At 39.2% G+C, this 230686-nt stretch carries 204 protein-coding genes and 2 tRNA genes (1 of these 206 cut by a window edge); 93 read left to right on the top strand and 113 right to left on the bottom strand.

Going from position 1 to position 230686, the window contains the following annotated elements; all coding sequences use genetic code 11:
• The 9 genes from A9P82_RS01035 to A9P82_RS00995 all read right to left on the bottom strand — a co-directional run.
• A protein-coding gene (locus A9P82_RS01035; RefSeq protein ID WP_197492202.1) for a SusC/RagA family TonB-linked outer membrane protein crosses the window boundary here: on the bottom strand, positions 1-3606 show its 5' portion. It extends 36 nt beyond the left edge of the window; only the first 3606 of its 3642 coding nucleotides appear in the window; it begins with the start codon at positions 3604-3606; its stop codon lies off the left edge, out of view.
• A 190-nt stretch (positions 3607-3796) separates the two neighbouring features.
• A complete protein-coding gene (locus A9P82_RS01030; RefSeq protein WP_082915152.1) occupies positions 3797-4855 on the bottom strand; it encodes a FecR family protein in 1059 nt (352 codons plus the stop codon).
• Between the two features lie 64 nt (positions 4856-4919).
• Positions 4920-5582 (bottom strand): RNA polymerase sigma factor, encoded by a 663-nt coding sequence (locus A9P82_RS01025; RefSeq protein WP_082915151.1) that lies wholly within the window; start codon positions 5580-5582, stop codon positions 4920-4922.
• A 358-nt stretch (positions 5583-5940) separates the two neighbouring features.
• Positions 5941-6558 (bottom strand): OmpH family outer membrane protein, encoded by a 618-nt coding sequence (locus A9P82_RS01020; RefSeq protein ID WP_066203174.1) that lies wholly within the window; start codon positions 6556-6558, stop codon positions 5941-5943.
• 146 nt (positions 6559-6704) lie between these two features.
• Positions 6705-11000: a DNA-directed RNA polymerase subunit beta' gene (gene rpoC / locus A9P82_RS01015; RefSeq protein WP_066203171.1), complete on the bottom strand. Its 4296-nt coding sequence runs from the start codon at positions 10998-11000 to the stop codon at positions 6705-6707.
• A gap of 248 nt (positions 11001-11248) precedes the next feature.
• A complete protein-coding gene (locus tag A9P82_RS01010; protein WP_066203168.1) occupies positions 11249-11899 on the bottom strand; it encodes an NAD(P)-dependent oxidoreductase in 651 nt (216 codons plus the stop codon).
• 51 nt (positions 11900-11950) lie between these two features.
• The gene (locus tag A9P82_RS01005) at positions 11951-12358 is read right to left on the bottom strand and encodes an Rrf2 family transcriptional regulator (protein WP_066203165.1); all 408 of its coding nucleotides are present in this window, start codon (positions 12356-12358) and stop codon (positions 11951-11953) included.
• Positions 12359-12403: 45 nt separating this feature from the next.
• Positions 12404-13447, bottom strand: a complete 1044-nt coding sequence (gene mutY / locus A9P82_RS01000; RefSeq protein WP_066203162.1) for an A/G-specific adenine glycosylase — start codon at positions 13445-13447, stop codon at positions 12404-12406.
• A 10-nt stretch (positions 13448-13457) separates the two neighbouring features.
• On the bottom strand, positions 13458-14345 hold the full coding sequence (locus A9P82_RS00995) for a DMT family transporter (RefSeq protein WP_066203158.1): 888 nt from the start codon (positions 14343-14345) through the stop codon (positions 13458-13460).
• Positions 14346-14449: 104 nt separating this feature from the next.
• Here A9P82_RS00995 and A9P82_RS00990 point away from each other — a divergent pair, with 104 nt between their 5' ends.
• From A9P82_RS00990 to A9P82_RS00975, 3 genes are all read left to right on the top strand, one after another.
• Positions 14450-15196, top strand: a complete 747-nt coding sequence (locus tag A9P82_RS00990) for a DeoR/GlpR family DNA-binding transcription regulator (protein ID WP_066203152.1) — start codon at positions 14450-14452, stop codon at positions 15194-15196.
• A gap of 399 nt (positions 15197-15595) precedes the next feature.
• Complete coding sequence (locus A9P82_RS00980) at positions 15596-18757, top strand: SusC/RagA family TonB-linked outer membrane protein (RefSeq protein WP_066203144.1); 3162 nt, start codon at positions 15596-15598, stop codon at positions 18755-18757.
• A 21-nt stretch (positions 18758-18778) separates the two neighbouring features.
• Positions 18779-20791, top strand: coding sequence for a SusD/RagB family nutrient-binding outer membrane lipoprotein (locus A9P82_RS00975; RefSeq protein WP_066203142.1), 2013 nt, complete (start codon positions 18779-18781; stop codon positions 20789-20791).
• A 51-nt stretch (positions 20792-20842) separates the two neighbouring features.
• On the opposite strand, the gene A9P82_RS00970 is transcribed toward A9P82_RS00975, so the two are convergent.
• Positions 20843-23083: a helix-turn-helix domain-containing protein gene (locus A9P82_RS00970; RefSeq protein WP_066203139.1), complete on the bottom strand. Its 2241-nt coding sequence runs from the start codon at positions 23081-23083 to the stop codon at positions 20843-20845.
• Between the two features lie 18 nt (positions 23084-23101).
• On the bottom strand, positions 23102-23347 hold the full coding sequence (locus A9P82_RS00965; RefSeq protein WP_066203136.1) for a helix-turn-helix domain-containing protein: 246 nt from the start codon (positions 23345-23347) through the stop codon (positions 23102-23104).
• A 427-nt stretch (positions 23348-23774) separates the two neighbouring features.
• Here A9P82_RS00965 and hemH point away from each other — a divergent pair, with 427 nt between their 5' ends.
• The 3 genes from hemH (at position 23775) to A9P82_RS00945 (ending at position 26065) form a co-directional block, all read left to right on the top strand.
• Positions 23775-24797: a ferrochelatase gene (gene hemH / locus A9P82_RS00955; RefSeq protein ID WP_066203131.1), complete on the top strand. Its 1023-nt coding sequence runs from the start codon at positions 23775-23777 to the stop codon at positions 24795-24797.
• Between the two features lie 75 nt (positions 24798-24872).
• Positions 24873-25409: a CopD family protein gene (locus tag A9P82_RS00950; protein ID WP_066203127.1), complete on the top strand. Its 537-nt coding sequence runs from the start codon at positions 24873-24875 to the stop codon at positions 25407-25409.
• Between the two features lie 74 nt (positions 25410-25483).
• The gene (locus A9P82_RS00945) at positions 25484-26065 is read left to right on the top strand and encodes a PhnA domain-containing protein (RefSeq protein ID WP_066203126.1); all 582 of its coding nucleotides are present in this window, start codon (positions 25484-25486) and stop codon (positions 26063-26065) included.
• Between the two features lie 53 nt (positions 26066-26118).
• On the opposite strand, the gene A9P82_RS00940 is transcribed toward A9P82_RS00945, so the two are convergent.
• The 8 genes from A9P82_RS00940 to A9P82_RS00900 all read right to left on the bottom strand — a co-directional run bounded on the left by A9P82_RS00940 (position 26119) and on the right by A9P82_RS00900 (position 33046).
• Positions 26119-27381 (bottom strand): DUF2851 family protein, encoded by a 1263-nt coding sequence (locus A9P82_RS00940; RefSeq protein ID WP_066203124.1) that lies wholly within the window; start codon positions 27379-27381, stop codon positions 26119-26121.
• Between the two features lie 41 nt (positions 27382-27422).
• Positions 27423-28064 carry a hypothetical protein gene (locus A9P82_RS00935; protein WP_231891181.1) on the bottom strand — a complete coding sequence of 214 codons (642 nt, stop codon included), beginning with the start codon at positions 28062-28064 and terminating at the stop codon, positions 27423-27425.
• A 78-nt stretch (positions 28065-28142) separates the two neighbouring features.
• Positions 28143-28622: a hypothetical protein gene (locus tag A9P82_RS00930; protein ID WP_066203117.1), complete on the bottom strand. Its 480-nt coding sequence runs from the start codon at positions 28620-28622 to the stop codon at positions 28143-28145.
• A 12-nt stretch (positions 28623-28634) separates the two neighbouring features.
• The gene (locus A9P82_RS00925; RefSeq protein ID WP_066203114.1) at positions 28635-29192 is read right to left on the bottom strand and encodes an IS1096 element passenger TnpR family protein; all 558 of its coding nucleotides are present in this window, start codon (positions 29190-29192) and stop codon (positions 28635-28637) included.
• A gap of 146 nt (positions 29193-29338) precedes the next feature.
• The gene (locus A9P82_RS00920; protein WP_066203109.1) at positions 29339-30760 is read right to left on the bottom strand and encodes a CCA tRNA nucleotidyltransferase; all 1422 of its coding nucleotides are present in this window, start codon (positions 30758-30760) and stop codon (positions 29339-29341) included.
• A 56-nt stretch (positions 30761-30816) separates the two neighbouring features.
• Positions 30817-31365 carry a hypothetical protein gene (locus A9P82_RS00915; RefSeq protein WP_156522572.1) on the bottom strand — a complete coding sequence of 183 codons (549 nt, stop codon included), beginning with the start codon at positions 31363-31365 and terminating at the stop codon, positions 30817-30819.
• Positions 31366-31521: 156 nt separating this feature from the next.
• Complete coding sequence (locus tag A9P82_RS00910) at positions 31522-32319, bottom strand: glutaminyl-peptide cyclotransferase (RefSeq protein WP_066203101.1); 798 nt, start codon at positions 32317-32319, stop codon at positions 31522-31524.
• Between the two features lie 307 nt (positions 32320-32626).
• The gene (locus A9P82_RS00900) at positions 32627-33046 is read right to left on the bottom strand and encodes a septal ring lytic transglycosylase RlpA family protein (protein WP_066203093.1); all 420 of its coding nucleotides are present in this window, start codon (positions 33044-33046) and stop codon (positions 32627-32629) included.
• 27 nt (positions 33047-33073) lie between these two features.
• On the opposite strand from A9P82_RS00900, the gene A9P82_RS00895 reads away from it, so the two are divergent.
• The 3 genes from A9P82_RS00895 to A9P82_RS00885 all read left to right on the top strand — a co-directional run bounded on the left by A9P82_RS00895 (position 33074) and on the right by A9P82_RS00885 (position 36376).
• Complete coding sequence (locus tag A9P82_RS00895; protein ID WP_066203091.1) at positions 33074-33802, top strand: M15 family metallopeptidase; 729 nt, start codon at positions 33074-33076, stop codon at positions 33800-33802.
• Between the two features lie 92 nt (positions 33803-33894).
• A complete protein-coding gene (locus A9P82_RS00890) occupies positions 33895-35094 on the top strand; it encodes a C1 family peptidase (RefSeq protein ID WP_066203088.1) in 1200 nt (399 codons plus the stop codon).
• Between the two features lie 109 nt (positions 35095-35203).
• Positions 35204-36376: a carboxypeptidase-like regulatory domain-containing protein gene (locus A9P82_RS00885; protein ID WP_197492200.1), complete on the top strand. Its 1173-nt coding sequence runs from the start codon at positions 35204-35206 to the stop codon at positions 36374-36376.
• Between the two features lie 211 nt (positions 36377-36587).
• Here A9P82_RS00885 and A9P82_RS00880 read toward each other — a convergent pair whose 3' ends face one another.
• Together A9P82_RS00880 and A9P82_RS00875 are read right to left on the bottom strand one after the other, a co-directional pair.
• Positions 36588-37349 carry a DUF4198 domain-containing protein gene (locus A9P82_RS00880; protein ID WP_066203080.1) on the bottom strand — a complete coding sequence of 254 codons (762 nt, stop codon included), beginning with the start codon at positions 37347-37349 and terminating at the stop codon, positions 36588-36590.
• Positions 37350-37440: 91 nt separating this feature from the next.
• Positions 37441-39780: a TonB-dependent siderophore receptor gene (locus tag A9P82_RS00875; protein WP_066203077.1), complete on the bottom strand. Its 2340-nt coding sequence runs from the start codon at positions 39778-39780 to the stop codon at positions 37441-37443.
• Between the two features lie 438 nt (positions 39781-40218).
• Here A9P82_RS00875 and A9P82_RS00870 point away from each other — a divergent pair, with 438 nt between their 5' ends.
• Positions 40219-41466, top strand: coding sequence for a DUF445 domain-containing protein (locus tag A9P82_RS00870; protein WP_066203074.1), 1248 nt, complete (start codon positions 40219-40221; stop codon positions 41464-41466).
• Here A9P82_RS00870 and A9P82_RS00865 read toward each other — a convergent pair whose 3' ends face one another.
• The 5 genes from A9P82_RS00865 to A9P82_RS00845 form a co-directional block, all read right to left on the bottom strand.
• The gene (locus tag A9P82_RS00865; RefSeq protein WP_156522571.1) at positions 41467-41847 is read right to left on the bottom strand and encodes a hypothetical protein; all 381 of its coding nucleotides are present in this window, start codon (positions 41845-41847) and stop codon (positions 41467-41469) included.
• 120 nt (positions 41848-41967) lie between these two features.
• The gene (locus tag A9P82_RS00860; protein WP_066209441.1) at positions 41968-43551 is read right to left on the bottom strand and encodes a DHA2 family efflux MFS transporter permease subunit; all 1584 of its coding nucleotides are present in this window, start codon (positions 43549-43551) and stop codon (positions 41968-41970) included.
• Between the two features lie 84 nt (positions 43552-43635).
• Positions 43636-44745: an HlyD family secretion protein gene (locus A9P82_RS00855; RefSeq protein WP_066203066.1), complete on the bottom strand. Its 1110-nt coding sequence runs from the start codon at positions 44743-44745 to the stop codon at positions 43636-43638.
• Positions 44746-44793: 48 nt separating this feature from the next.
• Entirely contained in the window at positions 44794-46170 is a 1377-nt protein-coding gene (locus tag A9P82_RS00850; protein ID WP_066203064.1) for a TolC family protein, read from the bottom strand.
• Between the two features lie 163 nt (positions 46171-46333).
• Positions 46334-46954, bottom strand: a complete 621-nt coding sequence (locus A9P82_RS00845; RefSeq protein ID WP_066203061.1) for a TetR/AcrR family transcriptional regulator — start codon at positions 46952-46954, stop codon at positions 46334-46336.
• A gap of 146 nt (positions 46955-47100) precedes the next feature.
• Here A9P82_RS00845 and A9P82_RS00840 point away from each other — a divergent pair, with 146 nt between their 5' ends.
• Positions 47101-47613, top strand: a complete 513-nt coding sequence (locus A9P82_RS00840) for a DinB family protein (RefSeq protein ID WP_066203059.1) — start codon at positions 47101-47103, stop codon at positions 47611-47613.
• 418 nt (positions 47614-48031) lie between these two features.
• Here the strand turns inward: A9P82_RS00840 and A9P82_RS00835 are convergent, their stop codons facing one another.
• Positions 48032-48478 (bottom strand): transposase, encoded by a 447-nt coding sequence (locus A9P82_RS00835; protein ID WP_066203056.1) that lies wholly within the window; start codon positions 48476-48478, stop codon positions 48032-48034.
• Positions 48479-48973: 495 nt separating this feature from the next.
• On the opposite strand from A9P82_RS00835, the gene mazG reads away from it, so the two are divergent.
• The 3 genes from mazG (at position 48974) to uvrC (ending at position 55441) form a co-directional block, all read left to right on the top strand.
• On the top strand, positions 48974-49762 hold the full coding sequence (mazG, locus tag A9P82_RS00830; RefSeq protein ID WP_066203053.1) for a nucleoside triphosphate pyrophosphohydrolase: 789 nt from the start codon (positions 48974-48976) through the stop codon (positions 49760-49762).
• Entirely contained in the window at positions 49762-53541 is a 3780-nt protein-coding gene (locus A9P82_RS00825; protein WP_066203048.1) for an ATP-binding protein, read from the top strand. The genes mazG and A9P82_RS00825 overlap by 1 nt, the downstream gene beginning before the upstream one ends.
• A 94-nt stretch (positions 53542-53635) precedes the next feature.
• Positions 53636-55441, top strand: a complete 1806-nt coding sequence (uvrC, locus tag A9P82_RS00820) for an excinuclease ABC subunit UvrC (RefSeq protein ID WP_066203045.1) — start codon at positions 53636-53638, stop codon at positions 55439-55441.
• A 31-nt stretch (positions 55442-55472) separates the two neighbouring features.
• On the opposite strand, the gene A9P82_RS00815 is transcribed toward uvrC, so the two are convergent.
• Positions 55473-57716 (bottom strand): Tex family protein, encoded by a 2244-nt coding sequence (locus A9P82_RS00815; RefSeq protein ID WP_066203042.1) that lies wholly within the window; start codon positions 57714-57716, stop codon positions 55473-55475.
• 159 nt (positions 57717-57875) lie between these two features.
• On the opposite strand from A9P82_RS00815, the gene A9P82_RS00810 reads away from it, so the two are divergent.
• The 5 genes from A9P82_RS00810 (at position 57876) to A9P82_RS00790 (ending at position 62273) form a co-directional block, all read left to right on the top strand.
• Positions 57876-58190, top strand: a complete 315-nt coding sequence (locus A9P82_RS00810) for a hypothetical protein (RefSeq protein ID WP_066203039.1) — start codon at positions 57876-57878, stop codon at positions 58188-58190.
• Between the two features lie 280 nt (positions 58191-58470).
• Complete coding sequence (locus A9P82_RS00805; protein ID WP_066203036.1) at positions 58471-59484, top strand: PhoH family protein; 1014 nt, start codon at positions 58471-58473, stop codon at positions 59482-59484.
• A 46-nt stretch (positions 59485-59530) separates the two neighbouring features.
• Positions 59531-60037 carry an NTF2-like N-terminal transpeptidase domain-containing protein gene (locus A9P82_RS00800; protein WP_066203034.1) on the top strand — a complete coding sequence of 169 codons (507 nt, stop codon included), beginning with the start codon at positions 59531-59533 and terminating at the stop codon, positions 60035-60037.
• A gap of 77 nt (positions 60038-60114) precedes the next feature.
• Positions 60115-60813, top strand: coding sequence for a dipeptidase PepE (gene pepE, locus A9P82_RS00795; RefSeq protein WP_066203031.1), 699 nt, complete (start codon positions 60115-60117; stop codon positions 60811-60813).
• Between the two features lie 173 nt (positions 60814-60986).
• Positions 60987-62273, top strand: coding sequence for an MgtC/SapB family protein (locus A9P82_RS00790; protein ID WP_066203028.1), 1287 nt, complete (start codon positions 60987-60989; stop codon positions 62271-62273).
• A gap of 51 nt (positions 62274-62324) precedes the next feature.
• Here the strand turns inward: A9P82_RS00790 and A9P82_RS00785 are convergent, their stop codons facing one another.
• Positions 62325-62825 (bottom strand): GNAT family N-acetyltransferase, encoded by a 501-nt coding sequence (locus tag A9P82_RS00785; protein ID WP_066203025.1) that lies wholly within the window; start codon positions 62823-62825, stop codon positions 62325-62327.
• A gap of 143 nt (positions 62826-62968) precedes the next feature.
• Here A9P82_RS00785 and A9P82_RS00780 point away from each other — a divergent pair, with 143 nt between their 5' ends.
• The 5 genes from A9P82_RS00780 (at position 62969) to A9P82_RS00760 (ending at position 67283) form a co-directional block, all read left to right on the top strand.
• A complete protein-coding gene (locus A9P82_RS00780; RefSeq protein ID WP_066203023.1) occupies positions 62969-63553 on the top strand; it encodes a porin family protein in 585 nt (194 codons plus the stop codon).
• A 139-nt stretch (positions 63554-63692) separates the two neighbouring features.
• On the top strand, positions 63693-64904 hold the full coding sequence (gene lysA, locus A9P82_RS00775; protein WP_066203020.1) for a diaminopimelate decarboxylase: 1212 nt from the start codon (positions 63693-63695) through the stop codon (positions 64902-64904).
• Positions 64905-64929: 25 nt separating this feature from the next.
• Positions 64930-65832 carry a leucine-rich repeat domain-containing protein gene (locus tag A9P82_RS00770; RefSeq protein WP_066203017.1) on the top strand — a complete coding sequence of 301 codons (903 nt, stop codon included), beginning with the start codon at positions 64930-64932 and terminating at the stop codon, positions 65830-65832.
• A gap of 29 nt (positions 65833-65861) precedes the next feature.
• Positions 65862-66641 carry an ABC transporter ATP-binding protein gene (locus A9P82_RS00765; RefSeq protein WP_066203014.1) on the top strand — a complete coding sequence of 260 codons (780 nt, stop codon included), beginning with the start codon at positions 65862-65864 and terminating at the stop codon, positions 66639-66641.
• A gap of 9 nt (positions 66642-66650) precedes the next feature.
• Positions 66651-67283, top strand: coding sequence for a hypothetical protein (locus A9P82_RS00760; protein WP_156522570.1), 633 nt, complete (start codon positions 66651-66653; stop codon positions 67281-67283).
• Positions 67284-67324: 41 nt separating this feature from the next.
• On the opposite strand, the gene A9P82_RS00755 is transcribed toward A9P82_RS00760, so the two are convergent.
• On the bottom strand, positions 67325-67723 hold the full coding sequence (locus A9P82_RS00755) for a hypothetical protein (RefSeq protein WP_066203007.1): 399 nt from the start codon (positions 67721-67723) through the stop codon (positions 67325-67327).
• 111 nt (positions 67724-67834) lie between these two features.
• Here A9P82_RS00755 and queG point away from each other — a divergent pair, with 111 nt between their 5' ends.
• The 4 genes from queG to A9P82_RS00735 all read left to right on the top strand — a co-directional run bounded on the left by queG (position 67835) and on the right by A9P82_RS00735 (position 70973).
• On the top strand, positions 67835-68767 hold the full coding sequence (queG, locus tag A9P82_RS00750; RefSeq protein ID WP_066203006.1) for a tRNA epoxyqueuosine(34) reductase QueG: 933 nt from the start codon (positions 67835-67837) through the stop codon (positions 68765-68767).
• Positions 68768-68929: 162 nt separating this feature from the next.
• Entirely contained in the window at positions 68930-70081 is a 1152-nt protein-coding gene (locus tag A9P82_RS00745; RefSeq protein ID WP_066203003.1) for an acyltransferase family protein, read from the top strand.
• 37 nt (positions 70082-70118) lie between these two features.
• Positions 70119-70460, top strand: a complete 342-nt coding sequence (locus A9P82_RS00740) for a hypothetical protein (protein WP_066203000.1) — start codon at positions 70119-70121, stop codon at positions 70458-70460.
• A gap of 84 nt (positions 70461-70544) precedes the next feature.
• Positions 70545-70973 carry a CBS domain-containing protein gene (locus A9P82_RS00735; RefSeq protein ID WP_066202997.1) on the top strand — a complete coding sequence of 143 codons (429 nt, stop codon included), beginning with the start codon at positions 70545-70547 and terminating at the stop codon, positions 70971-70973.
• A 146-nt stretch (positions 70974-71119) separates the two neighbouring features.
• On the opposite strand, the gene A9P82_RS00730 is transcribed toward A9P82_RS00735, so the two are convergent.
• The 5 genes from A9P82_RS00730 to A9P82_RS00710 form a co-directional block, all read right to left on the bottom strand.
• The gene (locus tag A9P82_RS00730) at positions 71120-73273 is read right to left on the bottom strand and encodes a T9SS type A sorting domain-containing protein (protein WP_066202994.1); all 2154 of its coding nucleotides are present in this window, start codon (positions 73271-73273) and stop codon (positions 71120-71122) included.
• A gap of 306 nt (positions 73274-73579) precedes the next feature.
• On the bottom strand, positions 73580-74596 hold the full coding sequence (locus A9P82_RS00725; protein WP_066202990.1) for a helix-turn-helix transcriptional regulator: 1017 nt from the start codon (positions 74594-74596) through the stop codon (positions 73580-73582).
• A gap of 411 nt (positions 74597-75007) precedes the next feature.
• Positions 75008-75370, bottom strand: a complete 363-nt coding sequence (locus A9P82_RS00720) for a response regulator transcription factor (protein ID WP_066202987.1) — start codon at positions 75368-75370, stop codon at positions 75008-75010.
• A 108-nt stretch (positions 75371-75478) separates the two neighbouring features.
• Positions 75479-76222 (bottom strand): bifunctional demethylmenaquinone methyltransferase/2-methoxy-6-polyprenyl-1,4-benzoquinol methylase UbiE, encoded by a 744-nt coding sequence (ubiE, locus tag A9P82_RS00715; RefSeq protein WP_066202984.1) that lies wholly within the window; start codon positions 76220-76222, stop codon positions 75479-75481.
• A gap of 132 nt (positions 76223-76354) precedes the next feature.
• Positions 76355-76777, bottom strand: coding sequence for an Hsp20/alpha crystallin family protein (locus A9P82_RS00710; RefSeq protein WP_066202981.1), 423 nt, complete (start codon positions 76775-76777; stop codon positions 76355-76357).
• Positions 76778-77148: 371 nt separating this feature from the next.
• Here A9P82_RS00710 and A9P82_RS00705 point away from each other — a divergent pair, with 371 nt between their 5' ends.
• Positions 77149-77562, top strand: coding sequence for a BrxA/BrxB family bacilliredoxin (locus tag A9P82_RS00705; protein ID WP_066202978.1), 414 nt, complete (start codon positions 77149-77151; stop codon positions 77560-77562).
• Positions 77563-77638: 76 nt separating this feature from the next.
• On the opposite strand, the gene A9P82_RS00700 is transcribed toward A9P82_RS00705, so the two are convergent.
• The 5 genes from A9P82_RS00700 to A9P82_RS00680 all read right to left on the bottom strand — a co-directional run bounded on the left by A9P82_RS00700 (position 77639) and on the right by A9P82_RS00680 (position 80572).
• Positions 77639-78250, bottom strand: a complete 612-nt coding sequence (locus A9P82_RS00700; RefSeq protein ID WP_066202974.1) for a hypothetical protein — start codon at positions 78248-78250, stop codon at positions 77639-77641.
• 132 nt (positions 78251-78382) lie between these two features.
• The gene (locus tag A9P82_RS00695) at positions 78383-78988 is read right to left on the bottom strand and encodes a superoxide dismutase (RefSeq protein ID WP_066202971.1); all 606 of its coding nucleotides are present in this window, start codon (positions 78986-78988) and stop codon (positions 78383-78385) included.
• A 118-nt stretch (positions 78989-79106) separates the two neighbouring features.
• Positions 79107-79550: a nucleoside deaminase gene (locus A9P82_RS00690; protein WP_197492199.1), complete on the bottom strand. Its 444-nt coding sequence runs from the start codon at positions 79548-79550 to the stop codon at positions 79107-79109.
• A gap of 1 nt (position 79551) precedes the next feature.
• Positions 79552-80181, bottom strand: coding sequence for a hypothetical protein (locus A9P82_RS00685; protein WP_066202968.1), 630 nt, complete (start codon positions 80179-80181; stop codon positions 79552-79554).
• 1 nt (position 80182) lies between these two features.
• Positions 80183-80572: a c-type cytochrome gene (locus tag A9P82_RS00680; RefSeq protein WP_066209437.1), complete on the bottom strand. Its 390-nt coding sequence runs from the start codon at positions 80570-80572 to the stop codon at positions 80183-80185.
• A gap of 294 nt (positions 80573-80866) precedes the next feature.
• On the opposite strand from A9P82_RS00680, the gene A9P82_RS00675 reads away from it, so the two are divergent.
• The gene (locus A9P82_RS00675; RefSeq protein ID WP_066202965.1) at positions 80867-81784 is read left to right on the top strand and encodes a PfkB family carbohydrate kinase; all 918 of its coding nucleotides are present in this window, start codon (positions 80867-80869) and stop codon (positions 81782-81784) included.
• A gap of 120 nt (positions 81785-81904) precedes the next feature.
• On the opposite strand, the gene A9P82_RS00670 is transcribed toward A9P82_RS00675, so the two are convergent.
• Both A9P82_RS00670 and A9P82_RS00665 read right to left on the bottom strand, forming a co-directional pair.
• Complete coding sequence (locus tag A9P82_RS00670) at positions 81905-82261, bottom strand: SnoaL-like domain-containing protein (RefSeq protein ID WP_066202962.1); 357 nt, start codon at positions 82259-82261, stop codon at positions 81905-81907.
• Positions 82262-82288: 27 nt separating this feature from the next.
• Positions 82289-82720, bottom strand: coding sequence for an SRPBCC family protein (locus A9P82_RS00665; protein WP_066202959.1), 432 nt, complete (start codon positions 82718-82720; stop codon positions 82289-82291).
• A gap of 127 nt (positions 82721-82847) precedes the next feature.
• Between A9P82_RS00665 and A9P82_RS00660 the strand changes: the two genes are divergently transcribed.
• The 5 genes from A9P82_RS00660 to A9P82_RS00640 all read left to right on the top strand — a co-directional run bounded on the left by A9P82_RS00660 (position 82848) and on the right by A9P82_RS00640 (position 91054).
• The gene (locus A9P82_RS00660; RefSeq protein ID WP_066209434.1) at positions 82848-83828 is read left to right on the top strand and encodes a GlxA family transcriptional regulator; all 981 of its coding nucleotides are present in this window, start codon (positions 82848-82850) and stop codon (positions 83826-83828) included.
• A gap of 107 nt (positions 83829-83935) precedes the next feature.
• On the top strand, positions 83936-87064 hold the full coding sequence (locus A9P82_RS00655; protein ID WP_066202957.1) for a glycoside hydrolase family 31 protein: 3129 nt from the start codon (positions 83936-83938) through the stop codon (positions 87062-87064).
• A 209-nt stretch (positions 87065-87273) separates the two neighbouring features.
• Positions 87274-88782, top strand: coding sequence for a tetratricopeptide repeat protein (locus A9P82_RS00650; RefSeq protein ID WP_066202956.1), 1509 nt, complete (start codon positions 87274-87276; stop codon positions 88780-88782).
• A gap of 49 nt (positions 88783-88831) precedes the next feature.
• Complete coding sequence (locus A9P82_RS00645) at positions 88832-89818, top strand: class 1 isoprenoid biosynthesis enzyme (protein WP_066202951.1); 987 nt, start codon at positions 88832-88834, stop codon at positions 89816-89818.
• A 24-nt stretch (positions 89819-89842) separates the two neighbouring features.
• Entirely contained in the window at positions 89843-91054 is a 1212-nt protein-coding gene (locus tag A9P82_RS00640; RefSeq protein ID WP_066202948.1) for a hypothetical protein, read from the top strand.
• Positions 91055-91112: 58 nt separating this feature from the next.
• On the opposite strand, the gene A9P82_RS00635 is transcribed toward A9P82_RS00640, so the two are convergent.
• From A9P82_RS00635 to A9P82_RS00570, 14 genes are all read right to left on the bottom strand, one after another.
• Positions 91113-92144 carry an aldo/keto reductase gene (locus tag A9P82_RS00635; protein WP_066202945.1) on the bottom strand — a complete coding sequence of 344 codons (1032 nt, stop codon included), beginning with the start codon at positions 92142-92144 and terminating at the stop codon, positions 91113-91115.
• Between the two features lie 19 nt (positions 92145-92163).
• Positions 92164-92994 (bottom strand): IS982 family transposase, encoded by an 831-nt coding sequence (locus A9P82_RS00630; protein ID WP_066202942.1) that lies wholly within the window; start codon positions 92992-92994, stop codon positions 92164-92166.
• A 284-nt stretch (positions 92995-93278) separates the two neighbouring features.
• On the bottom strand, positions 93279-94280 hold the full coding sequence (locus tag A9P82_RS00625) for a chorismate synthase (RefSeq protein WP_066202938.1): 1002 nt from the start codon (positions 94278-94280) through the stop codon (positions 93279-93281).
• Positions 94281-94449: 169 nt separating this feature from the next.
• Positions 94450-95094, bottom strand: a complete 645-nt coding sequence (locus tag A9P82_RS00620) for an HAD family hydrolase (protein ID WP_066209432.1) — start codon at positions 95092-95094, stop codon at positions 94450-94452.
• Between the two features lie 77 nt (positions 95095-95171).
• Positions 95172-96251: a class I fructose-bisphosphate aldolase gene (locus A9P82_RS00615; RefSeq protein WP_066202935.1), complete on the bottom strand. Its 1080-nt coding sequence runs from the start codon at positions 96249-96251 to the stop codon at positions 95172-95174.
• An 11-nt stretch (positions 96252-96262) separates the two neighbouring features.
• Positions 96263-97600 (bottom strand): 3-phosphoshikimate 1-carboxyvinyltransferase, encoded by a 1338-nt coding sequence (gene aroA, locus A9P82_RS00610; RefSeq protein ID WP_066202932.1) that lies wholly within the window; start codon positions 97598-97600, stop codon positions 96263-96265.
• Between the two features lie 146 nt (positions 97601-97746).
• Positions 97747-98775, bottom strand: a complete 1029-nt coding sequence (gene aroB, locus A9P82_RS00605) for a 3-dehydroquinate synthase (RefSeq protein WP_082915147.1) — start codon at positions 98773-98775, stop codon at positions 97747-97749.
• 139 nt (positions 98776-98914) lie between these two features.
• Positions 98915-100003 (bottom strand): chorismate mutase, encoded by a 1089-nt coding sequence (locus A9P82_RS00600; RefSeq protein ID WP_066202928.1) that lies wholly within the window; start codon positions 100001-100003, stop codon positions 98915-98917.
• Positions 100004-100150: 147 nt separating this feature from the next.
• Positions 100151-101824: a DEAD/DEAH box helicase gene (locus tag A9P82_RS00595; protein ID WP_066202925.1), complete on the bottom strand. Its 1674-nt coding sequence runs from the start codon at positions 101822-101824 to the stop codon at positions 100151-100153.
• 193 nt (positions 101825-102017) lie between these two features.
• On the bottom strand, positions 102018-102521 hold the full coding sequence (locus tag A9P82_RS00590; protein WP_066202922.1) for a DUF6882 domain-containing protein: 504 nt from the start codon (positions 102519-102521) through the stop codon (positions 102018-102020).
• Positions 102522-102523: 2 nt separating this feature from the next.
• Positions 102524-103390, bottom strand: coding sequence for a prephenate dehydrogenase (locus tag A9P82_RS00585; protein ID WP_066202919.1), 867 nt, complete (start codon positions 103388-103390; stop codon positions 102524-102526).
• Between the two features lie 104 nt (positions 103391-103494).
• Complete coding sequence (locus A9P82_RS00580) at positions 103495-104670, bottom strand: pyridoxal phosphate-dependent aminotransferase (RefSeq protein ID WP_066202916.1); 1176 nt, start codon at positions 104668-104670, stop codon at positions 103495-103497.
• 97 nt (positions 104671-104767) lie between these two features.
• Positions 104768-105616 (bottom strand): prephenate dehydratase, encoded by an 849-nt coding sequence (locus A9P82_RS00575; RefSeq protein WP_066202913.1) that lies wholly within the window; start codon positions 105614-105616, stop codon positions 104768-104770.
• Between the two features lie 260 nt (positions 105617-105876).
• On the bottom strand, positions 105877-107979 hold the full coding sequence (locus A9P82_RS00570; protein ID WP_066202910.1) for an LTA synthase family protein: 2103 nt from the start codon (positions 107977-107979) through the stop codon (positions 105877-105879).
• A 187-nt stretch (positions 107980-108166) separates the two neighbouring features.
• Between A9P82_RS00570 and A9P82_RS00565 the strand changes: the two genes are divergently transcribed.
• The 4 genes from A9P82_RS00565 (at position 108167) to A9P82_RS00550 (ending at position 114661) form a co-directional block, all read left to right on the top strand.
• A complete protein-coding gene (locus A9P82_RS00565; protein WP_066202905.1) occupies positions 108167-108628 on the top strand; it encodes a MarR family winged helix-turn-helix transcriptional regulator in 462 nt (153 codons plus the stop codon).
• 156 nt (positions 108629-108784) lie between these two features.
• Positions 108785-110158: a TolC family protein gene (locus A9P82_RS00560; RefSeq protein ID WP_066202901.1), complete on the top strand. Its 1374-nt coding sequence runs from the start codon at positions 108785-108787 to the stop codon at positions 110156-110158.
• A 27-nt stretch (positions 110159-110185) separates the two neighbouring features.
• On the top strand, positions 110186-111247 hold the full coding sequence (locus tag A9P82_RS00555) for an efflux RND transporter periplasmic adaptor subunit (protein ID WP_066202897.1): 1062 nt from the start codon (positions 110186-110188) through the stop codon (positions 111245-111247).
• A gap of 114 nt (positions 111248-111361) precedes the next feature.
• Positions 111362-114661: an efflux RND transporter permease subunit gene (locus A9P82_RS00550; protein WP_066202895.1), complete on the top strand. Its 3300-nt coding sequence runs from the start codon at positions 111362-111364 to the stop codon at positions 114659-114661.
• 224 nt (positions 114662-114885) lie between these two features.
• Here A9P82_RS00550 and A9P82_RS00545 read toward each other — a convergent pair whose 3' ends face one another.
• Both A9P82_RS00545 and topA read right to left on the bottom strand, forming a co-directional pair.
• Positions 114886-115422 (bottom strand): hypothetical protein, encoded by a 537-nt coding sequence (locus A9P82_RS00545; RefSeq protein ID WP_156522569.1) that lies wholly within the window; start codon positions 115420-115422, stop codon positions 114886-114888.
• 11 nt (positions 115423-115433) lie between these two features.
• A complete protein-coding gene (gene topA / locus A9P82_RS00540) occupies positions 115434-118001 on the bottom strand; it encodes a type I DNA topoisomerase (protein WP_066202888.1) in 2568 nt (855 codons plus the stop codon).
• Between the two features lie 277 nt (positions 118002-118278).
• Here topA and A9P82_RS00535 point away from each other — a divergent pair, with 277 nt between their 5' ends.
• Positions 118279-119847, top strand: coding sequence for a S10 family peptidase (locus tag A9P82_RS00535; protein ID WP_197492198.1), 1569 nt, complete (start codon positions 118279-118281; stop codon positions 119845-119847).
• On the opposite strand, the gene radC is transcribed toward A9P82_RS00535, so the two are convergent.
• Entirely contained in the window at positions 119848-120570 is a 723-nt protein-coding gene (gene radC / locus A9P82_RS00530) for a RadC family protein (protein WP_231891180.1), read from the bottom strand.
• A gap of 115 nt (positions 120571-120685) precedes the next feature.
• Here radC and A9P82_RS00525 point away from each other — a divergent pair, with 115 nt between their 5' ends.
• The gene (locus A9P82_RS00525) at positions 120686-121654 is read left to right on the top strand and encodes a ribose-phosphate pyrophosphokinase (RefSeq protein WP_456263919.1); all 969 of its coding nucleotides are present in this window, start codon (positions 120686-120688) and stop codon (positions 121652-121654) included.
• 33 nt (positions 121655-121687) lie between these two features.
• Positions 121688-122269, top strand: coding sequence for a 50S ribosomal protein L25 (locus A9P82_RS00520; protein ID WP_066202885.1), 582 nt, complete (start codon positions 121688-121690; stop codon positions 122267-122269).
• Between the two features lie 108 nt (positions 122270-122377).
• On the opposite strand, the gene A9P82_RS00515 is transcribed toward A9P82_RS00520, so the two are convergent.
• The gene (locus tag A9P82_RS00515) at positions 122378-124108 is read right to left on the bottom strand and encodes a S41 family peptidase (protein WP_066202883.1); all 1731 of its coding nucleotides are present in this window, start codon (positions 124106-124108) and stop codon (positions 122378-122380) included.
• Between the two features lie 42 nt (positions 124109-124150).
• A complete protein-coding gene (locus A9P82_RS00510) occupies positions 124151-124369 on the bottom strand; it encodes a PspC domain-containing protein (RefSeq protein ID WP_066202880.1) in 219 nt (72 codons plus the stop codon).
• Between the two features lie 192 nt (positions 124370-124561).
• Between A9P82_RS00510 and A9P82_RS00505 the strand changes: the two genes are divergently transcribed.
• Positions 124562-126829, top strand: a complete 2268-nt coding sequence (locus tag A9P82_RS00505) for an aconitate hydratase (protein ID WP_066202876.1) — start codon at positions 124562-124564, stop codon at positions 126827-126829.
• A gap of 513 nt (positions 126830-127342) precedes the next feature.
• Here the strand turns inward: A9P82_RS00505 and A9P82_RS00500 are convergent.
• From A9P82_RS00500 to A9P82_RS15690, 4 genes are all read right to left on the bottom strand, one after another.
• Positions 127343-127801, bottom strand: coding sequence for a hypothetical protein (locus A9P82_RS00500; RefSeq protein ID WP_066202873.1), 459 nt, complete (start codon positions 127799-127801; stop codon positions 127343-127345).
• 28 nt (positions 127802-127829) lie between these two features.
• Positions 127830-128267 carry a hypothetical protein gene (locus A9P82_RS00495; RefSeq protein ID WP_066202870.1) on the bottom strand — a complete coding sequence of 146 codons (438 nt, stop codon included), beginning with the start codon at positions 128265-128267 and terminating at the stop codon, positions 127830-127832.
• Between the two features lie 15 nt (positions 128268-128282).
• Complete coding sequence (locus tag A9P82_RS00490) at positions 128283-128657, bottom strand: hypothetical protein (protein ID WP_066202867.1); 375 nt, start codon at positions 128655-128657, stop codon at positions 128283-128285.
• A gap of 68 nt (positions 128658-128725) precedes the next feature.
• A complete protein-coding gene (locus tag A9P82_RS15690; RefSeq protein ID WP_082915146.1) occupies positions 128726-129496 on the bottom strand; it encodes a LuxR C-terminal-related transcriptional regulator in 771 nt (256 codons plus the stop codon).
• Between the two features lie 196 nt (positions 129497-129692).
• On the opposite strand from A9P82_RS15690, the gene A9P82_RS00480 reads away from it, so the two are divergent.
• The gene (locus tag A9P82_RS00480; protein ID WP_066202864.1) at positions 129693-133154 is read left to right on the top strand and encodes a hypothetical protein; all 3462 of its coding nucleotides are present in this window, start codon (positions 129693-129695) and stop codon (positions 133152-133154) included.
• Here the strand turns inward: A9P82_RS00480 and A9P82_RS00475 are convergent, their stop codons facing one another.
• Positions 133155-133922: a hypothetical protein gene (locus A9P82_RS00475; RefSeq protein ID WP_066202859.1), complete on the bottom strand. Its 768-nt coding sequence runs from the start codon at positions 133920-133922 to the stop codon at positions 133155-133157.
• 41 nt (positions 133923-133963) lie between these two features.
• Positions 133964-135106, bottom strand: a complete 1143-nt coding sequence (locus A9P82_RS00470) for an arginase family protein (protein WP_066202856.1) — start codon at positions 135104-135106, stop codon at positions 133964-133966.
• Between the two features lie 110 nt (positions 135107-135216).
• Between A9P82_RS00470 and A9P82_RS00465 the strand changes: the two genes are divergently transcribed.
• Positions 135217-136350, top strand: a complete 1134-nt coding sequence (locus A9P82_RS00465) for an alginate lyase family protein (RefSeq protein WP_066202854.1) — start codon at positions 135217-135219, stop codon at positions 136348-136350.
• A 52-nt stretch (positions 136351-136402) separates the two neighbouring features.
• Here the strand turns inward: A9P82_RS00465 and A9P82_RS00460 are convergent, their stop codons facing one another.
• From A9P82_RS00460 to ccsA, 3 genes are all read right to left on the bottom strand, one after another.
• Entirely contained in the window at positions 136403-137818 is a 1416-nt protein-coding gene (locus tag A9P82_RS00460) for a Glu/Leu/Phe/Val family dehydrogenase (RefSeq protein WP_066202852.1), read from the bottom strand.
• A 132-nt stretch (positions 137819-137950) separates the two neighbouring features.
• A complete protein-coding gene (locus tag A9P82_RS15685) occupies positions 137951-138169 on the bottom strand; it encodes a CcmD family protein (RefSeq protein ID WP_066209424.1) in 219 nt (72 codons plus the stop codon).
• Between the two features lie 25 nt (positions 138170-138194).
• The gene (gene ccsA, locus A9P82_RS00450; RefSeq protein ID WP_255364007.1) at positions 138195-138899 is read right to left on the bottom strand and encodes a cytochrome c biogenesis protein CcsA; all 705 of its coding nucleotides are present in this window, start codon (positions 138897-138899) and stop codon (positions 138195-138197) included.
• A gap of 248 nt (positions 138900-139147) precedes the next feature.
• Between ccsA and A9P82_RS00445 the strand changes: the two genes are divergently transcribed.
• Positions 139148-139417, top strand: a complete 270-nt coding sequence (locus tag A9P82_RS00445; RefSeq protein WP_156522568.1) for a hypothetical protein — start codon at positions 139148-139150, stop codon at positions 139415-139417.
• Positions 139418-139423: 6 nt separating this feature from the next.
• Here the strand turns inward: A9P82_RS00445 and A9P82_RS00440 are convergent, their stop codons facing one another.
• Both A9P82_RS00440 and A9P82_RS00435 read right to left on the bottom strand, forming a co-directional pair.
• Positions 139424-139855: a type I restriction enzyme HsdR N-terminal domain-containing protein gene (locus tag A9P82_RS00440; RefSeq protein ID WP_082915144.1), complete on the bottom strand. Its 432-nt coding sequence runs from the start codon at positions 139853-139855 to the stop codon at positions 139424-139426.
• A 30-nt stretch (positions 139856-139885) separates the two neighbouring features.
• On the bottom strand, positions 139886-140260 hold the full coding sequence (locus tag A9P82_RS00435; protein WP_066202841.1) for a winged helix-turn-helix transcriptional regulator: 375 nt from the start codon (positions 140258-140260) through the stop codon (positions 139886-139888).
• A gap of 123 nt (positions 140261-140383) precedes the next feature.
• Between A9P82_RS00435 and A9P82_RS00430 the strand changes: the two genes are divergently transcribed.
• On the top strand, positions 140384-141235 hold the full coding sequence (locus tag A9P82_RS00430) for an SDR family oxidoreductase (protein WP_231891179.1): 852 nt from the start codon (positions 140384-140386) through the stop codon (positions 141233-141235).
• Between the two features lie 131 nt (positions 141236-141366).
• Here the strand turns inward: A9P82_RS00430 and A9P82_RS00425 are convergent, their stop codons facing one another.
• Entirely contained in the window at positions 141367-142158 is a 792-nt protein-coding gene (locus A9P82_RS00425; protein WP_082915143.1) for an IS4 family transposase, read from the bottom strand.
• Complete coding sequence (locus tag A9P82_RS15225) at positions 142131-142574, bottom strand: DUF4372 domain-containing protein (RefSeq protein ID WP_082915142.1); 444 nt, start codon at positions 142572-142574, stop codon at positions 142131-142133. Before A9P82_RS15225 ends, A9P82_RS00425 begins: the two co-directional genes overlap by 28 nt.
• Positions 142575-142674: 100 nt before the next feature.
• On the opposite strand from A9P82_RS15225, the gene A9P82_RS00420 reads away from it, so the two are divergent.
• The gene (locus A9P82_RS00420; RefSeq protein ID WP_066202840.1) at positions 142675-143001 is read left to right on the top strand and encodes a hypothetical protein; all 327 of its coding nucleotides are present in this window, start codon (positions 142675-142677) and stop codon (positions 142999-143001) included.
• A 59-nt stretch (positions 143002-143060) separates the two neighbouring features.
• On the opposite strand, the gene A9P82_RS00415 is transcribed toward A9P82_RS00420, so the two are convergent.
• Both A9P82_RS00415 and A9P82_RS00410 read right to left on the bottom strand, forming a co-directional pair.
• Complete coding sequence (locus tag A9P82_RS00415) at positions 143061-143702, bottom strand: rhomboid family intramembrane serine protease (RefSeq protein ID WP_066202837.1); 642 nt, start codon at positions 143700-143702, stop codon at positions 143061-143063.
• Positions 143703-143744: 42 nt separating this feature from the next.
• Positions 143745-144218 (bottom strand): 23S rRNA (pseudouridine(1915)-N(3))-methyltransferase RlmH, encoded by a 474-nt coding sequence (locus tag A9P82_RS00410; protein WP_066202834.1) that lies wholly within the window; start codon positions 144216-144218, stop codon positions 143745-143747.
• A gap of 196 nt (positions 144219-144414) precedes the next feature.
• Here A9P82_RS00410 and A9P82_RS00405 point away from each other — a divergent pair, with 196 nt between their 5' ends.
• From A9P82_RS00405 to A9P82_RS00390, 4 genes are all read left to right on the top strand, one after another.
• Positions 144415-146886, top strand: a complete 2472-nt coding sequence (locus A9P82_RS00405; protein WP_066202831.1) for a PIG-L family deacetylase — start codon at positions 144415-144417, stop codon at positions 146884-146886.
• 7 nt (positions 146887-146893) lie between these two features.
• Complete coding sequence (locus A9P82_RS00400; protein ID WP_082915141.1) at positions 146894-147274, top strand: hypothetical protein; 381 nt, start codon at positions 146894-146896, stop codon at positions 147272-147274.
• A 110-nt stretch (positions 147275-147384) separates the two neighbouring features.
• Positions 147385-149070 carry a sodium:solute symporter gene (locus tag A9P82_RS00395; protein WP_066202828.1) on the top strand — a complete coding sequence of 562 codons (1686 nt, stop codon included), beginning with the start codon at positions 147385-147387 and terminating at the stop codon, positions 149068-149070.
• Positions 149071-149162: 92 nt separating this feature from the next.
• Positions 149163-149927: a helix-turn-helix domain-containing protein gene (locus tag A9P82_RS00390; protein WP_197492197.1), complete on the top strand. Its 765-nt coding sequence runs from the start codon at positions 149163-149165 to the stop codon at positions 149925-149927.
• Between the two features lie 2 nt (positions 149928-149929).
• Here the strand turns inward: A9P82_RS00390 and A9P82_RS00385 are convergent, their stop codons facing one another.
• Positions 149930-150520, bottom strand: a complete 591-nt coding sequence (locus tag A9P82_RS00385; protein ID WP_066202826.1) for a Crp/Fnr family transcriptional regulator — start codon at positions 150518-150520, stop codon at positions 149930-149932.
• A gap of 35 nt (positions 150521-150555) precedes the next feature.
• A complete protein-coding gene (locus A9P82_RS00380) occupies positions 150556-151044 on the bottom strand; it encodes a hypothetical protein (protein WP_066202822.1) in 489 nt (162 codons plus the stop codon).
• A gap of 178 nt (positions 151045-151222) precedes the next feature.
• On the opposite strand from A9P82_RS00380, the gene A9P82_RS00375 reads away from it, so the two are divergent.
• Positions 151223-152380, top strand: a complete 1158-nt coding sequence (locus A9P82_RS00375) for an FAD-dependent oxidoreductase (RefSeq protein WP_066202819.1) — start codon at positions 151223-151225, stop codon at positions 152378-152380.
• A 40-nt stretch (positions 152381-152420) separates the two neighbouring features.
• On the opposite strand, the gene A9P82_RS00370 is transcribed toward A9P82_RS00375, so the two are convergent.
• The 9 genes from A9P82_RS00370 to A9P82_RS00330 form a co-directional block, all read right to left on the bottom strand.
• On the bottom strand, positions 152421-152753 hold the full coding sequence (locus A9P82_RS00370; RefSeq protein WP_082915140.1) for a Dabb family protein: 333 nt from the start codon (positions 152751-152753) through the stop codon (positions 152421-152423).
• A gap of 61 nt (positions 152754-152814) precedes the next feature.
• Positions 152815-155184 (bottom strand): outer membrane beta-barrel family protein, encoded by a 2370-nt coding sequence (locus A9P82_RS00365; RefSeq protein WP_066202813.1) that lies wholly within the window; start codon positions 155182-155184, stop codon positions 152815-152817.
• A 228-nt stretch (positions 155185-155412) separates the two neighbouring features.
• Positions 155413-156021 carry a hypothetical protein gene (locus A9P82_RS00360; RefSeq protein WP_066202810.1) on the bottom strand — a complete coding sequence of 203 codons (609 nt, stop codon included), beginning with the start codon at positions 156019-156021 and terminating at the stop codon, positions 155413-155415.
• 4 nt (positions 156022-156025) lie between these two features.
• Entirely contained in the window at positions 156026-156523 is a 498-nt protein-coding gene (locus A9P82_RS00355; protein ID WP_231891178.1) for an RNA polymerase sigma factor, read from the bottom strand.
• Between the two features lie 251 nt (positions 156524-156774).
• The gene (locus tag A9P82_RS00350) at positions 156775-157431 is read right to left on the bottom strand and encodes a carbonic anhydrase (protein ID WP_066202807.1); all 657 of its coding nucleotides are present in this window, start codon (positions 157429-157431) and stop codon (positions 156775-156777) included.
• A gap of 32 nt (positions 157432-157463) precedes the next feature.
• The gene (locus tag A9P82_RS00345) at positions 157464-159116 is read right to left on the bottom strand and encodes a SulP family inorganic anion transporter (RefSeq protein WP_066202802.1); all 1653 of its coding nucleotides are present in this window, start codon (positions 159114-159116) and stop codon (positions 157464-157466) included.
• A 171-nt stretch (positions 159117-159287) separates the two neighbouring features.
• The gene (locus A9P82_RS00340) at positions 159288-159584 is read right to left on the bottom strand and encodes a hypothetical protein (protein WP_066202801.1); all 297 of its coding nucleotides are present in this window, start codon (positions 159582-159584) and stop codon (positions 159288-159290) included.
• A 152-nt stretch (positions 159585-159736) separates the two neighbouring features.
• On the bottom strand, positions 159737-161113 hold the full coding sequence (locus A9P82_RS00335) for a trigger factor (protein WP_066202799.1): 1377 nt from the start codon (positions 161111-161113) through the stop codon (positions 159737-159739).
• Positions 161114-161174: 61 nt separating this feature from the next.
• Positions 161175-161256 (bottom strand) — tRNA-Leu (locus A9P82_RS00330).
• A 267-nt stretch (positions 161257-161523) separates the two neighbouring features.
• Here A9P82_RS00330 and porT point away from each other — a divergent pair.
• Entirely contained in the window at positions 161524-162267 is a 744-nt protein-coding gene (gene porT, locus A9P82_RS00325) for a type IX secretion/gliding motility protein PorT/SprT (RefSeq protein WP_082915139.1), read from the top strand.
• On the opposite strand, the gene A9P82_RS00320 is transcribed toward porT, so the two are convergent.
• The gene (locus tag A9P82_RS00320) at positions 162268-163764 is read right to left on the bottom strand and encodes a MutS-related protein (protein WP_066202796.1); all 1497 of its coding nucleotides are present in this window, start codon (positions 163762-163764) and stop codon (positions 162268-162270) included.
• A gap of 197 nt (positions 163765-163961) precedes the next feature.
• Complete coding sequence (locus tag A9P82_RS00315) at positions 163962-165281, bottom strand: aspartate kinase (RefSeq protein ID WP_066202790.1); 1320 nt, start codon at positions 165279-165281, stop codon at positions 163962-163964.
• A gap of 110 nt (positions 165282-165391) precedes the next feature.
• Here A9P82_RS00315 and A9P82_RS00310 point away from each other — a divergent pair, with 110 nt between their 5' ends.
• From A9P82_RS00310 to A9P82_RS00295, 4 genes are all read left to right on the top strand, one after another.
• Positions 165392-166297: a GLPGLI family protein gene (locus A9P82_RS00310; protein WP_066202788.1), complete on the top strand. Its 906-nt coding sequence runs from the start codon at positions 165392-165394 to the stop codon at positions 166295-166297.
• A gap of 11 nt (positions 166298-166308) precedes the next feature.
• Positions 166309-167247, top strand: a complete 939-nt coding sequence (locus tag A9P82_RS00305) for a GLPGLI family protein (RefSeq protein ID WP_066202785.1) — start codon at positions 166309-166311, stop codon at positions 167245-167247.
• Between the two features lie 30 nt (positions 167248-167277).
• On the top strand, positions 167278-168159 hold the full coding sequence (locus A9P82_RS00300) for a GLPGLI family protein (RefSeq protein ID WP_066202782.1): 882 nt from the start codon (positions 167278-167280) through the stop codon (positions 168157-168159).
• A 69-nt stretch (positions 168160-168228) separates the two neighbouring features.
• Positions 168229-170859: a TonB-dependent receptor gene (locus tag A9P82_RS00295; RefSeq protein WP_066202779.1), complete on the top strand. Its 2631-nt coding sequence runs from the start codon at positions 168229-168231 to the stop codon at positions 170857-170859.
• A 39-nt stretch (positions 170860-170898) separates the two neighbouring features.
• Here A9P82_RS00295 and A9P82_RS00290 read toward each other — a convergent pair whose 3' ends face one another.
• Both A9P82_RS00290 and A9P82_RS00285 read right to left on the bottom strand, forming a co-directional pair.
• Positions 170899-171261 (bottom strand): hypothetical protein, encoded by a 363-nt coding sequence (locus A9P82_RS00290; protein WP_066202776.1) that lies wholly within the window; start codon positions 171259-171261, stop codon positions 170899-170901.
• On the bottom strand, positions 171248-171814 hold the full coding sequence (locus tag A9P82_RS00285; protein ID WP_066202773.1) for an RNA polymerase sigma factor: 567 nt from the start codon (positions 171812-171814) through the stop codon (positions 171248-171250). The genes A9P82_RS00290 and A9P82_RS00285 overlap by 14 nt, the downstream gene beginning before the upstream one ends.
• A 218-nt stretch (positions 171815-172032) precedes the next feature.
• Here A9P82_RS00285 and A9P82_RS00280 point away from each other — a divergent pair, with 218 nt between their 5' ends.
• The 16 genes from A9P82_RS00280 to A9P82_RS00205 all read left to right on the top strand — a co-directional run bounded on the left by A9P82_RS00280 (position 172033) and on the right by A9P82_RS00205 (position 187084).
• The gene (locus A9P82_RS00280) at positions 172033-172452 is read left to right on the top strand and encodes a DUF6249 domain-containing protein (protein WP_082915138.1); all 420 of its coding nucleotides are present in this window, start codon (positions 172033-172035) and stop codon (positions 172450-172452) included.
• A gap of 92 nt (positions 172453-172544) precedes the next feature.
• Positions 172545-173645 (top strand): metallophosphoesterase, encoded by a 1101-nt coding sequence (locus A9P82_RS00275; protein ID WP_066202769.1) that lies wholly within the window; start codon positions 172545-172547, stop codon positions 173643-173645.
• A gap of 268 nt (positions 173646-173913) precedes the next feature.
• A complete protein-coding gene (locus A9P82_RS00270; protein WP_066202767.1) occupies positions 173914-174873 on the top strand; it encodes an NADH-quinone oxidoreductase subunit B family protein in 960 nt (319 codons plus the stop codon).
• Between the two features lie 37 nt (positions 174874-174910).
• Entirely contained in the window at positions 174911-176509 is a 1599-nt protein-coding gene (locus A9P82_RS00265; protein WP_066202765.1) for a nickel-dependent hydrogenase large subunit, read from the top strand.
• 135 nt (positions 176510-176644) lie between these two features.
• Positions 176645-177166, top strand: a complete 522-nt coding sequence (locus tag A9P82_RS00260; protein WP_066202761.1) for a hydrogenase maturation protease — start codon at positions 176645-176647, stop codon at positions 177164-177166.
• Positions 177167-177199: 33 nt separating this feature from the next.
• Positions 177200-177511, top strand: coding sequence for a hypothetical protein (locus A9P82_RS00255; RefSeq protein ID WP_066202758.1), 312 nt, complete (start codon positions 177200-177202; stop codon positions 177509-177511).
• Between the two features lie 8 nt (positions 177512-177519).
• Entirely contained in the window at positions 177520-178335 is an 816-nt protein-coding gene (locus A9P82_RS00250) for a KilA-N domain-containing protein (protein ID WP_066202755.1), read from the top strand.
• Between the two features lie 112 nt (positions 178336-178447).
• Positions 178448-179950 carry a hypothetical protein gene (locus A9P82_RS00245; protein ID WP_066202753.1) on the top strand — a complete coding sequence of 501 codons (1503 nt, stop codon included), beginning with the start codon at positions 178448-178450 and terminating at the stop codon, positions 179948-179950.
• A 112-nt stretch (positions 179951-180062) separates the two neighbouring features.
• Positions 180063-180407 carry a hydrogenase maturation nickel metallochaperone HypA/HybF gene (locus A9P82_RS00240; RefSeq protein WP_066202750.1) on the top strand — a complete coding sequence of 115 codons (345 nt, stop codon included), beginning with the start codon at positions 180063-180065 and terminating at the stop codon, positions 180405-180407.
• Between the two features lie 113 nt (positions 180408-180520).
• On the top strand, positions 180521-181231 hold the full coding sequence (gene hypB, locus A9P82_RS00235) for a hydrogenase nickel incorporation protein HypB (protein ID WP_066202747.1): 711 nt from the start codon (positions 180521-180523) through the stop codon (positions 181229-181231).
• Between the two features lie 38 nt (positions 181232-181269).
• The gene (locus A9P82_RS00230; protein WP_066202745.1) at positions 181270-182118 is read left to right on the top strand and encodes a class I SAM-dependent methyltransferase; all 849 of its coding nucleotides are present in this window, start codon (positions 181270-181272) and stop codon (positions 182116-182118) included.
• A 107-nt stretch (positions 182119-182225) separates the two neighbouring features.
• Positions 182226-184502, top strand: a complete 2277-nt coding sequence (gene hypF, locus A9P82_RS00225) for a carbamoyltransferase HypF (RefSeq protein ID WP_066202741.1) — start codon at positions 182226-182228, stop codon at positions 184500-184502.
• A gap of 44 nt (positions 184503-184546) precedes the next feature.
• Positions 184547-184924 carry a GxxExxY protein gene (locus A9P82_RS00220; protein ID WP_066202739.1) on the top strand — a complete coding sequence of 126 codons (378 nt, stop codon included), beginning with the start codon at positions 184547-184549 and terminating at the stop codon, positions 184922-184924.
• 85 nt (positions 184925-185009) lie between these two features.
• Positions 185010-185270: a HypC/HybG/HupF family hydrogenase formation chaperone gene (locus A9P82_RS00215; RefSeq protein WP_066202736.1), complete on the top strand. Its 261-nt coding sequence runs from the start codon at positions 185010-185012 to the stop codon at positions 185268-185270.
• Positions 185271-185358: 88 nt separating this feature from the next.
• Positions 185359-186462: a hydrogenase formation protein HypD gene (gene hypD / locus A9P82_RS00210; RefSeq protein ID WP_066202731.1), complete on the top strand. Its 1104-nt coding sequence runs from the start codon at positions 185359-185361 to the stop codon at positions 186460-186462.
• 52 nt (positions 186463-186514) lie between these two features.
• Positions 186515-187084, top strand: coding sequence for a Crp/Fnr family transcriptional regulator (locus A9P82_RS00205; RefSeq protein WP_066202727.1), 570 nt, complete (start codon positions 186515-186517; stop codon positions 187082-187084).
• A 66-nt stretch (positions 187085-187150) separates the two neighbouring features.
• Here the strand turns inward: A9P82_RS00205 and A9P82_RS00200 are convergent, their stop codons facing one another.
• Entirely contained in the window at positions 187151-187600 is a 450-nt protein-coding gene (locus A9P82_RS00200; RefSeq protein WP_066202724.1) for a hypothetical protein, read from the bottom strand.
• A 46-nt stretch (positions 187601-187646) separates the two neighbouring features.
• Here A9P82_RS00200 and A9P82_RS00195 point away from each other — a divergent pair, with 46 nt between their 5' ends.
• The 6 genes from A9P82_RS00195 to A9P82_RS00170 all read left to right on the top strand — a co-directional run bounded on the left by A9P82_RS00195 (position 187647) and on the right by A9P82_RS00170 (position 192278).
• Positions 187647-188555: a DnaJ C-terminal domain-containing protein gene (locus tag A9P82_RS00195; protein ID WP_066202720.1), complete on the top strand. Its 909-nt coding sequence runs from the start codon at positions 187647-187649 to the stop codon at positions 188553-188555.
• Complete coding sequence (locus A9P82_RS00190) at positions 188548-188835, top strand: chaperone modulator CbpM (RefSeq protein ID WP_066202717.1); 288 nt, start codon at positions 188548-188550, stop codon at positions 188833-188835. Before A9P82_RS00195 ends, A9P82_RS00190 begins: the two co-directional genes overlap by 8 nt.
• Positions 188836-188842: 7 nt before the next feature.
• Positions 188843-189994, top strand: coding sequence for a sensor histidine kinase (locus A9P82_RS00185; RefSeq protein ID WP_082915137.1), 1152 nt, complete (start codon positions 188843-188845; stop codon positions 189992-189994).
• 2 nt (positions 189995-189996) lie between these two features.
• The gene (locus A9P82_RS00180; RefSeq protein ID WP_066202712.1) at positions 189997-190701 is read left to right on the top strand and encodes a LytR/AlgR family response regulator transcription factor; all 705 of its coding nucleotides are present in this window, start codon (positions 189997-189999) and stop codon (positions 190699-190701) included.
• Positions 190702-190789: 88 nt separating this feature from the next.
• Positions 190790-191551 carry a dioxygenase family protein gene (locus A9P82_RS00175; protein ID WP_066209409.1) on the top strand — a complete coding sequence of 254 codons (762 nt, stop codon included), beginning with the start codon at positions 190790-190792 and terminating at the stop codon, positions 191549-191551.
• Between the two features lie 10 nt (positions 191552-191561).
• The gene (locus tag A9P82_RS00170; protein WP_066202709.1) at positions 191562-192278 is read left to right on the top strand and encodes a pirin family protein; all 717 of its coding nucleotides are present in this window, start codon (positions 191562-191564) and stop codon (positions 192276-192278) included.
• Between the two features lie 17 nt (positions 192279-192295).
• Here A9P82_RS00170 and A9P82_RS00165 read toward each other — a convergent pair whose 3' ends face one another.
• On the bottom strand, positions 192296-193573 hold the full coding sequence (locus A9P82_RS00165) for a type IX secretion system plug protein (protein WP_197492196.1): 1278 nt from the start codon (positions 193571-193573) through the stop codon (positions 192296-192298).
• A 100-nt stretch (positions 193574-193673) separates the two neighbouring features.
• Complete coding sequence (locus A9P82_RS00160; RefSeq protein WP_066202705.1) at positions 193674-194135, bottom strand: hypothetical protein; 462 nt, start codon at positions 194133-194135, stop codon at positions 193674-193676.
• A gap of 188 nt (positions 194136-194323) precedes the next feature.
• On the opposite strand from A9P82_RS00160, the gene A9P82_RS00155 reads away from it, so the two are divergent.
• From A9P82_RS00155 to A9P82_RS00120, 8 genes are all read left to right on the top strand, one after another.
• Positions 194324-195046 carry a DUF4397 domain-containing protein gene (locus A9P82_RS00155; RefSeq protein ID WP_066202703.1) on the top strand — a complete coding sequence of 241 codons (723 nt, stop codon included), beginning with the start codon at positions 194324-194326 and terminating at the stop codon, positions 195044-195046.
• Between the two features lie 81 nt (positions 195047-195127).
• Entirely contained in the window at positions 195128-195709 is a 582-nt protein-coding gene (locus A9P82_RS00150; protein WP_066202700.1) for an RNA polymerase sigma factor, read from the top strand.
• A 9-nt stretch (positions 195710-195718) separates the two neighbouring features.
• Positions 195719-196909 (top strand): outer membrane beta-barrel protein, encoded by a 1191-nt coding sequence (locus A9P82_RS00145; RefSeq protein ID WP_156522567.1) that lies wholly within the window; start codon positions 195719-195721, stop codon positions 196907-196909.
• Between the two features lie 110 nt (positions 196910-197019).
• The gene (locus tag A9P82_RS00140; protein ID WP_066202694.1) at positions 197020-197400 is read left to right on the top strand and encodes a BlaI/MecI/CopY family transcriptional regulator; all 381 of its coding nucleotides are present in this window, start codon (positions 197020-197022) and stop codon (positions 197398-197400) included.
• 93 nt (positions 197401-197493) lie between these two features.
• Positions 197494-199443: a M56 family metallopeptidase gene (locus tag A9P82_RS00135; protein WP_082915134.1), complete on the top strand. Its 1950-nt coding sequence runs from the start codon at positions 197494-197496 to the stop codon at positions 199441-199443.
• 155 nt (positions 199444-199598) lie between these two features.
• Positions 199599-200759 (top strand): efflux RND transporter periplasmic adaptor subunit, encoded by a 1161-nt coding sequence (locus tag A9P82_RS00130; protein WP_066202688.1) that lies wholly within the window; start codon positions 199599-199601, stop codon positions 200757-200759.
• A gap of 100 nt (positions 200760-200859) precedes the next feature.
• Complete coding sequence (locus tag A9P82_RS00125; RefSeq protein WP_066202686.1) at positions 200860-204018, top strand: efflux RND transporter permease subunit; 3159 nt, start codon at positions 200860-200862, stop codon at positions 204016-204018.
• A 35-nt stretch (positions 204019-204053) separates the two neighbouring features.
• The gene (locus A9P82_RS00120; protein WP_066202684.1) at positions 204054-205442 is read left to right on the top strand and encodes a TolC family protein; all 1389 of its coding nucleotides are present in this window, start codon (positions 204054-204056) and stop codon (positions 205440-205442) included.
• 4 nt (positions 205443-205446) lie between these two features.
• Here the strand turns inward: A9P82_RS00120 and bshA are convergent, their stop codons facing one another.
• The 5 genes from bshA to A9P82_RS00100 form a co-directional block, all read right to left on the bottom strand.
• The gene (gene bshA, locus A9P82_RS00115) at positions 205447-206586 is read right to left on the bottom strand and encodes an N-acetyl-alpha-D-glucosaminyl L-malate synthase BshA (RefSeq protein ID WP_066202682.1); all 1140 of its coding nucleotides are present in this window, start codon (positions 206584-206586) and stop codon (positions 205447-205449) included.
• Between the two features lie 39 nt (positions 206587-206625).
• A complete protein-coding gene (yidD, locus tag A9P82_RS00110; protein ID WP_255364083.1) occupies positions 206626-206811 on the bottom strand; it encodes a membrane protein insertion efficiency factor YidD in 186 nt (61 codons plus the stop codon).
• A gap of 65 nt (positions 206812-206876) precedes the next feature.
• Complete coding sequence (gene rnpA, locus A9P82_RS15810) at positions 206877-207284, bottom strand: ribonuclease P protein component (protein ID WP_066202675.1); 408 nt, start codon at positions 207282-207284, stop codon at positions 206877-206879.
• 80 nt (positions 207285-207364) lie between these two features.
• A complete protein-coding gene (rpmH, locus tag A9P82_RS15220) occupies positions 207365-207520 on the bottom strand; it encodes a 50S ribosomal protein L34 (protein ID WP_082915132.1) in 156 nt (51 codons plus the stop codon).
• Positions 207521-207655: 135 nt separating this feature from the next.
• Positions 207656-208063 carry a hypothetical protein gene (locus A9P82_RS00100; protein ID WP_156522566.1) on the bottom strand — a complete coding sequence of 136 codons (408 nt, stop codon included), beginning with the start codon at positions 208061-208063 and terminating at the stop codon, positions 207656-207658.
• Positions 208064-208269: 206 nt separating this feature from the next.
• On the opposite strand from A9P82_RS00100, the gene A9P82_RS00095 reads away from it, so the two are divergent.
• The 3 genes from A9P82_RS00095 (at position 208270) to A9P82_RS00085 (ending at position 211351) form a co-directional block, all read left to right on the top strand.
• Positions 208270-209688 (top strand): tetratricopeptide repeat protein, encoded by a 1419-nt coding sequence (locus tag A9P82_RS00095; protein WP_066202669.1) that lies wholly within the window; start codon positions 208270-208272, stop codon positions 209686-209688.
• An 83-nt stretch (positions 209689-209771) separates the two neighbouring features.
• Entirely contained in the window at positions 209772-210551 is a 780-nt protein-coding gene (locus tag A9P82_RS00090; RefSeq protein ID WP_066202666.1) for a phosphosulfolactate synthase, read from the top strand.
• 71 nt (positions 210552-210622) lie between these two features.
• On the top strand, positions 210623-211351 hold the full coding sequence (locus A9P82_RS00085) for a shikimate dehydrogenase family protein (RefSeq protein WP_066202663.1): 729 nt from the start codon (positions 210623-210625) through the stop codon (positions 211349-211351).
• Positions 211352-211366: 15 nt separating this feature from the next.
• On the opposite strand, the gene A9P82_RS00080 is transcribed toward A9P82_RS00085, so the two are convergent.
• From A9P82_RS00080 to A9P82_RS00045, 8 genes are all read right to left on the bottom strand, one after another.
• Positions 211367-212998 (bottom strand): hypothetical protein, encoded by a 1632-nt coding sequence (locus A9P82_RS00080; protein ID WP_156522565.1) that lies wholly within the window; start codon positions 212996-212998, stop codon positions 211367-211369.
• 9 nt (positions 212999-213007) lie between these two features.
• Positions 213008-214504, bottom strand: a complete 1497-nt coding sequence (locus A9P82_RS00075) for a hypothetical protein (RefSeq protein WP_156522564.1) — start codon at positions 214502-214504, stop codon at positions 213008-213010.
• A 151-nt stretch (positions 214505-214655) separates the two neighbouring features.
• Positions 214656-216263 carry a Na+/H+ antiporter gene (locus A9P82_RS00070; RefSeq protein ID WP_066202653.1) on the bottom strand — a complete coding sequence of 536 codons (1608 nt, stop codon included), beginning with the start codon at positions 216261-216263 and terminating at the stop codon, positions 214656-214658.
• Between the two features lie 116 nt (positions 216264-216379).
• Entirely contained in the window at positions 216380-216988 is a 609-nt protein-coding gene (locus tag A9P82_RS00065) for a hypothetical protein (RefSeq protein WP_066209407.1), read from the bottom strand.
• 52 nt (positions 216989-217040) lie between these two features.
• Entirely contained in the window at positions 217041-218333 is a 1293-nt protein-coding gene (gene bioA / locus A9P82_RS00060) for an adenosylmethionine--8-amino-7-oxononanoate transaminase (RefSeq protein ID WP_066202650.1), read from the bottom strand.
• 107 nt (positions 218334-218440) lie between these two features.
• Entirely contained in the window at positions 218441-219067 is a 627-nt protein-coding gene (bioD, locus tag A9P82_RS00055; protein WP_066202647.1) for a dethiobiotin synthase, read from the bottom strand.
• 33 nt (positions 219068-219100) lie between these two features.
• Positions 219101-220240 carry an aminotransferase class I/II-fold pyridoxal phosphate-dependent enzyme gene (locus tag A9P82_RS00050; protein ID WP_066202644.1) on the bottom strand — a complete coding sequence of 380 codons (1140 nt, stop codon included), beginning with the start codon at positions 220238-220240 and terminating at the stop codon, positions 219101-219103.
• Positions 220241-220336: 96 nt separating this feature from the next.
• Entirely contained in the window at positions 220337-220933 is a 597-nt protein-coding gene (locus tag A9P82_RS00045) for a phosphatase PAP2 family protein (RefSeq protein ID WP_066202641.1), read from the bottom strand.
• A 57-nt stretch (positions 220934-220990) separates the two neighbouring features.
• Between A9P82_RS00045 and A9P82_RS00040 the strand changes: the two genes are divergently transcribed.
• Positions 220991-222982, top strand: a complete 1992-nt coding sequence (locus tag A9P82_RS00040; RefSeq protein ID WP_066202637.1) for an LTA synthase family protein — start codon at positions 220991-220993, stop codon at positions 222980-222982.
• A 108-nt stretch (positions 222983-223090) separates the two neighbouring features.
• On the opposite strand, the gene der is transcribed toward A9P82_RS00040, so the two are convergent.
• On the bottom strand, positions 223091-224404 hold the full coding sequence (der, locus tag A9P82_RS00035) for a ribosome biogenesis GTPase Der (protein WP_066202634.1): 1314 nt from the start codon (positions 224402-224404) through the stop codon (positions 223091-223093).
• Positions 224405-224670: 266 nt separating this feature from the next.
• On the opposite strand from der, the gene A9P82_RS00030 reads away from it, so the two are divergent.
• The gene (locus A9P82_RS00030; protein WP_231891176.1) at positions 224671-225924 is read left to right on the top strand and encodes a TCR/Tet family MFS transporter; all 1254 of its coding nucleotides are present in this window, start codon (positions 224671-224673) and stop codon (positions 225922-225924) included.
• A gap of 125 nt (positions 225925-226049) precedes the next feature.
• Here A9P82_RS00030 and A9P82_RS00025 read toward each other — a convergent pair whose 3' ends face one another.
• From A9P82_RS00025 to dnaA, 5 genes are all read right to left on the bottom strand, one after another.
• The gene (locus tag A9P82_RS00025; RefSeq protein ID WP_082915381.1) at positions 226050-227102 is read right to left on the bottom strand and encodes an alpha/beta hydrolase; all 1053 of its coding nucleotides are present in this window, start codon (positions 227100-227102) and stop codon (positions 226050-226052) included.
• Positions 227103-227260: 158 nt separating this feature from the next.
• Positions 227261-227674: an OsmC family protein gene (locus A9P82_RS00020; protein WP_066209403.1), complete on the bottom strand. Its 414-nt coding sequence runs from the start codon at positions 227672-227674 to the stop codon at positions 227261-227263.
• A 141-nt stretch (positions 227675-227815) separates the two neighbouring features.
• A complete protein-coding gene (locus tag A9P82_RS00015) occupies positions 227816-228658 on the bottom strand; it encodes a helix-turn-helix domain-containing protein (protein WP_066202628.1) in 843 nt (280 codons plus the stop codon).
• A gap of 423 nt (positions 228659-229081) precedes the next feature.
• Positions 229082-229170, bottom strand: a tRNA-Ser gene (locus A9P82_RS00010).
• Positions 229171-229255: 85 nt separating this feature from the next.
• Positions 229256-230686: a chromosomal replication initiator protein DnaA gene (gene dnaA, locus A9P82_RS00005; RefSeq protein WP_066202625.1), complete on the bottom strand. Its 1431-nt coding sequence runs from the start codon at positions 230684-230686 to the stop codon at positions 229256-229258.

The following is a 230686-nucleotide window of genomic DNA, read 5'->3' as shown; positions in this document are numbered from 1 at the left end:
TGCCGGCGGCAAGCTGTAACTGTATCCCGGACTTGACGGAAAATCGGGGTCGTAACCCTGGTCATTGGCTTTCCATATCATACCGAGATTTCGTACTGTTGCCGAAATACTTATTCCTTTAACTATATTTTTAGGCAGAATGGAAGAAGGCAGTGAATAGCTAAGAGATATTTCTCTCAGGCGTATATAGTCAGACGATAATACATTGGCATCGGAATACATATAACGGATAAGGCTGTAATTTACCTGCGTTGCAGTCCCGTTCAAGCCCGGAACATTTGTTTTATTTTCATCGCCGGATTGCTTCCATCTTTTAGCTATGTCGGCATTTACATCGTAGTTGAGCGAATAATAGGATGTGATATAATTGTTTATCGTTGGTCTTAGGAATACGCCGCCGAATTGGTAAGTTGCCAATACATAAAGCGAAAAATTCTTATATCGTAAAGTCGTATTCCAACTGCCGAAGTACGGTGCATTTTTGCGCCCTGCCGCTTTCAGGTCTTTGAAATAAACATTACCGTTATAGGCAATCTTATCCCCTGCGGCATCATACACCAATGTTGAACCCATGGAATCAAGCCCTGCATTTCTGAATACAAACAGCTCATTTGAGGGAAAGCCGTTTACATTAGATATTTGTGTAGGCGTATAAGATTTGTAGGATGATGTAATTGCCGACGTATCAAAATTCTTATCTATAATTTTATTGGTATTATACGAGAAAACCAATCCTGTACTCCAGTCCCAATCTTTTCTGCGGACAATATTTGCCCGAAGGCTTGCATCTACGCCATGCCCGTTCATGCTGCTTGCATTACGTGTAAGATAATAGCTGCCGATAGTTCCGGCATAAGCGGCATTGATAGGGAATGAATACAGCAAGTCTCGTCCTCTTTTAACATACACATCTACATTACCCGAAAGCACCCTGTTAAAGAGCGAAAAGTCCAGCCCAATATTGGTTACGGATGTTTTTTCCCATTTCAGTTCAGGGTCGGCAAGAGAATAAACGCCTGAAGCGGGCAGCCCTGTTGTTCCATCATTGCTCGCTGCCGAAATATACGTGAAAGGATAGATGGTTGTAGAAATATTACCCTCAACGCCGTAAGTAGCTCTTAACGACAAAGCATCCACCCACTTTACGGATTTCATAAAACCTTCTTTATAAATATCCCATTTCAAACCTGAAGACCACAGTGGTGTAGCCCTGTATTTTCTGTCCAAGCCGAAATTGTTGTAATCATCATAGCGCACGCTTCCCGACAAAGTATATTTGCTGTCGTAGGTATAAGACGCATTGCCGAAGTAAGAAAGATATCTTCTTCGCTTGTCGTACTGCGACGGCGCGCCCGCTATCGATGAGGAATAGCCTATTGCATTAACATAAGCGCCGGAACCGTAGTTCATTGCAGTAGAAATGCCGGTTTGCGTATTATAGCCGTACAATGTATAGCTGCCTTGCCCTTCCTGTGTTTGCCGAAATTCTATACCGCCAATTGCATTCACTTCATGCTTTTCTTTAAACATTCTGTTGTACGATAACTGCCCTCTGGCAACATAGTTATTTACCGTTGTATTTGTAAGAGAATATATGCCGCCGCTACTGATGTAAAACTGTTGCCCTGCATACTGCACATCCGTAGAAGGGTTGTACATCGTATTAATCATATTGCGGAAATAATAAGTCTGTGGGTCATAGTAAACGCGCGAATTGCTGAATGTTCTTTCATTGGAGTATAAAGCCGACGCTTTTAGTCCATTGAAAACAGGCACTTCCAACTGAACATTGGCGGTATAACTATTGTCTTTTTGTATATTATTGTTGTTGTTCAATTCATCCAGATAATTGTATCTCCAATCTTTGTAATTGGACGATGATGCCAACAGCGAAGCCGCATAATCCGGATTTGTTCTGTAATATCCTATGCCGTTTCCGTTAGCATCGGCGAGCATTTCGTAAGGAAGCAAGACATTACTACCGGGTCTGAAAAGCGTTTGATAAGATATTCCGTCATTCTTATAATTAAAGAATATTCCTTTAATGTTAGTCGAAAGTGTTGCTATTTTGAACAATGTCCAACTGTTATTCATAGTAAGTGTTAGCCTTTGCCCACTTGTTCTTTTTTCATTCGGCAATTCCTTGCTGTATGATGCCGAATAATAATAGGTAGAACTTTTGGTGCCGCCGTTTACAGAAAGGTTGTAGCTTTGACTTGATGCGGGCTGTAAAAGATATTTCGAAATCTGCGAAAGATTGCTCAGCTTACTCATTGAGTCCACAGCCGCATCATAAGCGCTTTGTGTAATAGCGCCGTTTTTCAGCTGATATGCCAGCACTGCTCCCTGATGTGGATAATAGCTGTACGAATACATTGACGGGTCAAAATTGTAAGACATGATAAAGCCTCTGTCTACCAGTTCTTTCTCGTAATCCAGTTCCTGCGCCGAGTTCATCATCCGCAGGTAAGATACATCGGGCTTACCGGCAAAATTGATGCTTGTATTGAACGATATTTTCGGCTCAGTAGCTCTGCCTTTCTTGGTTGTAATTACAATAACACCGTTTGCTGCACGGATGCCATAAATAGAAGATGCCGCAGCATCTTTCAGAAAAGTAATATTTTCAATATCGTCCGGGTTGAACGACGATATGTCCAAATCCGATATAACGCCATCTACCACAACCAAAGGAAATTTCTCACCTTGCAAAGTAGAGGTGCCACGAATGGTAACATTGTAATCGTTTGTACCGACAGTTCTCGTACCGCCGCTGATAGCAAGCTGGGTATTGGCATAGTCGAAACTTCTGTCGCCCGCCATTACATCTACCTTAACGCCCGGCACAAGACCTTCTATTCTCTGCAAAACATTCGGAATCGGAATTTTCGACAACTCCGCAGCGCTTATGGAAGTATAAGAACCTGTTGCCCTTTCTTTGGAAATCTGCTGGTAGCCGTTACTGAATGAGGTTACATCTGCAAGATTCTCTGTTTTTAGATGTAATTGTATGGATATGTTTTTTTGTTTCCCGACTTTGATAACTACGGAATTATATCCCACATAAGAAATAATAATAGAGGATGCGGGTGGCACATCAATCAAAGTTATATCGCCGTTTTGGTCGGTTTGTCCGACACCCGGCGTTCCGGCTACTGACACAGTAGCTCCTTCCAAAGGCTTACCGATTGAGTCGGTAACATGAATCCGAATATCACTGTTCGGTGCCATTAGTGTAGCAATAGCACGCATGGGAACATTGACTTTGTTACTACTATCTTTTTGTTTCTTAAACAATACAATACTTTGGCCCATCTGCCTGAAATCCAAATTGGTATTTTGCAGTACCAATTCCAATATCTGCGCAACGGTATGCGTTTCTTTGGAAAGGCTAATGCCCTTGTATTTTTCGACAATGTCGGTAGGAAATATCATCTTGAAACCTGAAGCTTCGCCTATGCCATTGAGGGCTGTTTTAAGCGACACGTCGTGCAGCGCCATTGTTATTTTAACTGCTGTCACATCCTGCGCCTTAGTGCCAGAAGCAAAAAGGAGTTGGATACTCAAGAAAAAAAACAGGAAGGCGAGGCAATTCACCTTCATCATAAATCTCGTTTTAGGTAGATGGATAAACGCAAGTATTTTTTGCATATCTTGCAATTGATTTAAAAGTTTAGTCAATAAGGTTTTAAGTCACAACCCCTCAAAGCTTTCCACGGCGGGAGGGGCTTTTTTCTTTTACGGTTCATGTTTCTTGTCGCATAACAGTTGAGTTTATGGTTGAATAAATATTGTATCAGTTGCATCCCCGTCCGTCAATGACCACATCGCCGTTTTTTATCATATAAGTGGCGTCACGAGCGATGCACAACACGGAGATAACTTCTTCCAAAGATTCAGTTCCGCTGAACGTAGCGGAAATAAGACAGTTTTCCAATGCAGGGTTGGCAAAACGGATATGCGTTTGATAGCGCTTCTCCATGGCACGAATGATATTGCCGAACTTCGCCCCGTCAAAACTCATTCCCAGTTTCGCCCAGGCAAGGCTTTTCGCTGCCTGCACATTTATATCTTCCACTGCGGCTTTTTTTACGTCATATACCACCTGTTGGTTGGGCGCGAGTACCGCCAACACTTTCTTTTGGTCTGCCACTTTTACCCTTCCGCGAGTAACTGTTACCGTTACTTTATCTATCGAGGCATTGATATCGAAAGCCGTACCTAACACTGTGGTAGTAATCTTTCCCGTATGAATGATGAACGGATGTGCTGCATCGTGATGAATATCGAAATAGGCTTCTCCGTTAAGGGTTACATCACGCGTATTGCCCGAAAAACTTTGCGGGTAAATCAGTTCGCTGCCAGCCTTGACAATGACCGTGCTGCCGTCGGATAACTTTAAGTATTTTGTAAAATCCGTTTTGTTCGACAACGGAGTATTCGTTGCGATTTGGACGGATTGACCATAATAATGACGGACAAGCAACGTAGAGCTAATGCCGATAGCGATTAATACGACTACGGCTATGCGTACCCCAACGCGCTTATACAGCGGGATGATTTTGGGTGCGTTGATTTGCTGTCGGATGTTTTCCAGCGCATTATTGACCCTGCCTTGCCAGTGTTCCTTTTTATCTTCCGGAATGGCGCTGTACGGTACTAGTTCGTCGGCAATCAGGCAGCGCAGTTTCTCTTCGTCATCAGCCAGGTTGAAATGACGCAAAAGCTCCGCCACTTCTTCCGGGCGACATTGCCCGTTGAGATAACGTCGGAATAAAAATTGAAGACGAAATTGGTTTTTCAGAATTTTCCGTTTAAAGCTAATATGCTCGGGACACAATTTCGGCCTACTCAAAAATCAACTTTTTTCAAACATTTTTTTATTTTATTTGTAACAGATTGAAAATGAATAGATAAATTCAACGGTTTAAAAAGATAAAAAACAGCAGCACGCCGGTGGATATGTCGGGGTGGTTGAAAATATGCTCGCGTACAGTCTGGGTGCCTTTGACAATATGGTTCTTAACGGTAGAAACGGATAATCCGAGTTCTTCACCGACTTCTTTGTAGGATTTGCCTTCCAGTTTGCAGAGTGTGAGCACTTTTTTTTGTTGCGGCGGCAGGCGGTCGATGACTTCCCGTAGAATCGCATCTTTACTCTCGGCATTTTCCGTATCGGGTTCGGAAGGCATAAAATATTCGGAAGCGGAAACCTTTAGTTCCTCCATCAGCTTTTTGTCTCGGGCGGCTGTGCGGAAAAATCCGAATACCTGGTTTTCGGCAATCTTGAAAACATAAGACCGAAAAGATTTTTCACTGTCGATACGGTCGCGTGCCAGCCATACTTTAATAAATACTTCCTGCAAAATTTCCTGCGCCCGATCTTCATTCTTTACCAGCTTGACGACATCAGCAAAAAGACGTAACGCATATCGATGGTACAGCGCCGTGAAAGCCGCCTCATCGTCTGCATTCAGCAACTCAACAAGCTGCGCATCACTGTATGTTTCATAAATAAACACGGAAAAATGAATCAGATTTCTCTTGGGTAAAAGTAAGAAATTTTTTTTCCATATTAACAAATAATTATTTTTAGGTTATATTATGGGGAAGGTTATCATTGGGTATAAAGGCGCGTAAAAAGTGAGGGATTTTATGACAAGCTTTTTATTTAATTTGACATCTATTTCATTATAAAAACACATATTAGCACAGATTCGATATAACAAATGCCGAATATGCGAGACATAAAGTTCTAACAGTTTTATCAGAAATATAGAATATTGAGAAAAAGTTCTTACCTGACCAAGTCGTATTATGTACAAGAGTCTAAAAAAGCTATTTTCTTATTTTACCTGCTCAAAAATTTAACACGAATGTTATATTCGTATTTTTCATTCACGTACTTTAACACGGAACTTCATTTCAATGATGGTTCCTTTATTTTTTCACATTTTTCAAACTATCCGTGTACTGCTGATTCAGGTTTCTCAAAAGTTCTTCGGTAATATCCTGGGTTGAATCTTTAAAGTAAAATGACGGGTCTGCCTCACTCGTTCCTATAATGTATTTATACCCTTTCTCTTTTGCATAAATTTTGAGATAATTCTGTATTCTCTTTTTTACCTGTTGCAATTTGGCATCACTTTCCATGCCAAATGATTTCCGCAAATTTTCAGCTTTAGTTTGATTCTGCTGACCAAGTTCATTCAATTCGTTTGTGTACTGTACCTGTTCTGCTTGACTAAGTGTGGGACCTTTTTTCTGAAGTTCATTATATTTGTCGCGCACCTCGTTTTGCAGATTATTTATTTGTTTTTCAATTTGATTATCTTTTGCCACCAATTCATCCTTCACATCTTGTTCATATTTATAGTTGTTATCCAGAGAATCTAATTCAAAGTAACCGAATTTAAAATTGGATTGAGCCCCCGCCGTACCATTTGCAGCAATTGCAGGAGTTTGTGCAGGCTGTTCTTTTTTACTGAAATGCAAACAAAACAATACAATAACTGCAATAATCAATACTACATTAGATGAAATCAGGTATTTGTTCATATTCTATTTTTTATGGAAAAACTTTTACGACCGAAAGATAAAAAAATATATCCGTGCAAATGTTAATTAAAGCATTAAACTTTAAAATAAAAAACGGAAAGCATTTTGTTTGCTTTCCGTTTTTGTATTTGATATAACCCAAAGGTTTATTCATCTTCGTCGAATGCCATTGCTTCACGTGTAGTAGCCAGTAGTTCATATTCTTCCTTACTGCCAACAACCAGATTTTCAAAGTCACGCAAGCCTGTACCTGCCGGAATCAGATGACCTGTAATTACGTTTTCTTTTAAGCCGACCATGTTATCTGATTTTCCTTGAATTGCAGCAGAACTCAACACTTTGGTTGTTTCCTGGAACGATGCAGCAGAAATCCAGCTTGGTACGCCCAAAGACGCTTTGGTAATACCTAACAATACCGGCTGTGCAGTTGCAGGTTTTGCGTCGCGCACTTCTACCAGTTTTTGGTCGTTACGACGGAGCAAAGAGTTTTCTTCTCTCAGTTCACGCACGCTAACAATTTGACCGGCTTTGAATTTGGCACTGTCGCCCGCATCGGTAACAACTTTCTTGTCAAATATTCTGTCATTTTCTTCGTTAAAATCGTAGCGGTCTTCCAAATCATTTTCCAAGAAACGAGTATCGCCCGCATCAACAATTTCAACCTTTTTCATCATCTGACGAACAATTACTTCAATGTGTTTATCGTTGATTTTTACACCTTGCAAACGATATACTTCCTGAATTTCATTTACCACATATTCCTGAACTGCGAAAGGTCCTTTGATGGCAAGAATATCAAACGGAGCAATTTGTCCGTCGGACAATGCCGCACCGGCTTTAACGAAGTCGCCGTCCTGTACCAAAATCTGGCGAGTCAAAGGAACCAGGTATTTCTTCACAATACCGTCTTTCGCTTCAACAATAATCTCACGGTTACCACGCTTGATATTTCCAAATGTTACCACACCGTCGATTTCCGCAACAATTGCCGGGTTGCTTGGATTACGCGCTTCGAACAATTCCGTTACGCGCGGCAAGCCCCCTGTGATATCGCCGCCTTTACGCAAAGTACGCGGAATCTTCACGATTACCTGTCCGGCTTTCACTTTATCGCCTTCATCTGCCGCTAAGCGACTTCCCGTAGGCAAGTTGTAACTTTTGGAATCTTTGCTTCCGCTGATAATAATTGCAGGAAGCTTTGTTTTATCTTTTGTTTCGATAATTACTTTTTCGCGGTGTCCGGTTTGTTCATCGGCTTCTTCACGGAAAGTAATACCATCGATAATACTCTCAAATTCAACCGTACCGGCTTGCTCAGCAACTATTACATTATTGAACGGATCCCAAGTACAAATCACTTCGCCTTTCTTAATTTTCTGCCCGTTCTTCACGTTCAGTGTTGAACCGTAAGGAATGTTCAACGTAGTAAGCAATCTGTCATTCGCCACGTCGGAAATACGAATTTCGCCTGTACGACCTATAACGATTTCTACTTTGTCGCCTTCATTATTTTCTGTAGAAACGGTACGCAAACCGTCAAACTGAATAGTACCGTCGAATTTGGAAGTCAATGAAGACTCTACAGAAGAAGAACCTGCGATACCACCCACGTGGAATGTACGCAACGTAAGCTGTGTGCCCGGTTCGCCAATAGATTGTGCAGCAATAATACCAACAGAATCGCCACGCTGCGCCATGTAACCTGTTGCCAGGTTTTTGCCGTAGCACTTCACACATACACCACGTTTCGCTTCACAAGTCAATACTGAGCGGATTTCGACGGTATCAACACCTGCCTCTTCTATTTCAATTGCTTTATCGTATGTAATTTCTTCGCCTGCTTTAATGATAAGCTCATTCGTTACCGGATGATAGACATCGTGAATAGAAGTTCTACCTTCGATTCTATCGGAAAGCGGCGAAATAATGTCTTCATTGTCTTTCAATGCTGATGTTGCAATGCCGCGCAATGTTCCGCAATCTTCTTCGGTAATTACCACGTCTTGCGCTACGTCCACCAAACGACGAGTTAAGTAACCCGCATCGGCTGTTTTCAACGCGGTGTCCGCCAGACCTTTACGCGCACCGTGTGTTGAAATGAAATAATCCAATACGTTCAAACCGCCTTTGAAATTAGACAAGATTGGGTTTTCGATAATTTCAGAACCCGTGCTGCCCGATTTTCTTGGTTTCGCCATCAAACCTCTGATACCGGCGAGCTGCTTAACCTGCTGTTTAGAACCACGCGCACCGGAATCCAACATCATGTAAACAGAGTTGAAGCCTTGCTTGTCGGTTTGCATTTCACGAATAAGCGTTTCGGTAAGGCGAGTATCCACACGAGACCAAATATCAATTACCTGATTGTAACGCTCATTGTTCGTAATCAACCCCATGTTGTAGTTTTCCCAAACTTCATCCACTTCGTCTTTCGCACGTTCGAGCAACTCACTTCTTGTGTCAGGAATAATCAAATCATTGATAGAGAACGACAAACCACCTTTGAACGCCATACGGAATCCAAGTTGCTTAATGTCGTCCAGGAACTTAGCCGTTGCAGGAACATCGGTAATTTTAATAATATCGCCGATGATTTCACGAAGGCTTTTCTTTGTTAATAAAGCATTGATGTAGCCAACCTCTTTCGGTACAAATTGGTTAAACAATACACGACCAACAGTTGTCTCAATCAATTCATTTTTCAATGTTCCGTCTTTCTGACGGACATTTGCCTTTACTTTAATATTAGCATGTAAATCTGCACGACCTTCGTTCAACGCGATAATCACTTCATCGGCGCTGTAAAAGGCTTTGCCTTCGCCCTTAACCGTTTCGGTTTCGGTAGATTTTTTGCCTTTGGTTATATAATACAAGCCCAACACCATATCCTGAGATGGCAGCGTGATTGGCGTACCGTTTTGCGGATTCAGAATGTTGTGAGAAGCTAACATTAATAATTGTGCTTCCAAAATTGCAGCACTGCTCAACGGAACGTGAACCGCCATCTGGTCGCCGTCAAAGTCGGCGTTGAACGCAGCGGTTACCAACGGATGCAACTGAATGGCTTTACCTTCAATCATTTTCGGCTGAAATGCCTGAATAGACAAGCGATGCAACGTTGGAGCGCGGTTGAGCATTACGGGATGACCTTTCAGAATATTTTCCAAAATATCCCATATGATTGCTTCTTTTTTGTCAACTAATTTTTTAGCAGATTTTACCGTTTTTACGATACCTCTTTCAATTAGCTTGCGGATGATAAATGGTTTGAACAGTTCCGCAGCCATATCTTTAGGTAAACCGCATTCGTGCATTTTCATTTCAGGACCAACCACGATCACGGAACGACCTGAATAATCCACACGTTTACCTAAGAGGTTTTGACGGAAACGTCCTTGCTTACCTTTCAGTACGTCGCTCAAAGATTTCAATGCACGACCACCTTCAGCTTTTACGGCGTTGGATTTTCTTGAGTTGTCAAACAAAGAATCTACAGCTTCCTGCAACATACGTTTTTCGTTACGCAGGATTACTTCGGGCGCTTTGATTTCCATTAACCTTTTCAAACGATTGTTACGGATAATCACACGACGATACAAATCGTTCAAATCAGACGATGCAAAACGACCGCCATCCAAAGGAACCAGAGGACGCAATTCCGGCGGAATCACGGGAATATATTGCATTACCATCCATTCAGGACGATTGGTAATGCGTGTAGAAGCATCGCGGAAAGATTCCACAACACTCAATCTTTTCAAAGCATCTGCACGGCGTTGCTGCGAAGTTTCGTTGGCAGCAGCATTGCGTAAATCAAAGCTCAAAGAATCCAAATCGAGCAAAGCCAACAAATCGGAAACCGCTTCTGCACCCATTTTGGCAACAAATTTTTGCGGGTCTTCATTTGGCAAATACTGATTATCTTTCGGCAATGTATCAAGAATGTCGAGATATTCTTCTTCCGTAAGCAAATCGCCTACCTGCAAACCTTTATCGGCACGCACGCCCGGCTGAATTACAGCATATCTTTCATAATAAACAATGGTTTCGAGTTTTTTAGAACTCATTCCCAACAAATAGCCAATCTTGTTCGGCAAGCTCTTGAAATACCAAATGTGTACGATAGGTACAACCAATTTAATGTGTCCCATACGCTCGCGACGAACTTTCTTTTCAGTCACTTCCACACCACAACGATCGCACACGATGCCTTTGTAACGGATACGCTTATACTTTCCGCAGGCACATTCATAATCTTTAACAGGTCCGAAAATTCTTTCGCAGAACAAACCGTCGCGTTCGGGCTTGTAAGTACGATAGTTAATGGTTTCGGGCTTCAGCACTTCGCCGTAGCTGCGCTCAAGAATACTGTCGGGCGAAGCCAGTCCAATGGTAATTTTGGAAAAGTTAGACTTCGTACGGTTGTCTTTTTTGATTGCCATATTAAAATTTCAAATTTGAAAGTTAAGTTTTTGGAGTTTTTCCTTTGATTCTTCTTGCAGCAGAGCAGAAAATAAAAAGCTGCAACTCATTTATTTCCAATGAATTACAGCACAGAATTTTATATCTTGCCCAATAAGTCAGCAGCAAAAATCTTAGAAAAACCCAAAAGTTCAATGTACATAGACTTGCAAAGGTAACACGAAAGTATCAAAATAAAAAGAAAAATTTATGTCTAAAAACCTGTCGCTTAATATGCCGCCGTAAAACGCTGTTTTATATGCTTTGGATTTTCCAGTTCGTCCACAATCGCAACCGCCAAATCCTCTACCGAGAGCACGCTCCTGCTGTTTTCGTCAAACACGGGATTCTCCAAGCCAATGCGATATTTTCCTGTTCGCGTTCCCGAAACCTGAGGGTTCATTTCAATTGCCGGACTAAAAAACGTCCAATCCAAAACAGTGTTCTCTTTCAAAATATTGAGATAATCTCTCGCAGCAGATGCGCCTGTATAATATTCTTTCGGAAACTGCGGCGTGTCCACCAACTGAACATTGCCGACATACAAACTTCCTGCGCCGCCAATCACAATCAACCTTTTAACGCCGGACTTTTCAACACCTGCTTCAATTGCTTTTGAACCTTTGATAAAGTCGTCATAGAAATTCGGATTTGTCCAGCCCGCGTTGAATGCGCTGATAACAGCATCATAATTTTTCAATCCTTCCGCTAAAGCGTCTTCATCATTTACATCCAAACTGTCCAATATTAAATTCGGATTGGATTCTTTTACATCTTCCGGCTTGCGTGCAATGCCCAATACTTCGTGATTTCTGGATAATAATTCATTTAGAATGGCTTTGCCCACAAAGCCTGTCGTACCGATTAATGCAACTTTCATAATTTGATTTTTTTTAGATTAGCCGATAATTGTAATATTTTTTGTTACAGTTTATTTAAACTGTTTTGCAAAACCCGATAGAGTCGTTTTTTCTAATTGTTTGTAAACTGCTTTTTCCACTTCATCATTCAGTTTATCTAAATGCTTGTTGATTTGTTTTCCCACCAAACATTCAGGATTCGGCGTATTGTTTTTTCCTAAAGCCGGAACATCAGAAACTAATTTATAAATTGCCGAAAGCGCAGTCTTTCCGGCTTTCTTGGCTAATTTACTTCCGCCCGACTTTCCTTCCTTACTTTCGATAAAACCATTCTTTTTCAACTCGCCGATGGCTTTTCGAATCAATACGGGATGAACATTTATGCTCGAAGCAATAAAGTCGGAAGAAAGATAATTTTCTTTCTGTATATACAGCAAAGTGAGAATGTGCAAATAAGTGGAAAATTTTACATTGGACATAACTGTAACAATTTTTATTACAGTTCAAAGGTAGAGAAAAATATTTTACATAGACAAATAATCATTCACAATTTTCGGGAAGGCAAAAAACGGAATATTATTTTTGGTAATCCATTCGCCGCTTTTCAGCGATGAAGGTTTAGTTTTCAATTTAACTTCAATAAAAACCGCTTTTATTTTCTGATGCGTAAGTTGTTGTGTAAACTCTTTTGAAATATTGATGGATAAAGGGTTTATAGAAAATTGATTATTGACAAATTCACTTACCTTTTCATTATTCCAATTATTTTTTTCATCGGTTTCCAATAAATAAAATTCATTGAGATTTTGCCAAATGTCATTGTGCGTACGCTTGTGGATAAATATTTCATTCTTTACAGACAAAACAAACCATGTAAAATTACGTGTCTTTTTGGTCAATACTTTTTCTTTTACAGGCAATTGATTGACTAAGCCATTATTATGCGCTACACAAATTTCTTTCATCACGCAAGTTGCACACTGTGGATTTGCAGGTTTACAAACCGTCGCCCCAAAATCCATGATTGCCTGATTGTATAAAGCCGCTTCTTTTTTGTCTAAATTTTCCTGCGCAAGTTGGGTAAATATATTTTTCCCTTCAGTAGAATCAATTGCTTTTTCCACTCCGTAAATGCGAGATAAAACACGGAACACATTTCCGTCAACAACAGCGTAAGGCTGGTTATATGCAAACGAGCAAATTGCTGATGCCGTGTAATTTCCAACACCTTTGAGCGCTAAAACTTCTTCATAATTTTTCGGAAAAATTCCATTCAGTTCGTTGCAAATAAAGCGAGCTGTGAATAATAAATTTTTACAACGATTGTAATAACCCAAACCTTCCCAAAGCTTAAAAACATCCGCATCTTCGGCGTTTGCCAAATCGCAGATTGCAGGATATCTTTGAATAAATTTTTCGTAATAATTCCAACCTTGCTCTACTCTTGTTTGTTGTAGAATCACTTCACTCAGCCAGATTTTATAAGGATTCTTCTCTCCTTTCCAAGGCATTTGCCGTTGGTTAAAATACTTGTGCCAATGCAATAATTTCTTTGAAAAACCGGACATAAAAAATGGATTATTCCTGAATCATTTTATCTTTTGGCTTCCTTGTAATTGTGCGGGTTTGCAGAATTACTGCCAAAAGAATGCACAGAAAACCAATGTAAAAAATGCTTGATAAATCTTTATTTTCTTTGTAAAGAATGAACGCTAAAATAATTCCGTAAACAGGCTCTAAAGTAAGCGTAATATTTGCCGTAAAAGCGCTTACAAATTTGAGCGATTGCGTGTAAAGCACAAATGTAAAAATAGTACAAAGCCAAGCCAGTATCATCAGCCACAACCAATCGAATTTTTGCGGAAAAATATTTGCCACCGGAAAAAGATGATTGTAAAAGGGCATCAGCAAGCTCAATCCTATTAAACCGCCTGTTAATTCGTACAACACAAAAGTTTCAGGTTTATAATCATCCACAATCTTCTTACTGAAAACAGAAACCAGAACGTTCAGCAACATTGCCATTAAGCCAATATAAATACCTACGGTAAAATGCACGTTACCAATATACACCAAGCCAATTCCAATGATGGTAAGGGCACCATACAATAGCTCGCGCGAACTTATTTTTTTTCTGAAAAACAAGGGTTCCAAGATTGCCGAAATAAACGCCGATGAGGACAAGCACGTAAGAGCGATAGATACATTGCTGTATTTGATACTTCCGTAAAAGCAGAGCCAATGCAGAGCGAGCAAAACACCTATGCCGCCAACAGCCAAAAAAGATTTAAGTTTTATTTTTTCTATCTTTTTTAAAAAGAAAAAAAACAGCCACATCGAAATTACCGTCAGCAACAACCGCCACCACACAATCCACCCCTCATTGAGATTGATGGCTCGTCCCAAAACGCCGGTAAAACCCCAAAGAAAAACTGCAATGTTTAGTCTGATTAATGCCGGTTTCATTATTATTCGTCAAGTAAAATTTGACACAAAGAACGCGTACGAAAATGATATGCAGCAATATTTAAAAATTATTTCTTTTAATTTAGCACATTAAAATCAGTCCTATGCTCAAAAAAGAACGGCAGGCGTATATAATTCAGCAAATAAATATTCACAACAAAATTTTATCGTCCGATTTAAGTACCCAGCTGGATGTGAGCGAAGATACTATTCGACGCGACTTACAGGAACTTGACAGCGAAGGCAAACTAACTAAAGTACATGGCGGCGCTTTATCAAAAGCATTTCAGGTAACGCTAAATAATAAGAATATTTACTCCCTTCCCGAAAAAAAGATTATTGCACATAAGGCTGCATCTCTTATCAAAGACGGAATGTTCATTATTCTCGGCGGCGGTACCACCATAAGGGAATTGGTAAAAGCATTGCCGGAAAACTTGAGCGCCACATTTATTACACCAAGCATCCCCACAGCTTTGGCTTTGTTGAATCATCCGGCTATTGAAGTAATTTTTATCGGCAATAAATTGTCCAAAACCATTCAAATGGCAGTTGATATTGAAGCTGCAGAAAGCCTTAAAAGCATCAGCGCCGATTATTCTTTTATAGGAACAAACAGCATCGATGCCGATGCGGGCATTACCGACCTCGAGTGGGAAAGTATCGAAATAAAGAAGGCTATTATGAGAAGCTCCCGAAAAACAATTGCACTCGCCATTTCAGAAAAGCTCGGCAGTGTACAGCATCTTAAAGTTTGCGATATGAATGACATTAGTATATTAATTACAGAGCTTCCGCCTGACGACCAACGCTTAAAAAAATATAAAAACAAGGGTGTCGAAATCATTTAAAACAGTGCAGTTTTATGCAGGTTTTAATTCAATGTAAATTTTTTTTTTAATTTTTTGCTACTTTTTGCACGATTTGTTAAAATTATTTCGTAATTATGCAATGTGTTTATTAACATTGTTTTTGCGACTGAACAAACGAAAAGTTAAGAACGAGAAATCTGTTAGTCAAATTATTAACAATCTGCTTTCTAAAAAACATTGTTATTTGTTGTTACTGTGGAGAAAACCATGTCAAGATGGGGAACATGATAATGCTGCTGCACAAGCTTGGTGTAAACAAATAATGCCTTGTGCTCACACTAAAGGTGCCGGATAGTGATATGATGTGTTATGTGCTTTCAAAGTTTTTCTATTTTTTAATTATAGCTTAAAGAAACGTGTAGCATAAATTTTATTTATATGAGAAAATTCCTAACAAAGCGTATTTTACTTTTTATTGTAAGTAGCTGTGTAATCGTTTGGGCGCATGCCCAAACGATTACCATTAATGGTAAAGTTGTCGATTCTGCCGGCAACAAAGGTCTGGCACTGACATCTATCAAAAATGAAGCGGGAAAAACCCTGGGCATTACCGCAGAAGATGGTAGCTTTAGCATTAAAGCCGAAGCGGGCATGCCGTTAATTTTTTCTTACCAAGGATATCGCAGCGTGAAGCTGCCTGCATCTGCCGATTTCATGACCGTGATTTTGGCAAGAAATGAATTTGATGCGGAAAACACGGATGTAGTAGTAACCGCAATGGGTATTAAAAAAGAGCGAAGAGCCTTGGGATATTCGGTCTCTGATTTAAGCGCCGGAGAATTGATGAAAAATAAAAGTACTAATATTGTTAACTCCTTAGCAGGTAAAGTACCCGGTGTTAATGTTACACAATTCAGCGGCTCGGCAGGTGCAGGAGCATCTATAACTATTCGAGGGGGGACTTCCACTTCAGAAGGCAGACCTAACCAGCCGCTATTCGTTATTGACGGTGTTATTTATGACAATTCAACTACAGTTACAGGTAACACGGCCACAGATGGCTTGTCACGCAGCAATACAACCTATTCAAATCGTGTGATGGATATTAATCCGGAAGATATCGAAAGCCTGTCGGTTTTAAAAGGTGCGGCCGCTGCTGCGCTGTATGGCTCAAGGGCAGCTGATGGCGTTATCGTTATCACAACAAAAAAGGGTAAAGAAGGCTTTACAAGTGTAAGTGCTAATAGTAAAATAAGCACATCATGGGCAGATAAATTACCGGAAGTTCAAACAGAATTTGGTCCTGGTACCTATTCCACTAATGGCGTTTTAACCTCCACTTCATATAGTTCATGGGGGGACAAAATTCCTGCCGACAGTACCATTTATGATAATATTGGGAATTTCTTCCACAACGGAGTCGTATATGATAATAACGTAAATGTATCTGGCGGAAATAAAAACGGTTCCTTTTTTCTGTCCGGTTCTAATTTCGACCAAACAGGTATTGTTCCCGATACAAAATACGATAAAACAACTTTCCGTTTTAACGGCGAGCAGAAATATGGACGTTTGACTTTGGATGCCAATGTCGCTTATTCTGTTGCTAAAACTAACAGAACTTTGACCACAGCAGGATTATACGGCAGCGGAGTGGGAAGTATGCAGTCATTATATACTTTTCCCACAACATACGATATAAGAAATTACATAAACCCAGATGGTACACAACATCAGATATATGCCGGACTTATCTCATTAGAAAACGACATAGACAATCCTTATTGGATTATTCATGAAGATAAATTAACCTCACAAACCAAGCGATTTACCGGCGGAGTAAACGGCACCTTCAAAATTGCTTCCTGGTGGGATGTTATAGGACGGTTAGGTTACGACCAATATACAACAAGTGATTATACTTATATTGCTCCAGGTTCGGCTTTAGCTCCTGTGTATCAAAATGGACGGTTAAGTAAAGACAATTATAACTATACATTTATAACAACTACCGTGATGACTAATCTCCACAAAACATTCGGAGATTTTGACACACACTTAATGTTGGGCACTTCTACGGAAAACACAGAAACATTAAGTCAAAATATGTGGGGTTATGACTTTATTACTGCTGGTACAATCAGCTTTAATAATATAGCAACCGCAAATCAACAGTTTAAAGATGCAACAAAGAGAAAACGTTTAGTCGGGACTTTTGGCGAAGTAGGTGTATCATACAAAGATATTGCCTACCTGACGGCAACCGGGCGAAATGACTGGGCATCTACTCTTCCTATAGAGCATCAGTCCTATTTTTATCCTTCTATTAGCGGCTCCTTTGTATTTACTGAATTATTGCCCAAGAGTGATGTCCTTTCTTTCGGTAAAATACGAGGAAGCTGGGCAAGAGTTGGTAAAGACACAGACCCTTATGCTACAAATACTTACGTAAATCCACCAATTAGTTACGGCGATTTCATAGGAATCGGGAATCAGTATTATTCCGGCAATGCTTATTTAATACCCGAAATTCAAGAATCGTGGGAAATTGGAGGAGAGTTTAGATTTTTCCACGACCGCATTGGTTTGGATTATACATATTATTATGGTAAAACACATAATCAGATTGGGCAACCACGTTTAGCTCAATCTGGCGGGTTTATTTTCAGTACACTTAATTCCGGTTCGGTAATTAATAAAGGTATGGAAATAGCGCTTAATGCTAAACCGGTAGTTCACAAAGATTTCGAATGGGATTTTGTATTAAACTTCTCCTATAACAAAGGTAGATTAGGAGCGTTCATTCCGGGTATGCCCTATTTTTATGCAACAGACGCTCAGTTTGGAACAGTCAAAGGTGCGTCTATTCCCAATGGCGGATATTTTCTTGGACTGACGGGACAAACATATTTGAGACAAACTGACGCTAACGGAAATGAAATGCCAAATGGAGCTTATCAAGTTGATCCTAATAGTGGCTTGTATAAACTTAATACAAACAATCCAATAGTTGGTAACCGGGAACCGGATTTCATTGGCGGTTTCAACAATACTTTTACATATAAAAATTTGAGCCTGTCATTCCTTCTTGACATCCGCAAAGGAGGCGACGTATTTAACGGTACAGAGTATGCATTGGTTGTAAACGGCTTAAGCAAATTAACTACATTGAATGACAGACAATCTGTAACAGTAACAGGAGTAAACAGTCAAACGGGAGATCCTTTTACCCAAACATACAATGCCGACGAAACCTATACTATTGGTACAACTACTCATGATGGTAGAGAAATGATTCATGAGTATTGGTCAAATTATGCGGCCAATTCAATGAATTTTATTACTTCTGTAAATTGGCTAAAACTGCGCTCTGTATCACTAACGTATGATTTCTCAGATTTCTTGAAAGGACAAAAAGTTATTAAAGGGCTTTCCGCCACAGCAACAGGCACCAATCTATTCACATGGACAAATTATAAAGGAATGGATCCCGAAGTAAGTGCAGGAGGTGGAACTGGAGGTTCAGGATCTACCGGCATTGATTATTTGGGAGTTCCTGCTGTTGCGAGTTTTACATTTGGAATAAATCTTACTTTTTAATTTAACACGAAACATAAAATTATGAAAAATTTTAAATATGTTTTATTGAGCTGTGTTCTTGTATTAGGTATCGCTTCGTGTAAGAAGTGGCTGGATGTTAATACAGATCCGGACAATCCAAATAATCAAAGTGTATTAATTCAGAACCGTTTGCCTTGGATTCAAAAGTTTTATCAATACACAGCGGGAGTTACTAATTATCGTACGGCTTGTTATGCAGGAGTGTATTACAGTAGTTCTGCTACTCCAAATTCGTTTACCACAACATGGCAATGCTCAAGTGCTATTTCAACCACTTCTTACCAAACATGGTTTGTAGAAGTATCTTCTGATGTTGTCGATTTATATAATTCTGCTCAGAAGCAAGGCGCCTACTATTATATGGCTGCTGCAGATGTATTCTCTGCATTAGGTTATATGGAAATGTTGGATTTATATGGCGAAATGCCTTACACAGAAGCAGGAACCGGCAACCCAAGCCCAAAACCTGATGATGGCAAAACTATTTTTAATGGATGTATGTCAAAATTGGATGAAGCTATTAACTTATTTAGTAAAACACAAGAAGCCGGCGCTCCGGCACTTTCGCTTGGCGATATGTGGAACGGTGGCGATGTCAGTAAATGGATAAAATTTTGCTATGGTTTAAAAGCTCGTTACATGCTTAAACTATCGAAGAAGTCAGATTTGTTTAATGCAGATTCTGTTTTATATTTCTTGTCCAAAGGGCCTCAATCTATTGCTGACAATGTCGTAGGTCCATGCTATAACAACAGTACTGTAACGGATTATTTAGAAGGCGACCCGGTGGTTACAAATGGCAACTTTGATTATGCAGCATATGGAACTACCCAGCGTATTTCTCAATACTATTATAATCTATTGACGAATATGCGAGGCTCAGGAGTAGTTGACCCAAGAATGAGTAAAATTGTACCTGCCACCATGTCTAATATAAAACTTGATGGCAATGGGAAAGTAAGCTCCTATACATGGCTTCGTTCAATTGGGGTAGATTCTTATGGACCTTCTACCCGATTGGTAAAAGGAGGTAACACTATTGCATTAGAAAGCTTTGCCACTGCTCCGGTAAATGAAATATACCAAATTACCAATGCGACCGACCACGCTAATTTTGTTGCAACTTTAGCAGCTGCTGGAAAAGTTGAAGGGAAAGACTATGCAGATAGCGGTAATTATGTAAGGGTAACTTATCCGGCGGGAGCCAAATATGTAGCAAGTAACAATTATCAATACGCAGGAGATACTGTTTATGTAAATCTATGCAGTAAGGCTCTTGCAACAGGTGGATTAAGCGCAACAGACCTTTTCTATTATTCTTCAACGGCAGCAGGGACAGCAGGCGCAGTTACATCTACAGGTTCATATCAGGTTCGTCCTGTTTCAGACCAAGAGATTTTGACATACCATGAAATGTGCTTTATCAAAGCCGAAGTTGATATGAGAAAGGGGAATAACGGCGATGCTTTTATAGCGTATAAAGAAGGTATCAAAGCCGACATGGATATGATGCAAGCCAAACTAACAGAATGGGATGGAACTTATGGCTTACATGCAACTGCCCAAACTCCCAATCCGGATATGTCACCAATGGACCAAGTTGATATTAATAATTATTTGTCAAGCAATGCAGTTGCACAAAGTGCAGGTAGTTTGACAATGTCAGACATTATGCTTCAAAAATATATAGCTATGGGCTGCAGTATTGAAAATTGGAACGATATGCGTCGATTTGACTTTAGTGCCGGGGATATAGGTAGCTTTGGAGTTATCTATCCAGGTTTTGACAGAGGTCCGTTGTTTTCAGGTACAGCTCAATTAACAGGCACTACCAAAACAGACCCAAGGTATTGGATGCGTCGTTGGGAGTTGCCACCAACCTACGAATTAAATTACAACTCTATAAACACACTTGCTTTAAACCCACATGCCGCAGACCCGAATATTTGGAGTATGCCTGTTTGGTGGGATTGTGCGACAGATGAAGAATATTATGGGTACTTAAAAAAATAAATGAGGCAATTGTAATTATACAATTAATACAGCCGCTTTACTCCAAAGCGGCTATATTTTTTCTTCTTCACCCCCGCTCTGTAACCGCAACCTTACGGCTCTTATTTGCGTATAACTATATTTCTCGTTGAATGATGAAAATATTTGAGATGAAGACAATTCAGGCTTTTCCTTCATAAATTTTTCTAATTCTTTCAATTCATTTTCTGTAACAAAAACAGAAATATCCACTTCCCCCGTTGGGACAAATTCCATCAAATGTCCTTCAACCGTGCCTCTCACGAGATTTCGTTCCTGCGCAATCTCCTCGATGCTTTTTCCCGCGAGATACATTTCCAAACTGATTTGCTTGGTCATGCCTTTCGGCACTTTGGCTACAGATAATTTTTTCTCTTCGAGAATGTATTGAACCATTTCATTTTTTGTTTGCAAAGATTGCAGCCAATCCGAAACGTTGGAAGATTTGCACATAGTTTCCGTAAGCGTTACAGATTGCTGTAATTCCTGTTTTCTTCTTTCAAAAGGAATGATTAAATTAAGTAATTGCGTTTGTAATTTTTTGGTACGTTTTCTGTTTTTTAATACTTCCAATTGTGTATTTAAAGGCTGAATAATTTCTTTCGCCAACACTTCGCCAAACCATTCGCAAGCCGATTTTGCACGCGAATGTAGTTGTTCGTAACCTTCTGTTTCTGCGGTTTGCAGCAGATTATCCAACTGTCTTACAAATTTCTCTGCCGTCGTTTTTTGCTGAACAATTTTTGTATAAGCCGATTTCAACTGCGTTACAAAATCCGCCTCATCGTGAAACAAATCACTTTCATTATCTTCAATATAATCTTTCAACAACACGCACAATTTTTCCCATTCAAATACTTTGATTATGGATTGATGAACGAACTCTTTTTGTGCACCAATCAACTCATCCTGCAAGGCGTCTTCTTCTGTTTGCCGAGAAGAAAAATTCAAAACAGACTGATTGGTATGAATCGCCGAAGGAAAAATTTTTGAGCGCAATACCAATCCATCCAGACTGCGCAAACGGCTGAGTGCGACATACACTTGTCCCGCCGCAAAGGAAGCACCCGCGTCAATTACAGCTTTGTCAAAGGTTAAACCCTGACTTTTATGAATCGTAATTGCCCAAGCCAAACGCACGGGATATTGCGAAAAAGTTCCCAATTCGTCTTCATCTATTTTATCGGTATCATTATTGTAATTGTATTGAATGTGTTGCCATTTTTCGGGTTTCAGTTCAAGCAATTCATCTTCATCTTTAAACCGGATTTTTATTTCTTTGTCTTTGATAGAATCAACAATACCAATCTTTCCGTTATAAAATTTTCTGTCTTCGCCTTTATCATTCTTGATGAACATAATTTGCGCGCCTTCTTTCAAATACAAAGTTTTTTCCATCGGGAACATTCGTTCCGGAAAGTCGCGCTCTACCACAGCTTCAAAGGAATGCAGCTTACCGGGCAAGTCTTTCAACGCTTGTTGATTGATGCGGTCTGCAATCGCATTGTGCGACGTAAGCGTGATATAATTTTCTTCTTTATCGGGATAAAATTGCGGGTTGTAAAATGAATTTATCTGTTGCAAATCTTCGTCATTCACTTCATTATTTCTTACGCGATTGAGCAATTGTATAAACTGCTCGTTGCTTTGGCGATAAACTTTTTTCAGTTCCAAATACAGCGGCGGCACGGTTTTCAACGCAAGCGCATCAAAGAAAAAAGAGCTTTGATAATATTCGCCCAGTAATTTTGTTTCATGATTTTGTACCACAGGCGGCAACTGGAACAAATCGCCGATATACAGCATTTGCACACCGCCGAAAGGAATTCTCGGTCTTTGTCGAACATGGCGTAGCACTTCATCAATCGCATCCAGCGTGTCGCTGCGCACCATAGAGACTTCATCGATTATCAACAGTTCAAGTTCCCTCAACAACTGCTGTTTTGTGTAACGGATTCTTAGCTTGGAAAGTAATTGTTGTTTGTTGTACACATTTTGATTTTCTTGCGAAGGATATACATTTTGTAAGGTCGGCACGTAAGTTCCAAATGGCAATTGAAACAAAGAATGAATAGTAACGCCGCCCGCATTAATGGCAGCAACGCCCGTAGGTGCTGCAACTGCGAGCTTTTTGTTACAATGTTCTTTAATGTATTTTAAGAAGGTGGTTTTACCCGTACCTGCTTTCCCCGTCAAAAATAGATGACGGTTGGTGTGATTGACAAAAGCCGCAGCCAAAGCAAATGTTGTATTTTCCTGGGTTAAAAATTCCATGACGGAAAGATACAAAGTTTAACCTTTCTGCTTTGCAACATATTTCTCAAATTCTGCAATCAATTCACTTGGCTCTTCTTCAAAGGCTTCGGCAAGTTTAAAAAGCCAAAACAATGTCGGCGATATCTCGCCTCTTTCCAATCGGGAAATATTTTGAAAGTTATTTTCAAGTTTGGCAGCTAAGTCTGATTGAGACATTTGCAGTTGTTGTCTTTTAGATTTTATAAAAAATCCCAAGTGCTTATTGAATAGGGTTTTGTTCATTAAAGCCAATTTCACATATATGCAAAACATCATTATAACCCTATATGGTTATTTCTGAATTTATCTATATATTTGTTCTGTCTATATTTTCACGGTATTCTGAACAATAAATGGTTTTACTTACCTATCAATCAACACTGTAATGTTTAACTTGCTTACACACCTAATAGAGAAAATACAACGCTTTCCCATTACACTTGAGAATATGAGGGAATGGATAAGGTATGAGAATATAGAAATTACCGAGTGTACACTTTACCTTTATTTTAAAGAGAAAGATAATTCAGAGTATGGAACTGAAAACGATTTCTATAAAAAAGAATCGAGACTGGAACACGGCTATAACGACAATTGACACACCACTGACACATTAAACCCAACAATACAGTTTGAATTGCTTTACCTTTGCACCACTTAAAAATTTGTGATGGCAAAGCGCGGTATTATTTTAATGAACTTAGGTTCGCCCGATTCTACAAGTGTAAAAGATTTAAAAAAATATCTTACCGAATTTTTGATGGATGAGCGCGTGATTGACAAACCTTTTTGGTTGAGAACACTATTGGTGCGCGGCATTATCGTTCCGTTTCGTGCAGCAAAATCTGCAGAAGCGTATCAAAAGATTTGGACAAAAGACGGTTCGCCTTTAGTAGTCATTACAAAGAATTTACAAAAAGCCTTGCAAGTCAAAATGCCCGAAAACATTGAGGTTGCGATGCGTTACGGCAATCCGGCTCCAACAACGGCTTATGAAAATTTGCTCCAACAAAATCCTGATTTAGAAGAAGTAATTTTAGTTCCGTTGTACCCGCATTATGCAATGAGCAGCTACGAAACGGCAGTCGAATACATGAAAGAAATTCATGCAAAAAATCATTATTCTTTCCAACTAAAAACTGTTCCGCCTTTTTACAACCATCCTGCATATATCAATGCCTTGGCGGAAAATATGAGGCCGCATCTGCAAAACGATTTTGACCAACTCTTGTTCAGCTATCATGGCATACCTGAACGACATATTTATAAAACCGACAAAACAAATAGCAAGCACGATTTATTATCAACCGAAAACTGTTGTGAAAATCCCGAAGCGCAGGCAACTTGTTATCGTTATCAGGTAATGCAAACGAGTAAATTGGTTGCGGAAAAATTGGGCTTGAAAAAGTCGCAATGGCAAATCAGCTATCAGTCGCGCTTGGGACGCGACCCTTGGCTGCAACCCAATACACAAGAGCGTTTGCCCAAAATGCCAAACGAAGGAATTAAAAAGTTAGTCGTCGTTTGTCCGTCGTTTGTGAGCGATTGTTTAGAGACTTTGGAAGAAATTGATATGCGCGGCAGGGAAGATTTTTTGGCGAGCGGCGGCGAATCCTATGAATATATTCCTTGCATGAATACAAATGAACTTTGGGTTAATGCTTTGGTGGAATTGATAAATGAAATTCAATAAAACATTAAGAAATTAAGACGCATTAAGGCTTAATTTTCTTCATACCTTAATGGTTAAATTCGTAATTTGTTCACGATGTACAATTACATAATCGCTTTACATATCATCTTTATTGTTACGTGGTTTGCGGGAATGTTTTATATGCCGCGGCTGTTTATTTACAACACCGAAGCCAACGAAAAAGAGGACGCCGCGCAAAAAATATTACATGAACAATTTACCATAATGATGAAACGCTTATGGTATGGCATCACATTTCCTTCTGCAATTATTACATTGATTTTAGGTCCATTAATTTGGTTTGAAAAGTACGATTTTACTTTACCGGCATGGCTTTTCATCAAATTGATTTTTGTTGTTTTTCTATATCTCTACTTCATTTCGCTGCACATTATTTTCAAACAACAAGTTAAAGGCATCTTCAAATATACATCGCAACAATTGCGTGTATGGAACGAAGTAGCAACGATATTTTTATTTGCGATTGTTTTCCTGGCTGTCGTGAAAAGCGCACTTGGCTTGGTTTACGGATTGATCGGACTTGTCATCTTTATTATTATTTTGATGAGTGCGATTAAAATTTATAAGAAAATAAGAGATCAGAAAGAATAATTTTTCGTTTACATAAAATCTCATTTTGCGCAAACCAAAAATAACCACACATTTGCAGCCTGAATAATAAAAACATGAATCTTACACAATTACAAGAACGCAGCAACAACGCTTGCGAACTGTGTGCAGCAACAGGCAATTTGAACATATATGATGTTCCACCGACAGCCGATAATATTTCCGACAGGGAAATTTATATCTGTGACAAATGTCTTGCGCAAATCGAAAAGAAAGAAGAACTTGACAGCAATCACTGGCAATGCCTTACAACTTCCATGTGGAGCGAAACGACTGCCGTTCAAGTGGTTGCGTGGCGAATGCTGAACAGATTGCGCAACGAGAGCTGGGCTGCGGACAATCTTGATATGCTCTATCTTGATGATGCAATTTTGGATTGGGCAAAAGCAACCGGCGACCATGAAAACGATGCAAACGTTGATTTGCACAGAGATGCCAACGGCGCTGTTTTGAACAACGGCGATACTGTTGTACTTACAAAATCACTGGATGTAAAAGGCTCTACCGTGAATGCGCGTTTGGGAACTGTAGTAAAAAATATTCGTCTTGATGCAAATGATACAGGCTATATCGAGGGAAAAATTGAAGGGCAAAGTATCATGATTAAAACCATATTTGTGCGCAAGCAAGGTGTTTAATCAAAACCATTCGATTATAAAAATCCGAAAACGAATATCAGTTTTCGGATTTTTTATTTCTTTAAAATGCCGTTGCCGACTGTACAATCCAGACATTTTTTTTCGTTGCAATAATTATTTTTCAGTTCCAGTAACGCCTGACTATCAAATGCTGAAATACAAGCTACGCCTACATTTCGCCACGATTGAATAATATTGTTTTCTTCCGATTTTATTTCCGACAACCAACGTAAGGCTTTGTCTTTGTAAACATCTTGGTTGTTGATTTTTCCGTAAATGAATACAAGTGAAACAATTGTGTTGATGATAATAATATCAATCATTGATTTACCTAATTGTTTAGGTTTTAAATTATGATTTTCATCTTTCAGAGTAAAATGCTCATTCCAATAATCATTTGCTTTTACCAAAAGCATTGATTTCAAAGAGTTGTAGCTTTCTGCTTCTTTCATTTTTGAAAACAGATGATTGGATTGATGAATGAGTGAAGCCAATTGTGCCAATCGAATGGTAGGAAAATTTTGCGGGCGCATTCGTAAAAACGCAGGTTGTTTTTCAATATGTTTCAGCGAATATTTTTTTGCGAGATACCGGTATTCTCTTTGCAACATCTTCGCATAATCATTTTCAACATCATCTTCCAACAAGCCGCATTGACCAAACAGCAAGGCTTCCAGCGTATTGAGTTGATTTTTATGCTTGGCTAAAATATTCAACGGCAAAGAACTCGCCATTTGAAAAAATACATCTGCATTTGTTTTTGAGCCGAAACTTTTTGCGAGCATTCGCCAAAAAACTTCGCTCCAATCCTGCTTTGTTTGCTGCAACAATTGTTCTATTTCATAAGATTTTCTTTCCAACCTTTCAACCAACAATCTGTCTTTCCAAACCGTCCATTGAAGTGAAGAAATCGCAGGCAAATATTTTTCGCATGGCACGAAAATACTTGAGTTCATTAATATTTCGTAATTTTTCAGCATCGAAGATGCAACCAGAGATTGCAATTCCAAAGTCGGAAATTTTGCATTTGGAATTTGTTTATCATCTTCCCAAACAACGTGGAGAATGATGTTTTGATAATTTTTATCATCATCATGCTTGTGTAAAAACCAATCGGAAGATTTAATGTGCAGCTCAATATTTCCGGCGAGAATGGTGTTGCCTACTTTTATTTTCGCTTCTAAAAAATCCGCTCCCTGATTCTTGTTGAGTTGCCCAACATCAAGAATGACAAGGTTTTCAGCGTTGGTCGTTTGTAAATTTTTCGTATTAAAATATTGAAACTGCCAGATGAATTGTAACAATCGTTCCTGCATATACAAGCGTTTTTTTTCATCTTAAAGTTACATATTTTCTTTTATTGCAATCGTTTTGAAATCGTATCATCAATCTTCTGAAAAAGATGATGCGGCTTGTACACGCGCCAATCCTCAATTTCCATGAGTTCTATAAAATATTGCAGCTTGTATTTTTTAAATTCCTGTTGCGCAGCTACAGACAAATCGAGCATCACAAGCCAGCCATCTTCGTCCGCAATTTCTTCGTACCATTCTTCGTAATAATCCTTTCCGCCGTAATGAAAATTCAACACATTCTCGCCGATAAAAATAAAATGCGTAATGCCTTCATTCGTCAAAATGTCCGCCAAATCATACTTTAGCGTCATCACATCGTTTTCAATCGCATCGTTCCACTCTCCTATCAATTCAATGATGGCGAACTGCATTTCATAATCGGCATACAAAATTTTGCAGTACAAAGTTTTGCTTCCAAACTCGTCCCATTGCGGATGAATATAAAAATTGTATATCGTCTGTGAAAATTCGAACTCGCTGTATTCTCGCCCGAAAAACGGCGAACGCACATCGTCTTCCGAAGTATATAAATGCCGCCAATTAAAAAATGGTTCTATCGTATGCACCGTAAATTTCTTTTGATAAAGGTAGAAGAAATTGAGTGGAAGAATGACGTCTAAGGAAGATTTAACGTTTATGTTCAATGATTTTATACGCCTTGGTGCGTGTCGCACGCACCAAAATAAAATTGGTTCGTGAGGACACGAACCAGAGCGAAAGATTTAATGTTTATTTTGGCTTCTTTTCCAATATACAACTAATAAATCATTCAATTCTTTTGTAGTTGTATTTAGGTCATCTATATTAAAATGCTCTTTGCCATTTGGGAAATTATAATTCAGATAAGAACGAACATATTTAACACCTTCTCTCACAACTTCTTCTTTTTGTATTTGCGACCATTCGTAAAATAAAGTAGTCGCTGTTTGAAGTCCTTCATTATTCAAAATTATCTGTGGTTCTTTCTTTAAAAATAATTCTCTTAATTTTTTAAAACAAAAATATCCACCAATTAAAACAATAATAAGTCCAATTAAAACATTTTCTTTTTTAAGAACACAAAAAACGCCGCCAACCAAAACAATACCATTTAAAACCAAGCCGACAATTGATTTTGATTTTGAAAAATAGATTATAGTTTCATTAGGTATAATTTCATAGTCTAACGATGCCGCATTATAATTTCGATTACTAACTTTCATAATAAATTTATATCAAAACTCATCTTCATCCACAACATCTTCTTCATTATTTTCATCGGAAGATTCATCGCCTTCTTCGCCAAAGCCATCGGAATCTTTGTTCAAATCATACTTCTCTTCCACGTCCATAAACTGGTTATCCAACACACTTTTTGTTCCATGCTGCTGCGGTCCGATTCCTTCCGTGCGGCTTACACTTGGATAAACAATCTTTGAACTTTCTTCTTTGGTTACATTAATCAGTTCCAAAAAGAAAATCCAGTTTTTTGTAAAATCATATTCATAAATAAAATGTTGATTAGTATCCCGAATCTCACTTCCGACGGGCGTTTCAGCCATCAACAAAGGTTCGGCGCGATACGTTTTATCATATTTTTTCAAAGAAATTTCCCTGCCGCGCTGCCAAGCTTCGTTGCTTCTGTAAAAAGTTGCTTCGTGCTTCGCATCAAAGCCGAAAGCCGATAAAATAGTTTCGTGCAACTGATGAAAATTTTGCGTGTGTTTAATCACAATGTCGCGGTAAACACTTGAATCGTCTTCGGGGTAAACACGAAATTTAAGAATAGCCATTATAATTAAGAATTAGCAATTAAAAATTAATAATTGTTGAACCGCAAACTTCATGCGTTATTTGAATTCTTTGCAGTTATTGAATAACTAATATTTTCAGTTGCTGCATTTTTGCACCAACTCATTCGTTTAGCAAGGTAATTAATTTATTCAGAAACCGCCTTTAATCCCAACTCGTTTGCCTTTTGCAACATGAGTTGATAAGCTGCTTCATAATTATTCGGAATAATGCCGTCCAAAATACTTTCGCGGATAAAATCTTTGATAATACCGACTTCTTTACTCGGTTGCAGATTGAATGTTTCCATAATCAATTGCCCTGAAATCGGCGGTTGCCAGTTGCGCAGCTTATCGCTTTCTTCCACTTCAATCATTCGCTTACGCACAAGTTCAAAATTCTGCAAATAACGGCGTACCTTGTTGGGATTTTTGCTCGTAATGTCGGCTTCGCACAACGTCATTAAATCATCGGCATCTTCGCCGGCGTCGAACAACAAACGGCGAATGGCGCTGTCCGTAATTTCGTCTTTGGAAAGAAACGCAGGACGCATATGCAACGCTACAAGCTTCTGCACATATTTCATCTTTTCGTTGAGTGGCAATTTGAGCTGCGCAAATATTTTCGGTGTCATTTTCGCACCCACAATTTCATGTCCGTGAAAAGTCCAGCCATGACCTTTCTCAAATTTTTTTGTCGGCGGTTTGCCAATGTCGTGCAGCAACGCTGCCCAGCGCAGCCAAAGGTTTTGTGTCTTTTGCGAAATATTATCGATGACCTGAATGGTATGATAAAAATTATCTTTGTGCCCCACTCCTTCTACATTTTCTGCACCTGCAAGCGCCGCCATTTGCGGAAAAATAATTTGCAGTAATCCGCTTTTGAACAACAAATCCCAACCAATCGATGGCTTCTTCGACAGCATGATTTTGTTGAGTTCATCGGCAATACGTTCTTTGGAAATAATGTTGATTCTTTCTTTTTCCGCAACAATCGCGTTGAAGGTTTTTTCTTCAATGGTAAAATTCAATTGCGTTGCAAAACGAATGGCGCGCAACATACGCAAAGGGTCGTCGCTGAAAGTAGTTTCAGGTTCAAGCGGCGTGCGGATGATTTTTAATTGCAAATCACGAATGCCGTTGAACGGGTCAATCAACTCGCCGAAATCATTTTTATTCAGGCTGATGGAAAGCGCATTAATGGTAAAATCTCTTCGGTTTTGGTCGTCTTGCAAACTGCCCGCAAACACAGTAGGTTTGCGGCTTTCGCTGCGATAACTTTCTTTGCGCGCGCCTACGATTTCAATTTCAATATCGGGCAATTTTATTTGCGCCGTACCGAAATTTTTAAATACGGTTACGTTCGGTTTGGGATTGAAACGCTCCGCAATTTTTTCGGCAAATGCAATGCCGTCGCCGAGGCACACAATGTCCGCATCTTTGGTGTTTCTACCAAGGATTTTATCGCGCACAAAGCCGCCGATGATGTACGCAGGCGTTGCCGTTTCCTGCGCCACCGCAGCAATCTTTTTAAAAATAAATAACTCTCTGTCTGTACAGGGGATTTGCATTATTCGTTTAATCAGTTAAACCGCAAAGGAAAAAAGATTTTGGGAAAGATGAAGATTTAATTCACAACTTTTGGAACAGTAAATTTCTTTAATTCAATCGGAATGGACAAAGGTTCAAATCCTTCCGTGTGATGAAAAATTATTGTTGAATCAATCTGATGCAACGGCAAACTGCCTTTTGTAAAATAAATCCATTTGTATAAAGTATCTAATTCTTTCGGCACATGATGGCTGCGAACATTAATTATTTTTTGCACACTGTCTTTTTGAAAATAAAACCTGTACATTATTCCATCAGTATATTGTTCATCATAAGAAGAATCAAATTTTTGAAAATCTGTTTTATTGATAAAACTGTCCAAAGTTTTTCTTTGATTGTTTGACAGCAATGCGAAATAAGTTTTATTATTTTTTGAAGTATCATAATTATAATACGAAAAATATTCTTTAATAAAAATGGTATCACTTTGAGTAAACTTTAAACTAAACGCACTTGTCCCATAACCATCAAAACTAAATTCAAACATATCAAATAAAGGCTTTTTATTTTTCTTACAACTCACGACAAGCAAACCAATACAACATATTAGTACCAGATTTTTCATTGAAGCGTTTTATAATAAGATGCAGTTTCTATTCAAATTCCATAAAAGGAAATAAGATTACTTCGTCGTTCGTTCCTCACTCGCTCGCAATGACGCGCAAAGGTTTTCCTATTTTACTCAATTCTTAATAATCCTATAAATCATCCAAAACCATGGTCAATTCAACTTCAACTCAAAAATCTTTGTCCAGTCTTTTCCTGTAATCAACAACGTATTTTTTGTGGAATCATACGCAATTCCGTTTAATACATCGCCGGTTGCAGGCACGCCGTTTTTCTGGCGAATGTTGGTCAAATCCATCTGTCCTACAACCTTTCCGCTGTTCGGGTTAATCTTCACAATATTATCGGTCTGCCAAACATTGGCATAGATAAATCCATCAACATATTCCAACTCGTTGATGTTTGATAAAGGTCCGTATTGTCCTGTAACGTTCACGGTTTTCACAATGCTGAAATCCGCAGGATTCACATAATACAAATTGCTGCTGCCGGTACTGATGATGAGATTTTTTCCATCGTTCGTCATGCCCCAGCCTTCGTAAGGCCAATTGAGTTCTTTCACTTTATTCAGGTTTGGCAAGTCGTACACAAATACTTTGTGCGAAGTCCACGTTAGTTGAAACAATTGGTTATTGATGATATTAATTCCTTCGCCGAAGTACTGCGACGGGATTGCTATTTTCTTATCCACCCTGCCGGAAGCCAAATCGTAAATCAATATTTCGCTGTGTCCTTTCAAGCCTGTACTTTCGTAAATTTTTCCGTCTCTCAGAAAAAAACCTTCGGTAAAAGCCGAAGAATCGTGCGGATACATATTAATCACGCTATAATTAATTGCAGCCGGGTCGTTCGCCGGAACACTTGTACTGTCTGTATTTGACGAAGATTGCTTGTTTGCATTTTGGCATGAAGCCGCTAATAAAATGAATAAAGAAACTGCTATGGATTTCATTTGTACGTTATTAAAGTCCGTGCAAAAATAAGGAGTTGCTAAAGGAAATGAAGATGTTATTGGTTATTTGCGGGAAAATTAGCAAGTGTTTCAGCCTATGAATATGCTATACACTTTTCTTTATCGATGGCTTTACTTTCGAAGTCTCTTTTAACAGTTTTACTTGTTTCAAAGCTTGCGCATAAGAGATTTCTGATTGTTGTGCAAGTATCTTTTTGTTCTTTAATGACAATTCCGTTAATGATATTCTCAAGTTTTTTTCGTGTATCATTTGTAAACATTTAAACAAAAATACAAAAGATAATGATTATTCCACCGTTCCTTCATCCACACTTTCCACCTTCACTTTTACAACACCGGCGCTGATAATTTTTAACGCAATGGCTGCGGCTCTTGACAAATCGACGACTCTTCCTCTTTTCGCCATTGACGGATGCGTTCTGTCATTAATATATACAATTACCGATTTTCCTGTTGCTATTCTTGTAACGCGCACCCAGGTTCCAAGCTTGAAAAAATTACTCGCCGCCGTCATTTTTTCGTGATGATATCTTCCGCCCATTGCCGTTCTTGTTCCTTCCAGGCTTTTGCTGTAAAACGATGCTCTGCCGTAAACAATCTTGCTGCTGTCGGTATGAATAATCTTTACATTTGTCGGCTTCTTCTGTGCAAAAACTATTTGTACAGAAAACAATATAACAAGCAATAAAAAAAGTTTACAATTCATTGTATCAATAATTTTTATCTTTATGGCATGGACAAAAAAAGTGTTTTTCTACCGTTATTGATTTTTGTTTTTTCGTGCGGCACAAATGTTCGGCTCAACGCTCAAACATACACAAAAAATAAATACGGGTTAGAGATTATCAATGATGTTCACACTTATCAAAAAGCAATTGATAACAATCCGAATGAGCAATTAGTGTTGCTTACAGATTATGTTCCGCATTTGAAAACGGATTTTGTGTATGCAACCAAACACAATTTCACACACACAATTTTGTATAAAAATCCAAAGCCCTACGCGCTGCTGGCAACAGCAAAAGCATTGGCACAAGCCGCGAAAGACTTAAAAACACAAGGCTTTGGCATTTTATTATTCGATGGCTACCGACCTTATTCCATAACTGAAAAAATGTGGCAAGTGGTTCCGGATGCACGTTATGCCGCCGATCCTAAATTTGGAAGCGGGCACAACAAAGGCGTTGCCGTGGACATTACTTTATATAATTTACAAGACGGGAAACCATTACAGATGCCCACAGGTTTTGACAATTTTACCGATACGGCACACAGCGATTTTATGAATCTTCCCGACAATGTTTTACACAACCGAAAATTGCTGAAAGACGTAATGAACAAATATGGTTTCACGCAGCTTTCAACGGAATGGTGGCATTTTTCCATTAACAATCCCAACAACGAATACAAAATCCTTGACCTGAGCTTCGATGAGCTAAACAAACACATAAAATCAAAATAAATATTTGCCGTTTATCAAATTCGTTCTAAAAATTAAAGTCGAACACATATCTTTGGACTTGTCATTAAACTGTTTTAATCAAAAAATAAAAAATGAAGAAAATTTTTCTTTCTGCATTTGCGCTTACGGCAATTTTAAGCGTTGCGAATGCACAAGACAATTTAGTTAAAAAAGCAAGCGAAACTGCAGGCGACAATACTAAGCAAGGATTTCACTTTACCAATGTAATTGACCTTTCCACAACTCCGATTGAAAACCAAGGTTCATCGGGAACTTGCTGGAGCTATTCCACCAATTCATTTCTCGAATCAGAAATGATCAAAGCCGGCAAAAAGCCGTTGCCCCTTTCGCCTATCTATACTGCACGCAATCAATATACGGACAAGGCTGACAGGTATGTGCGTTTTCAAGGCGCTATCGGTTGGGGCGACGGCGGCGAACCGCATGACGTAATTAATATGTACGCAAAATACGGCACCATTCCCGAAGCCAATTATTCCGGTTTGGTAAACGGTAAAAAAATCAACCACTTTGATGGAATGCAAAAGTTGTTGAAAGGCATTATTGATTCTGTTTCAAAGGCTCACGGAGCTATTGACCCGGCAGCATGGAAAGCCCAATTCCAAAAAGTGCTGGACGACAGTCTCGGCGCCGTTCCAAAAACATTTACTTATGAAGGCAAGTCTTACACACCGCAAACCTTTGCAAAGGAAGTCGTAGGTCTTGACCCTGATAATTATGAAGAGTTTATCTCTGAAACCACCGCTCCTTATTACAAAAAAGCATTGATGGAGTGTTCAGACGATTGGGCATTTGTATACGATTACAATGTAACGCCTACCGATTTGACAGATGTCATTGACAATGCTTTGAAAAAAGGCTATACGGTTGCGTGGGGCGCCGATGTATCTGAACCATATTTCAATTGGGCACCGTTTGGTGTGGCTTTCGTTCCGGCAAATGCATCGTCGCTCGAAGGCAAAAGATTAACCCGCGACGAGAAAGCAGCCATCTTCAACGGCAGTAGAGATGAAATGACTATTACGCCCGAAGTTCGTCAAGCCGGATTGGACAATTTAACTACAACCGACGACCACGGAATGCACATCGTAGGTTTGGCAAAAGACCAGGACGGAAAAGAATTTTACATCGTAAAAAATTCCTGGGGCGAAACCAATCAGTACAAAGGATTTTTGTATGTATCAAAAGCGTATGTTCAATACAAAACCACATCTATTTTGGTAAATAAAAAGGCAATTCCAAAGAGCTTGAAAAAGAAATTGAAAGGATAGTTTTTTAGTAAAATGTATGTTTGAAAACGTCGTCAGTAAAATATTGACGGCGTTTTTTTATTATCTCAAATTATTACATTTGAGAATAATTTTGGTAAAACCAGTTTACATGAAGAAATCTTTATTTGTGGCAATTTTCTCGTTCTTTTGTATCAAAATTTTCGCCCAACAAATTTCCAGCTATGTTTACAACAAAAACGGCGAAACACTCGTTGCCGCGACAGTTCGCAATATTTCGACCAATAAAGCAACTATTACCAATGGAAAAGGCTATTTTGAATTAAATACAACTTCTTCCAACGATAAGCTTTCTGTTGAATATATCGGTTATGATACCAAGGAAATTCTTGCTTCATCATTGATAAAAAATGATACTATTTTCATTAATCAATCTTCACACAATTTGCAGGATGTAGTTATTTCTAATGAAGATAAATATGAATTAGTCAGGAGAATTATTGCTAAAACAAAACAAGCGTTGCCGCCATATTGCACCTACAATTATTATTTCAAAGACTTTATAAAAATCGGCGGGAAAATAAAATATTATTCCGATGCGCTTGTAGAAACGGATTTTAATCTTAATAAAAACAACACCTATTTATCGGCATCGCGAAGCCTGAAAAAAATTGACAGCACAGACGAAAAAGTTGTAGGCAAGCTAAAAGTATTTGAACATATAGACAGGGATTTTTCTTATTCTGCCTTGTTTAAATACTATGTTTTCATAAATGATAAAAAACCGGATATAGCAAAAAATTATCGTATTCGTATAATCAATAGTTCTGACAGTTTATTGAAAATATCATTTCAACCGATTGGCAAACAAACATCGCGAACGCAAAATTTAATGACTTGGTTTGTTAATAAAAAAGACTCTCTTATCAGGGAAATACAATTAAAACTTTTGCCTTCACAGATAGGAAAACCGGCTGCAAGTAATTTAGCAAATAAACAATATTGGATAAACAATGAAGAAATTTTCAAGTATGAAAAAAAGGACGATAACTTGCTTTTAAATTCAGTATATGTAACCCAAATTAAAAATGAGACTTCTCGGTTTTTAACGTCTTTCAAGCCTTTTGAATATCAGGCAGATGAAGCAATTATTGTAACAAATACACAGATATCCAATAAAGAAATTCCAAAATCAAAAGACAAAAAAACATATCATTGGTACGAAACTTTGCAATCATTAGGCAAAAATTACACAACACCATTTTGGGAAAATATTTATGGCATTCAGCAAACGCAGGATGAAAAAGATTTCTTTAGCCGTTAATGAAAATACAGTTTCTTTTAAACGTAATATTATCCACCTTGCCTATTTTATTGCATTTGTAACATATTTATCTCAATCCTCCTTTGAGATAAGTGCAAGCATTTTAACCAAATTACAAATCATCATAATCCGTTGGAAACATCAGAAATGATAATTCTCAATTAAGGGGAAAAATCTCGTACCTGATTCTATCAATTATCTTACAAATACATCACGATTTATCTTTATATTCCGCTTTGAAATAATGTATTGTAGCCCTGCTACGAACCGCTTCAAAACTTTTTCCCTGATATGTTCCTAGTGTTTTGTCTGTGTAAATAAAATCTATTACATAATGTCCCGTCCATAACGGAACAAAAGAGAATTTACCGTTAGCATCAGTCTTAATACTCCGTGTCCATTCATTTTCAGCAGATATATTCACTTTTGTATTTTTAAGAACTTTACCCTTAAAAAACAATTGGTAAACAGGCTGTTGGTTGTTCCAGCCTTTTGTTTTTTCTACAAAACATAAATCATTATAATTGCCGGTTGATATATCCGACGAAATTTTTCCTACTGCTGCAAATGCCGTAGAAAAAAAGCCTAAGCGAACAATTCCTATATTATATTTTCTCCAATCAGCAACATTTTCCAAAGTATCTGCGGCGCAAAATGCATAACGTCCTGTCTGTTGCGGTGTAAAGCGTGCCAAATAAAAACTATCTTCTTCTGTTAATGATAATTGTTCTTTTTTACCATCCGGACAGACTACATATAATTGTACGTGTTTAACTTCATCTAAGCGCTGCCCTTTCGTCTCCCGTCTTCCTTCATCAAGCTGACCAAAATATATTTTTATATCTGCCGCCACATTTTGTTTCAGCCCGGCTGAAGGCAACTCAATCCATAAATAATGAGCGGATGCACCTTGAAACAAGCAAACCAAAACGGTTAAAAGAAGCAAATTTTTAAATACGGCTGTTGTTTTCATATTTTTATTTTTTAATAATCTATAATCAAATTGACGAAAGGACATTCTTAAATAGCATGATACATTTTTCTGTTGGTATGTGTATTTGCAACTATATATGCAATGTAAGATTAACAGCCACATTCCTCATTGGCTGCAATTGAAGCCTATTGTTCCAATACTGCTGATTTCCCAAGTTATTCACTTTGATACCAATGCGGTAAACCGGACGGTCGTAGAATATCGTGGCATCAACTATTGTATAAGATGGGACTTTAAACCCTGTAAGATGTTTCAGATTTTCCAAGTCACTTCCATACACACCGCCAAAACCAAAGCCCAAACCGTCTGTAATACCGCCATGAATCGTATAGCTTGTCCAAAGGTTGGCTGTATGCACCGGACCCGAACCGTCTGGTCGCGTACCTGTCAATCCTTCATCGGCTTTCAAATATTCGCTGTGGTTATAAGCATAGCCGGCTAACAGATTCCACCCGCGAAGCGGATTGGCGTTCAACTCAAATTCCACGCCTCGGCTCAATTGTGTACCGTCTTGAATATGATAACCGTTATGTTCCAAATCAGTTCTTAGGACATTATATACTTTTATATGATAATAGCTGATTGTACTCACAAGAAGCCCGTGTATCAAATTGAATTTAGCACCACTTTCCCATTGGTTGCCCGATTCCGGCTTAAACGTCTTTCCTTCATAATCAACTCCACCGACATTATTAAAGCCGTTCATATAATTGGCAAACAATGATATTTTATTCAGCAAAGGTTGATAGACAAGACCGAATTTAGGAGACAATGCCGTTTGCCCGTATTTTCCGTCAACGGCGCCTGTAGTCACATTTTTGGTTCCCTCATCCTGAAACCTGTCCACACGAAGCGCAGCCATAACATCCAATCTCTCAGTAATATTTAAAACATCAGAGAAATAGGCACTGTATGATTTTTGCGATGCATTGGACATTTTATATGTTGCCGTTGCCAGTTTTTGATTTACGAGAGCCATATTAAAATTACCGTAATTGCTTCCGGGGTTTAAAAAGTTTACCGTATCCACAGTAATTGTAGCAGCATTGGAATTAGTAGCATAATCAAAATAGTCCAACCCTAATACTAACCTGTTTCGCATGGAACCGATATGCCAGTCTCCGGTAAAATTCTGTTGTATCTGAAGCGTATTATAATTTAAAGGGCCCGCATTGATTTGTCTTGTCAAAGTAGAGTCCGTAATACCGACAAGCGATTGCTGCGGTCCACTAATATCATTGGTCGTACGTACAAAAGAAGTTTGTGAACGCCAATTTTTTTTGATGACCGTATTAATCTGAGCACGAACATTCAGTTGTTGCGCATGATAGAATACATCATTATTGGTAAAAGACAGGTTATAATTTAAAGGCAAATCCCGAGCGTCTTTGAAAGCCGTTTTCTTATATGGTGTAAACCAATAAGGGCTTGTGGCGTTTCTGTCATAGAACTCGGCATCCACATTCAAGGATACTCTGCTGTTTACCTGATAATACAAAGAGGGAGCCAAAAACGTACTTTTAGTAAAACCTGCATCTTGCGATGACTTATCATCGTTTCTTGCAGCATTCATACGGAAAAGCACAGTTCGGTCTGCATTTAGAGGAGTATTCACATCAAAGGTAAGCCTGTTGAGACCGTAGCTTCCTGCAGTATAGCTTATATTTCCGCCAAAAGAATTATAAGGTCTTTTAGTAACAATATTTGTAATACCACCGAAAGAAGTAACACCTCCACCTGCGCCTCCACCAAATAATACACCGGCAGGTCCTTTTATAACTTCTACCCGCTCTATATTTGCCGGGTCTATATCTGTCATAGTATAGCCCGATACACCGTCTGTGACTACGCTCCAAACCTTAAATCCTCTTGAGGTCATAGTAACCCTTCCATTGGTAGCTGTAGATGCGACACCTGAACCGGATATATTTTTGAAGACATCTTGATAATTCGTAACAATTTGCTGAGCAAGCAAAGTCTGAGGTATTAATGTATAGGTTTGGGGATTCTCCATATTACTCAACGGCATACGTGCAACATAAGAAGATTGTTTATCGCCAAACGGGTTTTTGCTGCCTATTACATTTACTTCAGAAAGGCTATGCGCTGTTTCTTCCATAATAATATCCGGAATAAAAGCAGTATCTCCGTCAGGAATATTTACGTTTATCTCTTTTACTCTTGTTCCTACTTGGCTAACAAGTAATTTATAGCTACCTGCGGGAGCTTTTATAACAAACACACCTTCATTATCAGTCATTGCAGTAAAAGGAGTTTCCGCTAAATTAGCAGTTACCCCTACAGCTGCCTTGTGGTCTTTTGATAAAGCCTTACCTTTTAAGAATCCCGTTTGGGCATTCAGTGAAATACATGAAATCAAAAAAAGAAGTAGTGTCGTTAATTTTCCCATTTATTTTCATTTTTAGGGCGCAAAAATACCTCCAACACTATACAACGATTTACGAAATGCGGAATATCCACTTACGAATTCGGGAATTTTTTTGAGATTTAGAGCCCATTTAAATTTTATAAATCGAAATACCATATGGAGATTTCTTACTCGCGCCTCGTTCGAAATTGCCTAATGTGCATTACACACACGTTTATTATAAATAGAATTTGCTAAAAGATAAAGATGATAATAAATTTGCCGATGGTTACATTGCCTCAAATGCAACCTATATGCTCACACAAGAGAGGATTTAATTTGTTGAAATCTCTTAATTTTCCTGCTGTTAAAACGTTATTTCTCTTGAAACATTTAAAGAGTTAATTTCATGAATCCCACCCGTTCTAATAAGTATTCTGCAAATACATAAATCATCAGGCTTCATTATCTTTGGCACGTATGAACACAACAACAGATTACAAATCCGTGCAACTCAAAAAACATAAAGTCATCGCCACTACATTTTTTGTGGTAATGGCGTTGATTTATATCACTTCAGAAATATTATTGCGAAAAAATTCAGTATCATGGCTCGGTTATGTAAAAGCGTTTTCCGAAGCTGCAATGGTGGGCGCTCTGGCAGATTGGTTTGCCGTTACGGCGTTGTTTCATCATCCGCTGGGATTGAAAATTCCACATACCAATCTGATTGAAGAAAGGAAAAAAAGTATCGGCGATAATCTTGGAAAATTTGTAGTGGAAAATTTTCTCAGCCCGCAAACCATTCGTCCGTATATCAGTAAAATTCAGGTTTCCGGCTATGCAGCGGACTGGTTAGAGAAAGAAAAGAACCGCAAAATGTTGCTTACCGAAATCACAAAAATCATCAACAATATTCTACAAAAAATTGACGATGCTGCGGTGTCAGGTTTCATTGCGCAGAAAGGCGAAGAATTACTGAACAAAGTCGAAATCAACAAAGTGCTTGCATCGGCATTGCAATATGTTGCCGACAAAAAAGAACATGAAAAAATATTGGATTATGTACTTAACAAAGCGAAATATTATGTTGCAGAAAATGAAGATCTGGTGCGTGCTCGTGTGAAAAAAGAAAGCGGCATTTTGGTTCCCGGCTTTGTGGACAATATGCTTGCAAACCGCATAACGGTGGGCATTGCCAACTATTTGCACGAAATTGAACAAGACCCTAATCACTCCATTCGCAAAGAACTAACCCAGCAATTATATAAGTTCATTCAGCAACTGCGCGAAGAAGACAAATGGAAAAACGAGCTGAATAAACTGAAAGAGGGTTTGCTATCCAAAGACAATATTCAGAAGTATGCGACCGATATGTGGAACAGTATCAAGTTTATCTTGCTGATTGAACTATCGTACGATGGCTCGAAACTCTTAACTTATCTGGATAAAAATATTCTTTCTTTTGCCCAAAATTTAAAAAACGATGAAACCATGCGCAAGAATATTGATGCATGGTTCCGCTTGAATGCTTATAAACTTTTTCTGAAAAATGTGAACAACGTAGGCGATTTAATCAGCAATACGGTAGGCAATTGGGAAGGCAACGAACTAAGTCATAAACTCGAACTGGAAGTAGGAAAAGATTTGCAGTTCATCCGTATCAACGGCACACTGGTCGGCGGTTTAGTGGGATTGATAATTTATGCGATAACGCAATGGATATAATCAATCGTCTATTTTTATATAGACTGCATTTGTAAAAATAATACCAGGTGCATCAATCTCTAAAGTATCTTTCCGTACGTAAAAGTAACATGGCAAAGTATTCATAGAAATATTTCCATTCCACTGTCCTAAGCTGTCTGTAGAACTATTGGTTATAGCATAACTTCCACTATCAACAAGTTTGTTTTGTCGGTAATCTTTATATGATGAAGTTGTAAATATTGTCTTATTTCCTGCACCCTGAGCATACATTGTTTTTGGAGAATTAGATTCTATCAATTCCCAAGTTCCCGATAATCTATTGAGTTTTTCCTCAGAATTTTTCTTACAAGCGACAACAAATATTGAAGCCATCAATAAAATTAAAATCATCTTTTTCATAACAATCATTTTATTATCAAAACGTAATTTCTTCTGCTTTCGCCACAACAAATATAAAAAATAAAAAAACGGCAACTCTTACGAATTGCCGTTTACCCATTCATACCATAATCCAAAATTTTAATGTGCCGCCGCGCTCAGATTCACTTTGCCTCTACTCTTAACCATTAGCACAAACGGCACACAAATCATAAACATCAATCCGATGTATAAAAATGCGTCCATATATGACAATATTGTTGATTGTTTTATCACTTGTCCAAACACTGCTTCATAAGCCGCTTGCTTCGCCTGATTCAGCGCCAAGCCTTTAGACGTGAACAAACCTACCATGCTGTTGTAGCGTTGCTGAAATACCACGCTGTTATTCGTCAAATTACCCACCAAATTTGTACTGTGCTTTTCCCCCTGCCATGTCAAAAATGTTGTAATAATTGCAACTCCCACCGAGCCGCCAAGCTGGCGCGCCATACCTGTAAACGCCGCACCTTCGCCAATTGCTCTTCCACTAAGTGTGGACAATGCAAGCGTAGTAATCGGAATAAACATCAGACTGAGTGCAAAGCCTCGTAACATTAACATCCAGAAGAAATTATTAAACCCTGTGAATGGAGTGAGTATTTTGTAGCCCCATAAACTGTAACAAAAAAAGCCTACAAACCCAATGGCAACCAGCAGTTGCTGCTTCACACCCCGTTGTAAAAGCTGTCCTACCACAGGCATCATCAAAGCGGTTACAACGGACGATGGCACCATGATTAATCCTGCCTGGTAAGCCGACCATCCTAAGATATTCTGTAAGAATAACGGAACAATAAATGTAGAACCATACAGTCCGAAACCAAGTATAAAGGTCAGTATTGTCCCTATTTTTAAATTATTATCTTTCAGTACACGCAAATTTACGATTGGCGATTTTGCAACCATCTCGCGCCAGATGAAGAAATAAAAACTTACTGCTGAAATAATAGATGCAATCAAAATAAGCTCGCTACTGAACCAGTCTTCTTCCTGTCCTTTTTCCAACACAAATTGTAAACATCCGACTGCTGCTGCAAGAAACACAATCCCAAACCAATCCACTTCTTTCGCTTTTTTCTTCTCGCCGAATTTGGGACTGCGCACATACCTGATAGTCATTATTGCAGCCGCGATACCAACAGGAATATTTACATAAAAAATGTAGGGCCAGCTATACGTTTCTGTTAAATAACCACCCAATGGCGGACCCAAAGTAGGACCAACTATTACCCCCAAACCATAAATAGCCTGTGCCATTCCACGCTTTTCGGCAGGAAAGGATTCCGTAATTATTGTTTGCGAAGTTACCAGTAATGCACCGCCCGCAGCGCCTTGTAAAAACCGGAACAAAATCAATTCTCCGAGTGAGTGTGCGTTGCCGCAGAGAAAGGAACACAGCGTAAATACAATAATCGATGCTGCATAATAATTGCGCCGTCCAAACTGTTGCGACAGCCAGCTCGTCATCGGAATAATGATAACATTGCCGATTGCATATGAAGTAACCACCCAACCAATTTCGCTCAAAGTCGCGCCCAGATTCCCTTTCATGTCGTTGAGCGCCACGTTGACAATCGTTGTATCTATCACTTCAAGCAGAGCTGCAAGAACGGCTGTAATAGTAATCAGTACGCGCCGCATTCCATACTCGACCAATGAATCTTGTTGTAGAGCCGTAGCCATTTCTTTCAATTAAAAATTAGTAATTAATAATTAGTAATTAAACGTTTTTCATTATCAAAAATGTAAATGAACAAATTTTAATTACTAATCATTCGTAAGATGCACATCCACTTCTACATTCATGCCGGAGCTTAATAAGTTGCGGATTGAATCACTTACATTGGTAAAATCAATTCTTACCGGCACGCGCTGTACAACTTTAATAAAGTTGCCCGAAGCGTTGTCCGGCGGAATTAAAGACATCTTCGCACCTGTTGCCGGAGAAATGGAACTTACCGTGCCTTTCAAATCCAAATCGGGAAACGCATCTACTTTGATTTCGGCAGTTTGACCTGTTCTTATTTTGGTCAATTGCGTTTCTTTAAAGTTGGCAATTACCCATCTTTCGTTATTCGGAACAATGTCGAACAATGCTTGTCCTGCTTGCACATATTGGCCCAATTGCAAGTTCACAGTTCCAACTTGTCCATCCACTTGCGCAGTAACTACTGCATAAGACAAATTCAATTCAGCCGCATCGACTGCCGCCTGCGCTTCTTTAATTCTTGCCTGCGCAGCTGTAACCTGATTAGAAGAAACATTCTTTTGTGAAGCTACAGCCGCAACTTGCTTCTGTGCAGCTGCTTTCTGTGCCTGCAATACACCTAATTGTCTTTCTGCAATTTCTTTCGCTGCCTGGGCTTGTTCAAATTGCTGTTGTGTAATGGAATGGTCTTTAATCAAATTGCTATAACGTTCAAAGTCATTACTCGCGCGCCATAGATTTACTTTTGCTTCTTCAATTTGCGCATCGATAGTTTCAATACTTGACTTTGAACTAACGATATTGCTTTGTGCAACGCCAACACCCGCACCTGCAACGCTTACATTACTTTCTGCGGAAGTGAGTGCCGCTTGTGCATTTTCCAAAGCGATTTTCAAATCGCGTTCGTCAAGCACTACAAGCGTATCGCCTTTGTGTACATACTGATGGTCTTTTACGTGCACTTCTTTGATATAGCCTGCAACGCGCGGAATCACAGGACTGATGTCGCTGCTTATTTGTGCATCATCGGTTTCCTGATGCTTTTGCGAATGCAAATAAGTAACGATGCCGAAAATAATACCTGCAATTACAAGTATCCCGAAAATAATTGCAAACAACGGGTTTGATTTTTTCTTTGCTTTTTGTTCTGTGTGTTCGGTATTTGACATTTTTATTGCTTTAATTTTTTTAATTAATATTTTATTTTTCCCGGATAATTACTGAAGATTGTTGAATTTTTTATTAAGCGTTCCGACGGTTTCGTATATTTTGTTGTACACAACCGCTGCATCGGCGCGGGCATATTCATAATTGATTTTTGCCTGAAGCAAAGCCACATCTGCATCCAGCAAATTGGTTGTAGTTTCGAGTGAATTATCGTATTTGTTTTTGGTAATGCGATAATTTTCTTCGGCTTGCGCAATGGCTACTTTATACACATCTATCTTTTTCAACGCTTCAAAATAATTATTGTAAGCCGTATAAATTTGCGTATGAATATCATCATTCAGTTTATCCCTGCTGATAGCAAGTATTTTTTCTTCGGCTTTTGCCTGACGCACCTTTGCATTATTTTTATACAAAGAACCGATGTCGTAGCTCACGCTTACTCCAACATTTACCACGTTATACAACGATAATGCTTTTGGAATATCTGCTGCCATGTAACCGCCGGCAAATGCCAAAGACGGATATTGATTACCTTTTACAACTTTGGTATTGTATTCGGCAGCCTGCTGTCTGTCCAACAAAGCGAGATAATCAAATCGATTGGAACGAGCCAGATTTTCCAAATCTGAAAGACTTGGTACATTTTCGTCGTTGTCGATGTCGCTGGAGTCAATACCGATAACCGTACTGTCGTTCAAGCCAAGCATGATGTTAAAATTATAGTTGGCAATTTTGCGGTTGTTTTCTGCATCCAGCAATGCGAGTTCTACATTGCTTTCCTGCAATTCAACTTTCATCAAATCGTTGCGTGCGACAATACCGTTGGCTTCCATACTTTGAAAATCTTTCACGCGTTGCTTTGCTGTTGCCAGATTTTCCTGCACCAGCTTTACCGTAGCAATTGCTTTGTACAGATTGTTGTATGCTTCAATTGTATTTTGAATTACTTCTTCTTTATCGTTGCCGGCATCGAGCTTTGCCGCTTCTGCGAGATACTGTGCGGACTTTATCCCGTTGGTAATTTTTCCGCCTGCGAATATTGGCAAACTTGCAGTAAGCATCCCATACACAGCCTGATGCACATTGGGAAACGAAGAACCGGAGTTACTATCGTCGCTGCTGTTATCGTCATCATCATTGCTCGACAAATCCGGCGAAATATTGATATGCGGTTTCGTAAGATAATAATATGCGCCCGAAACTTTCAAATCGGGTAGTTGATTATTTTTTGCTTCGGATACGCTTGCAAGCGCCTGTTCTACTTTTGCAGAAGAAAGCTTTAATTGCTTGCTGTTATTCAGGCTAAGCTGTATGGCTCCCCTTAAGTCAAGGGTCGTGTCGGTTTGCTGTGCAAATGCAAACACAGGTGCAGCCAGCACTACCACCACAAGAAGTAATCTACATTTTTTTAATAATTGCTTCATTCGTTATTATTTATATTTATTTTAGTCTAATTTGATAGCATTTTTCATCCCGACAAGCTCATAGATTTATAAAACTACCACTCTCAAATAATTCTTGTCAAATCTATTTCGGCAAGCGTACATTATTCTAAGGCAAATCGTTTTTAATAAAAACATAATGTTCTTATTTTTTCAACAAATACGCTCGCATCAACTGCTTCAGATAATCCGCGACTTTCTTCCTTATTTTTGGGTCGGTAAACGGGTCAGTATTATCATCAAGGTCTTCAAAAACCACATGGCATAATGTTCTTGACAAAAACACATGACGTACTGTGCCATAAATCGTAGAGATGACCAAACCGGGTTCTACTTTTCTGAATTCCCCGCATTTAACACCTTCTTCAAGAATTGCCCGTGTAACCCAGGAGTTCCTTTTAAATATATTTCCGATAGCCTGATTCAGGTCCGGACGTTTATTCAGCATCACTTCTGCCTGCAATACTTTATGAAAATGGCGGTCTTCCAACACTTTTTCTACCTGGTAATCAACAACCTTATCTATTTTCTGAATGGAAGAAAGTTTTTTGTCGTTCAAAACATTTTCCAAAACTTCTCTATGAAGATTAGCGCGGCTTTCAACAATTGTTTCGAACAATTTTTCTTTAGTACCGAAATAGTAATTAATCATCGCAATGTTTACGCCCGCTGTACTTGCTAAGTCGCGCATAGACGTACCTTCAAAGCCGTTTTGCGAAAACAATTCAACAGCTACATTTACGATATGAGTTTTTTTGTCCGTCATAATTCGACTTCCCTTTTTAATTTCACGCCGCAAAATTAAACAATTGTTTAAATTAATCAAACATTTGTTTAAAATATTTATGCACACTAACAACGATTCGGGGAAATTTTTAAAATAACTTAGCAGCGTACAAATCAATTTATCACATGGAAAACAAAAGAGAGGTTTGGCTGCGTGGGAATAAAACAAATGGCTTGTCTCCTTTGCTACAACCCGTTGCAGATGCATTGTTGCAGGCAAGAGAAGAAATAGAAAATGCGTTGCAAAATTTTCCTGATAATTTGTTATGGGAAAAGCCTGCCGGCTGTGCCTCTGTCGGGTTTCATTTAAAACATATTGCAGGCTTTCTCGACAGATTGCTTACTTACGCCGAAGCAAAACAACTTTCACAAGAACAATTTTCATATTTAAAAAGTGAAGAAACCGTTGACGAAAGCACAACGATTTTCTTAGTGAACATGGTTACACTGCGTATTGAACAAACAATAGAACGCTTAAAAAATCTTCCTGAAAATATATTAACCGAAAAGCGTGGTGTAGGCAGAGCAGCATTGCCTTCAACCGTTATCGGACTTTGTATTCATGCTGCGGAGCATACAATGCGGCACACGGGCCAATTGATTGTAATGGTAAAGATTTTGGCGGAGCAGTTTAAGTAAATTGATAAGATAATAAGGTCATAGTTTTATACGCAATCTTATTACTAACGTTTGGCAATGTCAAACTTTTTTATTGTACAATAACCTTAGTAACAAAAGCCACATAATATATCCAAACTTTATTAACTTATATCATCTCATTCCGGCATTTTTCAGTAATAAGGAAATAAGGCTGTGCATCATAGAAACCATTTTATCACTAAGGTTGCATTGCTTATTTCATTTTGCTATACATTTGCATCAAGCGAAAGGCATCTTAGTAATTAGCCCTCATTCCGTTCGGATGGAAATCGGGAGAGTAATCGAAAGAGAGCCGCTTTAGTGATTCCGAAATTAAAAGATTTGGCGACGCCAAATCTTTTATTATAATATCAATAATAACCTTAATAACCAAAGTTACATAAGCCTAGCAACCTTATTAGCTTATATCCCACTTTAACGTTTTTTGATAATGTTTCATAAACTTATCATACTCTTCTGCAAAGCTAAGTTTCTTATGATGTTCCGGCTGATTGAGAATGTATTTGCAAACTTTATCTATATCTGTTTTGGAAATGGAAAACGCAGAAGCAGATTGTTGCCATGAGAATACACCGACACTCAATTTATTGTCATTTATAAATTTTGCAGAACTGTCTGCTACAATCGTTGCCAACACTTCTTCGGATATTTTAGGAGAACGAGACACAAGAAAATGTATGTGTTCTGGATTTGCATAAATGCTATATAGTTTTGAATTATTGTTGTTCACTATTCCCGTAATATATTTTTCAATTCGCTCTCTATTCTTTTCAGTTATTAAAGGAAGTCGGCACTGAGTTATCAGGATAAAATGCGTGTAAAGGTTATTGTATTCTATTTTCATGTTCGTTTTTTTATAAGGTTATGTGGCTAAGAATGCTGATTCGATACTAAGGTCATAAGTTTTTTTTCATTCGATTCTTACAACAAATTTAATCGTATTTCTTTAGGAGCTGTTTAAGTTAATTGTCTTTTTTCTTTAACCACAGAGTTATCGGAGCAATTCACAGAGGGAACGAAGAAAATCTCTTTAAACTCTGTGCAAATCTCTGCTTACTCTGTGGCTACATAAACCTTCAGCATCGTTAGTTTTCAATTAATTTTAACAAGTTCTTACTCACATAAAAATATCGAAATTTATGGCTCGTTCAAATACAAAAAACATTTCCTTACCTTAGTAACAATAGACGAACAAGCCCCCTCAACCTTATTAGCTTATATAGCGTTTCAAAACCTTACCATTAATTCTTGTGTAATTTATTTTACACAAACAAACTCAACACATTTTCCAAAAAAATGTAAACACTCGGTATCTTTACTTGCAAAGAAACCATTATCAATGAACAATAATATTTTATCCGAAAAATTTTTGCGTCTTGTACAAATTATGGACGAGTTGCGCGCACAATGTCCTTGGGACAAAAAACAAACCATCCACACGCTGCGCACCATGACAATTGAAGAAACGTATGAACTTGCAGATGCTATCGACAAAGAAAACTGGCAGGAAATAAAAGAAGAACTCGGCGATTTGATGCTGCATTTATTATTCTATTCCAAAATAGGTTCAGAACAAACCCACTTCTCTTTCGTTGATGTTTTGGAAACCATTACCGAAAAAATGATTAAACGCCATCCGCATATTTACGGCAACGTAGTAGTGGAAAATGAAGCCGACGTAAAAAGAAACTGGCAAAAAATAAAACTCGAAAAAGAAGGAAAAAAATCTGTACTAAGCGGCGTTCCGGCTGCATTACCGTCGATTGCCAAAGCGGCGCGCATTCAGGAAAAAGCAAAGCAAGTAGGCTTTGAATGGGAAAACAAAACACAAGTCTGGGAAAAAGTAGAAGAAGAATTGAACGAGCTGAAACAAGCCGAAAATACAGGCAATGCGCAAGAAACAGAAGAAGAATTTGGCGATGTATTTTTTAGTTTGATAAACTACGCACGATTTTTGAACATAGATGCAGACGCAGCTTTGGAAAAATGCAATCGAAAATTCATCAAACGATTTCAGCTGATGGAAACTTATGCAGGCGACAATAATCAATCGCTTACAGAAATGTCGCTTGATGAAATGGATGAACTTTGGAACAAAGCAAAAGCGCAAACCCGCAATAAAGATTAATGACAGGGATAAAGTTTTCAGATACATTCCGCAAAACCATTTTCAATCACGGCTATCTTTTGATTATAGCTGCGTGGCTGTTTACCATTTCCTTTGTCATCAGTAATTACTGGGCATTCAATTCCACGCCGGCGAAAGTTAAAAGCAGCTTTGAATCTTATCTGTCGGAAAGAGAAAACAGCTTTGAAAAAATAACGACAGACCGAAACAGCATTGCCGTTTTGCTGGATAACAGCGCCGATAAATCTTCTTTAAAAATAAACGATGCAGATTTCGGATTGTTTATATTTAATGTTTCAGATTCCGGCATTGTTACCGAAAAATATTGGAGTACATTCAACATGACGCTGAATGCTTCAGACTTAGCAAAGAACGACGGCTTCTACCCTTTCGACGGCACAAACGGATTTTTTGAACTGCTGAAAAAAACAGTTTCTTATCAGGGAAAAAAATATATTGTTGCAGCGCTTGTTCCTATTAAATGGAAATACTTTATCGAGAATAAATATTTTACCAACTCGTTTGCCAATTCGTCTTTGCTCGACAACCGCTACTTTATCGACAACAGCGGAAAAGGTTATCCGGTCTATAATTCACGCGGAAAAGTGGTTTTTAAAATAAGTGAAATTCCGGGAAGCGCGGGCAATTATCCCAACACTTGGTCAGCAATTTTAAAAATTGCCGCTACGATTTTTATACTGATTTTCATACACAGCATTATCAATGAGGTAACTATCGTCAATGGTTTCTATGTAGGCACTTTCTGGTTGATGATAACAATTGTATTGCTACGCGTAATCACTTACTCGTTACCCATCCCGTTTGACTTTCGCAACTACGAATTATTCTCGCCGCTGATTTACGCATCAAGTATGCTCAACTCCTCGCTGGGCGATTTGCTTATCAATGTCTTGCTGTTTTTCTGGGTCGTATTTTTCATCAAGTACCGCCACAAAGATGTTGTACCGGAAGATATTCCGCCAATATTCATCAGGTATAAAAAAATATTTGGTGCAATTGCCTTGTTTTTATTTGCATTCTTCACGCTGAACATGCTGAACATTGTTTGCAGCCTCGTTTTAGACTCAAGAATACCTTTGAACGTTACAGATTTTTTTCATTTGAATTTTTACACAGTTATAGCATTTATCGTTCTTACATTTATTATTTTAAGTTACTTCAACCTATCATATTTTCTGTTTCTGTCTGCCATCAACGCGGGTTATGACCTGCTTTGGAAAATTGCCATCGTAGTTGCATCTGCATTATTTATCATCAGCATACAACACACATCGGGCATTATTTTTATGCAGTTGGCTACGGTTGTCTGGTTGATTTTGTATTGCATTATTTTGCATTACAGAAAAGAAGATATTGCATCGCCTATTATCAGTTCGCCGTACTTTTTGTTTTGGCTGATGTTCTTTGCGGCATCTGTTACAGTTGTTATAAGAACAACCAACAGCAAAGAGTTTGAAGAGCGGAAAAGAACAGCTGTCGATATTGCCATGCAGGCAGATAATGAAGGCGAAAACTTGTTGAAAATGGAAATCAATGACCTTTCCAATTTCTCTTTTGACGAAAGTTTTTCACGTTTTTATTCGCCCGAAGAAAACTCGTTTATCAAAGACAGTTTGCTTACCAATACCTTTCGCGGTTTTTTAAATAAGTACGAATCTGCGATATACACTTACGACAGTTTACAACAACCTTTATACAACAAAGATTCCACATCGTTCGACGCACTTAATGCAATGATTGGCAGCATTGGTAAACAAGGGAGCGTTTCGGGTTTATACACTTATCCCACGGAAAACAGCGTTTTTAATTACATCTATCGCAAGAAAGTAATTTCCGAAAAATCGAATACGCTTATCGGGTATTTGTTTATCGTCATTAACCCTAAACGCTTTATCAACAGCCCGTTTCCTACTGAGTTGCTGCATGGAAGTTCATTGTTGTCCGATAACCAAAATCCCGATTATTCTTATGCCGTTTATAAAAACAGAACGCTCTCTTCAAGCAGTAACGATTATGATTTCTCGGATTCCATCAGCGTTGCACAAGCGCCGCCGGTCGGGGATTTCAGAGAATTAAAATCAAGTAAGGCAAAAGAACTTTGGTATAATCCGGGCAACAATCTCGTGGTAGTTCTTGCAGAAAAAAACAATAATTTCATTGCAAGCATCACGCTGTTTGCTTATTTGTTTTTGTCTTTTGTAGTGCTGATTGTTTTGTTTAAAATTATCGGCTTTGTTATCCAGTCGAGATTCAGATGGGACATTATTAAACAAGCATTTGAGTTTAAAATTCGCTTTCAGATTCATGCGACCATTATTTTTATCAGCCTGTTTTCTTTTATCGTTATCGGTATTTCCACCATTTCGTTTTTCATTATGCGGTTTGATAAAAGCAACCAGGAAGTTCTTACGCAAAACCTGCAAGTGCTGGCAAATGAAATTCAGGAAAGTCTGAAGACAGAGCTTCCTTTAACATTGCAAACGCCCGATGAATTGGATAATTTTTATAGCAGCGATTTGGTGGAAAAACGCGTAATTGAACTTGCAAACCTGAACAACGATGAGGTAAATTTATACGACAAAAACGGCACATTGCAGGCATCGTCGCAGCCCTACATATACAATCAAAATATTGTCAGCAACAAAATGCAGCCCGATGCGTATTATCAAATGCGCTATAAGCATCGTATCAATTATTTACAGGAAGAAACCATTGGTAAGTTTCAATATCTGAGTGGTTACGTGCCTTTGTACGACAGGAATAAAAATGCTTTCGGCTATCTCAATATTCCGTTCCTTCATTCGCAAAGCGAGTTGCAGCAAGAGATTTCGAGCTTCATGGTTACGGTTATCAATTTGAATGCTTTGATATTTTTGCTTGCGGGAGCGATTGCCGCATTGCTTACGTTGCGCATTACCAAATCATTTTCTTACATCAAAGAAGAAATGAGTAAAATCAATGTGGGCATCGAAAATAAAGCACTCGATTGGAAACGCAACGATGAGATTGGCGACCTTGTGAAAGAATACAACATCATGGTGCAAAAGCTGAACGAAAGTATTAAGGCATTGGCACAAAGCGAGCGTGAAGGCGCATGGAAAGAAATGGCGCGGCAGGTGGCGCACGAAATCAAAAATCCGCTTACGCCGATGAAATTAAGTTTGCAATTTCTGCAACGTTCGGCACATAACGAAACAGCGAACATTCGCGATTTATCACAAAGAATACCAACATTGCTGATTGAGCAAATTGACCAATTGGCGCGCATTGCAAGCGATTTTTCTCAGTTTGCCAATATTCACAATGTAAATCCCGAAACATTCAATCTGAGCGAAATGCTGGCTTCATTGGTTATGCTGAATAATGCAAATGATGAAGTAAACATCAGCTTTGAAAAAACAGATGAACCTTTGCTCATTTATGCAGATAAAGTCCAAATAAACCGTGTGTTTACCAACCTGATTAAAAACGCTATCGAGGCAACCGAAGCCAAACAAACCGCAGAAATTCACATTAAAGAATTGCGGGTGGACAACAACGTTTTAATAAGCGTTCAGGACAACGGACAAGGAATTTCCGTACAACAGGCGAGCAAAATTTTTGAACCGAACTTTACCACAAAATCTTCGGGAACAGGCTTGGGACTTGCGATTTGTAAAGGCATTGTAGAAAAAGCCGGCGGACAAATTTGGTTTGAAAGCGATGAAGGCGAAGGAACCACTTTCTTTGTGAGCTTACCGTTGGAAGTGGAAAGTTGAACCACAAAAACAAAGGATAAAGTTTGAACCAGCTTCCACACTATTGACTTTTTGACTAAATGACGTTATTGACTTTCCTCTTAACTTTGCATCAATGACGTCTCAGGAATTTCAACAAATCTCACACACGATTCCCAATCATCCGGGCATTTATAAATATTTTGACGATGCAGGCACACTTATTTACGTGGGCAAGGCAAAGCATTTGCGCAAGCGCGTAAGTTCGTACTTCAACAAGACCGTGAGCAATTTTAAAACGTATGAATTGGTTCAACGTATTGCACGCATTGAGTTCACGATTGTGGACACGGAACAAGACGCTTTTCTGTTGGAAAATTCTTTAATCAAACAATTCCAACCGAAGTACAACATCATGCTGAAAGACGATAAAACTTATCCTTTCATCGTCATCAAAAAAGAACCTTTCCCACGCGTGTTCCTCACAAGAAGAAAACTGAAAGACGGCTCGGAATATATCGGTCCGTTTACGGCTGTATGGCGTGTGCGCGAGATTCTTGATTTTATAAAAGAGAACATTCCGTTGCGCACTTGCAAATTGAATTTGACAAAATATAATATCGAACGCGGCAAGTTTAAAGTGTGTTTGGAATATCATTTGGGAAATTGTAAAGGTCCGTGCGAAGGCTTTCAAAGCGAAGAAGATTATGCAGAATCCATTCAGCAAATCCGGCAAATTGTGAAAGGAAATTTGTCGCCGTTGATGAATCATTTTAAAAAAGAAATGCAAGACTTTGCAGCCAATTTACAATTTGAAAAAGCCGAATTAATCAGGCAGAAAATTGTTGCATTAGAAAGTTATCAGTCGAAGTCTGTAATTGTGAGCGCGCATCTTGGAAACCTTGACGTATTCAGCATTTCAAAGGAACACGAAACGGCTTATGTAAATTATTTAATGGTCGAAAACGGGACAATCATTCATACACACACAGTAGAATTACAAGCACAAATCGAAGAAACAGAAGAAGATATTTTGTTGTTTGCTATCGCAAATTTGCGCGAGCAGTTCAATAGTTTTTCAAAAGAAATTATTGTTTCAAAACCAATTGAATTTCCCGATAACTCAATAACCATCACAATTCCGAAAGGCGGCGATAAAAAGAAGTTGCTGGAACTGTCGGAAAAAAACGTGAATTATTTTAAAGAAGAATTGCGCAAGAAAAAAATGTTGCGCCTGGAAGAGCAAACCGAAAACGATAAACAAAAAGTACTGAAACAGTTGCAGGAAGATTTGTCTTTACCTGCATTACCTGCACATATCGAATGTTTTGACAATTCAAATTTCCAAGGTTCATATCCTGTGTCGGCGATGGTTTGTTTTAAAAACGGCGTGCCGAGCAAAAAAGATTATCGTCATTTCAATGTGAAAACTGTTGAAGGCATCAATGACTTTGCAACCATGAAAGAAGCTGTACATCGGCGTTACAGCCGACTGCAACGCGAAGAAAAACCGCTTCCGCAACTCGTGATTATCGACGGTGGCAAAGGGCAATTGAGTTCTGCAATGGAAGCGATTAAGGAATTAAGCCTTGTCGGTAAAATGACCGTTGTGGGGCTTGCAAAAAATGAAGAAGAAATATTTTTTCCGGGCGACAGCCAATCTTTGAAACTTTCGTGGGACAGTGAATCATTAAAGCTCGTTCGCCGCATCCGCGACGAAGTACATCATTTTGGCATTACATTTCATCGTGATAAACGCTCGAAAGGAACTTTTAAAAATGAACTGGAAGAAATTACCGGTATCGGCAAAGCCACAGCAGAACAGTTGTTGAAGCGTTTCCGCTCCATCAACCAGATAAAGCAATTAACCGAAAGAGAATTGACCGCGGAAATCGGCGGCAGCAAAGCGCAAAAAGTGTGGAAGTATTTTCATGAGGAATAAAATACTTCCACAAAAGAAGCTGATATAATCTTTATTTCCCGAATTTCTTCTTCAACAAACTCAGCGCGTCATTCATGTTCATAGATGAAACATCTTGTTGCGGAGCTTGTTTTTTATGCTGATGATTGCCGCCTCTTTTTTGCGGCGTGGCATTTTCATTCGCCTGTTTAATCGACAATGCAATGCGTTTGCGATTAATATCGACTTCCAGAACTTTTACCTGCACTTTATCGTTCAGCTTTAATGCTTCATTCGGGTCGGTAATGTATTGATGCGAAATTTCTGAAACGTGAACCAATCCGTCCTGCTTTACGCCAATATCCACGAAAGCCCCGAACCGCGTGATGTTCGTAACAATTCCGGGAACAATCATACCAACGGAAACGTCTTCAATTTTATAAATATTTGCGTATTCAAATTGCTCCAGTTCGCTGCGTGGGTCAAGTCCGGGTTTCTTCAACTCGTTGAGAATATCTTTAATTGTATGCTCGCCGAAACTTTCGGAAACATATTTCTTGACAGGAATTTCATTGATTAATTTTTCATTGCCGATTAACGCTTTTATATCAACCGACAAATCGCTTGCCATTTGTTCAACCACTTTGTATGCTTCGGGATGCACGGCGCTTTCGTCCAAAGGATTTGTTCCGTTTTTAATTCTTAAAAATCCTGCGCATTGCTCGAATGCTTTTCCGCCCAAACGAGGAACTTTTAATAATTGTTCCCGCGTTTCAAACCTGCCGAGTTCACTTCTTTGCTTGATAATATTTTCTGCCAGCGAAGGACCGATGCCGCTCACATAGCTCAATAAATGTTTGCTCGCCGTATTCAGATTGACACCAACTGCATTCACACAACTTACCACAGTTTGGTCTAATTTTTCTTTCAAACGGAATTGATTTACATCGTGCTGATACTGTCCCACGCCGATGCTTTTCGGGTCGATTTTTACCAACTCCGCCAAAGGATCCATCAATCTTCTGCCGATGCTTACCGAGCCGCGAACCGTAACATCGTAATCGGGAAATTCTTCACGCGCCGTTTCCGAAGCGGAGTAAACAGATGCGCCGTCTTCATTCACTAAAAATACAGGCAAGTTCAGTTGCAATGACTTGATAAACTGTTCCGTTTCGCGTCCCGCAGTTCCGTCGCCGATAGCAAAGACTTCTGTTTGGTATTGCTGAACTAATTTTTTAATGGTGTTTTCCGCGTCTACAATTCTATGATTTTTTTCATGAACAAAAATCAAATCGGTTGTTTGCAATTCGCCTTTTTCATCTAAGACTACAACTTTGCAACCTGTACGATAACCGGGGTCAATTGCCAAAATTCGTTTACTTCCTAAAGGCGATGAAAGCAAGAGCTGGCGAAGGTTTTCGGCAAATACATTAATCGCTTCCTCATCGGCATTTTGTTTCAACTGCGCACGAAATTCTGTTTCCAAACTCGGCTGCAACAATCTTCTGTATGATTCTTTGATTGCTTTTTTTACTTGCTCAACAGAACCGTTCAAAGAATTTTTCACATACAACTCTTCTATTTTTTGCAAAGCAAATTCTTCTTCCGGCGAAATGCTCATGCGCAAAACTCCTTCCATAAAACCGCGCAATACCGCCAACACACGATGCGACGGCACTTTGGAAACCAACTCGGAAAAATCAAAATAATCTTTGTACTTCGCTCCTTCCGTTTCTTTTTCTGCAATTACCGAACTCTGCAAAGTCGCTTCGTCTTCAAACAGCTTACGCATTTTTGCACGCACCAGTGCATCTTCATTTATTGTTTCCGCGATAATGTCACGCGCACCTTGCAACGCTTGTTCTACAGTCGTAATTTTTTCATTGAAATATTTTTCCGCTTCTGTATTTACATCAATGTTCGTTTGTTCCAAGAGCAATGCAGACAAAGGTTCCAGCCCGTTTTCTTTTGCCGTTTGCGCTTTGGTTTTTCGCTTCGGTTTGTATGGCAAATAAATATCTTCAAGTTCGGCAAGCGTAGTTACATTATTAATTTTTTCCTGCAAGGCTTCCGTCATTTTTCCTTGCTCTTCAATCGTTTTTTCAATGAATGCTTTACGCTCGGTAAACTCTTTTAAAAACTTTGCTTCGTCCTGTATTTGTTGTATCTGAACTTCGTCGAGCGCGCCTGTTTTGTCTTTGCGGTAGCGCGCAATAAACGGTATCGTGCTGCCTTCCGCCAACAAATTCAAAACAGCTTCCGCTTGCGCGGGGCGTATGTTCAACTTCTGTGCAATTACTTGTGCAAATTCTATCATCTTCTTTTCAAATTTTTCGGACGGCGAATGTAGGAAACATTTGATATTCTGATTCACTAATCTAAGAAATGTATTCATCATCATTTTTTAACATCCCTAAATTTTTTGGCATAGTTTTTAATTCGTATATTTATATCTTCAAACTAAAAATTATCAACCATGGGAGTAGATGCAAAACACATAGCCACATTTTTGTTGGGCGCTGCGGCAGGTGCAGCCGCGTTGAAATATTCATCCATGACCGATGAAGACAAAGAAAAACTGGCGCAAAATTTAAAAGACAAAGCAAGTAAGCTGAAAGATGAAGCTTCTACTACTTTTGATAAAGCGCACGATTATTTTTCAGAGCTTTCGTCCAAAGGTTCGGAATCTTTAAAGGAACACTGGGCTGACGCAGAAAATTATCTTAAAAATTTATTCGGTAAAAAAGACGATGCCCCTGAGCCGGAAGACCCGACCGCAGCGACTGCATAATTCTTTTATTCAGTAAAAATTTAAAAAGCGCGTGTCCAAAAGATATGCGCTTTTTTAGTCGGAACCGTGATTTGTATGATTTTGAAGATTGCAAGGATTTATTATAACTCTCATAAATAATCTGCGTTCTATTTATCAAAACAATTCAACATTTATAATTCATCATTCTTCAATAAGTAATAAACATCTGTTGATAACTAAATTTGTAAACAGAAATACTTACTTCGTAAATTAGCTAAGAAAGGTCATTTATATTTAATCACTTTAAATACTAATCAAATTGACAGACACTATTATCGAACTAAACACGCTCAACCCAATTGAATTCTTCGGAGTAAACAATGCCAAACTGAATCTTCTCAAGAAACGCTTTCCATTACTTAAAATTCTTTCCCGCGGTACGCAAATAAAACTGAGCGGCGCACCCGAATATGTAGAAGAAGCCAAAGAAAAAATCAACCTGATGCTTCAGTACATGGAACGCAGCGGCGACCTTAGCGACAGCTATTTTGAGGAAATTCTCGGGAGCATTGATGAAGGAAAAGTGGATAATTTTCTTGAAAAACATCCGAATGATGTACTCGTGTTTGGACCAAACGGAAAAACTATTCGTGCGCGTACAGCCAACCAGAAAGCAATGGTTGCTTCTGCCGATAAAAATGATATTGTTTTTGCCATCGGTCCGGCAGGAACCGGTAAAACTTATACGGCTGTTGCCATTGCTGTGCGGGCATTGAAAAACAAACTGGTCAAGAAAATTATTCTTACGCGCCCGGCGGTAGAAGCAGGCGAAAGTCTTGGCTTTTTGCCCGGCGATTTGAAAGAAAAAATCGACCCGTATCTGCGTCCTTTATACGATGCGCTGGATGATATGATTCCTGCGGACAAGCTCGGTTATTATATGAGTACGCGCACCATTGAAATTGCGCCGCTTGCTTATATGCGTGGACGCACGCTGGACAATGCTTTCATCATTCTGGATGAATCGCAGAACGCCAATGATTTACAATTGAAAATGTTTTTGACACGAATTGGTGCAAATGCGAAAGCTATTATCACAGGCGACCCTACGCAAATCGATTTGCCCAAAAACCAGCGGAGCGGCTTGTGGAAAGCGGTTTCTATTTTGAAAAATATCGACGGCATCGGACACATCGAACTGAATGAAGAAGATGTGGTAAGGCATCGTTTGGTAAAACAAATTATCAAAGCGTACAACAAAGCCGACGAAATTACTGAAGAAGAACATCGCTTTTACACGCACAAAAAATCGGAAAAAGAAAGTACGCTCTAAAAAATTAAGCCTAAGTTTGCATGATTCATTCACAAAAATATTTCTAATGAAACGAGCAATCTTAGGCTTTTTTGTATTCCTTTCAGTTGTTACAATTTTCTCGTGCAAGCAAGCCTCTACTCCGTCAAGCGTTGCAGAAAAATTTGCCAAAGCGATGAATACACAAGACTTTACATCTGCCAAAAGCGCAGTTACAGCAGAGAGTGAAGGCTTTTTCAGCCAGATTGAAGGTACCATAAAGAACGGTCAGCTGCCGGATTCCATTCAAGCCTTTTTGAAACAGGAAACCGTAAAGGCGTCAAATGAAAAGAAAATTAATGACTCAACGTACAGCGTGGATATTACATTAACTTTCCCGCATGAAATAATGGGAACGAAAGTGCAAACGCAAACCTTCATTCTGAAAAAAGAAAAAGGAGAATGGAAAATTGACCTTCAGGCAACGATGCAAAAAGCAATGGAAGAAATGGGTCCACAGCAAGATTCAGTGCAAATGCCATCCGATGATACACTTCCGCCATTGCCTACTGCACCGGATAGCTCTGAAAAATAAAATTTGTATTTTCTAAACTAAATAACTGCGCTTCAATAATTTTGAGGCGCATTTTTTATACTGCGTAAATAAAAACTATGAATATCATTCTTGCAAGCACATCTACCATTTACGGAAGCGGTTATCTCGAATATCTGAAAAAAGAAATCATTGAATTATACAAAGAAATTGATGAAATTATTTTCATTCCGTATGCACGTCCGGGCGGCATTTCGCATGATGAATACACGGCAAAAGCACAATCTTTTTTTGAAACAATAAACATCCGTGCAAAAGGTTTGCATGAGTTTGATAATCCCATCGAAGCTATTAAGAATGCACAAGGGTTTTTCACTGGCGGCGGCAATACATTTGTTCTGGTAAAGCAATTGCACGAAAATAATCTGATGCAAGTTTTGAAAGAGGAAGTGCTGAAAGGAAAGTCCTACTTGGGTTGCAGCGCGGGTTCCAATATCGGCGGCATCAATATGCAAACGACAAATGATATGCCGATTGTTTATCCGTCCTCGTTTGAAACAATGGGCTTAGTCCCGTTTAATATCAATCCGCATTTTACAGATGCCGATGCACAATCAAAGCACATGGGCGAAACAAGAGAAACGCGCATCAAAGAATTTTTATCTTTCAACAATATTCCTGTCGTAGGCTTGCGCGAAGGAAGCTGGATAAGAATAATTGATAAAAGAATTTCTTTGGAAGGAAATTTATCGGCAAAGATTTTTAAAAAAGATGAAGAGCCGTATGAATTGCGACATAACAATGAAATCTTATTTTAGAAAATTCTACAACGACATTTTTATGAAATAGCTATAACTGCCTGCAAATCTTAATATCAGTATAAATACAGAACAATTGCTATTCTACTTTTTGGCTTCGTTTTTTTAATAAAAAAATATAAAATATCTTTGAACATATCCGCACATAATTACACAATCATAAACCATCAATATTGGAAGAACATTTTTTACATTTTAATGTAGGGGATATTGCTTTAAAAATGGCCGTTGCTGTTGGTATAGGAATGCTGATAGGGTTAGAAAGAAATTGGTCACATAAAGAAGCAGGCATTCGTACTTTTTCTATTGTATCCTTAATAGGTATGCTTTCGGCTCAAATTAATGAGTCTATCGTTGTTGCCGGCTTAATTGGCATACTACTGTTAGTGCTATTGTCCAACATAAGAAGTTTTCTTGCGGAACGCAATACAGAAATCACAACTTCAGCAGCCATGATAGCCTGCTATATTTGTGGTGTATTAATCGGTTTAGGACACATTTTTACACCTGTTGCCGCCACTATTATTATTACCATGCTGTTGGCTTGGAAAACAGAACTAAGTAGGTTTGCGGGGGGGTTGGAAACGTCTGAAATCAGAAGTGCAATTATCATGGGACTTATAGGCTTTGTGATATACCCTTTACTTCCCAACCGCTATATTGACCCATGGCAATTGTTTAATCCGTGTGATGCATGGATTAGCATAATAGCTATTGCAGGCATTGGTTTTTTAAATTATATTTTCTTAAAAGTCTTCAGCTCGAAAGGATTATACTTAGGCGCAGTATTCGGCGGACTTATTAACAGCACGGCTACGATTGCTGAAATGACTACTCGTGTTAAGGAAGCCGGCACACCTTCACGCATCACAATGTTGTCAAGCATTATAAATATTTCCATGTTTACAAGAAATATGGTACTGGCTGCCATATTTGTACCACTGTCGCTTACAGCCACATTGCTTCCGTTATTGGCAATGTCATGTATGGCAGCTCTCTGGATTTGGAGAGACTATCACGCATCAAAGAAATTTGAAGAAACTGAAGTTGTTATAAAACTGACATCTCCCATATCCGGCAAAAAAATCGTTTCCTTCGGTCTTTTATTCATACTGATACAAGTGGGAGGAACACTCATTACACGGGCATTAGGCGGCTCAGGCATGATTGTTACCGGTTTTTTCGGCGGCTTGGTAAGTAGTGCAAGCACTACTGCTGCGGCGGCAACGATGGCAATGCATGGACAGATATCTGCCAGCATTGCAGGTAGTACGGCAATTATATCATCCATGTCCAGTGCAATGATTGATTTTCCGATAGTATGGAAAAACATAAAAGATAAAAAACTTGTAAAATCATTTACATTAAAATTAACCAGCGTGCTTATTATAGGTGTTACCGCCGTAACATTGGACCATGTATTTAATATATCGGAATATTTAATAAAGATGCTTCACTAAACTATATGTAGAAAGTTCACACATCGTATTTCATTGCAATGTCAACTTGTTTCATAAAACTTTTTCCATAAAGACCAAATCCAGCCAACGGTCAAATTTATATCCGACTTCTTTAAGATATCCGACTTCGGCAAAGCCGTATTTCCTGTGAAATGCAATGCTGGAAAGGTTTTCGGCATCTATTCCCGCAATCATAGTATGATATTTTTCTTCCTTTGCTTTCTCTATAAGTGCTTCTAAAAGTTTCGTTCCTACTTTTTTCCCGCGAAAATTTTCGTCCACATAAACCGAATGTTCCACACAAAAACGATAACCGTCTTTTGGTCGAAAAATGGAATAACAACCATAACCCACGCAAACGCCGTTTATTTCACAGGCTAAAACCGGCATAGCTTTTTTCTGCATATCCACGAACCAGTTTTCTACATATTTCATATCTCTTTCATAATAATCATAAATAGCCGTTGTGTTCAAAACTGCATCGTTCATGATTGCGAGAATATACGGCAAATCATGTATTTCGGCGTTTCGTATTATAATCTTTTCATCCATTTTTGAGCAAAAATTTATTTTTCAAAGTAAAATATTATTTTCTGAAATCGGCATAAAGAACGATTGCAAAATATTTATCTCATCATTATAATTATCTTTGGTACGTTCATTGCTCATTATTAAATGAAACAAAAATATTTGTTATGAAAAAAATCTTTTTATCAGTCGCGGCAATATTCGTGTTTGCTGCATTTGCGCAGGCTCAGTCCTTTGAATTAGGTCTAAAAGCCGGCGGAACTTTTGGGAAAATTGACGGACAGTCTTTTAAAGACGGCTACAAATTCGGCATTCACGCCGGCGCTTTTGCTTACATTGGCGGCGATATAGTGGGTATTCAGCCGGAAGTTTTATTTAACCAAACAGGAACTACAACTACGGAACAGGACAACACAGATGCCGGCGATGTTTTAAACCAGGCAAAAAAAGGACATCTGAATTATTTAAGTATTCCGGTTTTATTAAGCGTTAAACCGGTTAAGATATTGAGTTTGCAGGCAGGTCCGCAATTTGGTATTTTGATGAACAAAAACAACAGCCTTGTACAAAACGGAAAGGATGCTTTCAAAGGCGGCGATGTAGCTATCGCACTCGGCGCACAACTCAATCTCAACAAGCTTAAAGTTTACGGCAGATACAACATCGGCGTGTCTAACGTAAGCGATGTTGCTAATTCCGATAAATGGAAAAACCAGCAATTTCAGGTTGGTGTCGGAGTCGTGATTTTATAAAAATAAAAAACTCATTTTAATCCGAAAGCCGTTCCAATTGTGAACGGCTTTTTATCGCAAATCATAAATCGAAAACCATACTTCACAAATCAAAGAAAGGTTTCTTATTTTCGTGCATTCAAAGATTTATCAATAATATATGCAACAACTTTCACACGAGCAACTGTGCGCCATCGCAAAAGAATATGGCACACCTGTTTATATTTATCATACAGAAAAAATTGAAGAGCAATACAGCAAGCTGAAAAATGCTTTTAAGAAAACCGATACACGTTTCTTTTATGCGTGTAAAGCCTTGACCAATATCAATATTCTCAAGCTGATGAAAAACCTGGGAACGGATTTGGATTGTGTCAGCATCAACGAAGTGAAACTCGGATTGCTCGCAGGCTTCGAGCCGCAGCAAATCATGTTCACACCCAACAGCGTGGATTTTTCCGAAGTGGAAGCAGGCAAAGAATTGGGCGTAAATATCAACATTGATAATATTTCTATTTTAGAAAGATTCGGCAATAAATACGGAAGCTCCTATCCTATCAGTATTCGCTTGAATCCGCACATTATGGCGGGCGGAAATTATAAAATTTCCACCGGTCATGTTGATAGCAAATTCGGCATTTCCATTCATCAGATGCGGCATATTGAACGCATTATTAAAACCACAAAATTGCACGTGCGCGGTTTGCACATTCATACGGGAAGCGAAATAAAAGACATTAATCTTTTCCTGTCCGCGCTTGATGTAATGCTTGATTTGGCGCGGCATTTCGAGCAACTGGAATTTATCGATTTAGGCAGCGGCTTCAAAGTTCCTTATGAAGAAACGGACATCGAAACCGATGTAAAAACGCTTGGTAAAAAGGTAGGCGAAGCATTTGAAAAATTTGAGAAAGAGATTGGCAAAAAGTTACAAATTTGGTTTGAACCGGGAAAATATCTGGTAAGTGAAGCTGGTTACTTTGTGGTGCGTGCAAATGTGATTAAACAAACAACAGCAACAGTTTTCGTGGGCGTTGATTCGGGCTTTAATCATTTGATTCGCCCAATGTTTTACGATGCCTACCATCGCGTGGAAAATATTACCAATCCCAAAGCGACCGAGAGAATTTACACGGTTGTGGGCAATATTTGTGAAACAGATACTTTTGCTTGGGACAGAAAAATTGCAGAAACGCACGAGGGCGATTTATTGTGTTTTTACAATGCCGGCGCTTACGGTTTTGAGATGAGCAGCAACTTTAATTCGCGCCTCAAACCTGCGGAAGTTCTGGTTATCAACAACGAAGCGAAACTGATTAGAAAGCGCGATACATTTGAAGATTTGTTGAGGAATCAGGTGGAAGTAATTTAATTTCGCTATCCTAAATTTATGAATCATGAATAATAAGAAATACATTCATTTTTTATTCTCATTTTTATTATTGGTCGTTGCTCAGCAAGGTATTACTCAAAAAGGTATGCTTGTAAATTCTGACAATTTACGCGATAATCATGTTAATTTATTGGAGCAAAATAAACCCGTAAATTTTCTAAAAATTTTTCCAGATACAACACTTGCAGAACTTGTTGCAAGCAGGCTAAATAAAACGCTGGCAGATAGTGTTACCATTAAAGAGATTGGAAATATTACAGGAGAGTTTAACTGCGGTGCATTCGAAGAATTATCAAATTTGACCGGTATCGGTTATTTAACAGGAATAACTGCATTCAATTGTAGCAAAAACAGCGTTACCGAGCTTCCGGCAGAAATTGGCAATCTTACTAATCTTGAATCGTTAGACTTAGGTAAAGCATTTTCATTAAATAAAATACCACCGGAAATTGGGAAGTTAAAACGATTAAGATATATCAGAATTTGTTTAACGGAACTGAAAGAACTTCCGGCAGAAATTGGCGACTTGACTAATTTAGATACGCTTTGGATATTTTCCAACCAATTAAAAACGATTCCAAAAGAAATTGGGAATTTAAAGCATCTTGTTTCATTAGACATACATTCCAATAATATTGGTTCACTTCCAGACGAAATTTGTAACTTGACTTCTTTAGTTAGTCTTAATGCAAGCCATTGTGGACTCAAAACATTGCCCAAGAATATTGGTAATTTATCAAAGCTTCACAGCTTAAATTTATTTAATAATGATTTAGAATATTTGCCAACGAGCATCAGTAAACTAAATAATCTATCCAAACTAAATGTTTTAAACAATTATAAGTTGAGTGAGAGTTATAAAAAGGATTTACCAATTGTATTAAAAGAAAAGAATTCTAAGAAATAATAATTGAATTATATCATTCATTTATAGATATGATTGAACTAAAAAACGTAAAAAAAGGTTTTGACGGAAAGCCCATCATTAAAGGCGTTTCGATGATTTTGGAAGCCGGAAAATGCAACCTGATTATCGGAACGAGCGGAAGCGGCAAAACCGTTTTGACCAAATGTATTGTTGGTTTGTTTACACCCGATGAAGGCGAAGTTTTGTACGAAGGCGAAGATATGATGCTGATGAATAAATACGAAGTAAAAGCCTTACGTCAAAAAATCGGAATGCTGTTTCAAGGTTCGGCATTGTTCGATTCTATGACGGTAGAACAAAATGTAATGTTTCCGTTGGATATGTTTACCAACCTTTCGTACAGCGAAAAAAAGAAGCGTGCAGACGAAGTATTAAACAGGGTAAACTTAAAAGAAGATTCGTTTAAAAAATTCCCAGCCGAAATCAGCGGCGGCATGAAAAAGCGCGTGGGTATTGCACGTGCCATTGTGTTGAATCCGAAATATCTTTTTTGCGATGAGCCCAACTCGGGTCTCGACCCGCAAACGTCTCTGCTGATTGACAAACTCATTCAGGAAATCACGGAAGAATACAATATGACGACCATTGTGATTACGCACGACATGAACAGCGTAATGGAAATAGGCGACCATATCGTGTATATGTACGACGGTTTGAAACGCTGGGAAGGCACAAAGCACGACATTATTTACAGCAAAGACGAAATGCTGAACAAATTTATTTTCGCTTCGCAATTCTTGCAGGATGTGAAGCAAATGCGCATGGAAGAAGAACAAGGGAAAAAATAAACACATTTAATGGAACTCCGCACCAATACACAATTCCGCTTCGCAATATTGTCCATTATTGTTTCATTTGCATTAGCCTCATGTATTGCATCGCAAAGCATGATAGCTGCAATGAACGGGCATTGTTATAAATATAAATTTTCGATACGTGAACACTCGTCGCGTAAGCATCCTACAACTTATTCCAATAATATTTTCACGGCAAGTTTTACTCCGGAATACATTCGTGTAAATTATAACATCGTCAATAATTCATCTTCTTCCATAAAAATTATTTGGGACAAAGCGTACATTGTAGTTCAGGGCGACTCCTCAAAAGTAATTCCATCGACTGTTTCTTTTGAAAATAAAGACTTGCCTGTCCCCCATTCCGAAATGCGGGCAGGACAGGCATTAGAGGGATTTATAACACCTGTTGATTATATCAAAAATAATGGAAACAAATGGCTTGCAACAGATTTTTATCCCGAACATGACCAAAGCAATTCCGAAAATACAGACTGGATAATGGGGCTTCTTGGCGTTGACATTTTCAAGCTGTATCTGCCAGTTGCAAGCAATGGCAAAACGGAAATTTACAAATTCACTTTCTACCCGGTTGAGATGGAAAAAAGCGCTACGTCGCTTGAGCCGAAGCAATAACTAATATTATAGTCAATATTTACAAGGAGCAATTTTCTGCTCTACAAATTCCCGCTGAAAGTGTATTTCAAATCAATTTTCCAATCGCCGTTATTATTTATGGCTTTTATTTTTCTGTCGATTTTGTCGTATGAATTTTTGTAAGTAATAATCTTTGTATTTGTATCAACGGTTTCGTTATCCTCTACTATGATACTTGCGGAACGGTACTCTTGCCGCTGGTCGGCGGTATTTTTATAATATGCCTCTTTCATTTTATTCAGGTCCGCAGCGTTTTCTGAGTCTTGCTTCATATAAAAATTTGCCTGTTTGAAATCGCCTTTCATGCACGCATCCAGAAAGCTTTGCGTTGCAGTCAATTCATTATCGGCATTCGGATAATTATCGCCGCTGCAGGAAATAAAAACCAAAGATGTAATTATTAAAAATAAGTATTTCATTGTCGAAAGTTTTGTTCAAAATTAATATTTCCCATAGATTTTTCTTTGTGAAAAAAATAGAGCTTGACTCCGGACGAAATTTTTCAAATATTTTTGCCAAAATAATCTTTCTTGAACAAGGCTCAACGCACACATTTTGTAAAGCAAACCGCACAAGAATGCGGCTTTGAATTTTGCGGCATTGCCAAAGCAGCAAAGCTCGGCGAAGATGCGCGCCGCCTCGAGGCGTGGCTCAACAAAGGAATGCATGGAACAATGCATTACATGGAAAAATATTTCGAGCTGCGCACCGACCCGACCAAACTTGTTCCGAATGCCAAATCCGTGATTACTTTACTAAAAAATTATTATCCCGAAACTTCACAAAATACTGATGCACCAAAAGTTTCCAAATACGCTTACGGAAATGATTATCATGAAACAATTAAAGTACAGTTGAATGTTTTTTTAGACAGACTAAAAGCTTCGTTTGGCGAATTTCAGGGTCGCGGATTTGTGGATAGCGCTCCTGTTTTGGAAAGAGCCTGGGCAGAGAAAAGCGGACTTGGCTGGCTCGGCAAAAACGGAATGCTGATTAATAAAGGCGCAGGTTCATTTTATTTTATCGCAACATTAATTGTTGATGTTGAGTTAGAATATGATGCACCGCTTGCAAAAGATTTTTGCGGCACCTGTACACGCTGTATCGATGAATGCCCTACAGATGCAATTTTGCCGAACAAAGTTGTGGACGGAAGCAAGTGCATCAGCTATTTTACCATTGAACTAAAAGATGCGTTATTGCCCGATGACATGAGACCTAAGTTTGATAATTGGTTATTCGGCTGCGATGTGTGTCAAGACGTTTGTCCGTGGAATCGTTTCAGCAAACCCACGAACGACGAGGCTTTTAAGCCAATTGCAGAAATATTAAACTTCACGGAAAAAGATTGGAGCGACTTGACTGAAGACGGCTTCAGGCAAATTTTCAAACACTCGCCACTCAAACGCAGCAAATACAAAGGCATTATGCGAAATTTAAAATTTATTATGTCTGAACCATGATATTAAATGCTTATAGGATTTGCCCGATGATGAAACCTCGACAAAAACAGAAGATGTCTGCCACATTATTGGCTTCGCCGAATTTACATTTCCCGCGCAGGGGGAATCTCATTTTATCAATTTTGAAAATAAACTTATCTTTAATAAATAATTAATGCTAAAATGAAAGAACGCTTTTATTCACTTGATGTATTTCGCGGATTAACCGTTTGCCTGATGATTTTGGTAAACAATCCGGGCGATTGGGACCACATTTACGCACCGCTCGACCATGCAAAATGGACAGGTTGCACGCCTACCGATTTGGTGTTTCCGTTCTTTCTGTTCGTTGTTGGCAATGCCATGGCATTTGTAATTCCACGCTTGCGCGAAGCGGGAACTCCGGCGTTTCTAAGAAAAGTGATTCAGCGTTCTTTATTGATTTTTGCCATTGGTTTATTTCTAAACTGGTTTCCTTTTGTACAATGGAAAGACAATTCGCTTGTAGGAAAAACCTGGGAACACGTGCGCATCTTCGGCGTGTTACAGCGCATTGCGGTAGCCTACTTTTTTGCATCGTTAATTATTTATTTTTTTAAGACGAAAACGGCAATTATCATTAGTATAATTATTCTTGTCGGTTATTGGTTGCTGTGTTACACGCTTGGCGCAAACGGCGACCCATACAGCATTACAGGCTGGTTTGGCACTTCGCAGGTTGATATTCCGGTACTCGGTATCAATCATATGTACCACGGCGAGGGTATTCCTTTTGACCCGGAAGGTATTGCAAGTTCTGCGGCGCCGGTTGTACAGATAATTATTGGTTATCTCGCCGGAAAATTTATCCGGGAAAAGGGAAAAACGTTCGAAATGGTTACGCAGCTTTTTGTTGCAGGCGCTATTATGTTGTTCATCGGTGCGTTTTTCGGGCAGTTTTTTCCCATTGCGAAAAAAATATGGACAAGTACTTTTGTAATTTATACTTCAGGCATGGCGCTGGTCATTCTTGCCGTAATTATTTATTTTATCGAACTGAAAAATAAACGTTTCTGGTTGGATAAATTCTTTAACGTATTTGGCAAAAACCCTTTGTTCATCTTTGTTTTGAGCGGATTGCTGCCGCGTTTTCTTTGGCTTATTCGCATTCCGAACGGTGTTTCAAACGGGCAACCGAGCTACTTAAATCCGCTGAGCTGGTTTTATGTTCATGTATGCAAACCGGTTTTATCAAACGAGTATAACAGCTCGTTGATGTACGCAATCTGCTTTATTATTTTCATGTGGCTTATTGTGTTTTGGATGGACAAAAAGAAGATTTATGTGAAGGTGTGAGGATAATTTGAAAATTTGAAGATGTGATAATTTGATAATGAAAGCACCTTTATTTATAATCGTCTCGTTGTTATTATTTAGTTGCAGCAATATTCCATTTAACAGAAAAAAATGGAATGAGATAGATGCAGGAGTTCCATACTACCGCAAAGATATGCTGGAAGATTTAACTACAAACCATAAACTAATTGGTCTTAAATATCCTGAATTGATTAGTCTTTTGGGACAAGCCGAATTTAGAAGTTCTGACTCTCTTATTTACACTATTGATTTACATTACGATGTAATTGACCCGGACTATGGAAAGGATTTGGTTTTTACTTTCAATAAAGATTCGATAATAACGTCTTTCAAAATAAATGAATGGAAAAATAAATAAAAGTTCAATTTTTTATCCTAAATTTATTCTTTCGAAAATTCGATTTACTATCCATTTCCTATCCACCTCTAAAAAATAAAACATATGAAAACAGTTCATTCCATTCTTGCTCAAAAGCCTAAGGTTATTTTCTCGGTAAGCAAAGAGACATCCGTGTACGATGCATTGCAATTGATGATGGAAAAAAACATCAGCGCATTATTAATAACAAATGATAGTGAGCTTTTGGGTATTTTTACAGAAAGAGATTATGCGCGTAAAATTGTGCTGCAAGGTCGCACATCGCGCGAAACCGCGATTGGAGATGTGATGACGAAAAATCCTGTAACCATTGCTCCTTCAGAATCAGTAGATAAGTGTATGAAACTGATGACTGAAAACCATTTCCGTCATTTGCCGGTTAGGGAAAACGGAATGACCATCGGCATGGTTTCTATCGGCGATATTTTGAAGCTCATCATTGAAGACCAGAAAGAAACAATTGACCATTTGCAAAGCTATATCCAAAGTTAAGATTTTCTTCAGGCAGCCCTCTTTCATATAAAAGGATTTAGCCCTTGAACTTTGCCTCATCACAAATATTATAAAAAACGCCCTATCCTTTTGGGATAAGGCGTTTCGAACCATGTTCATGTTGGAATAATAAGAGCCTGCTTATTCTATTTCTTTATAAATTTTCCTTTTACAACGCTTCCATCTTTTTCCTGAACTTTTACGAAGTAAATTCCTGATGATAAGCTGGAAACATCCACACGTGCTTGTGATGCAGTCAATACCGAGCGTCCTGCTACATCGTAAACTGTAACGGTTTTTACATCGCCACTAACTGTAATAAATGTTGTTGCAGGATTCGGACTTACAGTTACAGTTTTTTGCTTACCATTAATGCTGATGACTTCGCTATATACCGTATTTTTAGCGTTATCTATTTCTGCAAGTCTGTAATAAGTAAGTCCGGATGCAGTTTTATCTGTGAATGTATATGTCTGTGGTTTTGTTGAATTGCCAACAGCCTTTACAGAGCCGATTGTAGTGAACTGCGCACCGTCAACAGAACTTTGTATTTCAAAACTAGCTTCATTGATTTCTGTAAGTGTAGTCCATTGCAGCAATACATTTTTACCGCCGTCCAAAGATGCTTTAAACGAGCCCGGCTGTAATGTAACAGGCAATGCCCCGGCTTCAGTAACAGTAAATGTATAAGGATAATCTCCAACCACCATATTACCATTAGCCGCATCTACTACATGTACGGTAAAGCTATATGTACCCACGGTAGGATTCTCGCCGGTGATTGTTCCGTCACTGTTTAGTGTTAATCCGTCAGGTAAAGCTCCGTCCGAAATAGTATAAACATAATCCGGAGTATTTGGCAATGCCGAGGCTGCATCCGAAGACGGTGTTACTATTACATTATCGGAATAATTATCTGTCGTTGTAAGCGCAGTTACAGGTTCGTGTGCTGTACCGGCAGGTAAATCTACTACAGTTACCTGTGCGACGGCGGATTGCGTAGTATCTCCGTCTCTTGATGACACAGCATAGTATTGCAAATTAGTTGTACCTGTAACAGTCGGGGCAGTAATATCGGTCGGAGAAACCGTATTACCGTCTGCATCTTTCCAAACAACAGGGTCGCCGGCAGCATTGGGTGTTGCACTCAGACTGAATGTGCTTCCCGAATATACATATTGCGTGCTTGAACTTACAACAGGCGCAGGCGTAACCGCCCCCACTTCATAAACATTCAATGTTCCATTTCCTAAAAGAGAAGAAACATCTGCAAGTCCACCATAGCTGATTTTTATACGGTCAAAACTTTGAGTTGCATCAGTGGGTATTACTGTGATTACGTTCTTTGATGAAGAGCCGGGTAAAAGTTGTACACTTATTATAGAACCGTCCAAAGTAATAGGAGAACCTACAGCAGTGCTGCCATTATATGGTTGCACCGTTAAGCCGCTAATCAAAGAAAGATTAAGCAATCCTCCATTAGGATTATCAATTACCAACTGAATACTGTCACCAGCTTCAGCCGGTTTGTTCAAAATAGCGGTCAAATACTCTGAAGAAGCTACATTTGCAACGGCTGAAAGCGTGGCTGCTGTATTATCATCTCCATCAATAGCAAGGCTGTCGTTGGTAACTGTGCCTAAAGCTCCTGTTAAATCACCCTGCGAACCGGAAAGCACATCTACCGGAGTTGGCGCTCCGCTAACTGTTATAGTTGGGTCAATATAATAAGCATCATACACCTGTACGCTCGTTGCAATCACTTGACCCAGAGACGCAAGCCCGCTGAGTTTTACATACACTCCGGCAAATGCGCTCGCATCCGTAAAACTTACTTCAACTGTACCGGAACCTCCCAGTACGCTTAGTAATGTACTTGAAGTATATTTCGATTTAGTGCTGTTTCCTAATATGGAAGTTGTATATGTACCTACTTCTAAACTACCTATTAACCCGGCTACATTAATCAGCCCGGCGGGCAATGTCAACTTGATAGTTACGACAGTATTTGCAGGTACCTGATTGGTAAATTTTAAATACTGTGTTACAGAAGGCAGAACAGATATCCCACTTGACGAACTGAGCGAAAGCGTTGATGCATCAAAGGGGTCATTGTTAACCGCCTTAGCCGCATCTGTTATAGTGGGTGTAGGTAGCCCACTTGTTGCAGATGTTTGAGATGTGGCGTAAACGCGCTGCGATGCGGTTGTTTGGGCAATTGCTTTGCCGGATACAAGCAGCGTTCCAGCTACCAACGTACTGCAAAGCACTTTTTGAAACAAGAGTAAATTAGTTTTCATAGTTTACAAGATTTTTGGATTAAGGTTTAAATTCAATTCCGAGAGTAAAATTATCAGGACGATTGTCAGATTCTGACAATGCTAATAAGCAGTAGAATATGATAACCTTTAGTTGATAAACAAAAGGTTAGATACAGCGCAATCGTTTGTTTATACAACGTATCAAATAATTTAGAATACCTGTAGAGCAAAAAGAGAGAATATTTGCAGACAAACTATTTCTTTAGTTTGGAAAATAAAAAAGGGAACAAATTTGTCCCCTCTTCAAAAATCAAGTAGTGTTTTAATTTAATCGTACTAATATGTTCATATGCCGCCTTTCAGACTCTGATTGCGGATATGCGACAATCCTTTATCAATACGTTCTAAAGTTTTATCCAGCAATATTTTTGGTTGCAATATTTCTACGGTTTCGTTTAACTCAATCAGCCAGTTGATTAATTCATTGTTAATGCCGCATGACAGCCGCATTTCCCATTTACCATCGGGCAGACGAATTGTTTCTTGCGAAACGTGCCAAAAGTGATTACAAACAATAGTTCCTGACTTCGACGGAAACTGTAGAACAATGTCATATTCATTTTCATCGATATTATCTTCAACTCCAAATCTTTTATTTAATTCAAGATTATATTGCTGCTCATATTTCCTGATATCAAAAGGTATGGTAAGTATTTCAAACTGGTTCACGTCCTTCAAATTCACAGTTCTGAGCTTATTGCCCGAAGTATCGTCCAGGGACATTAAATATACTGCCCCTTTATGCAGGAGCAATTGCATGGGCACGCCGATAAACGTTTCATTGTCGCCGGATATATTCAACCGCACTTTTCTGGAGTGCTGCATAGCCCATACAAAACCGCCAATGTATTCAATATGCTGTCCGGTATAATCATATTCTCCAAAAGCGTGGGCTGCAATACTTTTTCGAAGCGTTTCTAAATGATATTCAAACTTGCTCTTACTTTGTGCCTTAAACAAAACCTCTTCAATTTTGTCGATGTGCTGTTGACGGTGTTTTGCAATCGCGTTTGGTAAAAATCCTTTCAGCAGCAAAAAACTTACAATATCGTTTTCTTTAAGTTCATTAACACTGTTGTCGTATTCAAATTTCCAGGTTTTTTTATTAAAATCGCCTTCAATAGTAATGATGCGACCATCATTCATTCTCAATTCTTCAGCTTCTTTAAGATAACGATAAAGCGTGCGGTCGGAAATCTCTATATTCTCATATTTTATCCATTCCCTCATGCTTTCAAAAGTAACCGGGAAACGTTTGATTTTCTCGATTATACGTGTGAGTATGTTTAATTTATCAAACATAAAAAGATAATATAACAAAATAGAAATGAAAAGATAAAATCAGTAAAAAATGTTCGACAAATCTGTCAGGTTAATAAGAGCTCTTCCGGTGTTAATCAACAGCAATTAATGTAAACAGTTTAAGCTCTCAACATATATTTTTCATAGCCTCATTCCGGAATCCAAGAGCATAAATTCATTATCATTTTCTGCCCCTCGCCTACAAAAGTAATAGATTATTTCGTTTAAAAAAAATATTTTCTTCCTAATGAGCTGAATTATAATGAATTATGAATTTGCTAAATATTTAGCATTCATTAACACGAAGAAATAATGCTTCACATAGCAGATAAAATGTCTGTTTTGTTCAAAATAAATTATGGGGAAACAAAGATAAAATTTACTATTGGCAGCGCAATCCGCGGGATTATTTTATGGCTTTATAAACGTAAGCTGCTCGTCCGAAGCTTCTATAAAATAAGTAGCGCCTCGCTTTAGTTTTTGGATGTCGAAGACAGCCGGCTCGCCATTCTTAGGTGCAGTTTGTATCAATATCAGTTTACCCCGGCTGTTAAGAATTTTTATAACGCGGGTGGCATTGTAAACATGCAATTTAGTCTTGTCGTCAGAGATATGAAACTTCACTGTAGATACAGATGAGAAAATTTTTGAGCCAATACGTTTCCCTTTCTCGGTTATAAGTTCTTCAACAATATTACCGAAATTATTTTTTTCAACAGATTTACTTACTTTAATAGTGAAACCAGTTTGATTTGGTTCTTTACCCTTAGTCATTGATAACTTAACTCCATAGATAGATTGATACAAAGTGCAAATTTATTTTATATAATTGAAAAAACTTGCAAAAATTCGACCAACATTTCAATTTTATAAAAATTATCACTATTTTTTACCTTCGTAAATACAACAAATACCCATTGTAAGCGGCTTATACAATGTATTTTTGAATTTCGTGCCATTTAATACTTTGACAAACTCATCCCTTTCAGGAAATTTTGATACCGACTCATTCAAATATTGATATGCATCTTTGTTTTTGGAAAAAATTTTTCCTGCATTCGGCGTTACTACATTCATATAAAAACGGTAAAAACTCTTGAACAACTTTTGTTTCGGGCGCGAAAATTCAAGTACAATCAACTTACCGTTTGGACGTAATACGCGCCACATTTCGGCAACGCCTTTTTCCAGATTTTGAAAATTGCGCACTCCAAACGCTACTGTGACTGCGTCAAAACTATTATCATCAAAAGGTAGGTTTTCGCTGTCGCCTTTTTGCAAAATTATTTTATTGGTTAATCCGGCTTTCTCAATTTTTTCCCTGCCTATTTTCAACATTCCTTCGGAAATATCGATGCCAACGATTTGCTCAGGTTGCAACATTTTATTAAGCATCAAAGCTACGTCTGCTGTGCCCGTTGCCACATCAAGTATTTTTTGAGGAGCAATATTTTCTAACCTTTTTATGGCTTTTTTGCGCCAGCTTACATCAATACCTGCGCTTAAAAACCGGTTGAGAAAATCGTATTTGGTAGCAATATCATTAAACATTTCAGCTACCTGTTCTTTCTTTTCCAGTACGCTTTGCTGAAATGGTTTTACATCGTCGTGTGCAAATTTCGTCATGCGACAAAGATACTCCACGATTTTATAACAACCTATGACTAAAACCATCGGTTTTTATGAAATAAAAAATCCCGCGCCGTGCGGGATTTTATTCAATGTTGGCTAAAAGGATTAACTCACTCTATATTCATCTTAAAGTACACTTATTTCTTTCGGCAGCACTTTCACTTCTTCTTTTTTGGGAAGTATAATTTGCAAAATACCGTTTTCGTATTTGGCTGAAATTTCGTCGCTATTGATTTTTTCATCCAAAGTAAATGTGCGTTTGAAGCTTCTGAACGCATATTCTTGCCTGTGCAATTTTTCGGCTTTCGTTTCCTGTTCTTCTGCTTTTTCGTAAGAAATGGTCAATAAACCATCTTTCACATTCAGCTTAAAATCTTGCTTTTGTAAACCCGGAGCAACAACATCTACCACAAAGGCATCATTATTTTCCTGAATGTTTACGGGCGGCACGTTTAAATCTTTTGCAAAATTTGCATTGGCAATTCCGCCGAAAAAGTCGTCGAACAAATTGTTCCAACCATTGTTGTAGTTTCTTTTTACGAGTGTCATAATTATTAAGTTTTAAGTTTTTAAGTAATTGATTTACGATTTCTGTTTGTCCAAATAATAAACCAATCGATTTTTCAGGACAATCCGTCAATGAAAATCCCTGAAACACAGTCATACTGTCACTTTCAGAGATTTTTAAAAGACAAAATGACTTTACCTATTACGCTAATTTTTACGATTTGCACGAATTAACCGAACGCTGATTATTTATGATTTTTACGATGCTTTAAGATAAATTCAAATCTTAATTGAATCATCATTATCGTAAAATCTGCGTTCTATCAAATCCTTAAATTCATCCCAAATCGTGGTTCAGAAACCAAATTAGTTACTAACTTTGTGTATTATTTAAAAAATAAAAAACGAAAAATATGTATCCTGAAGAAATAGTATCGCCGATGAAGGCTGAACTGACCGACCACGGTTTTGAAGATTTGCAAACGCCCGAAGAAGTAGAAAACGCATTGAAGCAGGAAGGCACTACTTTGGTAATGGTAAATTCCGTATGCGGTTGCTCGGCAGGCAGTGCGCGTCCCGGTGTATTGATGGCTGTGTTGAATGCAGAGAAAAAACCGAATCATTTAACTACAACATTTGCAGGCTTCGATGTAGATGCAGTTAAGACTTTACGTGAGCATTTATTGCCTTATCCGCCGTCGTCTCCCGCAATTGCCTTGTTTAAAGACGGACAATTGGTACACATGGTTGAACGCCACATGATTGAAGGTCGCCCCGCACAATTGATTGCAGGACATCTGATTCAAGCGTTTGAAGAATATTGCTAATCGGTATATATTTATACTTATAAAAAAACCGTTGAAAATTTTCAACGGTTTTTTTATAAGTACTTCTTTCCCCGAACTACTGAGGCTGTGCGTTATAAGAATCTTCCACATCTTTCAAGCGCGTCTGCAACTCGTCTTTGGAATAAAATTTATACAAAACCGTAGGCTTACCATCGCTCGCCTCCGCAATATCGCCCAACGGCTGAAATGGTGCAAATACTTGCGTATGAGCAACATCATCATTCAGTTTTACGATTTGTCCGGGATTGATTAAATAATTTTTATTGGCAGCAGAAATATTAGTTCCCGCTAAAACTTTCGTTAAACTGTCTATCATTGCCTTTTGTTCGTCCAGGTCCAATTCATGACTTACATTATAATCTTTACCTTCAATCAACTGGCTTCCGTAAACCGCATTTGTACCGGCATTGTAAATATAATAACCGGCTTCCGCAGGCACTGTCACTGAAGACTTAACGCCATTGTTGGTAACACTAAAAGTTCCCTGAGAAGCATCTTTCAAATCTATTTCCTGATTGGATGCGCCACCGGAAGTGTCTCCGATGGAAATGGTATTGGCACTAACTGTAATTTCCCCGCTTGCAACCACAAGCAATTTTCTCTCTTTACTTGCACCGCAGGACGCCAACACTGCCAATGGCAAAATGGCAAATAAAAATTTTTTCATCTGTTTAGTTTTATTTGTTTTTAATAGTCAGACGAAAGTTCGTTTGTCATTCGTTTTCATCTGTAAGTAAATTATTGAATAAAATAAAAAGGTGTAAAGAGAAATTCCTTACACCTTGCGAAAATAAACTAATTATTTAGCCGCAGCGTACAACTCTGCTACTTTTGTCCAATTAACCACATTCCAAAATGCGCCCAGATATTCAGGACGACGGTTTTGGTATTTCAGGTAATATGCGTGTTCCCACACATCTACGCCGAGAATTGGCGTACCTTTTACTTCTGCAACATCCATCAAAGGATTATCCTGATTGGGTGTAGAAGTTACTTCTAATTTTCCGTCCTTCACAATAAGCCAAGCCCAACCGCTGCCGAAGCGCGTAGCGCCTGCTGCATTGAATTTTTCTTTAAACGCGTCAAACGAACCGAATGTTGCATCGATTGCTTCAGCCAGTTCGCCTGTTGGCGTTGCTCCGTTATTTACTGCAAGAATATTCCAAAAAAATGAGTGATTCCAATGTCCGCCGCCATTGTTGCGGACTGCGGGCGAAATACTTCCTGCGACCTTTACGATTTCGTCCAAAGTTTTATTTTCATTGTCTGTACCTGCAATGGCTTTGTTGAGATTGTCCACATAAGCCTGATGGTGCTTACCGTGATGAATCTGCATAGTTTGTGCGTCAATGTAAGGTTCCAGAGCGTCGAAGGCATAAGGTAATGCCGGTAATGTAAATGCCATAACTGATAAATTTTAATTTATAAATAGATTGATTTTGAAAAATTACATCAAGCCGCATTTTTCAATTGGCTTGCTAATTTACTGCATAATTTTTTTATGAACAATTGATTATGAAAACTTAACGCTTATTTCTAAAAAAAGATTTCATCAATGCAGCGCATTCATTTTCCAAAACACCGGCAACGACTTCTGTTTTTGGATGAAAAGGTTGTTGCGCCACATATTTTTTAAACCCGTTCTTTTCATCGGATGCACCATAAATAATTTTCCCGATTTTGCTCCAGTACAATGCGCCGCAACACATGAGGCAGGGTTCAACGGTTACGTATAAAGCCGCATCGGGCAGGTATTTTGCGGACAAAGCATTGCAGGCTGTTGTAATTGCCAATACTTCTGCGTGCGCCGTGGGGTCGTTTAACAATTCAACCTGATTATGTCCCCGCGCAATAATTCTATTATTTAGAACAACAATTGCGCCAATGGGAACTTCGTCCGCATCAAACGCTTTTTGTGCTTCGCGCAAGGCTTGCTGCATAAAATATTCATGGGAAAATTCCATCATCTCAATCTTCGGAATAATGCAGATTTTTTAACTTAGATGAAGTGTAAGCACTCGTTTCAATGCAATCTTTATCCTTAGTTCGGTACAAAGTTATTTGTTGTTTAGCCAAATCGACCAAATAAATCAAAGGACGGACTATTTTTTTAGTTTCAACGTTCCGTCCCACTAAAATTAATTTAGCATCAGATTGCCATACCACGTCCTGAATTTGCGATGAAATGCCACAGAACAAAATTTTCCGTTCACTTTTTTTCTGCAAATCGTACAAGATTATTTGTTGCTCTCCGGAATTATCAGATGCGATTTTATCATCTTTCTTTTCCATATTCAGCTCATAGCCGTAAATATCAACAAACCTTTGTTTATTATCCGAAAAATAAAGTACAGGCTTGAGCAGCCCGATGTAATTGACAAATCCTGAATCACTGGTGTTAAGCGCACTCGCATCGTGCAACTTAACCGTGGATGCGATTTCAAATTTTTCCAAATTAAAATTTTTGAATGTTGCAGTCCAATCTTTCAACTCATTGTCAAAATTTGTTTTATACGACAGCAAAACATTTTCATTCGTAAAACTGCTGAATACAAAACAGAATGCAGCTGCAACCAATAAATTAATTTTTATACGCATCTTATTTACTCTTCAACAACAGAATATATTTTACTATTTGCTTTGCATCGTCCAGCGATAAAGTCGGATGCGGCACCATGGGTACGGTTCCCCAATGCCCGCTCCCACCGCTGATGATTTTTTTTGCCAGCATATCGATGTCTGTGCTGTCATATTTATTTGCCACATCGGTGTATGCAGGTCCGGTTCCCTGCCCTGTTACATTATGACAAGTGAGACAATCACTTTTTGAAATTAAATCCAAACCTTTCTTGTAATCCGAATTTTTAGAAATGTCATCGGCAGTAGAAGTTGCCGTACCCGATGCGTCTTTGGCTGAACTATTGCCTCCGCCGCAAGCCGCAAAAGCCATTGTAAGTACTGTGCCGAACAGAACGATATACTTTTTCATTCGTATATTTTTATTGTTTTTAATTTGCCTAATACCAGTCCGACCGAAATCAGACAGAGGAAACCTCGCAATTCTTCCAATGATAAAAATTATTAAACGCCTGGTTTCAATTTGAATAGCTTTTATAATGCTGAATGCCGTAAAATTATGCAAAAACAGTTACAAACAATCGTTGTATAAATAAATTATAACATTATACTGTATTCTTTAAATTACTTCGGGATATTTACGCTACATTTACCGTAAAAGTAATAGGTTTGCGCAGTTTATTATTTTAAACCTTTTTAACAAAATATGGCATTAACAATTGTCGGCACAATGGCTTTCGACGCAATCGAAACTCCGTTTGCCAAAACTGATAAAACCATTGGCGGCTCTGCCACATACGGTGCGTTTGCTGCAAGCAATTTTACCAACAATATTAACCAGGTATCAATTGTCGGCTACGATTTTCCGACGGAAGTATTAACTGAATTGAACAATTTAGGCATCCACACCGAAGGCGTTGAGATAGTAAAAGACAAACTTTCTTTTTTCTGGAGCGGGAGATATCATCTTGATATGAACTCACGCGATACTTTGATTACAGACCTGAACGTACTTGCAGATTTCAATCCCGTATTGCCCGAAAGTTATCAGAATACCGATTATTTATTTTTGGGAAATGTTGCACCTGCAATTCAAAAATCCGTCATTCAGCAATTGAAGCAAAGACCGAAATTAATCTTGCTCGACACAATGAATTTCTGGATGGAAATTGCGCTGCACGATTTGCTCGAAGTGCTTACGATGATTGACATTCTCGTCATCAACGATGGCGAAGCGCGGCAGCTTGCCAATGAATATTCTCTCGTAAAAGCCGCGAAAAAAATATTGACAATGGGACCAAAGTATCTCGTGATTAAAAAAGGCGAACACGGCGCATTGCTCTTTTATGATAAAGAGGTGTTCTTCGCTCCTGCCCTTCCTTTGGAAGATGTTTTTGACCCGACAGGTGCAGGCGATGCTTTTGCCGGAGGCTTCATCGGTCATCTTGCAAAAACAGACGATATTTCTTTTGAAAGTATGAAAACAGCCATTATCATGGGTTCGGTTACGGCAAGTTTTTGCGTGGAAAAATTAGGAACAGAAAGATTGCGCAGTATTACAAAACAAGATATTGAAACGAGAATGAAAGAGTTTGTGGGCTTAACTAAATTTTCAGTTTATTAATAAATTGCCACAGATGCACAAATGAATTGTTCCTTTATTGTTATACAGATTAATATTTCGTATTCATTGGTGCATTCGTGGCAATAAACTTATCTGTTCATCTGTGACTATCGCATCTCTTTAATAAAAAAACTGTTCCGAAATAATTTTCCCGTCTTTCACTTCGTACAGCATTATTTCATTAATCTGTATTCTTCCAAAACCATCAACGGTAAAATCCATTTCTCTTCCAACAGCAAAATAATTGCCTGCCATCACAGGTTCTGTCGTATGAAAATGATGCCCTGCTGTGATACGCTTTACCCAATCTTCGCCTTTCTTGCGAACATTCGCTTTACCTTCTGCATAGCCGAGATATGGAGAATTTTCAGGGTCAATGCTTTTCACATTTTCTGCAAAAAGTTCGTCCTGGATGTCAAACCATTTTTCTTCTTTTGCAAGTTCATTAAACCGTGCTGCAACTTGTTGTACTGTCATTTTATTTTCAATTTAAAGTGATGAATATTATTGTAATTCTCTTTTCAGTTTGTCCAAATAACTCGTCCAGCCGAAAGAACAATCTTTGTAACATTCCATTTCGGGCGTTAAGCCTTCATGAGTAAAAACAACTTTAGTCTTTTTTCCTTCGGGAATAATATCAAAACAAATTTTAGTACCAACCCACTCTTTTTCATCGCCGACAAAAGTGAATTTACTATCTGTAACAAGCCAAACAATTTTTGCATTGGGAACAAGCTCCATTAATTTTTGTTTTGAATAATGAGCACCGCCGCCTGCATGGAAAGTAAATTCATCATTCAGTTTTTGGCTTGCGCCGTTTATCGTTTCTTCGTACAAACCGAACCACCATTTTTCAACATTCAATAATAATTGAAAAACTTCCTCGGACGTCTTTGAAGTTTCAAATGCGTAAATAAAATTTTTAACTGCTTTCATTAAATAATACTGTATGGTTAATATGGCAAAGCTATTATCCAAGTATTACTTTATGAGTGTGTAAAAAAGACTTTTTAAAGGGTTGATTTGGACAGTGCAATTTTTTATTTTTGTAAAAAGAAAATTAATGAAACATATAACCATATTGGTTCCTGACGGGCAGAATAATTTAAGCAGCATCGTAGGCGCATACAAGATATTTACACGAGCCAATGCGTATTGGAAAGAAAATAATAAGAGAGAATTGTATAAAATAGAATTAGCCGGCATTTCAAAAAAGGTTGATTTTTATGACGGTTTGTTTACGGTAAATCCGCACACAAATATTTCCCGTATAGCTAAAACTAATCTTATCGTTATTCCATCTCTAAATCACAATTATCAGCAAACAGTAAAGATAAACAAGCCGTTGATTGAATGGATTGAACAACAATACAAAAACGGTGCAGAAGTGGCAAGCATCTGCACCGGCGCTTTTTTGCTTGCTTCGTCCGGTTTGCTGAACGAGAAAACCTGTTCTACACATTGGTCTGCTGCAGATAATTTCAAAAGCATGTTTCCCAAAGTCCATTTACAAACCGACAAATTGATTACCGATGAAGGCGGCATTTATACAAATGGCGGCGCATATTCTTTTCTCAACCTGATTATTTATCTGGTAGAAAAATATTTCGACAGGCAAACTGCAATCTTTTGTTCTAAAGTATTTCAGATTGAAATGGACAGGCAAAGCCAGTCGGCATTTATTATATTCAAAGGTCAAAAACAGCATGACGATGAAATAGTGAAGAAAGCACAACTTTTTATCGAAAACCATATTGACGAAAAAATATCTTTTGAAAACCTGTCTTCTCAACTCGCCATCGGTAGACGGAACTTTGACAGAAGATTTATTAAGGCTACAGGCAATACGCCTTTAGAATATGCGCAAAGGGTAAAAATAGAAGCTGCAAAAAAAGCCTTTGAATCCAGCCGTAAAAACATTGGCGAAGTAATGTATGAAGTCGGCTATTCAGATGCAAAAGCATTTCGCGAAGTGTTTCGCAAAATCACAGGATTGTCTCCATTGGAATATAGAAGCAGATATAACAAAGAAGCTGCTATATAGAATTTACGCAAACGTTTCCTCACAAAACCGCGCCAAATCAACTTTCGTTTATCTATTCTTTTAAATTTGTCTTTTACAAATTTCATTTCTCATATCTCAAAATTATCATGCACAAAAAATTTTCAATTGCATTATGCGCAGCGGTTTTAACAGGTTCTCTTTTTGCACAAAATAATCAGCCGAAAGATTCAAAAGTTTTCTGGAGCGAAAATTTTAAATCGGGAAAATTGCCCGACGGATGGAAAAATGTGGATGAATATAACAAAGGTGCAGAGTGGATTGTAACTGACCAGCCGTTTCCCGGTTCGTACCAATATCAGCAGCAAGCACCGCCAATTGCATCCAAAAGCCGTGGCGCGTATTTGACTTATCAGCCGGGTTATTTGGTGGATGAAGACCAAGCATCTTGGGTAAAGAAACATGAATATCCAGATGCGTATATACAAACAACCGCAATCAATTGTGCCGATAAAAATTCTGTTGTTTTAAAATTCCAGCAAACATTTCGCTACAACAATTTTAATGCAGAAAAAAATGCAGGCTTGTATGTCGGCATCAGCACAGACAGCGGAAAAACCTGGCACGATATAAACGTGATGGAAAAGGAACCTGCATCTACCGATATGCTTGTACCGTTGAAAGAAGAAATCAATATTTCGCAATACGCCGCGCATCAGACGAATGTCATGTTGCGTTTTTACTGGCGCGGTTATTATAGTTGGTATTGGATGATTGATGATATTGAACTTGCCGAGGCATATCAAAACGATGTTGCGATTACGCGTCTGCTTTCACACAGCGAAGAAGATAACGATTTTAAAAAGAATGACCGGTTAGTTGTACAACTAAAAAATACGGGAAGTGAAACTATCTCCAGCAATTTTACCGTAAAGGCAAATGTTGATGATAAAGAACTAAGTGCAACTGTTGATGCAAGTACACATCCGCTTAAGTCGGGCGAAACGGTTGATGTAACTTTTCCGGCGATGGATTTGACCAACAAGCCTGTTCACAAAGTTCACTTTAAAACCAATTTGGATAATGATGAACGAAAAGATAACAACGAGCTTTGGCTCACATTGAATGCAAAAGAATCATCTATCGGAAATATTTCTGCTTTCAAGAAAGACAATGCACATGAATTTACTTTTACATCGGGTCCTTCAAAAATCAAACTCATTTTTTATTCCAACGATATTTTTCGTTTGTGGCTCACGCCCGACGGCGAGTTTACCAATCCCGCGGACAGCGAAATTGTGGTGGATTATTCCATCAAAAATCCGCAGGTAAATTTTTCCGATGCAGGCGATTATTACAAATTTCAAACTCCCGACTGCGTTGTTCGTGCTTACAAAAATCCCTTGCGTTTCGGTTTGTACGATAAAACAAATACCAAAGAAATATGGCAGGAAAGCAAATCGTTGCAATTTGGTGCACACACCATTCAGACAATGGTTCGCCAGCCCAATGAATATTTTTACGGCGGCGGTATGCAGAACGGATATTTTTCGCATCGCGGAAAAACAATTCTGATTGAAAAAGGCGGCGGCTGGGATGATGGCGGACGCGCTAATCCTGCACCGTTTTATATGAGTACGGCGGGTTACGGCGCATTCAGAAATACATTTGATATTGGCAAATATGCGTTCCTCGACACACTCAGTTTTTCGCACAATGAAAACCGTTTTGATTGCTTTTATTTTTACGGACCATCGTTGAAAAATATTTTAAACGAATACACGGAAACAACAGGTCGTCCATTTATGATTCCGCGTTGGGGCTTGAGTTTGGGAGACGCCAACTGTTATAATCGCGGCGCAAAAAAATCCAACCAGCAGATGAATGTTGGCTCTCACACCACAGGTCATAACGGAACTACACCGGATGTTATTAACATAGTTGCCGACAAATATATTGAGAACAATATGCCCCGCGGATGGATTTTGCCAAACGACGGTTACGGTTGCGGCTACACCGATTTGGATTCAACCGTAAAAGAATTACACAAGCGCGGCTTCTGGACAGGCTTGTGGACGGGCAACGGCGTTGAACAAATTGCAAAAGAAGTCGGGCAATACGGAACAAGATTGTGTAAGCTCGATGTGGCCTGGGTTGGTCCCGGCTACAAATTCGGATTGGACGGATGTCGCACAGCTTATGAAGGAATCGAAAACAATTCTAATGCACGCGGCTTTATCTGGAGCGTGATGGGCTGGGCAGGAACGCAGCGTTATTCAACCATTTGGAGCGGCGACCAATACGGCGGAAACTGGGAATATATTCGTTTTCATATCCCAACTGTGATTGGTTCCGGCTTATCCGGATTTAATTATGCAACAGGCGATGTGGACGGTATTTTCGGCGGAAAAGATACCACGTATGTACGCGACCTTGAATGGAAATCTTTTACGCCTGTATTTATGGTTATGAGCGGCTGGGCAAAGAAAGATAAGCAGCCATATATTTACGGCGAGCCTTATACATCTATCAACAGAAAATATCTTGAACTGAAAATGCGCATGACGCCTTATATGTACACACTCTGCGCAGATGCGCATGAGACGGGCGTTCCGGCGGTTCGCGGCATGGTATTGGAATTTCCGAAAGATTCTGTTACGTGGGGAACAGCTACACAATATCAGTTTATGTATGGTTCATCGCTGTTGGTTGCGCCGGTGTATGAAGCAGGCGAAACACGCGACAGCATTTATCTGCCAAAAGGTGAATGGTTCGATTATTTTACGGGCGATAAATACAACGGCAATCAATGGTTGCGCCACTTTGATGCACCTTTGGACAAGTTGCCTGTATTCGTAAAAACGGGTGCGATTATTCCGCTCTATCCTGCAATGAATTATGATGCGGAAAGAAGAGCAGATACTTTAACGTTGGACATTTATCCTTCGGGAAAATCGTCTTTCAATATGTATGAAGATGACGGCATTACACGCGATTACCAAAAAGGCGGATTTGCTCGAACCCTAATAGAATCAAGCGTTGCGAGCGATGCAACAAGCATTACCATTAATGCTGCCAAAGGAAATTATAACGGAAAATATTTGCAGCGTTATTACACATTGTTGGTTCATGGTAATAAAACGCCGAAAGCCGTTTACCTCAACGGCAAGAAAATAAATTCATTCTCTTTCGATGCAAACGATAAGCATGGAATAATTCATATTCAAACAAATGCTTTAAGTACAGCAACAACACAAAAGATAGTTTTGAAGTTTTAGGATTTGGATTTTGTTTGTAAAAAAGCCTGTCAAGATTTTGGCGGGCTTTTGAATTTTAGATTAATTATTTGTAAAATATACATACATCAACTACATATTTTACAACTATCTCACAAGTATCCGCCACACTTTTAACGCTCGTTCTTTGCTGCTTATCGGGCGAAATACTTATTTTGCAAACGGTACAAAACACTCTAAAAGTTATTCTTATGTTCTTGCTCAACCTTACTGTTTCCGCAAAGCGTTTTTTATTATTGATGATAGTTGTATTTACTGCATGGCAAGGACGTGCTGCATCCTATGTTTTCGATTATAATGAGCAATGCGGCAGAGCATATAAAGAATTTCTATCGCTGCACCTGACGGAAGCAAGTTTACTCATAAAACAGGAAGAGGCTGCACATCCCGATAACCTGATGGCTGTTTTTCTTAGCGATTATCAGGATTGCATCACATTATTGATGAATGGCGACGAAGAACAATTTGACCGGCTCAAACCCAATCTTGACAAGAGAATTTCCTTAATTGAAAAAGGCGATAAAAATTCTCCGTGGTACAGAGCCTGCAAAAGCGGTATGTATATGCATTGGGCTATGGTATATGCCCGTGCCGGCGAGCAATACAGAGCAGCCATTTATTTCCGTAAGGCTTACCTGCTGGCTAAGGACAACCAAAAAGCATTTCCTTCATTTGTGTACAACAAATATTTTCTTGGCATTTGCGAAACCGTCATTGGCACAATTCCCGATGAATATAAATGGCTGGCTTCTGTATTGGGAATGAAAGGCAATGTAAATGTAGGCATAGCCAAACTTACCACATTTATCGGCTCTACGACATCAACCGATTTATTCCGGTACGAAGCAATATTGGCATCTTGTTATCTGCGTTTTTATCTTCAACACAAACAGGAAGACGTATGGAGATATGTTAACAGTCGCAATTTTCCTATCGACGGCTATCCGCTGAATGCTTTTGTAAGAATAAACATTGCGCTCAACTATCACAAAACCGACGTAGCGCTGGCAACTTTACAATCTATACAGAATACAGATGCATACAACCTGTTGCCGATATTTGATTATGAAATGGGTTATGCGCTATTGACTAAGCTGGAAAACAACGCACCGGCATATTTTCAAAAGTATATTGGCAGAACCAAAACTCCATCGTTCATAAAAGACGCTTATATGCAAATGGCACAAAGCTATTATTTGCAGGATAATCTTCAGAAAGCAAGTTATTGTCGCAGGCAAATCAAAAACGAAGGAAACGCCAATACCGATTCCGATAAGCAGGCAGTACGCTTTGCCAACAATAATGCATGGACTGCCGCGCCTGTGCTAAAAGCACGCTACCTGATAGACGGCGGCTATTACAATCGCGCCTTAGAAGTGCTGAACGGATATAATCCCAAAACATTGCCTACTGTTACCGACCAACTGGAATATTATTTTCAAACGGCAAGAGCCTATGACGAATTGGGCATGAATGATAAAGCTATTTATTACTACCAAACAACTATAAATATGGGTAAAAACAGAAAAGAACATTATGCGGCACGCTCTGCTTTACAGTTGGGTTTTATGTATGAACAAGCAGGCAAAAAAGAAGAAGCAATCAAAATGTATAATCAATGCCTAAGCATGAAAGGACACGATTTTCAGAATAATATAGACCAGCAGGCGAAAGCCGGTATCAGCAGGCTAAATTCATAAAGTTACTCCCATTAATTATAGCAATGGTTTCCGGTTTTAATTTTGCAGCATGAGTCCATTTTTCAGTTTCAGGGAAATAGTTCCGTTAGCTTCGGAAAGAAAGCAGCAGATTGCTTATCTCAAAGCTGTCATAGAACCTGAGCTGGCTGCACTGGAAAAGCAATACAATACGGCATTTTCCAAACTGACACAACAAAAAATTTTCGACTATTACGCTGTATTTGTTCCAGTAGTCCTGGGGAAAAGTTTTTGCCGCCTGTTCGGCAGAGATTTACAGCCGACAGAACTTCGGCTTCAAACATTGCAAGGTATTATTACACCATTTTTCGATGACTTTTTTGACATTGAAAATCTGCCGGACGAACGTATCCGGCTGATGATGGAAAACCCATTTGAGGCAACTCCCCACACATTAATGCAAGAGGCTTTTATCAAATATGGAAAAGAAATAAAAAGCAATGTAAAAGATATTTCATTCTTCAACGACATTTCGGAAAAAGTTTTTGCTGCCCAAATTTTATCAAGGAAACAGGAACTTTCCAGCATCAGTCGCGACGAAGTGAAAACTATTACTGCCAAAAAAGGCGGAACATCTTTATTGTTTTATTACAGCGTACTGGACTTACCAAAAGACGATACAATTCTACAAATAATATATGACACGGGAAGCCTTCTGCAATTGAGCAACGATATTTTTGACACATACAAAGACAGGGAAAAATCCATTATCACGCTGCCGGCTTGCTATACCAACATTGTTGAACTGCATACTTATTTTACAGAGCAATACAACACACTTTGCGATAAAATATTGTCGCTTCCCTTTCCGAAAAAAAACATCCGCAGCTTTTTCTTCAGAATAAATGTTATGCTTACACTTACTTTCGTAGCTTTGGAACAATTTGTATCGATACAGGAAAAACATGGCGGGAAGTTTATCTTAAAAAATTGCAGCCGCAAAGAATTGATATGCGACCGTGCTAAAATGTCCAACCTTGTAAAATGGTTTCGGTACACGTACCAATTACATAACTGATTTTTCATACCAAAAAAACTGGCAATGAGACCAAAGCATGCAATTTCTTTGCTGCTGAGTGTTTTAATGCTGTTTTCAAACATCCGGATACTCCGCGCGGCATCTCCGGCAGACAGCATCGTTCTGCGGATACTTAAAGACCTTGAAACTATGCAAATGAAAAACGATAATGCGGACGGCTTTAAAGGTATGTATCCTACATTGCGCCGCTGCTTTGGATTTCCCCAAAGAACAACGCGGGACAATTCTATTTTTTTTACAGGAACCATCAATTTTACATTAAGAGGCATACTTCCTTTTTTGTCCCACAAGCAGCAAATGCTTGTCGAGCAACTGCTTCACAATTCAGAAAATGCTTATCCCCATTATAAAAATAAAAAAGGATTGCCTTACTATTATTTCCGGCAAAATAATGGCGAAGTAATGCTCCACTCTATTATCTTCTCAAAAAAAATTGCAAGCAACGCCGCTTCTTCGGAAGACATTGACGATACATCAATCTTATTACTCAGCATGAATGCACCGGACAGCACAGCGGAACTGGCGAAAGCCATCTTTGAAAGTTTTGCTAACACTCGCCGTGGACGAACGGTCAATAGCTTTTACAAAAAATATAAACATATACCGACTTACTCTACATGGCTGGGACCTAAAATGCGTGTAGATTTTGACCTTAGTGTATTCTGCAACGTGCTTTATTTTGTAAATAAATACCAATTACCCTATTCCGCTGTTGACTCTGCAACAGTATATATTTTAGCAGATTTACTCCGTCGAAAAACATATCTCAACGACGCTGCGTATTGCTCGCCCTATTATTACTATCCTGAAATTATTCTGTATCACATCAGCCGGCTAATGGGCACGTTTTATATTGCTGAACTTGAGCCTTACCGCAAGCAGATTATAAATGATATTTATACACGCTTAGCCGAAACAAACAACGTAATGTATAAACTGATACTGCAAACATCTTTGCTCAGACTTGGCGAGAAACCTATACCGACTGAAGATATTTCGGCTTTGTATTACGCAGTTACGCATCTTAAAAAACCGTTCTTTTTCTTTCAGGCAAGAGCCGGTTCCCAATATCCGAATATGGTAAAAAGAAGCATGATGCGGATATCATATATCAACTACGGATTTACTTCGCCGACATATAACGAAGTATTATTGTTGGAATATATAGTGCTGAATAAAGAAATGAAAATTCAACAACAAATGAGTTGCCGTTGATATGATGCTAAACATTAAAAGCAAGACGTTTTCATGTCTTGCTTTTAATGTTGTCTCCCTAATAAAATTTAGGCAAAGGATTCAGCGTTGTATTTTGCCGCTGATGCCAATAAGGATAAAGTACTGTTTGCTCGCTCGCCGTATCCAAACGTTTGATTTGTTCGACAGATAAATTCCAGCCGACAACTTCGAGATTTTGTTTCAACTGTTCTTCGTTTCGCGCACCGATAATTAAACTTGCTATTGTCGGACGTTGCAAAAGCCAGTTTAATGCTACTTGAGGAATCGTTTTGCCAACTTCTCCGGCAACTTCTTCCAACATATCCACAATGTTGTACAACCGTTCAAAATCCGTTGCCGGACCATGAGCACCACCTTGATTAATGCGATTGTCCTGCGGAACAGGATTATTTCTTTTATATCGTCCACCCAAACGTCCCGATGACAAAGGACTCCAAACCAACGTGCTCACTTTTTGGTCAATGCCCAACGGCATTAATTCCCATTCAAATTCTCTGTCATACAAATTATACAAAGCCTGATGCGCCACATAACGCGCCCAACCGTATCTTTCAGAAACCGATAAAGACTTCATCAAATGCCAGCCCGAAAAATTGGAACAAGCGATGTAACGAATTTTGCCGCTTGTAATCAAATCATCCAATGCGCGCAAAGTTTCCTCGACAGGCGTTCTTCCGTCAAAGCCATGCAAGTGATATACGTCGATATGGTCGATATTCAATCTGCGCAAACTGTTTTCACATTGCTGAATTAAATGATAACGGGAAGAGCCGAAATCGTTTGGCTCATCACTCATAGGAAAAGTTGCTTTGGTTGAAATCAATACACGGTTGCGAACATCCTCAATGGCTTTTCCCAAAATTTCTTCAGATAAGCCACGTGAATATACATTTGCCGTGTCAAAGAAATTAACGCCCGCGTCCAGACAAATATTGATTAATCTTTTTGCTTCGTCTAACTGCGTATTTCCCCAAGCTTTGAAAAAATCATTTCCGCCACCAAACGTTGCCGTACCAAAACACAACACCGGAACCTGCAAACCCGATGCGCCTAATTGTCTATACTCCATAATTAATTCAAGTTGCTATTTAATCAGTAAGTCTATTCAAGGTATAAGCGAAAATAAACATCAATATTTTCAGTAAAAAACCTTTAAAAGTTACAGCGTGAATCTTTCTAAGGAACAGATTTTTGATTTCGCTGAATGTTGTTTCAATTCTTTTTCTGCTGTGTTCTTTCAAAAATCTTACCCAAGGTTCATCCTTTCTTTTGCTGTTGGACTTCCTGCCAATCATTAAATGAATGTTCTCTGCTTCCAACATATCATCTTCGATGGTGTAATCCGTATAAGCGGCATCGCCGTAAATACAACTTTCAGGCGCTACGCTTAACGGCAGCTTTTTCAATGCCTGCACATCGCTCTCACTGCCGGGAACAAAACCAAATTCAACCGGTATGCCTTTCGCTGTTGTCAGCACTTGCACCTTTACTCCGTAAAAATATCTGCGCATACTGCTTTGCCTGCCACGCCATTGTTTGCCTTTCAGCATCTTGCTGCGCGATATTCTTATATTGTCGCAAACCGCTACAGGAAAGGAATCTATCACATAACTGCTTGCTCCGCTGATGTCTTTCAAATACCCGCCAAGCTGAAAAAACATACTGCACAACAATGGCTCTAATCTGTGCAAACGCCTGTTGTATCTGCTTTTGTCCAACATCTGAGGACACATGCCCGTCATTTGCATAAAACCTCTCGCATTATCATGATGTCCCCCCAAATAAAGAGCCGCTACGATTGCCGTTGTTATCACTTCGCTATCGCTTACTCGACAACGTACATCTTCCTGATGACCAATTCCTTTTAATAAATCATCTACCAAACAAAATATTCTTATAACTTTATCCCCGTTGAGCATCGATAAATACCGTTTTAAGTGTGGTAACTCAAAACTATTATTTTATTCGATGCTCTTCGCTTTTTATACCATAACCCGCAACTTGGGTTAATTAAGATATTTTAATTGTAAAATGATTTGAATTATCATTTCAAAGTTAAAAAGCAATGAGAAAACCAATCGAAAAAAATCAAACAAAAAATAGCTAAAATCAAACAATTGAAATACTTAAACAGTATGTGTTGAGATAAAATAAAAATGCGCGGCAAAGATGCCGCGCATAACAAAATAATTTCTAAATAGAATTACTTCTTATAAACCCTCTCAATCTTATTTTCCAGCATCATAAAATCCAGTAACACAATCGCCGTCATCGCTTCCAGAATCACGGGTGCACGCAATGCCACGCACAAATCGTGGCGACCTTTTACAGAAAATTCATCCACGATATTTTTGTCCCAATTCCACGTCTGTTGCGGCTGCGGCGTAGATGAGGTAGGCTTTACAGCAATTCTGTAAACCAATTCATTTCCATTTGTAATGCCGCCGACAATACCGCCTGCATTGTTGGTTTTGGTTTTTCCTTCAGCGTTTTCAATCGCATCGTTGTGTTCCAAGCCAAACATTTTTGCAGCCGCGAAACCAGCGCCGAACTCCACGCCTTTTACTGCAGGAATCGCAAACGCAGCGTGTGCCAAAGCCGATTCTACACTATCGAAAAACGGTTCACCCAAACCAATCGGTAAGCCTTGAACACGGCATTCAATCAATCCGCCAACGCTATCTTTTTTATCAATGGCTTTTTGCAAACCTCTTTCCAGATCTTTGTCGCCGCCTATTTCCGTTACTTCCGCATGAATGGAAATTTCTTTGCCCAATAATTTTTTTGCAATCACGCCCGCAGCTACAATTCCTGCCGTCAATCTTGCACTGAAATGCCCGCCGCCGCGAAAATCTTCAAAGCCGCCATATTTTTCGTGTGCTACAAAATCGGCGTGACCCGGGCGCGGATGCGAACGATGCTTTTGATAATCTTCGGAGCGCGTGTTTTTATTTTCAAACAAAATTGTGATGGGCGCGCCTGTGGTATATCCATTAAAAATACCGCTTTTGAAAATCGGCAAATCTTCTTCCTGACGCGGCGTTGCACCTTTTTGTTTGCCGCCTTTACGACGCTCCATATCTTCCAAAAAATCTTCAACAGACAAAGGCAATCCCGCAGGAATACCGTCAATATTGATTCCTACGCTTTCGCCGTGCGACTCGCCGAAAACGGCAACTTTAAATATGCGACCGAAACTATTCATTTAGTTATAACATGATATTTTAAAAATGAAAGCGATTACACGTCATGCCGAACTCGTTTCGGCATCTCAAAAAAGTAATTGCCAAGAGATTCCCGCCTGCGCGGGAATGACGGCAAACATTATCCCAAATTGTAAACACTATAATACTTTTAGAATTAAAATACGATTGTTATTTCCAACCATATTCCGCTAATTGCTTCTTGGTATCTTCATAATTTTTATGCACAATACCTTTAATGCCCAAACGCTCTGCAACTTGCACAAACATTGGCCTGTCATCGATAAACAACACTTCTTCGGGCGAATGTTGTGCAATGTCCAACGCCAATTTGAAAATATCTGCATCGGGCTTTCTCAAATGTACAAAGCTCGATGAAATAAAAAAATCGACAAACTCATCCAAGCCGAAAGTTTTGATACGATAATCGTTCAGCTCACGTCCTTCGTTGCTTACAACTGCGATGTGAAAACCATACTTCTTTTTTAATGATTTGAAAAGGTCAATCATTTCGGGATATGCCGATGAAGATTTGAACATAAATTCTTTAAACGCTTTTCTGCTGAAGCTGCGCTTTTCGTAAAACACCACTCTGTCTAAATATTCATCCAAAGAAATTTTTCCTTCTTCATAAGTATCGAAAGTTAAGTGATGACGCTCTTGCAATTCTTCCGCATCTAATTTGAATTTTTCAACTGCGGCTGCACGTTTCTTTCTGTCCCAACCATTGTTTAATAATACGCCGCCGATGTCGGTAAACAGTGTTTTGATTTTTATTTCTTGTTTTTTAGTTTTAGATGATTTTGATTTTGCCATATTTATACGTGTGTTATGCACATGAATCTGTGAACACTTCATGCACCGATTATTAATTACAAATTCTTAATTGAAAACTACGCCACATCAATTTTAGTTTCAAGATAAACATCCTGAATCGCATTCAGCAATGCAACGCCGTCTTTCATAGGCTTTTGGAAAGATTTTCTTCCCGAAATCAAACCTGTTCCGCCCGCGCGTTTATTGATAACCGCCGTGCGTACGGCATCGAACAAATCTTTGCTTTCGTCGCCGGAAGATGCGCCGCCGGAATTGATTAAGCCCGCGCGTCCCATGTAACAATTCAACACTTGGTAGCGGCAAAGGTCAATAGGATTATCATTTGAAAGTTCGGTATAAATTCTTTTATCAAATTTTCCATAGCTGCTATTGCCCATATTTAATGCCTCGTAACCGCCGTTGAGTTCCGGCAATTTTTGTTTGATAATATCCGCCTGAATGGTTGTGCCGATATGATTTGCCTGTCCCGTTAAATCCGCAGAAACATGATAATCTTTACCGTCTTTTTTGAAGGCATTGTTGCGCAGGTAACACCACAAAACCGTCGCCATACCGAGACTGTGCGCTTCTTCAAACGCTTTGGCAACTTCCACAATTTGCCGGTCGCTTTCTTCCGAACCAAAATAAATAGTTGCGCCCACAGCCGCCGCGCCAAGATTCCACGCATCGCGCACCGAGCCGAACATGACTTGGTCAAATTTATTCGGATACGTGAGCAATTCGTTGTGATTTAACTTGACCAGAAAAGGAATTTTGTGCGCATATTTTCTCGATACGGAAGCCAGTGCGCCAAAGGTTGTCGCCACTGCATTGCAGCCGCCTTCAATCGCCAACTTCACGATATTCTCAGGGTCGAAATAAATCGGGTTGGGCGCAAAACTCGCGCCCGCACTGTGTTCTATGCCTTGGTCAACCGGCAAAATGGAAACATAACCCGTGCCTGCCAATCGACCTGTGTTGTAAATTAATTGAAGATTTCTAAGCGTTTGATTAACTCTGTTTGACGGCGCAAAAACATCATCTACAAAAGTAGGCGAAGGCAAATGCAACAAACTTTTATCAATGGTTTTTGAGGTGTAGGAAAATAAATATTCGTTGTCTTTTCCTAAGAGTGTAACAATATCATCATAGTTCATAAAGTAAATTTTTATGAGGATAAAGTTACGCCCAATTGTTCAAGATGATTGTAAAAATTAGGATAAGATTTTTTTACGGCGGTGGCTTCCTCGATAGTAACTTCCCCGCTTGCACGTAACGCAGCAACCGCGCAAGCCATGGCAATGCGATGGTCGTGGCGCGAATGTGTTACAGCAGAATGCACGCCTGTTCCACCTTTTACCAGCATTAAATTATCCTGCAAAACAATTGCAATTCCGAGTTTGGCAAATTCTTCCTGCAAAGTCAATGCGCGGTTGCTTTCTTTGTGTGTCAATCTTTCAACGCCTTCAATCACAGTCGTGCCTTCACAGTAGGAAGCGAGCGCGACTAACGGCGGAAATAAATCGGGACAATCATTTGCATCAAACTGAAATGCTTTTAACTTCGCAGGCGCAACTTCAATTTGTTTTTCCTGAATGGATAATTGACAACTGCAATCCTGCAACGCTTCCAATATTTTTTTATCGGCTTGTGTTGAATGAATATCAAGTCCTGAAACTGTGATGCCGCCTGCGATGGCACCGGCAACCAATAAAAATGCACCGCCGCTCCAGTCGCCTTCAACAGTATAATCAATGCGTGAGTCGTGAGTCGTGAATCGTGAGTTTGAAAAAACAAAATCGTTATAATTTTTATTTTCAGGAACATTCAATTCAAAATCTTTCATCACTTTCAGAGTCAAATCTATATATGGCTTGCTCTTTAAATTTTTCACAGAAATAGTAACGCTATTATTTTCATCATCTTTCAAAGTCCCTCCTTCGGATGGATTTAGGGAGGCTGCAAATGCTAATAACAATCCTGTCAAAAATTGAGAACTTAAAGAGCCCTCAATCGTAATATTTTTCGGTTGCAACGGACCTTTAATTTTCAAAGGTAGCTTGCCGTCATTGGAAGAAATTTCCACATTTAATTGTGGAAGAATTTCATCAAAGAAATCCATCGGGCGCGAAAGAATGCTGCCTTCGCCTGTAATGTTTACTGTTGAAGAAGTTGTCGCGGCAATCGGTGTAAACATTCTTGTACCCAAACCGCTTTCGCCGAAGTTGATAGCTATTTCGTCTTGTAACTCAATATTTGTACTGTCGATTTTTAAACTTCCGTCTTCTAACTGTTCAACTTTTGCACCTAAAGTTTGAATAACATTTAATGAAGCAATATCGTCATTCGATACACCGGGATTATGAATAATACTGATGCCTTTTCGCACCAAAGCCGCTGCACACGCGCGTTGCATCGAACTCTTAGATGCAGGCGCAACAATGCTTCCGTAAATTTTTGAAGGATGAATCGTGATGACGTTTGGAACTAAAATATTCGTTTGCATAAAAAAAATTAAAGTATAAATTTATCGCTGTTTGAAGCGAGGGCGCTTCAAACCTCTATTCTGTCGGCTCTTGCCGACTTTTTAAAGTTGCCATGAGGCAACAAAATAATCATGCGAGGCGAGGATGCCTCGCACAGCACAAAAAACTATTGCTTCTTCCCCACTGCCTCAATCACAGGCGCAATTTCATCAATCGTCAAAGGTTTGTATATCGCTTGACCTATTTTATTTAATAAAACATAATTGATTGTATCGCGCACACGCTTTTTATCGGACAACATTTTTTGCAAAGCATCTTTCCCATCAAAGTCGTAGAATGCAGGCAGACCGTAGGTTTCAATTACTTTGATTAATTTTTCCGAAGCAGGAAAACCCGTGATAGCTTTTGACAAATACGCCGCGCCAACCATTCCGATTGCAACCGCAAATCCATGCGGCAATTGATATTTATTTTCAATTGCATGACCAAGCGTATGACCGAAGTTTAATAGTTTTCTGTTGCCTTGTTCAAATTCATCTTCCTGAACAACTTTTGCCTTGAGCATTGCATTGCGTTGAATCAGCTTGCCGAGCAATTCTTTATTCTTCTGAAAGTCTTTCAGGCTGTTGGTTTCAAGCAATTTGAACATTGCTGCATCTTTGATTGCTGCGTGTTTAATGATTTCCGCAAAGCCGTTAATCCATTCGCTTTCGGGCAAAGTTTTGAGCAAAGAATAATCGTACAACAAAAATTTAGGCTGACGAATTATCCCAACCATATTTTTATACACGCCAACATCTACACCGTTTTTGCCGCCAATCGACGCATCGACCATCGCAAGAATGGACGTAGGTACAAAACCAAAATCCACGCCGCGCATATACACCGAAGCCACATAACCCGCAATGTCCGTAACCACGCCGCCGCCAATTCCAACGATGGTCGATTTCCTGTCCGCGCCGGCTTCAATCAGTTTTGTGATGAGTTCATCAACGGTTTGCTGATTTTTAAATTCTTCGCCAGCCCCTATCAATAGTACGTTCCAGCCTTTTAATTTCTTTTGATAATGATGGTACAGATTATCATCGGTAATGATAAAAGTCGATTTTTTATCGAACAGGTTTTGCAACTCGCTTAATGAACTGTCGAAATAAAATGTAGTGGATGCGGAAGAATATTTGATTATCTTTTTCAAAACAATTAAAAGTTTTAAAAGAGATTGCCACGTCGCTCGTACCTCGCTCCTCGCAATGACGACAAACGTGCTCCGTCATTGCGAGCGCAGCGAAACAATCTCAATTATTAATTTTTAATTACTAATTATTAATTAATAACTAATCGTTCATAATTTTATTCTGATGCGCAATACTTTCCATGTGAACTGCATCAAAATATTTGGTAACAAATTCTTTGCTCAAGCCTGCTTTCTCTCCTTTTGCAATGGCTTTTTCCAAAATTTCGTTCCAGCGATTTGTTTGCAAAATCGTTAAGCCGTTTGCTTTTTTGTATTCGCCGATTTTGTCCGCAATCTTCATTCTTTGCGACAAAAGCTGTACAAGTTCATCATCCAAATGATTGATTTGCTGACGGAATTTTTCCAATGTCTGATGGTCAATATTTGCTTGTTCTTCTTTACGCCAAACAATTTCATCCAACATCTTACCGAACTGCTCCGGCGTGATTTGTTGCTTCGCATCACTCCATGCTTTGTCGGGATTACAATGTGTTTCCACAATCAATCCGTCGTAATCCAAGTCAATCGCTTTTTGTGCAACTGCCTGCAAAATATCTCTGCGACCGCTGATGTGCGACGGGTCGTTGATGAACAACAATTCAGGATAACGGCGTTTCATCTCAATCGCCAAATGCCACATAGGTGCATTGCGGTATTCCGTGTTGCCATAAGCTGCAAATCCACGATGAATCAAACCGATGTCTTTAATACCCGCACGGTCAATGCGTTCAACCGCGCCTGTCCATAATTCGAGGTCGGGATTGATTGGATTTTTGATTAACACGGGAACGTCCACACCGCGCAACGCATCGGCTACATCCTGCACGGAGAAAGGGTTCACGGTAGTACGCGCGCCAATCCACAGAATGTCGACACCAAAATGCAAAGCGTCTTCCACTTGCTTTGGCGTTGCCACTTCAACCGCCATCGGCAAGCCCGTGAGTTCTTTTGCTTTTTGCAACCAAGGCAAGCCTTTTGTGCCGATTCCTTCAAAACTTCCGGGACGTGTACGCGGCTTCCAAATGCCCGCGCGAACTACATCAATCTTTCCCAATTTGCTTAAACCAACAATGGTTTCAATAGTTTGTTCTTCAGTTTCCGCGCTGCACGGACCTGAAATTATCAACGGGCGTTTTTTCCAAACCTGCTGAATTTTTTCTTTTTGTGATGCAATATCTAATGTTTCCATTTTTATTTATTTTTTGTTTTTTATTACACGAATTTTAACGAATTACACAAATTGTTTTGAAAAATAGAACGCTGTTTCTCTATGGTAATTATGGTTTTTATTTTCCAATAAATCCCAAAAATCCAACCAAATCATGGTTCAGAATAATTATCGTCTTCTTCCACCTCCGCTGTCCGCATCGTTCATACGAATTTTTCTTCCTTTAAAATTCTTGCCGTCCAAAGCGCGTATCATTTGATTCGCGGCTCGTTTATCAATTTCTACCCAACTGTTCATTTCTTTCATATCGATTCTTCCGAGCACGTCTTTTCTCAAATCGCTCATATCTAAAATGAACTGTAAAAAGCTCGCTTTATAAAAGCCGTCTTTTGTACCGATGTTGATGAACAGTCTTGTGGTATCGCCCTGAAAGTCTCGGCTGTCGCGCCTTCCGCCGTCACGTGAATTTCTTCCGCGACCTCTGTCGTCGCTTCTGCGTTCGTTGCGGTCTTGAATACGCGCATTCAAATCGCCAGCATTTTCATAGTATTTCAAAAAGCGGTCAAACTCTAAAGCAGCCACACGTTTCAGCACTTCTTCTTTGGAAATGTCGGCAAATTTTTCTTCCAGCATCGGCACATAGGTTTCATAATCGCCGTGCGAAATATCCGCCTTCAACAATTTATCCATGAAGTAAAAAAACTGTTTACGGCATACATCTTTACCCGACGGAATTTCTACTTTGTTAATTTGTGTCTGAATAATTTTTTCAATCTGGCGGAGCTTGTATGCTTCGCGCTGATGAATGATGCTAATCGCAACGCCCGTATTTCCTGCGCGCCCCGTACGTCCGGTGCGATGCGTGTAAACTTCCACATCGTCGGGCAACTCGTAGTTGATAACGTGTGTAATGTCTTTCACGTCAATACCGCGCGCCGCCACGTCCGTAGCGATTAAGAGCTGCAAACTTCTGTCGCGGAATTGGTTCATCACTTTGTCTCGTTGCGGCTGCGAAAGGTCGCCATGCAAGGCATCGATATCGTAGCCTTCTCGTGTGAGTTTCTCTGCAATTTCCTGCGCTTCGGCTTTGGTTCGTGTAAAGATAATTCCGTAAATACCGGGATTAAAATCTATCAAACGCTTTAACGTTTCGTAACGATGAATTGCTGATGTAACATAATATTGATGGTCAATATTTTTGTTCGCCGTGTTCACTTTACCCACCGTAATTTCAACCGGCTCTTTCATGTAGCGCTTACTCACTTTGCGAATTTCATTCGGCATAGTTGCACTGAAAAGCCACGTGCTATCGCGGTTCGGCGTGTTTTGCAGGATGAATTCAATGTCATCCTGAAAGCCCATATTGAGCATTTCATCGGCTTCGTCCAACACTACATATTTTATCTGTTCGAGGTTGATGGCTTTGCGTTCAATTAAATCAATCAATCTTCCGGGCGTTGCCACCACAACCTGTGCGCCTCTGCGAATATCTTTTATTTGCAACGAAATGGATGCACCGCCGTAAACCGCTACGACCTGCAATCCTTTAATATGCTTTTTAAAACTAATTATTTCGTTTACAATTTGCAAACATAGTTCTCTCGTAGGACAAACGACCAACGCCTGCGGATACTTATCGTTTGCATCGAGCAAATGCAGCAACGGCAGACCGAATGCCGCCGTTTTTCCGGTCCCTGTCTGCGCAAGACCGATGAGGTCTTTTGTTCCGTTGATTAGAACGGGAATCGCTTTTTCCTGTATCGGCGTGGGATTTACATACCCCATTTCCGTAACTGCCTGCACCAAACGCTCGTCTAATCCTAACTCTTCAAATGTTATCATGTTTATTTGTGATTTGTGATGTATGATTTTTGATTTTCCTCATACAAAAATCAACATCTTTTTTAATTGCTTCGGGCATCTTGCCGTCGGCTTGTTTTGTTCGTATTTAAAATTTATGTTCGACCCTTCGGGTCGGATTTTTTGTCTATTTTTATTTTTATATATTTGCGACCACTCTTGTGGTCAATTATTTTTAATCGCTTATTTTTTTTAATTCTATTGCATCAATAAATTCTAATGCCGTTAATAGTTTGAAATGGAAAATATTTTCTTCATCATTTGGGACACGATATACACCAATCGATTTTAATGCATAAGCAGAAATTGCCGTCATTTCCCATCCGTCATAAATATCAGCTTCCCATTTATCTGTATAAAGTTTATCAAAATTGTTTAACTGCCCCAATTCTTTCACAGTAAGAATTTCAGTCGTAACATTTTTCAAACAAGAATCATTAGCCCAAGCCCAAAGCCATGTGTCTGATATGTATGAAACAGAACCAACGTTTTCAAATTTAAATGCTATGCAAGGCTTATCATTATTACTAAAAGTAATTAATCCTGTATCTTGGTCGTAATAATATCTTTCATGCTTACCTAATAAATATTTATCCTCGCACAAATCCTGTTGTGCATATAAATATTCATAACTAAGCTTTGATAAATCTTCAAACGATTTATAAATAGATAAACTCATTATTATTTCAATATCTTCTTAATCTTATTCGACCCTTCAATCAATTCGTTCAGATATTCCCAGTTTTCCTTCTCCAAAGATGACTTGAATTTTCGCAACTGCGAAATATATTCGTTCAGCACATCCAGCACATTTTCTTTGTTTTGTTTAAAAACGGGAACCCAGGTTGCCGAATTACTTTTTGCCAAACGCACCGTACTTTCAAAACCCGAACTCGCGAGATTGAAAATGGTATCTTCTTCTTTTTCTTTTTCCAAAACCGTGTTCGCCAATGCAAAACTCGTGATATGCGAAATATGCGAAACATACGCCAAATGCACATCGTGCGCTTCGCCGTTCATATACACCAAACGCATCCCGATTTTTCGATAGAAATTTTCTACAAATTCCAAAGCATCTTTATCGCTGTCGTCTTTGTCGCAAATAATGTTTACTCGGTCGCGTAAGACATTGTGCTGCGCTGCTTCGGGACCACTGAACTCAGTTCCCCACATCGGGTGCGAAGCTACATATCTTCCGCGCTTCGGATGATTTTTCACGGAATTGATAATATCAAATTTTGTAGAGCCTAAGTCAATAACGATTTGCTCATCGACATTCTCCAAAATCTTCGGAAGCTGTGTTGCTGCAATGGTTACAGGTGTTGCAAGAATGATAAAATCAGCTTGTTGCACGGCTTCATCCAAAGGCAAAATTTCATCAACCAGACCAAGTTCTAATGCTTTCTTTGCGTGTTCTTCATTTGCTTCAACGCCGATAATTTTTGATACGATTTTATTGTCGCGCAAAGCATACGCAAATGTACCGCCGATTAAACCAAGACCGATAACAGCCGCTATTTCAATATTTTTATTTAAAGAATTATTCATTATCGTTTTATTTTGAGATTTCTCCCTGCGGTCGAAATGACGAGCGCTATCTTTGATTATATGTGCGCGTCATTCCGAACGAGGCACGAGTGAGGAATCTCAAATCATGCAAATCTTTTTAATCCTGCAAAATCACGATTCACGCGCCGAATCGCTTCTTCAAACCTTTCCATATTTCCGCAAAGACTTATTCTGATATAATTATTTCCTTCGCTTCCGAAAATTCCTCCCGGCGTAATGAACACATTTGCTTTGTATAAAATATCGTCCGCCAACTCATAACCGTCTTTATATTTCGCGGGAATTTTAGCCCACATAAACAAACCGACCTGCTCTTTGCGGTATGTGCATTCCAATAAATCCAACAGCTCATACACTTTCGCACGACGCGCTTTATAAACTTTGTTTACGCTGTCATGCCAATCTTTACCAAGCGTCAAAGCCTTTGCTGCTGCGAGTTGCAGCGGAAGAAACATACCGCTGTCCATATTGCTTTTGAAGCGCAAAATTTCATTGATGCGTTCTTCTTTCGCCAACAACATTCCCAAACGCCAGCCCGCCATGTTGTGCGATTTGCTCAAAGAATTTAATTCAATCGCCACATCCAAAGCGCCTTCAACACTCAAAATACTTTTCGGGTTTTCATTTAGAATAAAACTGTACGGATTATCGTGAATGATTAAAATATGATGCTTACGTGCAAAGGCAACCAACTTTTCAAACAACTCAATTGTCGCTTCCTGTCCCGTCGGCATTTGCGGATAATTTGCAAAAAGCAATTTTACTTTTGATAAATCTTGCTGTTCCAATTCATCAAAATCAGGCTCATAATTATTCTCTTCTTTCAACGAATAAGGCAGCATTTCTGCGCCGGTCAAAGAAACATTGCTTGCATAAGTAGGGTAACCCGGATTCGGCACAAGCACTTTGTCGCCTTCCTGCAGATACGTCATGCAAATGTGCATGATGCCTTCTTTTGAACCCATCAAAGGCAAAATTTCTTTATTCGCATCGAGTGAAACATTGTACCATTTTTTATACCAATCCGCAATCGCATTTCTGAAAACAGGCGAACCTTTATACGATTGATAACCGTGAACATTCGGCTTCGCACTTTCTTCCTGCAAAGTTTTTATAACATCAGGATGCGGCGGTAAATCGGGACTCCCGATACCGAGATTGATAATATCTTTTCCTTGCTTGTTCAGCTCATCCACTTCTCTAAGTTTTTTTGAGAAGTAATATTCTTTTATATTTTCAAGACGTTTTGCCGTTGCCATTTTTGTTGTTATTAATATTTTAAGTTCATGGCTTATGGTTCATAGTTCACAGCCGGAACACTTGCTATGAACTATTAGCTATCAACTATAAGCCAACTCACACATTCTTCCCTTTTCTATACACACCGTATACTTTCAACTCTTCTGTTACCGGCTTTAATTTTTTCAATACCGAGCTTAACTGTTCACGCGTGTCAAACTCCATATCTGCATGAAAACTATACTTCCAATCGCTGCCGGGAATCGGGAAGCTTTGCAGCTTACTAAGATTAATATCTGTTTCATTTATTTTGTTCAAAACCTTTGCCAGACTACCTTTCGAGTTATCCGTATGAAAATAAACGGACGCTTTGTTCGCATCATCGATTTCCGCTGTATCTTCTTCCCTACTCAAAATCAAAAAGCGTGTATAATTGTTTTTCATCGTGTGAATGTTCGGAGCAATGAGTTCCAAATCGTAAATTTCCGCAGCAAGTCTGCTCGCAATTACACCGATATACGGACTTTTACTTTTCGCTAATTTCTTTGCGCTCAACGCTGTGTCTTCGGTTTCTACGAGCTTCCAATTATGTTCGTCCAGATATTTCAAACATTGCTGCAATGCCATCGGATGCGAATGAATTTCTTTCAGTTCACTTAAACTTGTGCCAATATTAACCAGCAAATTTTGACGAATTTGCATATACACTTCGCCCACAATTTTGAGGTTGCTTTTTTGCAACAAATTATAATTCGGAAGGATGCTGCCGGCAATGGAATTTTCAATCGCCATTACTCCGCCCGTACTTTCACGCTTGTGTGAAGCAACTTTTACCAAATCCCTGAATGTATCGCAACATACAATTTCTACATCTTTCCCGAAAAAATGCTGTGCCGCTTCCTGATGAAAACAGCCTTCGTATCCCTGAATAGCAACTTTATGTTTTTGAATTTTTTGATTACTCATACATCGTATATATAAAAAAATCCCGAAAATTTCGGGATTGGTTTTGTTCAGATTTTATTTTCTAATTACAAAAGCCAACCCGCTTTCTTCTAAAAAAGAAAGAGAAATAAAATCCGAAATAATATGTAACGCGAGAAAACATTTTTTTTATTTATATATCTTTTCACTATTATTTGACAAAGGTAATTACAAATACGAAACCACCAAATAAATTTTGGAAAATAAAAAGTTATAAAAAATCGTGCGGTCGTTATTAATTGTTAGTTCGCATCATTTTGAAACTTGCCGTTTTGCATTAGCCAAGCCGAAGTTTGATAATAGCTTACCGTTTCGTTCTGCAAATTTTTATCGATATTTTTCACTGGCACTTCCTTATACTGATATTGAAATTGCGGCTCAATACTGTCCAGTATTTTGGGCGCAAGATGATACTGTTTCACTTCCCGCACAGGCGAAAGCACCGTAAGCGTATCGTTTTTAACAAAGCCCATATCTTCATAAGTCGCTATAAAAGCGCGCGGCTTGTAATTCGCATCTAACACATTTTGCCCGATAAATTTTGATGAATAACTGAAATGTAAAAGACTCATCACAGTTGGCATAATATCTATTTGCGACATCAGTTTATCAACTTGTTGCGGTACAATAAAACCGGGCGAATACACAATACACGGAATACGATATTTAGACATCGGCAAAGCCGTTTTGCCCGACGAAGACGCGCAATGGTCGGCAACAATGATAAACACGGTATTGTGGAACCACGCTTGCTTTTCGCTCACTTCAAAAAATCTTCTCAAAGCATAATCAGTATATTTTACGCCGCCTTCTCGCGATTTTGCATCGCCCGGAATATCAATTTTTCCGTTCGGATATGTGAACGGACGATGATTGCTAACCGTCATCCAATGATTGAAAAAAGGCCTGCCTGTCGCAGCTTCCGCGTTCATTGTTTTAATCGCTTTCTTTGCCATATCTTCGTCGCATACACCCCAAATATTGGCGAAAGAAATTTCATTCGGCGCAAAATTATTTCTGTCCACAATGTCATAACCATTGCCCTCGTAAAAATCTCTCATGTTATCAAAATAGCTGTAACCGCCGTACAGAAATTTTACCTGATAACCTTTTTGCTTAAAAATAAAGCCCGTGCTGAATTTATTTTCATTACCCTTCCGTTTGATAATGCTTTCGCCGGGCGCAGGCGGAATGCAAAGCGTAACAGCCTCAAGCCCGCGCACAGTGCGGTTTCCGACGGCGTACAAATTTGTAAAAAACATACTTTCATCTGCCAGCGAATCAAGAAACGGCGTAAGATGATTTGAATTTCCATAATGTTGTAAATAATCTTCGCTCAGGCTTTCAACGGTTATCAACACCACGTTTTTGTGTATTTCGGGCAACGAATCTTTTACTTCATGCAAAGTAGATTTCCCCTGCAAACCGGGCAACTGATTTTTTAATAATCGAAATGCTTCAGCTTGATTTATCGTCGAATAAAATTTGAAATAATTCAAATCGTTATCGATAAAAGCAACACAGAATTTATACACACCATCGGATTGCAATTCGCTTGCGAACATATTGTCAGTATTGCCCATTTTGCTCAACAAAGGCAATAACCAAAAACTCAGAAACGCAGCACCGCCGTATATTACAGTGATTTTTATCTTGGTAAAAAACGTTGGCAATTGTGTAACGAAAACCCTCGTTTTATACACAATCCAAAAAGTTATCGCGAGTGCAATAATTCCAAGCATAGTAAACAAGGGCACAACAGGATAAGATTCCATGATGTTACCTATGACTTCATTGGTGTAAATCAAATAATCAACCGCGATAAAATTGTAGCGTACGCCAAACTCGTTCCAAAAATAATATTCGCTCAAGGCATTCAGCAAAATGAGCGCGGCAAAAAGCAAAACCGTGATGAAATAAAATACGGTTCTCAACGGTTTGCGCAATTTCGGGAAAAACAGCATCAATCCGAACAGCAATGTTTTAAAACTTACAAACAGGATTCCGATGAGCGGAACAACATTGCCGTATTGCTTCAGAATATTGTTGAAGAAAATGAGATAACACAGCAATGCAACCAACAATCCGAAGATGATATAACCGAAAGGTTTTTTAAATTTTCCATCAGACAAAAACAATAAATACAACCATAACAGTGTACCAAGAAGTACAAATATCAGCGCATCGTTCAATGCACCGCCGACGAAAATTTTTACATAATCGATAAAGTAAAAATGCGCTGTAGTAACGGGATTCAGCAGCAGTGCAATTCTCAGAACAGTACATACACTCACATAAAAAACCAACAACCATAAAACCGGTTTCCAATATATTTTCAAAAACATACGCACAATTACTTTCCTCCTCTTTTTTGAATTTATAAACTCATTAAGCAATAAAAACGTGCAAGATTAATTTTCAATTCTGAATAAAAACTGAATTTTCTATTGTTTCAATAAAAAATAAATGAGAAATAATATTTTGTTGATATATCAACAAAAATTTACTTTTGCAGGGAATTAAACCTTTAAAATGAAGAGCAATAATCCGTATTTAAAAGAATTGGAAGGGATGCTTACACCATATGTTCACAGCATCAGCCAAGTGATACATAAGTTCGGAAACGATATGATGAAAGAAAGAAGAATGCCGATTGCTATCGACCAGCTTCCGGTACTAATGACTGTATTTCTTGGCGAAAACTTGACACAGCAAGATATTGCCACTTATTCAAAAAGAGATAAATCGTCTGTAAAGCGTACACTTTCTGTATTTGAAAAAAAAGGGCTGATTAAAATAGTAGCGCATCCTGAAGACAAGCGCAAAACAATCGTGCAAACGACTGATGCCGGAGATTTTGTTGCAGAGCAAGTACGGCAAATGATTCACGAAGCAGAAGAAAAAATTTTTTCTTTCCTTACAAAAAAAGCAAGAAAAGAATTGCTCGAAACTTTAAAGAATGTGCTGGAAAGAATCAATCCCGAACAATGTTGATTTTTATAAAGTTGTTATATCTACTAATTTGAGGTTATCCGGCGTCATTTACCGATTGAATACAGCCGGTTATCGAAAATCCCTTTCAGTTGAGAAATACTTAAAATTACTTTGCATCAACTTTCTAATAAATAAGAACCCACAAATATTTTAGAAATGCTACAAAAGTCTTTTGGTTTGATAATCTTGCTCACATCGGCTTTTTTTCAAAGCCGCGCACAGCAATCCATGACGTTAAAACAATGTATCAATTACGGGTTAAAAAACCATATTTCCGTAAAAATACAGGAAAACAATATTGAGCAATCCAAACAAAAAGCCAATGAAGCGCTTGCCGATTATCTGCCGCAGGTAAGCATCAATGGAAACCTCGACAGAAATTTAAAAGTTCAGTCCAGCGTTTTAAGCATGACTTCTTCCGACGGCTCAACAATCCCCGGCGTACCAAGCGGCAGCGGCTCCGGAGACATTATTATAAAACTCGGAACTCCTTATGCTGCGGGCTTTACAGGCGAACTTGACCAACAAATCTATAATCAGGCAAAGCTCGTTGGCATCAAAGCTTCCGAACCAAATAAGCAATTGTCTTTATTGAATAAACAAGCAAACGATGAATCGCTGATTTATAATATTGCGGCTGCATATTTTCAAATAATCGTTTTGCAAAAACAATTGGAATTGCAACTTGACGATAAAAATCGTTATGAAAAATTATTGCAAGTGGCTCAACTCCGCTTTAATCAAGGCGTAGCAAAAAAAGCCGATTTGATGCAGGTTCAGGTAAATTTAAACAACGTGATTTCGCAACTTGCTACAACGCAAAGCAACTTATCTTATAGTTATAATGTTTTAAAAAACAGTATCGGCGTGCCGCAATCGACCGATATTCAATTGTCCGACACTTCGCGCTGGCTACAATTTACGCCCGACGCAACTGCTCCCGTTCCGGAATTTAATTACGCAACCACAACGCCCTATTTGCAACAAAAAGCGCAGATTTCTTTGTATGATTTCAACAGAAAAAATATTAAAGCAGGTGCAATTCCATCGTTGTCCGCTTATGCAAGATATGGTTTGAACGGTTTCGGAAATTCCATGAGTGATGCTTATGGAAAGTTGTATGATTATTCCGCAGTCGGTTTGAAATTAACATGGAATATTTTCACGGGACTCAGACGCAGCGCGCAATACAAGGAAGCTACCGTTGATTATGAAAACGCAATTAACAATTTAAAGCTGAATGAAGACAACCAGAATTTGCAGTATCAAAATTCAGTTGTTTCCCTGCAAAGAACAGATTCGTCCATCTCTGTAAACCGCGCCAACATGGTGCTTGCTCATGAAGTATACGATAATACATCGCTCGCTTATCAGCAGGGAACTTCCGATTTAAGTGCATTGTTGAACGCAGAAAATTCATACCGCGATGCACAGAATAATTACCTGCAATCGCTGCTTGATTTTTATCGTGCACAGCTTGATTTGCACAAATCTGCCGGAACACTCAAACAATATTTTGAACAATTATAATCATCCACTCTTTGTAAAATTTATTTTATGTTAAGAAGAATATTCATCATCGCTTTTGTTGTTTTGGTACTTGGGGCAATTGCTTTTAAACTTGCATCCAATAAAAAAGAAATTGACCAAAAGAAAGCAGTTGCGCCTATTACAAACTTGCAAATTCCCGTAAACATTTATACCGTTGCTTTGCAAAACTATAATGATAGTTTGGTAAAAGTCGGCACGTTGATTCCTTTTAAAGAAGCAGATATAAATGCAATTGTTGCAGGGAAATTGGTTTCGGTAAACTTTAATTTGGGAACAAGGGTTTCTCAAGGCGAAGTTGTCGCAAGTCTTGACAACCGTGCAATACAGCTCAATTTAGAGCAGGCGGTAACCAACAAAAACAAATTGGAAAAAGACCTGAAACGTAACGATACTTTGTACGCGGGCAATGCAACCACTTTGCAGGATGTACAAAACACAAAGTTGAATTACGACAATGCAGTAAACCAAATTGATTTGCTGAACAAGCAACTTTCCGACACCAAAATCAAAGCACCGATTAACGGACAAATTGTTACGAAACTAAAAGAATCCGGCGAATATGTTGCAGTAGGAAATTCGCTCGGACACATCGTGGATTTATCAAGTTTAAAAGCGGATGTAAATGTGAACGAAGCCGATGTTTATTCTTTAAAAATTGGTCAGGAAGTTTTGGTAACAACGGATATTTATCCGAATACCATTTTCAAAGGACACATCAATTTTATCAGCGACAAAGGCGATGCTACGCATAATTACCAGGTAGAAATTACTTTACAAAACAGTGATGCGCATCCGTTAAAAGCGGGAACTTTTGCCTATGTAAATTTTGAAAGAAAATCTTCAGGAACGGCAATTCTGATTCCACGTTCTTCTTTGTTGGAAGGAATGCAAACACCGAAAGTGTATGTGGTTGAAAACGGAAAAGTCATCACTAAAAACATCGTTACAGGAAAAGAAATCGGCGATTTGATTGAAGTGAAAAGCGGCTTAAACACAGGCGAGCAAGTGATTACAAGCGGACAAATCAATCTGAAAGAAGGTTCATTGGTAAAAGCGATTACAGAATAATTTCACACAGTGCGCACAGAGAAATTGAGGCACAAAGACATTTCCTCTGTGTCCCACTTACTTTGCGAACTCTGTGAGAAACCACAAATAATTTTTACTTTTTAATTTATAGTAATGAAAAAATTAACCGAATTAGCCATCAAAAGACCGTTGTTGATTCTCGTGATTTTCACGGTGTTGATATTGTTCGGCATTATGTCGTACAGAAGTTTGAATTATAACCTACTGCCAAAATTCAATGCCAATATTATCAGCATCAACACCACATATCGCGGCGCGTCTGCCGATGAAATCGAGAACAATGTAACCAAGAAAATTGAAGACGGCGTTTCATCTTTAGAAGGTATTGACCAGATAACATCATCCAGCATGGAAGGCGCTTCAATTATCACGATTCGTTTGTTGAACGGTGTTGATGTGGACAAAGCCATCAGCGATGCGCAGCGCAAGGTAGATGCGATTACTTCCCAATTACCAACCGATGTTGATAAGCCTGTCATCAATAAATTTTCATCGGATGATATTCCAATTCTGATGATGAGCGTTACTTCTACATCCGATTCGCGTTCGTTGTATGACATCATTGACCAACAGATAAAACCACAGATAGCCAACGTTCCAGGCGTTGGACAGGTAACAATTATCGGCGGAACGGAAAGACAAATTTTGGTAAATGTCAATCAAGATAAACTGAAATCTTATGGCATGAGCATTGGTCAGTTGGCGCAAATTATCAATGCTTCAAGCCTTTCCACGCCTGCCGGACAAGTCAAAGCCGACGCAAGCGAATACACTATTAAGTTTGATGCAAAGTTTCAGGATGTAGATGCTGTGCGCAAAATGGTGGTGCTGCAAACTTCCGGCGGCGGTAAAGTTTACCTGAGCGATGTCGCCGATGTTGTGGACGGCGCTGAAGAACCTACTCAACTCAATCACATGAACGGCAAACCTTCCATCGGTATTCAGGTGCAAAAACAAACCGATGCCAACGCGGTAAATGTGAGCAAACTTGTGCAGCAAAGATTGAAGGATTTGGAAACGCAGTACAAAGACATTCATTTGCACTTTGATATTGCAACCGACCAATCGACTTACACCCTGCAATCGGCAAATGCCGTAATGGACGATTTGATGATTGCGGTTGTTATCGTTTCGGTGGTCATGTTATTTTTCTTACACAGCGTCCGCAGTTCGTTATTTGTATTGGTTGCGCTGCCATCATCCATGATTCCGACCTTTATTTTCATGTATCTTTTCGGCATGTCGCTAAACCTGATGACACTCATGGCGTTGTCGTTGGTTGTGGGAATTTTGGTGGACGATTCCATTGTGATTCTGGAAAATATTATGCGCCATATGGAAATGGGAAAGAACCGCAAAACCGCGACAATAGACGGTCGCAGCGAAATTGGGTTTACCGCAATGGCAATTACATTGGTAGATGTCGTGGTGTTTTTACCAATGGCTTTAACAAGCGGATTAATCGGTTCTATCCTGCGCGAATTTGCCTTAGTGGTTGTATGTTCTACATTAATGAGCCTGTTTGTATGTTTTACTTTAACGCCATTGCTCGCATCGCGTTTCGGAAGATTGGTTCATCTGTCTAAAAAAAGTTTGTGGGGAAGATTAAATCTTTGGTTTGAAAAAGTGTTGGACGGATTTCGCGACAGCTACACAAGCGCATTACGCTGGTTCTTGAAAAATAAATGGACGAAGCTTTCTTTGCTCGGCATCATCGTTGTGTTGTTTGCAATTACGTTTGCCATTTTCGGAAGTGGATTAATCGGCGCGACCTTCGTGAGTAAAGGCGACCAGGGACAATTGGTAATCAAGCTTGAAATGGCACCGCAAACATCTTTGTATGAAACCAATATGATTACCGAAAAAGCGGAACAAATTGTATTGCGGCAAAAAGATGTAGTGGATGTTTTTTCTAATATCGGCTATTCCAGCACTGGGCTTGGGACTACGAGCAACAGCAATCTTGCAGAAATAAATGTAAAATTGACAGATAAATCGAAACGCAATTATTCGTCCGATGATTTTGGTTCAAGAATGGTGGATAGTATTTCAAAAATTCCGGGCGTGAAAGCTTCGGTTTCGCAGGTCGATATTACGGGAAACGCAGCGCAGCCCGATATTCAGATTGCCGTAAAAGGACCGACACATGAAGTTGTTCGCACCGTTGCAGATACTTTAAAACAAATGGTTGCAGCCGTTCACGGGACAAATTATGTTGAGTTCTCTACCAAAAATCCGAAGCCCGAATACGATGTTACTCTGGACAGGGAAAAGATGGCAATCTTTGGCGTGAATCCTTCGGATGTGGGCAACGCTATTTCTGTTGCTTTTCGCGGAAATGACAATGCGAAATATAAATACAATGGCAACGAATACGACATTATGGTGGAATTTTCCCGCTTCGACAGAAGCAGCATCGATGATTTAAAAAGACTGACTTTTACAGGCGCAAACGGACAATCATTTCAACTCTCGCAATTCGCCGAAGTGAAAGAAATAATTGGCGAATCGGTGTTGGAAAGAACTAATCGTTTGCCTTCGATTACGATTAATGCAACAGTCATCGGCGTTTCCAACGGAACAGTCGGCGACAGCATTCGCGCGAAGTTTGCGAAGTATAAATTTCCTGCGGGTGTAACCGCCGATTTTATCGGCAATCAAAAAGATATGCAGGATTCTATGACGAGCTTGTTAATGGCATTAGGCATTGGTATTTTGCTCGTGTATTTCATTATGGTGGCATTGTACGAAAGCGCTATTTATCCTTTCGTGGTGTTGTTTGCGTTGCCTTTGGCAATGATTGGTGCATTCCTCGCATTGGCATTAACACAGCAGGAATTATCCATTTTCGCAATGATTGGTTTAATTATGTTGATGGGATTGGTGGCAAAAAACGGTATTCTCTTAGTCGATTTTACCAATCACTTAAAAGCACAAGGACGACCTTTGAAAGAAGCATTAATCGAAGCAGGACGCGAGCGTTTCCGCCCGATTATGATGACGACCATTGCAATGATTACCGGTATGTTGCCGATGGCTTTGGCGACGGGTTCGGGCTCCGAAGTAAAATCGGGAATGGCTTGGGTTATCATCGGCGGATTGACGAGTTCGTTGTTATTGACTTTGGTTGTAGTGCCTACGGTTTATTATGTGGTAGATATCTGTTTGGAAAGAAAATTAGTGAAACCGTTCTTAGTATCATTGGTAACGGCGGCTATTGCAGCATTCGCGGCATCAATGTATATACCCAAACTTACCGCTATCATTTTCTTTGCAACCTGGATTGGATTTTATTTCTTATTGAAAAATGAATTTAAAGCCAACAGGAGCGTTCGCTTTAAACGAGCAAAAGCTTTGTATTTAAAGCGATTGGCTGAGGAACGGGAAAATTAGTTGATTGGATGATTGACTGTGTTTAATGAAAGAAAGCGTTGCATAATTTTTTGCAACGCTTTTTTCAAGCCCGAATTTATTTTCAATTAAGAAATGTTCTATCTATTTGAACAGAAATATGTTGAAGTCTGATGCACAATCGGGAAGTATTAAAACAAAAAATCAATGAGCAATATTGTTTATTGCCCTCAACCGAAAAACCGGCATTTTACTTTTCTTTATATTTATAATCCGAAGCGCCAACCGAGTTTAAACGCAACCCAGCCATTTGTTCCTGATGGGTCGGCTGATTTTTTCCCGATTAATTCGTAATCTATTTGTCCTTCCAGAGGACCCAATTTTACGCCGGCGCCGAAAGAACCCGTAAAGCGGTTACCGCTGGTAATATTATTTTTTACACTTGCGGAACCGACATCGGCATGAAGGAATAAGATGTTTAACGGCAAAAAATTCTGACGAATACCGAAACGAACAGGCGTATAAGATAAATGCCCCGGACCATTTTTCACATCTGCAAAATAAGAATAACCGATAGTACCCGTAACGTAAGTTTTATGAATAATTCTTATACCGCCACCGGCTTCCGCCCCCAAACCAAATTTGTAATCGTTCATCAAACCACCATTGCCGGGTTGTGCGTAGCCTACATGCCCGAAGACAAAAAATAATTTTTGCGCCTTTACGTTGCTCGACAATATCGTCAGAGCAGTTATTAGGAATAACATAACTACTGCGCGTACATACAAGTGAGTTCTTTGCATAACTATATAATTTATTTTTTAACGACTTTTTTCGTTGGCGATTTTTTCGCTGCTTTTTTAACCGGCTTTGTTTTCTTCTCAAACGCACCGGGCACCTGGCTTTCAATGATTTTCTTTACCTCTTCCAAAGAAATGGTTTTCAAATCTTCATCCGTAAATTTCTCGCCGTCGGCGCGTTTGCCTAACTTCAGCATCAGTTTCCCGAAACGAATAAACGGACCCCAGCGACCGTTTTCAATTGATATTTTTTCGCTTTCCCATTGCTGAATATAACGGTTGGCCTCTTTCTCGATTTTTTGAGAAACCAACTCGTCAATATCTTTTTGAGAAAGGTTGTCGAAATCGTACCGTTTAGGAACATTTACAAACAAATCTTCCCACTTGATATACGGACCAAAACGCCCTTTACCTTTGGTTACAGGTTTGCTTTCGTAGTAGCCAATCGGCGCATCGGCTGCTTCTTTTTCTTTAATCAATTCAAGGGCTTTGTCCATATCCACCGAGAATGGGTCGGTGCTGCGCGGAATGGAAATAAATGTTTCGCCCCATTTTACATAAGGACCGTAACGACCAACGCCTACGCTTACTTCTGCGTCTTTATAATCGCCAAGCGTGAATGGCAATTTGAACAAATCCAATGCTTCCTCCAGCGTAATAGTTTCGATGCTTTGGTTTTTGTTGAGCGATGCAAAACGCGGCTTTACTTCATCATCGGCTTCGCCTATCTGCACCATAGCGCCGTAGCGTCCCATGCGTGCATATACTTTTTTGCCGCTTTCAGGGTCGGTGCCGAGTTCGCGTTCGCCTTTGGCGCGTTCTGCAGTTTCCAATGTATTTTCAATGGTTTGATGGAACGGACCATAGAACGTATGAATCATATTATTCCAAACCAATTTGCCTTCGGCAATTTCGTCAAATTCTTCTTCCACGCGTGCAGTGAAATTATAATCCATCACATTCTTAAAATGCTGCGTGAGAAAATCCGTAACTACCATGCCCAAATCCGTAGGAATTAATTTGCCTTTATCCGCGCCTGTGATTTCAGTTTTCTTTTTTTGGCGAATGCTATTTTTATTATCCAGATGAAGAATGTGAATGTCGCGCGGCGTACCTTGCTTGTCGCTTTTTTCTACATAATTTCTTTTCATAATGGTAGAAATCGTAGGCGCATAAGTTGATGGGCGACCGATGCCGAGTTCTTCCAATTTCTTTACCAGCGATGCTTCTGTATAGCGTGGTGCAGGGCGAGTGAATTTTTCTGTTGCCGTCATTTCAATAAAATCCAATGACTGATTTACCTGCAACGGCGGCAATACGCCTTCATTGTTTTCGTCTTCATCTTCATCGTCTTTTCCTTCGAGATACACTTTGAGAAATCCGTCAAACTTCATTACTTCGCCGCTTGCTGTCAATTGTTCTTTATTGGTGGAAATATCAATTTTCGCAATTGTTTTTTCAAATTCCGCGTCGCTCATTTGCGAAGCAATGGTGCGCTTCCAAATCAAATCGTACAAGCGTTTTTCGTCGTAGCCTTCAATGCTGTGGTTTTGAATATATGTCGGGCGAATGGCTTCGTGCGCTTCTTGTGCGCTTTCGTTTTTGTTTTTGAATTTGCGCGGCTGATAATATTTTTCGCCATATGAATTTTTTATTTCAGATTGAATTTCGCCCAAAGCCATTGCACTCAAATTCACGGAATCGGTACGCATATAAGTAATGAAACCATTTTCGTACAAACGTTGCGCCAGCATCATGGTTTTGCTCACGCCGAAACCAAGCTTGCGGCTTGCTTCCTGCTGCAATGTCGAAGTCGTGAAAGGTGCGGACGGCGTGCGTTTCGCGGGCTTTACCTGAATATCATTTACTTTATATGTTGCGTTTTTACAACTTTCCAAAAATGCTTCTGCGGATGTTGCATCGGCAAATTTGTTGCCGCTTTCCGCTTTAAAATTTACTTTCTTTTTATTGATGTCATCCGCCTGAAAAATAGCTTCAACTTTGAACGAACTTTCGGTTGTGAACGCATTGATTTCTCTTTCGCGTTCCACAATCAACCGCACGGCAACACTTTGCACGCGACCTGCGCTAAGGCTGCGTTGCATACCAACTTTTCGCCACAAAACGGGACTTAATTCAAAGCCAACCAATCTGTCCAATACACGACGGGCTTGCTGCGCATCTACCAAATTCATATCAATCGTGCGCGGATTCTGCACAGCGCGTTCAATCGCAGGCTTGGTAATTTCGTGAAAAACGATTCTTTTAGTTGTCTTCGGGTCAAGCCCCAAAACCTGCGCCAAATGCCAGCTGATGCTTTCTCCTTCACGGTCTTCATCCGATGCGAGCCACACTTCGCCTGCTTTTTTTGCCTGCTGTTTTAATTGATTTACAACTTTAATTTTATCGTCGGGAACAATATAATGCGGCGTAAATTTATGTTCAATGTCAATACCGTTATCGCCTTTGTCCAAATCGCGGATATGCCCGTAGCTGCTCACAACTTCGAAGTCTTTGCCCAAAATTTTTTCAATGGTTTTTGCTTTCGCAGGCGACTCAACTATCAATAAATTTTTTGCCATAACTGATAAAATATATTCGTTTCGTTATTTCAGAATTTTGCAATAATAACACAAAAGTAGAAAGTAGAAAATGAAAAATTATTCGGAACACTTCGGGAACAAAGAGAAAATGCTTCACAAATCTGACCTTGACGAATAAAATATCCGATTAACCGAAAAGGTTTTCAAAAATATAAATGAATATTTAAAATATCTTAACTTCAATGCCTCAATCAAAGGCGATTTTTTATAAATCGATTCCGTAAATATTTTAATCATTATCCAAAAACTCATGCAAATGAAATTTACAAAACACATTGCTTCGGGTGCGCTGATGTCGCTTCTATCATTTTCTGCATTTTCACAAAGACCATTCAGGAGAGATTCAAGCATGGCGCCGCGACCCGAAAGAAAAGGAGACAGCTCAACTATAGATTACAAAAAACCGCAGAAATCGGTAACGGAAGGTTCGGTAACGGTGGAAGGAAAACACATTGATTACCAGGCTGTCGCGGGAACATTAATTTTAAAAAACGGAGAAGACGTTCCCACTATGAGCGTATTTTACACGGCGTATTTTAAAAAAGGCGGAGACCCGTCGAAACGCCCGGTTACATTTATCTACAACGGAGGTCCCGGCAGCGCCACACTCTGGCTGCATATGGGCGCGTGGGGTCCGCAAAGAGTTTACCTTAATGAAGCCGGCAGGACCAAAGCACCGTACCGAACGGTCAATAACGATTACAGCCTGCTGGATGCAAGCGATTTGGTATTCATAGATGCGCCGGGTACAGGTTTCAGCAAACTCATTACAAAAGAAATGGGCGGCGCGGGAACTCCCGACCAATTTTACGGCATTGACCAGGACGGACGTGCATTTACAGCTTTTATTAAACAATTTGTAAGCGTATTTGACAGATGGAACTCGCCCAAATATTTGTTCGGCGAAAGCTATGGAACTTTCCGTTCCGCTGTTGTGGCAAATGATTTGGAAAACGAAGGCATCAGTCTGAATGGCGTTATTCTTTTGTCGCAATTGTTTTCATACAGCTTTATGACGGAAACAACCGGACAAAATCCCGGAGACGGACTTCCATTTGAATTGGTATTACCTTCATTTGCAGCAACGGCTTGGTATCACAACAAGCTGCCGAATAAACCTGCGCAATTAGAACCGTTCCTGAAAGAAGTTGAGCATTTTGCGATGAATGATTACGCGCTTGCATTAAACCAAGGCGCAGCGCTCGATGCAAATTCTTTCAACCAAATTGCTGAAAAGTTGCATGAATATACAGGCTTACCTGTTGATTATATCAAGAAAGCTAATCTTAGAGTAAACGGTCCACAGTTTGAACAAACATTGCTTGGCGACAGCAGTAAAATCACGGGAAGACTGGATTCTCGTTTTTCCGGTTATGCTATTGACCCATTAAGCGAAGGCGCCGAATACGACCCGATGGATTCGTATATCGATGGCGCTTTTACTGCGACTTTTAATAGTTACGCCCGTACCACTTTGAAGTTCGGCAAAGGACAGGAGTTTCACAATTATGGCAATACCGGTCGCTGGGATTTCCACCGCAGAGGATTTGTTGGTTTTCCGAATGTGATGAACGATTTGGCAAATGCAATGATTCAAGACCCAAGCTTAAAAGTAATGCTGAATTCCGGCTACTTTGATTTGGGAACACCATATTATGAAGGCGAATATGAAATGAAGCATTTGCCCATGCCTGCTTCATTGCAAAAGAATATTGAATACGCACGGTATAATTCGGGACACATGGTTTACCTGCATCTTGAGTCGTTGAAAAAATTGCACGACAATGTTGCGAAGTTTATCAATTCGACTTATTCGGCAAATTAATTAAAACAATCCTTCGTCTTTAAAACTTAAAAATCCCGTGTCCGAAACAATGATGTGGTCAAGCAATTTGATGTCCAAAGTTTCGGATGCGGATTTTATTTTTTGAGTAATATCAACATCTGCCCGGCTTGGTTTTAAATTTCCGCTCGGATGATTGTGGCAAATAATAATATTGGTCGCATTGTGCTGTAATGCTTTTTTCAAAATAATCCGCACATCAATCAAAGTTCCTGTAATGCCACCTTCGCTGATAATTTCAAACTGAACTATCTTATTGCTATTGTTGAGAAATACGACAGCAAAAACTTCTTTCTGCAAGTATTGCAATTTAGCTTTTAAAAACGCTGCGATTTCATTGCTTTGCGTAATGCTTGTTTTCAATTTTGCTTCTGCATCCCGGCGATTACTAAGTTCCAATGCGGCAACAAGCGTTACCGCTTTTGCTTCGCCAATGCCTTTTATTTTCAATTGCAAAATTTCTTTGACAGATAGTTTTGAAAGTTGATGAATACTGTTGTTCGCTTTGTTCAATAATGATTTTCCCAAATCCAACGCCGATGCATATCTCGTTCCGTTGTTGATGAGAATCGCAAGCAACTCCGCGTTACTCAATGACGATGCGCCTTTGAGTAAGAGTTTTTCGCGTGGTCGGTCATCTTCCGCCCAGTTTTTAATAGAGAGTTTTTCCATGTTGATTTGTTTCAAATTGTTTGTAAAAAACATAAAGAGTACTATTTGCCGCTATTGCGAACTCAACAATCAAATTTATATAAAAATTATTTCCGCTCTATTTCTTTCAAATTTTTATCTTCGCGCCTAATCTCCACATTATCTATTTATGATGAATCCTTCCGTAAAGATTTTCTCCGGCACAGGTTCGCAGGAGCTGGCGCAAAAAATAGCCAAGCGTTTCGGTGCGCCACTCGGGAAAATCAATATTCAAAAATTCAGTGATGGCGAATTTCAGCCTGTGTTTCTTGAAAGTATTCGCGGCGATTATGTTTTTTTGGTACAAAGCACATTCGCTCCAACCGACAATTTGATGGAACTCTTGCTGATGATTGACGCGGCAAAACGTGCCAGCGCTTACAAAATTGTCGCCGTAATTCCCTATTTCGGCTTCGCACGGCAAGATAGAAAAGATAAGCCGCGCGTGGCAATCGGCGCGAAATTAGTGGCAAAATTAATCGAAGCTGCCGGTGCAGACAGAGTGGTTACAATGGATTTACATGCTGCGCAGATCCAGGGATTCTTCGACATTCCGGTGGACCATTTGGACAGCTCCGCAATTTTTATTCCTTATATTGAGAAATTAAAGCTAAAAAATCTTACCTTTGCCGCCCCTGACGTTGGAAGTACCAACCGTGTAAGGGAAATTGCCAACTATTTCAATGCAGAAATGGTCATTTGCGATAAGCATCGCAAGCGTGCCAACGAAATCGCAAGCATGGTAGTTATCGGCGATGTGGAAGGAAAAGATATTGTGCTGATTGATGATATTTGCGATACTGCGGGCACACTTACCAAAGCCGCAGGATTGCTGAAAGAAAAAGGTGCAAAGAGTGTTCGGGCGTTGTGTACGCATCCGATATTAAGCGGTAAGGCTTACGAAACAATCGAAAATAGCGTGCTGGAAGAGATGGTGGTGTGCGATACTATTCCGATGGAGAAATCTTCCGACAAAATTAAAGTATTGTCAGTCGCTGATTTGTTCGCTATCGCAATAAGAAATGCTTATGAAAACAAGAGCATTACAAGTTTGTTTATCCATTCTCAATTAAGGGAACGCGAAAGAGCAAACAAATAAAAATGTTTTTTATTTAAAATTCAAACATAAAAAATGAAAACAATTACAATCGAAGGACAACTGAGGACCGAAAGCGGAAAGAAAGCCACCCGCCAAATTCGCTCTCAGGGAAATGTGCCTGGTGTAATTTATGGCGGCGAAAAAGAGATCAACTTTTACGCTTCTGCTAAAGCGTTTAAACCTTTAGTATACACCGGAGAGTTTCAAAAAGCTGAAGTAAAAATTGATGGTAAAACCTATCCTGCAATTCTGAAAGATTTACAGTTCGACAGAGTTACAGACACACTTACGCATATAGATTTACTGGAACTTGTAGAAGGTAAAAAAGTAATCGCTACAATTCCTGTAAAACTTACCGGTAATTCGGCAGGTGTAAAAGCAGGTGGTAAACTTATCACTAAATTAAAATCGTTGAAAGTAAAAGCTTTGCCTAAAGATCTGAAAGAGTTTATCGAAGTAGATATTACCAATCTTGAACTGAATGGCAATATCCGTGTAGAAGATGTACAGGAACCTGCATTGGAAATCATGAACTCCAAGCGTATTCCCATCGCATCTATCGTAATGACTCGTCAGTTGCGCCAGGAAGAAGCAGCAGCAGATAAAAAGAAATAGTTTCTTTTTAGAAATTAGCATTAAAAAATCGGGGTCGTTTCATATAATTGAAACGACCCCGATTTTTTAATGCTGTTGTAAGATTTAAAATACTAAAACAATTTTCATTTATTTTAGTATTCTTTTCGGTTTACCAATCATATTTGAAATGCGATAAACATTTCCCACGGATTTGGTTTTTAATATCATTGAAGGTAATGATCTTTGATTTGCGAATAATGACTTTCCATTTGTTTGATAAGTGTCCACACCAGAGATTAGGTAAATCATATCAGATAAACAGTATTCTTTTGGGTCTCCAAAATCGTGTAGTATATCATCAAACTCTTTCAAAGGTCTTCCACTGTATGTTGTAGCAGGTAACCCTTGATAATAGCCTCCAACTCCATTTGCATTCTTCGTTTCAAAATTTGGAATCCACATACTAAATTTCCCTGCACGTATTTCAAAAAAGCCAACAGGTTTCCCATAAGTGAAAGAAGATGTATCTGAAAAATCTGCACTCAACTGGGTAACTGTTGAATAAGGCTTTAAACTATTAATAACTAATTCACTGGCAGATGCAGTTCCGCTACTTACAATAAAATATACTTTCTGCAAATTTACACCACCAGCTTTTTGTATTTGGAAGGTTTGCTCAGATGGAGAAAAATTCAGTTGAGATAAATTACCTTTAGATAAATCGCTATAATCTTGTGGTATATTTTTCAACAGTGTTGCTTTCCCATCTACCATAGTTTTATTATAATATTCGGTGTACATCGTATTGTTGTTCGCAGATGTTGGTGCAAGATAGTTGACCAAGGTTTCAGCTGTGTTCACATAACCACCACCATTATATCTTAAATCAACCACAATATCAGTTACACCTTGACTTGCATAACTCTGAAATGCAGAATCCAATACAGGTTGAGCATTTGAATAATCACTAAAAGTAAAAAACGCGAGATATGCTATTTTATGACTACCGTAATTCAATACTTTACTTTTGAATATTGGATTAAAAGTATATGAGACAGCATTCAAAGAATAATTCGACACTTTTCTATCAACAGAATTATATACCGACAAATCCAATGAGTTAGAATAATATATAGCATTACCAACGGAGTTTATATTGCCATCATTTGGAGCCAAACTTGTCCCAAAATTATATTTTCCTCCTTCCACAGCCGATATTATATCTCCTCTTTTAATCCCTGCTTTTTGAGCCGGCGAACCACTAATGACATAACGGACAACGCACATATACGACTTGAAACTTTCCACAATTGAGTCATTAATAATATTAACACTATCATCAGAAAAATCTGCAGGGACAAAACTTACTATCAAACCTAAACTGCTGTCTTTTCCATCCAGTGTTGTTTCTTCCCTTTGATTACCAAATTGAACATATGGTATAAAACCCGCATTTCCCGCAAAACTATTGTCAGAATAATATATCTGTGAAAATTTCGGCTCAGAATTATCCGGCTCATTTGCAGCGGTTTGTTCATCATATTTTATCTTTTGTTCGTATATATTGCCATTTGCATCCTTAGGGAATCTTGTAAATGCATATACCTCATTTGCCAAACCTAAAGAGTCATTAGCATTTTCATATTGTCTTGGATTAAAAGTTTTATAGCTTGGTAATTGCGTATTCCAATAATATGTTTGGAGAGCATAAAGATATATAGAGTCATAAAGTTTATCCTGCGCTGTTCCATCTGGAGTCGTTATATCAATATCTCCGTCTCCACCGCCTTTATCATTCACTACTTTTTTACAAGACACCACAATCGACATTGTCATTACTATAAGAGACAATGCCATAAGGTTTGTTTTCTTTATCATTGAAATTTGTTTGAAATAAAATAAAAGATTTTCAGGAAGAAATCAATAATTCAGCGGGTTTCTTTTTGCAAAAAACACATATTTCTTAATGTTCATCCAAAATGCCAGAATCATATAAATAATCAACGGAGAACCTACCGTGAGAAACGAAATATAAATAAACCACAAACGGATGCGCGAGCTTGCAATACCCAGCCGCTCTCCTATTGCGTTGCACACGCCAAATACCCGCCATTCGATAAAACTTTTCAACTTTTCCATATCTGAAAAATTTACACGTAAAGATATAAGATTTTGTTTCAGTATGCTAAAAACTTAGTTCAATTTTTTTTGTCCGTCCTCATTTAAACATCAGTTTTCTTTATTATAAAATAACAAAATTCACTGACTAATAATCATCAGTTTTAAGTAAATTTGCAAACCTTATATTTCACTATTTTAAAATTTTGTGTTATGCCTTTTGATATTGAGATGATTAAAAAAGTGTACGCGCAATTACCGGACAAAATTGCCAAAGCGCGTGCAGTTGTAAACAAACCATTGACGCTTGCCGAAAAAACTTTATACGCACACCTTCACTCCGACCAACCTTTAGCCGCGTTCAAGCGCGCGACTGATTATGTAAATTTTTCGCCCGACCGCGTTGCCATGCAAGATGCTACGGCGCAAATGGCTTTGCTGCAATTTATGCAGGCAGGTCGCCCAAAAGTTGCAGTTCCTTCTACAGTTCATTGCGACCATTTGATTGTGGCAAAAGACGGCGCAGCCATAGATTTAGACCGTGCAGAACACGAAAGTAAAGAAGTATACGATTTTCTTAGTTCGGTATCTAATAAATACGGCATCGGTTTCTGGAAACCCGGCGCGGGCATTATCCACCAGGTGGTTTTGGAAAATTATGCGTTTCCCGGTGGCATGATGATTGGTACGGATTCGCACACCGTAAATGCAGGCGGACTTGGAATGATAGCGATTGGCGTTGGCGGCGCAGATGCTTGCGATGTAATGGCGGGCTTGCCTTGGGAATTGAAATTTCCTAAATTAATCGGCGTGCATTTAACAGGAAAATTAAACGGTTGGGCTGCGCCAAAAGATATTATCTTAAAAGTTGCAGGCATACTTACCGTGAAAGGCGGAACAGGCGCCATTGTTGAATATTTTGGCGAAGGCGCACGCAACATCAGCTGTACGGGCAAAGGCACGATTTGTAACATGGGTGCGGAAATTGGCGCAACCACTTCCACCTTTGGCTACGATGAGTCGATGGAAAGATATTTACGCGCAACCGGTCGTGCAGAAATTGCAGACATGGCAAATGAACTGAAAGAACATTTGACCGGCGATGCCGAAGTGTATGCAAATCCTGAACAATATTTTGACGAAGTCATTGAAATAAATTTGTCTGAATTAGAACCGCATTTGAACGGACCTTTTACGCCGGATTTGGCTACGCCGATTTCCAAGATGAAAGAAGTTGCCGATAAAAACGGTTGGCCCGAAAAAGTAGAAGTTGGTTTGATTGGTTCTTGTACCAACTCTTCTTACGAAGACTTGTCGCGCGCGGTTTCTTTGGCAAAGCAAGTTTCCGAAAAGAAGCTGAAATCCAAAGCAGAATTCTTAATCAATCCGGGTTCGGAACAAATTCGTTTCACCGTAAACCGCGACGGTTTCCTTGAAGTGTTTGATGAAATAGGCGCGAAGATTTTGACCAATGCCTGCGGACCTTGCATCGGAATGTGGGACAGAATGGGTGCTGAAAAGAAAGAGAAAAATACCATCGTTCATTCTTTCAACAGAAACTTTGCAAAGCGCGCAGATGGCAATCCGAATACATTCGCATTTGTGGCTTCGCCCGAAATCGTTACGGCACTTGCTATTGCGGGCGATTTAACTTTCAATCCAATTACAGATTATTTGACAAATGAAAATGGCGAACAAGTAAAACTAGACCCGCCAAGCGGCGATGAATTACCCAAAAATGGTTTCGCTGTTGATGACCCGGGCTATCAGGCGCCGGCAGAAGACGGAAGTAAAGTTGAAGTAAACGTTGCGCCGGACAGCAATCGGTTACAATTGTTGCAACCGTTCGCACCTTGGGAAGGAACAGATTTGAAAGGCTTGCGTTTGCTGATTAAAGCGAAAGGAAAATGTACGACCGACCATATTTCTATGGCGGGACCTTGGTTGAAATTTCGTGGGCATTTGGACAATATTTCCAACAATATGCTCATCGGTGCAGTCAATTATTTTAATGATAAAACCGATTTTGTAAAGAATGAACTGACTGGCGAATACGGACCTGTTCCTGCAACGCAACGCGCCTACAAAGCAGCGGGCATCGGAACGGTTGTTGTAGGCGATGAAAACTATGGCGAAGGTTCGAGCCGCGAACACGCTGCGATGGAGCCGCGTCATTTGGGCGTTCGCGCGGTATTGGTAAAAAGTTTTGCGCGCATTCACGAAACAAATCTGAAGAAACAAGGAATGCTCGCTTTGACGTTCATCGACAAGGCAGATTACGATAAAGTTCAGGAAGATGATGTGATTGATATTCTTGGTTTGACAGAGTTTGCGCCGGATAAAAACCTGACTATTGTGCTGCATCATAAAGATGGTAGCACAGAACAATGCGAGGTTGCGCACACTTACAATGCACAACAAATTGAATGGTTCAAACACGGCGGTGCGCTGAATATCATTCGCAAAAGTTTTTCAAGCTAAAATTAAATATTCTCTTACCTATAAAAGCAGTTGATTTTTCTCAACTGCTTTTTTTATTAATCCTGTTTAAACTTATTTTTTAACCACATAGAATCATAGTGATTACATAGGATTGAATAAAAAATAAACATGCGTCGTTAAGAAGAACATAGTTTTTCATCTTCGATGAAAAATCTTTGTGGTTCTGTATCCTGCTTCTCCTCTATACTTCACAATTCTATGTTCCTATGTGGTTTTATTTTAAAAATTTTAAATAAGTTCATTTTATTATTCTGTCCGTTTTACTTTTCATTTAGTCCCCTATAAGAATATTAATACCAATATTTTTGCGTTATTACTCTAATGCAGAAATTTTGGTTAAGATTCGTATTGTAATGCTTTACCAATATTGCCGGTAACCAATACGATGTTGTTTTCATATAACAACATCATCAATACTAATTTGAGCTTTTACAAGCAAAGTTGTTAGTGTGAAAAATGAGTATAAAAAAAGATTGTCTCAAAATTCCACTTTTAATTACCAAAAAGATTATCATCAATCAATTTTGCACCTTTTAAAGTAGCTATGTGTTTCAATGCTTTTATAAGTTTTTGAACATCCATTTCGCTTGTATTTTTTTTAACATAAAAAGTAAGACAAGTGTGTGCTGATTGTATCGGTTCTCCTGTGCTGAAATGCTCTGAAAACCCTTGTCCAGAAGGAACTCTTATTGCGTATTCTCCTTTGTCAGTTTTGTAATAAGTTACATCGGTTACATACTTCCAGCCTTTCTGTTCTTGAACTGAACAGTTATTATCGCAAGTGTAATATATTCCATCATCTAAAACTCTGATATACCAATTGTCCGGAGAAAGAGATTGGTACTTCGATTCTACCCATATCACAGTCTCCCCGAAAGTCGGTTTATTTTCCTGTGCCTTCACAGCAAGCATGCTTGCCACGAAAGCAAGAATTAATAATAGATTTTTCATCGTAACTTAATTATTAAATTTGTATATTTTAAAAAGTTTCTTTTTTCTGTGCAAAACTGGCTAAATGTTTAAACGCCTTTTCAAGCCTTGTGCAAATATCTGCTTCACCAGCATAAATTTTCACATAACTATAATATGAATTCCCATTACTACAATATGCGCGATGAACAGATTTTGAATTAAAAAAAATATAATTACTTCCATCGTTACCTATTTCCACAGATTTTATATCAGAGATGGGAAAATTTACTTTTTCATCACAATAAGTATCTGTGTATTTGTAAATGACCTCGGTTTCATCAATTTTCAAAATTTGAAAGTTTTTTAAACCGTCTGCTACTGGAATATATTTTTCCAATTTCTCTTTAATCCAGGTAATTGTTTCCTCTTTTGTCGGCTTTGTTTCTTGTGCTTTTACAGCAAACGTGCTTGCAGCGAAAGCAAAAATTAAAAATAGATTTTTCATATTTCAATACGTTTGTTATTCTTTAAGTTTCCAAGAGAAATAAGAAGTTTTTACGGTGTAACCGTCTCGCTTTAAGCGGGCTATGTAGTTCAATCTCTTTTCTTCTAATTCTGATTTGTTTTTGCTGTCCGGCATTTCCACAAAGTAGTAGTCGTTCCAATCTCCCACTCCGTCAATCTCTAAGCTTCTAAGAAACTTTCCTTTGATTTCGTTATAATAATTGGCAGTTATTCTGTAATCGGGAATATCGAACGAGTACACCGAAGTTACGTAGGCAACGTGGTTTTTCCCTTTCCATACGCTGTACTGGTAATACGTGGTGGTTTGTGCCTGTGCTTTTGCGACAAGCGAACTTGCAACGATACAAAAGGTTAAAACAAAATATTTCACTTGGATTAATTTTTCTACAAAGTGAAAAAATTAATCGACACCAAACAACTACCCAAAAGGTTGGTTTTTTATATCCAACCTTCGCTTACGCCTCGTGCAATCAGTTCTGTTGCATTGATACAGCTCGATTTTTGTAAAATATTATGGCGATGAAATTTTACGGTGTCGGTAGAAATGAAAAGTTTTTCAGAAATTTCTTTAGTAGAAAGTCCTTTTGCTATCAAACGAATGATCTCTGTTTCCCGTTTTGAAAAGTTTTTGCCTTTAATGTGTTTTGGAGTTTCTTCTACGTCTACATTCAAAAAACTGGATTCTCCGGCAAGTCCTATAAGCGAACACTTATAATTATTTTTAGAGGTAAGATGGCTGATGTCGGTATGAATGTTTAACGATTTAACGAAGTTGTTGTTTTCGTCCAATGTCAAAATCAACGATTGATGATTGTATAAGCGATATGAACCGTCTGCCACTTTAAAACGAAAGTTATAAGAGGCTTTATATTTAAGTGACTTTTCTACACCCAAAACATCGTAAATAAAGCTCAAAGATTTTTTTTCAGCCAGAGATACAAATTCCATATCATCAGGATGAATAAGTTCTAAAACATCATTGATATGGCAGATTTTTTCTGTGGAAATACCGTGGGCTTCCTCGAAACCCGCACTCAGATTAGAAATGCTCATATCAAAAAAGTCAATTACATAATAGTAAAACTTTCCGATGCTAAATACAGAGCTGAGAATCTCATCAAAGTTTACATTGGGCTGTCCGGTTCTGTTACGGATTGATAATTGCAGGCTGTTCCACACACTGTGCATTTTATCAATTTTAGCATTCATAGTTTCGAGTGTTATTTAAAATTACAACTAAGTTTGCTTGTTTGGATAAAAACATGGCTACACAAAATATGGTCAAGTACAAGCCGAAGTTAAAAAGTTTTTTTTAATATAGAAAAAATTTTGAGAAGAAGAACATCTCCGTTTTTAAATTCTTCATAAAAAATATTAATACCAATATTTTTGCGTTATTACTCTGATGCAGAAATTTTGTTTGATACTCGCGTTGTTATGCTGCGCCACATTGTCGGTAAGTGCGCAAGTGCATTCCAATATACACAGAAAAAATATTTCAACAAAAGGAACTGTATCGCTCGACTCGTTAAGCATCGTTCCAAATTCGGTTGCTGTCTCTGGAGCCGATTCGTCTTTTTATTTTATCGACTTTGTTCGCGCACAACTCACGTGGTTAAAGCCTTTGCCGAAAGACAGCGTTGCAATTACTTACCGCGTTTTTCCTTTTCGATTGAATGCAACTGCTTCGCGTTACACATTCGATTCTATTACGGACAGAAACGGCGTGATTGCTCCTATTTTCAACAACAACGAAGCGGAAAATAATTCGCTGTTCAACTTCGGAAAGATTGATTACAACGGCAGTTTCGGGCGAAGCATGAGCTTCGGCAATAATCAGGATGCGGTGTTTAATTCCGATTTTAATTTACAAATGAATGGCTACATCGGCGACAGCATTCATTTGCTTGCTTCGCTTACCGACAATAATATTCCCATTCAACCGGAAGGAACTACACAACAACTGAACGATTTTGACAACATTCTTTTACAGTTCAGCAAGCGCAACTGGGAAATCAATTTGGGCGATATTGACTTGCGGACAAACGACAACTATTTTCTTAGTTTTTATAAAAGGCTGGAAGGAATTTCTTATACGCAAAAGCTCAACATCGGCGAAAACATCACGAATAAAACAACTGTGAGCGGCGCTATTGCCAAAGGAAAATTTGCAAGAAACGTACTGAATGTTTCCGAAGGAAATCAAGGTCCGTATCGCTTGCAGGGCAATAACAATGAACTGTATTTTATTGTTTTGGCTGGAACGGAAAAAGTGTATCTGGACGGACAATTATTGCAGCGCGGCGCTTCACAGGATTATACGATTGATTATAATGCTGCGCAAATTACTTTCATGCCGAAGCACTTGATTACGCGCGACAGCCGCGTGCAGGTTGAGTTTGAGTACGCCGACCAAAATTATCTCAACTCAATGTTGTATGTAAATAATGAAACGCAGTTTGGTAAAAAATTCAAATTAACCGTTTCGGCCTACAACAATGCCGATGCAAAAAATTCGCCGATTAATCAAACATTGGATGCCGATAAAATTAATTTTCTAAAACAAATCGGCGACAGCGTACAGGATGCTTTTTATCCTGTTGCTTCCATTGATACATTTTCTGCGAATGCGATTATGTATAAAAAAATAGATACGATTGTGAACAACAAGCACGATTCAGTTTACGTTTATTCTACCAATCCCGACAGCGCGAAATACAATTTATCATTCATCGAAGTGGGCGCAAACAAAGGCAATTACGAGCCTTTGCTTAATGGCGCAAACGGAAAAGTGTACCAATGGATCGCGCCCTTAAACGGCGTGCCACAAGGAGATTACGAACCTGCAGAATTTTTGGTCGCGCCGAAAAAACAACAAGTTGTGAGTGTGAAAACGGAATACAACATCGATGATAAAACGCTTTTGAAAACCGAGCTTGCAACAAGCGAAACAAGAGTGAATACTTTTTCGCCGAAAAATTCTGACGACATTGGTTATGCGGGAAAATTTGAATTGCTTAGAACAGATAAACTGAAAACGAAAAAAGATAATCCTTATTCTCTCACAACCGACGGCTCTTTTGAATTTGAAACGCCGCATTTCCAAACCGTTGAAACGCTGCGTCCTGTTGAGTTTTACAGAGATTGGGGTTTGGATATTGTTCCCACACAATCATCGGAGAAATTAGGTTCGCTGAAATTTATATTACAGAATGCGCAGCAAAATTTCCTCAGTTATCAATTCTCGACTTACTTGCGCGGCGATGGTTACAAAGGATTTAAAAATATTATCGACGGGAAATTATCTTCGCAAAACGGGTGGAATATCAATGAACAAGCGAGTTTGACTTCTATTTCCATGCCCGATAATAAAGGTTATTATTTCACGCCAACGATTGATGTGAGTAAGACATTTAAGCATCTGAACAATTATTCCATAGGCGCAAATTATTCGCTGGAACATAATGAAATAAGGAACAATTTGGCAGATAGTATTTTGCCTACAAGCTACGCGTTTGAAACGGTTTCGGCTTATATCAAGTCCGACCAAAGCAAGCGAAACAATTGGGCTTTTACGTATTCGCAACGCAAAGATGAAGCGCCTTACGGAAAAAATTTAGTAGAAACCGACCATAGCCGAAACTTCAATCTGCAAGCATCTTTCATGCAAAATCAGGCGCAGCAATTGCGCATCACGGCAACGTATCGCGAATTGTTTGTAGATGATTCTTCGCTCATCAGCGGGCAACAACCGGATAAAAGTTTTTTAGGCAGATTGGAATATTTTGTAAATGCAAAAAAAGGGTTTATCACTGGTAATTTGTTGTACGATGTAGGCGCCGGACAGGAACAAAAAATGGACTATACTTTTTACCAAGTTCCCGCAGGACAAGGGCAATACACTTGGAACGACTATAACAACGACGGCATCCAACAATTGAATGAATTTGAAATAGCAGCATTTCCCGATGAAGCAACATTCATCAAAATTTATACCCCAACTAATGTTTTCGTTAAGGCAAATTATACCACGCTCAATTACAGCTTAAACCTCAATCCGAAAGTTTTATTCGGCAACGGACAATTAAATAAAGTTCAATCTTTGTTGAGCAAATTAAGTTTGCAATCATCGTTGCAATCCAACAAAAAAGTAGTGGCGAACGGCGGACCTGAATTTAATCCGTTCAACAATCATGTCGCGGATTCTGCGCTGTTGAACCTGAATTATATTTTCAGTAATACATTATCGTTAAACCGTTTCAACAGCAAGTGGGGACTGGATATTACACGGTTGATTAATTATAATAAATCGCTATTAACTTACGGCGCAGAAAGTGCTGAAACAGATGTATGGTCGTTCAAAGGTCGCATGAATATTTCAAAAGCATACACATTGGAAATACTGCAAAAAATAGGAACAAACGACTTGAAATCGCCTTCGTTTGCCAACAGAAATTTTGCTTTAAAAACGTTGAGTTCGCAACCAACCATCACTTACACCAACGGGACAAAATGGCGATTATCCACAAGCTATATTTATGCTTTGCAAAAAAATGCCGCGCTCTACGGCGGCGAAAAGGAAACAAGCAATTCGCTCAACTTCGATACGAAATACAACGCTGTACAAAATACAAGCATTACCATGCAGTTTTCTTACAACAATATTTCGTACAACGGCGACCCAAACAGCACGGTAAGCTATACCATTCTACAAGGATTATTGCCCGGAAAAAATTATCAATGGACCATTAATTTTACCAAAAGATTGTTGAATAATATCGAAATCAATTTTCAATATCAGGGAAGAAAACCGGGCAATACAAAGGTCATCAACATAGGCACGGCAAGCGTTAGAGCGATTTTATAATTATTGAATTCGTGTCATTTTTATACCGAAACTCGTTTGGTCAAAACCCGGAGAAATACCGCCCGACTGATAAATATAGAACAATGTATTTTGAAAAATCAATCCTATATTTTGTGCATACACTTCCTGCGAGTATGTTTTCTGTTGATATAATGAAGGGTCGAAGTCTCCCGTATTTCCCAACGTTGTATTTGCCTCATTCACAATTAGGCTGTTTGAATACGTATCGTATTTTGTCGTATATGCAGCGTTCACGCTGTCGTAAACATAACTCCAACCTTCATACGCATAGTTTTCATCGCTGGAACTACTACTATTACCTGTAATAAAATATTGATTGCCATCCCACGAATAACCGGTCGTAACAGGTGTCGTTAATTTTATAAACCGCAAGCCATTTGCATCAATTATATCGGCAGTATTTTTTGTATAAATAATTTGATATGTGCCGGACAATTGCCAAGCCTTGGATTGCAAAGTATCGGTTATAAAACGATATACATTAAACGTTGTATCGCCTGTCGCATCAAGGTTTTGGCTTGCTATGCTATCTTTCGCAAGATAACTGTGAACTGTCAGGCTTGCACCGAAAGCAGTAGGCAAAGTTGAATCCAATCTGTACAACTGAACAGCGCCAACCTGCATCGGCAAATATTGTTTGTACGTAATAACGTTGTTGGCAAAATCATCGTCCTGCGTTTTGCTGCATGCAGAAAAAATGCCGCAAATAAAAACGCTCAAAATAAATATGTAAACGATGCGATTCATATAACGAGTTTACATAAGAACGAAATTTTTCTGAAAAAATTTTATCCTCTTTCAATCGCCCTTAACCAGCGTTCCGGGATTTCGTTACGCGTTGCCAGAATATAATCGGCGTAGCTGCAGGGAATGAATTGTTCATCGGGCAGTTGCATCCACCAGCGATTGGTTTTTTTGCTTTGCAGAAAAACGGTTTCCATTTCAGCAAAAGCCAAATGAAACTCATTGAAATGTGTTTTATTGGCAAAAGAAGATTCATTTTTCCCCTGATAAATTCCATCTAACAAATACCACATCAAATGACTGATTTGTTTTGCCGTTAAATTATGTTTATCCAAATGCGCATAATAGCCGTAAACGCCGATGCTGCGCATCTTTTCGCTCAATCCTGCATACTGAAAAAGTGTGCAGGCTTCCTCTCCGTTGAAACCATTCGGCGTAGCCAGATTTGCCGGCGCATGGCAGTTTTGAATGGCAGAAACATCAAAACTAAAAATATCGGTATTGCGAATCGGGGGTTCCATTTCTTCCAATCGTTCTTTCACTTTTCCCACGCGGAAACAATCGAAACGTAACTTGTCAATCGTTTCCAACATTTGCGGATGCACGAAATAACTTTGAAAACCAATATGATTATAATGATGCAAATGGTTCGGCGACTTGGTAAATAAATCCAGCAAAAACTTATCGGCAATCACGGAAGTATCGGCATTCAAATCCATTTTTGCATCTACGCACGTAAGCTCATACGTTTTATCCTGCTTCGCAAAAGCATCGCATTGCGCCAAAGTCAAATCGTGCGAACCGCCGAGTAGCAATACTTTCGCATTCAGCAATTGCAGTTCGGATAACACGATTCTTAAAACAGCATAACTATCCTGCAAAGTTTTACCCGGAATAATATTACCGATGTCGGCAATTTTCAAATTATAATGCCATTGAAACAATTGGTAAAACTCAGCACGAACCGCATCCGCAGAACGGTTATTTCCATTTGGGAAACCCGCACCGCGCGCCTCTCCCATTCCAAGAATAATTAAATCTGCATTTTCTATATCGGGAAAAAATTCTTCATAAGCTGCAATGGTTTTCCCTAATTGTGTAGGTCTGAAACCCTCGTCGTTAGAGAGTTCCGCTAAATTAACCGGCGTTAAAAATTCGACAATACTATTCGCTGAAAATGATGACATTGATACTAAATTATTTTCGGACAAATGTAAGGAAGTTATAAAACAGTAACGTTTCATTTATGCTTTTTACTTATCTTGGACAACATTTTTCAAAGCCTCATTCTTTTACAATGAAACATTTATCAAATAAATTTCTCGCAGTTACTTCAGGCGTATTTCTAATAAGCATATTTTCCGCTTTTATAACATCGGCAAATAACAATAATAAGTATCCTGCACACACGCATTTTATTCATCCGGGAATTCTCAATACTGCCGAAAACCTTGATTTTATTGCATCGCAGCTGAGTGCAAATAATGCAGAACGAAAAGCCGCTTATCAAAAAATATTGGATTTCATCAATGCACATAAATATCCTACTTCGTTTCCATCAACAGTGTATGTCGGTTCCAACGGACATACAAGTCCGTCTAAAACACAAATCCGTTCCGATGCAGAACTTGCCTATGCTTTTGCATTAAAATTTGCTGCCGCAGGCAATATGGATGATGCACAGAAAGCCATTGGAATTTTGAACGGCTGGGCTTATCATTTTCACGATTATCAGATAATTGACAGCCATAAGGACAATGCACATCAGCCTTCTCTGGAAACTTCATGGACAACGCCTATTTTTGTTGCCGCCGCAGAAATTGTTCGGTATTATAAGCCCAAAGGCGTTTCCGCAAAATGGTCGAAAAAAGACATTCAGCAATTTGAAAACTATCTGAATCTTGTAAAAGACGATTATATCAACCGCATACCGAATTATCACAATAACTGGAATGTATCGGCAGGGTATGCAAAAATTTCTATCGGCGTTTTTCTTAATAGCGATTCGGTTTATAACGATGGCAAGAAAATGCTTTACGCCGTATTTCCTTCGGTAATCGAAAGCGATGGAACCATGCCGGAACTTTGTGTGCGGCACGATTGCGTACATTATCAATATTCACTCACAGGATTTACTTACGCTGCCGAAATTGCCGATATCCAAGATGATTCATCATTATACAGCGCACTTGATAAAAGGATAAGTGCGGGTTATGATTTTACGAGAAAAGCATATAATCAAAGCACAGATTGCAATTATTGTTCCGTTGCAAGTCCACTGTTTCCGGGCGTTGAGGTTGCATATAAACATTACGGCACAAACAGTATGAAATCTTTAAGAGAGATGCAAGCGCCGCTTGGCGTTCCAATAGATAATACGTTTCTCGGTTTTACAACTTTTACGCATTACGGTTTGCCATCACAGAAATAAAAAAGTGGCTTTTGGGTAAAGCCACTTTGCATAACATCTTTTATGGATGAGTTTAAGGAAAAATACCCAACTCATCATAAGCTGTTCCGACCTTGTTGATTGCAACAATAAACGCTGCTGTGCGCATATCGGGAATTTCAGGATTAGAATCCCAAACGTCCATAATTTCGCGTGTGGCGCTAATCATCGTTTCTTCCAAGCCGCTGTAAACCAAATCTACTTCATCAGCGCCGTGCTCAATCAGTAAGCGTTCTGCGCTGCCAACTTTTTTACCCGTCATATCTTCAATTTGTCCGAGAATTTGTTTGTTCATATTTTCGGTAAAACGCTTCTCCATTCTTCCGTAACGCACATGGCTCAGATTTTTCAGCCATTCAAAATAAGAAACCGTAACACCACCTGCATTCAGGTACATATCGGGCACAACCACAATTCCTTTCTTACTTAAAACCTCATCAGCGTCGACCGTCAAAGGACCATTTGCCGCTTCTCCGATAATTTTTGCTTTGATTCTGTCGGCATTTTCTTTAGTAATTACGCCTTCCAAAGCTGCAGGAATTAATATATCACATTCCAGTTCCAAAGCATCGCTGCTCTTAGGGATATTAGTTGCACCGGGAAAATTCAGGATAGAACCTGTCTTTTTTCTATGCTGAAAAACCTCTTCTTCATTCAATCCGTTTTCGTTATAAATTGCACCTTCGTATTCTGCAATAGCAATAACTTTTGCACCAAATGCACGGAAAAATTTTGCTGTGTGAAAACCTACATTTCCCAAGCCCTGCACAATCACTTTTTTGTCTCCAACGCCTAAGGTCAAACCAAGCTTGTCCATTACTTTATGTGTATTACATACTTCACGAATACCATAGAAAACGCCCAAGCCCGTCGCTTCGGTACGACCGCGAACGCCGCCTTGCGTAACGGGTTTTCCCGTAACACAACCGGCAGCATCCACTTCGCCCGGATGTAAAGATGTGTATGTGTCGAGAATCCACGCCATTTCGCGCGCACCGGTTCCGTAGTCGGGTGCAGGAACATCAATGCCCGGACCAATAAAATTTTTCTTGACCAATTCCGATGTATAACGGCGTGTGATTTTTTGCAACTCAAATTCGCTGTACTTTTTCGGGTTGATTTTGATGCCGCCTTTGCCACCGCCGAACGGAACATTCACAATCGCGCATTTGTATGTCATCAATGCGGCTAATGCCATTACTTCGTCCTGATTTACGGCTTCGCTGAAACGGATACCGCCTTTGCACGGCGCTTTGTGATGCGAATGTTGCACACGGTATGCTTCGATTACTTCAATCGAACCGTCGTCTCTTTTTAAAGGAAATTTGATGCGCAGCACGGAATTGGCTGCTTTGATTTGTTCCAGAATGCCTTGTTCCCATTTGGTAAACTTAGCTGCTTTGTCGAAGCTTTTATTAACGTTTTCAAAGAAACTTGTTTGTTCTGACATGTTATAAATATTTAGGTATTTTAATTCGTGAGTAGTGAGAGGTGAATCGTGAGTTTTTAATGATTGATTATAATAACTTGCAATCATTCGTTATTTTATGAAAATAACATACATCATTCCAAGCCAACCTCATTATTTACTTTCCTTTTCCAGCTTAGAAATTTTTTTATCGAGATTAAAAAGATACAGGAACAGACCGATTAAGATAACCAACACAACTGCAAGCACCACATATATTTTGCCGTTGCTGTTCATAAAATCGGTGGAAGTATTCGTACTGCCAGATTGTTGAGCAAAAGAAAAAATGCTTAACAAACAAAGTACAATTGCCAATCCTGTTTTCTTTTTCATATTCATCAAGAAAGAAAATTTTGAGTTAAGATAATTTTTTTTCGAGCAACAATTTATAACGCACACGCAATGTTGCAATCCACACACCGAGCAATGTCCAGCCGATGAACGCAGGATACATCACAGCTTTTAACGCAGCTGAAGTATCATTCGGATTTAATCCCGGATTTCCTTCGCTGCCCAATCCGCCAGGATGCAGGCTTTCCGTCATTCGCGGCAAAATATATAATGTAGGGAACAACATACAAAATGCAAAAATATTATACACCGCGCCTATTTTTCCGCGTTGGTCTATATCATTAATGGAGCCGCGCAATACAAAGTATGCACAATAAATCAATATCGCGATAGCCGTTCCCAATTGTTTCGGGTCGTTTCCCCAAGCCGCGCCCCATTGGTATTTTGCCCAAATCATTCCCGTAAACAAACCGAGAAAACTGAACACCAAACCTGTACGTGCAAACTCTAATGAGTAAATATCGTCTTTGGGATTTTGCGAGCGCAGATATTTTATAGCATAAATTACAGAAACCGAGAGAATTACCATCATAGCAATCCACATAGGCACGTGAAAAAACGTATTGCGAATAGATTGTTGCAGCCGCCCGTCAAGCGAGGGTACTTTTACCAAAAAGCCATACGAACCAACGTACAACAAAATAATGACCGTAAGAATCTTCCACCAAGTTTTTCGCATACTCTTTTTGTATCGTGAATAAATCGAACGCAAAATTAGGACAAAGCACCCACACAAACACCTGTTAGTATATAATTTTTTTATAAATAAAAAACTACGGGGGTTTCAAGACGAGAAATTGAATTGTATTTTAGGCTTGTCATTTTTTAATAACTTGCGACTAACAACTTATAATGCAAATGAGCAAAGATGGATTAAGCAGAAAAGAAAAAATAAGGTTATGGGTTTCTATAACTCCGTTTGTACTTCTCATTATTTACTTTTTCGTTTATGACCCTATAATGGAACATAAGTATTTATCAAAGGATGTGAGATATACAATTTCAACTCATCACTCAACAAGTCATACAACACGTGGACCCTATTATAATTACAGATTTGAATACAAAGGCAGGATTTATTATGGAAGTACAAGTATTACTCTTGATACAATTTTTATAAAATTTTCTACAATTGACCCCAATTACAATGAAGCGACTTACATAAAAGCAACAGAAGAAGATATTAAAAATATGCCGAAAGACGGTTACATAAAATTACCACACGACTAAAACAACTTACCATTCAGGCAACTCATCCATCTCAATAAAATTTCCGTTCTCAATTTTCCAGCCGAAGCTTTGCTTTCCATTTGTGATAATCAAATACGGCGCAACGATTGTCGCATTGTATCGCAATAATTGATTCAACACTTTCTCGTTGAGTTGAACATTCATTTCCTTACATTCCACAATCACCCAAGGCTGCGTGTCTTTATAGACAACAATATCGTAACGCTTTTTCATTTCGCCCAACACAATTTCTTTCTCAACGGAAATTAAAGACGCAGGATATTTTTTTTCTTTTATCAGATATTGAATAAAATTTTGCCTTACCCATTCTTCAGGAGTCAGTCGCAGCCAGCGTTTGCGGATGCCGTCGAAGATTTGCTCTTCGCCTTGATTGCCTTTGATTTTAAAATCGGGTTTGGGAAAATTGATGGATAGCATAATGATTTTGATGCAGCAGCAAAAGTAATATTAATCTCGATTCCCATTAATATTTACACGTTTCATAATCACATTTCTCAATCGCTCTTCATTACTATCGCCCCACGCTCCTAACACAGCAATAACAGGAATTAACGAATTGCCGAAATCCGTTAAAAAATATTCTACTTTCGGCGGCACTTGCGGATAAATAGTTTTAGAAATCAGTTCATGTTCTTCCAGTTCTTTCAATTGAATATTCAGTACTCTGCGCGAAGCATCGGGAATTTTTCGTTGCAATTCGCTCGGGCGTTTATGTCCTTCGTTGATAAACCACAGCAAACGAATTTTCCATTTACCATACAAAACTTCGCCTATCAAATCCAGGCCGCAATTGAGATTCAGAGGAATTTTTCTTTCGTACATGAAACAAAGTTAATCAATGCGATTTATTTCTTCCATACGGAAAAATTTCTCCCTATATGAATAGGTTTTCCGTACTTGTATAAACTATGGATACAACTGAATTTTGCATAAAATTTAAAAGAAATGAAAGAGCAAGTAAATATGAATGAAGAAATGATTAAAACAATTCCGCAACTTACAAATGAAGAAACATTCAATTTCAATAATGAATTGTTTGGCAAAATCGCTTTGGTTACAGGCGGCACAAAAGGCACGGGCAAAGCCATTGCGGAACGTTTATACAACGCAGGTGCAACGGTTATCATTACCGCAAGAAACCAGCCGCGGGAAGCAAACAAAAACTTTCATTTCATTGCTGCAGATTTAAGTACGGCAGCAGGAACGAAAAAAGTAGTTGATGAAGTATTGACAAAATATCATCGACTTGATATTTTGGTAAACAATCTCGGCGGCTCGGAAACGCCCGGCGGCGGATTTGCAGCTTTGACAGACGAAAATTGGGAATCGACTATACAAACAAATTTGCTTGCGCCTGTGCGTTTGGATAGAGGTTTTCTACCGCAAATGCTCGAACATCAAAGCGGCGTGATTATTCACATTGCATCCATCCAAGCGCGCTTGCCGTTGTACGATTCTACATTGCCGTATGCCGCAGCAAAAGTGGCTTTGGTCAATTACAGCAAGAGTTTGTCCAACGAAGTTTCGCCAAAAGGCGTTCGTGTTTTAACCGTTTCGCCGGGATGGATAATGACCGGTTCCGCGAAAAGAATGGCTGAACGAATTGCCCAAAGCTCGAATATCACAACGGAACAAGCGGTACAAAGCATTATGGATGCACTCGGCGGCATTCCTTTCGGAAGACCTGCAAAGCCCGAAGAAATCGCAGAGCTGATAGGCTTTCTTGTTTCGCCGAGAGCGAATTATTTAACAGGAACAGAATATGTAATTGACGGCGGAACGATACCGACGATTTAATAATTTTTAAAAATAAAATCATTATTGTCCGACTAAAATCGGGTATAAATCTGCTGTAACTCTCTATAGTAAAGGACTACAGCATAAAAAGTTATTGTTTCAAAATTGGGGGAGTACCCCCGATTTTTTTTCTATGGTGTAAAAGCAAAAGAAGCGTTGTGTGTTTTTCTCCATGCCTTATACGTGTCTTTGATAAACTCTAACAACGATACATAGCTCATCAGGTGCAATCTTATAACGGTGATCATGTTGGCAAAAGATTTCCTGGTTGCAGCTTTCTTCCTAATGACCACCATCAGCAGTTGTGCTATTAGTACGCAATATACCTGCATTTTAATAGCATTCACACTATTGCCCCAAAAGTAACGCAACGGAAAGTTCTGCTTGATTTGCTTGAACAACAATTCTATCATCCACCTGTTTTTGTATATCGTGGCTATCTGCGAAGCCGGTAAAGTAAAATTGTTGGTAATGAACACATATGCCTTGCCATCCTGGGTCTGGAACGTGATGCGCCTTAGCTTGAGCCGTTGTTCCTGTCCATTGCCGGTTTTTACCCCGATGGTGATGTATTGTTCTTTCAACACGCCTTTTGCATTTTTTTTCTTTGTTCTGTCCACCAATACTTTGGTTACGTGAAAAACAGCATTGTCCTTCATCCTGGTAACAAACCATATTTTCTGTTCCGTCCATTTCAAAAACTGACGATACACATTGTAGGCTTTATCGAACACCAGCCAACTGTTGGCAGGTAAATCCAACTCGTACAGAAACTTACGGTCATGCTCCCGGGCGGCGGTCATACGCACAAACTCAGCCACTCCGCTAAAGGCATCCATCATTGTGTGTACTTTGATGCCGCCTTTCTTGCGGCTCCCGTCTTTAGTGTTGCGCCCTACGCCACGAAGCAATTCGCTGAACACAACTGAATAGTGCTGCTGTCAATTATTTTCAGATTACGGATGCTCAAGCCCCTTAACCGGCTGTCCGAGATAAAACTGTGGTATTGCTGTAACAATTCGGTATAAATCGTTTCGAACACCAGAAAACTTCTTTTGCTGTTGGCATCCGACAGCGTGCTGCGCGCAGGCGCTTTATCAAAACCCAGGTGAACCAACTTGCCTTCACAGGCTAACATCCCCTCGCACAGCTCCCGCAAACCGTTGCAATAGCTGAATACACCATACAGCAGGCTTATCAAATGTATACGTACCGGTAATTTCTTGTAGTACCGGTTGGACTGGTGTTTTCTGACTGCTTTGTTTATCAAAGAACTGCTTATTAAATTTAATATCTGCGATAATATCGGCTGTCCGGTAAATTTTATAATTTCACTCATTAGTTATTGTTTAAGCTTGGTAACTCAAACTTAACTAATCGGGCGGTTCTTCGGAACCGCTTTTTTATCTATTTTAGTCGGACAATAGTGAAATAAAATAATGAATTTGCCCAACGTAATTATTGCATTAATAAAAGCTCAAAGCGATTATGACAGCGCTGCTTACGCAAATTGTTTTGCCGAAACGGCAATCGTTTTTGATGAAGGAAAAACACATAACGGCAGAACTGAAATTCAAAACTGGATTGCAGGTGCAAACAAGAAATACAAAACAATAATGAAGCCTTTGGAATACAGAGCGACTGAATCCGGCGGTATTTTATCAGCAGAAATTTCAGGTTCGTTTAATGGAAGTCCTGTTTTGCTGGCTTATCATTTTGAATTTAAAAATGAGGAAATACAATCTCTGAGAATTACGGATAATTAAAAGACTTTCCCGCAGATTTTTTGTAGAAATCTGCGGGATGATTTTCCTGCATATAAATTTTACATTCGTAAATAACTTCTTACCTGAAAAATAAATCCGGCAATTACGTCGTATTGCGAAAAAATTTTTCCTGCAATAATCAGAAATATAATTCCGTACAAACCGCCATACAAATGCGCAGAATGGTTGATATTGCCGCCGCCTCGCTTGTCCAGCCAATAAGAAACAGCCAAATAAATAATGCCGAAAATAAATGCCGGAATCGATAAACCCGGAATAAATATCAGCCCGATGCCGGCAGTAGGATTAAGTATGATGCTTGCAAATACAATTGCCGAAACTGCGCCGGAAGCGCCAAGGCTTCTGTACGCATAATTATTCCTGTTCTGAAAATATGTAGGTAATAAACAAACTGCCAATGCGGATATATATAAAATCAGGTATAAAATTGTACCTGTCGGCTCGCCAAACATATCGCCGAATGTATCTTCTACAAAATTGCCGAACGAATAAAACGCATACATGTTAAAAATCAAATGCCCGAAATCGGCATGTATCAGTCCGCAGGAAAAAAAACGATACCATTGTCTTTCCTGCGACACAGCCGGCGGATAAAAAATAAGTTTATCAATAATGCTTCCGTTGCTGAAAGCCATAAACGATACAATACAAGTTGCAATAATGATGAATAAAGTAATCATGTACGAATTAAGATTTACGTATTTTATTTTCAAACTATCACGTTAGACATGATGATATTTTTCATTGCGCAAGATAGTACATGCCCGGTACAATTGTTCCGTTAAAATCAATCGTACCAACATGTGCGGAAACACAAGGTTCGATAAGCTCCATACATAACCCGCTCTTTTAAAAATTTCGTTGCTCACACCAAATGCACCGCCGATTAAAAACACTAACCGCTTTGTGCTTTCGTTGGCACGCTGCTGTATAAAATTTGCCAGTTGCGGCGATGAAAACTGTTTGCCCCGTTCATCCAGCAACACCAGAAAATCGTCTTGCTGAAGTTGGGAGAAAATCTGCTCCCCTTCTTTAGATTTTAATTCCGTTTCGCTTAAAGACGCTGCATTTTTCAGCGGCGCAATAATGTTCCATTCTGCAGGGAAATATTTATTGAGCCTTTTGTAAAAATCTTCAATACCATCGCGTACATAGGTTTCATGCGACTTTCCAACGGATATAAGTATAATCTTCATTCGTATATATTTTGCATTTGCAGCTTCGCTGCGACTATTTTGCCGAATGTAATCTCCCGATAAACATTCTCTCTTTGAGCTGGCTTAAAAATAGAAGGTATCCTACAAATCCATGTTTATATTTATCATTTTCTTTCCACGCAAATAAATTAATTTCGCTTTTTCGTTTTATTTACCAAATTTATTTCCTGTTATCATGCGAAAAAAATTTTATCTCGTTTTTATTATCATTTTGCATATTGCGTTCGGTTATGCGCAACAAATAAGACCCGAAAATTCTGCAAGCATTTACCGCGATATAAAAATTTTAAAGCATCTTCCGAAAGTGCTGTATCTCGCGGCGCATCCCGACGACGAAAACACCGGCTTACTCACTTGGCTCGTGAATGGCGATAATATTGAAACGGCTTATCTGTCACTCAATCGCGGCGAAGGCGGGCAAAATTTAATCGGCAGCGAACAAGGTGCCGCGCTTGGTTTGATACGCACACACGAAATGCTGGATGCACGCGCGCTGGACGGCGCAAAGCAATTTTTTTCGCGCGTTATCGATTTCGGCTTTTCAAAAAACTCGCGCGATACTTATAGTCAATGGAACGTCGATAGCGTTACTTCCGATGTTGTTTGGATTATCAGAAAATTCCGTCCCGATGTAATCATTTGTCGCTTCCCGCCTACCGCCGCCGCCGGACACGGACAGCACGCGGCTTCCGCCATTGCTGCCGCAAAAGCGTTTGACCTTGCGGACGATAAAAATGCTTTTCCGCAACAACTGAAATATGTAAGCGTATGGCAACCGAAAAGATTGCTTTGGAATACATTTAATTTTGGCAGCATTAATACAACCAATGAAAATCAGTTTCAATTAACCATTGGTCAATATAATCCTGAACTCGGTATGGGGTACAATGAGCTTGCGGGCTTGAGCCGAAGTATGCACAAAAGCCAGGGCGCAGGCACACCGTCTATTGCCGGCACACACACCGAATATTTTTCTTTGGTAAAAGGCGCGCCCGTAAAAAATTCTTTGTTTGATGATATTGATTCTTCGTGGACAAGTATTGGTTTGCCAAACATTGATGAAGCTTTGAACAACATCATCGATTCATTTAATCTTACACGCCCGGATTTAAGTTTGCCTTCGCTGTTGCGCTTGCGCAAGCAATTATTAACGCAGCAAAGCAAGCCAATTGTAAAAGACAAGTTGAAGTTGTTGAATAAAATTATTTTGTCCTGCGCAGGCTTTATGGGTGAAGCTGTTACCAACCATGCGCAAGCTGTTGCCGGCAATGAATACCCTTTCAGGTTAGATGTGATTGCACGTTCATCCTTGCCTATAACGCTTGAAAGTATTCAATGGCTAAGCAATGAGCAAGCGGTAAACAAAACGTTGGACAATGATATATTGGAAACATTCAATCGTAATATTACGATACCAGGCAATGCCCACATCACGCAACCTTACTGGCTGGCTGCATCGCCCGAAACGTCTGTGCAGTTCAGTGTTCCAAGCGATACGCTTATCGGTTTGCCCGAAGCACCGCCTGAACTCAATGCGTTGATTACGTTGAAGATTGGCGGACAAATTTTTCCCGTAAAAATTCCATTGTCTTACAAAAAATTAGACCCGTTGAAGGGCGATGTTGTAGAACAATTGCGCGTAGTGCCTGCGGTTGATGTGAGCTTTGAACATCCGATTTATTTTTTGAATAATAATGACGATGCTTTAAACATGAGTCTTCATTTTACAGTGAATGATAATAATTTACCGACCGGCACTTTAACGTTCAAAAGCGGCAATAAAATATTGGCAAGTTATTCGAATGTTGCGCTTCATTCAAAAGATGATATTCTGCATTTTTCCATTAAAAAATCTGCATTAAAAAATTTAAACGAGCAGCGTATCAACATTAAAGCAAGCTATTCTGTGGATGGAAAAACTTATGCAAAAGAGCAGCATATAATTTCTTATCCGCACATACCCACGCTGCAATATTTCACGCCAACAAAGGCTTTGGCGCTGAATGCCGATATGAAAGTTACGGCAAAAAAAATAGGTTATATTCCAGGCGCGGGCGATTTGATTCCGCAATTTTTGAACGAAGCGGGCTTGGATGTGAATGTGCTGAAAGCCTCAGATATTTTGGATAGCAGCAAGCTCTCAACTTACGATGCCATTGTTACCGGCGTGCGCGTAGTAAGCGTTGAAAAGCAGTTCCCGACATGGTTTCCAATGCTGATGAATTATGTAAAAAACGGCGGAACGCTGGTAATGCAATACAATAATTTGCAGGATTTGACCATGAATAATTTTGGTCCTTATCCTTTTTCCATCGCCAACAAAAGGGTAACGGAAGAGCATTCGTATGTAAAGCTTTTGCATCCCGAATCAAGGCTAATGAACTATCCGAACAAAATTACCGAAGACGATTTCAAAGGCTGGGTGCAGGAACGCGGCACATATTTCGCGGTTGATTGGGACAAACATTACACGCCATTGTTTGAAATGCACGACACGGGCGAAGCGCCGTTGCAAGGTTCTACCATTTATACGCAATACGGCAAAGGCTATTACATTTATACGCCGTTGGTATTTTTCCGGCAGTTGCCCGCAGGCAATATCGGCGCAATAAGATTGTTCTTTAATTTTTTATCGGCAGGAAAATAATTAACTGATGAAAGAAATAATAAAAAAAGATTTTTTTAATTGGCTAAATAAATTAAACGAAAGAGAAAAAATCGATATAACAATTACTGCATTGAATTTCGGTTTATATGAAACGGAAAAGGGATATTGCATTTATTTAATAGGTTCCAATAATTATGATGAATCGGATGATGATTGGGCAACTGAAATAAGCTACGAACCAAAAGAATATAAAGGGCTAAATATTGCCATTGATAAGAATAAATACGATTGGTTAAGCTTTCAAAATTTAGCAGTTAAGATAATTGAGAGCTATATCAATTCTGATAATTACAAAAATTCTATCTTTTCAAAAATCGAGATAATGACGGCTGGATTTGATAACGGCGATTTAATAAGAGTAAAATAATTTATTATTTTGAACAATAAACCTATCAACTGGAAACTGTGGTACGCGCTGCTTGTGCTGGCGCTTGCCGTGCAGATTGTACTTTATTATTTATTCACACAACACTGGGCATGAGCGGTATAGACTGGATTGTAATGATGCTTACTTTGACCGTCATGCTTTTGTATGGCGTTTTAGTCGGGCGCAAGCAAAGAAACAGCCAATCATATTTGAAAGGCGATAACCAAATGCGTTGGTATATGGTGCTTTTCGGCGTAATGGCGACACAGGCAAGCGCTATTACTTTCATTGCCGAACCCGGACAGGCTTATACCGATGGAATGCGCTTTGTGCAATACTATTTCGGTATGCCGCTTGCGATGATTGTGATATGTGTTACGTTCATTCCCATTTTTCAAAAGCTCAATGTTTATACGGCTTACGAATATCTCGCACAACGTTTTGATAAGCGTACGCGCGTGCTTACATCATTGCTGTTTTTATTATCAAGAGGCTTATCCACAGGCATCAGCATATATGCGCCAAGCATTATTCTTTCCAGCATTTTGCACTGGAATATTTACCTGACGAATGTATTGATGGGCGGCATTTTATTAATCTATACCTACATTGGCGGAGCCAAAGCTGTAGCCCATACTCAGAAATGGCAATTTCTTATAATCCTTGCTACAATGAGCTTTGCAGGATTTTTGGTAGTGAAAAATATGCCGCATGGGACCAGCTTTGGCGATGCACTTTACCTCGCAGGTAAATCGGGAAAGCTGAATGTTATCAACACAAAATTTGACCTGAAAGACAAGTACAATATCTGGAGCGGATTGATTGGCGGATTCTTTTTGGCATTGTCATATTTTGGTACAGACCAAAGCCAGGTAGGCAGATATATTTCCGCAAAAGATACCACCAACAGCCGCATGGGATTACTGTTAAACGGATTGGTAAAAATACCGATGCAGTTTGGAATCCTGCTGATTGGCGCATTGATTTTTGCTTTGTTTTCGATGAAGCCCGCGCCTATGACTTTCAACAACGACGCATGGCAGGCATTACAAAAACATTCTCCGAAAGAAGCGGCAATGCTGGAAACGCAACACACGCAACTTGAAAAGCAATTGCAAAATGAAAGCGCTGTTTTGTTGCAACAAAGACATTCCGGCGCCAGTGCTATTTCTAAAAATGAAGCGATACAATCTTTCAGAAATACGCAGGCAAAACTCAATGCGCTGCATACAAAAACGCAAACAGCCATCAACAGCGCAAGCCTTACTCCCGAGGACAATGACACAAATTATATCTTTCTTTATTTTGTAAAAAACAATCTGCCGGTCGGCTTGATTGGCTTATTGTTTGCCGCCATTTTTTTAGCCAACTGGGGTTCGACTTCTGCGGCATTACATTCGCTCGCCGTTTCATCTTTAGTAGATGTACAGGAACAATTATCTAAAGAAAAACCCGACGAAACAATGCGGTTAAAATATGGAAAACTACACACTTTGCTTTGGGGAATCTTCTGCATACTCGTCGCATTTCTTGCATCAAAAATGGGCTCGCTGATAGAAGCCGTAAATGTGCTGGGTTCAATATTTTACGGAACAATTCTCGGTATTTTTCTTGTAGCTTTTTACATAAAAAAAATAAATACGAAAGTTGTTTTCGGCTCCATAATTCTTACACAGATATTGGTTGTTGTGATTTATTTTCTAAACATTATTTCTTTTTTGTGGCTGAATGTAATAGGTGCTGCGGCTGTGGTATTGTTTGCAATTGCAGGAACTGCTTTATGGCGAAAGCAATAAAATTTTAAGTGTGTTGTTTTCAGTTACAACAATCATATTCGGTTAAAGTTGCTTTGCTTTAACTTCGTTACAGAACTAAAGATTAGTTTCCAATGATGGATAATGACTTGCAATACAAAATCGTTAAACCCGACAAATCACTTGCAGATTTTGTGGATAGTTTTTGGATGTTGCACAACACATCAGACAACGACAGAAACATAATAGGTTTACCTGATGGACGCATTGACTTATTTCTCTTCAAATCGCCCGAAGAACCTTTCTGCATCGCGCTTATAGGCGCAGAAACACAACGCTACGAACAAGGATTGATACAGGCAGGAAGTCTTCGATTCTGCATCAGTTTTAAACTACTCGCCATAGAATATATCTTTCGCGAACCTATTTCAGACATTCGCAATAATGCAAAAATTTTGCCTGTCGGGTTTTGGGATTTTAATGAAAATGATTTGAAAGATTTTGAACGGTTTGTGGCAAAAGCAACACAAAAAATTCAATCACGCTTGCCGCATGAAATTGATGAACGAAAAAGAAAATTGTTTGAATTTATCTACGCTTCAAAAGGACAAATAACCGTAAAAGATCTTTCGGAAAAAGTGTTTTGGAGTGCGCGGCAAATCAATCGATATTTCAATCAGCAATTCGGTATTTCGTTGAAAATGTATTGCAACATACTTCGCTTTCGTGCATCGTTAAACCACATCGCCGAAGGCAAACTTTTTCCGGAAGAAAATTTTACCGACCAAAACCATTTTATCAAAGAAATAAAAAAGTTTTCGGGCGTTGTGCCTAAAGAGTTGTCCAAAAACAAAAATGACCGTTTTATATTGTTATCGTCAATGAAGTGGAAAAGCTAATTCTATTTTCCCGAAAGCCGTTTTCTTATCCGGCTTAACGATTGGTTTTTTATACCAAGATAAGAGGCAATGTGATAAGCCTGCACACGCTGCACAATATTCGGATGTTCCTTTATAAGATTCAGGTATCGCTGTTCGTGGCTGAGAAACAAAAGCTCTTCGGCTCTGCCTTGCGATTGATTGAAAAAATACTCGGCAAGAAGCCTTCCGAATTTTTCCCAAGACTTATAGGTATCGTATAAATGTTGCAGGTCGTTGTACGAAATATATAAAATTTCGGCTTCTTCCAGTGCTTCTATATAATAGCTGCAAGGATATTGAAAAATGAAGCTTCTGAAAGAAACAACAAACTGGTTTTCGGAGAAAAAGAAAATATTTTTCTCTTCCTCCGTTGCTTCATCATAATAATAAATTCTGAAAATTCCTTTGGTAACAATGCCCAAATCTTTACACACAATATTTTGCTTGTTATAAAAATCATTTTTGGCAATGCTGCGTTTTCGCCACAAAGGTAAACTTGCCGCTAAATCTTCATCATTAAGTTCGGCAAATTGAGCGAGGGCATTCCGCAGTATTTCTATTTTATCCGGCAAAACTTTTTTGTAAATATAGAAATTGTTTAGCCTGCCTACAGATTTTTATTGATTTTCCTTTGTTTGATAATTTGGTAAACCGAACCAATAATAAACAGAATAAATGTAACAAGTAAAGAATTGATAACAATCGGGTCTTTAGGACTTGATGCAAAAGGCTTTCCTACAGGAACGCGCGTAAGCGTTTCGTTGATTGTAGGCACCATTGACAGGAAAAAGCTGAACGACAGAAAAAAGTTTTCAAAATACCGCGCCTTGTTACTTTTTGTTTTTTTTGTGTGAAGAAAAAACGCTGCAATAACCAACACAATGATGAGCAAAGACAAAACGTGCCCTGCATTAAAGCCGCCATGTTTGTAAATTCCCAAAGCCGTAACCGAAGTAACCAATGTTCCGTAGAAATAAATTTTTCCCGTAAGGTTTTGAAGATTGATTTTTCCAAACCGAACGAACGAAACGACACCTGCAATAATTGCAGCGATACCGATAATGGTATGAAAAATACCCAAATTTGATAGTCCCATATTTTAATTTTTTATACTGCAAATTTTCGCCGAAAAGTTCAAACCATTTTTCACTTAAGTGAATAAACGGAATAATATTTTTTGCAAGAGCACATTCCGAAAAAATAAAAACGTCCGATTTTTACTATTTTCAGCATCTGCGCTACAATAATTTTGCATCGAAATAAAATGCAGAATTATGTTACTACAAAATAAACAAGTCGCCATTGTGGGCGGCGGTATGGCCGGCTTGACTTTGGCAAGGTTATTACAACTGAAAGATGTTGATGTAAAAGTTTACGAACGAGATTTTAGCCGTGATATTCGTGTACAAGGCTCTACCTTGGACTTGCACGAAGGTACGGGTTTGGAAGCCATGAAACGCGCGGGTTTGCTGGATGAATTTTACAAACATCATCGTCCCGATGCAAGTAAAATGTTGTTGGCTGACAGAAAGCTCAACATAAAATTTGACGAAAAAAATTTCGCAAAAATAACGGCGGAAACGCGTCCCGAAATTGACCGCGCACCCTTACGCGACATTTTGCTCGATTCGCTGAAACCCTCGACAGTCGTATGGAACAGCAATTTTATTTCTATGGAAAAAGAAAAAAACGGTTGGCGCATTCATTTCAAAAATGGTACTTCGGCTTATGCCGATTTGGTAGTTGCTGCCGATGGCGCCAATTCAAAAATCCGTCCGTACTTAAGTGATATAAAACCAATTTATTCGGGCATTACGTTGATACAAATTGATATTGACCACGCAGAAAAAAACATACCGCAACTTCTGACGGCTACAAAAGGCGGAAAAATAATGTGCTTCGACAACGAGCAAATGCTTGGCTTTGGTACAAAAGCAGACGGCTCGATTATGGCGATAGCAGCTTTCAAAACGCACGAAAACTGGTTAAAAGAAAGCGGCATTGACTTCAACAATAAACAACAGGTTTTTGACTGGTTTAAAAAAGAGTTTGCAGATTGGAATGAAAAATGGTACGAACTTTTCACGAATGATGAAGTAACTTTTACGCCTCGTCCGCAATATTATTTTCCGTTCAATCAAAGTTGGGAAACGCAGGAAAACCTTACCATGATTGGCGATGCGACGCATCGAATGCCCCCATTCGCGGGCGAAGGCGCCAATGTAGCCATGCAAGACTCTTTTGAATTGGCAGAAGTTTTGACCAATGGAAAATTTGCAGACATTAAAACCGCTATCGCATATTTTGAAAAAGACATGGTCGCACGCGGCGCAGAAGCCACGCAAGGCACTTTGGAAAACACAGAAAGAATGTTTGCAAAAAACGGATTGGAACAGATGGTATCTTTTTTCAATGGAGTTCATCAACAATAGAAAAACAGCCTTCGGAAAAAGATTTGATATCTACATTATCTTATTCTTCCGGTTCATTCGCAATCATATCATAAACAACGACCTTGTTCCACAGATGACCATATTTTTCTACAAAGGCTACGTGGACAGGATGCGTTTGGTAAATATCCTGGTCTTCGACATCATCGAAATACATCAGTTCCGAGACCTGAAAACTGTTATCTACAACATCTCTTTTCATGGTTGATGCCGGCGTGCCTATCAATAAATTTTTTATTTGCGGAATAGCTTTCAGCGTTTTAAGTCCGTCGATAAGCTGCGCCGCATCATCTACGGACAAAGGATTTTTCAACCAAAAGAAAACGTGATGTACGATTTGATTTCTTGCAGACATAATAGACAATTTATGTATTGCGAATATACATCTTATGCTCCGTTACACATACGCGAAGAAATTAATTTCCCATTCTTTGCTGCAAATCGCTCACGCCTGTTTCCCTTTGTGATTTTGCTTTTACTCGTCTGTTGCCAAATTTGTATTTGAATGTAAGATTTACAAAACGTGTTTCATCATGCGAATTTGTATTCGTAATAATTCTCTGATTGTTATAAACAATTTTCGGTTTTGCAGAATTAAACATATCCGTTACGGAAAGCTTCAAATTGCCAGCACCTTTGAATAGCGATTTGCTGAAACCCGCGCTGTTGTTGAATAAATGCGCAATCTTCGTTGCGCCGGAAGCCATCGGAGAACTATATGATGAATTTTCTTCAGCACTCCAACCATGTTTAAAATTGAAATTATTTTGCCATTGAATTATTCCGAGCCAACTGTTATTGATTGCTTCTGTTGCATTGGAATTTACATAATGCACATAACCGCCAATGCCCGTCAAAACTGTTTGCCACGCGCCGATTTGCTTTTGCGCCGCAACCGTAAGCGTATAAGAATTGCTATGGTTCAAATTGCCGTAAGACTGGATAACCGTATTGTTTTCGCCTTGCAGATATTCCAAAGAAATCAGGCGCCTTACGTGCGCGTAACCTGCGCTCACACTCAAAAACTGATGATAAACATAACCAAAACTAAACCTGTCAATCAACATAGGTTGAATGTTTGGATTGCCTTGCGAATATGTGTACTGATTTTGATAAATAATAAACGGATTGACAACATTATAATCAAACCGATAAATGGAACTTTTATAATTCAGGCTGAAAATGCTGTTCCTATTTTTCATATACATCAATCCAATGGTCGGGAAGAGATTGAAATAATGTTTATCGGTCTTTTCATTTGTCGTAACTAAATTTCCCGTTGTGTTGGTTTGTTCGCCGCGCAAACCGAGTTGCAGCCGAAGTTTCTTAATCATTCGCGTATAATTAATGTATGCCGCGTTGATATTTTCCGTGTAAATAAAATGATTGGTTTTCGTAGCATCGATTTGCCAATCATTATTGATTAAATTTTCCCAAAGAATATTATTGTCTGTTTTTGTATAAGTAGATTTTACGCCGAAGTCCCAAGTTGCTTTTTTCGCAGGATGCGTAAAATCAGCGGAAAGCGCATAAACATTGTTGTTCGCGGGAGAATTATCACGCATATAAGTTGGCGAAATTTGATTATCATAAGTGGTTACATAATCGTCCGACCAATGTTTGGTGTAATTGAAATAATCGGCATTAACGGTCAAAGAATTTCCAACGGAATCAAACGTAGTTTGATAATACACATTTACCGAAGGATTGGAAAAACGCGCTTTGCCTTTCGTCGCAACGCTTGATGCAGAATCAGCATCATTGATATGCAGAACAGAATTATCCATTACATTTCTGTCTCTTTGATTGTAATAACCGTTTACCATAAAACCAATCGTTGATTTTTTATTCAGGTAAAAATCCGTTCCTAAATTGTATGAATTATTATGCCTGCTGCGCACTTCGTGTTCATGGTCGTTTACGGAATAATTGCTTAAAGAAGTAAACGTGTTATCATCATAATATTGTTTGTTGTGCGTGTAGCTGTAACCGCCGTAAACATTCATCTTTTGGTTGCGGTAATTAAAATCCAAACCTGCATTTCCCCAAAAATATTTACCTGCGCCCGCGCCGCCTGTGAATGTATAATTTGCGCCGTAGTTTTGATTTTTGGCAAGAATAATATTCACGATTGTTCCCGCGGTTGCATCGTATTTCGCAGAAGGATTCGGCAATACTTCAATTTTTTCCACGCGGTTTGCAGGCATATTACTCAGCATATTTTTCAAATCGTCGCCCGAAAGATTTGACGGACGACCATTGATTAAAACTTCCACATTACTTTGCCCGCGAAACGAAAGTGCATTGCTTTGTTCTATCATTCCGGGCGTGCGCAAAATGGCATCATATACATTTCCGCCTGCGGCAATCGGACTGCTTGCAATGTTAAGCGTAATCTTATCGGGCGTTTGTGAAATGAAAGGAATTTTTGAATTGACGGTTACTTCATTCATTTCCGCATTCGCGGCTTTTAATAAAATAGTTTGTAAATCAATTGTATTATTTTCTTTAGTCAAAACAATATTTTCTTTTGTAAAAATTGAATAGCCTACGAAACTTATTTTAAGAAAATAATGACCAAATTTCAAACTATCGAATTTTATAAAACCATTGCTATCACTAAGTTTCACGGCAATAAAATGATTTTCAACAGAACTTAATTGAACAGTTGCCTGCGATAATATTTTATGTGTTGCGGAATCTTTTATCGTTCCGAATATTTTGCCTGTTTGCGCATTCGCGCTGATGACAAGGCATGAGAAAAACAGTACAATAAATTGTTTCATTGTTTACTTGTTTAAATAATGTTTGAGGAAAATTTGTGTGAGTAGCTCTTCGGCATTTGCAATGCCGAAGCCTTATCGGCGGATTTTCAATCCGTATTTATTTTGTGCATTGCAAATGCAGAGATAGTCGTTCGGGATTGCAAATCCCGAACAGCATGAATCTCCGATAACGATGTCTTTTGTTTTTAGATTCCGAAATAAATTCGGAATGACGTGCGAGCGTGTTCTTTATTCCATTTTGCGAAGCAATTCTTTCAGGTAGTCGATGTGCTGACCAAAAAATCTGTATTGTGTTTTTTTGCTTGAAAAATATGCGTAAACTCCGAAAGCTAAATAGGCTAAACATCTCAGATAAACAGGTACGTTTTGCCGCCACCAATTATATCCGGATGTTTTGTGATTTAAAAATATTGGCAACTCCATAATACATATCAACAACAGAAATGCGAGCAAGTTTGTAGAAAAATACAATATTTTCAAACCTTTTTCCAATCTTATCACATTGTTTTCAAGAGTGCCTTTAATAGGATTTTCGTCATGCTGTATTTTTCCTAATTTTTTATACCAATAAAAATAAAATATTAGAATCGGAACAAGAATAAGGATTAAGCTCCACATTAATATATCGTTTCTTGTGTCCTTATTTACAATCATAAATATGATTATGCCTGCCATTATAGGTGCTAACCAAAAAGCCCTTCCGAAAATACTTCTAATGGACGCAACAGGTCCATAACGTTTATATTTTATCATGTCAATAATATTTTTATTATTACGGACATCAATGTCTTCGGGCGTTTGCTGTTGCCAGGCTTGCTTTAAGTCATCTAATTCCATAATGTTATTGTTTAATAATTTGTTTCAATTTGTCTTTAATTCTGCTGACTTTCACTCTTAAATTTCCCGACGAGATACCCATAATTTCTTCCATTTCGTCATACGTTTTTCCTTCGAGATAAAGCATTACAATAGCTTTTTCAATCTCGTCGAGTTGCGCAATTGCGCGGTACAGTTCCTCAAGCTGTTTATCCTTTGTTTCGTCGTAAGGAACATAAACGCTGTCTTGCGGAAGCTGCTGCGGGTCGCTGTAACGGATGAAAGATTTTTGTTTCCGAAGCCCTGCAATGGCTGTATAAATCGCGATTTTATACATCCAGGTACTTACTTTGGATTGCCCTTTAAAATTGGGAAATGCTTTCCAAAGTTGAATCACGATTTCCTGAAATAAATCCTGCCTGTCATGTACGTCGTACGCATATACGCGACAAACTTTCATTATCAAAAGCTCGTGTTCCTTTACCATTTTTGCAAATGCTTCTTCTTGTTCTCGTCGGCTCAAATTAAAAGCGTTTAATAGAATAGTAGATGATGGTTCAAATTTGTTACAAGAGATTTGAAAATATTTTTTTGAAGATAAAAATAATGTTGTGTGAAGTGTCTTCGCTTCACATGATTGTTCTATTGCCTCATGGCAATTGCCGGCAAGAGCCGACAAAATAAAGATGCGCGGCGAGACGCCGCGCACAGCATACATTCAAAAGCCCACGGTTTAAATCGCGGGCTGAAGTAAATCATAGGTTAGTGAATTGCTCACACCGCTTTACGCAGCTTTATCAATTCATCTTGTGCATCATGAAAATGCACAATTCCCGAGGCTACATCATACATCGCAGCCACCAGTAATACATCGTGTTGTTCACAGTGTTTTTTAATCATCGGGCTTTGTTTAAGAATCATCTCAACGCTATGATGCACATTCAAGTGCGCAACTTTGTTCACAAACTCATGATTATGGCTGTTTCTATCGTGCGTTACCGATGTTTCCCTGTAAATCGCAGGAGCAATTTTATCAATCAATGCCGACAGGTTTCCTAAGCGTATATTGTCGCACGCTCCTTTGATAGCGCCGCAATTGGTATGTCCCATTACAACAATCAGCTTTGAACCTGCGACTTCCACCGCGTATTCGAGCGAACCAAGGACATTCTCCGAAATAATATTTCCCGCAATTCTGATACTGAAAATATCGCCGATACCCTGGTCAAAAATCAGTTCAGCAGGCACGCGCGAATCCATACAACTGAGAATTGCCGCGAAAGGTCTTTGCTCTTCTTTTGTTTCTAAAACCTTTTGCAATAAGTCGCGGTTTTTACTGATGTTATTGACAAATCTGTTGTTGCCTTCTTTCAAAAAACGCAATGCTTCCTGAGCATTAACAGGTATATGATTTATTTTATTGATAGCCATGTGTGAAATAATTTTGATTAAAGAAATTTTTACTAAAACCCTTGCTGTACCTGCAATTGGCGCAACAGTTTCTTGTGCTTACCTGCCGTCTTTTCGCTCACTTCCTTATCTTCCAGATGTTCTTCAATTTCATTAATGTGGACATTCGACGGAATTTTATACGTGTTCTTAAACCCGACCAACGACATTTTGATTTCTTTCCCGGGCGCTTTTGTTTGTTGAAATTCACGGATAACTTCCAGCACATCATAATCAATATATTCCGTTTGTGAAGCATCCAGAATTACAACACTTCCTTCCTGAATACTTTCCAGCGTTTTCTTAATGCTTGCTTTATTCAAAAAAGATACTTCCTGTGCCAGTTTCAGGCGGATAACATCATCGCCCGTTTTGAATTTGATACGCTGATAGAAATAAGGAATGCGCAAATTATTCCGCAAAATATAGAAGACACTAATGATTAATCCCAATCCCACGCCTTTCAACAAATCCAGCGCAACCACCGCAACAGCCGTAATTAAAAAAGGTAAAAACTGCGACAAACCGGCGTGCCACATATGTTTGAAAATGGCAGGTCGACAGAGCCTGAAACCTGTGTAAATCAATATGGCAGCTAACGCCGCTTTAGGAATGAGGTTTAAAACGAAAGGAATAGTAGCTACGCAAACCAGTAATAATACACCATGAATAATTGCCGACAATTTAGACTTCGCCCCTGCGTTGATGTTTGCCGAAGAGCGCACAATTACCGATGTTATCGGTAAACCGCCAATCAATCCACTCAGTATATTTCCGATGCCTTGCGCTTTCAGTTCCACATCGCCCGGTGTATAACGTTTCATCGGGTCGAGTTTATCTGTTGCTTCGATGCACAGCAAAGTTTCTATCGATGCAACAATAGCGATTACAATGCCCGTAGTCCACACCACAGGATTTGCGAAGCCGCTAAAATCGGGCAGCTTAAATTGTTGAAAAAATGCCGATGCAGACTCAGGAACAGGAAGCTGTACCAGATGTTTTTCCGTAATGTACAGCGAGGGAAAAACAGCTTTGAACACTGTGTTCAACAAAGTTCCAATCACAACAACCAACAAACCGGCAGGTATAATCTGGTATTTTTTCATTCTCCTACTTGCCCACAACGCCAGAATCGCAACTCCTGCCAGCGCTATAATGACAGAGCCTGTATGAACGTGTTCCAATGAATTGGCAATTGTGTTAAGCGAAAATCCATCGTCCGCATCTTCCATTCCTGTTTTTGAAAAACCAACAGCATCCGGAATCTGCTTGATGATAATTGTAAGCCCGATACCTGCCAACATTCCTTCAATTACGTTCGTGGGGAAATAATTAGCTACGCTTCCCGCACGCAAAAATCCCAGTAACAGCTGGATTGCACCTGCAATGATAAAAGCACAAAGCAGAAATTCAAATCCGCCAACCTGTTCTATTCCTACTAAGATAATTGCTACCAAACCCGCCGCAGGTCCGCTTACGCTTAACTGTGATTTGCTTAACGAACCAATGACAATACCGCCGATAATTCCGGCTACAATGCCCGAAAATAAAGGCGCTCCGGATGCCTGCGCAATACCGAGACACAACGGCAACGCTATAAGAAAAACGATGATTCCGGCAATTAAATCGTTTTTTAGATTTCCAAACAATGATTTTTTGGAGGTCATAATATACTGATGATTTGAGATGAACAAATAGCAACACACCATTGCAGCAGCAATGCCTAATACCGCAAATGCAAAAGCATAACACGACTTTCGAGCAAATAATTCAATTAAAATGTGTGCTTAAAAATTACTTACGAAGCAGTTCGTAAATACAAAATAGAAATACTCAAATCAGGCATTGGGCGGCTGAAGCAATACTTCAAGATGATGGCATTTTATCAATGCATCATCAGTGATATAAAATCGTTTTGAGAGAGAAAAAGATGACGGGGAACTTACCGCAAAATAGTGATGCGACGTCCAGAATTTGCTTAGCGAATCATCATCTGTCATTTGTTTTACAGGCGTATCGGCATGCTGTACATCTTCGGTTATTTGTCCGCTCGACAACAATTTGCCGACAGCTTTTACAGGAATTACCTGAAAGCTGAAAATGATAAGACAAAGGATTGCGAGTATTTTTTTCATGACCAATGCAAACAAAAATAAGGTAACTTTTTATAAAGAAATGATAAATAGAATCTGATTTTTCCAACAAAAAAATCTACCCTGCTTTCGCAAGGTAGATTTTCTGTTTATCGTTCATGATTTGTATCTGACAAACCATTCTCTATTTTTACTTAATGAGCGTGTTCATGCTCGTGTTGATGTTCATGACTATGCTCCTGTAACATTTTTGTAAATGCTTCTTCAGAAATGCTTTCGTCATTTGCATTTACCTGTTTTTCCAGTTCACTGAACAATTTTGTAATGCGGATTTGATTGTGCGCATCATCTACAAACTTTCTGTCGTTCAGCATACGGTTGGTATAATCGTCCAACCATGATTCATCGCCATTCAAGCCCATTTGTCCGCCAAGATAGCCGAGCAACTGGCCGCGTGCGAAATCTTTAATCTCGTTTACGTCCACACTCACATTGTTGTCGCTGCTGAGTTTTGAAGAAATCAATGCCCATTGCAATTGCTTTGCAAATGCAGGATATTCTTTCTCTGCATCTTCCTCAGTTTTTTTCCCTTCGCCGCTTACAACAATCCAGCGCTTCAAAAATGTTTCAGGGAAATCCAAAGTTGTATGGTCAACTAACTGATGATAAATCTGGTCGTGAATTTGCGCGCTTGCCTGCTGTGCAAAATAAGCGCTCAAATCATCTTTCAAAGCATCGCGAAACTCTGCTTCCGTTTTAATTTCTTTTGCTGCGTAAACTTTTTTGAAGAAGTCTTCATTCAGTTCGGCTTTGTTCAACAATCCGATTTTTGTAATCGTCAGTTTTGCTTCTTTTTTCGCATCGTCTTTGCTGTCTTTGTCCAGTTTTAAATCGCTCAAAACACGTGCAAGAATATCGTCTTTAAAAGCTTTGCCAAGCTGAACGGTAATTTCGTCGCCGACTTTTTTACCGGTAAATAATTTTTGTTGAGTTTTAGCAACATCCTTCAGATTGAAAGCCGTGTCGCCTTTGTTTTCTTCGCCAACGACTTCAATACTTGCACTGATGATATTGTCTGCATTATCAACAGTTTCAGGTGTTGTATATTCTCCGAAACGGGATTGTAAACGGTCGATTTCTTCATCAATCATCTTATCCGTAATTTCAACCTGATAGCGTTTTACAGTAATGCTTTTCGGGTCGATATTCACATCGGGTTGCAACCCAATTTCAAACGGAAATTCATAATCCTGCGGGTCGTTCACATCCAAATCAATCGGTGTATTATCAGCCGGAATGGGCTGTGCCAAAATAGCGAGCTTATTGTCCTGAACATATTTATTAATTTCAGTATCAACAGTTTTAATTACCTGTTCGTTAAATATTCCGGGACCGTACATTTTCTTAATTAACCCGGCAGGAACCATTCCTTTTCTAAAGCCTTGGATATTCGCAGTTTTAGCGTATTGTTTTAACGATTTTTCAAACTCGGGAAGATAATCCTCTTTGCTGATTTTTACGATTAATTTATCGTTCAGCGGTGCGATGTTTTCTCTTGTAATTGTTGCCATAAATCCCTAAAGGAGATTTTTATTTTAATGAATAATTCCTTTTTATTAAAAGGAGAAAATGTGCGGATGATAGGAATCGAACCTACATGGATTGCTCCGCCAGATCCTAAGTCTGGTGCGTCTGCCAGTTTCGCCACATCCGCAATAAATAAAGAACACGTTTTTTCAAACGGGCTGCAAAGATACGGCTTTGCCGATTGCAGGCAAATATTTTTTAGATAATATTCCCGCAGCTCATTCGCTTTTATTTGGGGGTTCTCTTTTTACGAGTAACAAAATCGCAATCGTTCTTATACAAATATCTCTTATCACAAAATACTAAAATCAGGCTTAGCGGTCAGCCGGAAGGATAATTTATTGGCGCTTTTTACGTTTTATGTATTATTGTGAACAAATCAACAGAGCTGATAATGAATTTTATAAAACGGATTATACTGTTACTGTATCTTGTAACAGTTATAAACAGGACAACAGCGCAGGAAAGCCTTAACAGGCAGGAGCATGATATGCAGCCGTTTTATTTTGGCATCAGCGTTGGTTACAACAGCTCCACATTACTTACAACGCGGCATCCCGCGTTTCTTCAACAAAATGATATCGACCGCATTGAACCACATAGCAGCAATGGCATTGAACTTGGTTTTTCAGGAACCGCGCGTCTGTCCAATCGCTTTGATTTGCGGTTTGCGCCCAAACTTGTTTTGGGTGGTTCAAAATATTTAAGCTATTATTTTACCGATGAATACTTGCAGGCAAATCCGGGAAAACAACCTGTTGAGAATATAAAACTTCCGGCAAATCTGTTGAGCTTTCCTTTAGATTTAAAATTGAAATCGGACAGAATGCGCAACTTCCGGGTGTATATGTTCGGCGGCTTGCGCTACGACAGAAATTTATCTGCCAATGCTTCGGAATACACGGCAGCAAAACAATTGGGACAAAATCCGCCACCGCTTTTCCGCAGCTATAACTGGGCTTACGAAGGCGGTATAGGTTTCAATATTTATATGCCGTTTAGTGTAATTTCGCCCGAAATAAAAATCGGCAGGAGCATCGGCAACAACCAGGTACGCGATGCAGAAAATCCTTATTCCGCCGTGCTGGATAAAATAAGAACACAGAGCATTGTGTTTACGATAAATATTGAGCAGTAATTATTTGTTCTGAAAACGCTGCTTTAAGTCCTTAGCTTCGTTTGTAATTTGGTTTGGAAATTCTGCAATTTCAATTAACCGAATGGCATTGGTCGTTGCCAGTTTTCCTTTTTTAAGAAGATGGTCAAAATGCAATTCATCGTCCTCAATCGTTTCGGAGAAATGATATAATTCATATTCGCTTGCCAACAAATCTGCCAACTCCAAATCGTGCGTTGCCACCAAAACCATACTGTTTTTTCTGTTTAAATAAGAAAGCACAGATTTCCCCAAAGCCACGCGTTCTGCCGTGTTTGTACCTTTGAACACTTCGTCCAATACAAATAAACATTGTGAGCCTTCATCCGAAGCATCGACTAATTTTTTAACAACATCAACTTCTTCAAGATAATAACTTTTGCCTTGCAGCAAATCATCGTCAATGCGAATGGAAGAAAATATTTTCACAAAAGGCAACACAAATTCATCTGCAAAGCAAGTATAAATCGTTTGTGCACAAACTGCATTCAACGCAACCGTGCGCAGAAAACTTGTTTTTCCCGACATATTTGAGCCGGTAATTAAAATACTTTTTTCAAGCAAATGCAAATCGTTTCCGACAGCATTTTCAATCAACGGATGATAAATATTTTTGGCAAAAATTTCTTTTTGTTCAGGGAAAAATTTCGGTGTACAAAATCGCTTCGTTCCGCTTTGTAATGAAGCAACAGAAGTGCTTGCATCAATTTCGCCTACATATTTAAAAAGTGTTTGAATCTCAAATTTTTTAAACTCCAAATCTTTCAGCAACGAGAAAAATATAAATGTTTCGTAAGCAAAAATACTCTTGATAATTTCCCTTAAAGCAAACACTATCTGGCTTATATCATCCATTATCGTTCCTCTTTCAAAAACAATGAAACGTATCTTTTTACGGAATGCTTGAAGCGCGCTTAAACTTTCGGAAACTTTTTTATCATCTACCGGAAAACCTTGCTGTTGCAGCATTTCAGCCGCTTTTATTAATACGTTTAATTGCGGCATCGACTGGCTGAAATTATTCGCATTTGCTTTGTTCCAAAGGCTGACAAAAATATTTATTCCGATTGGTATAAAACTCCATAACAGCAAAACAGGAAATTTTATCGACAGCAATAACAAACAAATCAAAACAAAAAGATTGAGATACAACCAATAAAACCAACGCGGTTTTTCGGCTAATTTATCTCTTAATAAAGTCGCAATCGAGTATGCGCTATCGTTGCTTAATATGGATAATAAAAGTTGCGCGCGTTCTCTTTTTTCTGCTTCTTTTTTAAAGAAATCTACTTGCTTTTGCAACGTTTGCAAAGCAACTAAATCATTAGTCGGCTTACAAAATTTATCGTACAAATATTGCTGTCCCACACAACTTGTAGTTCTGTCAATAAAAGAAAAAACTTCCTGAAAGTCAATGTCGGTAATGGTTTGCGGCGACAGCTTTTGAAAACATTTGTCTTTATTCAGCGCAGAATACAAGCTGATTTTATCAAAATTGAAATGTGCCGTCTTGCGTTTACCATAATCTTCCCTTATCTTTTGAAGTCTTTTTTCTTTGAAGAAAGAGAAAAAGACTTCAAAAAAATAAAAATTAAAACGGCAATAATTATGACTACGATAAACGATTTCATTAGCTCATAAAATATTCTTTATCACTTCGTGTCTTTGTTAGAAAACTACAACCCAAACACGCCTTTATTTATCGCCTGCAACATTTCATTTTTATCCGCATCGTTAATTAAAAACGAAATGTTGTGACGGCTGCCGCCATAGCTAATCATGCGAACAGGAATATGCTGAATGCTTTTGAAAATTTTGTTCAGTACATCTTTTTGTTCCACTACATGGTCGCCGACGATGGAAATAATTGTCTGGTCTTTATCTACTTCCACCGTACCGAAAGGTTCGAGTTCTTTAATGATATTTTTAAGCTGGTCGGTACTGTCAATCGTCAATGAAACCGCCACTTCCGAAGTCGTAATCATATCAATCGGCGTACGGTATTTTTCAAATACTTCAAACACTTTGCGCAGGAAACCATAAGCCAGCAACATACGGCTGCTCTTGATTTTGATGGCAACGATGCCGTCTTTTGCGGCAACAGCTTTCGCACCTTTTGTTTCCACTTCGTCCTGAATAGTGGTACCTTTCGCTTCCGGTTGCATGGTGTTTAAAAGCTTCACTGGAACGTGCGATTGTTGCGCCGGCCAAATACAAGTCGGATGCAAAATTTTCGCACCAAAATATGCCAGTTCCGCAGCTTCGTCAAAACTCAGGGTTTCAATGGCGCGTGTCTTTTTTACCACGCGCGGGTCGTTGTTGTGCATCCCGTCGATGTCTGTCCATATTTCACAAACAGAAGCATTGATAGCCGCAGCAATCAATGAAGCTGTGTAATCGCTTCCGCCACGTTTTAAGTTATCGACTTCGCCGCGAATGTTCTTGGCAATATAACCTTGTGTTACAAATAATTTTTTGCCCGAGTGTTTTTTCAGCAACGCCGCAAGGCTTGATTTTATCGATTTTAAATTGGGTTCATCATTCGCATCGATGCGCATAAACTCCAACGCCGGCAAGAGCAAATGGTCAATTTTTATTTCTTCTAAATAGATAGAAAAAAGTTTCGTGCTCATCAATTCGCCTTGCGCCAAAATATCTTTGTTCAACGCATCGCTGAAAGAAATTTTTAAAATAATATTTAAAAACTCAAAGTGCTCGCGAATGATTTTTTTAGCTTTTTCCTGCAACTTTTCGTCCTTCAATAAAGTGGTTGTAAAGTTGTGATAATGCGCTTCCAAGTCATCAATCAGCTTTTTGGCTTTCTTCTTCTCTCCTGCCGACAATTCGTTGCTGATGGAAACCAAAGTGTTCGTAGTACCACTCAAAGCGCTTAGAACAACTATTTTCGGTTCATTATCTTTTGTAATCAGTTCTGCAACCTGGTGCATTCTTTCCGGCTTTCCTACGCTGGTGCCGCCGAATTTCATTACTTTCATTGAAGATGGGATTTTTAAACGGCTGCAAAGATAAACTTCAAATAATTAACAAAAGAAAATATTGCAAAACAGGAATTTATAAACTAATATTGTAGTTATAAAATTAAAATATGAAATTATCACACAGATTAATCGTTATCATGCTCATTGCAAACATTCCGTTTTTTCTAAAGGCGCAAACGGTCATCATCGGCAGTTCGGAATACAAACTGAAAAGCCCGCAGACGGTAACAGCGAAAGCATTTTACAATTTCACTTATCTGAAAGATACTACGCAGCCCGATAATTTATACACAGAAAAATATGAGCTGGATTTCGGCAAAACAGCGGCTATTTTTGAAAGCTATTCGGCGAAATTGCAGGATTCTGCCATGCAGGCTGATATCGCGCAACAGTTCAAAACGGCTTCTAACCCGAATCATGTAGCGCTTACGATACACGGAAACTCTAATATTTCAAACGATATTTTTTACACCGAAGCTGCACAAATATATAATTTAAAAACACTTTCTTCTGCCCTATTTTACATAAAAGATACGCAGCCGAAAATCGATTGGAAAATATTAGATTCTACAAAAAACATTCAAGGCAACCTCTGCCAAAAAGCAATAGGCGAAAGTCACGGAAGAACATACACAGCGTGGTTTTGCAGCGATATTCCTTATAGTTTTGGTCCGAGAAAATTAAATGGATTGCCGGGCTTGATACTTGAAGCGTATGACGAAAAACATGAAGTGATTTATACTTTTGAGCGATTGCAAAATATTGCAAACAGTCAAATCGGACTTCCTGATGCAGCAATGCCCGCCACAATGGAAGAATATAACAAAGCATACGAAGCCTTCCGTAAAAACCCGGCGGCATTCAGGAATGAACATCAAAGCGACGGAACGCCTGTACATAGCGCGCTTAGCGATATTGACCCGCATAAAATCGCAAGCATTAGCGTAATAAAAGAAAGTCCCGACGGCAACAAAACGCCTTTGAAAGAGAATAATCCTATTGACTTAAAATAAAAATTAAAACAATGAAAAACGATATCGTTCGTTATGCACTATGCGCGCTGCTTTTAACGCCGTGTTTATTGAAAGCGCAGGTTTCAATTACGCTCAGCGACAACGGGCAGCAATCCGTGAAACTGAAAAACCCGCAACCCATTGTGGGCAAAGTGTTCTACAAGTTTACCAACCTACCCGACACTACAAAACGCGACAGTCTTACGCAGGAAGTATTTGAATTGGACTTCGCAAACAATGCAAGTATGTTCATCAGTTATTCTTCAAAGGAAAGAGATTCCATAATGAAAAAATATTTTGAGGAGCAAATGAAAAACGCAACCACCGATGCCAACGGAAACAGGCAATTCAATTTCAATTCCGACCGAAGCGCATTAAATGTACCAAAGAATGCCACTTTTGCCCGCGACAAATTTTATACCGATGCCGGAAATATTGGAACAAGCCTGCACATTATGAATATTGCGATGACAGTTTTTCTGATAAAAGATACAGCAGAAAAAATCAATTGGCAAATAGAAGATTCTACAAAAGATATTCAGGGAAACCTTTGCCAGAAAGCCGTTGGCGAAAGTCATGGAAGAATGTACACAGCGTGGTTTTGCAGCGATATTCCATACAGCTTCGGACCAAGAAGATTAAGCGGTTTGCCCGGCTTAATTCTCGAAGCATACGACGAAAAACATGAAGTAAATTACACGCTCGACCACATTGAAAACGTGAAAGACACTGGCGAAGTAATCGGTTTACCGGAAGACGGTATTGATGCTACACCAAAAGATTACGCAAAAGCGCAAGAAGCATTTGAAAAAAATCCGCAGGCGTTTATACAGTCGCATGGCGCACCGCAAATGCAAGGAAAAGTAACTACCGATATAAAAATTGTTCGTGGCATAGCACCAAAAGGCTGGAAAAGACCTGTGAATAACAACCCGATTGATTTGAAATAAAATTTTATCTTTATATCAAACACACCGATTATGAAAATATGCTGCACCATCATCTTGACCGGATTATTATTTCAATTTGCGAAAGCGCAAATATTTGTCCGCGCTGATACACTCGGCGCGTTAATCAATCCGCAACCTGTTGTTGGAAAAATCTTTTACAACATGACCTGGCTGCGCGATACAACAAAACCAGATTCGCTTTATCACGAACAATTTGAGCTGGATTTAGGCAAAACAATGAGCTGCTATTTCAGCTATTATGCAAAGGAACGAGACATAAAAACGATACAGCATTTGGAACAAGCAATGCAAGCAGGTAAGATTCTCTCTCCTCCACCAGGCATAAGTATTCCTATGGGAATTGCAGGCGAAGGCAATCAAATCATCGGCTCGCGTGATTTATTTTTTACAGACAATGATAACGATACGCGAATGATGTATATATGGTCGTCGGAGTTTTTAATAAAAGATACCGACGAAAAAATTAATTGGGAAATATTGGATTCAACCAAAAACATAAAAGGCAATCTTTGCCAGAAAGCAACAGGCGAAAGCCACGGAAGAACTTATACAGCATGGTTTTGCAGTGATTTGCCATACAGTTTTGGACCGAGAAGATTGCATGGTTTGCCCGGATTAATTTTAGAAGCGTATGATGAAAAACGCGAAATAGTCTACACACTCGACCATATTGAAAAAGCGACAAGTGGACAAGTAGGTTTTCCAAAAAGAGCAATTGCAACAACGGACACAAAGTTTTATAAAGCTTTAGATGCTTATGATAAAAATCCCGAAGCATTTACAAATCCGGGTGCGCCGGCAGCTAATAGCATAAATTCTAAACTCCCAAGCCACATTGGAAATTATGACAGAAAAAAGTTTATTCCGAATAATCCGATTGATTTGAAGTAAATATCTTTTAACCAATCTTTACACCTAACTATATAAAATAATAACTAATTTTATAGTCAAATTATTTTTATGAGATTAATTTCACGTTCCGCTTTTACTTTTGTCATCATATTGTTTATTGTATTTGTTTCAAAAGCGCAACAAACAACGCATCGTGTTTTCGGTTCGGTAATTGATTCTTTAAAACATCCTGTTGCAAATGCAACCGTAAGCATTATCAAACTCAGCAACCAGGCTGGTTTTCGGTTTACGAGAACAGATACTAAAGGCAATTTCAGCATTACACTCCCGCAAGGTTTTAATAAAGACAGCTTTTCATTAAAGGTTAATTGTGTGGGTTACGAAAAATATACAAAGCATGATTTTTTAATCGATGAGAAAAATATTATCCAACTAACATCTTCTCAAAATTCGCTGCCCGATGTAGTTGTAAAAGACAACAGACCAATTGTGCAGAAAGGCGACACATTGAATTACAACGCAGCAAATTTCACAGGGAAAAGCGACCGCTATTTAGGCGACATTATTAAAAAACTGCCCGGCGTTACGGTGGATGAAAACGGGAAAATAAGCTATCAGGGGAAACCGATTAATAATTTTTATCTCGGCGGCGATGATTTGCTGGGCGATAAATACAATATCGCAACCGACAATATTCCGTCGAAAGAAGTAGATAAAATTCAGGTAATTGAACACAACCAAAACGTGAAAATGCTCAACGGCATTGTGCCTTCCGACCAGGCAGGTATCAACATTACCTTCAAAAATCCGAATAAATTTCATTTCATCGATAATGCAGAACTGGAAGGCGGTACGCCGGGAAAATGGAATGGTACAGTTCACAATATGTCGTTCAACGAAAAGTTTAAAGCCATCAACGAATTTAAGTCGAACAATGAAGGACTTAGTTATACAAGAGAAACCGGCGTTTCAGGTTTGGGCAGTGCGCCTGTGGGCAATTCGTTGTTCAATAAAGCGGAAATGCTGAATTTAAATGATTTGTACAAATTCAACAAGTATAAGGGATTGCGCATCAATGGATATTATTTGCACGATGTTCAATCGACACAAACACAATCTTCCACCACATATTTTTTGCCGGGAAATGATACGGTTCGTTATAACGAAAAAGACAACAATCATTTACCGATTGACGCCTTTAATGTGCAACTGAATTACAACGTGAACAGCCAGAAAGCATACTTTGACAACACGTTGACGTTTACTCAAACAAAGACAACGCCTTACACAAACATCTTAACCAACGGACAAAATGTTTTGCAAAACACCGATTCAAAAAGTACGAGCTTCAGCAATACGCTGCAAGGTTATGTATTGATTCATAAAAAGCACATCATCAATTATAATTCCGTTTTTCAATATTCCGACAATCCTCAAACTTTGATGGTTACACCCGGCGCATTACCGGAAAATCTGAACGACGGCATCTCTTATCTCAACACTTTTCAACATCAGCATTTACCATCGTATTCTACCGATAATCATTTGGGGTACAGCCATGTTTTCGGGCATTGGATGTTTGGTACAAATGCAGGATTTAATTATCAAAATCAGCACTTCCGGTCCAACGTACAGCTTGTCCAAAACGACCATTCCATTACCGAACCACAAGGCTTTGCGAATGGATTGCATTGGCAAAAAGCACAAGTGTATTTTACCCCGCAACTCACGTTCAAAAGTTACAGCGACCAACTGAATATTTCTGCGCCGTTCAATTTTACACATATCAATTATCACAACGATTCTGTTGCAAACAATGCAGATAAACTGAATCATTTGTTTGTCAATCCGACGGTAAGCTGGCAGCATAAAATTGGTAAAGAAAATCAGTTTTCATTGTCTTACAATTTTGGTCAGCAAGCGGCAAGTATTTCGCAGGTTTATGGTGGACAAATGTTAAGCGGCTACCGCAATTATTCGTCTTATCAAACGCCTTTGCTCACAGGCAACGCGCAGACGTATGATGCAGGTTTTGATTTCAAAAAAACGTTGCTGGCACTCTTTGCAAACGTTGATGTTTCCTACACCCGCAACGTGAATTATTTTTTGGATTCTACAAGCGTTCAGCAAAATTCAACAGTGATTATAGCAATTCCTGTTCATAATGCAAGCAGCAATATTGCGTTGGCAGCAAACGCCAGTAAATATATTTATGCACTCAATACAACATTGGCAATTGGTGCAAACTTTGGGCATGGAAGTTCTCCGTTAATGCAGAATGGCGTGCTGTTCAATTCGCACAATAACACATCAAGTTATAATGCAAGCATTACGCCTACGATTTTCGATTGGTTAGATATGAAATTTTCAGGAACTTATGCACGCAGCACAAGCTCATCAAATGCCATAGATTATCCAAAACAAATGAGCAGGCAGTGGAATGAAACGTCTTCCATTATTTTTTATCCTGTGAAAAACTTGAGTATCGATTTTGACAATCAGTTTTTAAATTCGTTCCAACGCGGGCAGAATCCTTCATCTGCATTCCTGATGAACAGTTATGTTCAATACAATTTTCAAGGAAAGAAATGGCGCAATCTTCAGCTTCGTTTGAGTTGCAACAACATGGCAAATGTGCGTAATTATGAAATCGTAAACATCAGCAGCAATGTTGTAAATTCTTATCAGTATTTGTTGCAACCGAGAATGCTATTGCTTTCGGCGCACTTCGACTTATGATTTTATAAGCGAGGATATTTTAATCGCATAAGAGACGACTTAACCAATGCTCCTTCTACGCCAATACGAACGAAAAAGATAATCAAATCCTATTAAAACTAAAATGAGTACAGCGATATAAATATCAAAATAATATTGAGATAAAGAGACAAATTTTAATGTTGGCAATTGAAGTCGAAACGTAAAATCGAAAGCAAAATATTTCTTTAGTAAATAAACACTCACGCCAATAAGACTTAATGAAACCGCCGATATGCAGCCAAGCATCAAAAAGAAATTTTGTTTTTTCTTGCGCTCAGTTTCTTTGTAAATATGAAGCATTGCACGCTCATTAAAATCGGGCGGCAGAGAAAAATTTGCTGCTTCTTCCAGTGCTTTTTTAATTAATTTATCTTGTTGCATACCGGTCGTTGTTATTCATCAATAAATACAATTTCTTTCTGACTCTGTATAGTTTTGTTTTCACATTATCAGAACTCAAATTCATGATTGCAGCTATATCGTTCACCTTCTCGCCTTTTGTATAATAAAGCGTTATCAGCGTTTTTTCTTCTGCGTTCAGTTTTTTCAATACAGCCTGCAATTTATTCAGTAAATCTTCATTCTCATCGTTTTCAAACAATAGATTAACATTTTCATCGGGAACTTTTTCAATCATTTTTTCATCGATATAAAAAATTTCCTGTCGTGTTTTTCTTGTTGCTGAAATTGCCGTGTTGTAGGCTATGCGGTACAACCATGTAACAAAGCTGCTTTTGCCCTGAAAGGTTTTTAGCTTTTTAAATGCTTTCAAAAAAACATCCTGCGTCAGTTCCTCTGCATCTTCCTTTGAAGAAGCTATGCGAATAATCAATGAATATACAGCATTACTATAACGATGCAGGAATATTGAAAACAAATTTGTTTCTCCCTCGCATATACGTTGAATTATTTGAAGTTCTTCCTGATTATTCATGCACCTTTTTATAGACGCAGCAAATTGAATTTGGTTACAACTATTTTGTGCAATAAATATTTTTGTTGCGGTTGCCTAGGATACCAACCGCGGCGGCGCGTGTCCTCACACGCCGCAAACTATATGAAATAAATATTTTTCAAAAATGTGTAACCGATTTTTCAACGTTGCGTCAAACAATGTAAGAAAAAAATTATTCACTTAAAAATTATTACATCATGATGGATTTTATTACGATTCCCACAATCATCGGGATTATCACTTTCGGCATATACAGATTGTTTGAACTTTTTGTTCATAAAAAAGAGCGCCTGAACATTATTGAAAAGCTCGGCGATAAACTTGGTTCTTTAAATCCCGACTCAAATTTGTCTATTCCCGCATTGGAGAGCGCAAGCAAATTCAGCACATTAAAAATCGCCTGTTTATTGTTAGGTGTAGGATTTGGATTAATGATTGGCTATTTTATTTGCCTTAGTTCCGTACAAGGATTTAATACCGGAAATTATTGGCATAATAATCTTTACCAAACAGTAAGCGTAATTTACGGCGCATCGGTTTTACTCTTTGGCGGACTTGGATTATTGGTTGCTTTCCTGGTAGAGATGAATTATTCAAAGAAAAAATCTGAGAAGTAAAAATAATTTGTGGAAGTTGAACTATTCCCGCTTGTCATCAACACACGATGCTTAATTTTTTCCGCCGTACCTTTCCGCAATAAAGAGGAATAATGAGCAGCTTATTTAAGAGAATATTTTCGCACAATAAAAAAGAAAAAAACAAGTTTGACGGACCTTATGTCTTCCATAAAAATAATAGCATAGAAATCTATACGATTGAAGCGGGAAAATGTACTAAAAACGAATACAAAAACGAGCCTTTGCAGGTGCGATTCAGCAATCATGCAGATTGGAACTTTTCTGTACCGCTAAAAAAACAATTGTCAAATGAACCATGTCTGTGGAACGATTCGGAAAAGATTTTTGTGCTGTCCGACATTGAAGGCGAATTTGCCGCGTTCCGCAGACTGTTGATTGCCAACAATGTGATTGATTCAAATTATCAATGGATTTTCGGAAAAGGACACCTGGTTGTTAATGGCGATTTGTTTGACCGCGGCGATGAAGTGACACCTTTACTTTGGCTCATTTATAAACTGGAAGACGAAGCTAAACTACACGGCGGCTACGTACATACCATTATCGGAAACCATGATGTGATGAACCTTTCGGGCGATTTGCGTTTTGTGGACATAAAATATTTCAACCATGCAAGACTGATGAACATGGACTATATGCAACTCTTTGATAAAGATTCGGAGCTTGGGCGCTGGCTGCGTACCAAAAACGTGATGGAAAAAATAGGGAATCGTTTATTTGTACATGGCGGCGTATCGCCTTTAATTAACAATATGCAATTAAACATCGAAATCTTAAATGCTAAATGCAGACCTTTTTATGACATATCCGAAAATGAGGGCAATGAAACTAACGTTCCCGAATATTTACAGTCATTGTACAACAGGCAATCACTTTATTGGTACAGAGGTTATTTTTATGAACCGCGTGCAACTATGCAGGATGTGGATAATACTTTAACCCTTTACGGCTGCAAACAAATCATCGTAGGACATACTATTGTACCGGACAAAAATCCCGCGTTGTACTATACAGGAAAAATACTGGGAATTGATGTAAACCAGCATCAAGGCATTCATGCGGCAATACTGATAGAAAATGATAATTGCTTTGCCATGAACGATAAAGGAGAAAAAAAACTGCTTGTTTATCAACCGGCGAACGAGATTACACCAACCGAGACAGCCGGATAGAACTTTAACACCTTCCGCCGCCATAAATCCTGCCGCAAATATTAAATACCGAATATTATTTGCGAAAAATTTTGTTTACTTCTTGCGCTTTTTCGTCTCAATAATGTTGCAGGACAAAAAGATGTACCGCAAAATTTACTTACTTCTCGCCTCTTGTTAGTAATTCATTACTATTTTTTAGAAAAATTTTTCTAATTAAATATAAAAACTTACATTTGTTGTATACTTCTTGATGATATGCATTGTTCACGTTTAAATTAAAACTCTTATGGCAAACGTACTCTGGTTACAAGGTGGTGCCTGTAGCGGCAATACCATGTCTTTCCTTAATGCCGAAGAACCCACGGTGGTAGAACTGATTGTGGACTTCGGCATTAATATTTTATGGCATCCGTCCATCGGTTTGGAAATTGGGGTGCAGGTAAAAGATTTGTTGCAGGACATTATAGCAGGAAAAGTTCAGATGGACATTTTCGTTTTTGAGGGCACTATTGTCCAAGGTCCGAACGGAACGGGAACCATGAACTATTTTTGCGAACGCCCGATGAAAGATTGGGTACAAGAGTTGGCTGCAGTTGCAGGTTATGTGGTTGCCATCGGCGATTGTGCTACTTACGGCGGTATTCCTGCGGTTGAACCTAATCCGAGCGAGAGTACGGGTATGCAATTTTTGAAAAAACAAAAAGGCGGTTTTCTTGGTGCCAACTTCGTGTCTAAAGGCGGTTTGCCTGTAATTAATATTCCCGGTTGTCCTGCGCACCCGGATTGGGTTACACAAATTTTGGTTGCTGTTGCCACAGGCAGAATCGGCGATGTATTGATTGACGAATATCATCGTCCTAAAACATTCTTCACAGAGTTTGTGCAAGCGGGTTGCACAAACGTAACAAACTTCGCGCAAAAAGTAAACGGCGGCTTCGGTAAACGCGGTGGTTGTTTGTTCTACGAAGTTGGTTGTCGCGGACCAATGACACGCTCAAGTTGTAACCGTATTTTATGGAATCGTCATTCCAGTAAAACGCGCGCTAATCATCCTTGTTTGGGTTGTACAGAACCCGGTTTCCCGCATCACGATTTGAAAAAAGGCAGCGTATTTAAAACCATGAAATACCTTGGATTTATGCCGCAAGATGTGCCTACGGGCGAAAGCGGTTTAGGTTATTTTGTGAAGGCAGGCATTGAAAAGACATGGCCCAAAAACAAAGAAATCGTAACGTTCAGTAAATAATTAAAAAGATTTTTCACAAATAAAAATATTTACAACAATGTCAACTGTAAAAGAACTGAATATTTCGCCCGTTGGTCGTGTGGAAGGCGACCTCGACGTGAAAGTATATATGGAAAACGGCGTGGTTACACGGGCGCATACGCAAGCGTCCATGTTTCGCGGTTTTGAACGCATTATGCAAGGCAAAGACCCGCAATCCGGTTTGATAGTAACGCCGCGCATCTGCGGTATTTGCGGCGGCTCGCATTTGTATTGCGCATCATCGGCTTTGGATACGGCTTGGGGAACAACGCTTCCGCCAAACGCTTTGCTGCTGCGCGCTTTGGGCGAAGCCACCGAAACTATTCAAAGTATTCCACGTTGGTTTTATGCCATCTTCGCAACGGATATGGCGAATAAAAAATTTGCCAATAAAAAATTGTATCCCGAAGTGGTAAAAAGATTTGCTGCGTATGTTGGCACTTCATTTCAAAGCGGTGTTACGGCAAGCGGTCGCCCTGTGGAAGTATATGCTTTGTTCGGCGGACAATGGCCTCACTCAAGCTACATGGTTCCGGGTGGCGTGATGTGCGCACCTACGTTGAAAGACATTACACGCGCTTATTCCATCATGAATCAGTTCCGTAATGATTGGTTGGAAACAACTTGGCTCGGCTGTTCTATCGACCGTTATTTGCAAATAAAATCTTGGGACGATTTGATGGCTTGGGTCAATGAAAATGAATCGCAATACAATTCCGATTTAGGTTTATTTATCCGTGCAAGTCTTGAATTTGGTTTGGATAAATTCGGTCAGGGCTGCGGCAATTACATTGCTTACGGAACTTATCTGCACAAAGATTTGTACAACAAACCAACGATTGAAGGACGTAACAAAGCATTGATTAGCCCGAGCGGATTTTATGACGGACACGCAAAACAATTCCGCGAGTTCAATCACTTGGAAGTAATGGAACACGTAAAACATAGTTGGTATCAGGACGTGCCCGCGTCGCATCCTTGGAAAGAACCGATTCCGACACCGCTGCAATCGCAAAATCTGGAACACACCAATTTCGACGACAAATACAGTTGGGCAAAAGCACCGCGCTATATGGGCAAACCTGCCGAAGCAGGTCCGTTGTCCCGTTGTATTATGTACGGAAATCCTGCTAATCTCGACCACCAAACGCATGACCCGTTGTTCTTGGATATTATGGACAAATTTGGCCCGAGCGTGTTTACGCGCACATTGGCGCGTGTACACGAAGCACCGCGTTTGTACAATTACATTCATGAATGGTTGGGACAAATTCGTTTGGACGATGAGTTTTATATCAAGCCCGAAGAAAAAGACGGCTTTGGCTTTGGCGCTACGGAAGCGGCTCGCGGCGCGTTGGCGCACTGGATTGAAATTAAAGACGGCGTGATTAAAAATTATCAGGTAATGGCACCTACAACTTGGAATGTTGGTCCGAATGATGAATCTGGTATTTCAGGTCCTATTGAAGCAGCATTGGAAGGAACGGAAATTGAAGACAGCAACGACCCTGTGGAAGTGGGCATGGTAGCGCGTTCGTTCGACAGTTGCTTGGTTTGTACCGTTCACGCGCACGACGAAAAAACAGGAAAGCAATTGGCTAAGTTCAAACTATAATTTCAGTTTATTAATTCCCGCAGATAAACGCAGATTGTTTTACGCAGACTTGTCGCAAAATAAAATTTGCGAAATCAGTAAAAGAAATCAGCGAAAATCTGCGGGATTTTTATGTAAATTTATTTCTCAAAAAAGATGCAGCAGAACCTCTCAAATATAGAACAGGAAAGCAACACAGCCATTCAGCAAAAAATTGCGATAATGGGTTTTGGCAATCCTTGCAGAAGCGATGATGCTGTTGGTGTTTATGTAATTGATGAACTGAGAAAACAAATCGGCGAGCAGGAAAATATCAGTCTGTTTGATATGGGAACAGGCGCGTTTGAAGTGCTGTTCAAACTAAAAGGGCACAACAAAATCATCATCGTAGATGCGGTTGTAAATACAGGCGAGCCTGCGGGAACATTGTACAAAGTTCCTGCATCGGAATTGGAAGCGGCAATTGTGGACGACCCGATGGTTTTTCTGCATAGTCTGAAATGGGACCAAGCATTGAGCTACGCGAAAAAAATTTTGCAGGACGAATATCCCGAAGACATACAAGTGTATTTAATCGCGGTAGATAATACAAAACTGGAAATTGAATTGAGCGAGATTGTAAAAATAGCAGGCGATAAAGTTGTTGGCTTGATTAAAAACGAATTAAACATTGAATAGTTGTTACCCAGAGGTACACGAAGAAAACAGAAAATGGTCAATCTCTTAAACTCACATATCATCATTGATAAAAACATTGCTGAGGAATTATTCAGCAATGAGTCTTATGTGCAGGTAATCTATTATGAAAACGACGGAAAGCTAATGGTAGCACGTGATTCGGACGATATGTTCAAGTCGTTTCACAAAGCAAAAAAAGAATTATTAAAAAATAAAAATTTGCTCGGCGATAAATCCATCAACATACGCGAAATGATTATTGACAATGATTTGGATGAAACCAATCGATCGCTCGAATACAAAGCCGACACGGCAATGAACGTGCTGAATGTGTTTATCAAATAGAAATCGAAGTGGCAAAAAATAAAAAGATAGAAGTACAAGGGAAAATAATAACAGTACTCTTTGATAAAGAGCAAGAGTACATTTCTCTCACCGATATGCTTAAAGCTAAAGATGGCGATTTTTTTATTTCGGATTGGCTGCGCAATAGAAACACAGTTGAGTATCTCGGCATTTGGGAATCTGTTTATAATCCAAATTTTAATTATGGCGGATTTGCCATAATTAAAAGTCAGGCGGGATTAAATAATTACAAACTCAGCGTAAAAGAATGGGTTGAAAAAACCAATGCAATCGGGCTTAAAGCAACGGCAGGTAAATATGGTGGAACGTATGCGCATCCTGACATTGCTTTTGAATTTGGTATGTGGATTAGCCCGCAATTCAAAATTTATCTCATCAAAGAATTTCAACGCCTTAAAGAAGATGAAAACAATCGCCTGCAACTTGAATGGAATTTGCAACGCACTTTAGCCAAAGTAAATTATCATATTCACACCGACGCCATCAAAGAAAATCTGATACCGAAAGAAATTACAAAACAACAAGCAGCGTTTGTTTATGCCAATGAAGCCGACTTGCTGAACGTGGCGCTTTTCGGATTGACGGCAAAAGAATGGCGCGATAAAAACTCGCACAAAAGCGGAAACATCAGGGATTACGCCACTTTGGAGCAGTTGGTTGTATTGAGCAATATGGAAAGCATCAACGCATTGCTCATCCAACAAAATCTTTCGCAAAGCGAACGGTTGATACAACTCAACAAAGTTGCTATTACACAAATGAAATCTTTAGTCGAAAACAATACGATAAAAAAATTAAAATGAACAATTATACCACAGAGTTGCACAGAGATTTTTCACAGAGAGCAACAGAGCCTCCGCGTAGCTCTGTGTATCCTTCGTGTTTCTCCATGTAATAAATTTATTAAATAACAGAATGAACAAAATAATTCTATATACCGAACCCAATCTTACAACGCAAATTGAACAAATCATTGCGCAGGAATATCGTTTAAGCGAACTAATAACAATTGAAACAACCAACATTCAAAACGCTTCTATCGTTGTAGAAGAAAAAGAAATTTCCGCGCCGCCGCAATGGAATCCCGATAAACTTCCCGTGTTGTTTCCGCAAATTCCTTTCAATGAAAAAACATTGCTCGGTTTGGTATTTTTTCAGTTGGGCAACTTTGAAAAATCGGCGTTTTATTTTTCTGATTATTCGCAGTATTCGCCCATTGTGGAACTCGGATACGCATTGCAAAATGGTTTCGCCGTTTCGGAAGAAGACATTTACAAAATCACTGCAACAGGCGATACACACACTGCTTTGCACAACGCAGCATTGGCGCAGCATTACGTCAATCCCGATGCAAAATTCGAGAACATTCATATCGCTTACGAAAAAGCATTGCAGGCAAGCGTGATGAATGAACGCCTTGCTTTCACGGCAAAACAATATGCTACGTTGCTCACGGATTCGGGCTTATATACGCAGGCTTCCGAAGTGTTGTCGCCGTTTGTTACGGGCGATTATTTGTCGCAGGAAGCAAGCATTGCGCTGAAAACTTTGTTTTGCAGCAACGAGATAAAAAGACTTTCTCCGCCTTACGATGAAACATTGATGACGGCTTTGAAAAATGATTTGTGGGAATGCCTGCAATATTACGAAGCCACAGAACGTAATGTGGACGCGGCTTTCATCTTAATGGACGCTTCGTACATTGCAACCATTAACGAAAGTTATTCCGAAGCGTTGGGTTATATTCAGCGTGCCATAAAATTATTTGAACAGGAAGATTTGGCGGAACTCGCGGCGCAGGCGCAGTTTCAAAAAGCAAAGCTGTTGTACACCTGGGCGCAAAACGGCAATCCGCAATTTTACCGCGAAGCGATGAAGGCTTGCCAGAAAGCGTTGAAAGTTTTTAATAAAGAAAATGCGCCGGAAGTTTTTGCCGATATTCATCATCAGCTCGGCGTTATTTATTCCGAAATTCCCGATGACATTAAAAAGAAAAGTGTGTGGGCAGGCGTGTCGGTAGCGTCTTTCGCCGAAGCATTGAATTATTATAACAAAGTGGAATTTCCTTACGAGTTCGGTGTCATCTGCAACAGTCAGGGCAATGCTTATACCAAGTATCCGCTCGCTTTGCACAGCGATAATTTTGACAAAGCGCTCGCTTGGTATCGCGAAGCATTGAGCGTAAGAGATGCCGCAACATTTCCGACCGAAAGAGCGATTACTTTATTAAATTATATTGAAGCAGCCTGGCACTTGGGAAGCGAAAAAGAATTTGACGAAGAACTTTTCAACGATATGCTGAGCAAAGCAAATGAAGTGAAATCTTTGAACGTAAGCGATGAGCTGAAAGCCGCTGCAGATGAGCATTTGGAGCAATTAAAATCTTTGAGTAACTCTGTGAAAAACTCGGTAGAATGAAAATGATTATTACACAGAGAAACACAAAGAAAACACGGAGTTGCACTGAGATTTCTCTGTGAACCTCCGTGAAAATCTCAGTGTAACTCTGTGGTATAAAAAATAAAAAACGATGCACGAAATTTCATTAGTACGCAATATTTTCAACACGCTTGAAGAAGAATTTCCCGACAGAATGAACGACGTGCGCGGCATTTATTTGACAGTCGGTTTGTTGAGCAATGTGCAACCGCTCTTGATGCAAAGCGCATTTGACGCGGTATTGCAAGACCAACCGAAATATGCAAAAACGAGCCTGCACGTTGAAGTGCTTCCGATAAAAGTGAAGTGCGATTTATGCGGCACAGAAAGCGAAGTGGAACAGTATAAATTCATCTGCAAGAATTGCGGACGACCCAGCAGCAACGTAATTCAAGGCGAAGAAATGCTGATAACAAAAGTGGAACTCGAAAATTAAAATTATCACACAGAGAAACACGAAGAATACACGGAGCTACACTGAGATTTCTCTGTGAACCTCTGTGAAAAATCTCAGTGCAACTCTGTGGCACAACTAAAAAATAAAAGACTATGCAACCCAAAAGTAATCAAGCCCCAGTAGGCTCCATTCAGGACGAACATTTGTCCTTGCATTTGTTGAAAGCAAATGATTTTGTAGCGAAAGCTATTCGCGACAAACTCGCGCCGTACAACATCTTAGTCGTGAATTTATGTTCATCGCCGGGCAGCGGCAAAACCACGCTGTTGCAGGAAACGGGCAAACGTTTGAAAGATAAATTGAAAATGGGCGTACTCGTAGGCGACCCGGAAACGGAGCGCGACGCCGTGCGCATCAAGGAAGCCGGCGTGGATGCGCTGCAAATTGTTACGGGCGGAATGTGCCACATTGAAGCGCAGATGATTTTGCAGGCGTTAGACCATTTCGATTACGAAGATTTGGACGTGTTGTTCATCGAAAACGTGGGCAATTTGGTTTGCCCGGCGGCGTTTGATTTGGGCGAAGATTTTCGTGTTACTTTAATCTCCAGCACCGAAGGCGACGACAAGCCGAAGAAATATCCGCGTATGTTTTTAACCAGCGAATTGATGCTCGTGAGCAAAGCGGATTTGTTGCCTTACGTGCCTTTCAGCGTAGATGCCGTTACGCAGGATGCGCGCGACATTAACCCGAATCTGGAAGTAATTTCTATCAGCAGTTTGAACGGCGAAGGCTTGGATAAATGGTGCGACTGGCTGTTGACAAAAGTGAAAGAGAAGAAAGAAAGTGTTACGGTTGAATAAATTATTACACAGAGCAACTCCGTGCTACAACAAATATTATGAAAACAACTAAAAAAATAGTCGAACCGGATAACACCGCCGTAAGAACCGCGCTGTGGCGCGCTTTACACGTTTTGGCGGACGATAAACCGCATATTATTGAAGATACAATCGGACTGAAATTAATTGCGCCGAATGATGATTGGCAAGAACGTCCCGATATGAAATACACAAAACGTTTGCGCGCATCTATTGTCGCCCGCGCACGTTTTATCGAAGATTTGATTATTGAAGAAAGTAAACAAATTTATCAGTATGTCATTCTTGGTGCGGGTTTGGACACCTTCGCGCAACGCAGAAAAGAGATTGCTTCACAACTTGAAATATTTGAAATTGACCAACCCGATACATTGACCTGGAAACAGCAACGATTAACAGAACTTGGTTTTGATGTTCCGAAAAATTTACATTTTGTTCCCGTTGATTTTGAAAAAGAAAATTGGTACGACCGGTTATTGAAAGCAGGATTTGACAAGAACAAACCGGCTGTTATCGCGTGTACCGGCGTAACTTTATATCTTACAAAAGAAGCGATACTGGAAACTTTAAAACGAATTGCAACGCTTGCTTCGGGTTCTACATTGGCGATGAGTTTTTATTTGCCGATGAATTTATTGGACGAAGAAGACAAACCGATGCAGGAAATTGCGGAGAAAGGCGCACGTGAAGCAGGCACGCCGATGCTCAGTTTTTTTACACCCGAAGAAATCCTGAAACTCGCTGATGATGCGGGTTTCAAAGAAGCAAAAACAATTTCTACAAAAGATATGGAACAACTTTATTTCGCCAACAGAACAGATGATTTTTTACCCGCAAGCGGTGAAGTATTTTTGGTAGCGAAAATATGAATGGTTATTGCACAGAGAAACACCAAGCATACGCAGCGTTGCACAAAAATTTTCTCTGTAAATCTCTGTGAAAAATCTCCGTGCAACGCTGTGGTACAACTAATATTATGGAATCAACTTTTGCCATACAACTCAACGGAATTGTGCAAGGCGTGGGCTTTCGTCCGTTTGTATATAGAAGCGCGAAAACCTTTGGTATCACAGGCTTTGTGCGCAACGATAAAGACGGCGTTTTCATAGAAGCAAGCGGGAAAAATGTGGAAGCATTTTATCATCATATTTTAGAAAATGCGCCGCAGCAAGCAAAAATTATTTCCCATTCATTTCAAAAAACGGAAACAAAAAATTATCCTGATTTCCGAATTATAGAAAGCGAAGCAAAGCAAAACAATAAGCAACTTTTTATCACGCCGGATTTTGCGATGTGCGAAAATTGCCGCAAAGAATTACACGATGAAAATAATCGTCGCTATCATTATCCGTTCATCACTTGCACCGACTGCGGTGCGCGCTATTCTATTTTAAAAAAATTGCCTTTCGACAGGGAAAATACATCGATGCAAATGTTTCATCAATGCGATGAATGTTTGCAGGAATACAACGATGCGAGCGATATTCGTTTTTATTCGCAAACAAATTCCTGTAAGAAATGCGGCATTACGCTTTCCTTTTACAACAACAAAAACGAATTGCTTTCACAAGACGTTGAAGAAATTTTACAACAAATAAATGTTGCATTGCAATCAGGCAAAATCATTGCAGCAAAAGGCATCGGCGGATTTTTACTTTTGTGCGATGCGAATAATGAACAAGCCGTAAAAACATTACGCGCCCGCAAACACAGACCCACAAAGCCTTTCGCCGTAATGTATCCGAATTTGCAGCAAATAGAAAATGATTACGAAGTAAGCGAGGTTGAAAAAGAAATGTTGCAAAGTGCAGCCGCACCAATCGTTTTGCTGCAACCAAAGTCCCCCCTTTTGGGGGGATTTAGGGGGGCTGCGCCGAAGCTCAATCGCGTTGGCGTGTTCCTGCCTTACGCGCCTTTGTTGGAATTGATTCTTTCAAAATTCAATAAGCCTGTAATCGCAACAAGCGCCAACATTAGCGGCGACAGCATTGTTTACGACAATGAAAAAGCCTTGCAGGATTTACCGCAATTAGCCGATTTTATTTTATTGAACAACCGCGACATTACCATGCCGCAAGACGATAGCGTTATTCAGTTTTCTTCAAAGACAAAAACGAAAATTATCTTGCGCAATGGACGTGGATTTGCGCCAATTCATTTTTTAAATTGTCAAACTCATAAAACTATTTTCGCAAGCGGCGCGTTATTGAAAAGCAGTTTTGCACTCGCGCAAAACGATAGCATTTATGTAAGTCAATATCTAGGCAGCACCGATGAATACGATACGCAACAGACATATAAAAAAGTCGCGGAAAACTTTTTGAACCTGACTTCCGCGAAGATTGAAACGATAGTTTGCGACAAGCATCCCGATTATTTTTCCACACAATTTGCGAAGCAAAAAAGCGAAGAACAAAATATTTCGTTACAACAAATACAGCATCACAAAGCGCATTTCGCGGCTGTGCTGGCAGAAAATAATTTGTTGGAAAACAATGAAAAAATGCTCGGCGTGGTTTGGGACGGAACCGGACTTGGCGATGATGAACAAATTTGGGGCGGCGATTTTTTTTCTTATCAAAATAAAAAAATAGAACGAGTTTGTCATTTTGAATATGTGCCAAATTTGTTAGGCGATAAAATGGCGAAAGAGCCGCGTTTGTCTGCATTGAGTTTTTGTAAAGGAATGGCAGATGATATTTTGAAAGAAAAATTTACCGGGCAGGAATGGAACTATTTTCAAAAAATATTAAATAATAAATATGAAATAGTAACTTCTTCCTGCGGAAGACTGTTCGACGCCGTTGCAGCATTGTTAAACTTGTGCGACAAACAGAGCTATGAAGGCGAAGCCGCGTTGTACTTAGAAAATTTAGCAACGGAAAATTGGAAAAAATTTTCTAATTTTATGGAAGATTATGATGTGCATTTTGATGAAGAAAAAATTTCTGTTCAAACAATTCTCAAACAAATTATCAGCGACATTAAGTGCGGCGAAAATAAAGGAAAGATTGCATTAAAATTTCATCTCAGTTTGGTAGAAATGATTGAAACGGTTGCTCGTAAAAACGAGTTCAAAAAAATTGCATTCAGCGGCGGGGTGTTTCAAAACAGTTTGTTGGTAGATTTAATAAAAATAAAATTGGAAAAGAAATACCAATTGTTTTTTCATCAAAAATTATCGCCGAATGATGAGAATATCTCGTTCGGACAAGTGATTTTCCCGCTGATTGCGCAGATAGACACAGAATAAAATTTGCGAAGATCAGTGTTCTCTGCGGGAGCAAAGAAATAAAAATGACTGAAAATGAAATTTCATACAAAATCAGAGGCGCCATTTTTCAAGTATATAATAAATTAGGACCGGGTCTGTTGGAATCAGCTTACGAAGCAACTTTGAAATATGAATTAGAAAAAGAAGGATTAAACGTTCAATCACAAGTTGCCTTGCCGCTTATTTATGATGAAATAAAAATGGACGTAGGTTACAGAATAGATTTGTTAGTTGAAAATAAAGTAATAATAGAAATTAAGTCTGTTGAAAATTTGACAGAAGTTCATCACAAACAAGTAATCACTTATCTAAAAATATCAGGAAAGAAATTAGGCATCTTAGTAAATTTTAATAGTACAGAAATAGACAAATCAATATTTAGAAAAGTAAATGGATTATAAAATTTTCCCACAGATTTCGCAGATAAACGCAGAATAAAAAATCTGCGAAAATCAGCGTTATCTGCGGGAACTAAAAACAAAAATTATGTGTTTAGCAATTCCCGGAAAAATTCAAAGCATCGAAACCATTCACAACGGAACGGTGCGCATGGCAAAAGTGTCGTTTGGCGGCATCGTTAAAGAAGCGAGTTTGGAAATGTTGCCGACTGCCGATGTGGGCGATTATGTACTCGTACACGTTGGCGTTGCCATCAGTAAAGTTGATGAAGCTGAAGCGGCAAAGTCGTTTGAATATTTAAAAGACATCGGCGAAATTGATGAGCTGATTGAACATACGCAAGTGTAAATATGAAATCAGAAATATGAATGATGAAATAATTTGAGGTATGCTCTCATTTCCTATTTCATAACTCATATTTCATATTTAAAATAACATGAAATACTTAACTGAATACCGCGACGCAGACGTTGTTGAAAAATACATCAACGAGTTGCACAAAATAACCACGCAACATTGGAACATTATGGAAGTGTGCGGCGGGCAAACACACTCTTTGGTAAAAAATGGTTTGCTTTCGATGATGCCCGACAAAATCAATATGATTCACGGACCGGGCTGTCCTGTGTGCGTTACGCCATTGAACCTGATTGACAAAGCCATTTATCTGGCGGAAGAAAAAAACGTCATTCTTTGTTCTTTCGGCGATATGCTGCGCGTGCCGGGAAGCAAAAAAAGTTTGCTCGAAGCCAAAGCCAACGGCGCCGATGTTCGTATTTTATATTCGCCTTTGGAAGCCGTAAAAATTGCCAAAGACAACCCCAATCGTGAAGTGGTTTTCTTCGCCGTAGGTTTTGAAACCACAGCGCCGGCAAATGCTCTGAGCGTGTTGCACGCGGCACGCGAAGGCTTGAAAAATTATTCCATTCTCACTTCGCACGTTCTTGTTCCGCCTGCGATGGAAGCCATTCTTAGCGACGATACCAACATTGTGCAAGGCTTTCTCGGCGCGGGACACGTTTGCACCATTATGGGCTTGGAAGAATATTATCCCATTGTGGAAAATTATAAAACGCCGATTGTGGTTACGGGCTTTGAACCTGTTGATTTGCTGCAAGGCATTGTAATGTTGATTAAACAACTGGAAAAAGGCGAATACAAATTAGAAAATCAATACAGTCGCGTGGTAAATGAAAATGGAAATGAAGCTGCGCGAAATATAATGGAACAAGTGTTTGAAACGTCCAGCCGCGAGTGGCGCGGCATCGGTACCATTCCTTACAGCGGCTTTGATGTGAAAAAAGAACTGGAACAATTTGATGCGAATAAAAAATTTACCATCAACATTCCAAAAGCCGAAGAAAGCAAAGAATGTATTGCGGGCGAAGTGTTGCGCGGCAAAAAGAAACCGAACCAATGTCCCATGTTTGGAACGAAGTGTACGCCCACTTTTCCGCTTGGCGCGCCAATGGTTTCCAGCGAAGGCGCGTGCGCCGCATATTATCATTTTTCGCAGGCGGGAGAATTGCAGGAAGCGTAATTTTTTGCCAAAAGGCAAATGCTGCGCGCGCAACTATTGCTACCTTTGCTGTATGGAAGAACTCACAAATTTCATTTTACAGTTCGGCAATTTGAACACGCAACAAATTGAATTGATTGCAAAAAAAGCAATGGAAATAGAATTGCACAGAGACGCATATTTTTCCGAGGCAGGAAAAGTTCCCCGGCAAGTCGGCTTTATTTTGGAAGGTATTTTGCGCGTGTGTTATTATGACAATAAAGGCGAAGAAGTTACGAAGTATTTTATTGATGAAAATCATTTGATTGTGGATTGGCATCATTTTGAATCAAACATCGCTGCATCCGAATATGTGCAGGCAGTCACGGATTGTAAAATGCTGATATTTTCTAAACAACATTGGGAAGAACTTTCCGATACGATTGTTGGCTGGGATAATATTGTGCACAAAATTATCCGAAAAGCATTGTCTGAAAAATTAGACAGAAGAAGTCCATTGGTTTCGGAAGATGCAACTACACGTTATCTCACGTTTATAGAAAAATTTCCATCCATTGCAAACCGCGTTCCGCTTTCTTATATCGCGTCTTACTTAGGCATTACGCAATCGTCGCTGAGCAGGATAAGAAAAAATATCCGTTAAATTTTTCATCGGAAAACAATTGCATCAAATATCCATATCTGTTTCAAAATGTCCAATCAATATTTTTTAAAAAATTCTGTCAAGGAAGAATATTAAAATTGCAACTCCGACAAAAATAATTATTGATAGAACAACAGGAGTATAATTAACTAAAATACTTGCGGTTAAATAGATAACAGCGACTACCGCTAAAGTATAAATTACCCAATTGCTTTTTGCTTCAACTACAATTTCTGTCTGATTTTGCTTGGAGTATAGCGATACAAATATTTTTGTTAAGCTCTTATCAATTCCACCTCTGCCAAACATTCTTGCAAGTTTCGACATAAAAACGAATTGAGGCGGTTCAAAATTTTTGAAAGAGCCGAACATACCATAACTCGACGTATAAAATGGAGCATCCGCAATATTTTGCAGCAGCTTTAAAGTTTCCTCATACGATTTATCAATCAAATATTCTTTCGTATTGCGCAATGATTTTATCACAGAAAAACCTATTTTTAAATAAGATATCAACGAAGCTAATTATTTTCTAACTTGGCACTATAAATAAATTCAATTAATGGACTACATAGATTACTATAAAATTCTCGGTGTAAATAAGAACGCTTCAGAAGCCGATATTAAAAAAGCATACCGAAAATTGGCGCGCCAATATCATCCCGATTTAAACCCGAACAACGACGAAGCGAAGAAGAAATTTCAACAAATCAACGAAGCAAACGAAGTCTTGAGCGATCCCGAAAAGCGCAAGAAATACGACCAGTATGGCAAAGACTGGGCGCACGCCGAAGCATTTGAAAAAGCCCGTAGCGAGCAACAGAGCTATTCACAACAAAATTATCAGGGCGGTACAAGCTTCAACGACTTCGGCGGCGAGTATGATTTTTCGGATTTCTTTTCGTCCATGTTTGGCGGCGGCGAATCTCGCGGAAGACGAAGCCGTACACAGTTTCGGGGGCAAGATATTAACGCAGAGTTTGGTCTCGATTTGAAAGACGCATACAAAACACACAAGCAAGTTTTTACAGTAAACGGAAAAAATATCCGCATTACCATTCCCGCAGGAATTGAAAATGACCAGACCATAAAGCTTGCCGGACATGGCAGCGAAGGCATTAACGGCGGACCAAACGGCGATTTGTACATTACGTTCAAAATCAGTAATAGCACGGCTTTCAGACGGCAGGGAAATGATTTATTTCTCGATGTTGAATTGCCTTTATACACAGCCGTTCTCGGCGGCGAACAAATTGTGGAAACCTTCGACGGCAAAGTAAAACTCAAAGTTTTGCCCGAAACACAAAATGGCACAAAAGTAAAACTCAAAGGCAAAGGATTTCCCGTTTACAAGCACGACGGAACTTTCGGCGATTTGTATGTAACATATCAAATCAAGTTGCCTACACATTTGACCGAAAAAGAAAAAGCATTATTTACCGAACTCTCAAAATTGCGCAGCAATGGATAATCATTTAATTCCCGTGCAGCACCTTTGCACACATTATCATGCGGAAGTTTCATTTGTACAATCGTTACACGACTATGGCTTGATTGAACTCACAACAATTGAAGAAAGTTATTTTGTAGATGAGGAGCAACTCAAAGCCGTCGAGCGCATGATTCATTTGCATTATGACCTTGACATAAATATTGAAGGCATTGATGCCATTCAACACTTAATAAATCGAGTGGATGATTTGAATAAAGAATTAACTGCGCTTAGAAACAAGCTGCGCCGTTACGAATAATTTTGATATGCTACGCAAATATTTTATCCAATCTAATATTCTTCTCATCCTCACACACATCGTCGGATGGATATTATTTTTGTCTTTGCCCATAATTTTTTTAGGAGCCGGTCGGAATGATATAAATATTACTATTCAAACATTTCTTTTAGGTGCAGCATACTGGATGTATGTTTTACTATACGGCAGCATTTTTTATTTACACAATTATCTTCTGTTTCCCCGCCTGTACTTGGGCACTCATAAGATATTCTATTTTCTTATTTTAATTTTGTTGGGTATTGCTATTCTTGTTATAAAGCCTTTTGATGCCATAATGGATTTACGAGAAAATAGCAATAATCAAACAAGAATAATAACATCGCCTTACACTCCGCCGCCAATGCTGCCGCAAAACGATATGCGGCAGAATATTCGCCATAAATTGCCGCGCGATAGCAATTTTCAAAACCGACCATTCAATAAAAGGCATCAGGATATTGTTGGATTTGTGCTGTATTTATTATTAATTGCATTAGGAGCGTTAATTGAAGGTTCTAAAAAATTACGAAATACCCAACAACAATTGTTGCAAACGGAAGCTGAAAAATCAAAAGCCGAGCTTATATTTTTAAAAGCACAAATAAATCCGCATTTTATTTTCAATACCCTCAACAATATTTATTCGCTTGCAGCATCGGAAAGTAAAGAAACGTCCGAAGCTATTTTAAAACTTTCAGGCATTATGCGCTACATTACCGACAATACAGAAAATACATTCGTACTGTTTACCGATGAAATTCAATGTATTGATGATTATATTTATCTTCAACGATTGCGCTTAGGAAAAAATGCAGCATTGAATTATACCGTCAGCGGCAACACAGAAGGGAAAAAAATTGCTCCATTGATATTGATAAGTTTTATTGAAAATGTTTTCAAATACGGCATTAGTAAACATCAGCATTCTCCGGTTAAAATCGACATCGCAATAAACAACCATACGCTTACATTCAATTCAGAGAATAAAATATTTCGCAATAATGCAGAGGGAACAGGATTGGGCATTGCCAACACAAAGAAACGCCTTGACTTGATGTACACAGAAAAATACACGCTGAATATCGACAAAGAAAATAATCTGTTTAAAGTAACTCTTATTTTAAAACTAAACGAATAACTATGCCTTTTACCTGCATTGCTATTGACGACGAACCTTTGGCTCTAAAACTTATCGAAGGATATATTCGGCGGATGCCGCAACTTAAACTGATTCAAACATTTGAAGATGCCATTGCGGGCAGCGAATTTATACGCCATCATGCAGTCGATATTTTATTTATAGACATAGAAATGCCCGATATATCCGGACTTGCGCTCGTGAGCGCATTGAGCGAAAAACCTCAGGTTATTTTTACGACAGCATACAAAAATTTTGCTTACGAAGGATTTGAACTGGACGCCGTGGATTTTTTGCTGAAACCCATCAGCTTTGAACGATTTAAAAAAGCCGTAAACAAAGCTGTCGATGCTATTGAAAAAAAGACGATACGCAACAATGAAGCCGAGCATTTCTTTATCTGGAGTGAATATAAACAAGTTAAAATAATAACATCGCACATTTTGTATATCGAAGCCAAAGACGATTATGTGTGTGTTTATCTGAAAAACGCACGTCCTGTACTAACATTGATTACACTAAAAGAAATGCTCACAAAACTGCCTGCCGATAAGTTCCTTAGAATACATCGCAGCTACATTATACCGTTGTATGAAATACAAGAAGTATCGGGTAGAAAGGTGCGCTTGCATTCAGGCAAAGAATTTCCTGTCAGCAACAGCTATTACAATGAGTTCAAAAATACCTTGAATCCTAAGAACACCTAATCTCGGATACCGACACAAAACACGCATTTATCGGTACTCTTATTTATCTTGTTTTTCATCAATGTATGTTTATCCGAAACATACGAATATGGAAAGGAAAGCTTTTCTCAAACACACATTTTCGGCATTAGGTATTTTTGCCGTTGCCCCAATAATCAAATCTTGTAATAAAGCAGGGAGCGCATTGCAATCCGATTCAGACAATGACTCAATGGGGCAAGGTTCAGGTACAGCTTCAAGTGTAGCTGCTGATACATCCTGTACTGTTACACCATCCGAGATTGAAGGACCTTTTCCCACACATTCGCCCGCGAGCTATATACGAAGCGACATCCGGAAAGGCGACGGCATAGGAACAACGCTTACTTCGGTTATCACGATCGTAAATGTAAACGACAATTGCGCAGCATTGGAAAATGTATATGTGGACATCTGGCACTGCGATGTAAACGGAGACTACTCCGAATACGGCGACACACAAATGCAATCGAACAATTACACAAACCTGCATTGGCTGCGCGGTCGGCAACAAACCGACTCCAATGGACAGGTAAAATTCATTTCTATTTTCCCCGGCTGGTATCAAGGTCGCGCTACGCATATTCACGCGCATATATTTGACCAGTCCGGCAATACGTTGTTAGTAACTCAAATTGCTTTTGACGACGATTTGTGCAAAACAGTCAATACTTCCGGCTCAGGCTACGGCTATACAAAAGGCATGAGTGGTTATACTTATAATAATGCCGATAACGTATTTAGCGATGGCTTTACAAAAGAATTATCCGCCGTTACCGGAAGTCTTTCAGAGGGCTTTCAATTGAGCATTACCATTCATGTAAAAGCATAAATTTATAACTATGATAAAACAACAAACAGCCGGAAAAATATATCCCGCCGAAATGTGGAGCCATCACAAATCATCAGCATTAACGGCATATGCCATGTGTTTATACAATGAAGAAAAACGACAACATGAAAATGTACCATTGCTCGAATTTAACAACGAAATTATCGCAGCCGAACATATTATATCTTTTGAGGCATACTGCTCACAAATATTGTTTTTGTTGCCAATACATGGCTCGCTAAAATATTCCGATTCACACGACTCTTCGTATGTAATCAGTCCTGAAACGTTCTTTGCGCAGGAATTACACAAAGGAGACAAGATAGAAGTTTCAAATATCCATTCAGTTGGTGTTAACTACATTCGGATTATTATGAATACAGACGTTGTGTTTCCCCTCTCAACCGAAATAAATTCATACAACACAGAGAACCCCCGTAATAAAAACAGACTGATAAAGATTTTTAAAACAGGACATCCTGCTGTAATTGGTTCATTCAAAAAAATAAGTATCGGGAAGTTTGCAGAACGCGGCAACGCAACCTATATCTTAAAGAACAAAAACGATATAAAATGCCTGTTTTATGTAATCAGCGGCGAATTTGAAATTGGCGGGAGACTGCTGCATAAGAAAGACGGGCTGATACTCTGGAATACCGACTCAATAGAAATAGAATCCTTGTGCCCGGATGCTATACTTTTAGTAATCGAATACGGCTACATATAAAATAAACTGATTATTAATTAAAAATTTGTGCTTCTTGAACTGACCGTCGTACATCCAACCAACTGCGGCGCGCGGTCGGAGAATGATTGATAATACACCAGGATTGTATAATTGTTTTCCGTAAGCCAGTTATTACCTTCGGTTAAAGAAAAAGTGGGCATGGCATTATTTGCATCTTTGGTTACATACATGTAATTGTAATAACCTTGCTTCAGTAATAAACTCGTTTCATAACAATTTTTGTCTGCATCAAATGTCATTTCATTTTCATCACTATAATTATAGTTATTCATTTGTCCCACAATGTAAACGTCTTTATTTGCAAATTCTTTTCCATCGGGCGGAACAAAAGAAAAATGCACACGTGCATAATCGCCTTGTGATTGCACATTAATTTGTTCGGACGCAGCAATATTGAAAAATCCATTATAGTCTTTATACGGCAAATAATCTTCGTCCGCTCTTGATTTATCAGGTTTTACATATACATCAAAAGGTATCTTCGACACATCCACACTTCCTACCCTTTCGCTTTGATAACGAAAACTTTGTAAATCAACCCAGCGATATTCTTTTCCTGCCTGAAATATAACATCCCGCTCGCCGTTGTATTCGTACACCGAGCCGCGCATGAACGAAGGCTGCAAGTCAGTTATTGCATTGTCCCAGCGAAAGTTCTGCAACACCACTACTTTCAATTGTTGCAGCGGATTGGATATTTGTAAATGAGAAACATCAATACTAAACTGAACTTTTTGATATGTGTTTAGTTTGGCATTGTCAAACGGCTGCTGAACTTCTGCCGAAACAGAAATTTTTGAATCCACAATCAACATTCGCCGTGTAAAAATCAATTGTGAAGTGTCGCCGTCTTCAAAAATTTTTAAGATATAATTGCCGCTTTTTACGGGCATACAATTCTGCTGCGGTAGAGAAATTGTGTAATGAATGTATTTTGTTTTTGCGTAGGATGAATATGTGTATTTCGATATTTTGTCCTGCGAAAATCCTTTGAGATAAGTGAACGTAGAAACATCAACCGGCTGCCAGTCCGCATCGCAAAGCTGGAAGGTGTAATAATAATTTTTAGGCGAAGCTGCAAAATCGTCAAAGTCTAATTGCAGCGAATTTTGCGTCCCCAAATTAACCATCGGGTAACTCCATTGACTGCCGTTTGCAGAAAACTGAATGCCGTGAATATTAGGATTATAAACAGCATCGGTAAGCGATTGTGCATTTACTTCTTGAAAAAACAGAAAGCAAAAAAACAATGTCGCGCAGAAAATATTTTTCAAGTACAAAATCTTTTTTTTATTTTCTCAAAAATAAACTTTGTTGCGAAAACAAAAAAGCCCCGCAAATGCGAGGCTTATAAAAATAAATTGTATGCCCAAACTAATGAAACACATAACGGAAAGCAATACCAAATCTTCCTCCGTCGAAATATGAGCCATGTGTAACTCTCCACGACGGGCGCCAGTCAAAACCAAAACCCAAAGGAACATCGTGAATTTTATATTCCAGACCTATTTGCGGACGAACAGCGAAATCGGTAAAGCCATGCCCGAAAGAAACCTGCGGACCTACGCCGATATTCCACAACAATCCGCCGGCATTTCGAATACGTTGATTGTATGAATACTCCGCACCAATAGATGTAAAACCACTGCCAAACAACAACAAACCTTGTATGGCATCTTTGCCTGTAACAAAATGTTTAATGCTCGGACCGACTGCTGTTCCGTCGCCGGCGTCGATAAATAAACCACCTGCTGTCTTGTACGTAGCTTGCGCGGAGACTTTTGTTCCGATTGCCGCTGTCATCAATACAAAAAATGCTAAAAATAATTTCTTCATAGTAAATAGTTTTTAGATGATTAATTTTTTCTATCTATCACATCGCAAATATGAAGCCAAAATTTTTTTGAAGTCAACCACACTCATTATCAGCAAATTGAAAATAAAAAGTTAATGTCCAAAAATAAGTGTAGCGAAAGAATATACTCGTACGTTACACATAGTGTAATCAAAAAATTTTTACAAGAATGAAACAGAAAATCAATTCTTCAATAACAGTGAAAATCGCAGCTTGTATAGCAGCAATAAGTATTATTTTTTCCTCTTGCCTCGACAATGACAAAAATTACGGAACAGAAGTTCAGGTTGCCGGCATCGCGTTAATCAATGCTGCGCCGGGTTCGCCCAACCTTGATTTAATAGGCGATGGACAACGGGAAATTTTGCCGCAACCTTTTGCTTATGACAGCGCAATAGCATATCTTCCTGCGTATCCGGGTTTCAGAGTATTTGGATTTACATTACACAATTCATACAATCTTTTGGCTTCACAACAGTTTTATTTGCATCCCGGAGATGCGTATTCCATTTTCCTTGCAGATACGTTGGGCAATGCAAAATTGTTCGGCTTTAAAGACAGCTTGCACTTATCCGATTCCTCGAGAATAGGTATTCGCTTTGCAAATATGTCGCCCAACTCTACTTCACTGGATTTGTATATAACCGATTCAACTAATTCATTAGTTAATAATATTGCATTCGGTAAAGCATCTGATTTTACAAATATTGCAACGCCGGTATCGGGGAAAATTTCTTTCCAAATAAAAGAAAACGGCAGTAATACCGTTTTGGCAACGCTTCCTGAAACAGAAATAAAGAAAGGAAGAATATATACGGTGTGGGCAAAAGGATTTGAAAATGCAACGGTTGACAGTCTGAAAGCAGGTCTTTCCATTATGCGGAATAAATAAAACAGCCGGTAAAATAATAAAACATTTTTCCTGAAGAATAAATAAGAAATTTGCCATAAACAGAAAGCAGTACCGCGAAGAATGACAATAAACACACCCGGCATTGAGGAAATGATACAAGGCTGTAAAAACAATGACGTCCGCTCGAAAGAGCTGATGTATAAAACTTTTTACGGTTATGTAATGGGTGTGGTTGTGCGTTATGTAAACAAAATCAATGATGCGGAAGAGCTGGTTAATGACTGTTTTATAAAAATATTCAAATACATAGAAGCCTTTGAAAGCCGCGGCAGCTCGCAGGACGAATATTATAAATCGTTCAAAGGCTGGATTGCGAAAATTGCCTCGCGCACGGCGATAGACCAATTGCGGAAAGACAAGAAAAACTTTGTAACAGATGCGCTTGATAAAACCGAATACCGCATAACGCCGGTTCAGGTATCGCACAATATCGATATCAAAGACATTTTGCGATTATTGGACAAGCTGCCGCAAGCGCACAGACTGGTGTTCAACCTGTACGAAATAGAAGGTTTTTCGCACGATGAAATTTCGAAAATATTAAAGATACCGGCAAGCAGTTCGCGCGTATTTCTTACAAGGGCAAAAAATAAATTGCGCGAATTGTATGTACAAATATTCAACCAGCATGTTGGAAAATAAATTAGACGGATGATGAACAAAAAAGATTTAATTGAACAAATAAAAGACCGGCTTCAGGCGCACGAAGAAGATTATGCGCCCGGAGCATGGGAACAGTTTGTTCAATACGAAAAAAGCAAAAAGAAGCGTCCTTTGTTTTGGGCTGCGGCTGCAAGCATATTGCTATTGCTTGGCACCGGCGCATTCTATTATTTGAATACACTAAAAAATAATATTGCGCAGCAAGCTTTGGTTACGAATAAAAATAGCGACAATCAAATTCCGCAAGTTGCGGCAAAAACAGATTCCGCACAAAACACGCATAACGCTTTTTCACAAAACAAAAGCGTTGCATCATCGTCTGCATCATCTCTATCTTCTACTCAAAATATCGTTATCAGTCATCCGAACAATTATTCTTCAACCCAACAACAAATTATAAAAGATACATCATCCGTTATCAAAAATATTTTACCGCAACACGCTGATACAAATACAACTCAGCAATTGGCAAATAATAATGAACAGGAGCAAAACAGCGACAGCGGAAAACTTAATTATATGTCCACCGATTTTCCTTTTAAAAGTAAAAGAAAATCTATTGCTCTTGCCAACCGTTGGTTAATGGATGTTGTAGTTGCTCCGTCCGTAAGCAACAGCAACAAGCTGAACATGGGCTACGGCGTTGCAGTTGGTTATAAACTTTCTCAAAGGTTATCCATTAATTCGGGGCTGTCTTATTCACAGCTTACGGCAGTTAACAGCAATTCAAATTCGGTAGGCATTGCCAGCAGTTCTGCTCCGTCCGTGGAAACGAATGTTACAGGCTTGAGCGTGCCACTCGAATTTCGTTACAATCTAAACCAAAAATGGTATGTAAGCGCAGGAGCCTCGGCAATGGCAGTTTTGTCCAATAAACAACATACGACTTATATTGCCAACAGTATAGCGACAGACGCATTCACTTCAAAAAACGGGAATCTGTTTGCAACGCAAAATGTAATAGCGCCGCCGAAAGTTGCAACAAGTGCACTTGAACAATCGCAAGGAAATCAAAACTTTGCAGGTTTTTTAAATTTCTCACTCGGCTTTAAACAGCAGCTTAGCAAAGGCACAAAGTTTTCGATAGAGCCGTTTATCAGCATTCCTGCGACCAACAATTTCTCCAAACAAAATGTACACTTATCCAATGCAGGCGTAAGGTTGAAAATAGGTTTGTAAAAAAACCATTTGTTAAACATTTAAAAAAATGTGCTTTACACGATTAAAGTACGAAAACTTTCGTACATTTGAACTACGAAATATTTCGTACTTCAAAAATCATTCATCAAATGGCAAAGCAAATCAAACTTACCGAAAGCGAATCTGAAATATTGCAAATTCTCTGGGAGCTTGGTCCGGCAAGCGTTCGCGAAGTACATGAAGCTTTGAACAAAATCAAAGACACAGGCTACACCACTACTTTGAAACTGATGCAAATCATGCATGAGAAAAACCTGCTTACGCGCGACGACAAAGCGAGAGTTCATATCTACAAGCCCGCCATCTCTTTAAAAGCAGGGCAACAGCAAGCCGTAACCAAGATTATCAAAACCATGTTCAAAGGTTCCCCGGCTCAGTTGGTAATGCACGCGCTCGGCAATCATCGTCCGTCAAAAGAAGAACTTGATGAGATAAAAAAATATTTAAAAGAATTGGAAAAAAATTCATGAGCCGTGAGACACAAGTTGTGAGTACAAGTTCTCACGACAGACGATTCACGCTGCATAACATAAAAAATAACCGATAACAAAAAACAGGGAAATATGAATATCATCAACACGCTCTCCTCTCCTGTTTTCAAGGCTTTAGGCTGGAGCTTGCTGCATAGCTTATGGCAGGCGCTTGCTTTTTATGTTTTAGCACGGTTAATTTTATCAGTCGTAAAAAACGCTGCTGCAAAAACAAAATATCTTATCGCGTATGCATCGCTGAGCATGATGATAGTTTGCGTTGTATTTACTTTCCTGCAACAATTGAAAATGCAGGAAAAGGCTTTAGCCCTGACAAATTTCAGCAATACTGATTTATCTGAAACTATGATTACGGCTTCATTTCAGCATCATCTTCCGCACACGAAAATGTTTTATTTTGAACAGGGAATGCCTTTTATCGTGTTGTTTTATTTAATCGGCGTTCTTATTCTCGGATTGAGGTTCATTAATAATTACCGACAAGTAATTTTTCTGAAAACAAAAGGATTAATTGAAGTAAACCACTTGTTGGAAGAAAAAATACGACACCTTGCTGCGCAACTAAATATTTCATCGTCATTCAGATTTTTTCTATCAAAATATGCGGATGCTCCCGTGATGCTTGGAGCGCTGAAACCGATGATTCTGTTACCTGTTGCATTTCTCAATAATTTATCTGTTGAAGAAACGGAAGCGATTTTACTGCACGAACTCGCACACATTCGCCGAAACGATTACCTGCTCAATCTGCTGCAATCTGTGATTGAAACGATTTTATTTTTCAATCCGTTTGTTTGGTTGATTTCAAAAATCATTCGTGAAGAAAGAGAAAAATGCTGCGATGAAATTGTGATTGAATTTGCCGAACCGAGAACTTATGCGCAAGCATTGCTTTCGCTGGAACAAGCCGAAAAGCCCGTACTGACGCTGGCTGCGGGCGATAAACAATATCAACTTTTAAACCGGATAAAAAATTTTACCATGAAAAAAAATCACATCATCAGCGCGAAACAAAAAACGCTGAGCGTCCTAATTGTAGCGTTAGGTATCTTTTCCATTGCATGGCTTTCGCCGAAAGAAATACACGATAACAAAAAAATGTTGTTGACAAAAAAAATCAAAGGAACATCGCCACATTTATTCAACATCGACACAGCAATAATTTCCACGCCGCCCACTCCCATAATTGCTTCGCCTGCACCGCCGGCAATGCCCCGTAATATCAGTATAAGCAAAATAGCTCCACCATCCACGCCAAATGTTCAATTACCGGTACCTCCTAAAAACTTAATGGATTCTGTTCCTCATTTCGATAGCGCTAAAGCCAACAGATATTTCCATAGTGCAGAATGGAAAAAATATCAACATGATTTGCAGGAGAACACCGCCAAAATCAGAGAATTTTACAAGAGTAAAGAATGGGAAAATTATCAAGATAGCCTAAGAGCAAATATCGCCAAAATCAGTGAGTTCTACAATAATGACGCGTGGAAAAAATATCAGAACGAATTAAAAGCCCAAGCCGCTAAAATCCAAAACTTTTACAATAGCGACAAGTGGAAAAATTATCAAAAAAACTTACAAGCCCACCTTGCTAAAAACCTGAACGCACTCAACAGTAAAGAATGGAAACAACAACAAACAGAAATCAATAAACAACTTGCAACAATACAGAAAACCATGAACAGCAAAGATTGGAAAGAGAAACAAACTGCCATAGAAGCTCAATCAAAAAAACTACAAGACTATTTCAATAGTCCCGAATGGAAAAAACGACAGCAAGATATTCAAAACAAAACACAAAACATGAGTAAATATTTTCAAAGCAAACAGTGGAGACTACAACAAAAAGCCATTGAAGAACAATCAAAAAAACTGCAGGACTATTTCAATAGCCCGGAATGGAAAAAGCAACAAGAAAGAATACAGCATGTAACAGATTCTTTGAGTGCCTATAACAATAATGCAATGATGCAAGTTCTACAAACATATAAAGAAGCTATGACAGACGCGAATCAATAGATTTTCTAACATTATTTTTCAATTTATTAACTATCCTTGTGCATCAATGTTTGCACAAGGATTTTTAGTTTATTATCTTAGCGACCGTTAATTTTACAAAACTGTTTCTCATCTCAAAAATTTATTAAACTGTAATCGCTTTATCAATTTAAAGTATGAAAAAACTGATTCCTGTTTCGTTTATCATTTGTATGCTTGTGTCGTGCAGCAGCAATCTCAAACAAAGGAAAAAATCGGTAACGCCAACCGATTATCCCGTGCTTACGCTTACGCCGCGCAATGCTACAACTTATACCGATTATCCTGCCACTGTTCAGGGCGAGCAGGTAGTTGAAATAAGACCGAAAGTGGATGGTTATCTGGAAAATATTTTGATACCGGAAGGCGCAACCGTGCATCAGGGAGAGTTGCTTTTTCAAATCAGCAATCCGCAATTTGAACAGGATAAAATTACGGCGGAAGCCGCCATTAAAAGCGCAGAAGCCAATGTAGCTGCCGCCCGCATGAATGTTGAGAAAGTAAAACCATTAGTTGAAAAAGATATTGTAAGCAAATACGAACTTGATGCAGCACAATATACTTTGCAATCACAACAAGCTTCGCTGGCACAAGCGCGCGCATCGCTTGCCAATGCCGAAACAAATATCGGCTATACACAAATTCGCAGTCCGCACGACGGCGTTATCGGTTTAATACCTTACAAAATAGGCGCATTGGTCAGCAGCACTACCGCAAGTCCGCTAACCACTTTGTCCAGCGCGGGGAATGTATTTGCTTATTATACCATGACGGAAAAACAATTATTGGATTTCTATAAACTCATGCCCGGCAAAACCATTTCTGACAAGCTGCAACACATTCCGCCGGTAAGTTTGATTTTGGCAAATGGTTCGGAATATCAGCACAAAGGAAAATTAGAACCTGCCAGCGGATTGATAAGCACATCTACCGGAACGGCAAATTTCAAAGCAACTTTTCCAAACCCCGAAGGATTGATTCCGAGCGGTGCAAGCGCCACAGTGCGTGTGCCAAGATATTTTGACTCTGCATTAATTATTCCACAAAGCGCCACCTTTCAGATACAGGATAAAATAGTAACGTATGTTTTAAACGACAGCAGTAAAGTAGTAACTAAAACTATCGGTGTAAGTCCTACAATGGACGGACAGTTTTATATCGTTACAGAAGGTCTGAAAGTGGGCGACAAAATTGTGCTTGGCGCAACTAACCTGAAGGATGGCTTTGAAGTAAAGCCTCTTCCATTAAATGTGGACAGTTTATATAGTTCTGTTGATACCACCAACTCCAATCGGTAATTAATAATTAAAAATTAGTAATTAATAATTCAGCATTTTCATCATCAAGCATTGCAAGTGAACAATCCATAATTACTAATACTTAATTCAAAATTTATTTATGCTAAAAAAATTCATTGAACGACCTGTATTAAGTACGGTAATTTCTGTTTTAATTGTACTGCTGGGAGTTTTGGGATTGGTAAAATTACCCATTGAACAATACCCGGATATTGCACCGCCCACGGTTCAGGTAAGCGCTTCTTATGGCGGCGCCAATGCACAAACCGTAATGAATACGGTTATCATTCCGCTTGAACAACAAATCAATGGCGTGGAAGATATGACGTATATGACTTCTACTGCAACCAATACCGGGCAAGCAAATATCAGTGTGTACTTTGATGTGGGTCGCGATCCGGACCAGGCGGCTGTGGATGTATCCAACCGTATTTCTGCCGTAATGAGTAAATTGCCCGCAGTAGTAGTGCAAAGCGGTGTTACGGTGCGCAAGCAACAATCGAGTAATCTGCTAATCTTAGCATTGTACAGCGATAAACCGGCTTACGACCAAACCTTTCTGCAAAACTATGCGTACATCAATATTACGCCACAACTTTCCCGCGTAATGGGCGTAGGTGCGGCAAATGTATTCGGTTCGCAAATGACTTACGCCATGCGTATATGGCTGAAACCCGATGTAATGGCAACCTACGGTGTATCAACCTCCGATGTTACCAATGCACTGAACGAACAAAATGTTCAGGCAGCACCCGGAACTTTTGGATTGAATGACAACCAGTCTTTCAACTATGTAATCGTTTACCCTGGAACACTCGTTTCGCCGGAACAGTTTGGCAATATCATTATCAAGGCAACAGGTAACGGGCAATATTTAAGGCTGAAAGATATAGCAAGAGTCGAACTGGGTGCGCAAAGCTATACCGGCTCATCCGTAATTAATGGAAAGCAGGCCGTAGCCATTGCCATTAATCAAACGCCCGGTTCTAACGCACACGATGTAATTATCAACTGCGAGAAGGTAATGTCCGATGCCGCAAAATCTTTTCCTGACGGAATTAAATATGTGCCTTTGGTGGACATCAATATGTTCCTGAATGCCTCTATTGACAAAGTGCTTCACACATTAGTCGAATGTTTTCTGCTGGTATTTTTAGTAATCTTATTTTTCCTGCAGGATTTGCGTTCAACCATCGTTCACGGCATATCCGTTCCTGTCGCTATTATAGGCACTTTTTTCTTTTTGTATTTGTTCGGGTACAGCATCAATCTGCTCACTTTATTTGCATTAGTACTGGCAATCGGCATTGTAGTGGACGATGCGATTGTAGTGGTGGAAGCCGTGCATGCGAAACTCGAAAATGGCTACACATCTCCGCGCAAAGCCGCCATTGACGCCATTAAAGAAATCGCTCCGGCAATTGTATCAATTACTTTAGTAATGTCGTCGGTGTTTTTGCCGGTAACATTTTTATCAGGTTCGGCAGGTGTATTTTACAGGCAGTTCGGCGTTACCATGGCAATCGCAATAGCCATTTCTGCCGTTAATGCCTTAACACTCAGCCCTGCGTTGGCAGCATTGGTATTAAAGCCGCCGATTCATACCAACGAGGAAAAGAAAGGAACGGTAATGCACCGCTTTTCCGTCGCATTCAATAAAGGCTATGACAAGCTTACGGATAAATATGTGAGCGCAGCAAAAGCCATTGCTAAGTTTTGGTGGCTGTGCTTATTGATTGTAGCGGCTTTCAGCGCATTACTCTATTTTTTAATGAAATCCACACCATCAAGTTTTGTCCCGAGTGAAGATATGGGAACGATATACGTGGATATTACACTCCCGCCTTCTTCAACAATGGAGAGAGTAACTGCCATGAACCAAAAAATAGACAGTATTGTGCACACCGTGCCACAGGTACAATATTCTATGCAGACGTTGGGAAGAAATCATATTTCGGGCAACGGCAGCGCTTATGGTCAAATCACTATCCGTCTTACGCCATGGGATGAGCGTCCAGGCATTACGGTCGATGATATAATACAAAGACTTATAAAGAAGACTTCCGGCATTCGTGGTGCAAAAATTAATTTTATGCAGCAACCTACCATTAAAGGATTCGGTACAAATGCCGGCTTCAGCTTCCAGATTCAGGACAGAGCTGCACACAGTTATGAAGATTTCTACAAAGTAGGTTCGCGTTTTTTGGATTCCTTAAATGCACGTCCGGAAATTCAATACGCAGCATCGCCATTCAATCCGCATTTTCCACAGTACGAACTGAACGTGAATGTTGCAAAATGTAAAGATGCAGGTATTGCCGTAAACGACCTTCTAAAAAGTATGCAGGTATTCTATGGCGGTTTGTATGTAAATAATTTCAACGAATTTGGTCAGCAATATCAGGTAATTGTACAGGCAGACACTAATTACACGGCAACTATTCAGCAACTGAATAATATTCAGATAAAAACAGGCAGCGGTACTATGTCGCCGGTTTCAGAGTTTATTACACTGGACAGAATTCAGGGACCCGACCAACTGGCACGTTTCAATATGTACAACACGATGTCTGTAAGCGGCGCGCCCAATCAGGGTTACAGCACAGGAGAAGCTATGCAGGCAATTGATGAAGTTGCGGCTAAAACTTTGCCTGCCGGATACAGTTACGAATATTCAGGCATCAGCCGGGAAGAGCAAAACGCAGGTTCACAAACTGTTTATATTTTCATATTAAGCCTGACTTTTGTTTACTTGTTATTAAGTGCATTATATGAAAGTTACCTGGTGCCTTTTGCCGTATTGTTATCCATTCCGGTAGGTTTAGCCGGCGTATTTGTTTTCACAAAACTGGCAAATCTGGATTTTAATATTTATGTGCAGATTTCTCTTGTAATGCTCATCGGATTGCTGGCAAAGAATGCGATTTTAATGGTAGAATTTTCTTTAGAAAGAAGGCGGAAAGGAATGAGCATTTTTGAATCGGCAATGGAAGGTGCTAAAGCGCGACTAAGACCAATTTTAATGACTTCCATGGCATTCATCTGCGGGTTGCTGCCTTTGGTATTTTCGTCGGGTGTAGGTGCAAACGGCAATAAGGCAATTGGTATGGGCGCTATCGGCGGAATGTTGTTCGGCACTTGCCTGGGCGTGTTTGTAATTCCTGCATTATACATTTTATTCCAGGGTTTACAGGAAAAAATCAAGAAGAATAAATACGATGAAAACGGCGAGCTGATTGCCAAACCGAAAAAGGCATAATTTCAATTTGTTTAATGATATATCGAACTATAACGATGAATAAGTTTAAGATAATAATCTCATCCGTTTTAATAATCTTCTTTGCGGCATTGCTCCAATCCTGCAAAATAACACAAGCGTATCAGTATCCGAAAGACGTTGCCAACGATTCATTGTACCGGAATGCTTATAACAGTGATACTGCAAATATTGCGAATCTTTCATGGAAAGAATTATTCAGTCCTAAATTGCAATCCCTGATTGCAGAAGGTATTCAAAACAATTACGACTTAAAGGTTGCCGAGGCTCGTATCAAAGAAGCGGAAGCTAATTTCAGGCAAAGCAAGGATGCTTTTTTGCCTTCGCTGGGTGCAGGAGCAAGTGCAGAATTTCAGAACCCGCCGGATGTGCAAAACGCAGCCAATCATATTTATCAGCTTAGTGTAAACTCGGCGTGGGAAGCAGATATTTGGGGAAAATTAAAAAGTGCAAAACGGGCAGCATTGGCATCATTACTTCAAAGCGAAGCATATAAAAGATATGTACAAACGCAATTGATTTCTCAAATCGCTATGGACTATTATTCATTGCTTGCTTATGATGCACAGCTTTCCACAACATTAAGAACAGTCGAAAACCGAAAAGAAGACGCAGCTACCGTGCAGGCTTTGAAAGACGGAGATGCAGCTACCGGCGCAGATGTTGCACAGAGCGAAGCAAACCGGTATTCAGCCGAAGTTATTATTCCGGACATTAAACAAAACATTCGCGAAACCGAAAATGAAATTTGCGTTTTAATCGGCAGAACGCCCGGCACAATTCAAAGAGACAGTTTATCACGGGAATCGGTTATTACCAATCTTCCGACAGGTGTTCCTTCCCAGCTTTTAGCAAACCGTCCGGATATACAGGAAGCTGAATTTCAGTTGCGGAATGCCTTTGAATTAACAAACGTAGCACGCACTTATTTTTACCCGTCGCTTACCATTACTGCGGAAACCGGATTGTACAACAATAGTATGTCAAATTTTTTCAAACCAGGTTCTTTCTTCGCAAACATTATTGGCGGACTTACACAACCCATATTCAACAATGGTTTGAACAAACAAAGGCTTGCAGCAGCAAAAGCGCGACAGGAAGAATATCTGGCAGATTATAAAAAAACCTGGCTTACCGCGGGACAAGAAGTATCCAATGCATTATACCGTTACCGTGCTGCGCAGGAAAAAATAGCTGTCAGAACCAATGAAATTGACAACCTTTTAAAATCGGTCGATTATACAAGAGAATTGATGAAGAACAGCTATAAAACCTATAACTATACGGACGTGCTTACCTCTGAACAAAATCTGCTGACTGCTCAATTAAACGGCATCAGCGATAAAGTGCAACAATTACAAGCTGTGGTTCAACTATATGTAAGTCTTGGCGGCGGATGGAGATAAAGCTTTATTTTCCACAATCCATTCTACAAAATCTGCCATAGATCTGTTCGTACAATGGAACAATATTACCAATGTCGAATTTAAGCGCATGTGTGTATGCTTGCTTTTTGAACTGTTGCAACAGCTCTTCGTTTTCCAGTAATTCAATTCCTTTTTGAGAAGCTGTTTTCACATCGCCAACGTCGAACAGAAATCCTGTTTCTCCGTCCACATTTACTTCGGGTAAACCGCCGGCATTACTGCTCAACACAGGAACGTGCGCAGCCATCGCCTCAAGTGCAGCTAAACCGAAACTTTCATACTCGGATGGCAATAAGAACAAATCGGAAATAGCCAATACTTCTTCCACTTGCTCCTGCTTACCGAAGAAACGGACATCCTGCTCTACTCCCAAATTTTTTATCAACTCTTCACAATTTGGTCTTTCTGGTCCGTCGCCAACCATCAACAATTTACAATCTACTTCCTTATGAATTTCTGCAAATATTTTTGCAACATCACATACTCGTTTTACTTTCCGGAAGTTGGATGCGTGAACAATTATTTTTTCGCCTTTCGGCGCTACGGCTTGCTTGAATGCATCGATGGGTTTTTTATCAAATCGTTTTATATCTACAAAATTGTAAATGACTTCTACATCTTTTTTAATATGGAAATGCTTATAAGTTTCTTCTTTAAGATTTGCAGAAACGGAAGTAATTACATCACTTTCATTAATAGAAAACGTAACTACCGGTTCGTACGTTTTGTCCTTTCCGACCAGTGTAATATCTGTGCCATGTAGCGTGGTTATAAACGGAATATTTCGTCCTGTTTTTTCTTTCACAATTTGCTTTGCCATATATGCCGCCGACGCATGCGGAATGGCATAATGTACATGTAACAAATCCAGGTCGTAACGCATAATCACATCTACCAGAGTACTTGCCAGCGCCAGTTCATAAGGAGGATATTCAAACAAAGGATACTGCGGCACCCGCACTTCGTGGTAAAAAATATTGGCGCTAAATTCGTTTAATCGAACGGGTTGCCGATATGTAATAAAATGCACTTCGTGCCCTTTTGTAGCTAATGCTTTTCCCAATTCTGTTGCCAATACGCCGCTTCCGCCGAATGTGGGATAACAAACGATTCCTATTTTCATCGTGAGTTCGTTGTTTGCTCTATTTGTTTAAAATAAATTTTACGGAACAGGGTCATAACCACTTCCGCCGCCGGGACGGCAGCGTGAAACACGCTTTACCGTAAGCCAAAAACCTTTGAATACACCATATTTCTTAAAAGCTTCAATACCGTATTGCGAACAAGTAGGCGTGAACCGACAATTCTTCGGCAATGTAGGCGAAATAACCAACTGATAAATTTTTATCGCGCCTATAAAAGGATAACTTAATATTTTTAAAAGCTTTTTGATATTGTAAAATCTCAGGGATTTTAATAACTGTTCTGTTCCGGATGTTTTGTTATTACTTGTTCAAGTTTTCGCAAGATAGTGAAAATTGCGGATTGCATTTCTTTATAAGTTATTAATTCATTGCTACTAAACAGGAAAAACAAATGAATCACTATATGGCGCTGCAGAGCTAATGTATGCAACGCATGCTTTTGTGTTCTGTATGCTTCCCGCATCAACCGCTTTGTGCGGTTGCGTTTTACTGCATGCTTAAAATATTTTTTGCTACATCCGAATCCGGCTTTGACCTCGCTTTCCAAATTGTTTTCTATGGAATAAAACACACGCACAGGCGCAGCAAAAAAAGTGTTTCGCTGCGCGAACAACGCATCAATTTCCTTGCGGCTTTTAAGTTTTTCTGTTATGCTTAATCCGTTAATTTTTTCCATCTCATCATCGTCTCTAAAACAAAAAGCACCATAAAATTAAGTTTACGGTGCTTTTAATTATCTTGTAAAATTAAAACAGATTATTTTAATTTCCTTTCATCGGAAACGGTCAGTTTTTTACGACCTTTTGCACGGCGCGATGCTAAAACTTTGCGACCGTTTGCAGTTTGCATACGCTTGCGAAATCCATGAACAGATTTGCGGCGGCGATTGTGTGGTTGAAATGTTTGTTTCATTCGTCAATTATTTTATTTTGTTCTTCAATTCTTTTTAAATGAAAACAGCGACCATTTACCGTTTTCCTGTGAAAGGTGCGCAAAAGTACACTATTCTTTTTTAATAAGAAAATATAATCTTAAAAATTTGCTTTTTTATCTGTTATTGGGAGTTGGCGTTTTGAACATTCCAAGTGGCGCCGGTTTTACTTTGTAGGTATATGGATATATTACTACGGAATTTCCTGCCTTAAGCCGCATAGTTGAGTTTACATATATATCGCTGCTATTGTCCACATTTTCTTCCGAAACCGGATTTAGTTGAAAACTACCATTTAAAAACGAAGGCTGACTGCTATAAGTGTCTCTGTTTACGTTGCTTAAAGATGACAATGAGAAAAAAGAAGCCGGTCTGCGAATATTTTTTAAGCTGTATTTTTCAAGCTTTATTTTGTCTTTATCCTTATCTTTTCTTTTATCAAACGCCTCATTACTTCCAATGTTAAAAGACGCAAAAGCAATTCCAAAGCAGGCGCAAAACGCCAGCGTTAAAATCGACTTCATATTTACAATTCTTTTAATCATTTCCGCAAAGATACACAAGTTGTTAAACATCATCAAAAAAACTTTGTCAAAAATATAACACTTTTATTAACAGGTGTGCATTAATACAGTTATCAAATCATTAAGCAATATATTTATTCAGATAGTCGATAAATTAGTTGGCTGTTAAAAAATACAGGTTTATATTAGTTCCATAATTCAAGGCTATGCACGAAGAAAATTACAGCGAAGACAAAAAGATGTTTGAGCATTGGCTTCGGTTATACGAAGATATTCGCACGGGAAGTTCAGGCGTTTTTCTGGAAGAAGATGCTTTTTTGGAAATCATTGAATACTTCGACGAGACCCAATCGGTTAAAAAAGCGGCAGAAGCTACACACATTGCACTGGAATATTACCCCTACTCTTCCGCGTTGCTTGTAAAAAAGGCAGATTATCTTATCGTTGAAAGAAAATTTGAAGAAGCGCTGAACACTTTGGAACAAGCAGCCGTTTTTGATAATCAAGACATCAATACAACTATTCTGAAAACAGATGCTTACCTTGGTTTGGGGAAAGAAGAAGAAGCGGCGCGCGAACTGGAAGAGGCATTGCAAAAATTTGAAGGCGAGGAATGTGTGGATATGCTGTTTGAACTTGCTGATGTGTACGACGATTATGAATTGTTCGACAAAGTATTCGACTGTCTCAAAATAGTTCTTGATATAGAACCTAATAATGAAGAAGCTTTATACAAAATCTGTTTCTGGACAGATTTTACGGGGCGTAACGAAGAAAGCATCCGCATTCATCAAAACATTATAGAAAACTATCCGTACAACGAGCTTGCATGGTTCAATCTCGGTGCAGCGTATCAGGGTTTGAAACTGTACGAAAAATCGATTGACGCATACAAATATGCAGTTGCCATCAACGAAAAATTTGATTACGCGTATCGCAATATGGGCGATGCTTTTATGAGGTTGCGCAAATACAAAGACGCTATTGAGGTATTAAAAAAATCTTTGGAACTCGGCAGACCAGAAAGTATTATTTATGAAGCAATCGGCTATTGCTATCACAAAATGGGCAACGGCGAAAATGCACGTTATTATTATCGTAAAGCCATTCATTTAAGTCCTACGGAAAGCAAATTATATTACAAAATTGCTTTAACTTTTATGGATGAAGAGCAATGGCAGCAAGCATTGAAATCCATAGAAACAGCAATGACTTTCAGTCAAAACACGTATGAATATGATTTGATAAAAGGCGAATGCCTGATGAATCTTGAAGATTTTAAAGAAGCCATTCACGCATTCAGCGTTGTAGTTAAACACCGCTCTAAAAGTGTTGTAGGCTGGGCTTATTTAATCAGGTGTTTATACTATGCTGAAGAATACGAAACAGCCGCAGAACAGTCGCTAAACGCTTATGATAGCACAGGCAGCAAACCGCTTTTTCTTTTTTATCACGCATTTGCCCTGTATGCTACCGGCGACATTGAAGACGCACTGATATATATGGAATCTGCGCTGCACCAATCTCCCCGTTTGTTTAAAAAAGTGCTGGAATTAAATCCGGCAATTTTGCAAAACCATCGCGTGGTGGACCTGTTAGCCCGCTTCAGAAAAGTACACAAGTAAACTTTAAGTTTTTCTATTGGCATGAAATACAATGTATTTCATCATACTTCTTATTTTTGCCCGTACTAAGAAAAAATATTTCAATGAATTTTTATTTATCGCAAATTCCCGAAAGAACTGCATCACCGCGCGACTACGGATTAACAATGGTTATGGACAAAGGCTTGAGCCTTGAAGAAGCTAAAAATTTTGTAAGCGTTGGAAAAGATTATGTGGACATTGTGAAGCTCGGTTTTGGTACTTCGATGGTAACGCCAAATCTTCGCGAAAAAATTGAAGTATATCAATCCAATAACATTCCGGTTTACTTCGGCGGCACTTTGTTTGAAGCATTTTTGATAAGAAATAATATGGATGATTATATCCGGCTTTGCGAAGATTACGGCATAAAATACATGGAAGTAAGCGATGGTTCTATTACTATTCCCCATGCTGAAAAATGTGGCTATATTGAAAGACTTACAAAACACGCAACCGTTTTGAGTGAGGTGGGGAGCAAGGATGCAACTAACATTATGGCGCCTTACAAGTGGATTCAGTTGATGCAGGACGAACTGAACGCTGGCGCATCTTATGTAATTGCTGAAGCACGCGAAGCCGGAAATGTAGGACTGTACAGGGATTCCGGCGAAGTTCGGCAAGGTTTGGTAAACGAAATTTTGACCAAAATTCCGAAAGAAAAAATCATTTGGGAAGCGCCACAAAAAAATCAGCAACTGTATTTTATTCAACTGGTTGGCTGTAATGTCAATCTTGGCAACATCGCTCCTACCGAAATCATTCCTTTGGAAACCATGCGCATCGGTCTTCGCAGCGATACTTTTCATCTGTACTTAAACGACGGTAATAAAAAAAGCTATTGAAAAACGTGAGGCGTGAGTAGTAGAACGTCCAACTCACGATTCACGCCTCATGATATTTAATTTTTTTAGCAATGAAAAAATACGGCATCATAGGTTATCCGCTCTCCCACTCTTTTTCTCAAAAATATTTTACCCAAAAATTTATTGACGAAAAGATTGAAAACGCCGTGTTTGAAAAGTACGAAATGCCCGACATTTCAGGCGTTGAACAATTAATGCAGGATAAAGAACTCGAAGGATTTTGCATCACTATTCCACACAAAAAAAATATCGTTCCCTATCTTTCGGAAAGCACGGACGCTGTACAAAAAATGGGCGCATGCAACTGTGTACGCATCAAAAACAAGAAATTATTCGGCTACAATACCGATGCTGTTGGTTTTGAAAAATCGTTTATTCCGCACTTGCAACCGCAACATACAAAAGCATTGATTTTAGGAACGGGAGGTGCAGCGGCGGCTGTAGAATTTGTGCTGCAAAAATTAAATATTGCTTATCAATTTGTTTCCCGAAGTAAGACGGAAAATAATTTTTCTTACGAAGAATTGAATGAAAATATTCTAAAAGAATACACCATCATCGTTAACTGTACGCCGCTTGGCACTTTCCCGAAAACAGATGAAGCTCCTCTAATTCCTTATCAGTTGATTACTCCGGCGCACTATCTTTATGATTTGGTATATAATCCGTCGCTTACAAAGTTTCTTTCATTAGGAAAAGAAAAAGGTGCCATTATTCAAAACGGCTACCAAATGCTTGTGCTGCAAGCAGAAGAAAACTGGAAAATATGGAATGAATAAAAACTCCCTTCATTTCTAATTTGCATAATTGAACATTACCTGGTGCGTTTTTGCCACATCATAATAATGGTTGAAAAGATTTGTCTTTATCCCGATTGAAAAGTTAAATTCGGAATTTTTAGAAAAGTCTTTCGCACTGTGTACAAAGTAACCCACATTTCCTTCAATAGAAAGTCTGTTGCGCGGATTAATCAAATAGCCGAGACTTAACTGATTGATAAAATATCTGTGTACAACGCCCTGCAATGTCTGGCTGCCGAGTGTCGGTACACCCGCTTCTCCGCCCCAAAGGTCTTCGCCATTGTTGTATGTCAGCCCGGGATTTTCGCCTCGAAGTGTAAACATATCTTGCAGTACACCATACCATCTTCCTTTAGTATAGTTGAATATAGAAACAAATTCGTGGAAATTTGCTCCAAACGGGTCAGCAATCGGTTGATGATTGGTGGTATAATTTTGTCCAACCGGGTCTCGATGCCCATAAGTATATGGTCTCACACCGTTCCATTCCAGTCTCCAATCCAGCCCTTCCACATGGAAAATATTGTGCTGCCATGTACCAATCTGGAAAAAATATTTGTTGTTGATATGTTGCTTTTTATGCTTAAATGTTTGTCCAAGATTTAGGTCGTCAAAGCCAAACTGACCATAAATATATCCGCTTTTCAAGTTATATTTTCCGGTAAAGCCCATAAATTCATTATCACCCGAACCGAGCGAAAAATTCAGCGGCCATAACACCGGAAGCGGATTAAGATACTGCACGTCAAATCCTCTGTGATAATTTGAATCTTTTGCAAGCCAGATCAGGTTTTCAAAAAATCCAAGCTGCAAATGCTTGCCTACATTTGCTCCAAGATAATGAAACACGCTGTATTTGCCTTGGTCGGCTCCATTTGACAATTGGTCAGGATTATTAAGACGGCTGTAAACTACATTGTAGGTAAGCCTCCAATAAGCAGCTTTCAATCGTAAATACGGATAACTGTCCGCATTATCCGACCATAGCAGGCTGCGATAACCGTCGCCAACAAATAATTTTCCATAGCCTGTGGTAATAGAAATATGTTCGCTCGGCATGTATGACAGATAACCATCAATATGCGTGTAATTATAACGCCCTTTGCTGTCAGCATGTACTCTTTTCTCTCCCGGAACTGCGTTATCATTCTGTGCGATATATTCGTCTATGTATTGCGGAAATTCATTTACTGCCCGGTAGCCTTCAAATCCGAAAGATAATTTGTTATCAAAAAAAACGCCTTGAATATTCGCACCTATGCCACCGTTGAACAAAGAACCATCTTTATCGTTGCTTTTGCCGATTGTTCCTTCGAGAATTGGGTTGGCGGTAACAGCATAGTTTTTGCCCGACCATTGCAGCCAGTTAGAATTTAATAACCGTTTTGTGCCAACAGGACTTAGAGACATTCCAAAAATACTGTCCGATAATTTTGATTTTTGTAATACACCGCTTGCATTCCATTCCTGCCAATTCATCGACCGGAAGCCGGTAAAAACAGATGAGCCGGATTGAAGAATCAAACCGTTAAGATTATTCTGCACCTGCTGTTGCAATGGCACTAATTGTGCCGTTGCCCCGACTGAAATACCAAAAAATGATATAAATACTAAAATCTTCTTCATGTGTTGCATTTAAAAATCTTCAATCAGGTCGCGGAACGAACTTCTTAATCCAAGTACGAAAATATTATCTTTAAAACTACCATTTACGTCAGACGATTTTCTAACCGTAATGCCACCTTCAATTCGTAAATTTATTTTTGGATTGAGCAGGTAACCCGCACGCAAATCGCCATAATGCAGTTTTGTTTTTATTCCCGGTGTACCCGGCAATGCTCCAAATATGCTGCCCCCGGCATTCAGATACGCCGGCGTTATTGCAGAATTCCGGAAATAAGATGAATACAAGGCTTCGCCTCTGAATGTCCATTTTTTTATCCGGTAATTTACCACCGCTACGGCTTCCTTAAAATTATTTCCGAAAGGGTCTGCCAATGTCTGATTGTAATGCGAATAATCAATTCCTTCAGCATTGCCTGCATACATATATGGTTTTGCCCTGTCAAATTCGCCAATGAAACTTAATCCTTTCACTTGAAATATATCGGCGCTTCTCAAACCTAACTGGAATGCATATTTCTGCTTCCAGTTACTGCGCAGAAAATTACTGTAGGCAAGTTGCCCGTAAAGAAATGTCTGAGGCAAAATTTCATACTTCGCATTCAAGCCCGTCAAAGTATAATTTTCTATTCCCGATGGCGAATGCGTACCGTGTAAAAAAATGACGGGGCTAAACATAGTAGCTGCAATATCTTTTTCTCCGTCAGCCGTCTGGTCGGGCCAAACAATGGATTCCATCAGACCAACATTTCCGTGTTTTGCAAAATGCCAGTCAATATAAAAAGTTTGTCCCCATTTTCTTGGATAACTTATATCATTTGTACTAATGGCATTACCGGGATTTACATATTGGCTCCACATTACTGAATACTCAATAGCTTTGGTTTGCAGCGTAGCACGCAGGTATGGATAATTAAACGACCAATCGGAAAGCAGCATGGAACGATACCCGTCGCCGATAAAATTTTTACCATAGCCCAATTCAAACTGTACAGCATTCGTTGGCATATACACCAGGCGCGCCGAAGCATAGTTAAGGTCATATACGCCATTATCGGTTATCTTATGATGATTACCAAGGCGCGGCACAACCGTCAATTTACGCGCAGAGCTATCTACATAGCCCGGCAAAGATTCCTGTATTTCATAGTCTTCCGATTCAAAATAAATTTTCTTTCCTACGTTTCCCGAGATTCTGAATCCGCGCGTGTTGTTCCAAAACCTGTTAGAACCTTTTCTTCCACTGCTTGTTCCAATTTGGAAATCGGGCAGAAAATCTACAAATAAATGAAACTCATCCTGCCCAAAAGTGAGTAAATGCTCATTGAATATTTTTCGTTTCCAAACACTTCCCTCACTACGCTGTACGCTTGTATCTATATACAAATGATAATGAAATGCAGTATGCTGTAAACTGTTGTCACGATAATATGCTGCTTCATTCCATTTGTTGTATGGAGAAAGCACAACGTCGGTTTCCTGTGCAAAAGAAACTCCTGCAAAGAACATAAAACAAATAAAAAGAAAAATAGGCTGGCGCATGAATTTTATACAAAGGTTATGGGTGGAAAATTACAGTTAATTCCTATAAAACTAACTTTTTATCATTTCTTTTTTCCGACATTCTTTTAAGACAAAAAATAATATGTATGCTTATTCATTATGAATACATTTCCATTCTCAGGCGCATTTCTTCCAAATCCAGTTCTCGTTCAATTTTGCGCAATATTTCGTCGCTTGCCTCGCCTGTTCTGTGCATTTGCTGAACTTTATTTCTTTCAATATTCAGCAATTCTATTTGCAACTGCGAATATTGATTAAATACCGCCGTTGCAAGTGTCTTGCCTTTCCCGAAATAGTTTGCCGGTAGTTCTGTCTTTTGCAAACGATTATATTTTACTTCGTATTTGCTTTTAATATTGTGCAACAATTCATCCGGCATCAGCGATAAATTTTCTTCGATATAATTGATAGCCTCGCTTACTACTTTTGTACGCACATCGTATTCTTCCATTACGATTGAATATGGTTCTACTTTGAGCAACCGAATTAATCCGGGCAAGGTTAATCCAAGCAAAACCAATGTTGTCAGAATCACACAAAACGTGAGGTAAATAATCAGGCTTCGCTGATGAAAGGCTTCCTGCTCCGATACTATCATTGGCAATGCCATTGCCGCCGCCATCGACACTACGCCGCGCATTCCCGCCCAGCCGAATATGATAAGATTTTGCGTATTCTCTTTCTTCGTTGTGTTCAGTCCGTTGCCTTTTCTGCCCATTAAAGAATTTTTAATCATCGGCGGAATAATCCATACAAAACGCACGATGATTACAATCAAACTAATCCCCAATCCGTATAAAATCAATTCACGGGCAGGATAATCCTTAATGCCGTCCATTACGCTGCGCAATTGTAAGCCAATCAGTACAAAAATCAATCCGTTTAAAATAAACATCACGATATCCCACATGGAATCTGCCATCAAGCGGCTTTGATGTGTAAGCACCTGCCCCGAATTGAACGATAAAAACAAGCCGGTCGCCACCACCGCCAATACGCCGGACACATGAAAATGTTCCGCCAATAAATAGGAAGCATAGGGTGTGAGAAAAGTAAGCGACACTTCAATTACCGGGTCGGTAATAAATTTTTGATGGATAAATTTCATCACAAAACCAATCGCCAAACCGATGACAATACCTACACCTGCCACCAACAAAAAATTTAATCCCGCCTGCCACCAAATGAAATTTCCGGCAATAACCGCAGCCCAGGCATAACGATAAGCAATCAGCGCGCTTGCATCATTTACGAGGCTTTCGCCTTCAATCAATGTAAGTAATCCCCGGCTAAGTCCAAGATTTTTGGTAACGGCAGTCGCAGCAATCGCATCGGGCGGTGCCACAATTGCACCTAATAAAAACGCCAAAGCCCAACTCATATTCGGAATAAGCCAATGCGCTACAACTGCAACAATAATTGTGGTAAATAAAACCAATCCCACCGCAGCGTAAGTGATGGGCTTGATAGCTGCACGGAAATCGTGCCAGCTTGTACGCCAAGCCGCGAAATACAATAATGGCGGCAGAAACACCACAAACACCACATCCGGCGCAAGCGTAATCACAGGTAAATCGGGAATCAGGCTGATAACAATACCGCACAATACCAAAACAATTGGAAACGGAAATTTATATTTATGACTCAGCACGCCCAAAAAGGCAATGCCGAATAACAACATAACAATAATGGCAACATTTTCCATAAAAGTAAAAATACGGAAAAGGCTCGGAGAATTTTAATATATGGATTAATTGAATGATTAAAATTGAAAAACAAAAAAATATAAACGACTTGAAAAGCAAACCGTTTGAAAAAATATTAAGCTACTTCTTCCACCAACCCTTTAATCCATTGCTGATGCAATTCATCTTCAATCTTACAAACATCATCGGCAATCGGTTTCCAATTCGCATCAAACTCATTCAGCATTCGAGTCATTTCTTCCAAATGACCCGCTTCTTCCAGAATGATTGATTTTACATTCACTTTGGAATTGTGTTTGGTTAATACCCGTTGGTAAATATCATACAAATCATCGGCGCGTACTTCAATGGCATACGTTACCAAAATGTACGCTGCATCCTGCATTGCGCGTCCCGTTAATCCGCGACCATATAAATAACGACAAACTTTCGCATCCAACTGATGCAAATATTGATGGCTTTGAATCGGCGCAAGCAAATATTCAGCGCTATAATCGGGACAAAGATTTTCATCCAATTTCCCGATTTGCTTTTTCAAGTAAAAAGCGTGGCGAGCCTCTTCTGCCGCGTGTTTCAGCACTGTCAGGCTCACATGAACAGGATGTTCATATTTCGATATTTTTCTTGCTCCTACATTTTCCATTAATGATAAAGTGTTCAGCAATTTTGCATGAAGTGCATCGTTCTCAACAATTTTTTCTAAAGTAGTTTCAAATAAATTCATTTCTAATTGTTTTCTGTTATCGGTTTTTCGTTGTCTGTTAATTGAATATTGTTTATTGAGTGTTGAATATTTCAAGCAATTCTTCCATGCTTTGATATGCGTAATCCAACTGTTCATCGCTGATGCAATACGGCGGCAACAGATAAATAATATTTCCCAACGGACGCATCAACAAACCTTTATTTAAAAAATATTGATAAATAAAATCGCGCTTGTTATTCAAATAATCCGTTTCGCCCGTATCAATTTCCACCGCGAGAATTGTTCCTGTTTGCCGCACATCTTTCGCTTTCGGGTGCGAAGATAATTGTTGTTTTGCTTCGCAATGTTTTGCAACAATGCGCTGAATATTCTTTTGACAATCATCCGACAAAAGCAATTCAAGGCTTGCCAAGGCAGCCGCGCAGCCAATTGGATTTGCCGTAAACGAATGTCCGTGATACAAAGTTTTGTGCGCATCATCACTTAAAAATGCATCGAAAATTTCTGCCGTGCAAGCCGTGATGCCCATCGGCAAAGTGCCGCCCGTCAAGCCTTTCGAGAGGCAAACAATATCGGGCTTTGCATCTTTCAATTGATTACAGGCAAACAAAGTCCCTGTTCTTCCAAAGCCTGTCATCACTTCATCGGCAATCACAAGGCAATCATATTTTTTGCATAGCAAGAATAATTTTTCCAATGTTTCAGGCGAATACATTCTCATGCCGCCGGAGCCTTGCACCAATGGTTCTACGATGAAGGAAGAAACATTTCCTTGTTTCAAAATATTTTCCAATTCGCCCAAAGCCTTGCCTTCATTAGCTTTTGAAGGAAACGGAATAAACGAAACATCAAATAACATGGCATTAAACTGTTCCGTAAACAAACTTCTCGCGCTTACCGACATTGCGCCGAATGTATCGCCGTGATACGCGCCTTCAATCGCAACGATTTTTGTTTTCTGTTTTTCATTTTTATTCTGATGATATTGATGCGCCATTTTCAAAGCAACTTCAACCGCAGTCGAACCATTATCGGAATAAAAAATCCGAGCCATATCGCCGGGCAAAATAGGCAATAATCTTTCCGCTAATTCCACCGCAGGCTCATGCGTGAAACCTGCGAAAATACAGTGTTCCATCGTGGTCAGTTGCTCGGAAATCCGCTTCGCAATATGCGTATTTGAATGTCCGTGCAGCGTTACCCACCACGACGAACCGGCATCGATATATTGCTTGCCGTCTTCGGCATATAAAATTGCATCTTTGGCTTTCACAATACCAATCGCTTCCGACCAACGTTTCATTTGCGTGTACGGATGCCAGATGATGTTTTTGTCGCGTTGCGTTAAAGTTTTTTGATTCATATTTTATTACACGGATTTTATCGAATTACACGAATTAGTTGATGAATGCGTATGCACCGTCATTTGGCTTCGCCGATTTTCAATTCGACCGAAGGGAGAAATCTCATTCATAATTCATTCCATTGCTTCACAAATTCTTCAGCTTCTTTTTTAATAGTTTCCTGATTAATTTCATTCAATTCATTCACATAAATAATGTGTTCAACTCCCGAATAATTTTTAATAAAGGATTCCGAACTTTCATTTCTTTTTCCATTGACGATTAATGCCAAAACCTTGATATTTCTGTGTTTCAGCGCTTCCAAAGAGAGTAAAGTATGATTGATGCTGCCCAAATAATTTCTGCAAACCAACACAGTTTCCCAACCAAAATATTCCACAAAATCGAGCATGGTATTTTCATCATCCATCGGGGAATAAATGCCGCCTGCGGTTTCTATTAATAATAAATTTTCTGTTTGCGGAATTTGAAATTCTTTGAAATTATACTTCCTGTTTTCATGCGCGGCTGCCGTGTGCGGCGATGCCGGCATTAACAATTTTATCGCTTCATCGTGAATGACAGATTGCTCATTGGAAATCCATCGCTTGATTTTTATACTGTCGCTATTTTCCAAATCGCCCGCCTGCACTGGTTTCCAGTAATCGGCTTTCAACGCTTCGGTCATGATTGCGGAAGTAACTGTTTTTCCTGCATCGGTATGAATGCCAAGTATCGCTATTTTTTTAGACATAATTTTTTATTTAACTACATAGAAACATAGTTTTTAATCTATGTGGTTTATTATTATCAAACTTATTTCTCTCAACAACAAATCAATTTCCTCTTTCGTATTAAAACTGTGCAGGCAAATACGAATGCACTCCTCTCCTTTCGCCACAGTCGGACTTAAAATAGAAGATATATTGATTCTTTTTTCTTTACAATGATTGGCTAAAAGCCTCGCCAATTCATTGTTTCCGACGATGAGGCTTTGAATGGATGATGAACTTTTTTTCCAATAAAAATTCCGGATATTTTTTTTTTGCTGATTAAAATACTGAATGTTGAAATGTAATTTTCCCCTTTCTTCGGAATGATTTTGTATGAATTGATAACTGTTTTTAATCGCTTCAATCGCGTGCGGCGGTAATGCAGTTGTGTAAATAAATGAGCGCGCAAAATTGGTTAAATAATCCGTCAATGTTTTACTGCCAACGACAACCGCACCATGGCAACCCAGCGCTTTTCCGAAAGTATGCACGCGCGCAAAAACATTTTTTTGCAAACCAAATTGTTGCACAATGCCTTCGCCTTTATCGCCGAAAACGCCCGTCGCGTGCGCTTCATCCACAATTAAAGCCGCATTGTATTTTTCGCAAAGCGCAGCAATTTTTTCCAAAGGATTAATGTCGCCTTCCATTGAATAAACCGATTCTATAATAACAATGACAGGTAAATTTTCTTTGGAATATTTTATTAATTTTTCTTCCAAATCCTTGCTGTCATTGTGTTTAAAGCGAAAACTTTGCTTACAAAAACTCAACCGAATACCGTCGATAATACTTGCGTGAGAAAGCTCGTCGTACAAAATAGTCGTATGACGATTGGCAACGGAAGCAATCAAACCAAGATTCGCATCATAGCCTGAATTAAACAACAAAGCGCTTTCTGTTTGATGAAAATCTGCGAGAAATTTTTCCAAATCCATCGCATCTTTTGAATTACCGGACAACAAGCGAGAGCCTGTAGAACCTGAGACAGTTTGCGTTTCAGTGAAGTTTTTCAGATTTCTTGTGGCGATGCCGAGATAATCATTGGAGAAAAAATCAATGCCTTTTTCCACAAGAAACAATTGCCTTTTATTTCCTGCAAGCGCTCTTTCTTCCAAACGTTGCGATAAATATTTGTCTATTCCTGTCTGCATTGAGGGAACAAAAGTAGGGAATAGCAACAATTTTCAGGACGTGCTTTAAACAATCTTACTCACTCCGATTTTCTCTTGATAAAACGGGTTTCCCAATTATGCAGGTTTATTTTTGAAATGCAGGTTTTTATCTTCAAAGTATTTCATATAGATAAACGAAGTAAACAGTCCTACACAAGTCCCTACAATCGCCCCCACAAAAATATCTACCGGATAATGTACACCTACATACACCTGTGCGTAGCTCACACTTGCCGCCCAAAAAATAAACAACCATCCCCAACGTCCGACATATTTTTTCATTGTGATAAAAAAATAAACACCCATTGCAAAATGGTTTACTGCGTGCGAAGAAGGAAAACTTGGGCTTTGCGGGCGCGAACCAATCCGCAATATTTCCAGATAACGCATCACAGGGTCGTTGCAAGGGCGAAGCCTGTCAAACAGATATTTTAAAAAATGGCTGTTAAGCTGGTCGCTGAGCGTAATAGTAATAATTGCAAACAACAGCCACAGCCACGTTTTGTTTTTAGCGTTTAGAATCATAAAAACAAAAAGAAATACATACAGCGGAATCCATGTATTCTGGTTGCGCCACCAAGGCAGTACGGCATCAAGAAAACCGTTTGTCCATTGCGTGTTGATTTTGAGAAATAAATTTTTATCAAAATTTTCTATTGCACGAAGAAACATAAATTTAATACAGAATTAAAGATTATTTAATTTTGACGATTAATTACCATCATTATTATGAAGCGAATAAATATACCGCGTTCTATCAAATGGCTGCTTATTTTGGGCGTTATTTTTTTGATATTAATGACACTTACGCGCATAGTTCAAGTAAGCGTTTTCCCAAAACCGGACTCTGACGAAATACATCTCGGAAGTATCTTGTGGCTCGGCTTTCGTTACGATTGCAGAATGGTTGCATCCGCGTGCCTGCTGTTTTTCATTCTGTCATTGATTAAACCGCTAAATCCTTTTGAAACGAAAAAAGGAAAAATACTTGCTTTTATCCTGTGGACAGTTCTTATCATTTGGCTGCTCATATTCTATATTGCCGATTTTGCCAATTACGCATATCTCGATACCAGGCTAAATGCCAATGTAACGGACTATGCCAAAGATACCAAAGATGCACTTGCAATGGTGTGGGAAACCTACCACGTAATTTGGGTATTGCTGGGTTTGATTTTCGGAATCGTCGCACTCAACTGGATTGTAAGGGCAACATACAGACGTATTAAAAACAAGCCGATAAGCACAAATAAACCTTCGCGCATTGTTTCTTCCGCTGTATTCTTTCTCTTGCTGGCATTGGGAATTTTTGGTCGTGCAGGACAGTTTCCTTTACGCTGGAGCGATGCGTTTACTTTAGGCAGCGATTATGCGTCCAACATGGCGCTCAATCCGTTTCAGTCTTTTTTCAGCTCATTAAAATATACCAAAAGCACCTATTACGATTTGCAGCAAGTAAAGCAATATTATACACCTGCAATAACCGATTTCTTAGGTATTAAAAATATTGATACTACCAAACTAAACTATACAAGAACCGTAACGCCGGATAGCACATTAAGCACGAAACCCAACATTGTAATTGTGCTTTGTGAGTCATTCAGCTACTTAAAAAGTTCTATGAGTGGCAACAAGCTGAATCCCACGCCGTATTTTGACAGTCTTACCAAGCAAGGTGTTTTGTTTACAAGAGCTTTTTCTCCGTCTTACGGAACGGCACGCGGCGTATGGGCTTTGCTCACGGGCGAACCAGACACCGACCCGAAAAATACAACAAGCCGTAACCCGAATGCGGTAAACCAACATTTGATATTTGACGATTTTAAAGGCTACGACAAATATTATTTCTTAGGCGGAAGTCTTAGCTGGGCAAATATCCGCGGAGTTTTAGAAAATAATATTCCCGGTTTAAAAACGTATGAGCAACCGGATTATGACGGTCCCAAAATCAATGTGTGGGGTGTAAGCGATAAAGTGGTGTTTGAAAAAGCAAACGAAGTTTTTAGGAAAGAAAACAAACCTTTCGTTTCTATTATTCAGACTTCAGACAATCATCGTCCTTACACCATTCCTGATGCTGATAAAGATAATTTCCACCTGGTAAATGTATCTCAAAAAGAGCTGTTGCAAAACGGTTATACAAGCCTTGCCGAGTTCAATGCTTTTCGATATACCGATTATTGTTTCAGAAATTTTATCGAGTCGGCGAAGAAAGAACCTTACTTCAAAAACACCATTTTTGTATTTGTGGGCGACCATGGAACAAAAGGCGACGCATCGCGTTATTATTCCAAAGCGTGGACGGATGGCGACCTGGTATTCATGCACGTACCTTTATTTTTCTACGCACCGGCGTTTTTGAAGCCGCGACAAACAAGCACTTTTGCCTCGCAAATAGATATTTTTCCTACGGTTGCAGGCTTGGCAAAAATCAATTATACCAACACAACGCTCGGTCGCGATTTGTTTAGCAATGAACTTAAAAACGATTCTACCAAAGCTGCTGCATTTATCTATAATCCTATGATGAATTTCATCGGTATTGTAAAGGATTCTGTGTTTTATTCCATAGGCGTGGACGGGCAAGTACCCGAACAGGTTTGGCGTATTGACAATAACAATCCCGTGCATTTATCCGACTCTGCAAGGAATTACTATCATAGTTTAACCGAAGGAATTTTCAGTACAGGGCGTTATATGATTTTGCACAATAAGCAATAGTAAAGTTTGTCGAAAAAGCTATTAGATTAGAAAAATCAACGACGGGAATTGCCATTTGGCTCCGCTAATTTCAATTAGTCCGCAGGAAAATTTTTCTATTGATTATTTTTATTTCTTCCTGAAGAAGATTCTTACAGGCACGCCTTTGAAATTAAAGTTGGCACGCAACTGGTTTTCCAGATAATTTTTATACGGTGTTTTAATATCGTCGGGAAAATTGGCAAAGAATGCGAATGACGGTACGTGCGTAGGCAACTGCATCACATATTTTATTTTGATGGAATGTCCACGCACCACAGGCGCATGATACGCTTCGACGGCTTTCAACATTACATCGTTGAGCTTGCTTGTAGGTATGCGCTGCTTCTTACTTTCGCACACTTCCAAAGCAATTTCAATCGCTTTATGAATGCGTGTTTTTTCCTTTGCAGAAATAAAAATAATCGGCACATCCACAAACGGAGCAATGCGTTTTTTCAATTCATTTTCATAATCGCGCGCAGTGTTGGTTTCTTTTCCTTCAATCAAATCCCATTTGTTTACCAACAAAACAATGCCTTTTCCTTTGCGTGCAGCAAGCGCGAAAATACTGATATCCTGCGCCGTAATTCCTTTTTCAGCATCCAGCAAAAGCAAACAGGTATCTGCTTCGTCCATCGCTTTAATAGCGCGGATTACAGAGTAAAATTCAAGGTCGTCTTTTTCTTTATTTTTCTTACGGATGCCTGCTGTATCAATCAGAATAAAATCTTTCTGAAATAATTTGTAACGCGTATGAATAGTGTCGCGCGTAGTGCCTGCAATGTTGCTCACAATGGTACGCTCCTGCCCCGTAAGCGCATTGAGCAACGAAGATTTTCCCACATTCGGCTGCCCGATAATCGCGATGCGCGGCAGCTCGTCTTTCGGTGCTTCTTCGCCGTCTTTTTCATCTATCAAAGCCGTAACAGCATCGAGTAATTCTCCGCTTCCGCTTCCGCTGATACTGCTGATAAAAAATACATTTTCAAAACCAAGAATATAAAACTCGCTTGCATCAAGTAAGCGTGCATTGTTATCCACTTTGTTCACAGCCAAAAATACCGGCTTGGTAGAACGGCGCAAAATATTGGCAACAGTTTCGTCGGCATCGGTTAAACCCGCGGCAGCATCGGTCATAAAAATGACGGCATCGGCTTCTTCAATGGCTATTTTTACCTGCTTGGCAATTTCTATTTCAAAAATATCTTCTGAACCTTGCACAAAACCACCTGTGTCAATCACATTAAAATGTTTGCCGTTCCAGTCGGTTTCTCCATACTGCCTGTCGCGCGTAACGCCGCTGATATTGTCCACAATCGCTTTGCGCTCTTCGAGCAAACGATTGAAAAATGTACTCTTTCCCACATTCGGACGACCAACTATTGCAACTGTAAACCCCATTCAGATTTGCGATTTATGATTTATGATTTTGCAAAGATAGGCTGTATGTTCGGTAAAGGGAAATAAAAGCGAATAGAGTTGTTTCCGATATTCACAGTGCTAAGACCGGCAATCGAGAAAAGCCGGACAGGATTTATAGCCGAAGATTATTCCGGCAAACGCTTTATTAATACATCAAATGAAATAGCCTGTATTAAATATTCGTAAGATGAAATAATTAAAAACATTCGATAAATATTTCATTCTTACAAAATAAATGGTCAGTTTTGTCTGTATCAAATGAACACATCATGCGCACATCTAAGAACGCTGCCATAGGTTTTATCTTTGTTACCTTATTGATTGACGCGATGGGTTTCGGACTCATTATTCCCGTATTAGCCGATTTGATTGCCTATCTGAAAAAAATTCCCGTAAACCAAGCCAGCGCATACGGCGGCTATCTTTTGGCAGCATTTGCTATTACACAATTTTTGTTTGCACCGCTAATCGGCAATCTCAGCGACCGGTATGGTCGCAGACCTGTGCTATTGTTATCCTTGTTCGGCTTCAGCGTAGATTATATTATTATGGCATTAGCGCCAAGCTATGCGTGGTTGTTTATCGGGCGCATTATATCCGGTTTTACAGGAGCGAGCTTTACCACAGCCGCTGCATATATTGCCGACATCAGCACACCGGAAACAAGAGCCAAAAACTTCGGTATGATAGGTGCGGCATTTGGTCTCGGTTTTGTGTTGGGTCCTGCGCTCGGCGGATTTTTAGCTGCCTGGGGCTTGCGTGCACCCTTTTATGCAGCGTCTGCATTGTGCTTGCTGAACTGCTTGTACGGATATTTTTTCTTACCGGAATCTCTAAACAAAGAAAACAGGCGCGCATTTGACCGGAAAAAAGCAAACCCTTTCGGTGCGCTAAAGTTTCTTACCCGGCATCAGGAAATCGGCGGACTTGCATTCGGCTACTTTATGATATACTTAGGTGTGCAAGCCATCCAAAGCACCTGGAACTTCTTTACTATTTACCGCTTTCACTGGACAGAGAAAATGGTAGGTCTTTCACTGACATTCGTAGGTGTACTGATTGGCGGCGTGCAAGCCGGACTTACAAGAGTTATCAATCCGAAATTAGGCGATAAAAACAGCATTTATCTGGGGCTTTCCCTCTATGTGTTTGGGCTTGTTTTATTTGCATTTGCTACGCAGGGATGGATGTTATTCGTGATTTTAATTCCATATTGTCTCGGCGGCATTTGCGGACCATCTTTACAATCGGTTATTGCAGGTCATGTTGCTTCAAATCAGCAAGGCGAACTACAAGGTGCGCTTACTGCCTTGATGAGCCTAACGACCATCATTGGTCCTTTGATTATGAATGATGCGTTTGCTTATTTTACTTCGGACAAAGCGCCATTTCATTTCCCGGGAATACATTTTTTGATTGGTGCAGTTTTTATGCTGTTGAGCATTCTAATCGTTTATAAAGTACTGACGAGAGAACAGAGATTGAAGCAGGAAGGATAACAACACCAAACTCTTTCCGGAACACTTACTCCCAAAAGGCAATCCATTAAAAACAATATATCCAAATTATAAAAAGCCCCTCAACTATAGATTTTGAAGGGCTTTTATGCGTTCAAGAATATTTATCACTTTGTAAACAAAGCATTATGCAGTACTATTGCCGCCTGTTTAATTGATTCTTGTATTGCAGGAATATGCGATAACGGATTGAGCATACCATAATCATGGATAAATCCTTTGTATTCTGTAATAGTAGTAGGAACGCCTGCTTCATCCAGCTTCCTGGCATAGGCAACTCCTTCATCATGAAGAATATCGTTTTCTGCTACTTGCACCAATGCGGGCGGTAATCCTTTCAGCTCTTCTAAACTTGCCTGGTAAGGAGAAGCGTATTTGTTTTTACGTGCTGCTGCATCCGGCAGATAATTATCCCACATCCATTTCATTAATGGCGTTGTAAGGAATCTTCCCTGCGCATATTTGTCATAGGATTCACGGCTGAAATCCGCGTCAGTTACGGGCCATAAGAGAATCTGCTGCAACAATTTCGGTCCTTTTTTGTCCTTTGCCATCAAGGCGACAACAGCTGCCATGTTTCCACCAACGCTATTACCCGCAACTGCTAACTTAGAGCCATTCACAGCAATTTCATCTCCGTGTTCAGATACCCATTTGGTAGCTGCATACGCCTGATTGATTGCTACAGGGAAGTGAGCTTCCGGAGAAGGCGTATAGTCGGGAAAAACTGCAACCGCACCGCTATTTACTACTAAATCTCGCACCAGTCTTTTATGCGTTGGGTAATCTCCCAATATCCAGCCGCCGCCGTGAAAAAACATAAATACCGGCAACCCATCTTTAGCGCCTTTAGGTTTTACAATGTGGATTTTTACAGTCAATCCGTCTTCGGTAATTGTTTTTTCCGATTCTTCAATATCGGAATAGTCGTAAGTAACGGATTTTTGTGCGTCGATAAGTACCTGACGCGCGTCTTTGGGAGACAATGTTTCCAGCGGTTCTCCGCCGCTGTTGTTCAATACTTTCAGGAAAGCCCTGATGTCTTTTGAAATGTTCATATCCTGTTCTGCAGGAATGGTCGTCTGTGCCATAATAGAAGAGTTTAAGATTAAAAATGAAATACCTGATAAAAACACTGATTTTAAAATATATTGTTTCATGTGTTTATTTTTTATTTTTTTTAATTGCCACATGGAATGCCTCTAAATAATCATCGCTTTGGGTATGTAAAATACTTATGGGCATTTCATCTGTTTATTTTTTGTTGTTAAACACCTGCCAGACCAAGTGGCAAAGGAGAATTATGATAATTGAACTTTTAAGCAACCAAAATTGCCTCCAAAGCAATTTCAAAATTGAAAGCATTGCTTACGGGACAGTTTTTTTCTGCGCCCGCTGCAATTTGCCTGAATGCTTCCTCCGGAATACCTGGCACTTTTGCCTTTAAGTACAATTCCGACTTTGTAATTTTCCCGTTGTCCAATGTAATAACGGATTCCGTTTCCAATGATTCAGGTGTATAACCCGCCTGTGTAAGGTCGAGACTCAGCTTCATAGTAAAACAACCCGCGTGCGCTGCAGCCAGCAGCTCTTCAGGATTGGTACCGATTCCCTCTGCAAAACGGCTGTTAAATGAATATTGCGTTTTGTTTAAAACGGTACTCTGTGTGGTAAGATGACCGTTTCCTTCTTTAATATTGCCGTTCCAAACGGCGGTAGCTTTGCGTTTCATAATCTTTATTTTTTGTTTTTGATTAATTTGATAATGCAAATCTACTGACGTATCAAGGCTCATAAAATAGCAAAATGGCAATATTTATTGGATATTTTTCCCTACAATGAAATATTAAATATAATTATGCTAAAATATTATTTATACAAAACCTTTACGAAAGCCTGCCGGCGCAATCTTTGTTTTTTGTGCAAATAACCGGTTGAAATAAGCCGGGTCGTCATATCCCAATTCGTAAGCAATTTCTTTTACGCTAAGCTCTGTATAAGCCAGCAGCCGCTTTGCTTCCAGCAGAATACGATTCTTGATAAATTCGTTTGGATTGTCCAACTTCAATTTATTGAATTTGTTTGTCAGCGTTTTTGGCGCCATACCCATTAAGTCTGCATAATCAGCTACCGTATGTTTTTCCCTGAAATGTATTTCGACCAAACGCCCGAAATTTCTAACCATTTCGGTATCGGCGTTTATAGTATGTTCCTTCCCTATTGAAAGATTTTGTTTTTTCCAAAGGCGTGTTGCGTGTATAATCATTTCTTTAAGGCGAATACGAATCATCTCTTCTGAGTGTATGTCTCCTAACGCAAGCTCTTCTATAATATTATCAAATATTCTTTTTACGATTCCGTTTTCGGAAGTCGATAATTCCGTTTTCGGAATCTGGAAGATATTATTAAACAGCAAACCATCGCAAGCGACTTCCGCATCATGAATCTGCACGCAATAAAAATCCCGGTTATAGTAGAGCATGTGTGCCGTACCGCCATCTGCTTTTAAAATATTCAACAACTGATTGGCATTAATAAAAAACAGTGCAGGCTTTACAGTTTCATATACATTAAAATCTACCGTTAAGCTGTAACCCTTCGGCACCAGCAACACCTTAATGTATGGGCGAAAAGACGGAATGTTTATCTCATCAACGTTTGCAGGTGTTACCAGCTGGTACCCTAACTTTTTATAATTAGATTCGTATTGATACATTATAAAATTATTTTCCGAGAGTCTGTTTGAATGATTGAATATTGATTTTGTAGTAACATTTTTTTGAATTTGAAGTTCTGTTCTGCAAGACTGTTAATTAGTTCAAACAAATATTAGCCCCTATAATAAAAACAAGCACAATGAAAAAATCTTTACGAATTATAGCAGTAACACCGGTAATACAAAATTAAAGAACGATTTTAAACAGACAGATTCTAAGGTAAATAATTTTTGAATTCTTTTCCGAGTCCTATCTTCTGTAATGCCGATTTAATAAATATTCTGATGCAATTAGTTGGACAAAATTATTGACTTGACCTGCCCACCAGTCAGATGACCAAAATTGGATTGAATTAGAGTAGAAAAAAAACCGCGCCACTATTGAGTTTGGCGCGGGTTGCTTTGCGACGAGCCGCAATGGAGCGGTGAGGAAGGGATTCGAACCCTTGGTACAGTTTAACCCGTACGGCAGTTTAGCAAACTACTGATTTCAGCCACTCATCCACCTCACCGTTTTTGCCGAAAACACCTGCTGTTAAACAGGAGCGCAAAAGTATATTTATCAGAAAGAAATTCCAAATTTTATTGGTAATTATTTTACATCGAAGCAAGCTGAACTTTTTGTGTAAGTTCCATTACATTTTCTTTAAAAACGCTATCGGTATCCATTAAGTCTTTCACGGTTTGGCAACTATGAATAACGGTAGTATGGTCGCGCCCGCCAAAATGCTCGCCAATGGTTTTTAAGGAGTTCTTGGTAAATGTTTTAGAAAGATACATGGTAATTTGCCTTGCCTGTACCACTTCTCGTTTACGCGTTTTCTCTAAAAGGCGATTGTAAGGAACATCGAAATATTCACACACCATTTTTTGGATGGCATCAATGGTAACTTCTTTATTGTTGGTTTTAATAATATTGCGCAAAACCTTTTTTGCTAAATCAATATCTATGTCTCTTTTATTGAGAGAAGACTGTGCCAACAAAGAAATCAACGCTCCGCGCAGTTCACGCACATTGCTTGTAAGATTATATGCCACATACTTTACCACTTCTTTCGGCATTTCCAGTCCTTCTTCGCGCATCTTTTGTTCAAATATTTCGATACGTGTTTCATAATCCGGCACCTGAACATCTGCGCTCAATCCCCAACGGAAACGGCTTAGTAACCTTTCCTGCAAGCCGTCCAAATCTTTTGGAGCCTTATCCGATGTTAATACCAATTGCTTTCCACTTTGCTGCAAATGGTTGAAGATGGCAAAAAATGCGTCCTGGCTTTTTTCTGCACGATTGAAAAATTGAACATCATCAATCAGCAACACGTCTATCAACTGATAGAAATTAATAAAATCATTTATTTGATTATTACGGCTATGATGCTGGAACTGATTGATAAATTTTTCACTACTCACATACAGGACTACTTTGTTCGGATGCAACTTTTTTACTTCATTGCCTATTGCATGAAGCAGGTGCGTTTTCCCCAACCCGGAACCGCCATAAATGAACAATGGATTGAAGGAATTGTTGCCCGGTTTTTCGGCAACGGTCTTTCCTGCACGCCTTGCCACGCGGTTACAATCTCCTTCTACGAATTTTTCAAAAGTATCCTCGGAATTGAGTTGCGGGTCAATCTGCATTCGTTTTATACCCGGTACAATGAATGGATTCAGCCCGTTTGTATCATTGATTTTCATAGGTAAAACCAAGGTGTTGGCATGCGTTTTTTCTTCGCCCGATGGAACTTTCATGTATCCTTTATCGGTCGTATTGCCGCTATCTATCATGATGCGATATTCGAGCCGCGCATCGCGACCCAGCTGGCGTTTCAGGGTTTTTGCAAGTAGCGACACATAATGTTCTTCCAGGTATTCGTAGAAAAAATTACTGGGTACTTGTATCAGCAAAACGTTGTCTTTTAACTGCAAGGGTACAATTGGCTCAAACCAGGTTTTAAAATGCTGCCATTCAACAATGTCCTTAATTATATCGAGACAATTTGCCCAAACAGATTCCGCCGTTTTACTCAT

This window comes from Arachidicoccus sp. BS20, from assembly GCF_001659705.1.
Taxonomy (GTDB): domain Bacteria; phylum Bacteroidota; class Bacteroidia; order Chitinophagales; family Chitinophagaceae; genus Arachidicoccus.
The sequence above is the reverse complement of the archived record's forward strand: the minus strand, read 5'-3'. Positions and strand labels throughout refer to the sequence as shown.

Bases quoted from the DNA above. Each gene is read 5' to 3' on its own strand.
- rnpA (WP_066202675.1), bottom strand. From the start codon at position 207,284: ATGGAAAAAATTAACGGATTAAGCATAACAGAAAAACTTAAAAGCCGC.
- A9P82_RS00675 (WP_066202965.1), top strand. From the start codon at position 80,867: ATGGCATTAACAATTGTCGGCACAATGGCTTTCGACGCAATCGAAACT.
- A9P82_RS00965 (WP_066203136.1), bottom strand. From the start codon at position 23,347: ATGAACAAAACCCTATTCAATAAGCACTTGGGATTTTTTATAAAATCT.
- A9P82_RS00260 (WP_066202761.1), top strand. From the start codon at position 176,645: ATGCAGCAGAACCTCTCAAATATAGAACAGGAAAGCAACACAGCCATT.
- A9P82_RS00990 (WP_066203152.1), top strand. From the start codon at position 14,450: ATGCTCAAAAAAGAACGGCAGGCGTATATAATTCAGCAAATAAATATT.
- A9P82_RS00780 (WP_066203023.1), top strand. From the start codon at position 62,969: ATGAAAAAAATCTTTTTATCAGTCGCGGCAATATTCGTGTTTGCTGCA.
- A9P82_RS00155 (WP_066202703.1), top strand. From the start codon at position 194,324: ATGAAACAGAAAATCAATTCTTCAATAACAGTGAAAATCGCAGCTTGT.
- A9P82_RS00420 (WP_066202840.1), top strand. From the start codon at position 142,675: ATGAATTTGCCCAACGTAATTATTGCATTAATAAAAGCTCAAAGCGAT.
- A9P82_RS00255 (WP_066202758.1), top strand. From the start codon at position 177,200: ATGGTCAATCTCTTAAACTCACATATCATCATTGATAAAAACATTGCT.
- A9P82_RS00835 (WP_066203056.1), bottom strand. From the start codon at position 48,478: ATGAAAATAGAATACAATAACCTTTACACGCATTTTATCCTGATAACT.
- A9P82_RS00765 (WP_066203014.1), top strand. From the start codon at position 65,862: ATGATTGAACTAAAAAACGTAAAAAAAGGTTTTGACGGAAAGCCCATC.
- A9P82_RS01010 (WP_066203168.1), bottom strand. From the start codon at position 11,899: ATGAAAGTTGCATTAATCGGTACGACAGGCTTTGTGGGCAAAGCCATT.
- A9P82_RS15690 (WP_082915146.1), bottom strand. From the start codon at position 129,496: ATGAATGCTAAAATTGATAAAATGCACAGTGTGTGGAACAGCCTGCAA.
- A9P82_RS00185 (WP_082915137.1), top strand. From the start codon at position 188,843: ATGCTACGCAAATATTTTATCCAATCTAATATTCTTCTCATCCTCACA.
- A9P82_RS00850 (WP_066203064.1), bottom strand. From the start codon at position 46,170: ATGAAGCAATTATTAAAAAAATGTAGATTACTTCTTGTGGTGGTAGTG.
- A9P82_RS00305 (WP_066202785.1), top strand. From the start codon at position 166,309: ATGAAAAACGATATCGTTCGTTATGCACTATGCGCGCTGCTTTTAACG.
- uvrC (WP_066203045.1), top strand. From the start codon at position 53,636: ATGACGTCTCAGGAATTTCAACAAATCTCACACACGATTCCCAATCAT.
- A9P82_RS00940 (WP_066203124.1), bottom strand. From the start codon at position 27,381: ATGCAGGAACGATTGTTACAATTCATCTGGCAGTTTCAATATTTTAAT.
- A9P82_RS00725 (WP_066202990.1), bottom strand. From the start codon at position 74,596: ATGTTTGATAAATTAAACATACTCACACGTATAATCGAGAAAATCAAA.
- A9P82_RS00825 (WP_066203048.1), top strand. From the start codon at position 49,762: ATGACAGGGATAAAGTTTTCAGATACATTCCGCAAAACCATTTTCAAT.
- A9P82_RS00770 (WP_066203017.1), top strand. From the start codon at position 64,930: ATGAATAATAAGAAATACATTCATTTTTTATTCTCATTTTTATTATTG.
- A9P82_RS00660 (WP_066209434.1), top strand. From the start codon at position 82,848: ATGAAACATATAACCATATTGGTTCCTGACGGGCAGAATAATTTAAGC.
- A9P82_RS00070 (WP_066202653.1), bottom strand. From the start codon at position 216,263: ATGGAAAATGTTGCCATTATTGTTATGTTGTTATTCGGCATTGCCTTT.
- A9P82_RS00655 (WP_066202957.1), top strand. From the start codon at position 83,936: ATGCACAAAAAATTTTCAATTGCATTATGCGCAGCGGTTTTAACAGGT.
- A9P82_RS00665 (WP_066202959.1), bottom strand. From the start codon at position 82,720: ATGAAAGCAGTTAAAAATTTTATTTACGCATTTGAAACTTCAAAGACG.
- A9P82_RS00970 (WP_066203139.1), bottom strand. From the start codon at position 23,083: ATGGAATTTTTAACCCAGGAAAATACAACATTTGCTTTGGCTGCGGCT.
- A9P82_RS00410 (WP_066202834.1), bottom strand. From the start codon at position 144,218: ATGAAGATTATACTTATATCCGTTGGAAAGTCGCATGAAACCTATGTA.
- A9P82_RS00720 (WP_066202987.1), bottom strand. From the start codon at position 75,370: ATGACTAAGGGTAAAGAACCAAATCAAACTGGTTTCACTATTAAAGTA.
- A9P82_RS00950 (WP_066203127.1), top strand. From the start codon at position 24,873: ATGTACAATTACATAATCGCTTTACATATCATCTTTATTGTTACGTGG.
- A9P82_RS15685 (WP_066209424.1), bottom strand. From the start codon at position 138,169: ATGAAAAAGAAAACAGGATTGGCAATTGTACTTTGTTTGTTAAGCATT.
- A9P82_RS00915 (WP_156522572.1), bottom strand. From the start codon at position 31,365: ATGAAAAATCTGGTACTAATATGTTGTATTGGTTTGCTTGTCGTGAGT.
- A9P82_RS00345 (WP_066202802.1), bottom strand. From the start codon at position 159,116: ATGACCTCCAAAAAATCATTGTTTGGAAATCTAAAAAACGATTTAATT.
- rpmH (WP_082915132.1), bottom strand. From the start codon at position 207,520: ATGAAACAAACATTTCAACCACACAATCGCCGCCGCAAATCTGTTCAT.
- A9P82_RS00045 (WP_066202641.1), bottom strand. From the start codon at position 220,933: ATGTTTCTTCGTGCAATAGAAAATTTTGATAAAAATTTATTTCTCAAA.
- A9P82_RS00995 (WP_066203158.1), bottom strand. From the start codon at position 14,345: ATGAAACCGGCATTAATCAGACTAAACATTGCAGTTTTTCTTTGGGGT.
- A9P82_RS00400 (WP_082915141.1), top strand. From the start codon at position 146,894: ATGAAAGAAATAATAAAAAAAGATTTTTTTAATTGGCTAAATAAATTA.
- mazG (WP_066203053.1), top strand. From the start codon at position 48,974: ATGAACAATAATATTTTATCCGAAAAATTTTTGCGTCTTGTACAAATT.
- A9P82_RS00510 (WP_066202880.1), bottom strand. From the start codon at position 124,369: ATGGAAAAGTTGAAAAGTTTTATCGAATGGCGGGTATTTGGCGTGTGC.
- A9P82_RS00680 (WP_066209437.1), bottom strand. From the start codon at position 80,572: ATGAAAAAGTATATCGTTCTGTTCGGCACAGTACTTACAATGGCTTTT.
- dnaA (WP_066202625.1), bottom strand. From the start codon at position 230,686: ATGAGTAAAACGGCGGAATCTGTTTGGGCAAATTGTCTCGATATAATT.
- A9P82_RS00910 (WP_066203101.1), bottom strand. From the start codon at position 32,319: ATGAAATCCATAGCAGTTTCTTTATTCATTTTATTAGCGGCTTCATGC.
- A9P82_RS00930 (WP_066203117.1), bottom strand. From the start codon at position 28,622: ATGAAAGTTAGTAATCGAAATTATAATGCGGCATCGTTAGACTATGAA.
- A9P82_RS00215 (WP_066202736.1), top strand. From the start codon at position 185,010: ATGTGTTTAGCAATTCCCGGAAAAATTCAAAGCATCGAAACCATTCAC.
- A9P82_RS00495 (WP_066202870.1), bottom strand. From the start codon at position 128,267: ATGAAAAATCTATTTTTAATTTTTGCTTTCGCTGCAAGCACGTTTGCT.
- pepE (WP_066203031.1), top strand. From the start codon at position 60,115: ATGAATATCATTCTTGCAAGCACATCTACCATTTACGGAAGCGGTTAT.
- A9P82_RS00920 (WP_066203109.1), bottom strand. From the start codon at position 30,760: ATGCAAATCCCCTGTACAGACAGAGAGTTATTTATTTTTAAAAAGATT.
- A9P82_RS00190 (WP_066202717.1), top strand. From the start codon at position 188,548: ATGGATAATCATTTAATTCCCGTGCAGCACCTTTGCACACATTATCAT.
- A9P82_RS00295 (WP_066202779.1), top strand. From the start codon at position 168,229: ATGAGATTAATTTCACGTTCCGCTTTTACTTTTGTCATCATATTGTTT.
- A9P82_RS00275 (WP_066202769.1), top strand. From the start codon at position 172,545: ATGAGCAGCTTATTTAAGAGAATATTTTCGCACAATAAAAAAGAAAAA.
- A9P82_RS00700 (WP_066202974.1), bottom strand. From the start codon at position 78,250: ATGAAAAAATTTTTATTTGCCATTTTGCCATTGGCAGTGTTGGCGTCC.
- A9P82_RS00245 (WP_066202753.1), top strand. From the start codon at position 178,448: ATGAACAAAATAATTCTATATACCGAACCCAATCTTACAACGCAAATT.
- A9P82_RS00590 (WP_066202922.1), bottom strand. From the start codon at position 102,521: ATGAGTTTATCTATTTATAAATCGTTTGAAGATTTATCAAAGCTTAGT.
- A9P82_RS00145 (WP_156522567.1), top strand. From the start codon at position 195,719: ATGATGAACAAAAAAGATTTAATTGAACAAATAAAAGACCGGCTTCAG.
- A9P82_RS00890 (WP_066203088.1), top strand. From the start codon at position 33,895: ATGAAGAAAATTTTTCTTTCTGCATTTGCGCTTACGGCAATTTTAAGC.
- A9P82_RS00645 (WP_066202951.1), top strand. From the start codon at position 88,832: ATGAGTCCATTTTTCAGTTTCAGGGAAATAGTTCCGTTAGCTTCGGAA.
- A9P82_RS00390 (WP_197492197.1), top strand. From the start codon at position 149,163: ATGATGGATAATGACTTGCAATACAAAATCGTTAAACCCGACAAATCA.
- A9P82_RS00625 (WP_066202938.1), bottom strand. From the start codon at position 94,280: ATGAATAGTTTCGGTCGCATATTTAAAGTTGCCGTTTTCGGCGAGTCG.
- hypD (WP_066202731.1), top strand. From the start codon at position 185,359: ATGAAATACTTAACTGAATACCGCGACGCAGACGTTGTTGAAAAATAC.
- bioA (WP_066202650.1), bottom strand. From the start codon at position 218,333: ATGAATCAAAAAACTTTAACGCAACGCGACAAAAACATCATCTGGCAT.
- A9P82_RS00180 (WP_066202712.1), top strand. From the start codon at position 189,997: ATGCCTTTTACCTGCATTGCTATTGACGACGAACCTTTGGCTCTAAAA.
- hypB (WP_066202747.1), top strand. From the start codon at position 180,521: ATGCAACCCAAAAGTAATCAAGCCCCAGTAGGCTCCATTCAGGACGAA.
- A9P82_RS00500 (WP_066202873.1), bottom strand. From the start codon at position 127,801: ATGAAAAATCTATTATTAATTCTTGCTTTCGTGGCAAGCATGCTTGCT.
- porT (WP_082915139.1), top strand. From the start codon at position 161,524: ATGAATTTTATAAAACGGATTATACTGTTACTGTATCTTGTAACAGTT.
- A9P82_RS00785 (WP_066203025.1), bottom strand. From the start codon at position 62,825: ATGGATGAAAAGATTATAATACGAAACGCCGAAATACATGATTTGCCG.
- A9P82_RS00375 (WP_066202819.1), top strand. From the start codon at position 151,223: ATGTTACTACAAAATAAACAAGTCGCCATTGTGGGCGGCGGTATGGCC.
- A9P82_RS00575 (WP_066202913.1), bottom strand. From the start codon at position 105,616: ATGAGTAATCAAAAAATTCAAAAACATAAAGTTGCTATTCAGGGATAC.
- A9P82_RS00760 (WP_156522570.1), top strand. From the start codon at position 66,651: ATGGAACTCCGCACCAATACACAATTCCGCTTCGCAATATTGTCCATT.
- A9P82_RS00690 (WP_197492199.1), bottom strand. From the start codon at position 79,550: ATGATGGAATTTTCCCATGAATATTTTATGCAGCAAGCCTTGCGCGAA.
- A9P82_RS15225 (WP_082915142.1), bottom strand. From the start codon at position 142,574: ATGAGTGAAATTATAAAATTTACCGGACAGCCGATATTATCGCAGATA.
- A9P82_RS00635 (WP_066202945.1), bottom strand. From the start codon at position 92,144: ATGGAGTATAGACAATTAGGCGCATCGGGTTTGCAGGTTCCGGTGTTG.
- A9P82_RS00015 (WP_066202628.1), bottom strand. From the start codon at position 228,658: ATGTATCAATACGAATCTAATTATAAAAAGTTAGGGTACCAGCTGGTA.
- A9P82_RS00140 (WP_066202694.1), top strand. From the start codon at position 197,020: ATGGCAAAGCAAATCAAACTTACCGAAAGCGAATCTGAAATATTGCAA.
- hypF (WP_066202741.1), top strand. From the start codon at position 182,226: ATGGAATCAACTTTTGCCATACAACTCAACGGAATTGTGCAAGGCGTG.
- A9P82_RS00740 (WP_066203000.1), top strand. From the start codon at position 70,119: ATGAAAGCACCTTTATTTATAATCGTCTCGTTGTTATTATTTAGTTGC.
- A9P82_RS00840 (WP_066203059.1), top strand. From the start codon at position 47,101: ATGGAAAACAAAAGAGAGGTTTGGCTGCGTGGGAATAAAACAAATGGC.
- A9P82_RS00290 (WP_066202776.1), bottom strand. From the start codon at position 171,261: ATGCAACAAGATAAATTAATTAAAAAAGCACTGGAAGAAGCAGCAAAT.
- A9P82_RS00430 (WP_231891179.1), top strand. From the start codon at position 140,384: ATGAAAGAGCAAGTAAATATGAATGAAGAAATGATTAAAACAATTCCG.
- A9P82_RS00570 (WP_066202910.1), bottom strand. From the start codon at position 107,979: ATGTTTTTGAAAATATATTGGAAACCGGTTTTATGGTTGTTGGTTTTT.
- A9P82_RS00380 (WP_066202822.1), bottom strand. From the start codon at position 151,044: ATGGGACTATCAAATTTGGGTATTTTTCATACCATTATCGGTATCGCT.
- A9P82_RS00310 (WP_066202788.1), top strand. From the start codon at position 165,392: ATGAAATTATCACACAGATTAATCGTTATCATGCTCATTGCAAACATT.
- A9P82_RS00845 (WP_066203061.1), bottom strand. From the start codon at position 46,954: ATGACGGACAAAAAAACTCATATCGTAAATGTAGCTGTTGAATTGTTT.
- A9P82_RS00135 (WP_082915134.1), top strand. From the start codon at position 197,494: ATGAATATCATCAACACGCTCTCCTCTCCTGTTTTCAAGGCTTTAGGC.
- A9P82_RS00130 (WP_066202688.1), top strand. From the start codon at position 199,599: ATGAAAAAACTGATTCCTGTTTCGTTTATCATTTGTATGCTTGTGTCG.
- aroA (WP_066202932.1), bottom strand. From the start codon at position 97,600: ATGCAAACGAATATTTTAGTTCCAAACGTCATCACGATTCATCCTTCA.
- A9P82_RS00980 (WP_066203144.1), top strand. From the start codon at position 15,596: ATGAGAAAATTCCTAACAAAGCGTATTTTACTTTTTATTGTAAGTAGC.
- A9P82_RS00755 (WP_066203007.1), bottom strand. From the start codon at position 67,723: ATGAAATACTTATTTTTAATAATTACATCTTTGGTTTTTATTTCCTGC.
- A9P82_RS00370 (WP_082915140.1), bottom strand. From the start codon at position 152,753: ATGTCTGCAAGAAATCAAATCGTACATCACGTTTTCTTTTGGTTGAAA.
- A9P82_RS00280 (WP_082915138.1), top strand. From the start codon at position 172,033: ATGATGGATTTTATTACGATTCCCACAATCATCGGGATTATCACTTTC.
- A9P82_RS00335 (WP_066202799.1), bottom strand. From the start codon at position 161,113: ATGGCAACAATTACAAGAGAAAACATCGCACCGCTGAACGATAAATTA.
- A9P82_RS00525 (WP_456263919.1), top strand. From the start codon at position 120,686: ATGATGAATCCTTCCGTAAAGATTTTCTCCGGCACAGGTTCGCAGGAG.
- A9P82_RS00520 (WP_066202885.1), top strand. From the start codon at position 121,688: ATGAAAACAATTACAATCGAAGGACAACTGAGGACCGAAAGCGGAAAG.
- A9P82_RS00090 (WP_066202666.1), top strand. From the start codon at position 209,772: ATGAATTTTTATTTATCGCAAATTCCCGAAAGAACTGCATCACCGCGC.
- A9P82_RS00360 (WP_066202810.1), bottom strand. From the start codon at position 156,021: ATGGAATTAGATGACTTAAAGCAAGCCTGGCAACAGCAAACGCCCGAA.
- A9P82_RS00860 (WP_066209441.1), bottom strand. From the start codon at position 43,551: ATGGCTACGGCTCTACAACAAGATTCATTGGTCGAGTATGGAATGCGG.
- A9P82_RS00870 (WP_066203074.1), top strand. From the start codon at position 40,219: ATGAACACAACAACAGATTACAAATCCGTGCAACTCAAAAAACATAAA.
- A9P82_RS00560 (WP_066202901.1), top strand. From the start codon at position 108,785: ATGCTACAAAAGTCTTTTGGTTTGATAATCTTGCTCACATCGGCTTTT.
- A9P82_RS00085 (WP_066202663.1), top strand. From the start codon at position 210,623: ATGAAAAAATACGGCATCATAGGTTATCCGCTCTCCCACTCTTTTTCT.
- A9P82_RS00555 (WP_066202897.1), top strand. From the start codon at position 110,186: ATGTTAAGAAGAATATTCATCATCGCTTTTGTTGTTTTGGTACTTGGG.
- A9P82_RS00405 (WP_066202831.1), top strand. From the start codon at position 144,415: ATGCGAAAAAAATTTTATCTCGTTTTTATTATCATTTTGCATATTGCG.
- A9P82_RS00880 (WP_066203080.1), bottom strand. From the start codon at position 37,349: ATGAAAACAACAGCCGTATTTAAAAATTTGCTTCTTTTAACCGTTTTG.
- A9P82_RS00580 (WP_066202916.1), bottom strand. From the start codon at position 104,670: ATGGCAACGGCAAAACGTCTTGAAAATATAAAAGAATATTACTTCTCA.
- A9P82_RS00300 (WP_066202782.1), top strand. From the start codon at position 167,278: ATGAAAATATGCTGCACCATCATCTTGACCGGATTATTATTTCAATTT.
- A9P82_RS00615 (WP_066202935.1), bottom strand. From the start codon at position 96,251: ATGAACTATGATGATATTGTTACACTCTTAGGAAAAGACAACGAATAT.
- A9P82_RS00800 (WP_066203034.1), top strand. From the start codon at position 59,531: ATGAAACGAGCAATCTTAGGCTTTTTTGTATTCCTTTCAGTTGTTACA.
- A9P82_RS00100 (WP_156522566.1), bottom strand. From the start codon at position 208,063: ATGAAGTCGATTTTAACGCTGGCGTTTTGCGCCTGCTTTGGAATTGCT.
- A9P82_RS00875 (WP_066203077.1), bottom strand. From the start codon at position 39,780: ATGGGAAAATTAACGACACTACTTCTTTTTTTGATTTCATGTATTTCA.
- A9P82_RS00220 (WP_066202739.1), top strand. From the start codon at position 184,547: ATGACTGAAAATGAAATTTCATACAAAATCAGAGGCGCCATTTTTCAA.
- A9P82_RS00565 (WP_066202905.1), top strand. From the start codon at position 108,167: ATGAAGAGCAATAATCCGTATTTAAAAGAATTGGAAGGGATGCTTACA.
- A9P82_RS00855 (WP_066203066.1), bottom strand. From the start codon at position 44,745: ATGTCAAATACCGAACACACAGAACAAAAAGCAAAGAAAAAATCAAAC.
- der (WP_066202634.1), bottom strand. From the start codon at position 224,404: ATGGGGTTTACAGTTGCAATAGTTGGTCGTCCGAATGTGGGAAAGAGT.
- A9P82_RS01005 (WP_066203165.1), bottom strand. From the start codon at position 12,358: ATGTCCAATGTAAAATTTTCCACTTATTTGCACATTCTCACTTTGCTG.
- A9P82_RS00395 (WP_066202828.1), top strand. From the start codon at position 147,385: ATGAGCGGTATAGACTGGATTGTAATGATGCTTACTTTGACCGTCATG.
- A9P82_RS00270 (WP_066202767.1), top strand. From the start codon at position 173,914: ATGGCAAACGTACTCTGGTTACAAGGTGGTGCCTGTAGCGGCAATACC.
- radC (WP_231891180.1), bottom strand. From the start codon at position 120,570: ATGTTTTTTACAAACAATTTGAAACAAATCAACATGGAAAAACTCTCT.
- hemH (WP_066203131.1), top strand. From the start codon at position 23,775: ATGGCAAAGCGCGGTATTATTTTAATGAACTTAGGTTCGCCCGATTCT.
- A9P82_RS00885 (WP_197492200.1), top strand. From the start codon at position 35,204: ATGAAGAAATCTTTATTTGTGGCAATTTTCTCGTTCTTTTGTATCAAA.
- A9P82_RS00640 (WP_066202948.1), top strand. From the start codon at position 89,843: ATGAGACCAAAGCATGCAATTTCTTTGCTGCTGAGTGTTTTAATGCTG.
- A9P82_RS00315 (WP_066202790.1), bottom strand. From the start codon at position 165,281: ATGAAAGTAATGAAATTCGGCGGCACCAGCGTAGGAAAGCCGGAAAGA.
- topA (WP_066202888.1), bottom strand. From the start codon at position 118,001: ATGGCAAAAAATTTATTGATAGTTGAGTCGCCTGCGAAAGCAAAAACC.
- A9P82_RS00435 (WP_066202841.1), bottom strand. From the start codon at position 140,260: ATGTACGAAAGAAAAATTCCTCTGAATCTCAATTGCGGCCTGGATTTG.
- A9P82_RS00975 (WP_066203142.1), top strand. From the start codon at position 18,779: ATGAAAAATTTTAAATATGTTTTATTGAGCTGTGTTCTTGTATTAGGT.
- A9P82_RS00415 (WP_066202837.1), bottom strand. From the start codon at position 143,702: ATGATTACTTTATTCATCATTATTGCAACTTGTATTGTATCGTTTATG.
- bshA (WP_066202682.1), bottom strand. From the start codon at position 206,586: ATGAAAATAGGAATCGTTTGTTATCCCACATTCGGCGGAAGCGGCGTA.
- A9P82_RS00020 (WP_066209403.1), bottom strand. From the start codon at position 227,674: ATGAAACGCAAAGCTACCGCCGTTTGGAACGGCAATATTAAAGAAGGA.
- A9P82_RS00445 (WP_156522568.1), top strand. From the start codon at position 139,148: ATGGAACATAAGTATTTATCAAAGGATGTGAGATATACAATTTCAACT.
- A9P82_RS00230 (WP_066202745.1), top strand. From the start codon at position 181,270: ATGAAAACAACTAAAAAAATAGTCGAACCGGATAACACCGCCGTAAGA.
- A9P82_RS00735 (WP_066202997.1), top strand. From the start codon at position 70,545: ATGAAAACAGTTCATTCCATTCTTGCTCAAAAGCCTAAGGTTATTTTC.
- A9P82_RS00515 (WP_066202883.1), bottom strand. From the start codon at position 124,108: ATGATAAAGAAAACAAACCTTATGGCATTGTCTCTTATAGTAATGACA.
- A9P82_RS00900 (WP_066203093.1), bottom strand. From the start codon at position 33,046: ATGAATTGTAAACTTTTTTTATTGCTTGTTATATTGTTTTCTGTACAA.
- A9P82_RS00705 (WP_066202978.1), top strand. From the start codon at position 77,149: ATGTATCCTGAAGAAATAGTATCGCCGATGAAGGCTGAACTGACCGAC.
- A9P82_RS00600 (WP_066202928.1), bottom strand. From the start codon at position 100,003: ATGGAAACATTAGATATTGCATCACAAAAAGAAAAAATTCAGCAGGTT.
- A9P82_RS00025 (WP_082915381.1), bottom strand. From the start codon at position 227,102: ATGAAACAATATATTTTAAAATCAGTGTTTTTATCAGGTATTTCATTT.
- A9P82_RS00505 (WP_066202876.1), top strand. From the start codon at position 124,562: ATGCCTTTTGATATTGAGATGATTAAAAAAGTGTACGCGCAATTACCG.
- A9P82_RS00685 (WP_066202968.1), bottom strand. From the start codon at position 80,181: ATGCGTATAAAAATTAATTTATTGGTTGCAGCTGCATTCTGTTTTGTA.
- A9P82_RS00350 (WP_066202807.1), bottom strand. From the start codon at position 157,431: ATGGCTATCAATAAAATAAATCATATACCTGTTAATGCTCAGGAAGCA.
- A9P82_RS00895 (WP_066203091.1), top strand. From the start codon at position 33,074: ATGGACAAAAAAAGTGTTTTTCTACCGTTATTGATTTTTGTTTTTTCG.
- A9P82_RS00195 (WP_066202720.1), top strand. From the start codon at position 187,647: ATGGACTACATAGATTACTATAAAATTCTCGGTGTAAATAAGAACGCT.
- A9P82_RS01020 (WP_066203174.1), bottom strand. From the start codon at position 6,558: ATGAACAAATACCTGATTTCATCTAATGTAGTATTGATTATTGCAGTT.
- A9P82_RS00550 (WP_066202895.1), top strand. From the start codon at position 111,362: ATGAAAAAATTAACCGAATTAGCCATCAAAAGACCGTTGTTGATTCTC.
- A9P82_RS00465 (WP_066202854.1), top strand. From the start codon at position 135,217: ATGAAACATTTATCAAATAAATTTCTCGCAGTTACTTCAGGCGTATTT.
- rpoC (WP_066203171.1), bottom strand. From the start codon at position 11,000: ATGGCAATCAAAAAAGACAACCGTACGAAGTCTAACTTTTCCAAAATT.
- A9P82_RS00265 (WP_066202765.1), top strand. From the start codon at position 174,911: ATGTCAACTGTAAAAGAACTGAATATTTCGCCCGTTGGTCGTGTGGAA.
- A9P82_RS00175 (WP_066209409.1), top strand. From the start codon at position 190,790: ATGGAAAGGAAAGCTTTTCTCAAACACACATTTTCGGCATTAGGTATT.
- A9P82_RS00170 (WP_066202709.1), top strand. From the start codon at position 191,562: ATGATAAAACAACAAACAGCCGGAAAAATATATCCCGCCGAAATGTGG.
- A9P82_RS00630 (WP_066202942.1), bottom strand. From the start codon at position 92,994: ATGCTCAACGGGGATAAAGTTATAAGAATATTTTGTTTGGTAGATGAT.
- A9P82_RS00545 (WP_156522569.1), bottom strand. From the start codon at position 115,422: ATGCAAAGAACTCACTTGTATGTACGCGCAGTAGTTATGTTATTCCTA.
- A9P82_RS00710 (WP_066202981.1), bottom strand. From the start codon at position 76,777: ATGACACTCGTAAAAAGAAACTACAACAATGGTTGGAACAATTTGTTC.
- A9P82_RS00810 (WP_066203039.1), top strand. From the start codon at position 57,876: ATGGGAGTAGATGCAAAACACATAGCCACATTTTTGTTGGGCGCTGCG.
- A9P82_RS00125 (WP_066202686.1), top strand. From the start codon at position 200,860: ATGCTAAAAAAATTCATTGAACGACCTGTATTAAGTACGGTAATTTCT.
- A9P82_RS00095 (WP_066202669.1), top strand. From the start codon at position 208,270: ATGCACGAAGAAAATTACAGCGAAGACAAAAAGATGTTTGAGCATTGG.
- A9P82_RS00120 (WP_066202684.1), top strand. From the start codon at position 204,054: ATGAATAAGTTTAAGATAATAATCTCATCCGTTTTAATAATCTTCTTT.
- ubiE (WP_066202984.1), bottom strand. From the start codon at position 76,222: ATGACGAAATTTGCACACGACGATGTAAAACCATTTCAGCAAAGCGTA.
- A9P82_RS00745 (WP_066203003.1), top strand. From the start codon at position 68,930: ATGAAAGAACGCTTTTATTCACTTGATGTATTTCGCGGATTAACCGTT.
- A9P82_RS00470 (WP_066202856.1), bottom strand. From the start codon at position 135,106: ATGTCATCATTTTCAGCGAATAGTATTGTCGAATTTTTAACGCCGGTT.
- A9P82_RS00160 (WP_066202705.1), bottom strand. From the start codon at position 194,135: ATGAAGAAATTATTTTTAGCATTTTTTGTATTGATGACAGCGGCAATC.
- A9P82_RS00065 (WP_066209407.1), bottom strand. From the start codon at position 216,988: ATGAATTTATTTGAAACTACTTTAGAAAAAATTGTTGAGAACGATGCA.
- A9P82_RS00535 (WP_197492198.1), top strand. From the start codon at position 118,279: ATGAAATTTACAAAACACATTGCTTCGGGTGCGCTGATGTCGCTTCTA.
- A9P82_RS00040 (WP_066202637.1), top strand. From the start codon at position 220,991: ATGAAGCGAATAAATATACCGCGTTCTATCAAATGGCTGCTTATTTTG.
- A9P82_RS00865 (WP_156522571.1), bottom strand. From the start codon at position 41,847: ATGAAAAAGATGATTTTAATTTTATTGATGGCTTCAATATTTGTTGTC.
- A9P82_RS00650 (WP_066202956.1), top strand. From the start codon at position 87,274: ATGTTCTTGCTCAACCTTACTGTTTCCGCAAAGCGTTTTTTATTATTG.
- A9P82_RS00925 (WP_066203114.1), bottom strand. From the start codon at position 29,192: ATGGCTATTCTTAAATTTCGTGTTTACCCCGAAGACGATTCAAGTGTT.
- A9P82_RS00595 (WP_066202925.1), bottom strand. From the start codon at position 101,824: ATGATAACATTTGAAGAGTTAGGATTAGACGAGCGTTTGGTGCAGGCA.
- A9P82_RS00285 (WP_066202773.1), bottom strand. From the start codon at position 171,814: ATGAATAATCAGGAAGAACTTCAAATAATTCAACGTATATGCGAGGGA.
- A9P82_RS00205 (WP_066202727.1), top strand. From the start codon at position 186,515: ATGGAAGAACTCACAAATTTCATTTTACAGTTCGGCAATTTGAACACG.
- A9P82_RS00050 (WP_066202644.1), bottom strand. From the start codon at position 220,240: ATGCAGACAGGAATAGACAAATATTTATCGCAACGTTTGGAAGAAAGA.
- A9P82_RS00460 (WP_066202852.1), bottom strand. From the start codon at position 137,818: ATGTCAGAACAAACAAGTTTCTTTGAAAACGTTAATAAAAGCTTCGAC.
- A9P82_RS00670 (WP_066202962.1), bottom strand. From the start codon at position 82,261: ATGACAGTACAACAAGTTGCAGCACGGTTTAATGAACTTGCAAAAGAA.
- A9P82_RS00475 (WP_066202859.1), bottom strand. From the start codon at position 133,922: ATGAATCGCATCGTTTACATATTTATTTTGAGCGTTTTTATTTGCGGC.
- A9P82_RS00150 (WP_066202700.1), top strand. From the start codon at position 195,128: ATGACAATAAACACACCCGGCATTGAGGAAATGATACAAGGCTGTAAA.
- A9P82_RS00480 (WP_066202864.1), top strand. From the start codon at position 129,693: ATGCAGAAATTTTGTTTGATACTCGCGTTGTTATGCTGCGCCACATTG.
- A9P82_RS00585 (WP_066202919.1), bottom strand. From the start codon at position 103,390: ATGAATAATTCTTTAAATAAAAATATTGAAATAGCGGCTGTTATCGGT.
- A9P82_RS00945 (WP_066203126.1), top strand. From the start codon at position 25,484: ATGAATCTTACACAATTACAAGAACGCAGCAACAACGCTTGCGAACTG.
- mutY (WP_066203162.1), bottom strand. From the start codon at position 13,447: ATGTCCGGTTTTTCAAAGAAATTATTGCATTGGCACAAGTATTTTAAC.
- A9P82_RS00365 (WP_066202813.1), bottom strand. From the start codon at position 155,184: ATGAAACAATTTATTGTACTGTTTTTCTCATGCCTTGTCATCAGCGCG.
- A9P82_RS00340 (WP_066202801.1), bottom strand. From the start codon at position 159,584: ATGAAAAAAATACTCGCAATCCTTTGTCTTATCATTTTCAGCTTTCAG.
- A9P82_RS00440 (WP_082915144.1), bottom strand. From the start codon at position 139,855: ATGCTATCCATCAATTTTCCCAAACCCGATTTTAAAATCAAAGGCAAT.
- A9P82_RS00730 (WP_066202994.1), bottom strand. From the start codon at position 73,273: ATGAAAACTAATTTACTCTTGTTTCAAAAAGTGCTTTGCAGTACGTTG.
- lysA (WP_066203020.1), top strand. From the start codon at position 63,693: ATGCAACAACTTTCACACGAGCAACTGTGCGCCATCGCAAAAGAATAT.
- bioD (WP_066202647.1), bottom strand. From the start codon at position 219,067: ATGTCTAAAAAAATAGCGATACTTGGCATTCATACCGATGCAGGAAAA.
- A9P82_RS00075 (WP_156522564.1), bottom strand. From the start codon at position 214,504: ATGTTCTTTGCAGGAGTTTCTTTTGCACAGGAAACCGACGTTGTGCTT.
- A9P82_RS00240 (WP_066202750.1), top strand. From the start codon at position 180,063: ATGCACGAAATTTCATTAGTACGCAATATTTTCAACACGCTTGAAGAA.
- A9P82_RS00695 (WP_066202971.1), bottom strand. From the start codon at position 78,988: ATGGCATTTACATTACCGGCATTACCTTATGCCTTCGACGCTCTGGAA.
- A9P82_RS00080 (WP_156522565.1), bottom strand. From the start codon at position 212,998: ATGAAGAAGATTTTAGTATTTATATCATTTTTTGGTATTTCAGTCGGG.
- A9P82_RS00620 (WP_066209432.1), bottom strand. From the start codon at position 95,094: ATGGCAAAATCAAAATCATCTAAAACTAAAAAACAAGAAATAAAAATC.
- A9P82_RS00815 (WP_066203042.1), bottom strand. From the start codon at position 57,716: ATGATAGAATTTGCACAAGTAATTGCACAGAAGTTGAACATACGCCCC.